This is a genomic window from Ructibacterium sp. SJQ-7 (assembly GCF_054696575.1).
Genome location: NZ_CP195193.1, coordinates 2,594,478 through 2,825,163, shown reverse-complemented (window position 1 = coordinate 2,825,163; position 230,686 = coordinate 2,594,478). Strand labels below are relative to the sequence as shown.

The window sequence follows — 230,686 nt, the reverse complement described above, 5'->3', positions numbered from 1 at the left end:
ACCACCGGCACCGATTATAAGTATTCTGCTGTTTTCGATTTCAATACCGGCTTTGTCCAGTGCCATACAAAAACCGTCCGCATCTGTATTATAGCCGTACAATTTACCGTCCCTATTTACTACCGTATTTACAGAGCCAAGCTTTTTTGCACCGTCAGTTACAACATCTATGTACTTCATAACTTCAACCTTATGCGGTGCTGTGACGTTAATTCCGCTTATTCCGAGTGCTCTCATACCGCCTATTGCGTCCTTCAAATCTTCGGGTTTTACGCACCATGCTCCGTAAACATAGTTGTTATGTACGGTTTCGGATATGAAGTTGTGCATATTAGGTGAAAACGTATGCTCAACAGGATATCCGATTATTCCAAGCTGTTTTGTGTGTCCGTTTATTTCAAACATTATTTTATCTCCATTCATAAAGTATATATGGTATTATACCATAATTATATGAATTTGAATAGACTATTTTTTCGATTTAGACCTAAAAATAATCGACACCAAGAAACCGAACACAAGTGCCGCCGCAATACCGCCCGACGCTGCAGTTAAACCGCCTGTGAATATTCCCAAAAAGCCTTTTTCCGAAACGGCTTTTTCCACGCCTTTGCAAAGATTATATCCAAAACCGGTCAGCGGAACAGTTGCACCGGCTCCTGCAAAATCAACCAACGGCTGATATATTTTTATAAGCTGTAAAAATACACCGACCACAACAAACGTAACCAAAATTCTTGCCGGAGTCAATTTGGTTTTATCTATCAAAATCTGACCAACCGCACATATAAGACCGCCTACTATAAATGCCTTTAAATAGTCCATTATTCTCCCTCCTAAATTTCTATTGCAACTGCGTGAGCGATTGCCGGAATACTCTCGCCCTGTTCTATAATCATAGGATTCATCAACGCACCGGTCGCCATAACAAGCACCTTACTTAGATTATGTCTTTTAAGTTCTCTGTACACATATCCGCAAAAAACACTGCCGCAGCAACCGCAACCGCTGCCGCCTGCGTGAACGTCCTGTTCCTCAATATCGAAAATCATTTTACCGCAGTCCTTATGCTTTGTTCGTATGTCAAAGCCTTCTTTCAGCATTAGCTCCACAAGAATGTCCGAGCCGACAACCCCCAAATCACCCGTAAGTATCATATCGTAATAATCGGGAGTTCTGTGTGTGTCGTTAAAATGTGCGATAAGCGTATCAATGGCCGCCGGTGCCATAGCCGCACCCATATTGCTTATATCCGTTACGCCTTTGTCTATTACTTTTCCCGTTGTGACGTGCGTTATTTTCGGACCTGTTCCCTTTGATGACAATATCGCACACCCTGCACCCGTAACGGTCCATTGTGCCGACGGTGTACGCTGACCGCCGTATTCAAGCGGATTTCTGAACTGAATTTCCGACGAACAAAAATGGCTTGAAGTAAGGCACATTGCATAATCCGCAAATCCGGCACTGACAATCATACTTCCTATTGACATACTCTCAGTCATAGTTGAACACGCACCGTACAATCCCAAAAACGGTATATCAAAATCTCTGACGCTGTAATGTGCGCCCACGCACTGATTTAACAAATCGCCTGCAAGAATGTAATCTATATCGCTTTGTTGTAATTTTGCTTTTTCAAGTGCTAAAAGTGCGGTCTTTTTTTGGAGCATACTCTCCGATTTTTCCCACGACTTTTCACCTAAAGTATCATCGTCAAGTATTACGTCAAATGTACTTTTAAGCGGTCCTTTTCCCTCTTTTTGACCCACTGTCGAGGCGGTTTCTATTATTATCGGCGGATTGTCAAACGTAACAGTCTGCCGTCCGAGTCTGTTATTCATATTATCATCTCCTTGTTTGTTAGTTTTCGTAAAAATACTTAATTTTATGCACAAAAAAATACACCTCTTAACATAGGTGTATTTTTGTTTGTCACCGATATTTTTTATACAGGATTGATTACCGACAATGCCGAATGTTCTTTGACGAAATGTTCTTCAAAACGTTTTTGAACATCTTCAAAAGTTATTGTCTTATACACATCATAGAAATTGAAATAATCAATATCCATAAACAACATCTGTAAAAATGTCACTGCATAATCTTCTACATCATTCTGTGAACGGATATATTCGCCCCAAACAACCTTTTTAATTCTCTCAAAATCTTCTTTTGAAAGACCGTTCTTTCTTGTTTCTTCAACTTCGTTTATAACCGCCTCATACACTGCCTTAGGGTCACTGCTTTCACCGTCTATTGATGAATACGCATAATCAGGCTGCATTGTGTATTCAAGTGAAAATCTGTTGTTTATAAGTCCTTTTTCGTAAAGGCTCTTATAAAACTTTGAACTTCTTCCGAAAAGCATTTTTAAAATAATATTCGTTTCTATACTTTTCTTTAAAAGCTCATCACCGCCGAAACCGTTATTTGTATCTTTAAAACCTGTCATAAACAACGGCATTGCAACGCTCAAACTTTGTTCTGCGTAATGTTTTGCCACTTCATCAGGCTCTGTCGGATATACCTTTTTAATCTTCTCTTCAAACGGCTCATTCTTCTTTACACCGTTTTCAATAACCTTAGAAATCTTAACAGGGTCAACATTTCCGACAACAACTATCGACATATTTGACAAGTTATAAAATGTATCGTAGCACTTATACAAATATTCAGGCGTTATATGGCTTATACTTTCAACCGTACCTGCAATTTCTTTTTTAACAGGGTGTTCTTTGTACAGGCAGTTCAGAAAATTAAAGAACAACTTCCAGCTTCCGCTGTCGTCATACATTCTTATTTCCTGTCCGATAATACCCTGTTCCTTTTGTACGCTTTCCTCCGTAAAATACGGACTTTGAACATAGTCCATAAGCGTTTCGATATTTTCTTCGATATTAGACGTTGCCGAGAACAGATACGCCGTTATATTAAATGATGTAAACGCATTTGCATTGCCGCCGTACTTTGAAAATTTATCAAATACATTACTGCCGTCCGGCTGGTCGAACATTTTATGTTCAAGATAATGTGCTATACCGTCAGGCACTTCAGTAAGCTCACTCTCACCCGGTACAACAAACTTTGAATCGACAGAGCCGTATCTTGTACCGAATATTGCATACGTTTTGCTGTAATCTTTTTTAGGAATTATATATATTCCGAGTCCTGAAGAATGTGTTGTGTAATACAGTTCCTCACCTGTTTTGTCATTTTTTCTGTACTGCAATTCCATTACGCATCCTCCTTTCCCGTTAAGAAATACACTGTTTCAAGTTTAACGTTTTTAAACACTCTTGCAGCGTCCTCCATCGTTATCTTGCTTATCTTTTCTTTAAGCGTGTCTATATCATAATCAGTTCCGACTATTTTCTGTCCCAAATAGAATGACTGCAACATATCTTGGTCGTCCTTGTATGATTCAAGCGAATTTATAATTGCATTAATGCTTGACTCATATTCAAGCTGTGATATTTCGCCGTTTTTAACATTCTCAAGCTGAACAAGTATTTCATCATATGCCTTTTGGAAATTCTTAAATTCAATACCTGCGTTTACAAACAAAGCGCCTTTGTTTTTGTCAAGACTGCCCGAGGCATAATAGCACAAGCTAAGCTTTTCACGCACATTGTTAAACAACTTCGAGTGAGCGCCGCCGCCGAATATACTGTTTGCAACCATCAATGCGGGATAATCACTGTCTGTAGGCTTTATGCCTGTTGAAAATCCCATACAAAGTTTGCCTTGTACAACGTCCATTTTATCAGTAACGTTTTTAACTTCGTTCTTCGGAACATATATTTCCGTCTTAGGAATATCCGCATTCTTAAACGCAATTTTGCCTGTGTATTTCTTTATTTTTTCGGCAAGTGCATTTGCGTCCGCATCACCGCATATATAAATATCAATAACAGATGATGTAATAATATTTTCATAATGCTTTTTCAAATTGTCGGCAGTTATTTTATCAATACCCTCTTGTGTACCGAGTTTTGAAATTGCATAATTTTCACCCTCAAACATTGTTTCGATACAGCGTTCTACAGCATACTGACGCTTATCGTTCATCATTGCCATTATTCTGTCTTTTGCGTTTTTCTTTTCCTGTTCGACAATTTCATCGCTGAATGAAGTTGATTCAAACATTATTGACAGCATAAGGTCAATAACGCTGTCACAAAGTTTTTCACCGTTCGGTGCATATTTATCGGAAATTGTTTCAAATGCAACGTGCAAAATATGATCGTCACCGCGTTTTAAAACTCCGACGCCGACTCCGGCACCGTACAGATTCTCAAGATACTTTGAAATTGCCTCACTGTCACTGCAAAGTTTGCAGCCTCTTTTAAGCACATAAGGCAAAAGTGCGTTAAGCGACGATTCTTCTTCGTTTAAATCTCTGTGAATATATACGTCAATCGTAGTTGTTTTCAATTTCGTCATAGGTATATAATACAGATTTATATTTGAATTTATATTAATACTTTCCATTCCGTTTCTCCTTTACTGTTTTTAATATATTTTACCCCAAAACAAACCATATGTCAATCATCGAAAATCCTCAAAAATTACATCTATGATGTGATTTTTAGAACTGTCAACGGACTTAGACATAGCTTTCTATATCCCTTAATGTCATATCTCGGTGCAGTGCAAGATTAATTCCGTTTGCAACGGTTTTAGCCGTTCTTTCGATTACAAGGTCAATGTCCTTTGTCGTAACCATAAGCGGTGCAAGCTCTTTTGGTATTTCAACCTTTGATATTGTTGCGGCGTCTATAACGGTCGGTACACCTATCGCAATCACCTTTGCACCAATCGTTTCTTCATTAAGACATTCTCTGTTATTTCCCACACCGGCACCCGGTTGAATACCCGTATCCGATATTTGTACAGTGGTCGAAACACGTCTTATATCCGCCGCCGCCATTGCGTCAACGGCGATAATAAGATTCGGTTTCACCTTTTCGCTTACCGCCTTGATAATCTCAGCAGTCTCAATGCCTGTCGTTCCGAGAACTCCGGGTATCAACGCACATACACCGCTTATATTATCATCAAAAAAATCTTTCATATTCTGTTTTATATGATGTGTCACCAACAGCCTTGACACCACTTCCGTACCGAGTGCGTCAGGCGTTATGTCACGGTTTCCGAGTCCTACGACAAGTGTAAGGCTGTCACTTTTTATATCGGCCATTTTACGAATTTCCTCCGAAATAAGAGTGCATACCCTTTCGTATATATCAATACTGTATTTCAAATTCGGCGACTCAATCGTTATATAATTGCCTATCGCCTTGCCGAGTGCCTTACTTCCGTTTTCGTTTGTTATTTCTATATTCGTAACGGTTATTCCGTCCTCTGTACGCACATCGGATATAACACCGTCTATTTCCGTTGCATTTTTCGCCTCACGTCTGCTGAGTTCGTGTGCCTCCACCGCCAAGTCTGTTCTTATATTCTGCATTTATACAATCTCCTTTTTTCATCTATCTTTTGAAAAAACAGAGATTATTATACAAAAAAGAGCGATACGGTTGTATCGCTCATCTTTTCGATTATTTTCCAAGTGCATTGTCTATGTCTATTTTTAGCTTGTCTTTATCACTGCACTTAAATTCAATAGCCGAAATATTGTTTGATGTATCAAGCATAATAAGTGCAGGAGTTTGGTCTTTTACCAATGAGAAGTTTTCAAGTGCCTCAGGATTTTCGTCAACATTTACAAGTTGAAAGTTGATTTTGTCCTTATATTCGTTTTCAAGTTCAGTGTACATTGTGTTTGTTGCGTCAAAGTTATCGTCCGCATTTGCCACAAAGTACATAAATGTAGGAGTTACCTTTTCTGTGCTTTCTGTTTGTGCCGTGTCTGTGCCTGAATTATTTGTACTTCCGCAGCCTGCAATCATTCCGACTGCCATAACGGCTGACATTGCCAATGCTATAATTTTCTTTTTACTCATCATCATTCTCACCTTTCAATTTATCTTTCATTATATCTAAAGCACGATTTGCTATTTTATTATAGCGTTCGGCTTTATTTCTTATTCTTTCGTTAAGTCCGTCGATAATGCCGAAATTCGCATTCATCGGCTGGAACTTTGTATTTGCAGAATTTGAAATATAAAGCGGTAATGCACCGATACAAGTTTTTGAATCCGGTTCAAACATATCTTTTCCGTTAAGCATAGCCGCCATATTATATCCGGCAAGTATTCCGCTTGACGCCGACTCAACATAACCTTCGACACCTGTTATCTGTCCCGCAAAAAATACTTTCGGGTACTTCTCCATTTGATAATACTTATTTAAAAGCGTCGGAGAATTTATATAAGTGTTTCTGTGCATAACTCCGTAACGCACAAATTCGGCATTTTCAAGTCCCGGAATCATTGAGAACACGCGTTTTTGCTCTCCCCATTTCAAATTCGTCTGAAAACCGACAAGGTTATAGAGCGTACCCTCTTTATTATCCTGTCTTAACTGAACAACCGCATATGCGTCGTCCTTGCCAGTCTTTGGATTTACAAGACCGACAGGTTTTAGCGGTCCGAACACAAGCGTCTGTTCACCTCTTTTTGCCATAACCTCAACAGGCATACATCCCTCGAAAACCTTTTGATTTTCAAATTCTTTAAGCGGTGCTGTTTCAGCCGTGATAAGCTCGTTATAAAAAGCGGTGTATTCCTCTTTTGTCATCGGACAGTTAATATAATCGGCTGTACCTTTATCGTATCTTGCCGCCTTGAAAACTTTTTCTTTGTCAATGCTTTCTTCCGTCACAATCGGTGCGGCTGCGTCATAAAAGTACAATTCGTCCGAACCTGTAATTTTCTTTATTTCATCGGCAAGTCCGTCCGAAGTAAGCGGACCTGTTGCGATTATTGTATATTCATCGGGATTGATTTCCGTAACTTCTTCATTAAATACGGTTACACGCGGATGATTTTTAATTTTTTCCGTTATATGCTTTGCAAAAACATCTCTGTCAACCGCCAAAGCACCGCCCGCGGGTACACGGCTTATGTCAGCCGCTTCCATCATAACCGAATCAAACATACGCATTTCTTCTTTTAAAAGACCGCACGCATTTTCAATTCTGTCAGCCTTCAAAGAGTTTGAACACACAAGTTCCGAAAAATTTTCATTTGAATGTGCCGGTGAATACTTTACCGGTTTCATTTCGTAAAGGTCAACGTCAATTCCCTGCTTTACAAGCTGCCATACCGCCTCACAACCGGCAAGTCCGGCTCCTATAACTTTTACTTTCACTTCTTTTCTTCCTTTAACTTTCTCTCATATTTGCAATCTTCGTTATAGCAGAAAATCTTACCGTTTCTGCCTTGCTTTTTAAGGAGCAAGCCGCCGCACTGAGGACAAGCCTCATCCTTAACAGGCATATCCCATACCATAAAGTCACACTTCGGCGAATGTTCACAACCGTAGTAAACCTTACCTCTCCTTGACTTTTTAACAAGTATTTCACCGCCGCACTTAGGGCATTTCGCACCTGTTTCTTCACGGATAGCCTTTGTATTTTTACATTCGGGATAACCCGGACAAGCCAAGAATTTACCGAATTTACTCAGCTTGTACACCATTTTTCTTCCGCACTTTTCACATACGACATCCGATTCTTCGTCTTTAATCTGAATTTTTTCGATGTTCTTCTGTGCCTTTTCAAGTGTATCCTTAAATGACGGATAAAAATCGTTAATCAGCTTTTTCCAATTCAATTCGCCTTCTTCAACGCTGTCAAGCTCTTTTTCCATATCAGCCGTAAATTCAACGTCCACAATATCCGAAAAGTTATTTTTCATAATTTCCGACGTAACAAATCCAAGCTCTGTCGGAACAAGCTGTTTCTTACTTCTTACGACATATCCTCTTGACACGATTGTTGAAATAGTCGGTGCGTACGTTGACGGTCTGCCTATGCCATTTTCTTCAAGCTCCTTGATAAGTGTAGCGTCCGAATATCTTGCGGGAGGTTGAGTAAAGTGTTGCTTTTCCTCCGAACTTTTAAGTGCAACGGTTTGATTTTCTTCAAGGTTAGGAAGCATTTTTTCTTTCTTTTCCTTGTTGTCCGTTGACTCAACGTACACCGTCATATAACCCTTAAACTTTATGTTTGAACCGCTCGCCTTAAATGTATGACCGTTTGCGTCAATAGTTACCTGCATTGTGTCATATACCGCACTTGTCATTCTGACTTGCGGCAAATCGTTCCCAAATAAGCTTATAAAGTCTGTATTGGTCGTTTGTAAGTTTATCCTTAATATCAATCGGCTTTATGTTTATTGAAGTCGGTCTGATAGCCTCATGGGCGTCCTGTGCATTCTTTTTTGTCTTGTATTGCTTTGCCTTTACATATTCGCTTCCGTAATTTTCGGTCAAATATGCAACCGCCTCTTTTTGTGCGTCGTCGGCAATTCTTAGCGAATCTGTTCTCATATACGTTATAAGACCTATTGTTCCTATCTTTCCGCCGAGGTTAATACCTTCGTAAAGAGTTTGTGCAATCTGCATTGTTTTTGCCGCTTGGAAATTATACTTTCTTGATGCGTCCTGCTGCAGAGTACTTGTCGTAAACGGCGGTTGAGGATTACGCTTTTGCTGACCTCTTTTAACCTTTTCTATAACAAAATCGGCATTTGCTATTGCGTCCGAAACTTTCTTTGTTTCTTCGGCATTGTTTAGCTTTACTTCTTTGCCCTTTTCACCGTAATATTTTGCATTAAAATCCTTTTTACTTTTCGGATCATGCAAAACCGTTTCGATTGACCAATATTCCTGAGGAGTAAAGTTTTCGATTTCTTCTTCCCTGTCACATATAAGCTTTGTCGCAACAGACTGTACACGGCCGGCACTAAGTCCTCTTTTAACCTTTTCCCAAAGAATAGGACTGATTGTATAACCCACAATTCTGTCAAGCACACGTCTTGCCTGTTGTGCGTCAACAAGGTCCATATCAATCTTTCTCGGCTGTTTTATTGCCGCCTTAACGGCTGTTTTTGTAATTTCGTTAAACGTTACACGGCAATTTGACTCAGGGTCTATTTTAAGTGCCTCCGCCAAATGCCAGCTTATTGCCTCACCCTCGCGGTCCGGGTCAGTTGCGAGATAAACTACATCTGCTTTTTTAGCCTCTTTTTTCAGTTGTGTAAGCAGCTGTCCTTTACCGCGTATTGTTATATATTTCGGTGTGTAATCATTTTCAAAGTCTATACCCATTTGACTTTTCGGAAGGTCGATTATATGCCCCATAGACGCCATAACTGTATAGTCCTTGCCAAGATATTTTTTTATTGTCCCCGCTTTCGCCGGTGACTCCACTATTAACAGCTTTTTCGTTGCCATATAATTTCCTCCGTATCTATAATTTCAGTTGATATTTACTTCCGGGAAGTTTCTTAACCAATCCCTTGACTTCAAGCATTATAAGCTTTGTATTTATTTCGCTTACGTTTCTTTTCAGTTCCCTTGAAAGTTCATCTATCTGCATATCGCTTTTCTTTAATATATCTATTATCTGTTTTTCAAATTCATTTAGTTTGCTGTATTTACTGTCATCAACAGTTTTTTGTATCGGCTCACTTTTTACCTTTTTAGGTATAACTTTTTCGGCATACGGATATTCGCTTATTATATCCGCTGCGCCGTTTATCAGTTTTGCACCCTGTTGAATGATTTTGTTCGTTCCCAAGGAATTTGTATCTGTAATATTTCTCGGTACCGCAAATACATCTCTGTCATTTTCAAGTGCATATTTTGCTGTTATAAGCGCGCCGCTCTTTTCCGGTGCTTCCGTTACGAGTATTCCGCGTGACAGTCCCGCTATAATTCTGTTCCTTGCAGGAAAATGATTTCTTACAGGCGGTGTACCGGGTGCGTATTCTGATATTATACAACCTTTTTCGGTAATTGCTTTGACAAGTTCAACATTTTCCGACGGATACACTATATCAAGTCCGCTGCCGACAACACCGACTGCCACTCCGCCGACATCAAGTGTTGCCCACGCACCGACCGTATCAATACCTCTTGCCAGTCCGCCGACAGTCATCGCACCGTATTGTGCCAATTCGCGACATATCCTGTCCGTCACAACACGTCCGTATTCCGACGAATTTCGTGTACCCACAACGCCTATTGTAAGCACCTTATCAAGCTCCAACACCTTGCCCTGTACATACAAGACATACGGCGGACTTGATATATTCTTTAATATTTGCGGATAGCTTTCACTGTCGTAAACCAATATTTTCTGATTTAATTTTGCGGTTTGTTCAAGTATTTTTTCTGCTTTGGATAAATCCTTGTCTGCAAGACTTGATTTTATTTTGTCACTCAAACCGTATATATTATTTAAGTTTTTTGAAAAATATATTTCTTCAACAGTTTTAAAATACTCTAAAAGTACTTTAATTTTTGATGGCGTAACACCGTATTTAGTTGTAAGCCATAACCAATAAAGTATATGTTCCATCAATCCACCACCTAAAATACATCTGTTACATTACTACAAATCTCAAAAATTGTCAAGACCTTTGGCGAACAAGTTCGTACATTAATATTGCCGCCGCAACTCCCGCATTTAGCGATTCGGCTTTCCCCAAAATCGGAATTTTAACGCATTGACACATTTTCTGAACATCTTCCGATATTCCGTTTGCCTCATTTCCTACTATTATAATAGTAGGTTTTTTCATATCCGCACTGCGGTAATCTATTGTATTGTCACCAAGTGCACCGCCGATAAGCTGAAAACCGCTGTTTTTGTATTCGCTGAGTTTTTCATATGACACACCTGTCACAACTCTCATATTGAAAAATGAACCCATACTTGAACGCACCGTTTTCGGACTGTACAAATCAACGCACCCATCCGACAACAACACTCCGTCAAATCCTGCCGCATCAGCCGTTCTGATTATCGTTCCGAGATTACCCGGGTCATTTATACAGTCGCAATATATATACGATTTTTCTGTGTTGGGTGTAAAATCGGTTTCATCTTCGATTTTCACAACCGCAAGTATGCCCTGCGGTGCTTTTGTATCGCACATTTTCATAAATACGTCGTCTTGTACCTTGTATAATGAAATATCTTTCGGATATTTGAAATTCTCGTTTTCAAAAAAACTGTCCGATACATATAGTGCCGTTATCTCCCTTTCGGAATTTAATGCGTCCGATACCGATTTTATTCCTTCTATTGTATACTCACCGTATTTCTGCCTTGATTTTTTCTGCGACAGCGATTTTACATATTTGCATTTATTGTTTGATGAAGAAGTAATCTCTAACATAAATCATTTCCTTATCTATTCTATATAAGTATTTTCTACTAATTATATACCCTTTTTTTGAAATTGGCAACAATTAATTTAAGTAACAAAAAAAATTCGTGCAACGTATTATACCATAAGAACTTTTAAGGAGATGATTTTAGTGGAAACAAATGTACTGTTCGCGCTGTCGCTGACGGTTATGGCAGGACTTGCAACCGGAATCGGCAGTATAATAGCATTGTTTGCAAAAACCACAAATACAAAATTTCTCGCCGGCTCACTCGGATTTTCAGCCGGAGTAATGATATACGTTTCAATGATTGAAATTTTTCAGAAGTCACGTACATATATTGCGTCAGCTACAAATGACACTGTGGGATATTATATCGCGGTAGTATCATTCTTTGTCGGAATACTTCTTATCGGACTTATAGACTACTTTGTGCCGTCAACAGAGGGTGATATAGGTAATCTGACCGAAAACGAAACCCGCTCGATTGCCCTAAAACGTATGGGATTTATGACCGCCCTCGCAATCGGCATACATAACTTCCCCGAAGGCCTCGCAACCTTCACCTCCGCCCTAAAAGACCCTCATCTCGGGCTTGCCATAGCTGTATAGATAGCAACAAGATACATAACTAAAAAGAACATAAGCATTTTGCCTATGTTCTTTCTTAATTTGTATGGGTTATTCTTGAATAAAATCTTCAATCACATCTTGCAAATGACAGGGTGACAATCCGTATTTGTTCAGCCTGTCTATTAATTCCGCCACTTCTTCCTTATTCGGCGACACATCTTTGACAGACACTTCGTCACACTTAATGCCGTATGTGGTCTTTACTACTCCGTCAATATTCTTTTTGTCTTGCGTAATTGTATACATAGTTATATCTTAGTCCTTTCTTATCCTATGTTATATAATACAACATATGCCACTAAATTACAATATTGTTTGATGTTTTGTAAATAAATTGTAAATTGCCGAAAAAAAATAAGGGTGGCATTACACCACCCTCAAAACTACTTATCATACATACCACATCTGTACTCCCTACAAATAGTTCGCAGGTCCTTATAGGACAGACCTAATCTCCCTTGCTCGTCACCGACCAATGCGCCGTAATCTTGCGCGGCTTGTACTGCCGTTCTTGCCCACGACGGCATATTGTCATCATTGAAATCGTAAATCATTGTAGTTTGAACTACATTCACCAACTGTTTGTTGATGTTTTTTAAATCGGCAATTTCTGCCGCCTGTTTTTCGATTAATTCTTTTAATTCTGTATATTGTGACATAGTTAAATCCTCACTTCCTGTTAATCGTCTTTTAAAATCTTCCCATAGCTCCGGCTGACGTACAAACGGCTCAGGACACTTTTTATCCCACACATCATAATGGCGCAATACGTTTTCTACCGGAACATTGTATTTATTCATTAAATATCTTGTCAATTTAATCGTCTGTTCCACAATCCCGTCACGAATATAGTATTTACCGTCCGCACCAATACGACTGCACATTTCAATCGAAATACTGTTCATATTCCTGCAATACGGGTGTTTGTAAATTTTTGTACCACCGACAGCCCACGCCGCCCATTTATCGGGTACAGATTGATATATTCCGTCATCACCGATAAAATAATGTGCAGACGCACCACGATTTGCGCCGCTGAAATAATTGCAGTTGTTCAATGCCGTATCGCCGTTATTTGACGTAAAATGAATGACGATATATTTAATATCGCCATTCCTGTATGTGTAGCAATTAGACGTGTGGCACTGCGGACCTTGTTTGATTTGAATATCCATTGTTTATACCTCAATTCTTAATTTCCGGCAAACCGGCAACCGAGGTCAGCAACGACAGTACGCCTGCTAATGCCGCCGCTGACGCAACCATTACCCAGTTGACGTCACCCAGTACGGCGGCCGTACCGATTGTCGCAATCGCTGTCTGTGCAATCGTCTTGATTGCTCTTATTCCTGCCGCTTTAAACCATTCTTTCATTTTTATGTACCTCCTAAAATACTAAAATCCTAACATTTTAACAAAATAACCTATCAAACCGCCGACTAATGCCGTAATAACAGCAGTAACTACTGTTTCATATCGTTTGTTAGGTTTCTTTTCGATTTCGTCCACACGTTCCGTGATGTCATTCACGTCCTCACGCATAGCCTTTGTTTCCGTAGCTATGATGTGGACGCTTTCAGTCAACTTGTCCAACGTGTCAATTCTGTGGTGTGCCGACTTCGTAGACTGCTCCACTACGGTCAATCGCTCCCATAATTCCTTATCGTCAACTTCCACTTACTTAGCCCTCCTCATTCTTATTGATTTCTTCCGCCAATTCTTTGTAGTCATTATCGGTTAATCCCCCCGACAAAACAAGTACATCAAATTTTTCAAGCATTTTTTCTTTGCTCATTTTTCCAACGGCTACAATTTTCTTGCACAATCCATATGAACGTCCGTGTTCCATATTTAGCACCTCCTATTCCGTTATCCCCATTTCCAACATTGCTACCCTTACATCAATATCAAGCATAAACTCGTCCGTATATTCAGACAATGACGCTTCATAAGCCTCTTTACTGCCATAGTTATAAATCTCCTCAATCTCTTTAATCGGATTATCACTTTGAATTGGCAATCCTTCCATCCACTCATAGTCAGATGTATCTATAACTTCCTCCGAGATTAACTCTAATAGTTGATGTTTAGCAATATGTTGTTCTTTCATATCTTTCAAGCCTTCATCATTCAAAAACATCGTTACATCTTCATATGTCTGTTTTTCTACACTATCATAGTATCTCACTACAATTTTATACTTATTTAGATGTATTACACCGTCTAAATCATAGAAATTATTAATATCAAACATTCAAATCACCCCTAATTCGCAGCAACATTATTAGCCATAGTAACCGTACCTGTTGATGTACTTGACTTTGACAGTGAACCCTTGTACATATTACCTGTTACAATAGCATTTCTTGAACCCAAATATAAGCCCCAAACACCAACAAAGAAATTACCAGTAATAGAACAACAAACTTCATTGTATAAACGGTAAGAATAAGATGAACTAACAGAGCCATAAGTATCTGCCCTACCAAAAGTACAATTTGATATTATACCAAACCTCATATATAAATACGAGCTACTTAAATGAACTCTGTTATTTGCAAATATGTTTCTCAAAGTCTGTGTACTGGTTGTAGCATAATGAGAAATTTTACTACTATTATTAACTAAAGTAATTTCGCTTTCAGTTATACTTATTTCTGTACTTGCAATAATTGATGTATTCCCCGAACATCTAAATATGCAATGACTCATTACATTAGGATATGTACCTCTTGACTCAGTTGATTGTGTTTTGTATATAAAATTCAATTCTAAACTATCCCCACTTGGTACATCATTTGAATTTGCTCCATTCGCAAGTCGTATATTACAGTTGTGAATATCAACTCCATAGCAATCAATACCTTTTATACATGGAGTCCAACCGGATACTGTTATGAAAGTAAACGAGCCACCATTCATTCTTACAACACCATTATCTGAATTTCGAGCTACGATAAATGTGAAACTATCGCCCGAATAACCTGCCGTTCTAAGACTTATATTGCAATCACAAAAAGAAGCTCCTGAACATTTAATTTCCGTTGATGCAACCTGAGCAAAATGAAAGTTGATATTTTTAAATACAAAACTTATATCAGTTGCATCTATAAGACTATGATTACTGTCTGCTGTCTTTACAAAAGTTACTGCATTTTCACTCTCACCCTCTAAAGTTATATAAATATCGTTTGAAACCCAAGAGGTATTATCTGCGTATATATTACCATTCACCTTATATACTCCAGCTTTAAAAAATACCTTTACACCAAAGTCAGGATAGGCTACACTTGTATAACTGCTATCATTTGTGCTCAAACGTCTATATGCTTCCTGTATTGCTGCCGTTATCATAGATACATCATTAGAACCGTCACATCTATAATCGCAATATCCCGAAGAATAAGTTGTACCTACAATTACTGTTGCAGATTGAGCACCTGAAACAAAACACATATTTGATGAAACCGCCACCCAGTAAGTACCGTCATAAATAAGCTCTACAATTTCTCCTGCCGACCACGAATTATAGCTATTAACACTTACATATGTACCATTCGTTTGTACTAATTTTATTTCTTTTGCTCCTGTACTACTTACGTTGAGTATAGGTGTTGTACTTGTTTTATTTGAAAATTTTACAGAAACTCTTGTGCCTGTAACTAATTTAAAATTTGTTATAGAAACAGTTTTTGCACGCGTTCCTGATGATGAGCTACATACTGCATAAGGTGGTTGTTGCCATACAGGAGCACCACTACCATTACTAATCAAGCTATATCCTGCCGTTCCTGCACTCGTTGGAGCATACCACGACTTACTCGCTGACGATGCACCGTTATAGTTCGTTGCCGAGCCGTTCATTGTCAGTGTCAATGAATTCGGATTTTGCATTGACGTTGGTTTGTTTGACAGGTCAGTATATGAACCTGTAAACGCTACCGTTTTTAAATCGGCAAAGAATTTCTTTATTTTTCCGAACAATGTGCTTAGCGTTTCACCACTCGCTATATTTACTCGTGTGCTTGCCTCTGTAAATGTCGGTTGTTGCAAATTCTTATCAGCCTCTGTTCTTGCAGTTTCCTCGCTTGACAGTTTTGACTGAATTTCAGTAATGCACTTACTTACCAAACTCCAAAACCAATTAAAAACATTTGCCGACGGTTTATATCCGGCTTTAAATCCGTCGTTTTTTAGACTGTCACTCGGTTCTGTACCGCTATTCTTCCACTCGGGCAATTTATTATTAAAATTCATACAATTCCCTCCTTAAATATTTCCCAAATATCCGCCATGACCATTGCCATCGGCAAATCCGACTCCGATATTATATTCATTTTCACTTTCAGCAAATTCAAATGTCCCTGTATATTCATACGAATATGTTACAGACAGATGAGCGGGTTTCAGATCCTCGATAATATTCTTAATCACACTTTCAGGCACATTCGGTTGATGAAAAATCACCGTAAAGCTATAATTCGGAATATCTTCGGAAATATCCGCCAAAATGCTGTAACTCTCAATCACCGCTTTCAGATTTGCCCTTGTCGAAGTCTGTGTTCCGCGCAGTCTTGTTTTGATAAGACTTTTTCTCACTTCAATGGTATCGGCAATTTCTGATATACCCAAACTTTTTTCATATTCTCTTACGGCATCTTCATCGGCACTGTCAATAAATCTGTTTTTCATAAACATTTCTATCAACTCATACAAACGTTCAAATTCCGCATTGACGGGTGTATTTAATGCTTTTATATACCGTGACTTTTTATAGTACGACGGTAAATTCTGTCCTACATCAGCCAACGGCAACACCCCCAAGAACAGCAATTTCAGTTTCGGATATTGCGATATTTTCTGTTTTTGAATTGATTTTCAAATTTGAATAATCATCAACACCGTCTGTATTCAATATGGTTTGACCTATTTTTGCATATGACACATATCCGTTTGCAAAAGACACATCACGCAAATAACTTCTGATATTCGATTTAATACTTTCAATCGTGCTTTCGTCCACATCTGCCGAAAACGTAACATTTATACTTACTGCCGTTGCAGTGGTAACGGTCACATCTGCACCTATCGGGCATTGTTCATCTATATAACTCTGTACCTTATTTATAAGCTCACTTCCGGCAAGTTGTTTTTCACTGTCAACGATTATCACTTTAACCGTTCCTGCTCCGTTCCACAACGGCAAGCATTTTGCGTCACCCACTCCGTCAACTGATTTTGCCCAAGAGATATACTGCCACTTATTTCCGCTTGTTATAGGATGCGAAACATATTCGGTAAAACGCTTTCGCAGTTCAACATCACTTTCTTTGTCACTGCCTCCTGTGGTTGAAATTTCATTTGTTACGGATATAAGTCCTTGAATCGTAACCGGAAATCTGTTTATTTTCCCTTTTTCAACATTGCCTTTTACTCCGGCGCTGTCACACACAATTCGTACCGTTACACTTCCGTCGTTTGGTATAATCGCATTTTCGGTTATATTAAATATAACATTACCTGCCGCCACCTTTTCACCGACAGACACTTTTGCTCCGACGTTACCGCTTACAGTCACACAGCCTGTTGCATAGCTTGCCTCTTTGCGTTCCAATCCAAACTCACCTACACGCATATCAAGATACTTACCCGTAGCGGTTGACGCATAAAAATAGGAGTCAAGAGATGATATAATATCATAAACATTCTCAAACTCCGTTGCCGTTGATTTTTCTATATCGTATGTATAAGTTCCCGATGACGTATCATATCTTGACGGTATCTGCAAAAGCATACGTTCAAGTATTGTATCAATAGTTTCAGCCATTATATCGCCCCCTTAACGTCATTTATATCGCCGTACACGCTGTTTACGGTAAAAGATACTGTAAGCAGTGAGCCGTCTACTTCCATATTAAAGTTATCAATACTCACTATATCTTCATTTGCGGTAAGCATTTCGGTTATCTCACGCTTGACTTCCGAACGGATGTAGTCACGATTGTAATTCTTTCCGACAAAAGTATCTTCTATATTTATACCGTATCCTGTACCGTTATAAATTTTATATCTGCCCTTTTGCGTATTGAGTATTTTTTGCACCCAATTTTTTATACGTTCCCTGCCGACCGTCATTTTCGGACGACCGTTTATAATAATAAAATCGCCCTTTTGAAAATCAAATGCAGGTTCTGTTTTTGTGTAATCAGCCATTCTCCGTCACCCCCAACACCAAATATCTGTTATTGCCTCTGTACGGAATCATTGCAACTTCTCTGCCTTTATAAACATATCGTCCGTCAATATCCTGTTTGTATAAATCAATAAGACTTTTTATATGGTCCTTAGTCAGAATTATTTTAGAGGTGAATTGTATTTTAAGGTTCGGTAGCTCAATTATTTTACCGAATACGACAAAATCACTCGTTGCGTTTTCACGGTCCTTAAACATCTTTGCAAGTGTTTCGACTCCGTTTTTCATACTAATCTCTCCATATCAATTTTATTGTAGTGAACACCGTTTTTTATACTGTGCTGACTGCTTGTAATCACATATTTAACACCGTCTTTTTCTATCGTACTTCCGGCCCGTGTATAGCTTGTCAGCTCCTCGATTATTTCACCGGAATACGTTTCATCTTCCTTATTCAGCTCGCCAAGATTTTTCTTTGCCAAGTCCGATGCATTATTTCCGTCATTCATTTTTACCACTTCTTGTAGAAAGCCGTATTTTGATATACTCTCCTCGGCTTTCAGAGTAGTCATAACGTCCGTATCTGTTATCACCTTAACACTGTTCTTCATATTCTCAATACTGCCTTTATGCTCAATATTACCCATATACTGTACTGAGTTTTGGAGTTCGGTATTCGGCGATATTCTAAACTTCGGCTCGACCACCTTATCACTGCACAAATATATACGCATACCGTCGGGTACAAAGTCAAAGTTATACCCGTTTCCGCACTTATCAAGAATATCCTTGATAACGTCCGATACGGGCTTGTCGATATATATTTGCGTTATAAGCGTACTCAATTCGGGAATAAGCACAATCGGAATGTATAAATCGTTGCATATTTTCTTTATGCAGTCATCGGCTCGCATAGATGTAAACTGATATGTGTCGGTAGTTTTGTTCAGATACCACCCTACATCAACGGCAGTATATTTGTTTTCATACATTGCTCCGTCGTCAACCTCGATTATTACACCTCTGAAATCTTCTTTATCTCCTCCGCTGTACCTCATAATATCACCCATTTTTGGTATGTATATATTCATATACTTCATTTCTTTAGGTTTCGGAGTGCTGAAAGACATCGTTGTCGCAAGTGTATTTTTTGTATTTGTCCACGATATATCTCCTATATGCTTTGATACGTCTGTATCATTTACCACTACTTTCAAAGCACCGTCTAACAGCATAGGTGCTTGTTTGAAAATCGAATTGTGGATAGGTATTTTTTCGTTGGTATCCGCAAAATGATATTCTTTTTCACCGGATGTACTTCCTGTACTTCCGTATGTCGGCTCTGTATCGCTTGTCCAAATTCTCACAACACGGGCAGAGCGGTTAATCCCTTCAGCCTCTAATGCAGATGTGAATTTTTCATTGCCTGTCACAACATTTCCGTCAATGATAAACTCCGTCATATTTGCGTCACTGCCTGTGTGATACATATGTCGGCTGTCGGTTTCGCTATCTTTCTTTTCGTCACCTTTGACTGCGTATATCACTTTACCGTCGTCAAATTCAATCTTAACAAACGTGCCGTCCGGTCCGTAATACGAACCGAGTGCCATACAAATAAAATCTTTGTACTTTCGCAATCCGCCGTTTGACGTACTGCTGTCACTGCCCCACAAGTATTTATATCCGCTTGCTTGACTGTTCGTATATGTTTGGTATGCCATATATGATTTAGTTGCGAGCGACTTTCCGATGTTCGGTATTTCTCTCTCAACCCAGTTTGCAATATAACCGCCTCCGTCTTTGGTATATCTGAGTACACAATCCCACGGATAATTTCTGTAAGGCACGTTGGTAACAATACCGAATGATGTTCCTCTTGCCTCAACGGTTGTTCCGCCGTCCGCCTGTACCAAAGCGGTATGGTCTGCTTTATTTAAAAGTACATCACCTTTTAACATACCTGCTCCGTTTGACAGATTACAGGACGACGTTACGTCTTTAAATCCACACGAAATAAAAACGTTATACATATCCTCCGTATATGTAGCACCATTATCTTTAACAGGCACTCCTGCATTTTGATATGCCGTTATAACAAAAGAAGAACAATCATAATGCGGTCCCCATCTCACGTCTTGACTGTACCAATGACTGTCGTCATTTGCAATATCTGTCGCCCATTGAACTGCATTATCAATTACACCCATATAAACCTCCTTTTAAACTTTTGTATACTTTTTTCACTATCTTACTATGGTGGTATTCGTCTGCACATCATGTCACCTCATTTTATTGCATAGAAAAAGCACCCCGAAAGGTGCTTAATTCTAATTTATATATTCTGTCCTGTTGGATTGAAACATTCTTGCATAAGTCGCATTGCATATTTAAAACCCATAATAAATCCGCAACGCTCACTTTCACATTCGGATGATGAAACTAATTCCTCTATTTTCTTATATGTTTCATTACCTACAACTTTATTTATTGCCTTTCCTTGAGCGGACTGCACATCATTCATATATAAAATTTCATCAGCTGAATCGTATTCATATGACTGTGAAACATCTACAAAAATTTGATTTATTAATTCACTTTTCATCACAATTCCCTCCTATGCCGTTTTAACAGTCTTGCCTAAAATCTTACCTAAAGCTTGTACACCTTTTTCATTGTATAAAAACTGTTGTACTTCTTTAGAACTATGTTTTGACTTACTCATAACCATTTTACCGTATGTATCATTTTTAAGTCCGCTTGCATTTGCAGTCTTGCCAATTTTCATAGCCGATACACCGAACATTCCACCGACTTCCGTTGCTGAATAAAGCTTTTCACATTCGAGTAAATACTGGTTCATATTCTTACCCGTTATCTGCTCCACCGCCTTAATACCCATAACATCAATCGCAATCTGTGATAAGTTTTTGTCCTTAGTGTTCGATAAAAGCGTTTTTATCATACGATTTTGAGCATTAAGCAACATTGCGGTGGCTCTGTCACGTTTTGCTTGTAATTCAATTTCTTTTAAGTGGTCTGTTGCAATATTAACCGTTTCGCCTTTTCTTAAAGATTTCAGTAGTTTTCTTACCCACGCTCTGAACTCTTTTGCTTTTTCAGTTTTTGCGAGAAATGTAACTTCATATATGCCGTCTTCTGTGAAAACTCTTGTTTTTCTCTGTCCTGCTTCCGAAGTCAAAATGACTTCGGAAGAAAATTCTTCACTTTTTAAATAACCATTTCTTGAAACAATCTTATTGATACTTTCTCGTGGACTTGCATATTGTAAGCATTTACCGAGTTGTTCACTTGTCATAAACATATCTTGATTGTCTGAGTACACATCACATTGTACCTCTCCGAATTGTGCTGATTTTACAATCTGTAAATTATTCATTAAACTTCTCCTCTCAAATTTTGCTTTGACAAGAGTTTCAATCTATGATATAATATCTTGTAGACGGAAACGCCTTGTACTGATAACGATAACGATTGCTTTGGTTGGCGTGTTATCGTTATTTTTTTGTTTCTTTGGCATTGTTCTGTGGCATACTATAATGACACAAGTCAGCAAAACACCAAGTCGTCCTATCTTTTTGCAACTCATTCATACTTAGTTTTCCTCCTTTTCAATGAAATCTGTAATCGGTCTGCCTAATGCCTCTGCAAGCTTTCGTATGGTTGCAGCTTGCGGTCTTTTAATTTTTTGCTTTTCAAGTAACGATATTTGATTTGCCGTAATTTTAGCCTTATACGACAACTCATTCATTGACAAGCCTTGTTCCATACGATATTCTCTTAGTTTTTTTGTTGTATATCCCACATTTTCACCTCCTGACATTTTAGATTATACTACTTTAAAAGTAATAAGTCAATACTTTTTTATCAATTATATTTATTTTATTGATAATATACGTTATTTATGTTATAATTAAGTTAATAATAAAATAATTTTATTAGAGAGGTGCAAAACACAAGAAATAAAAAGTAAATAAATCATAAATAAAGCTAAGCGAAGCAACAAAAGCGAATAATAGTTAAAAAAGTGCATAGCAAACAAACCTAACGGCAAGGAACAAAAATATTTGGTTTTAAACATTGTCAGCTAAGTCGTTTTAAAGTTTTTACGCTGCGATAAGAAACGTCTTTCTTAGTAATAACGGCGGCAATTGCAATCGATAAAAGTGATATATGAGCAATTGTATTAAGATTTTTTACAGAATTGCCATTACGAACAAAAACTCTTTCACAGCCTGCTTGCTTAAATCGTGAATTGTATCTTTCGGCTTCGGTTCTGAGAGCATAAACGGATTTAAAGGCTATTGAGCTTCTATCGATAGAAAGCCTGTAATCATCGGGAAGAGTTATGTATTTAGTACAACCGCGATTTTTCTTGCCATTATTCCAACATTTGTGATTACAAGGGCAATTGCCATTTTTAGAGCGTTTCAACGGACAGCAGTATTTCTGACGTGTTCGACCGCTATCTGAAAACTTGCCGTCTTTATGCATTGCGAGTCCTGCTTCGCAAATGATATTCCCTGACGGTAACTTTTTAGGGCTTTTGGTATTTCGTTTGTTTAAGGCAATAAAGCAATCGCCATTGTATGTGTCATGCACAGTGTTGTAAATAGCCTTAACATCATAGGCTTTATCAGCTAAAAATGAGCATTCAGACATAGGAAGATAAGAATTTGCTCTTTTGAGTATTTCGAGTGTTACAGAACTGTCGGAAACATTGGCACCGGTTGTTAATTCACAAACGGGTAAGCCCGATATGCAGTCGACAAGAATATGATTTTTGTAACCCCAATAGAATTCATAATTCTTTTCGTTATGCTGATTTGAAGCAGTTTGAACACCAAGCCTACAATCTTTATCAGACTTTGGAGGAGAGGCTTTGGAGAACTTATTCTTTTTAAAGGACTTGGGATTGTTGTTTGAAACATTAGCCTTAACAGGAGTAGCATCCAAAGCGATAAAAGATGAATCAATCAAAGATAAATCGGCAGCTTTCAAGACCTGTGATTGCATAACAGTTTGAAGTATATCGTTATCAAATTCACGGATAAAGCGTGTGAATTTTGCATAAGAAGGTAATTCATGAGAAATGTCAAAGCCACAGTAATGGGCAATAATTAAGTTGTTTGACAGATAATCGTGTAAGTCCGAAATTTGAGAGAAACCTTCGCATTTCATAACGATAAAGGCACAAATCATAGAATGATTGCTATAACTTGCACGACCGAATTTTGAGTTTTGAGCCGGAATACAGCTTAAATCTAAATTAATGAATAGTTCATCGTAAAATTTAGCTTTTGGTTGTGAAGTGAAAAGACTGATGTCTTTTAAAATTTCTTGACGATAGATAAAAACCACTCTCCTTTGTGGGATTTTGATTTCAACTATATTATACCAAATCAGAGTGGTTTTTTCTATACATTAAATATTAAATTTATAGTGACAAAACGGATTTGCCACATCCGTAAAATTGCATAAACTCTATGTTTTTAGAGCTTTGCACGTGGCTATAATTTTATCACTTAGGAGGTGCAAATAATGTCAACTTTTGCTGATAACTTAAAATTTTTATTAAAATATAAAGGTGATACCCAAAGTCAGCTGGCTAAAGAATTAGATTTAACCACTGCATCAGTATCTCGATATTGTTCGGGTGAGCAAATTCCAAGAATCGATGTTTTGGATAAAATTGCAGACTATTTTGCGGTTGATGTATCGGATTTATTCGCTGAAGATACCATTGATAAGTTAAAAAGCGGCGAATTTCAAATTATATATGGCGAACCGATTAATATACCTTTAGACCAAATTCCAGTAAAATACAAGCTATTTAAAGAAATAGAAAATCTTTCAAATGCAGAATTACAACGAGTACATCAATACATCCAATTTTTGAAATATATGCGTAACAAATCCGATACGTCAAAAGATAACGTCTAACTTTTTATAAATTCGTATCAAAATATATCTGAAAACACTAACCACGTGAATAATATTCACGTGGTTTATTCGTTTTTCTTTAACTACTTCGATAATATCGAAGTAGTTAGCCAACACAAAAGACACCCCATAATGAGGTGTCTTTATTTTTCATTTTTGTTGTCCGAGACAATTTGCTCCACTATTTGATTGATGCCTTTATTAATTATTTCATATATTTCATCTGTCGTTTTTGGCTTGTAATCCGCTTTATTGACATCTATTTTCAAAACTCTATTATCATTATCAGAATGAATTTTCTCTACACTTTCTGTAGTTTTAAAATTGATATTGACAGGCTCATCGCTTGATACATAAAACTTAATAAATCTTTCAACCACATCTTGGATAGATGTATTTTCTTTTACCGTTTTCAATTTAAGTTTTGCATGAACATCATCAGACAACCTAATTACTACTTGTTTAATATCTTCACCCCCTTTTTGTGCTATCATAATATCATACTATCAAGATAGTGTCAAGAGTTTTTTTTATTTTTTTATATCACTTTCCAACTTCTGTATTCCTCGACTTATTGCCTCAGTTTTATTTACACTTTCTTGCTCGCAATAAGTTTCAAGAGTATTTTTGTCCTTATCACTTATGCGAATACTTATTTTATTAGGTCTGGGATTATCAGTTGGTCTGCCTGTTCTGGGTGACATATTCTATCCTCCTTTCTTTTGTCTGGCATAATTATATACTATTGCCCGACAAAAGTCAAGAGTTTTTTCTAAAAAAGTACATCGAAATTCGATGTACTTTCTAAGCCTTATTTGAAATTTTTAATTTGTCTTTTGTTTTATTATATTACAAAAGGAAAATATTGCAACATTTTTAATCACCGAAACAACCGGCATTATCCATAATAACAAGCAAACGTATCATACTCTTTGTCAAACCGTATCCGTCCTCTCCGTCACCGTTTAGATAGCCTTTTCTTTTTACCTTTTCAATAGTCGCCTCTGCCCATGACGGCATAATGTCAACCGTATAATTTTCAAATCCGTCTGTTTTGTCAATAATAACAAGTGTACGAATAATATCCATTGTAAGACCGAGTTCGTTATCGTCTGTACCACTTATAATACCTCTGTCCATCAGCTTTTGAATAGTCGGTTTAGCCCAAGACGGCATATTATCGTCCATATAGTTATATATCATTGTGTTTTCAACACTGCTAAGCCTTTCTTCTATATTATCAATTCTCGCCATTATTTCATCATACTGCGCCACTGTCAACCCCTCCTGTACATCGTTTAAAAGATTTACTTCTCCAAGCTCGATTGAATAATTCAAATCGCCGCCTGCGCCTACACTGTAATCAAACTTATCTATTGCCGCCGCTGTATTTATATCAACATTGCAAATACCCGTGGAAGTAATGACAAGCCTTATCGGAAGTTTACGTTTACGCCAATTTTCAATCTTGTCTGCGTATTCCTGCCCTTTCATACTTCTGTCCCTTAAATACGGATAGTCGTTCATCGGTAAGAAACTACTCCACGATACAGTTTTAAGCTCGGGATTTCCGATAATTTTTATCCAGCCGTAATTTGCCGTTTCAAAAGTTTCCGTACCTTGTGAACTCGATACGGTAAATTCGGACGGCGTGACAGGAATATGTATAACTTCTTCACTGTTGTTTATGCTTAAATAGAAATCTAACATTTTGCCTCCTACATATTTGCCATATATTTTTGAATTTTAGGAACTATTACGTTTATAACGTCGTCGGCGATTTCATCGGCGGTTTTGTTGTCGGCGTTTATAACTATCTTAATTTCATTCGTTATAGTATTGCCGCCTTTGTTGCTTTCGGCTATGTATTGACTTAAATTGTTCCAAAATGTCCTAAGCGGAAGTATTGCCTCTGCTCCGGCTTCTCCGCCCATTTGGACTTTTCCGTTTGCATATCCGAACGCTGTCGGACGTGTCATAATACCGCCTTTTGCATTCCATTCAAGTCCAAGTTTTGGAATCGGTGTACTGACACCGGCTATACTTACCGTACCTTTTTGTACAATCTTAGGCGCTTTGATAATTCCTTTAATCTTACCCCAAACGTCCGATACCTTTTCGGCAATACTGCCGAATATCTCCTTGACTTTGTTCACCGCCGCACTGATTTTTTCAGTAATACCATTTTTAATGTTTTCAAAAATAGTCATTACGGTGTTTTTCACATTGCCAAACGCTTCGCTGAATTTACCTTTTACGGCTTCCATCTTCTCACTGACTTTGTTGACAACTTCACCAAGCTTACCGCCTGTTAATTGATTAATTGCGTCATAGCCTGTCCTGTAGTATTCCTTGACACCCTCTATTGCCGCAAATGTAGCACCTTTCAGTCCTCTGCCGTGTGCGTCATATGTACTTTTTATGTTGTTCAGTTTTTCCGATACAACATTTTTTACACCGCCCCATAATTCTGACGTTTTTTCTTTGACGCCGTTCCACATTGTAGACACTTTTTCTTTGACTGCTGATATTCCGTTTTTTATCTTTTCAAATCCGGCTTTTATTCCTTCCCATGCACTTGTAACAATCGCTTTAACTTTTTCCCATAGGTTGATCCAAAAATTTCGGAATCCTTCGGACTTATTCCACAATACAATAAACGCCCCTACCAATGCACCGATAGCCACAATGACAATACCAATCGGATTTGCTGTCATAGCTACATTTAACGCCCATTGTGCGGCTGTTGAAATACCCATAACAACATTTTTAGCCGTTTCAGCTGCATTCCACAACAAAACTGCACCTTTGTATGTGATTATCGCCCCTGCAACTGCTCCTATTACCGGAGATAATGCCTCAATTACCGATATAGCTCCACTGGCTAAATCCATAGCCGTAGATAATGCGTCACAGAATGTTGATATACCTCCCTCACAGAAATCTTTAAGCATTGGTCCAATGTTTGAAAATGTATCAGTTATGGTATTTTTCAGTCCCTCAAACGACCCTTTTAGCTTTCCTACAGAACTTTCACCGATTACATCTGTCATACCGTCAAAAATTGATGGTATTGCATCTAAAACAGCCTTTCCCAATGCAGGTAATTGGCTGATTAAACCGGTAACCAAACTCTTTGTGGCTGAAACAAGGTGTGGAAGTATATCGGATACCATTGACGGAAGTTCTGCTACAATTACAGGAGCCAAACTCTCAATTAACGAACCTACGCCACTTAACGCACCCGTTATTGCCGGTATAACATTCTGCCCGAACGTCTTAGCCGAATCAACCAGTGCATCCAAACTCTGATCAAACATTTCTCCGCCTGTTGTCAAACCGACAAGAGTATTTTCAAACGCCGCTTTCAGTGACCCCCACGATCCGCTTATTGTCGTGCTTGCCTCTTTTGCCGTTGTTCCCGTTATATCCATTTGCGTTTGGATTGCATGAATAGCCTGTGTAATATCGGCAAATGATGAAATATCATACTTTTGTCCGGTAAGTTTCTGTGCATCGCCAAGCAGTCGTTTCATTTCAGCTTGTGTGCCACCGTAACCTAACTTCAAGTTGTCAAGCATAGTATAATTCTGTTTTGCAAATCCCTGATACGCATTTTTTATGGACTCCATATCCGTACCCATTTTATTTGCATTATCGGACATATCAACCAATGCCGAATTTGCGTAATCCGCCGCCTTGTTTGTATCTCCGCCTAAGCTTGATATTAATGACGCTGAAAATCCCGTAACAGTATCCATATATTCATTCGCCGACATTCCGGCAGTCATATATGCCTTATTTGCATTTTCTAATACAGCATTTTGCGCACTCATCAAACTGTCATATTTTCCTTGAATATCAGAAACACTTTTACCGACACTCTGTGCATATTCCTCAACACTTCTTCCGCTTGCTCCGAACAACGTTTCTACACCGCCCGTAAGTTGTTCATAATCGGCAAATGCACCGACAGACTTTGAAACCAAAGCCGTTACGGCAGTCGCCGCGGCCGCTCCTGCCACCGCTAAACCTTTTCCGACTTTTATGGCACTGCTCCCTATACCTTTCATTACAGAAGACATCTTTGAGGCGCTGTTCGTTGCGTCTTTCATCGACTCATTCATATTTTTGACACTGCCGATTACACTTTTTATCCCTCGGGCAAATCCACTCGCATTAAGGTTCATATTCAGAACTATCGAACTTTTATTCTGCAAAACTATTCACCCCCTACGCTATCACAAATGCACGGCATTTGCTCGCTATAATTTTGCTCCGCAAAATTATTCACCTCCCAACGCCTTCCACTTTGCGTACTCGTCATCATTTGCCTTTTTGGCACTTGCAAGGAAAAATATTTTTTCAATTTCCGGTCTTGCAAGCACCTTTTCGGGCAATATTCCTCTTTGCAGATAATGATGTATCATATAGAGTTCATCATCTGCCTCTATCAGTTTTTTACTTCTTCAACAAGTTTTACACTGTCGATATATCCCGCAAGTTTCATACACTCCATTGCAATCGGTGAGATTTCGCCGTCGTCAAAAATCTTTTCTACGATTTCTTCGGGATATGTACAGCCGTATGCCTCCTGAAGTTCTTTTGAATGTAAATCCGGTTCGGCAACACACTCATAAACAAGGTGAGCGTCACCGTCTTTTTCCATTTCCGCCGATTCTGTTGCAAGCGATTTGGTCGGTGCTTTTATAACAATCTCGCCACCAAGGCTTTTTACATAAACTCTCGCTCTTTTTACGTTTTTCTTTGCCTCAAGCACTTGCTCCTTACGCTTAATAAGTTCCGCAAGAGTAATTTTTGTATTCTTATCCATAATCTTTTACCTCCGTTATTACGCATTCATTGTAGATGTAAGGTCATAGTCGGTAAAACCGCCGCTGAATTCTTCTTCAACTATCTTACCGTTTTCAAAATTCATAAGTGACACATCATTATACCAACAATTATCAAGTTGAATTGTTTCATAACCGCCGTTATCAGGATCTTCAAGTCTTGCCACCAACGTATGTCTTGTATCTTTACCTTTTTTATGACCGTCGGCTATTTCTTTACCTCTTGAATATACCTTTCGTACGGTATATGAAAATTCATAGTCAACGCCCATAAGCTTTGAATCGTTCGTTGTATCGCCGGCAAAACTTACACTCTCACGATTTGTCTTTTCCTTTGCCTCGAACTTATACACTTCATAGGCAAGACTTCCGTCAATCCAAAGTTTACCGAATGTACCGGAACAAAGTTGATTACCTCTCGGTTTAACACTTTCAGCCATTATCTATCACTCCAATCCTATTTTAAAACTCAAATCTTCAATACAATCCTGTATTGTAATATCAGCCCCCGCAAATATGATACTTCCCGTATTTGCTACTTCGACTTCGCTGTCCGTCCAATCCGACACGTCATATTTTTGAGCAAGCCATTCACGTTGCGACTGAACGTCAATATACGCTCTGCAATCGGCACCGTCATACAATACGCCCTGTGACTGCAACGACTTAAAATACTGATTAACCGCACCTATAAACAGCATTTTATTTTCGTGACTGTTTACAACGTTAATATAATTTTCCTCAAACGATGCTTTTATATCATCTCTTATGAGGTCAAGGCTGTCTATAATCTTGATTTTCTTCATATCCTCCGTCTTATCGCCCGACAATGTTACAAGCGAATTGACACCTCTGCCGACTTTAACCTTTTCACCGTCATTGATAAGTATAAACTTACCGCCGTCAATATCATCATCCGGAGTTGTACTTTCCGTTATGCTTTCAACCTCCGCAAGAGTCTGATATGTTGCACCCTCTGTCATAGGCAATCCTGCCAAAAGTCCTGCAATACGGCAACAGTATTCGGCAGTGGTATAAACCTTTGTACCGACTTTTATATCATCGGTTGCAAAGTTTATAATACCCTCATTATTCGCCGCATACGGAAGTACGGCTTTAAAAGTCTTTTTCGCACTTCTCTGCGCGATAATCCAATCCGCAATATCTTTTTCGTTATCGGCAATCGACGGTATTGCAAGGTAATTCCACTTTTTATTTTTTAATCGTGCAAGCGCGTCGTCATAGGTATCTTCCGCACCTATTCTCTCAACAATAACCCTTTGCGGTCCGCCGAGGAACGTCTTGCTTATGTAATCATAATTTGCGGTTGTCCAATGAGATTTTACAACTTCTCTCTCATTTGTATACGAATATGATGTAATATCGCTTTTGGTTGCGTCACGCAAAATCAGTGCAACAATGCCGTTTGCACTTCGTTTAATTGCCGTTTCAGCTTTGGACTGAAACACTATATTTATTTCAGGTAAACCCATTATAAATCTCCTCCTAACATCAAATCTTCTGCCTTATCGTATGTACTTTCGTTTCTCACCTTAACGGTGTAATTGTATACAAGCTCCGTCACAAGCGTATAATTTTCCATAGAGAAATTAATATCAAAGCACCTTACACGCATACCGTCAGACAGTACAAGCGGTTTATACAAAAACAAGCCCCTTAATTTTTCAGCCACATCAATAAATTCATCTTGACTTATATCTTTCGGAACATATCTTATTCGTACCGTCTGCGTTTCATCGTCCAAAAATGAATTTGTCGACTGTACGTTAAGCGGAAACATTTCAACGATAAAGCAAGGCTCTGAAAATCCTTGTTCGGTGTATGCCGTATATACCGCATAATCATCGCCAAACAGGTTATGAATAGCTTTCGTCACTGCATTTTTTATTTTTGATGTCATTTCAATACTTCCTCCATTTTCTGCATAAGTATTTTAGGTGCATCCCTTTCAACTTTCGGTACTACGGTGTTAAGATACTTTTTACCCTCAACCCACGCTTTGCCGTTTTTCTTAGGCTTGTACTTCGGGGACGTACCCTTTCCGAGCCTTGTACGGTGTCCGAACTCCACATAAGGAGCATATTCAAGTGCGGTATATATTCCGCCTTTTACCGTACTTCCGCTTACAGTTGTTCTTTCTGCTTGCCAACTCTTTTTCAGTGTACCGCCCGTTTTACCGTTCTTGTAATATCCGGGTTTTGTTACGTTACTGATGTATTTTAATGCCCTCTGTGAAATTACATTCATAGCCGATGCACAAGCTTTGGTGTAATCCACACTTTCCATTTGCTTTTGTAATTTCTCAAGCTGTGAAAAATCAATCTCATTCATTACGCATAATCCTCGAATAATTCCAGTGCAATTTCTTGGTGTGATGTATAAACCGCACTTTCACCGCTACGGCAATAGTCAGTTGTTTTTCCGTTTTGTGTAACGGTTATTTTACTGCCCGACGGTATTTCAACCTCCGGCGCAATAAAAAGCACAACCGATTGCGATACGGTGCTGTATCCGTCGTCCTTTGCCGCCGAATTTCGGCTCTGAAACGAAAGTCGGCAAGGCTGTTCGGTTAAAACAGCCTTTTCGGTAAATACAGTTTCGCCTGTTTCCTCATTCACGCTTGAAACTTTCACTTTGACAGAACATAAGCCTTTATACAGTCTTTCAATCGCCTCTCTTACCATATTCATCACCACACCAACTTTCTGAAACGTGCAAGCCTTGCTTTGTAGTCTTTAAACACGCTCGACATACTGCTTGAATTACTGCCGTACGATACGGTAACATCGCCCTCTTTGATTGACGTTACATTGTCATATTGCCCCGATGATGACGACACGTCATAGCGGAACAAGTCCGCCGCCATAAGTATAACGGTATGCTTTAAATCATCGGGAATACTGTCAATGTGGCAATAATTCTTGATATATTCGATTGTGCTTTCAATACACCTTTCGGCTTTTCCTCTGTCATCTTCGCTTATGCCGTACATATCCGTAAAAACAGTTATATACTCGTCCATAAGTCACCTCATCAAATCTTGTGACGCATTTCGACAATTCTAATCTGCTTAGGGTCATATACGGGTGTCCAGTTTTTTGCGTTGGCAAGTTCCGTACGCGTAGGACCTTCCGTATTTGCGACATCGGCGTCCGTAAACTTAACACCGCGTGGGTGAAGAATATACGTCTTACGATTGATAAGATAATCAACACCGCTACCCTTTTTCTTATCTCTGTCTGTTTCTGTTGCAACAAACTTTTCCGGTGTACCGTTACCGAGTGCAATCGCACCGTTGCCGAAAAGGTACGTTGAAAATACTTGACTTGAACCAGAACCTGTTACAGGACAGCCGTCGTCAATAATAACTCTCTTACCCATATATGTACTGAACGGATTTGCCCCCGACGGCTGAATTACGTCAATAAGGTCTTGCTTTCTGAGTGCCGCCTCAACTGCACTGTGCATAACAACGGCGGTAAGTTCCGCTTTGTTGTCGCCTAAAAGCTGTTGTGCGTCAATAAAAGCACTTCCGCTCCATTTTGCACCGTTACCGCTTGCGCTTGACATATCAAGAATGTTTGACGCAAGTCTTGTTTCAGCCTCTTTAGGCGAACCGTCGGAGACTGCCGGAATTGTGCCGAAGATACCTTTCAGCACTGCGATAAGCTCCTTTTGTAAATCTCTTACCCAAAAGTCAGATACAAGACTTGCAATCGCCGCCATAGGGTCAGCACCCGACATTGCGGCGGAAAGGTCTGTCGCACTCCACATTTTTGCACGTCTTAAAATTACCGCAACGTCTTTCTTACTGCTGATTTTGTCGGCGGTGAGGTCGTCACCCTCGATAACCGTTTCCGATTCACCTGTTAGGTCAGAGAAAAACGGCATATTTACAAGCGGACTTGCCTGTGACGCAAGCTTGTCAAACTCTGCGTCGTTTTGAACTATACCGCTCTGCACAAGTGCCGATTTTTCAAGTGTTTTTTGAATAACGTACGGATTAAACAGTTCCGGTACGATAATATCTGATAAAGTTGTTCCCATATTAAATTCCTCCTGTTATTCCTGCCTCTTGCATTAATACTTTTGCTTTAGCAGGGTCGTTTTTATAAATTTCTCCCTGTTTGGTAAGATTGAATGTTTCCTTTGCCCAAGGATTTACGTCTGAACTTCCGCTTCCGCCTTTTGGTGTATATGCTCCTCCTTTTTCGGCAAAAAGGTGTGAGTACGTCTTATCCTCCCTAAGCGGTTTAAGAATATCGTCCACACCGACAGGCTTGCCGTCTTTGTCGAATGTAAACTTGTCAATTCCGCCTTGCTTGTAAATAAGATAGTCGGCATCGGTTACACCGGCTTTTGAAAGCTGTTCCTTTAATGCGTATGTCTTTGCGGTGTTCAACGCATCTGTTTTAAGCGTTTCAATCTCGCTTTCATACTCTTTGATTTTGTTCTGCAATTCCGCGTTGTCGGCATTTGATTGTTTAAGGTCCTCAATGGTTTTATTCGCCGTTTTAAGCTCCGTAACTTTGTCATTGAAAACATTTTTCGGTACTGCATACTTCGGAAATTCAGAGTTTACAGTCGACATCACTCCGTCAATATCCAACTTGCCGTCCTCAATCTTCGCCTTTTCCAATATTGCCTTTAACCATTCCATTCTTATTTCTCCTCCATAATTTTTTATTCAGGTGCGTTCCTGTAAAAAGCATTGTTCTTTATTCTCTGCAACACTTGAAAAAAGAGTATAAAAAAAGCACCGTTTCATAGGTGCTAAGGCGGTAAACCTCGTATATTCACTTGTTCCACTCTCCTTTTTTGGTATCAAAAAAGCACGCCCAAAGACGTGCTTTTATATTATTGTATCAGCAAAAACTACTCGGCATATTCTTCTCGTGTTCTTCTATTTCTTTTGAAAATAGTTCCGTAAATTCGGCATGCAATCTTTTATATTCTTCTAAATCTCCTGCCTCATAAGCTTCATTAGCTTTTTTCAGCAATTCAGCTGTTTCCTTAGACGGATTCCACATCATGTCAAACACCTCTCTACATCAAACTCTTTATAACATTAATCAATAAATTTTTCAACTCATTATCATTACCGACTATTGAAAAGCACTCCGCATATAACTCTTGTATCTTGCCCTTTCCATACTTCAAACTCGCATACTCGCTAATTTGTTTTTCTATACAGTTCGGATTGCTTTCCAAGTAACTCTTTAAACATTCAGACGTTTTAGACTTAATCAAATTTATACTTTGATTATAACTCAAATTATGCTTTTTGGCAATAGAAATTACACAATTTTCAAAATATTTGTGTCCTATCTCGTGTAAATATGGTGCAAATTCTGTTTTGTTTGCAAACATTCCCATTTGTTCATTTACATACTTGATAATGTCTTTAACAGTCATATATTTACCGTTTATGTACATTATATCCGTGCGTTTGTCGTAACCCGCAATAGCAGTCGGTTCAAAATTATTCAAATCAAAATCAACTATCGCTACTTTTGGCATTTCTACCTTTCCGTCAATCGTTTTCTGTATAATACTCAAACTACGTTCGGCAAGTTTAATTGCTTTTTTATTCGCAATATTCGTATCATCAACAAACATTTCAAACTGACTGTTTGTAATCGGATTTAGTTTGATTTTCTCCGTTGTACCGTTATTCATACTTATTTCGGCTTGTTTAACTTCGGTGCCGATTTTCGGATTTCTGTCACCGCCAAATGCCTTTGACATATAATCAATGTCATCTTGTTGTGTTTCCGCATCGTCATCTTGTTTTTCATCTTCCGCAAAATATGCCGTTATTGTACCTCTGCAACGGGTATGAAACGGCGGAGCGGTTATACCTTGTTGATACTCGGAAAGTTTAAAATGCTTACCGTGCATACTTGCACATTCACTGCAAATATCACTGTCCAAATTCTCGTCAATCTCGTATTCTTCAAAGCCTGCGTCCTTTAGCGACTGCAATCTTGCGTCAACCATAATATGCGTATATTCCGTCTGATACAATGCGGCGGCACGGCTTTTTGAAACATTCATTCTTGCAGAAATATTTTTAATCATTTTATCGGGACTGTCGCCCCTTGTTATGCCCTGTACAAGATTTGTATTAAGTTCTCTTAAAAGTTTCTGCTTATCGTTCCATATTCGGTCAGAGAAGTTACTTCCGTCAAGCCACTTTTCATACACTGCGTTTCGTACGGTTTCACTGTCAAACTTAGCAAAATTTACGTCACTGTCAAGCGAATCGGCTATATGTTTATGTGTTGTATAATATGTATCACTGTACGCCTTTTCAAGTGACGTTGAAAATTTATCCTCCTGTTTTTGCTTCAAGAGTTCGACTTCTCCGCGCATTTGATATTTGAGTGCCTCCAAACGGCTTACCCTTGAACGCATATACTCATTATCAAGCATTGTCGTCCACTTGCCGTCTGCGTTATCGAGTGCCTTTTCCCTAAACTCCTCAAGCGACATCTTAAAGCCTTTAAGTTCTTCACGACTTAACTGCTTTCGTGCCTCTGCCATATTGATACCGTTTTCACCCGCATACCTTGCGTAAAACGTTTCAATCTCTTTTTTTATGCCGTTTAAGGACCGTTCATACTCTTTTATAAGTTCGCGTTCTATATCATCGGCTTTCTGTGCGTGGATTTTTAAAAGCTCACTGTTCCTCTTCTTCCAATACTCGTTCATTATGTCCACCCATTATATCGTCACTGTCGTCCTTTTCTTCCGCAATTCTCTCCATTTCCTTATCTGCATCCTCAACAAACGGATGACGTTCGATAATCGTGCGTTGAGATATAACACCAACGCTTTTTTGTGCTATATCCGCAAGTTCGGTGTCGTTTGAAACGCTTGTCCTTGTCCACGTCTGCGTGACATTTTCACAAGCGATACCGCTGTAATCGCATATCGATTTGATGAGTTCTTCAAACCCACTCCTAAACTCCATTTCCGCCATACCGGCTTTGAGTTCAAGCAGTGAATACAAATATTTCAATGCCGTACCCGATGAATTACCGAAGTTCTGCGGATCGGGATCAATACCTTTACCCTGTTCAAAAATACTCTTGCGTGTCATTTGGAGCATTTTCTCTCTCGCCTCAACCGGAATATCAATCGTCAAAGTCGAAAGTCCTCCGCTTGCTCCTTCCTCCGAATCAAGCTTAATCGTTTTATACTTCTTTAGTTGAGTCAAAAACTCCGAAAGGCTCTCACCCTCATATCCGCTAAGCACGAATATAATCTCCTGTATATCTTCAAGGTCGTTTATAAAACCGCTGTATGTCTTGTCATATGTATCAATAAGTCCTTTTATCGGTGTAAGGTCATCACGATGAAAGCCGTTATTGAAAAACGGAACAAACGGTACACGTCCGAAGTTATGACTGTACACGTTACATACAGTTCCGTTTGTTTCAACGTCGTACACGTTGAACATATTATACATTTCAAGCCGTTCAAGACCGTCGCCAATCTTCTTACGGAATACACTGCATTCCTTATCTGTCCAATACTCATAAACATGATAAGTGTCACCGTTATCGTCAAGCTCTTGATATGTTCTGAAACACGCCGTAAGTTCGTGTTCCAAAGTATCACTCCATATCGGTATAACTTGCTTGCTGTCTATAACGTCGTACTTAAATCCGTCATTATCCCAGTAGTGAATCCAACCCACACCCGCATTTGACGCATTTATTGCAAGTCTTGAACATATTTTCGTGTATCGACTGCCGAGTATATTGCTTATTTTCTCATTCGCCGATTTATTTCCAACATCAAATAACGGCGGTGACGTAAACATATATGCGGACTTTTGGTCTACAAGCAAGCCGTGAAAGTTGGACGGTATTCTGTTATCGGCATTTCTCAAAGGCTTCTCGTCCTCGCTATGCTTTATGTGCAAAATATCGTTGTCGTTTAAGTAATACCTTTCCGCCGTCTGCACTCTCGATATAAAATTCTCGTGTCCTGGTATATATTTTTTTATCAGCTTTTTCACTGTTTCCAAATCCATTTTTATCACCTACTTTAAAATTGACAGTCCGCCTTTTTTCCTGTTCATCATTTCCGCAATACCCGTTGTTGCGTCGGGTGCGTCGTCGTGCTTGTTCTTGCCCTCACGCTGATATGTTGTCATAGCCTTGTAGTATTCCGGAAAGCGTATGTGCCAATCCGACGGAAAGTATATATGCTCCATTACCCAAGTGCTGTTTGACAGTATTCTTGCCTCTTTGTTATTGCTTTGATGAAACCATTTCACCGTTGTAAAATTACTGCCGTATTTTTCGGCAAGTATTTCACGCACACGTCTTGCGAACGAACGTCCGCCGTTATTGCTTTCAATCTTTGCAAGATTTACGTTATTCTCGTACAATCTGCGTGCCGTTTCACCCTCTGTAATCTCCATAGGCTCATCGGTATAATACACGTCTATGACGTATACTTCTTTGCCGTATATGCCGTATATTATGTTGCAGAGATAGTCCGCACCAGTATCGGCGGTATCGCAATATGATTGTATTTGCGTAATCGGCGGTAAACTGTCGTATGTTTTAAGCGTTGTGTAGAGTTTGCCTTGCAAATCAATCGGCTCTTGCTGATAATTCGCACTTGCTATGTCCGCACCCATTGCCTTTATCTTTAAATCATAACTGTATCGTGAGAGTATCTCATCACAAAGCATACTGCCGTCATCACATACGGCTTTCATCATTATTACTCTGTGAGATATGTTGTTGTCACTGAAATACTCAATCGCACGTCCCGCAAGGTCGCCCGACGCCCAACGTGTCATTATAATAATTATCTTGCCTTTTTCTTCAAGTCGTGAAAACATTGTGTTTGTAAACCATTCCCAATGCTTTTCTTTTACTGTTTCATTGTATGCTTCTTCCGCATTTTTGATAAGGTCGTCGATAATTAATAAACTTGCTCCGAAACCTGTTGCCGTACCCGACGGCGATGTTGCAAGATAGTTGTTGTAACCGCCCTCCAAGCTCCATAGATTCATCGCTCCGTCGCCTTGCTTTATTTTCACGTTCGGGAATATGTCACTGTAAATAATCTTATCCGTATCGGCTTTTTCCTCCTGTATCGCATTACGCACTGCTTTTGAAAAGGTGGTTGATAACGTTTCATTGTATGAGCCGGTCATTATTTTTTCGCTTTGATTTCTGCCGAGCACCCACTCAACAAACATTGAAGCAGTACGGCTCTTGCCGTGACGCGGCGGTAAGTTTATAATCAGTGCGTCTTCATCACTTTCGTAAAACGATTGCATTTCGTTGCATAGTCTGACAAGAAATTTTCTGTCTGTTTTGTAAAACGACGGTGCTGTTAAGTGGCAAAAATAAAAGAACTCGCGTCGTGCAAGTTCTTTCTTCGCCTCAAGCATTATTAAATTTTTATCCATCGCCTATCACCTTCCTTAATTCGTCGGTCGTAAGATTTGCCATAGGATTGTTTATGTCCATTGTGCCACTGTGCTGTATCTCTTGCTTTGGTGAAAATTCATCTTTGCATTTGCGTTCAAGATACCATAACGATAAATTAATATCACCCTTTTTTATCCCGTGTGCAACGTTTAATTTCGACTTCATTTTGATATTGTCTTTAAGTAGCTCTTTTCGCTCCGAAAACTCCTTGTGTTTCTTGCAGTAATTGTATAACGTGCTTACCGCTATATCCGCATAAATACAAGCCTCTCGGTCACTTAACCCCATTAAAAATCCCTCTTCGAGTTTTTGGACTGTCTCTTTCGTAATCTTTCTCGGTCTTGCCATGAATTTCACCTCCTGTTTTTGGGTATAGAAAAAGCACTACCTATGCGATAGTGCCTTATATTTTATTTTGATACAACAGTGACATCGTATTGTTTTTATCCGTTGTTTGTATTGCTTTCTTCTTTTTCGGCTATCAGTTCATCTAAAACTTGTAAAGCTATGGTGCATTGCATTAATTCTTCATTTTTATGAATATTATAGCGTATTAGCAAAAAACTTACACCAAGTATGATAATAATAATCATAATTATATACCAAAGTACGGAATCTCTTTCATTTTCAGATATTAAAAAATTCAAAATAGACATACATAATGCGATGATTGATACAATAAAACTCAATCTACTATACACATCATTCTGTTTTCTATCTTCATAACGAACTTCAATTCTCAATTTTTCACTTTTTAAATATTCCAGTGTTTCGTTTTCATAGAACTTTTTTAAGTCTTTACGATATTTTAAATATTCTCCATCATCATTATTCGTTTTTAATATACGTTCTTTCATTCTTTATCCTCCGTAAAATTGTATTTGTGTATATAATTCGACAATATCACACAAAATTCCTTTTTTAGAAGAATAATTTTTTAATATCTCCATTCCCACCAATTACACGAGATATTCACCCATCATCTCACGATGATACACCGCTTATGTTACTAATTCCACGATACACTATATCACAGGTTCAATGTGACATTCAATGACATTCTTAATTTCAATCAGTGCATTACCGTGTAAACGCAAAATATGTCTGTATCCGTAATTCATTTTACAAGCAATCATTTCCCACGTTTGAAAATTGAGATAACGCAGAATTAATATAGTTCGAAGTGTTGCGTCGTCGAGTTTATTCACGTTTTCCAAAATCTCTTTTTTAATCTCATACAGTCTGTCAATGCGTTTATCTATCAATTCGGAATAAGCGGCATAGCTTATGAACTTATTCTCCGAAGTATTCACGTTTGACGTCTGCACCTTTTCACTGCCCGACCGAGCCACAGTGCTTGTTGCGTTTGTCAATGCCCGCTCTTGCTCCAAAATCAATGCGTTAATCTCCTCGTCCGTCTTTCTCGCTCTCGAAAGCCATTCTTTACATTCTTTAATCGTCAAATCAATTCCCCCTTATACACCGTATTTTTCTTTCAAACTTTCAAGCAATTCGTCTTGTACCTCGCGTTTACCCTGCAAACTGTCAAGCACACGTTTATCGACTGTTCCGTCGGTCACAAGGTGATGGATTATCACAGAATTTTTCTGTCCCTGTCTATACAATCTTGCATTTGCCTGCTGATACAGTTCCAAGCTCCACGTCAGACCGAACCAAACTATTATATTACCGCCTGTTTGAAGATTGAGTCCATGTCCCGCACCTGCGGGGTGAGCCAGTAAAAGCGGTATTTTTCCGTCATTCCAATCCCTTATATCATCAGCACTTTCAAGCTTTTTTGCACCCTTGAACTTTCTAAGTATTCTCTCGCAGTCGTGGCGATAGCTGTAAAAGCACAAAATCGGCTGACCTTGTGAGGTATCGACTATTTCCGCCAACGCCTCAAGTTTTTTATCGCTCGTAACCTTATAACTTCCGTCGTCCAAATACATTGCACCGTTTGAAAACTGCAAAAGTTTATTCGTAAGTGCGGCGGCGGTTGCGGCGGTAACTTGTCCGTTTATGAACTCCAAATACTGTTCCTTTTCAAATTCTTCGTACAGTTTCAGCTCCTTATCTGACAGCTTTATATGCTGAACGGTATCAATCCTTTCAGGCATTTCAAGCCAATCCTCTGCCGACATACTGACGCATATATCCGAAATTTTATCATATATCGCCTTTTCGGACTCCTCTTTCGGCTTGTAACTGAAAATCGTGGTCTGATTACGTTTATCGGGAAGAAAATATCTCTCCCTGTAACCGCTTACCGTTCTGCCGAGTCTTTCGCCGCTGTCAAGCAAATATATCTGACTCCATAAATCAATAAGTCCGTTCGGTGCAGGTGTGCCTGTAAGTCCGACTACTCTTTTAGACAGTGTTATGTATTTTTTCAGTGCCTTAAATCTCTGCGACTTTGAACTCTTAAAGCTCGACAGCTCATCAATAACCACCATATCAAAGTCCCACGCATTGCCTATGCTCGACAATTCGTTTGTGAGCCACGCAACATTTTCACGATTTATAATATAAATATCTGCGTCCTTTAAAAGTGCGTTACGTCTTTGACTCGGAGTGCCGAGAATTTTCGATATTCTCAAATGCCTTAAGTGGTCCCACTTTTCACACTCTCTACTCCAAGTATCTTCCGCCACTCTAAGCGGTGCTATGACAAGCACTTTTTCGATTTCGTAACAGTTATAAATCAATTCGTCAATCGCCGTAAGCGTTACAACCGTTTTACCAAGTCCCATATCAAGGAACAATCCGACACGCGGTGTAGAAATAATTTTGTCCAACGCAATCTGCTGGTACCTATGCGGTCTAAAATTCAAAATTCTCACCCCTTAACAATTTGTCAACTTTATCCTTTGTATCAATCACATAAACGTGAAAACCGAGTTTTTCAAAAAGTCTGTGTACGGAAGTCTGCAATCTTCTCGGTTTACCGCTCGGTCTTTTCAGTTCCACGAAATACAACGCACCTTTCGGAATCATAACAATCCTATCCGGCACACCTGCCATACTCGGCGACACAAATTTTAATGCCAAACCTCCCATTTGCTTAACTTGCCTTACTAAATATTTTTCAATGTCCTTTTCTATCATTTTTCACCTGTTCTTTCTGCGGTAACTCTAAAACAGTTTTCATATACTTATACGCGTATATACGCGTTATGTGTGTATATATCTATTTGTAGTATATATATGTATATAATATATAGAATTAAAGTTACCTTTGTTATATATCGCTTTAACCTTTATCTTTACTGCATTTTAGGTATAACTTTCAACTGTTACATAAGTTTACCAACGTTACATTTAATGTTACATAACCGTTAGAAAGTTATACCCTTATGTTATACGTTATTTCCTCGCCATTTTAAAGCCTCTTTGCACTCCGTAATCCTTGTTAAATTTAATAACCTTGTCGTATTTTTCCCAATCGTCAAACGATGAAATGATACTGTTAATCTCTATCGAATCCCTACGTTGAATTTGCCTAAAATCGCCGTTAAAGAGTTCGCACCATATTTCAAGTGCACACACTCTGTCACGTTCGACAAGTTTTTCTTCTGGCACACTCACAATCTCCGACCAATAATCACGACGCTTTGATAAGTCCCAACTATTCCAATCCGACGGAACACGTTTATCAAGGAAATCACGGATCAGTCCCTCTTTAACCGACACTTCCCTATGATCTGACTGCACTTGTTTCGCAAGCTGTTCCGTTTCCTTTGACAAATAAAGCGGTTCATTCTGCGTATAACGCACTTTTGCCTCCGCCCAAATTTGATTTATTTCCTCATCGGTCAAATCGGTAAACACGCTCTTTTTTATCGGCACAATCTCCGTATCAACGGGCCAAAATCTTCTGTTACCGGTACGGTCACGAAGATAATCGCTGTTATTGCTCGTACCGAAAAATACACATCTTCGCGGGTGTTCCTGTACAATTCTGCCGTATGCCGCGCGGTATCTGTCCGACGTCTGCGACAGTATCTGTTTAACACTGCCGACTTCCAACTTATTAAGTGCCTCAAGTTCGCTTATCTCTACAATCCATTTACCCTGTATAACCTCGCACAATTCCTTACCCTCGAACGTCTTTATGCCGTACGTAAACCACCTGTCAAAGCCGACTTTGCGAAGTATCGTACTCTTGCCTATGCCCTGCCTGCCCGACAGAATAAGCATATTATCGAATTTACTTCCCGGCTCATACGCTCTTGCGACCGCTCCGACGAACATTTTACGCGTCACTTCTCTTGTATATTCGTTATCCGCCGCACCGAGATAATCGACAAACAATGTGTCAAGTCGTTCCGTATTATCCCACGCAAGACCGTCCAAATACTCAACAATCGGATCATACGCAACGCGTCTGTAAAACACTGACAACGCACGAAAAACCTTATCGTTACCCATTTTAATGCCGTACACATATTCAAGATACCACTGCAATCCGTCCGTATCGGAATCCTGCCAAACGCGTTTTTCCGGTGCGTCCTTGTCCCAAGGCATAATGCCGTCAATCTCTGCATAGCCTGTAAAATCGTTCATTTTGATTTTGCCTTTTAAATGCGAATCGTTCTCAATTATAAGAATAATATTGTTAAGCGTCTTTTCGTAAGCGCCTGTATTTTCGTTTTTCTCCAACTTTAACGCCCACTGCATATCGTCCGTTTCTTCGCTTTCGATACCGCCGAAATCTTCCGCCGCTTTCTTTTGACGTTCCTTAAACATAAGCATTGAAACATCACTGTCACCGTCTATAAGCTTGCACATTGCCGAATATGACGGCAGTTTCGATACAGGTGTACCGTCCTTTGCGTCTGCGTCCGTATCGCTGAATTTATGAATACGAACAAGGTCAAAACTGTTGCACAACTTACCGCTTGCAGGGTCTGTTGCGTGATTTGAATACGCAAATTTGCCGTTCTCATACACTACAAGTCCGCTTGAACTCGAGCCGTCCCTGTATGTGTATCTGTCGCCTACGGCACATTTTTCATACACGTCGGGAAGATATTTTTCTATGCACGAATGTATATCGTACGTTCTGCAAAACGCACCGATAACACCTTTTTTAAGCGTTGGATCCTCTTGTTTTCTTACCTGTCTGTCCAACGCCTTTGTTGTTCTTGACGAAACGTACCAACTCGATACGTCGTGCCAATCTTCATATTTTGCAAGCACCCTGTCAACGTCAAGCGGTTTATTTTCCTCGTGTTCAAACACATACTCGCCGTCAATGCTCGTACTCGGCCAATACATTAAACGGTGCGGCTGATACGTTGTGTCGTCAAACATATCTATACCAATATCATACGCCACCATTCTTGCAACCGCTTCGTATTCATCAGGCGTACAAGGTCTTGACAGAAGTATCACCAAACGAAATCTCGGTTTTTCGGCACTGTGTTTATGCGTTGAATAAATGCAATATGTAAAGTCGTAAAACATTGAAATATTATCGCAAAAATCACTGTCGGCAAAGTCTGCGTCAAGCGTAAGCAAAATTCTGTTTTCGATACTTCCCGACTGTCGCTTGCCGTTTTTCACCTTACCGCCCACAAAACCGCCGACGTCCTTTATATCATCCTGTTGTGACTTCGGCATATTTGCAAATTCACCTTGCGTTTCGCTCGTCCTTGTTGTCGTTTTCAGCCTTTCGACAAAATCTCCCCACGACATTTTTGTATTTTTCCATAGTTTTGATTTTCTGCTTTGTCCCGTAGCAATTACTAAATCCAATTTATAACACCCCCTAATCTTTCATATAAAAATTACATTCGTATCCGTCCGCATTAAGCGGAAGTCCTTTCGCCCATTCAATCGGCTCACACATTATCGCCGCCAACTCCTCTGCACTCGACACGCCTTTCGGAACGTCAACTATAACCTCATCGTGAACGTGGAAATTAATCTTAAAACCTCTGTCCTCAAGCCGAATTATGCTTTCAGCCAAGCAATCCCTCGCAAACGCCTGTACTATGTTTTCAACAAGCTTACCGCCCCATGTTTCAAGTCTGCTCCAAGTTTTTGTTGTCTGATTCATACCCATATATGTAACGGCTTTTTTTCCAAATCTGTTTACTTCGATTTTCGGTTTAACGTAAGCGATTTTTCTTCCCGACGGCAGACCGATAAAAAGAATATTCGACTGTTTGTAAAAAGAAATATCGTGTCTAATCTTGCCCGGATAACCCTCAACCGCCTTAATCGCCGCATTCTCGACCGTTCGCCAAAATGCCGTTATGGCAGGATTTGAACTCCGCCACTTATCCACGATACCTTGAAGTTCTTCTTCGTCAATACCCATTTTCAAAGCACCCATACTCACCATAGCTCCGACACTTCCGCCGTAACCGAGTGCAAGTTCGGCAATCTTGCCTTTTTGACGTAGCGGATCGCCTTTGTGAATACTTTCAATCGGAACATGGAACATCTGACTTGCCGATGCCTCGTATATTTTTCCGTGAGTTTTAAATACTTCAAGTCGCCACTGCTCGCCTGCAAGATATGCAATAACTCTTGCCTCAATCGCCGAAAAGTCCGCTACTATAAATCGCCTGTCCTCACTCGGTACAAGTGCTGTTCGTATAAGCTCCGACAGCGTTTGCGGAACGTTTTCGTAAAGCATTTCAAACAGTTCAAAATCGCCGTTTTCCACACATTCTCTTGCGTAATCAATATCTTTCAAATGGTTTTGCGGTAGGTTTTGCACCTGTACAATTCTTCCTGCCCAACGTCCTGTACGGTTTGCGCCGTAAAACTGCAAGAGTCCTCTTATTCGTCCGTCATCGCAGACGCTCCGCTCCATTGCCTCGTACTTTGTTACAGACGTTTTCGCCATCATTGAACGCAGATATATCACTCTTTTCGCCTTTAGCGATATGCTTTCATCAGCTATAAGCTCCTTTAATTTTTCCTTGTTTAAGCTGTCGATTTTCTGCCCTGTTTCTTCTTCAAGCCACGCCTTTAGTTGCACAACCGATTTCGGATTTTCAAGTCCCGTTATTTTCTGTGCCTCATCATAGCACCTGTCGCTGTATTCCGTATTGAATTTGATCGCATTTTCAACAAAGTTTCGGTCAACTCTTACACCTCTGTCGTTAATTCGTTGGTCATACGTCCACAGTTTTTGTTCACTGTCGCATATCGGAAATTGGGCGAGTTTCTTTTTTATCGCGCGTTCCACTTCAACGTCCTGTATGCAGTATTCTTTGAATACCTCCCACTTGTCGGGTGCGTGCGTTGGTAAATTCCTTGTACGTCCGCCGTTCGTCTTTGTCGGCTTACACGGTTTTGAGAAATAGTCAATCAATGCTTTTCCGCGTTTGTCCTTTTGCTCCTCCAAACCGAGCGCAACCGCCACAGCCGAAAGCGAAAGCGGAAGTCCGAGTTCTGACGCTTGTACCGCACTGCAACGCCATTGATTTACAGGCAAATCAATATTAAAATACTTACCGATACACGTTCTTTCAAAGTTCGCATTATACGCCGTTTTCAATATATCCTCGTCCGTCAGTGCGTTCATTACTTCTTTCGGCAATGCCTCACCTTGTGCAAGGTCAATTATTTTTACTTCTTCATCATCAAACGCATACGCAAATAACAGGATTTTAAAATCGGAGGCATTCGCATAAGCATATACCCCCGATTTAATTAAATCAACACTTCCGTATGTTTCAATGTCGATACTGAGTGATTTCATTTTGTCACCTTTTAATTAAGAAAATCGTCGTCATCGTCATACAGTCCCGCAAAGTCGTCCTCCGCAGTGTTTCGTCCGCCTAAAGGCTCTCCGTCCCTTGTTTTCATCAAATTATTAAGACCGCACGCAATACCTTTATTGCCGTTGGAGTTAAAGGCGTAAAACGAAATTGACGCATGACCGTAACAACCGCTGTAAAATTCCGTCTTGTCGATTATCGGCTGACGTGACTTGTCCACAATACCCGGTGCGGTTTTGCAGTTTGCGTTGACAAAATAGCTGTTTGCATAGTTTTCGTCGTCCTCTCTGTCAGTATCACCGTCACGCAACGGCAACTTTAAATTTGCGGGAATTTTACCGCCGAACTTCGCAATGCCCTCTTGCTTTGCCGCCTCGATTGCGTTGTTTATAGCCTTGATTGTCTTTGTGTCGCTTTTCGGAATGATGATACTTACCGAATACTTTTCGTCACCGCCGTTGATTGATGACGGCTCCCAAACGTGTGCATAACTGAATCTTACTTCTCCTGTGATTACCTGTGTCTTTCTTTTTTCCATTGTTATTTCTCCTTTACTTTATATCTTTAAAATCTTCTGCCGCTTTCTCTGCCGAATTCCATTCGGGACGTTTGTCCTCCGAACGTACAAGCGTCGGCTTTCCCTGCGGTTTTATTACATATTCTCCGAGCAGTTCGTTAAATCTTGCTCTGCCTAAAAGTGCTCCCATTTGGGTGATGTTGAGTATTTCTTTCTTATATATGTTCTTTTCGTCATAACCGGCTTTAATTAATACATCGGCGATTTTGCTGTCGTCCTCCGCATATTTGCGGTTACTTCTTCCCTCAACCACTTTAAATCCCGGATACTTAACGCCGTTATTAAGTGCCTGTTCCAAAGCATAGTCCTTTACGAGTTTCGACCACTTCGCAAGGTTTTCCGCTTGGTCTATTACCTCCGCAATTTCATCTTCGGTAAGCTCCAAAGGCGGTTTGAAAACCATTGCCGCAAGTCTGTTTTTCTCCTCCGCATACGCACGGCATACGGCTCTTGCTTTGCAAAATCCGTCATCGCAATGACGTCCCGCTATACAGTCACCGTCACCGCTGTTCGCAAGTACGGCTTTAGGCTTTAAATCTTCGCCCCACTTAATGAGTTCACCGCGTGTAAGCGTTTCCGTATCAATGTTATCAAGTCGTGGTTGGAATATCGTTAAATTGACCTTATGTATGTCGTATAGGTAGTCGTATTCGCTCAATGCTCCTAAGCCATATATCCTAAGCTGACTGTTCTTGTCTGCCGATACCTTTACGCCCTGTCCGTATTTAAGGTCTATTATCTCGATTATTCCACCGCCGATAATAACGGTGTCGCCTGTACCGAATCCGTCGGGTACCCATTCCGAAAAATCTAAACGGCGTTCAAGATGTATTTGTGCGTCCTTGCATTGACTTTTAATCGCATTGTATCGCTCCAATACAAAATCACGATAACTGTCCGTGTATTCTTCCATATCTTCTGTTATGTCAAGCGAACGTATCATCTTATGATACTGCACGCGTGTTATGTGGTTTAAAGCTAATTTCAGCTTTGCCTCACCCAATGAATGTGCGGTAGTTCCCTCTTTTGCATATTCACTGCTTTCGTCGGGGAATTTACTTTCCATTGCGATTGACGCAGGGCAGTTTATCCACTTCTTTGACCCCGACGCTGAAAGTTTTGCGTGTTCTTCCGGCATTACTTCACATCTCCTATTCTTGTCATCGCCTCTGCGTATCGCTCAGGCGGTATTTCCGTTACTTTGCCGTAACCCATTTCTTGAAGCAGTCCCTTAGCCTTATCTCTGCCCTGCGACTTCGCATACTCACCGAATGCCTTGCGTACTTCTTCTATTGCGTATTCGGTTGTTGTTACTTCTGCGTTTTTATCCTCTGTCGGAGTATTGTCTGCCGGTACTTCGGCGGTGTTATCCTCTGTCGGCGTATCGTCCGGCGTCTGTTCCTCTCTTACAACGTTCGCCGCTTTCTCAACGTCCGCCTTTGTCATCTCCGTATTATCTGTCTTTTTGTTAAGTACCGAACATAATCCGTACATTCGGTCGAATACTTCCTTGTTACCCTCAAAATCTTTCTGTTCAAGCCTAATTACAATTTGCATTGATTTTTATTCCTTTCTGTGATATAATGTTTGTATAGATTAATAATCTATGTACTTTTGTTATTTGACCGTTATTGAGTTGCCGCTCTGACGGTCATTTTTATTGCGACTAAGTATCATCGCATTTACGAAAACACCTACCAAATGCTTTTCATTCAGTGTTAAATCGTTATACATTTTCAGTATTTTCTTCTCATCTGCCACTCTTCTCACCTCCTAATTCTGATATTTTATAGGTTGTCTGTATGCTAAAACTATTCCCCAAGATAATCCGTAACTGTACGGATACTGCAATACCTCTTTGAATAGGTCATACCACGCTTTTTCCTTTTCGTATGCGTCGGCTTCTTCTTCCGTAAGTCCGTCGCGTTCATCGTCGCATACTGCGTCATCATCATCTATGCACGCCCAATCATCATCAATACAGGCGAAGTCGTCATCACGACAAGCAAAGTCATCGTCTATGCACGCCAAATCGTCAAATTCGTATTTCGTCATAGCCGTTTAATTATCTCCGCTGATAATCTTTGCGACACTCATTTCAAGCGGGTGCTTTGACTTGATACGATTTGTTATCCCGTATCCTTTTGCTATGTATGCCTTAACCGACTTGTTGTCATCGGCATTTAAAACCACAACATCATCTCTGCCCGTCATTACTACATATTTGTTCATTTGAAAATATTCCTTTCACCGTTATTTTCTGTTTTGCGTGTCCTCTGCACTCTTTAGCGAATGCGTTAATCATCGGAAATACTTCTCTGTGAAAATATTCTTCCGTTTTCTCATTCTCTGTTTTTGGTTTTCTTTTTAGCATTTTTCCTGTCCCTTTCTGCCAATTTCCAACTTATGATTAGTCCGATACCGAAACTAATCAGCGCAATTCCTATTGTGTTCATTAGTTTACCTCTCTTTATCCTGTGAGCTTGTCCCATCATCGGAGCATTAAGCTCCTTTTTCTTTGTTTGCTTGAATAGCATTGTACTCGTCAATCATCTCCTGCGACGCCTCAACTGTTACATCACCGTACCCAAGCATATGATACATATTTTCTATATGAGGTTTCCAATGCTGAAAACGCTCATAAGCAGGTCTGTCTTGCCAACTTCCTACCACTTCAACGTGTACTTTAGGTTGCTTTCTCGGCTTTCTTGCCTTTTTGGTCTTTTCCGCCTCCATAATCTCCACCTCCTGCTTTAATCTATGTATTTCATTTTTTGTCCTATTACTTTGTATTAAGCAATCTGCTCCTGTTCCATTATCGGAAGTATACCCTCGTTCTTTAACAATGCATAAATAAATAATCTGCCTTTTTGTGTCCAATATGTATTTACTTTAGAATGTTGCTTGCCGTCATTTCCGTTTACAGTATGCGTCTTTGTACTTGTGTAGCCTTTTTCAGCATATTCCTTATACAATAGCCATATCCCGCCTTGCTTAAACTGTATCTTGTGTTCTTTTAAGAAATTGTTTAACCATTTTGCCGACTTACCGTAATCCTTTGCTATTACAGTGACAGATAATAAATCGGGACAATTTAAAACTAAATCATAATATGATGCCTTTGGTTGAAGTTCCATAATCTGCTGTTCTTGAACTTTAACAGTGGTGTTTAGTTTCTTATTTTTCTCTCGCTCCAATTTTAATGCCGTAAACGCTTGTATAGCTAAATCGGGATTATCCAACAATTCGTCGGTTGCATACATTCCCGTTTTGCGTATCGCCGGTAATACATCAGCCGTAACCCAATGCTTAAACTTCTTCGCATTCGGCATTTTGCTTGATAGAATAAGGCTGTAAAGACCTGATTCATTAATCATTGTCAAATCTTGTTTTCCTCCAAGGGTGTCACATTTCGTTACCCCCTTATCTTCTTCATCAATATGGTCTATAATAGCCTTTCTTGGATTGCTGTATCCGAGGATTTCCGCTACATCCTTACCGACAAACATAATCTCTCCGTTTACTGTTGTTGTTCTTACAGAGCCGAACTCTGCATTTTCAAATACCTTTAATTCTTCCATACTTCTTTTTCCTTTCTGTTTAATGACTTATAGTTGTGTGATTTCAAATCACGTAGCCGACAAAAAAATTTTTTTAGTTAAACTTGGACTTAAATTTAAAAACACTTCGGATTTAGCTATTTCACTCCCTTTAAATTCGGCTGTATTATGTATTTTATTATACAATGCCATTTCAGATATGCCTAAATAATTTGCATATTCACGTTTAGTCTTTCTGGCGCGTTTTATAGCTAATTCCAGTTCAAGCGTATCTGTCATTACAATTCACCACCTTTCCAGTGATTTTAAATCACTGTATTTATATTAACACACAAGTTCTTTTTTGTCAACACATTTTTTTGTTTTTCTAAAATTTTGTTGACAAGTAATCACGTCTGTGATAATATAAATATAAAGAAAAATTTATAATTTAGAAAGTAGGCATTAATATGAGTTTAGGTGAAAAAATAAAAAAACGAAGAGAGGAGCTCGGTTTATCTCAAGAGGACTTAGCCCTTATGCTTGGATATAAATCTCGTTCCTCTATCGCAAAGATAGAAGCTGATATAAACGACTTAACCCAATCAAAAATTGTAGCTTTTTCTGAAGCCTTATGTACTACTCCGGATTATTTAATGGGTTGGACCGATGACCCAATTAATTACGATGATCCATCGATAACAAGTGACATTCCGTTAGAAATTCTAAAAGAAGCCGATGGAAATACAGAATTGGCGTATAAGGCACATCAAGCGATGTTGAAGGATTCTAAACAAAATTCAAATAATTCTATTGAAGTAGAAAATCCTGACATACGTCAAATCGCACGTGCTGGCAAAAAAATGACACCAGAGCAAGCCAAAAATGTTAGAAAATATGCAGAGTTTATGTATCCGGAGGCATTTAAGAATGATAGATAAGCACAGACGCCATTATGTATATGATACAGTTTTTCAATTTATTATCGACAACAATTTAAAAGTTTTTCCTATTTCAGTGCAAAAACTTTGCAGCTTGCTGAACACCGAACTTGTAACTTTATCCGATATAGTACGTCATAGCAATTTACGTATAAAAGATGTTTTTGATATTTGGGGAAATGAAGACGGTTGTGTCATGGCTTATGAACATAACGGAACATTATATCATAAAATAGCTTATAATGATAATAAACCCCTTGAGCGAATACGTTTTACAGTTTGCGAAGAATGTATGCACATTTTGCTCGGACATACAAAAAACCCCTCGTTTAATGCATTCCAACAATCATATAGCCCTCCTACTTATGCACAATACGACGAGGAAGCAAGAATAGGAGCCGGATTAATTATCTGCCCCTCTCAATTTTATTATGCACATTCAAATGAGATATCATCTACGCATTTATGTAGGATTTGTAGAATTTCAGAACCATGTGCAAACATTCGGATAAAGGTGCTTGATAAATATAAAAACGAACTTCAACAACGCCCACTATACAAGCAACTTCCTCCAATATCCGTATCTTTAACACAACTACAAAACAAAAAATTCTTTGAAATTGTAAGGGACAATTACGGAAAGGCGACATCATTTAGATTAAAAAAGTTACCAATCGCAATGTAAAAAAGTGAAACAAATTGTATTAAAAACATAATTAATTTATTAAGAATCGGCTTTTTTAATAAATTAGTAAAAAAGAGCATTGCCGAGTTATGGGTGTTCCGAAATTGTTGATTAGAGAAATGTAAGTTTATCAAGAAAGGATATTGATACTATGGACATAATAAAATATTACGGCAGTGATGAAACCAAAACAGAGTTTATCAATCACGACAGTGAGCCGTTAATGGCAGTAATTGCACACGACCGCTCACACGCTGTTGTTTCATTGCTTGATGAAGGTTGTGAACATCATTTGTTGTTGGCAAAGGCTCTTGACAAATACAATATAGATGAATATTTCAGAATTATTTTTGATAACGAGGGTGCCGATTGGACCTTTGTATGCCCACCTAATTATAAAAATATAGCTAATAAAGAAAAACGTATAACGGAATTTTTTAATGACGGTGTTGATGCTATAACCGAATTTCTGAAACAAATCGGTTATGACGTGCCCATTAACGTCCCAAGACGTTATCGCAGACATATGGACTATTTGAAAAATTCAGATTATTAAAGAGGTTTTTATATATATAATTAGAGAAACGTAAGTAAAAATTGAAAGGATTGATAACAATTAACGATTTTCCATATAATATAAACGATTTGAAAAATGCGTGTAAGAATAAAAAAATTATTTGGAAAGAACACGCTACTCAAAGGCTATTGCAAAGAAAAATATTAAGAGATGAAGTCATACAATGTATTTTAAACGGCGAAATTATAGAAAATTATATAAGCGACAAACCCTTTGCAAGTTGTCTTGTATTCGGATATAGAGGTATTGACAAGCCGTTACACGTCGTATGTAGTTTTGACGGCGAATATATCCATATTATAACGGCATATATTCCCGATACCATAAAATTTTATGATGATTTGAAAACAAGAAAGGAGAATTAATTATGAAATGTATCGAATGTGGTCATGACACCATTAACAAAAACAGAACATATGTTGCAAATCTTGAAAATTGCGTTATTATTATAAAAAATGTTCCGGCTATGGTTTGTGAGCATTGCAACGAAGTTTATTATTCCGATGAAGTATTCGGGCAAATTGAAAAAATAGTATACAAACTCGAAAACATTATAAATGATATTGCAGTTATTGACTATACAAATTCTGCCGCGTAAAAAATTCCCCTGCCTGTTGGAGCAGACAGAGGAAAAAGAATAAAGTGCATTTATACACATATGTCACGCTCCCCACGGAGTGTGTGAGTTGAAATATAACACAAGAAAGGAAGATTTACGATGAATGTAGCCATGTATTTACGAAAATCGAGAGCGGACGAAAACAATCCGCTTGAAACACTTGAACGTCACAAAGAAATTCTTCTTTCTTATGCAAAGGACAATAATTTAACGGTCATTGACATATTTGAAGAAGTGATAAGCGGAGGAATGTTATACAACAGAACGGAAATGCTGAAACTGCTTGACGCTATTCCCTCGCACATATATGATGCGGTATTATGTATTGACCTTGACCGTTTAGGGCGCGGAAGTGCCGCAGACAGTGAAAAAATCTTTGACGTTCTTAAAGAAAATGACGTGAAAATTATTACACTCAAAAAAATATATGACCTCAACAACGAGTACGACGAAGATTACAGTGAATTTGAGATGTTTATGGCTCGTAAGGAGCTTAAATTCATCACTCGCAGAATGAACAGAGGACGTATCAAATCAATCAACGACGGTTGTTTTGTGTCGGGTGCTCCGTTTGGTTATCGAAATGCCGTAATAAATAAAAAGCACACGTTGGAAGTATATGAACCGGAGGCGAAATATGTTCGTATGATATTTGATATGTATGTAAATCAAAGTATGGGTATTACTTCAATAAGCCGTCAGCTTGCAAATTTGGGTGTCTTGAGCAAGAAAAATACACCGCTCCACCCCACCACAATCGCCCGTATGCTCCGAAATCATACTTACATAGGTAAAATAGTGTGGAACAAATCAAAGTCTGTTAAAGGCAAAAATACGCAAGAAAAAACGAGTAAAGATGATTGGTTATATGTTCCCGGACTGCACGAGCCGATAATTGACGAGAACACGTTCAATAAAGCACAAGATATTATAAATCTGAAATATAAACCGCCTATGCGTACAGGCACGTTGCAAAATCCGTTTGCAGGGCTTTTAAAGTGTGCTAATTGCGGTCGGGCAATAGTTATCAATACTTCTAACGAAACCGTTGAAAAATACCGTCTTTGTTGCCGTACACTTGGTTGTAATAAAGCCTCTGCATTAAGTATTGTAGAAGATAAGGTATTTGAAGTGCTTACAAAGGAATTTAAAGATATTGAATTGTCTTTAAAAAATATCCGTCAATCGCATAATAAGGATAAACTTTCTTGTCTTGATACAATAGCCACTTTGGAAACAGAATTAAAAAAACTTGATAAACAACAACTCCGTCTGTATGACTTGCTCGAACAGGAAGTCTATACAAAAGAACTTTTCCTTGAACGCAATAACGCAATTTCAGATAGAAGAAAAAAAATTAATGCCACGATAGCACAGGAACGTGAAAAATTTAAACTTGTGGATACATCTTCCATCGAAGAACGACTTCCCCTTTTGCGTGAACTTCTCACTAATTATAACTCTCTTTCAGCAACAGAAAAAAATTCCATTCTTAAAAATTTTGTGAAAAAAATTGAATATAAACGTGAAAAATCCGCTCCCGAGGGCGATATCTTCTTGAAAATCTATTATAAATAACTTTTTACCCGCCTTATGTATCTTGTTGCCATAGCTGTCGCCATAGCAATCCATAATATTCCGGAAGGAATTGCTACGTCTGTACCGATATACTACTCAACAGGCAGCAGAAAAAGAGCATTTATAGTATCGTTTTTTTCGGGTATTACGGAACCTTTAGGTGCTATAATCGGTTATTTAATTTTACGTCCGTTTTTCAACGATGTCGTATTCGGTATTTTATTCGGAATAATCGCCGGAATTATGGTATTTATTTCAATAGAAGAACTTTTACCGATGGCACGTGAATATGAAAAAAGCAAAGTCACTATTATAGGCGTCATACTCGGTATGGCAATAATAGCGCTCAGCTTACTTTTGTTTATATAAATTTTACACAAAGACATAAACGATAGTTATTTTAAAAACATATATACTATAATAGTTTGAAAAGAAAAATTCTATACTATAAAATACAAATTGGTGAATGCTATGAGCTATAATATTGGACTAAGGCTGTACAATTTACGCAAAGCCGCACGTCTGTCACAGGAACAAACTGCTTTAGCCGCTAATATCACTCCCGCCTATTTAGGTCAAATAGAGCGGAACGAAAAAAATCCTACAATTCTGACGATTGAAAAGTTATGTACGGTATTCAACATTTCGCTTTCGGAATTTTTCTCAAACCACAAACCCGCAAGCAATGATGATGTATTTTTAAACCGTATTACTGTTATGCTTTCAAACCGCACAGATGTTGAAAAGGAAAAGATATATCGCTTGATTAAAACAGCTTTGTCCCTTAGTGATACAGACTGAACGGAGTACAGATTTTTGTACTCCGTTTCTTTTATTATATTCACACACTTGGACTAAATTGTCAAAGTGAAATTAGTGTTTTGACAGACACTTCCTCATACTTTTTTGAGCTGCATACTTTTTTGTTTTTCGTGCATTATTTTTTACACACATTTACCAATGCCGCGATACTAATGATAATAGCAATATCCGTTCTCAATTTTTCTGTCAAGTTTCTCGTTACAAAACACACGCAAATCATATACTTTTCATATAATGTTTTCAAACGTGCCGAAAACATTCTTGAAAAAGGTTAGCATCGAACAAAAGTCGTTACGAATGTTCTTGCAAATAAGTAGCCGACGTGAACATGACCTTTTGCTACTAAGAAAGAGTAGTTGTATAAGCGCACTCTGCTTTTTTACAAAAAAACAGAGTAAGCGATATAACGCTTACTCTGACGTGGTGCGGATAACAGGACTTGAACCTGCATGGGTTGCCCCACATGAACCTGAATCATGCGCGTCTGCCAATTCCGCCATATCCGCTCGACTTAACTATTATATCAAATGTACATTCAAAATTCAATAGTCAAATCCAAAATCTACTTATATTCTTTCAAAAATTTTATATCTTCCTTAGTAAGTTCGGCTTTTTCAAGCATATCGGGACGCTTTTTGAGTGTATTAATGAGTGACTGTTCCCTTTTCCACTGTTCGATTTTCGCGTGATGACCGGAAATAAGCACATCGGGAATCGGTTTATCGTGCCAAACTGCCGGACGGGTATACTGCGGATACTCCAAAAGTCCGTTAAAATGCGACTCATTTTCATACGAAGTTTCAGCAGCCAAAACTCCCGGAACAAGTCTTGAAACAGTATCAATAACTGTCATCGCCGGAATTTCGCCGCCTGTCATAACAAAGTCACCGACGGACAGTTCCATATCCACAATTTCATCTATAACTCTTTGGTCGATACCCTCATAATGACCGCAAAGCAAAACGATATGCTCATAATTTGCAAGGTCGATTGCGATACCTTGATTAAACACCTTTCCCTGCGGCGACATATATATCGTAAACGGTTTATAATCAAGTCCCTCCGCAACAGACATATACGCGTCATACACAGGCTGTGCGTTCATAAGCATACCACCTCCGCCGCTATACGGATAATCGTCAACCTTTCTATGTTTATTGGTTGAAAAATCACGAATATCAATAAAATTCATTTCAAGAATATTATTTTCTCTCGCACGACCGATTATACTGTCACCCAAAACCGCCTCAAACATTTGCGGAAACAATGTAAGCACATCAAATCTCATATGATTTTTCACGCCAAGTCCTCCAAGCCGTCCATCATTCTGACGGTTATTTTACCGCCGTCAACGTCGATATTAAGAACAACGTCATCTATAACAGGCAACAAAAGATTTTTCTTTCCCTCACGCTTTACTTCGTAAATATCGTTACTGCCCGTGTTAAAAACATCGCTTACAGTACCGATTTTTTCGCCGTCCTCCGTAACAATATCAAGACCGATAAGGTCGGCAATATAATACACGCCCTCAGGAAGTTCGCCCAAAATCTCGCGTTCGGCATAAATCACTTGATTTTTATACTTTTCAGCCATATTTATATCAGTAATCTGAGAAAATCTCACGATAAGATTATTCTTCTGATACTTTATACCCTTTACGTCAAGTCTTTCATATTCAGACTTTTTCTTTACATAAACAAAATCTATATCTTCAAACACTTCGGGATAATCGGTCCAAGGAACAACCTTAACTTCACCTCTTAAACCGTGTGTATTAACTATTTTTCCTACCTCAAGCAAGTCCATAACTAAATCCTTTCTTCAACATCGGAAATTAAAATACAAAAAGGGCTCACAAATGCAAGCCCCTACTATCCTATTGTAAGATTTCAACCGCAACTTTTTTATTTTCACGACTTGCGGCAGCTTTGACAACAGTTCTGATTGCCTTAGCAATTCTACCCTGTTTACCAATCACCTTACCCATATCGCTTTCAGCAACTCTAAGTTCCAAAGTTACTGTCTGGTCCTCGTTGTTAATTTCCTTAACATCAACCTGTTCGGGATAGTCAACAAGTGATTTGGCTATTATCTCCAATACTTCTTTCATTAGCCTATCCTCCATAATTAGATAATGTTAGACTTCTTTAGAAGAGCCTTAACAGTATCAGTTGGCTGAGCACCGTTTGAGATCCACTTCTTAACTGCCTCTGCGTCAATATTAACTGTTGCAGGGTCTGTTAGAGGATTGTATGTGCCAACTTCTTCAATAAATCTACCGTTTCTTGGGTATCTTGAATCTGCAACTACTACTCTATAAAAAGGAGCCTTCTTTGCACCCATTCTTCTCAATCTGATTTTTACTGCCATTGTTCTTTCACCTCCCATAAATTATAAGCATAAATATATCATAAAGTATTTATCATACCTTATTTACGTTTTCTGAGACGTTTAAGCATTTTTGCCTGACGTCCGCCTGACAGCTGTTTCATCATCTTTTGCATTTGTTCAAACTGTTTCAAAAGTTGATTTACGTCCTGTACTCTTGTTCCGCTACCTTTCGATATACGGACTTTTCTGCTTGCGCCGATTATACTCGGCTTTCTGCGTTCTTCCTGTGTCATTGACTGAATTATCGCCTCAATATGAAGCATTTTCTTTTCATTTTCTTCAGTGTCAACGCTTTCAAGCATTTTCTTATCTATTCCCGGCAACATACCGAGTATTTGTGAGAATGAACCCATTTTTCTGATTTGCTTGAACTGTTCAAGGAAATCATCAAGGTCAAACTGTTGTTTACGGATTTTTTCTTCAAGCTCCTGCGCTTTCTTTTCGTCTATGGTTTCCTGTGCCTTATCAATAAGAGTAAGCACATCACCCATACCCAAAATTCTTGACGCCATTCTGTCCGGATGGAACTGTTCAAGGTCGCTCAATTTTTCACCGACCGACGCATATTTTATCGGCTTACCCGTAACTTGTTTTACGGAAAGTGCCGCACCGCCTCTTGTATCACCGTCAAGCTTTGAAAGTATAACACCTGTTATATCAAGCTGATCGTTGAATGATTTTGCGACGTTTACTGCGTCCTGACCTGTCATTGCGTCTACAACAAGAAGTATTTCCGTCGGATTTACTTCCGCTTTGATGTTCGCAAGCTCGTCCATAAGCTGCTCATCTATATGAAGTCGACCTGCCGTATCAAGGATAACAGGGTCGTTTCCATGCTTTATTGCGTGTGCTACCGCTTCTTTTGCGATAGTAACGGGATTTACGTCTGCACCCATTGAAAATACGGGTACTTGAATTTGTTTACCCAAAACTTCAAGCTGTTTTATAGCCGCCGGACGGTACACGTCACAAGCAACCATAAGCGGACGCTTATTCATTTTCTTTGTAAGGTTTAATGCAAGCTTACCTGTTGCAGTTGTCTTACCTGCACCTTGCAGACCGCACATCATAATGACTGTCGGCGGTTTTTGCGAAAATTCAAGTCTTGAAACTTCACCGCCTATCATTTGGGTAAGTTCTTCATTAACTATTTTAACAAGCTGTTGTGCCGGAGTAAGCGACTCCATAATCTCCTGACCAAGTGCCTTTTCGGAAACTATGTTCACAAATTCCTTAACAACCTTGAAGTTTACATCTGCCTCCAAAAGAGCCAGCTTAATCTCACGCATTGCGTCTTTTATATCTTTTTCGTTAAGCTTTCCTTTACCGCGAAGTTTTTTGAAAACTCCCTGCAGCTTATCACCAAGGCTTTCAAATGCCATAAGCTGTGACTCCTTTCCGCAAATAATCTATATCTATATTTCTTTTGATATTTCGTCAATCAATCCGTAAAACTCGTCTTTACCGTCAAAATCGGTATTTTCAAGCAACGCATTTAATTTTTCAAGCTTTGAACTTATATTATGAAATCGTTCGACTATTCCGAGCTTTTCTTCATAATTCGTCAAATGCTTTTCGCCTTGCTTAATCGACTCTCTGACGCCCTGTCTGCTTATGTCGATTACATCGGCAATCTCCGACAGCGACAAGTCCTCATTATAATACATATCTATGGCATTACGTTGCTTTTCCGTAAGCAACTGACCGTATACGTCAAGCAAAATGGTAACATTCAAGTCCTTTGCCATTTGCATCACCTGTAAAGTTATTTTTATTTACAGGTGATATTTTACACGATTTCGGACAGTTTGTCAATATATTTTTTATCAAATTTCACCTTTCAAATCGTCAATGTTTTGTACAATTTCACAAAACTCATCGTAATTAAGCAGTCTGTTGAGCAAATCAAGGAGCATATTCGCGGAAATTTTCATAGGTATTCCGAGAGAATGTGCAAGTGCGTTACGCTTTTCACCGCTGCCGATACCCCCCGAAAGACCTGCTTTATACAAATCGGCTTTTGTAATTTCGCGTCCCGCTTTTACCGCCGTCGCACTTCCGTCAATCGTGCAACCCGCTTTTTTGAGGGAATCAAGGATTATATCGTCCTTAATCCCCTCAACACCCAAAAGGCCCTCTTTTCCGGGTTCTCTCTTGCGTTTTTCCTTGCCGTGAACATCGGGTACATAAGCGTGTTTTACCTTTTCTTTCGGCAAAGACTGTTTTATGTAGTTTCTTATTTTAAAGCCGGCACTGTCGGAATCGGTCAAAATAACAATTCCCGTTTCGTCCGCCATCTTTTTTATGCTTTCCAATATTCTGTCATCGGAAAATACGCAAAATCCGTTTGTCACTATTATCACCGCATCTATAAAACGTGACAGCTTTATTTTGTCATATATCCCCTCGACAACAATCGTTTCTTTTATTTTGTACATAACAATATCCCTTTGTAAATTATTTTTCGATATTTATTTTATGCACTTTGTCTTGCTCTGTCAATACTTTCTATTATATAATTTTCCACAATGTCACGAAGTCCCTGCGGTTCGATACGTTTCTTTATAATAGTATCAGAAAATTCCGTTGCGTCTTTGTATCGGTAAAAAATATTATTTATCTGCTTGCTTTCTACTATTTTACCTCCGCCTGCATACACGGTTGTCTTTTCTATCTTAATTCCGTAGCACTTTAAATCACAATAATCTGCCGATATGCTCTCGGGTATAATATAATAATCCAAACAAATGTAAACCTCACTTTCCTTTTTTATACTTTTGTACAAAATTTCATTATCCATATTAATTCCTCCGTCTTTTTGATATTTATGCCTCCTAACCAAGCCACCTAACCATTATATGCATAAAAATTTTTGAATATTCTAAAAAAAATTTAAAATAGGTATTGCAGTTTTTGAAAAAATGTATTATAATATTATAGCTAACTGAAGATTTGATTGGCGATGACGGCCGAGCCCGTGCGATTGAAACCCGTGAACCTTGTCAGATGGGGAACCAAGCAGCAATAAGCGGTGCTTTCAATGTGTTACGGTAAACTCGGTCGGAGCCTATTTTGATTATTACAACGCCTATATGGCGTTTTTTCGTATAAAGAAAGGTATTGGAGATTATATGGCACATCAAGCTATTTACAGAAAATGGCGTCCTATGGTGTTTGAGGACATTGTCGGTCAAGGCCATATTACACAAACTTTAAAAAATCAGATTTTAAACGACAAAATCGGTCATGCTTACCTATTCTGCGGAACGCGCGGAACAGGTAAAACAACTTGTGCAAAGGTTTTGTCGCGTGCTGTAAACTGTCTTAATCCGCATGACGGAAGTCCTTGCAATGAATGTGAAGTATGCAAAGGCATTTTGGACGGCAGTATTTTGGACGTTAAAGAAATTGACGCGGCGTCAAACAACGGTGTCGACAATATCCGCGAAATCCGTGACGATGTGCGTTATGTTTCCACAAACGCAAAATACACGGTTTACATCATAGACGAGGTGCATATGCTTTCAACCGGTGCGTTTAATGCCCTTTTGAAAACACTTGAAGAACCTCCTGAGCACGTTATATTTATTCTTGCAACGACTGAGGCTCACAAAGTACCTCAAACGATTTTATCAAGATGCCAAAGATTTGATTTTAAACGCATAAAGCCGTCGGATATTATACTTCGTATGAAAGAAATCGCACACGGCGACAAGCTTAACATATCGGAGGACGCATATGAGCTTTTGGGACATCTTGCGGACGGTTCAATGCGTGACGGACTGAGCATACTTGAAAGAGTCGTTTCCGCCTGCGGTAATTCGATTACCGCCGAAAATATAACGGCAACTCTCGGCATTTCAACTGCCGAATCAATATTTCAGATTACAGACGCCATTGAAAAAGGCGATGTAAATAAAATAATTTCCGTAATTGACAATATTATGTCAGACGGTAAAGATTTAAGAGTGTTTATCGACTCACTTATAAAGAATTTTCGCGATATGCTTATTTGTAAAATTACAGAAGATTCTTCAGCAATGCTTGACTACAATGCAGAAGATATGGTAAAATTAAAAGCGTTATCAGACAAAATGTCTTTTGAGAAGATTTCTCACGCAACATCGGTACTGTCCGACGCACAAGCCGATACTAAATGGATGAAGTCACCTCGTATAGTATATGAGTTGGCACTTATCAAACTTGCCAGACCCGAATATGACGATTCACCGTCAGCGGTTATGGACAGGCTTGCGTCATTGGAAAGCAAAGTTAAAAACGGTGCCGTTACCGATACTTCTTCCCTATCCGAAAGAATTTCAAATCTTGAGGAAAAGGTAAAAAACGGTGTAACGGTGCAGCCGACCGAAACGGTTAAAAAAAAAGAAGTAACCGAGAAGAAGAAAACTTCGGTCAGATTATATAACCCAATTCCGAAAGAAGAACTCACCTCCGACAATCCTATTGTCAAGGTTGCAAAGAATTGGGACAACATATCGCGAACGATGTGCAACTCGGCAGGTTACTTAAAAGCCGCTTTGATGAACAGAAATATAACCATTGATTCAGACGGTATTATACTTTTGTTCAATCCCAAAGAGAAAGGTGCTTACAATATAGCGGCAGCGTACAAGGATAAAATGCAGGTTATTTTTAAACGTGCGTCCGGTACAGACTTTGCGGTAAAGGTTGCATACGAAAACGACATACAAGAAGAACTCGTTGATTTTTGGAACTTGCCCGGCGGCAACGGTGAAGTAAATGAACCGACAAAAGTATCCGACGATCCCCTTGACAATCTTGTAGCGAATTTCGGTGAAATCGTCGAAAATGTAGACGAAAGCGAATTTACGGAATATGATTCCTCTAAGGATAACTTCTCACAGTCATCTCTTGACGATAACAATAGCGAAGATGATGACAATGCTCCCGAAGAATTTTTGGAAGGCAAAGAATTATCCCCTGAGGATGATAATAATTAATTTTAAAAACTAAGAAAGAGGTAAATTACAATGGGAAAATACAAAGGTTTTGCAGGTTCAGGAATGAACGCTAATAAGAATATGAGCAACGTTATCAAGCAAGCTCAAAAAATGCAGGCTGAAATGGAAAAGGTTCAGGAAGAACTTGAAGATAAGGTTGTTGAAGGTACAGCTGGCGGCGGTGCAGTTATAGCTACCGCTAACGGCAAGAAAGAAATTCTTTCACTTAAAATCAGTCCTGACGCTGTTGACCCTGAAGATATTGAAACACTTGAGGACCTTGTTATGGTCGCAGTCAACGATGCAGTCAAAAAGGCTGACGATATGATGGCTGAAGGTATGAGTGCCGTTACAGGCGGAATTAATATTCCGGGCTTATTCTAATATGCACGCAACAGTCATTGAAAATTTAATCGAAAAATTTGAACAACTTCCCGGTATCGGCAGAAAAAGTGCAGAAAGAATTGCTTTTCACATTCTTGAACATATGTCAAAAGAGGACGCAGTTTCAATGTCTAACATAATCACAGAGGCGAAAGAAAAAATTACACTTTGCCCTGTATGTCAAAATCTGACCGATACATCACCGTGTAAAATATGTTCATCACCGAAACGCGATAATTCCGTTATATGTGTTGTCGAAAGTCCCGAAGATGTTTCGGCAATCGAGGCGACAAACGAATTTAACGGTCTTTACCATGTACTTCACGGGTCATTGTCCCCTATGGACGGTATAACTCCCGATGACATAAAGATTAACGAGCTTTTACTCCGTCTCAGCGACAGTACGGTTAAGGAAGTCATTATGGCTACCAACCCAACCGTAAACGGCACAGCAACAGCAGTCTATATCTCTAAACTTCTTGCTCCGTTTGACGTAAAAGTTACCCGTATCGCACACGGTATTCCGATAGGAAGCGACCTCGAATATGCCGATAAGATTACTCTTATAAAGGCGCTTGAGGGCAGACAAACTATGTAAATAAAAATCCGATGAATTAAATTCATCGGATTTTTTGTATATTACGAAAGTTTCAAGCTATTCAATGCCTTATCCAAAGCATTTTCGTAAACTGTATTCTTTTCACTTTCATTGCACGCTTTTATTACCGTAATCAGATTTTCACTGTCATATGGGATAAAATACATTGTATAATACACATTATTAACACCATTAATCGTTAAAACAAGATCAGCTTTATATCCCTTTTTGCCCATCAATGTTACTTCTTCAATTTCATTCGGCATTGAAATATTCAAATATGAACTTGAACTGTTAAGCATTCCTGCAATATTTTTATACATATATTCTTCCAAAGTATATGTGCTTTTATTTAATTTATCGTCGTAATATGACAACGACGTCTTTTCTGCACGCAATGAACTGCCGTCAGCCGCACTTAACATAAGAGAAAAGTTAGGGAAAATCGCCGACAGTAATCCCGTTGTATCCATTCCATTCTTAGAACGATCCTTTGCCAACAGTAATCCCGTATCTGTTTCGCTTACATTCCACAAGCAAGGATAATTGATACTGAAAATATCGCCTTTAAATTCATTTAGTACGTTCAACGCGTCAATATCACTATCGCTTTCAAGTGCGTCGCCCAATTCATTTATATTTATTTCTCCAGGCACAAACGACTTTATAACCGCGTCAGCACTTTCCTTAAATCCCTCCGCCTCTTCTTCTCTCTTATCATATCCGAGATTAATTTTATATCTAAAATCACCGTAATTCATATAATACGTTTTTTCGACATACTCATTTTCGTTCTCCGAATAATTCTCCTCAAAATAATATGCTTTAATCTGTCCGATTTGAGTTTCTTTTATTTCGGATATTTTATATTTTTCAGAATTAACGGTCTTTTCGTAATCATCACGGTTCTTTTTTGCCCAATCTGCGGCAGACTGCCTATTCGGATTAGAATATGTAGAAATCATAATCAGAGGATCTCTTACACTTGAATACGAACTGTAATAATACATATCGTCATAATTGTAACCATAGCTGTAATTAAAATTATCGTCCGTTTCAATGCTTGTCGGTTTTATGACTGTCACTTTATTGTAAAAACCGTAGTATTCGTTTACAGACCAATCCTCATTTAATTTGATACTCCATCTGTAATTTCCGTCTACATATTCCGATTTTTCCTCTCCTGCAAGCTGTTTTTCAAGACCTATTTCGGCTACATCAACTGTATTTTCTTCGTCGCCGCCTTTATAATCAAATTCAAGCGAATCCAAAAACGCGGTAACATCAGTATTTTCTTTGGCAGTTTCAAAGTTTTCAAAACTTCGCTGTATTGTTATAAAATAAAAATACTCGTCTGTTTTATAAGCATATGCCTCTGTCACAGTATCAAGTCTTCTGTACTTTGTATACACATACTCAACGCCGTTATGCTCGCCCTTTCCTTTATCATACATTACATTTCGGTTGTAACTTGATAAATATGATTTTTGCATTGAAAGATAATATTGTTCTAAAGAACTGGTTCCGTCGTTTTTCTGACTTCTTAATGTGAATGATATATCATTCATTGAAAATCTGTAACTACTGCCGTAACTGCTCTCGGACATATCAAAATTATCTGTCTTTGTAAAGCGCCAATGTTCCTTTGAATTACCGATTTTTTCTTTCTCGGTATACTTAAACAACAGCTTGTAATTCACTCCCGAATCCAGACCGCCTGCCGAAACAATTACAATTTCTCCGCTTTCGCTGTTGTATGTTACGTCTGCACCAAGCGCCTCCGAAACAAATCTCAACGGTGCCATTACAGTTCCGTTATCACTGATTGTAACAGCTGAACTCATAGTCAACGTCTGTCCTGCAACGTCAACTTCCGTTGAATTTAATGTGTACTTAATTTCAACATCATCATAAGTCACCGAATAAACTCCGTCTTTTTCGGTTATTTCGCCGCCGAGTGCATTTACCAGCGCATACATATCAACCATTGTATCACCGTTTTGATTGACATACGGTGTGGCTGAAACAGACATTTTCTCATCGTTTAGCGTAACACTGCCACTACTTACGTTCACCTTAACAGTATTCACTATAAGGCTGTCACTATCCGCCATAGCGCCGACTGACGACAATATCATCGCCACACATATCATCAAAGAAATAAACTTTTTCATATCATTCTCCCCCCTATTCCGTTTTAGCTTTTTCGTCAAGAACTATATCCGCATACTTGATTTCACCGTTGGTTTTCACACCTACTTTGACAGTATCGCCCGGAAGATAATTCTTCATCAATTCGTTAAGTTCAACTATACTGTTTATCGCAACATCATCGACCGAAACCAACACGTCACCGGTCTTAAACGACGCCTTTGCAAGAGGTGATGATTTTTCAAGTCCTTTTATTGTAAGTCCTGCCTCTGACGGAACTCCCAGTTCTGCAAGCCAGTCCTCTTGGAACTCTGCACCAAATGATATATGTCTGACTTTTCCGTACAATTCAAACTGATTAAGTACATACTTAACTGTATCAACAGGAACTGCAAAATTAGTATTTGTACCCGAATATCCGCTTGATGTAATACCAACAAGCTCACCGTTCATATTAATAAGTGCACCGCCCGAATTTCCGTGAGTGATAGCCGTATCTGTCTGAACAAGTCTGTACGGCTCGCCGACACTTCTGTTTAGTCCGCTTATATGCCCTACCGTTGCGGAATTACGCAATGAAAACGTTATCGGTGTTCCTATTGCTATAACCTGTTTACCAACAACAATATCTTCACTGTTTGCGAATTTCACAACTGGCAAACCAATCTTTTTTATTTTAACAACCGCAAGGTCTGTATCTTCATCTATATATTTCAGTTGCGCCTCATAGCCTTTTCCGTCATTCATCACAACCAAAATCGTGTTCATATTTTTTACAACATGCGCATTGGTAAGAATTTCACCGCCGGTCTTTATTATGACGCCCGAACCGCTCATAATACCCTCTTGCGAGCCGTAATAGCTTTCTGTCTTACCACGTCCGATAATTCCGACCACTGACGGACTTACCGATTCAATCACCGAAGGAATTAATTCGTCATCACTAAGCGAATTTGATATATTAATGCCTGCTGTCTGCGTTTCCTCGTTCCATGAAACCTCTGCTCCGGCGGCCTCAAAAACACCTCTAAGCGGTACATACGTTTTGTCATCGATTATTACCGCGTCAGTATCTATCTGCGTTCCGTTCACTTCAACATTCGGTGCCGCCATTGCAGTTTGCAACAAAAGCAATGCAGAAATCATGCACGCAAAAACTATTTTTCTTTTCATTTGTCATCCCCTCCGATTTTATTTATTTTGTACAAATATAATATCATTTTCCAATTTATTTGTCAATATTTTCAACAAATTTTAATTATACGATTTTATGTAAAATCATTATGAACATAATCAAACTTTACTTGACTAATTTCTTATTAGAATGTATAATAGAATAGAATAATTTTATACTCTATAATATGTGAGGGGGTTACATTGATGAGTAGACTACATATGGGTATTGATGTAGGCTCAACAACAGTTAAAGTTGTTGTGCTTGATGAAAACAATAATACTTTATTTGCAGAATACAGACGTCATTTTTCAGATATAAAAAGCACCGTTAAAGGCCTTTTTGCAGAAGTCAAGGAGGTTGTCAAAAACGAACAGTTCACTGTTGTTATAACAGGTTCGGGCGGTCTTTTACTTTCAAAAATGCTTGATTTGCCTTTCGTACAGGAGGTTATAGCAAACAAAACAGCTATAAAAACATTTATGCCTGAAACAGATGTTGTTATCGAACTTGGCGGTGAGGACGCAAAAATCCTTTATCTTTCGGGCGGACTTGAGCAAAGAATGAATGGTACTTGTGCCGGCGGTACAGGTTCTTTTATCGACCAAATGTCTATACTTTTAAAAACAGATGCAGACGGTCTTAATGCACTTGCCGAAAAGCACACTATTATTTACCCTATCGCCGCTCGTTGCGGTGTTTTCGCAAAATCGGACGTTCAGCCGCTTTTAAACGAGGGTGCGGCACGTGAAGATATTGCCGCGTCAATTCTTCAAGCCGTTGTAACTCAGACAATCAGCGGTCTTGCACAAGGCAGACCTATAAAGGGCAATATCGTATTTCTTGGAGGTCCTTTGCACTTCTTACCTCAGCTAAGACGTCAGTTTGAGGAAACTTTAAAGGACAATGCAAAGTCTTTCAAAACTCCTGAAAACGCACAGCTGTTCGTGGCAATCGGTGCGGCACTTATGTACGAAGACAAGACTTCCGACATAGACACACTTATTTCACAGCTTGCAAACGCAAAATCTGTTGACGCCGAAATTACGCGTATGCGTAAGCTGTTTGAAACAGAGGACGAACGCAAGGAATTTTTCGACAGACACGGCAAGGACGTTGCAAGACGTAAGGATATTTCAACCGCAAACGGTCCTGTATTCCTTGGTCTTGACGTCGGTTCAACGACTATCAAAGCCGCACTTATTAACGAGGACGGCGATATTCTTTATGATTATTACGGCAAAAACGAAGGCAGTCCTATTACCTGCGGTATAAAAATACTTCGTGAATTGTATTCAAAATTGCCGAAATCGGCTTATATCGCAAACGCCTGTACAACAGGTTACGGCGAACTTTTGTTAAAGACTGCTTTCAGAATTGAAGAAGGCGAAATCGAAACTATCGCCCACTACAAAGCCGCAAATTATTTCTCACCGGGTGTTGATTTTATCATCGACATCGGCGGTCAGGATATGAAATGTATGAAAATCAGAAACGGCGTAATCGACAGCATTATGCTTAACGAGGCCTGTTCATCGGGCTGCGGTTCATTCATTCAGACATTTGCGGAAAGTTTGGGACTTGATACAATATCATTCTCACAAGAGGCTCTTGTGGCAGACAATCCCGTTGACCTTGGTACGCGTTGTACGGTGTTTATGAATTCGCGTGTTAAACAAGCTCAAAAAGAGGGTGCGACTGTCGGTGACATCAGTGCGGGTCTTTCCTATTCCGTTGTCAGAAACGCTCTTTACAAGGTTATAAAACTTCGTGACCCCGAACAAATGGGTACTAATATCGTTGTTCAAGGCGGTACTTTCAACAACAACGCTATACTTCGTTGTTTTGAACTTTTGACAGGCAAAAATGTTGTCCGTCCGGATATTGCAGGTATTATGGGTGCGTTCGGCTCGGCGCTTATTGCAAAAGAGCGTTGGAACGGCGGTGAATGTGATATTCTTCGTGTTGATGAACTTGATTCGTTCACATTCGATACTTCACTTACACGTTGTCAAAAGTGTAACAACCACTGTCAGCTTACAATAACAAAATTTTCTGACGGAAGTCAGTTTGTATCCGGTAACCGTTGTGAACGCGGTGCCGGACTTGAAAAAGCCAAAAAGCAAATGCCTAATCTTTATGATTATAAATACAAACGTGCATTTGCATACAAGCCGTTAAAGGCAGAGAATGCACCAAACGGTGTTATCGGTATACCGCGTGTACTTAATATATATGAAAACTATCCGCTATGGTTTACATTCTTTACTGAGCTTGGTTTCTCCGTAAGAATTTCCGGCAGAAGTACGCACGACCTTTACGAAAAAGGTATCGACTCGATACCGAGTGAAAGTGCTTGCTACCCTGCAAAACTTGTGCACGGTCACATTCAAGACCTTATCGACAAGGGCATAAAAACTATTTTTTACCCTTGTATTCCGTATGAACAGATAGAATATTCGGACGCAGGCAATCACTTCAACTGTCCTATGGTAACATCTTATCCGGAAGTTATCTACAACAATATGGACGTTGTACGTCAAAGCGATATTAACTTCTTATATCCGTTTATCAACCTTGCCGACAAGCCGTCGTTTAAACGTCAAATGATGAAAGCGTTGCACGATTACAGCTTTACAAAAACAGAAATTGACAACGCGTCTGAAAAGGCTTTTGCCGAACTTCAGCATTACAAGCAAGACATCAGAAATAAGGGTGAAGAAGTTTTGAAGTGGCTTGACGAACACGATGAACGTGCTATCGTACTTGCCGGCAGACCGTATCATATCGACCCTGAAATCAATCACGGTATTCCGGATATGATTACATCACTCGGCTTTGCCGTTCTTACAGAGGACAGCGTTGCACATCTCGGTCATCTTGAACGCGATATAAGAGTTGTTGACCAATGGGCATACCATACAAGACTTTACGAATCAGCGGCACAGGTTATCAAAAATCCGCGTCTTGAGCTAATTCAGCTTAATTCGTTCGGTTGCGGTCTTGACGCAGTTACGACCGACCAAGTACAGGAAATTTTGCAGTCACACGAAAAGATTTATACGACATTGAAAATAGATGAGGTTTCAAATCTCGGTACTGCAAGAATAAGAGTTCGTTCGCTTAAAGCAGCGGTCAAGGAACGTGACGATAACGACTTTATTCCGCATAAAATTGATGATTACACAATTAACAGAGTTAAGTTTACAGAGGAAGAACGCAAAAAGCATACTATAATCTTCCCTCAAATGAGCCCTACCCACTTCGGACTTTTCGAGGCGGTTATGCGTGCAAACGGTTACAATGCACTTGTGCTTGAACACGCAACGGCAGAGGACGTTGAGGCCGGTTTAAAGAGCGTTAATAACGACGCTTGTTATCCGTCAATTATGGTAACAGGTCAGCTTGTCAATGCGTTTACAAGCGGAAAATGCGACCCGAACAACACTTCCGTTATGATTACGCAAACAGGCGGCGGCTGTCGTGCAACCAACTATATCGCCTTTCTTCGTAAGGCGCTTAAAGAGGCAGGCTATCCGAATGTTCCCGTAATTTCGCTTAACGTGTCGGGACTTGAGGGCAATCCCGGATTTAAGATTACTCCAAAACTTGTTGACGGTCTTTTAAAGGCTTGTACTTGGGGCGACTTATTGCTTGCCGTTACACTTCGTATCCGTCCTTACGAGGTAAATGAGGGCGAAACAAATGCGGTACACGAAAAGTGGCAAAAGCGTTTGTACAGCGATATTATTAATAATAACCGTAAACAGCTTAAACTTAAAAAGGTTATTGATGAAATAATCGCAGACTTTGACGCAATCGAAATTGATGAAACAGTCAAAAAGCCAAAAGTCGGTGTGGTAGGTGAAATTCTTGTTAAGTTCCACCCTGACGCAAATAACAATATTATTGATGTTATTGAGTCGGAGGGCGGTGAGGCAGTTATGCCGGGACTTGCGGACTTTATGCTTTATTGTTTGTATAACAATAACTTCAAACGTGATAATCTTGGTTCTAAGCGTTCAACCGCCGCACTTTGCAATCTTGCAATTTGGGGTATTGAAAGTTTCAGAAAGCATATGGCAAAGGTTATGAATAACAATCCTAAGTTCCGTATGCGTTCACCGAAACATATTGCGGATATTGCCGAGGGTGCAAAGCACGTTTTACAGCTTGGTCACTGCACAGGTGAGGGTTGGTTCCTGACAGGCGAAATGATTGAGCTTATAAATTCGGGTGTTCCGAATATCGCTTGTGTTCAGCCGTTTGCTTGCTTGCCTAACCACGTTACAGGTAAGGGTATGATTAAGGAACTTCGCAGACAGTACCCGCAAGCCAATATCGTTGCGGTTGACTATGACCCGGGTGCAAGTGAAGTTAATCAGCTTAACCGTATTAAACTTATGCTTGCAGTCGCTTTTGAAAATATGAAAAAAGACGAAATGTACGACTCTGTTATGCCAAAGAAAACAGAAGTCAGAGAAACTGTTAAAATAGAAAAGTAACATAAAAAAAGCACCTTTCGGTGCTTTTTTTGTTATTCTGCTTTTACATACCGTCCCGCAAAATATACATTTCCGCTATCGTCCAATATGTAATATGTAAACGGTTTATCGGCTTTAAATTCTATTGGTTCTTCCGACCGATAACCTGATATTTTAGTGATAATCACAGTTGCGGCAGCCGCCTCTGTTCCCTTTTCATCAACATCTATCATTGCTTTTTGCAGAATAGCCTCAATTATCATGCGTTCGGGATAATTTTTAAGCATTAAGCTGAAATCAGCATTTTGCTAATCAAAAGCCTTTTCTATTCCCATATTTTTAAGTATGTTTACGTAGTCTATCGAATATTCAGCTTTAATTTTCGGCAATGTCACCTCAACCAACTTGCTTGTCATTTTCCCATTATGAATATCGTTAAGAATATTTTTAGTGTCCCCTAAAACAACAACCATACTTAGTCCGTTTTCATATGGCAATTTCACGGCTTTAGTGTCACCGTTCTCATAATATTGAAAATCTGCCGCTTGATGCATAAAATCAATTTCCGATTTATCACCGTTTATATCGGTGAAAGTTTCTTTATATGTACCCTCTTTTTCAAATTTATTTACCCAATCCGCTTTCATATAAATCGCATTCGCAAGTGCACATACATAACCTCTGTTTTCTTCAGAAAGTATATTGGTTATTTTGCCGTTTGTCTGTTTTTCTACCCATTCATTTACCATTTCAATACTGTCATCGTTCGTAACCGATTGAGCAGTTCCTTGGTAGTCGCTTTGTATTTTCTTTTGATAGTCGTCGGCGAAATAAGCATTTTCCCCGCTGTCCTTGTTAAACCATATTGAATTTGCTATATCAATGTCCTTATTTTTGTTATCGGTTATTATTTGGCTGTATAGGCTTGTATTCGGTGAATCAAATGCTTGCGTTATTTCTTGTTTTGTGTCCCCTACTGCCCCCTCTGACGCCATCATCATTGCCATTTCAAGCGAAAACGGAGATATAACATAGTTTTCGTCCTTAGGCAGATTTTCCATAAGTTTTTGCGTGTAGTATTCATTGTACTTGTGAGGTGCTATTGCAACGGTTTTAGTGTCCCCATCCCAATCCACATTACAGTCAAGCGCCTCCGACACCGCACGAAGCGGCACAAGTGTGCGGTCGTCTATAATTACTGGTGCTGTGTCAAGGCTTACTTTTTCATCATTAACCGTCATTTCATTACTGCCGATTTCCAAACCGATTGTGTTGCCGTCATTTTTCGCCGTTATAATCTGCCTGCCGTCAATGTCGGTATAATCAACACTGCAATGAAGTTCTTCAAATATCGCACGCATCGGTACAAGAACACGGTCGTTCTGTATTATCGGTGCAACGTCAAAATCCATTGCTTGACCGTCTAACGTAACTTTTATTTTTTCCTCTGCTAACGTCGTACACCCTGACATTACCACCGTCAATGACAATATTATCGGTATAATCTTTTTCATTTTATGTCCCTCCTAACCATTACTCTGCTAAATATCCGCCCCATTCGACAACCGTAAATCCTTTACGTTCAAACGGTTTTATCTCCTGTTTCGGTAAAACAGTATTTTCGTCCGCTTTTTCGTATACCATAAACACTCTTAAAATCGAATCGGGTTTTGGATTTATTTCAAGTTTTGCCTTATCGGTATAGTCGTCCTCGGCGAAATATATTTTATTATATTCGTTTTCTTGCAATTTTGGCGCCCAATATACTATAAATTCGTTATATTCTTTTGGAGTAAGTCCCATTTGGGAAAGTGTTTCTCGCAAAAATTCGGCACTTTCACTGCCCTTTACGACAAATCCCTCTTTAAAATCGGGCTTAAATGTCGGCATTAACCCCTCCCAGAAAAGATAGGAATATTCTTTTCCGTCTGAAATTATCGTGCCGTCAGGCTTCGCCGTTACATTCCAACCATTGTTGTATTCGGGATATGTGAAAGTAAATTTACCGTCAAGGTCAAGTTTAACATTTACCTCTTGTTCCTTTTCGGGATACAGATATATAACAGGTTTTCCGCCTATACCGGCACAATTTTCCTTTATTCCCGAAACAAAATTTATAACGTCCTGCTGTTTTTCAACGCTTTCCGCATAAGCGTATATGTGATAGCTGACTTGGTCGTGTTCTACATACGTCTGCATATAGTTATCTTCATTATACAACAACCATTCAACATCATTGCCTAAAAATTTGCTTTTAACTTTCTTATATGCCTTATTGCCGTTATACAAATCTGTTTGTTCATCTACATCAGATTGCATTTCATCAATGTATAGCAGCGGCACACCTTTTTCATCGGTTTTAGTAACTTTCTTTATTAGCCAACCGTATCTGTCATCTCCGTCCAATCTCACAAAATAACCATTCGGTCTTGTGATTGTCAAATAATCACTGTGAACAGAATTTGCCGAAGTATCAAGTTTTTTGTCACCTGCACTCAACGTGTCGATTATCTCTTGTACATTTGTTTTCCACAAATCTTTATCTGTTTTTGCATTTGCTTTTGCATACAATAATATCAAATAATCGTCGCTTGATTTTACAAGATATTCAACTCTGTTTTCCTTTTCCGACTTCAATTCGATATACTCAATACCGTTTTGTGTCACCGTATCGCCAACGGTTTCATATTCCAAATTCTCTGCATCTTTCTTCAAATCTCCGACAGTTATATATCCCAATTCTTTTGCCACAAAATCTATACCCTCATTACTCAGTTCCAACCAAGTATCGTCACCCCAAAAGCCATCGTATACTTTACTGTCACTTTTAATTTTTACTTTTAATCTGCCGTAAAGAATATCGTATTCCGTTTTAGGAATTTCTTTTGAAATTGTAACAGTTTTAGTGTCCCTGTCCCAATTTACATCATAGTCAAATGCTTCCGACACTGCACGAAGCGGTACAAGTGTGCGGTCGTTTACGATTATGGGTGCTGTATCGAGTTTTATTTTTTTGTTATGTATTTGCATTTCGTCACTGCCGATTACTAAGCCGATTGAGTTATTTTCATTGAGTTTCGCAGTTATAATCTGCCTGCCGTCAATATCGGTATAATCAACACTGCAATGAAGTTCTTCAAATATCGCACGCATCGGTACAAGAACACGGTCGTTCTGTATTATCGGTGCAACGTCAAAATCCATAGCTTGACCGTTTAGCATAACTGTTATGTTTTCCTCTGCCAGCACCGTAGACGTTGACATTACCGCCGTCAATGACAATATTATCGGTATCATCTTTTTCATTTTATGTCCCTCCTATTTTTCCTTTCGCTATTAATACTTTTCAACACCTCAAAAAGTTGCAAAAAGTTTATTAAATGTTAAATATTTCTTTTATAATATCATAAAAAGACAAAATTTTCAAGATTATATGTTAATTGTACTGTTTTCTAAACAGTAAATATCCCCCGGCATAGCCGGGGGCTTTTCATCAACGGGCATAGCCCTACTCTACTAGCCACGCGCGAAAGCGCATTAGTACGACTGCCTCTTGCTAAGGGCTCGTTACTCGCTGCCAGTAAACTTGGCTTTATTTCTTGAACGGTTCTACATCTTCAAATGTTAATTGACCATTCAGTCTGTCCTCTTTCAACTGATTACTTATATATGCATCTATCGCTTTAGTATTTTTCCCTACTGTATCCACATAATATCCTCTACACCAAAATTCTCTGTTTCTATATTTGTATTTCATATTTCCCCATTTTTCATATATCATTATGCTACTCTTTCCTTTCAAAAATCCCATGAAGCTTGATACACTATATTTCGGTGGTATTTCTACCAACATATGTACATGATCTGGGCATACTTCTGCATTAATTATATTTACTTTCTTCCAATTGCATAATTCTCTTAATATTTTTCCTATTTCTGCTCTTTTTTCGCCGTAAAACACCTTTCTTCTATACTTCGGTGCAAATACTATATGATACTTGCAATTCCATTTTGTATGTGATAAACTGTGTATATCATTATTTTTCATATTGCTTAATTCTCCTTTTTATATAAATATTATTGCTTCTGGCAGTCGCAATAATATTATATCAAAAGGAGTTTTTATTTTTCATCGCTAAAGCTACACTGAACCCCCAGACTATCTGGGGGTTTTCTTAATACAAAAAAGACCTTAACATATTGCTAAGGTCTTATATCATTAGTCAAACAACGACACTTGGTCGGTATCGGGCAAATTATCGAAACATCCGTTTTCTTCAAGGATATTAAGCGGATTTTTACCTATACCGGTACGAATTCTTAAATCTTCGACGTTTCTAAATTCGCCGTTCTTTCTTTCTTCCGTAATGCTTATCGCATCGTTTTCGCTAAGTCCGGGAAGTGCGGAAAGCGGAGGAAGAATACCTCCCTCAACCTGTCTGAAATCTGTTGCGTGGGATTCGTACAAATCGACAGGCACGAAATTAATTCCTCTTGCGTACATTTCAATACAAATTTCAAGTATCGGTATAAGGTTTTCTTCTTTCGGAGTAACAGTTCCGTCCTTTTTCTTTGCGTTGATTGAACGCATTTCTTCACGAACGCGTTCTTCTCCCCTCGCCATTACAGATGCGTCAAAATCGTCCGCACGCACCGTATAATATGCGATATAAAATGCCTCCGGATAATGTACTTTAAAATACGCAATTCTGAATGCCGACATAACGTAAGCGGCAGCGTGTGCCTTAGGGAACATATACTTGATTTTTTTACACGACTCAATATACCAATCAGGCACATTATTATCACGCATTTCCTGTTCATATTCAGGCGTCAGGCCTTTACCTTTACGCACCATTTCCATTATTTTGAACGAATGTTCTTCTTCAACACCGCATGAAATAAGATAAATCATAATATCGTCACGGGCACATATTGAGTGTGACAGGTCACACTTGCCCTCTCTGATTAATTCCTGTGCATTACCGAGCCACACGTCAGTACCGTGCGAAAGTCCCGAAATTCTTACAAGTTCAGAGAATGTTGTCGGCTTTGTATCTTCAAGCATTTGACGTACAAACTTTGTACCGAACTCAGGTATTCCGTATGTACCCAAATTTGTACCTATATCCTTACCCGGAAGTAATTTCAACGCTTTATTTGACGTAAACAAACTCATTGTTTCGGGGTCACCTATCGGAATATCCCGTGCGTGCAGTCCCGTTATATCCTCAAGCATTCTTATAACCGTCGGATCATCGTGTCCAAGCTCATCAAGTTTTAAAAGGTTTTGGTCGATTTTGTGGTAATCGAAGTGAGTCGTAATAATATCCGAATTAGGATCGTCCGCAGGGTGCTGAACAGGGCAAAATTCATGTATATCATTTTCAAACGGTACAACGATAATTCCGCCCGGGTGCTGTCCCGACGTACGTTTTACGCCCTCACAGCCTTTTGCAAGTCGTTTCATCTCCGCATTACGCATCACAAGATTTCTCTCCTCGCAATACTTCTTTACATAACCGAATGCGGTTTTTTCCGCGACAGTACCGATTGTTCCGGCTTTGAAAACCTTACCCTTACCGAAGAATGTTTCGGTGTATTTATGGATTACCGGCTGATACACGCCCGAAAAGTTAAGGTCAATATCAGGCTCTTTATCGCCCTTAAATCCAAGGAATGTTTCAAACGGAATATCGTGGCCGTCTTTTCTGTACTTCGTTCCGCACTTCGGACACACCTTATCGGGCAAGTCACACCCCGACAAACCGATTTCGGACTCAATAAACTCTACGTTTTTGCAATTCGGGCAAATATAGTGACCTTGAAGTGAATTAACCTCCGTTATATCCGATAAATACGCAACAAGCGACGAGCCGACAGAACCACGTGAGCCAACCAAATATCCGTCCGCAAGCGAATGACGTACAAGCTCCTGTGCAATTCTGTACATAACCGAAAAACCGTAAGTCGTAATCGAATGAAGTTCCTTATCCAGACGTTTCTGCACAATTTCAGGAAGCGGATCGCCGTATATTTCCTTTGCTCTCGTTGTCGAGTCGTTTATGATACCCTCTTTCGCACCCTCAATTACAGGCGGACACTTTTTCGCAGGAATCGGTCTGACGTCCTCTATCATATCGGCTACAAGGTTTGTGTTTTTAACAACAACCTCATACGCCTTTTCCTTGCCCAAATACTCAAATTCTTTAAGCATTTCTTCCGTTGTTCTGAAATACAGCGGTGCTTGATTGTCAGCGTCCGAAAATCCTTTGTAATTCATAAGGATTTTTCTGTAATCCGCGCCCTCCATATCCATAAAATGCACGTCACACGTTGCGACAACGGGTTTATTATACTTTTCGCCAAGTGCAACAATACGTCTGTTTAAATTTTGCAAATCTTCGTCCGTATTTACCATAGGGTGTTTCGGATCGGTTTTCATATACGCATTATTGCCTATCGGCTGAATTTCAAGATAGTCGTAAAAATCAACTATTTCCTTTAATTCCTCGTCACTGTCACCGTCTATCATCGCTCTGAAAAGTTCGCCAGCCTCACAAGCCGAACCGAGTATAAGTCCCTCGCGTTTTTCTTCAAGCAAACTTCTTGGTATTCTCGGTGTTCTGAAGAAATATTTCAAATGCGATTCCGAAATCATTTCATAAATATGTCTTAAACCGATTTGATTTTTTGCAAGTATGATAATGTGATATGCTTTATTTTTCTTTGACGCACTTCTTAAATCAAAAATATCATTGAATGTTTTAAGCTCCGTCTTATCTTCTTCACGAAGTTTTTCTATCATCTTAACGAAAACATCAGCCGTAGCCTTTGCGTCGTCCACGGCACGGTGATGATTTTCAAGAATAACGTGAAGATGTTTTGTAAGTGTATCAAGTTTAAAGTTCGGAAGTTCGGGATACATACATCTTGCAAGCATAAGCGTATCAAGGTAGCAGAAATTAAATTCAAAATTATGACGCTCCGCCGCCTTTTTTATAAATCCTATATCGAACGCCGCGTTATGTGCAACAAGTATGCAATCCTTACAAAACTCAAAAAACTCACCGAGTATTTCTTCGATTTTCGGTGCGTCAGCCACCATACTGTCCGTAATACCCGTAAGTTCCACAATATTTTCGGGTATCGGCTGACATGGATTAACGAACGTAGACCACTTATCGACAATCTGACCGTTCACAACCTTTACCGCACCGATTTCGGTGATATTGTTTTTATCGTTGTGAAGTCCGGTTGTTTCTATATCGAACACGACAAACGGTGAGTCGATATTCTGATTTTCCGCATTATAGACAATCTTCTTGCTGTCGTCAATCAAATATCCCTCAACACCGTAAAGAATTTTAATTTTTTCATTAAAATTTGACGCTTTCATCGCGTCCGGGAATGACTGAACAACTCCGTGGTCGGTAACGGCAATCGCCTTATGTCCCCAATAAATTGCTCTGTTGATAAGATCATTTACGGACGAAACCGCGTCCATCGCCGACATCTGTGTATGCAGGTGAAGTTCTACACGTTTTTCCGCTGCCTCGTCCATACGAACAGGCGGTTTTTCAATTTCCGCAATGTCGTTAATCATCACAATCGTTTCACCTGCGTATTGGTCGAACTGTGCCTTACCGCGCGCAACGATATATATACCGCCCTCCTTGACTCCCTTTTTCAATTTTGAAAAAAGCTTGTTAAACGGCTCGTCATCTTCCGTTTTTGTAACGAACATTTTCGCCGATATTGAGTCCTCGTTATCGGTAATATCCATTGTTATAAGGTGAAATTCCTTGCCTGTTTTTTTAGATTTAATATCTCTGTCCTCAACAAAAAATACCTTACCTGAAAATACAACTCTGCCTGAATTATCGTTAATCGAATGAATTGATATAATATCGTCATTAATCGGTCTGCCGTAAAGCATATCCGAAACATTGGCTTTACCTTTGATTTTCGGGCCTGATGATGCAGACTGCATAGTCCCCTCATGACCGGGTTCGACTTCGTAAATCATTACATTTTTATCTTGCTGTTTAATTCTGTTATCAACCCTAACGATTACTTCCGTAAGATTACAAGCCTTTTTTACTTCACTTTCGACCTTCGCCTGCTGATAAGCGGACGTGTCAGAGCCAAGCAAAATACCTATTTTTCTTCTGTTTTTTGAAACTCTTATTTTTTCTATTTCCAAATCGGCTATATCTTTATCCGTTATCTTTGGAAACACAACACCAATTTTCGGTTTCATATAACATCTTTCTCCTCGTGATAAAACAGGCTGCCGACATTTGCCGACAGCCTTTTTGTATTATTTAAAATATTTAACGCCTGCCTCAAACAGCTTTTGGTCTTTGTTACCCGGAACGTTAAACGACACGTTCTTACCGATACGTTCGCTGTGTCCCATTTTACCAAGCACTCTGCCGTCAGGACTTGTTATACCCTCAATAGCATATACCGAACCGTTTGGATTCCAGTCAATATCATATGTTGCCTTATCTTCAAGGTTTACATATTGAGTTGCAATCTGTCCGTTTGCCGCAAGTTCCTTAACCTGTTCTTCCGACGCGATAAATCTACCTTCACCGTGTGAAAGTGCGATTGTATGAACATCGCCTGTATTCACATTTGCAAGCCATGGTGACTTGTTTGACGCAATTCTTGTTCTTGCCATACAAGAAACGTGTCTGCCGATTGTGTTAAATGTAAGTGTCGGTGAATTACTGTCAAGGTCACGAATTTCTCCGTAAGGTACAAGACCAAGCTTTATAAGCGCCTGGAAACCGTTACAGATACCAAGCATTAGACCGTCACGGTTTTTAAGCATATTCATAACCGCGTCTTTAACAAGCGGATTTCTGAATGCGGTTGCGATAAATTTACCGCTGCCCTCAGGTTCGTCACCGCCTGAGAAACCGCCCGGAATCATTACGATTTGAGAATTGTTTATTCTCTTTTGCATTTCTTTCATTGAGTAAACAACGTCGTCACCAGTAAGGTTTCTTACAACAAATACATCTGCCACAGCACCTGCGTTTTCAAATGCTCTTGCAGTATCGTATTCGCAGTTTGTACCCGGGAATACAGGAATAAATACTCTCGGTTTTGCAAATTTTTCTGTTGCAACAGTTATATTTCTCTTATCATAGCTGAATGTTTCAGGCTCACTTGTAAAGTGACCTGCTTTTGTAGGGAATACCTTTTCAAGCGGTTTTTTCCATACTTCAGCCGCCTCGCTAAGCGGAATATTTACTCCGCCTACTGTAAATGCGTCAGAGCCTGTTGTACCGACTGTTACGGCACCGTCAATTTCTTCTTCAACTTCAAGTACGATTGAGCCAAGCGGTGCATAGAATAGCATATCATTTGTAAGGTTCTTGTCAAATTCAACACCGATCATATTACCGAATGCCATTTTTGAAACAGTTTCAACAAGACCGAATCCCTTAACAACGCTTGCCGACAATACTTTGCCGTCAAGAATAAGCTGATGAACTGTGTCATACATTTTCTTCAATTCGTCAAACTTAGGTAAATCGTTTTCGTCACGTTTAACTGTGAACATAACAAGCTTTGAGCCTGCTTTCTTGATTTCCTGTGAAATAACCTTATCAGCCTTTACAGGTGCAACGGCGAATGATGTAAGTGTCGGAGGTACGTCAAGGTCGTTGAACGAACCGCTCATTGAGTCCTTACCGCCGATTGCCGCAATACCTAATGCAAGCTGTGTCTTATATGCGCCAAGCAATGAAGCAAAAGGCTTGCCCCAACGCTTAGGATCGGTTCCAAGTCTTTCAAAGTACTCTTGGAATGTAAGATAAATCTTCTTATAATCAGCACCCAACGCAACCGCTTTTGAAACAGATTCAACGATTGCATATGTTGAACCGTGATATTGGCTCCAGCTTGAAAGTTTCGGATTATAGCCGAATGTCATAACGGTTGCCGTATTTGTTTCGCCGCCAAGTACAGGAACTTTTGCAGCCATACCGTCTGACGGAGTAAGCTGATACTTACCGCCGAACGGCATAAGTACACTGTTTGCACCGATTGTTGAGTCAAACTTTTCGCATAGTCCCTTTTGTGAGCATACGTTTAAGTCTGAAAGTGTTTCAAGCCACTTTGCCTTTACGTCAGTAACAACTTCTTGCTTAAAGAAACTGTTTTCAGTATCAGGAAGTACAACTTCAATATCCGTATTCTTTGTTGCACCGTTTGTGTTAAGAAAATCTCTTGAAATATCGCAGATTGTCTTACCTCTCCAGTTCATAACAAGTCTGTTTTCGTCTGTGACATATGCAACCTTTGTTGCCTCAAGATTTTCGTTATTTGAATATTCTATAAACTTATCTGAGTCCTCCGCTCTTACAACAACAGCCATTCTTTCCTGTGATTCGCTGATTGCAAGTTCGGTTCCGTCAAGTCCCTCATACTTTTTAGGAACTTTGTCAAGGTCAATAACAAGTCCGTCCGCAAGCTCACCGATAGCAACCGATACACCGCCCGCACCGAAGTCGTTACATCTCTTTATAAGTGTAGTAACCTTTTCATCTCTGAAAAGTCTTTGAATTTTTCTTTCAACAGGCGGATTACCCTTTTGTACTTCACTTCCGCAAGTAACAACGCTTTCTTCGTTATGCGCCTTTGAAGAGCCTGTTGCACCGCCGATACCGTCACGACCTGTTCTTCCTCCGAGAAGAATTATAACGTCGCCCTTTGACGGCACTTCACGAATAACGTTCTTCTTTGGTGCCGCACCTATAACCGCACCGATTTCCATTCTCTTTGCAACGTAGCCTTCATCATATATTTCCTGAACCTGTCCTGTTGCAAGACCGATTTGGTTACCGTATGAGCTGTAACCTGCCGACGCACCTGTTGTAATCTTTCTCTGCATAAGCTTTCCGGCGTGTGTATCCTTTAGTGATACTCTCGGGTCACCGCTGCCTGTTACACGCATAGCCTGATATACATAACTTCTTCCTGAAAGCGGGTCACGAATAGCACCGCCAAGACAAGTCGCAGCACCGCCGAAAGGCTCGATTTCTGTCGGGTGGTTATGAGTTTCGTTTTTAAACATAATTAGCCATGGCTCGTCCTTGCCGTTTACGTCAACATCAACAACGATTGAACAAGCATTGATTTCTTCCGATTCATCAATTTCTTTTAAAAGACCTTGCTTTTTAAGCTGCTTAACTATGATTGTTGCCATATTCATAAGGCAAGTATCTCTGTCAGGTGCATACAAATCAGCTTTTGCAGCTTTATATTCATCATATGCAGCCTTAATGACATCGGCATATTTGCCGTTATTTATCTTAACATCATTTATCTTAGTGGAAAACGTAGTATGACGGCAGTGGTCAGACCAATATGTATCAATCATACGAAGTTCTGTAATTGTAGGATTACGCTTTTCCGTATCCTTAAAATACTTCTGACAGAATGCAAGGTCGTCCATATCCATTGCAAAGCCCATCTTTGAAAGAAATTCTTCCATTTTGCTCTCGTCCATTTCGGTAAAGCCGTCAACTGTCGCAACGTCATCGGGAACAACTGTTTCCATAACAAGCGAAGTCGGCTTTTCAAGGCTCGCCTCTCTTGCCTCAACAGGGTTTATAACGTAATTTTTAACAGCCTCTGTTTCTTCATCTGAAATATCGCCGATAAGAACATATACCTTTGCACTTCTTACAGTCGGACGTTCCTTTTCCGTAAGAATTGAAATACATTCTTCAGCCGACGCGGCTCTCTGGTCAAACTGTCCCGGCAAAAATTCAACCGCAAACACTTTGCCCTCACTGATTTCAATTTCTTCATCATAAGCATTATCAACAGGAGGTTCTGAGAAAATAAGATTTCTCGCCTTTTGATATTCCTCATCGCTTACGCCCGAAACATCATATCTGTTAATAATTCTGACGTCTTTAAGACCTTTTAAAGAAAGGTTTTCTTTAAGATCGGCAAGTACACCCTTTGCCTCAACGTCAAATCCGTTTTTCTTTTCAACATAAATTCTTCTTACGTTTTCCATGATTTAACTCCTTTATATTAAAACTAAACTCAATATATATTCATTCTATCACAAAATAAAAGATTTATCAACATTAATTGCACAAGATTTTGTGATTGCGCATACAATTTTTATTGCAAATACTTCCGTTATTTTGTATAATAAATTTACATTACTGATTTTGGAGTGATTTTACTTGAAGAAAAAGATTTTTTCCGCATACGATATAATATTTATAATATCGATCATTGCTGTGTTTATATACGCGGTATTCGTATCGCCTGTCCATTCGATTGCGGACCAAGGCGATTTTGAAAGAGTTATGCGTCCGTGCGGACTTGATTTTCCGTCCGACTACTCTTTTTACGATTATGCCGTAAGATTTTTTAATATGAAATTTACGTCGGTCGACTTGTTGTTATATGTGCCAAGACTTCTGTTTTTAGTGCCGACTACGACGTTTATATTCCCTACCGCAACAGCAAGGCTTATATGTCTGCCGTTCGGTGCTTTTGATATGCGAATTTTGGCGGTTATTATGTTTTTGTGGTACGCAACAGTATGCTTTTTTATACAACGCAAATTTAAAATTGAAAATAAGTTTTTGCATTGTATTTTTCTGTTGTTTTTTATCGTTGTATTTTTTAACGGAATTAATTTGACGATTTTAAACAGTCTGTACGGTCAAAGCGTTATGCTTGTATCGTTTGCAACTGTCGTGCTTTTCGGATTGTATATGTTTGAAAATGTACACGATGCTAAAAACAGCGTAATAATATTTTTCACTGTTTCGTCTTGCCTGTTACTCGGTTCAAAATTGCAGTGTGCCGTATTTACACCGTTCCTTATTATCGCTGTATTGTATGTCGGTTTTAAAAGCAACAAGCGAAATTTGTGCATTGTGTGTTCAATCGTTTTACTTTGGCACGGAGTCGGCGGATACGTTATAAACGGCGGTCAGCTTAATTTGGATACGCAGTATAACAGTGTGTTTTACGGTATTTTAAAAGACAGTCCCAATCCGAAACAGGATTTAATCGATATGGGACTTGACGGAGAGATGGCGGCCGACAGCGGTAAGCACGCATACCTTGATAAATCAGAATACAAATATCCGCCGCGAAGTGATATTATGAATGAAAAGTTTCATTCAAAAATGAGTAACGGAAAACTTATAAAATTCTACATCACTCACCCCCTGCGTCTTGTATCTGTTATGGAAACAACCGCACAAAATGCTTTTACAAACAAAATAAACCTCGGTACATTTGAGAAAAAATACGGCTATGCACCGAATACATCCTCATATCGTTTTGATTTATGGGAAAATATCCGTGAGCATTTGCCGAAAACATTGTTCTTTATAATACCGAGTTATGCGGTATTTTTACTGATTGGTATTGTGATGTTGAAAAAGAAAAACAGATATGCCGTTCCGTTTATTTTCGTGATACTTATGGGACTTATTCAGTTCCCTATGCCGTATATCGGCAACGGTGCGGCTGATATTTCAAAACAGCTTTTTCTGTTTAACATATCGTTCGATTTCGGCTTAACCGTGCTGATTTATATGCTGTTTAAAACAGTTTCAAAAAAAATATCAAAAAAAGTTTCAAAAAACAGTTGACAAACCGTATTTCCCGTGCTATAATAACAAAGCAGTCAAGAAATGCGGGAGTGGCTCAGTGGTAGAGCGTCACCTTGCCAAGGTGAACGTCGCGAGTTCGAATCTCGTCTTCCGCTCCATTTAAGCTCCGATTTTATCGGAGCTTTTTTCATATTGTTGATAAAGTGTTCAGAATGTGCAAAATATTATTTTTATATTTTAATTTATATAAATTTATCAAATATACTTTTCAGTAATTCAATATCATCATCTTCCGCACCGGCATAGCCTATGATGATTGAATTGCTTTTTTTATTTTCAGTCATATAATAATCGTCCATATCGTAAAGTTTCACGTAACATTTTAGAGCATACTCTATTATTTCCTTTGCCTTATCCGTTTTAACGACTATATGAAGTCCGACTCTTTCACCGCTTATATCTGCGTTACCGAGCGACTGGATAATCTTATCGCGTCTTTTTTTATAGATATTTTTCACTCTGCTCAAATGTCTTGAATAGTACCCTCCCGAAATAAATTTATTTAACGTATGCTGTTCAAAACGCGGAACGGTTGACGAATATGTACCGAAATGCTTATCGAATTTTTCAAGCAATTTTTTCGGAAGTACCATATACGCAATTCTGATTGACGGCGCAAGAACTCTTGAAAACGTGCTTAAATACACGACTTTATCACTGCTTGCAAGTCCCTGCATTGCGGGAACAGGCTTAATCGAAAAATTAAACTCGCTGTTATAATCGTCCTCAATTATATATCTGTCCTCCCCTTCTTCCGCCCACGAAAGAAGTTCCATTCTGCGCCATACAGGCATTACCGCACCTGTCGGGAATTGGTGTGACGGTGTGACATACACTATATCCGAATCTGTTTGTTTTAAACAATCCGTACAAAGTCCGTTTTCATCTACGTCTATATAATTTATTTTTCTGTTGTTGTTTCTGAGTATTGCCGATATTTTTTTATAACCGGGATTTTCAACAGCAAACACTTTATCTCTGTCAAAAAGTTCTGTAAGGAGCATTGTCAAATACTCAATACCCGCACCGACCACAATCTGCATAGGCGAACATTTTACTCCGCGAAATTCGTGCAAATATTTTGCAATACTCTCTCTCAATTCATAATCGCCCTTTACATTTCCGGAATTAAGGTACTCCGGTGTTGAGTACATAACCTCCTTTGAAAGCTTTATCCAAGTCGAATACGGAAACGAATTTATATCGACTTTATTTGTCTTAAAATCCGCCTTATATGCCGTTATACTCTCTTGTTCTTCTTCATATTCAAAGTTTCTGTCACCAACGGGAATATCAACCTTGCAAACATAAAAACCGCTCCTTGCAACTGCTCTTAAATACCCCTCCTGTACCAAAATCGAATATGCTGTTTCAACGGTATTTACGCTTATTCCGAGATATTTTGCCAACGCTTTTTTTGACGGCATACGCTCATTTTCTTTAATATTTTTATTTTTTATTTCATCTGCGACATACGAATAAAGCTGTTCGTAAAGCGGTTTTTTTGACGCTTTATCGGCTGTAAAAATAAAGTTAAACATAATCTGACCCCATAAAAAACTTGTATTTTGGCACTTTTAATAGTGTCAATCGGTGGTATAATTATAACCAATCCCAGTGAAAAAGTCAACAGACGGCTGATTTATTTAAGCCGAGCAGAAAGGAATGTTAATAACTATGTCAACACAAATGGAACTAAACAGAAACCTTGCCCAAATGCTAAAGGGCGGAGTAATTATGGACGTAACAACACCTGAACAAGCAAAAATTGCCGAGGAGGCAGGCGCTTGTGCTGTAATGGCTCTTGAACGTATCCCTGCCGATATTCGTGCCGCAGGCGGTGTGTCGAGAATGAGCGACCCTAAAATGATTAAGGGGATTCAAGACGCAGTTTCAATCCCTGTTATGGCGAAGTGCCGTATCGGTCACTTTGCAGAGGCAAGAATTTTGCAAGCAATCAAAATTGACTACATAGACGAAAGCGAAGTGCTTTCACCTGCCGACGACAAGTACCACATCAACAAGAACGATTTTAAAGTACCTTTCGTATGCGGTGCTAAGGATTTGGGTGAGGCGCTAAGACGTATAAACGAAGGTGCGGCTATGATAAGAACAAAGGGCGAACCGGGTACAGGTGACGTTGTTCAGGCAGTACGTCATATGAGAATGATGATGTCTGAAATCAGACGTATTCAAAATATGTCAGAAGACGAACTTTATGAGGCTGCAAAGCAACTTCAAGTGCCTTACAACCTTGTTGAATATGTTCACGAAAACGGTAAATTGCCTGTTGTAAACTTTGCCGCAGGCGGTGTTGCAACACCTGCCGACGCCGCACTTATGATGCATCTCGGTGCAGAGGGTGTATTCGTAGGCTCGGGTATATTCAAGTCAGGCAACCCTGCAAAGAGAGCGTCTGCCATTGTTCAAGCCGTTACAAATTACACTGACGACAAACTTCTTGCAGAGCTTTCAGAGGACCTTGGCGAAGCAATGGTCGGCATAAACGAAAACGAAATTGCACTACTTATGGCGGAGCGTGGTAAATAATGAAAATCGGTATACTTGCACTTCAAGGTGCATTTATTGAACACAAACATTCGCTTGACGCACTTGGTGTGGAATCATTTGAAATACGTCAAAAAAAAGACATTGAAAAACCGTTTGACGGTCTTATTATCCCGGGCGGAGAAAGTACGGTAATCGGCAAACTTCTTCACAAACTCGATTTATATGAGCCGATTAAAAATATGATTGAAAACGGTATGCCTGTTTTCGGTACTTGTGCCGGACTTATCGTTCTTGCGAAAAATATTGAGGGCGAACAGGCGCACATAGGCACTATGGATATTACCGTAAGACGCAACGCATACGGCAAGCAAATCGACAGTTTTTCCGAAGAAGTCGTTATCCCCGAAGTATCGGATAAACCGTTTCCGCTTGTATTTATCCGTGCGCCGTGGATTGACAGTGTCGGCGATAACGTAAAAATTTTGTGTAAGCTGAACGGTCATATAGTTGCCGCAAGAGAAAACAATATGCTTGTAACTTCGTTCCACCCCGAACTTACAAAAAATCTTGATTTTCACAAATATTTCATAAATATGATAAAATAGCAAAAATCCCGATGACATAATTCATCGGGATTTTTATAATACTAATACTGCTCCAAACTAAATTTGAGCAGAAAGGTTTTGATGTTATGAAAAGAAAATATCCGAATCACGTTATTTTCCGTAACAGTAATTTTGACTTTGACGTATGCAATGCCATATCCGCAACTGACTGCACCGGGCTTATTCCGTGGGCACCGAACAGCGAAGAGCAGCTTGACTCTTATGACGAAATTATAAACTACTCACCCGAAAGTGCAAACATATACAACTACGACAAATAGCAGACAAACATTTTATAATCGTCTTCTCCGACCGAATACTCTTTAAAGCAATACGTTTTACCGTCATATCTGATTGTATCGGAAAGCACCGAAAAGCTGTCCAGCGGAATTGTAAGTCCGGTACCGATTGCCTTGACAAAGCTTTCTTTCTTTGTCCACACCTCAAAAAACGCATTGTTTTTATCGGCTGAACAATTTATATATTCGGTTTCTTCCGCCGTAAAAAATCGTTTTGCCAAATTCATATCACATTCTCGCAAGTGCTGTATGTCAATGCCAACATCTTTGTTATGTACGGCACATACCGCATATCCGCCGGAATGTGATAGATTTACATACAAATCCTTGTTTTGCGTTAAGTAAAGTTTTCCGCCGTTTTCTGTGTCCCACTTTACCGTTTTTTTTATATCACCGTTTACCGCATAATTTAGCAGCAGTTCCGCACCTATTGACTGTGATTTTTTATTTGTCTTTTTTAACCTATTGACTTTTTCAATTCGTTTTTGCGACAAATACTTAAACCATTTTTCATCATCGGCATTTATGCTTTTGACGTTCATATAATATACTTTCATATTTTAAGACTTCCCAAAACTTCGCCTATCGGCTCGCTTATAACAAGATCGGCATTTTTATCGGCAGAAGTGGCGGCTTTATTGATAATAACAAGTTTACTGCCTTTGAAGTAATTTATAAACCCTGCCGCAGGATATACGTTAAGCGATGTACCTCCGATTATAAGTACGTCCGCATTACTGATATACTGCACCGATTTTGTGATTGTATCGTCATTTAACATTTCTTCGTACAGCACAACATCAGGCTTGATTATACCCCCACATTCGCATTTCGGCACGCCCTTGCTGTTTTCAATATAATCAATATCGTACGATTTTCCGCAATCCATACAGTAGTTTCTAAGAGTCGAACCGTGAAGTTCAAGCACGTTTTTACTGCCTGCCATTTGATGAAGTCCGTCTATGTTCTGTGTTATAACCGCTTTTAACTTTCCTTTTTCTTCAAGTTTTGCAAGTGCAATATGTGCCTTGTTCGGCTTAACACCTTTTACAATCAGCTTGTCACGATAAAATTTGTAAAATTCCTCCGTATTATTCATAAAAAACGTATGACTTAAAATTGTTTCCGGCGGATAATCGTATTTCATATTATAAAGTCCGTCAACACTTCTGAAATCCGGTATACCGCTTTCTGTTGACACACCTGCACCGCCGAAAAATACAATATTGTCACTTGAATCAATTATCTCTTGTAAAGTCATTGCAATCATCTCCTAAAACATGCTCTCAGTTTATATCGCCTATCTCATACATTGTCATTGCCAAAACCGCCTCACCGGCTGTTTCCGTACGCAGTATTCTCTTACCGAGCGTTACTGTATCTATACCGCTTGAATGAAGTTTTTCGGTTTCGCTTAAATCAAAACCGCCCTCCGGACCTATGACAAATCCCACCGACTTAACGTCACTTTTTGAGGTCAAAATTTCTTTCAGTGTTTTCTGTTCTTCACATTCGTACGGCACAAAGAACAAATCAAATTCTTTTGATTTTTCAATCACTTCATTGACAGTCATAAATTCAGACACTGTCGGAACAATACCCCTTCCCGACTGTTTCGCCGCCGATTCGGCAATCTTTTGCCAACGGTCGATTTTCTTTTTCTCGTCCTTTTTATTGTCTATTTTCACAACACATCTTGAAAGTTTCACAGGCACAATTTCAGAAATGCCAAGCTCAGTTGTTTTCTGAATGATGTACTCCATTTTGGACGCTTTTGGAAGTGCCTGAAAAAGTGTAACCTTTATATTCGGCTCTGTTTCGCTCTTTTGTCTTGATATGATATTCAAAAGAATTTTCTTCGGCTCTATCGTATCAATTTGAGCGTCATAATCCGTTCCCTGTCCGTCACACACCGTAACGTTATCGCCTTTTTCAAGACGAAGTACCCTTGAAATATGCGTTACGTCCTCGCTGTCTATTATAATTTGATTATCTGATATTTTATCTTGTGTTACAAAAAATTTAGGCATTTTCAAAAATCCTTTCAAAATTTCTATGACTTATTTTCTCTGCTTGTTCTTCAGTATAACCCCTTGCAAGCAGTCTGTCAAATATTTTATACATATCTTCAACACCGCTTATACCTTCGGGCAGACAGTCAACACCGTCAAAATCCGCACCGATACCGATATTATCCTCACCGCCAAGCTCCATAAAATGCTCAATATGATTTACAATATCGTCAATACCGCATTTATCTCTGTTCGTTAAAAACGGCGGATAAAAATTCACTCCGACGCAACCGCCGCTGTTTTTAATAATTTTAAATTGTTCGTCTGTTAAATTTCTTTTATGGGGACATATAAAGTCCGAACAAGAATGTGTTGCGACAATCGGCATTTTTGTTACCTTTGCAATATCGTAAAATGACTTTCTGTTAAGGTGTGAAACGTCTATAAGCATACCGATTTTATTCATTTCCGCCACAACCGTTTTTCCGAAATCGGTCAATCCTCTGTTTTCGTCACTTTCCAACGCACCCGAAGCAATATGGTTTGAATAGTTCCATGTTAGTGCCGCGATTTTTACGCCGAGCCTGTGATAATTGCGAAGTGCCGAAAGTGAATATATCCCCTCTCCGCCCTCAAGGCTTAAAACAGCTTTAACATTCTGCGGTAGATTTTGCGTGTGCGTGTGGAATGTATCTGTTAAATTCATTGTTCGCTCCGCACCGCACGTCTTATATATCGGATCTATAAAGCAAGCAAAAACTTGCGTATAGCTTTTATATTCCGACATTCTTTTTAAATCAACATGACAGTCATTTTCATTAAGGCTTTTACCGTCATCACGCACGCAACACAATGTATCGCAATGTGTGTCAAATACGGAATAGTTGTTTTTAGTGTCCCTATTCATTTTAGTGTCCCCTTATTAAAAAGCATTTTCAATATGATTAACTTTAACAAGAAATAATTCTCCGTTTTTCTCCTCATAAAATACTTCTATCACATCAAATCGCATATCGGTATTTTCCACATCTGCATAAACCATTGCGGCTTTTTTCACCCGTTCCTGCTTTTTGCGGTCAACATATTCGCTCGGCTCACCGAATAAATTACTCTTTCTCGTCTTTACTTCCACAAAAACAAGTCCGCCGTCCTTTGCGGCGATAATATCAATTTCGCCGAATTTCAAACGGTAATTTCTTTCAAGGATTAAGTAATCCATTTCAACAAGATAATCCTCTGCCGCCTTTTCTCCGAAATCTCCTATTTCCTTTGTCGTCATAATCATTCTCCCAATAATTTTCTTAAAAATGTTCTTCTGTGTATCGGACACGGACCGTATTTTAAAATAGCCTCATTGTGTGCCTTTGTGCCGTAACCCTTATGCTTTTCAAAGCCGTACTCGGGATACTTTTCCGCCATTTGACATATAAATCTGTCACGGCTCACTTTTGCCAAAATAGACGCCGCCGCTATTGAAATACTCTTACTGTCACCCTTTACAACCGTTTCGTGCGGTATTTCCATTCCGCTTATTCTGTTACCGTCTATAAGCACAAAATCGGGTGCAGTGCTTAGTCCGTTTACCGCACCGTTCATTGCCTCGTACGTTGCGTTTAAAATATTTATTTCGTCAATTCGTTTTTCGTCCACACTGAATATATTATATGCGATTGCCTTTTCGGTTATTTCTTCAAACAATTCTTCTCTCTTTTTTTCGGAAAGTTTTTTTGAATCATTTATTCCTTTGATTATAATGTCATTCGGAAGTATAACCGCCGCCGCATATACAGGGCCGGCAAGCGGACCTCTTCCTGCCTCGTCAACTCCCGCAACAACCGTATATCCGTTATCGCGGCAATTATGTTCATACTCATACATCGCCTTTACGCGTGCAATTTCTTCTTCCTCTGTAAGTTTCTTTCTCGGCATATTTTTTCTCCTGATTTCTATTTACCTCTACCAATTTAATATTAAATGTGTTATACTGATATTAAATACACGGAGGTGATTTTTTATGTTGTATCAAAGGGAAATTAACGATCCCGTTTTAATACAATTTATTATTCTTTATACATTAAATCAAGCAAAAGATTATGTTCCGTACAATAATCTTATAAACCTTGTTCTTGATAATTGTAACATTAATTTTCAAGATTTTCAAGTCGCACTTGATAATCTCGAACATACACATCACGTTAAAACCTTTCTTGAAAGTGAACACAACGAAAAATATAAAATAACAAAAAAAGGTATGAATGCAAGTGACCTTTACACTCCAAACATACCTGTTTACATAAAAGAACCTATTGATAATTCTATCAATGAGCTTTTCAATACCGAAAAAGTCCGTAATTCCGTACGCAGTAAGATTACCCGTATACGCAAAAACGAATACAGCGTCGAATGTGAGCTTTACGACGATGACGACACCAACCTTTTAAAGCTTTCACTATATGCCGGCTCGCGTGAAGAGGCAGAACGTATGGCTGTGTATTTCAAGAATGAGCCGAATATCGTTTACGAAACAATTCTTACTGCTTTTAACGAGGAATTACATCATATTAGCGAAGATTGACGCTGATATGACAGTCATAAGTCCTGCAACCGCAACCGAAAGGCTGCTCATTGCGCCCTCGATTTCACCGATTTCAAGAGCCTTTGTTGTACCGATTGCGTGGGACGCAGTTCCTATCGCAAGACCTTTTGCAACAGGCTCTTTTATTCTGAAAATTTTCAAAACCGCCTCAGCGATTATATTGCCGAGTACTCCTGTTATGATAATTACCGCAACGGTTATTGTCTGTATTCCGCCGAGTTCTTCACTCACGCCCATTCCTATTGCCGTTGTGATTGATTTCGGCAAAAGCGTTACATACTGTTCATGCGTAAGTCCGAAAAAATACGACATCAAAAGTATACTTCCCATACTTGCCAAAACTCCCGCAAGTATGCCTATAAACACTTCCTTTGCGTGTTCTTTAAGCACGGATATTTGACGGTATAGCGGTATTGCAAGGCAGACCGTTGCAGGTGTTAAAAGATAGCTTATATACTTTGCACCGCTGTTATACGTTTCATAATCAATGTGAAATATCTTTATAACCGCGATTACAAAGATTATTGATACAAGCAACGGATTTAAAACCGAAATTTTCTTTCTTAAAAATATTCCTATCAAATATCCCACAACGCTGATTACCGCACCGAAGAATATGCTGTCTGTCATTATATTATTCATCTTTTTTGCCCTCTTTCTTCTTGCCTGTTTTCATAATCAATTCAGTCGCTTTGCCCGTAACCGCCATAACCACGATTGTCGATATGATTGTTATAACGACAACCGGCAACATCATATCTTTCAAATCGCCCCAAGCAGTTACAAGTCCGACGCCGCCCGGAATAAACATAAGCGGCATTATTTCAATAAGAAAGTCCGAAGTTCTTTCAACGTGTTCAAGCTTTACAACCTTTGTACACAAAAGTATAAGCATTATTATAAGTCCGTATATGCTCGCAGGTACGGGAATAGGTATAAAATAATGCAACAATTCTCCGACAAATGTAACAACCAATATTATAAATAATTGATAAATGTATTTCATAAAAATTCACTCCTACCGTGTTCAAATAAAAAAGGAATACTTCATCAGCATCCCCTTTGGTTTACATCATCATACGTTATTATGTCGTTTATATCACGAATAGCCTCAAGGTATTCTCTGCACGCTTTCTTTGCACAATCAAGATTAAGTGTTTTATAATTTCCGCACTCAATCTCACTCGCTCCGAAAACTTTGCCGTCGTGTTTAATTGTCTTTGCCAAAATATCTTTTACCGTTTCAAGAACTTTTTCTTTCGGAACCACATCGCGTACAAGCAAGTAAAAACCTGTTTGACAGCCCATAGGACCGAAATATAACACTTCATTCTTTATATCAGAATTTCTTACGAACGTTGCAAGCATATGCTCGATCGTGTGCATTGTCACATTATCAAGCACCGTTCCGCTGTTCGGTTTACAAAAACGTAAATCGTATGTCACTATATCAACATCAACTCTTGATACATAAATTCCCACACCGAGTTTTCTGTGGTCAACTTGAAAGCTCTTTATTTTATTCACTGTAATTTTCCTCCGTTTATGCTGTTTAAAAGTTCAAGTATAATCTTGATTGAATTTGCCGCCGCCATTTTGGCAAATTCGGGATAATCCATATGTGAATCGTCATTTGCGCCGTCCGATATTGCACGAAGTACGCCGAAAGGCACACCGTTCATATAACAAACGTGTCCGATACTTGCACCCTCCATTTCAGCGGCAATAGCACCGAAATTATCTTTTATTCTATCTCTTTGTTCCTGTTTGCTGATGAATTGGTCGCCCGAAGCAATAACACCTCTTTTTGATGTTATTGTGCCTACCTTGCTTACTGCCTGCTCCATTAAATCGGCAAGCTTTTTGTCACAAGGTATATTGACAAGATTAATACCGGAAATCAAGCCGACAGGGTCACCTATCGGTGATGTGTCCATATCGTGTTCAACAACGCTGTCCGCAACGGCTATGTCGCCGATTTTAAATTCGTCCGAAAGTCCTCCGGCAACACCTACATTTATCATAATGTCAGGCGAATACTTAAGTATCATAGTCTGTGCACAAACCGCCGCATTTACCTTGCCGACTCCCGCAACAGCAACAACCGTTTCCACGCCGTTAATATTGCCTTTATAAAAATCAATGGTGCTGATTGTTTCCACCACTGCATTGTCCATAAGTCCTTTTAATGCCTGAACCTCAAGGTCCATTGCACCTATTATTCCAACAAGCATATATGTTCCTCCTAACTTTCTATCTATTATATAACTAATAAAATTGCCTGTCAATTTATGTTCTGTACAAATAATTACTCTTTTTTGCTTTATCCTTTGACATTCGGCAAAAAAAGTTGTATAATGATATGACGTTAGGAGAGATTATATGGATTTTGTAGCTATTGACTTTGAAACCGCCACATCAAATTATACAAGCGTATGCAGTCTTGGCATATGTGTGGTGGAAAACAACAAGATAACTGACAGAAAAGAAATTCTTATTAAACCCGAACCGTTTGAGTTTAATGATTATAATATAAAAATTCACGGAATTACACCCGATATGGTTGTGAACAAACCTACACTTGCGGATTATTGGGCTAAGTTAAAGCCGTACCTTGACCACAAAACAGTTATTGCACATAATGCAAGTTTTGATGTCGGTGCACTTTGTGCGACTTTGGAGCATTTTAATATACCGTTCCCGACTTTTGATTATTTGTGTACGGTAAAATTGTCGCAAAAAGCATATCCCGAACTTCCGAGTCATAAATTAAATAATCTTTGTGACGCACTCGGTATTCATTTTCATCATCACCGTGCTTATGATGACGCATATGCCTGTGCCGCGGTTATGGTTAGAATACTTGAAGATTACAGTCTTTTGAACCTTGATGAGGTTGAGGAATGTTTTGAAATGGAAATCGGCCACCTTACTCCCGATACTCATTTGAAGTGTAAAAAGAATAAGAAGAAACAAAAGAAAAATTCAAAGAAAGCCGTCAATGAATGACGGCTTTTTTGATGTTAAATTGTTGTTAGCCACCCCTCAGTCGTTTCACGACAGCTCCCCTCAAGGGGCGCCTTAAAAGCCTCTCCTTAAGGATAGGTGGCACGAAGTGACGGAATGGCGGCAAAAAGGACGTCGTGGTGCCGTCCCTTATGAAGTGAATGCGATTTTCGGGCGACCGATGATCACCCCTACAACACCACACAAAAAAAGGGCGACCGATGATCGCCCCTACGAACAATGTTTGCCCCGTTTTTTGGAACTCAATGCACTGTCCCATACGAAGTGAATGCTGTTATAATCTACCATACAAGCAACTTTCTCTGCTCCCTTATTTCAATTCTTTAATTTTAAATTCACCGTTTTCGTATATCATATATGTATGCGGATTACCGCCTTTCGGGATTGAAACAGAACCGGGATTTAAGTATGTAAAATCGCCCATATCATCATTTGCCAGGATATGTGTATGACCGTTCACAAGGTAATCTCCTTTTTTTATCGGAGGCAAATTATTCGGATTGTATTTGTGTCCGTGAGTCAAATACAAGGTCTTTCCGTCAACGAATATAACCGCATAATCGGCAAGTACGGGAAATTCAAGCACCATTTGGTCTACTTCCGTATCGCAGTTACCTCTTACGCAAAGTATCTCGTTTTTAATGCCGTTTAAAAGTTCAATAACCTTTTTCGGTGCGTAATCTTTTGGCAAATCGTTTCTTGGTCCGTGATAGAGTATATCGCCGAGCAAAATCAACTTTTCTGCTTTTTCTTCTCTGTATGCCTCAACTGTTTTTTGAGCATAGTAGTACGAACCGTGTATATCTGACGCAAACATTAACTTCATAATTCATTTCTCCTAATCATGTAATTTTATCGGATCAAATCCCAAGTAATCGCCCGAAACAAGTTTATATTCAATTCCGTTTATTGTCCCCTCAACCGCGTTTCTGTGAGCCGCCGCATGAAGATGACCATAGATACACTTTGTTACAGGGTACTTTTTCATCATTTGTACAAATTCATTTTCCTTAAGCGAAACAGGCATTGGCGGATAGTGCGTGAACACATATATTTCATTACATTCCTTTACGCTGTTTAGTGACAATTCAAGTCTTAAAACTTCCCTGTCAAAAATCTTTCTGTCCTCACCGCCGAAATTATCCCAACCCGGATTTATCCAACCGCGAGTACCGCAAATTGCAACGTCCTCATACATAAACGAATTATTCTGTAAAAATTCTATATCATCAAAGCCATGCTCTGCGGTAAACTCACGCAATTTATTCATTGTCGTCCACCAATAATCATGATTGCCTTTAAGCAAAATCTTTTTACCGTTCAATTTATGCAAATATTCAAAATCTTTAACACTCTGTTCAAGATACGTTGCCCACGAAAAATCGCCCGGCAAAACAACAACATCATTTTTCTTTACGACCGACTGCCAATTATCCGCCAGACGTTCAACGTAATTTTCCCAAGCCTTACCGAATATATCCATCGGCTTGTCTATCCCGAGCGGAAGGTGTAAATCCGCAATAGTATATAATGCCATACATTTTCTCCTTAAAATTTATGATTATTATTATACCTCAATTTTTTAAATAAATCAAGAAAAAAGGCACTCCGTAGGAGTACCTCTTTTCGTGTCGTGTTGTATTATTCTGCAACAGTTTTTACAACTGTGTGAACACCGTTTATGTTACCCGACAGCTTAATCTGCATTCCTGCCTCATAAGCCGGAATTGTCAATGCGTTATCGGCAATATCTGTCGCTGTAATCTGTGTAAAGTATAGAATATCTTCACTCTTTACATCTGTTTCGTCAGCATCTTTCTTCAGTGCCAGAACAACAACTTTTGCACCTGTATCGAATGCAGGAATGTTTGCAACATTTACCGATGTACCGTTCTTAGCCGCTGTCATATTTTCATCAACTGCTGTTTCTCCATCTGATGACAACTTTGTAAGAACAAATGCGTTGAACTTATCATTCACCTTATCAAATGTATCCGGTAAATCCAAAGACATTGTTACCTTATTTGCACCGATTGTAAGTTGATCGCCGTATGCTTTCTTTAATGCGATTGATGTAAGTGCGCCGAGATTATTATATGTTGCCGCAACGAATGTAACTTCATCACTGTAGTTAAAGTTCTTTGTAACATCAATTCTCTTAAACTTAGTCATATCTTCATCTTCAAAACCAAACTTATTGATTTCAAATATATCCGAAGACTTAATTGTAAGTTTCTTGCTGTCATTCATACCGCCGCTTGTTGATGACACTCTTACATATACATCTTGAGCGTCTGCCATTGCGTCAATGCTAATCTTACCTGACGCGTCAATAGTAATCTTGTCACTGCCCAAAGGATACTTGTTCTCTGCGTCATAAATATCATACTTAATCAAGTTTGAATTTAGGTAAGGGAATTCAATACCCTTTCTTGACGCCTTTGTTGATGCCTGTGCGCTGCCGCCTGCAAGAACTGTCTGTGCATCAACTGACAATGTCAGCTTATCAGGAGCTACGTTAAAGCTCATTACGTTATCTACGCAAGTACCTGCACTGATGTTGATATGATTTGCAGAGCTATCTGCAAGATTACGAAGCGCACAAGTCAAGATGTACGGCGTGCCTTCCGCACCTGTTTGAGGATTTACTCTCTTACCGTTTTCGTCATACTTATAAACTGTCATTACTGCATAAGCATTTGCGTTACCCGTTGAACACATAACCTGTACATTGTACCAAGAATCCTTATCAACAGTCATTGATCCGACTGTCTTGTTACTTGCACCAAGTGCATTCAATGTTGTGCCGGAACTTGAAAGCTGTAAGCCAAGCTTACCCTTATCGTTACTGAATACTGTCCAGCCGGCACCGTCCTTTGCGAACTTCATATCAGCCGAGTAAATAACGTCTGCTGATGTATTTGCAGGAAATCCTACAAAATCATAAGCGGCTGTTACATTGTAATAAGCCGAACCGTCCCATGAACCTTCTTCAAGAGTTACACCTGAAACGTATTCTTCACAAGCGTTTGATGAAACGTATGTATCTGTATACTTATCTTCATTACCTGTGTTCATATTTGCAGGAAGTATCTGTACTTTAACAGTACCTTGAACACTGCCCGACTTATTTGTACCTCTTACTGTGATTGTTTGAGGTACGGCGTCTTCTGTAACGCTTAGTACGCCATCATTTGTGATTGTGATATTTTTGTTGTTTAATGCTCTCAGATTTGCCTCGTTGCAAACAATGTACTTCAAGTCACCGTCACCCGGTGTTACTGTAGCACCGTCAAGTGATGCAACTGCTGTAATCTGTGTATTTTCACCTACTCTTACTGTTGCTTTATCAGCTGATAGAGTAAGTGTATCGTATGTATCTGTTGATGTGTCCACTGCGTCTACATCAATAGTCTTTGACGCATATACGCCGTTTGCCGCTGTTGCACGAACTGTAATCTTTTGCTTTGACGCATTTGCACCGATTGTAAGCAATCCGCTTTCTGAAATTGTTATGTTTTCATCGTTCAGAACTGCGTCATTTGCCTCGTTATATACTGCCCATGTTACAGCAGGAGCTGTGATGTATTGGTCAAGTCTTGTTGCACCGTAAGTGAACAACATTGTTTCACCGGCTTTGATTGTATCGCTTGAACTGTCAAGTGAAATTGTATCTGCGCCAAGATTGTACAGTGCTATATTATCAACACTTGTATTTGCAAGTATGTTTAGATGTGACACACCGTTTCCGTTAGATGCTGCCATATTTCTAAGAGGCATACCCGTAACCTTTTGTACAAAAGTCTTTGTACCGTCTGAACTGTACTTCCATACATACATATCAACATTTGCGTCAGATGCACTGTAACGTCCTACAAGTGCGATATGATACCATGTATTTGTATCTGCACCAATCTTTGTATCTGTATAATCCTTGCCGCCTCTTTGCATTTGAATTGTACCGTTTCTGAATACAACCGCACCTGCAACTTTCTTATCACCTTTATCTTCCGGTGTAAATCCTGCGCCGTCTGCGTCAAATCTTACGTCAAGTGAAATCATTACGTCAGCCTTTGTATTGGCAGGATATGCACATTCACTTTCAAGACAATATTCACCGTACTTATTATTGCCGTATGAACCTGTCTTGATATACTTTGTTCCGTCAGGAGCACCATTTTCGATTGTTGCGGCTACAACTTTATCACCCGTGATTGATGTAAGTGTACTTGATTCACCATCCGTTGACGCTGCCAAAGTATCAAGTGTTTGAGGTGTACCTACTGTTGAATCGTCCGCAAACAATCCCACAATGCCGTCCACGATTGAATTCTTAACACTTGACAGGCTCAAAAGTGCATTATCGCCGTCATCTTCTTTGCTGAACAATGCTGTTGTGTCTGCTTTTTCGCTTTCGCCGATTACAACCGGTTTGCAAATCGGTGTAGCCATATCGCTTTTCCATAGCATAACCTTCATATTGTCTGTTGTTACAAAGCTTGATGATACAGGATAATCATTATACGCACCGCTCTTATCAAGTGTAACTTTCTTTGTATCAATGCTCTTTAGAGTTTTATCTGCGTTATAGCTTGCGAAAATCAAGTTTGCATTTTCAATAGCGTCTACAGCCGTAACTCTTGCTGTGCCGTTAGCATATTCAAGAACTGCATTTGGAGCATTTTCTGCGTTGTATATTACGTTAGCAGTCTTTGTATTTGTGTTCATATTGTAACTTACACCGTCAAGGTAGCCAAGTACAGCACCTATATCCGATACAAGTTCACCGTCTTTATACTCAATCTGAGCATTTAACAGGTTCTTGTCAACACCCTTGTTTACAAACAAAGTTGTTGAACCGTTTTGAATATCAATTTGTGTGTAACCGTCTTTCAAACCGCCTGTGATTGAAACAATCGGCAAGCTGCCGTCTGTGTATGACGGAACGTCACCCTCTGTTTGAATTGTGTATTCAATATTCGGATTGACTTTCTTTAAAGCCTCCAAAGTCTTGATTGCGTCACACAATACGCCTGTTGTTGTATCAGGTCTGTACGGTGATTTTGTATATCCTGTTATTGCTGTGCCGTTAAGCTTCATTTCATACTTATCAACGTCTTCGTCAGGGTCGATTGTGTATGTATTGCCGTCATCTGAGAAATCAGCAGTTGCACTGCTGCCAAGCGTCTTTAGTGACGGAACTGTTTGTTGAATTACCTGTGCAACGTCGCCTTGTGCAAATGAACGTTGCATTTTTGTTGTCAAACCGCCTGTCATTTCAAGGTCATCTGTTGAGTTGATTGTAGCCGTTACAGGCGCTTGACCTTCAAGAGATGCTGATAGAGTAATTGCACCTGCATTTCTTGTTGAACGAACAAATATTCTGTTTGTACCACATTCTGCATAGCAGTAATCAGTGTTGTTTGTTGTAATCTTGTCGCCTACACCGCTGTTGTAACCGCCAAGAAGAACACCTTCACCGTTTAATGAAAGATTAATCTTGTCATATGCAAGCGGACAAGTGTTTCCGTCTTTATCTACTACTGCAACGTCAAAGTATGCAATATCACTGCCGTCTGCGATAAGTCCGTCAGGGCCTGCAACAGGAGTAATCTTCAATGTTGTTGCCTCGCCTGTTGTTGAGATATAGTCTTCTGCAACAACTTCATCTCTTGCGTCATATGCAACAGCCTTAACTGTACCCGATTCTGTTACATCAATACCTGAAAATGAATATATAAATGTGCTGTCAGGCTTTGTTGATGTACCCTTTAGCTTATCATTAACGTAAAGTTCAACCTTTGAAAGACCTGCCGAACCGATAACGTAAACTGTCTTGTTCTTAGGATCACGTTTGCCGTATTCGCCTGTTTCTTCCCAATATGTACCGTTGTACGACTTTAGCGGATAGTTGTATGTATCGTCGCTAAGCTGCGGATAATTCCAGTGACCTACGATATGCAATTTAGGTGTCGTTGACTGAATTGTCTGCATTGTATAGAATACGTCTTTCTTTATTCTTACAGGGTCAACCTTACCTGATGTACGGCAGTTTTCAGTACCTGTGTTTCTGTTGTGCATATTTGAGTCTGACCATACCATCATAGCCGCAGCCGAATAATAATCATTACCTGTTGAGCCGCCTACACGGTCTGAATAAAATTCGTTATATGCTCTTGCGTCTACCAATGAGAAATCTTCCGATGTAAGGTCGTGTATATCGTAACCGTCCGTCTTTGACGCACCTGAACCAAGCCACTTGTTTCTGTAATCATAGTCCGGTGGTGAGAAGTCATCCCATACACGTCTTGGGGCCTCTTCACGGGCATATTCTGTTTCCATAATAGGAACGTACTTCTTTATAGCCGCCATAGATGCCTTTGCATTGCTTGCATGTCTGTTAAGCATTGTGCCGACATAATCAGCCGCTTGAATTTGGTCTGTTGATGAAATTGTACGGCAACCGCAGAATCTTTCACCGTTAGGGTCAAGATTATTCTTTAGGTCTGTCATTTCCTGTTGGTGCGCCGCTGTAACTGCGTTGTTACCTGTTTCCCAGAAAATTACCGATGGCGAGTTTCTGAAATAAATCATTGCGTCACGCATTGCCTCAACACGCTGATCCCATGATCTTCCGTCAACGTCAGCCTCTTTATCACCTGCCGGACACGCCGATACTACACCGTACTTATCACCCGAACGAATTTGTGACGGCTTCGGCGCAACGTGCATCCAACGGATAAAGTTTGAATTTGATTCCTTTATCCATTGCATATCAAGGTCTTGCAACCAATCGTTTGCCACACCGATTACAGCCCACTCATTTGTTGAACGCTGTGCGTAACCTGTAAGCCATACAGGCTGGTCGTTAATCTTCAGACCGCCGTCGTTAATATCATATTCAACCTTACGAAAACCTGTTGTTGTCTTTTGAACATCAAGTACGTTTCCTTCGCTGTCCTTTAGGACTGTATATACGTCATATAAGTTCGGAGAATCAGGACTCCAAAACTTCATATCTTCACATTTTGCACTTGCAACAATTTTTGTTACGTCAACAGTTTCTGTGCTTGTCGGTTCAGGACTATCGGCATAAGCGTCGTCAGGTACTGTTGTCATAAAGTGAGAATCTGCACCTGTATCTTTTGCTGTCTTAACTGATGTTGCGTCGCTTTCAAATGAATATCTCAAATAAGGTTGCTTTGTATGGTCTGCGTCAGCGTCTGTTGAGTCCTTGTTAGGATCAACCATTTCAACGACATTTACTTCCAAAGTAACGTCCTTATCCGTATCTTCATTTCTTACTTCGCCCTCAACTGTGATTGTTGCCGACTTTCCTCTTATATCAAAGTCTGTCGCATAAATATAGTTACCTTTTGTTTTAAGATTATTGTATAGCGGCAAAGTCTGATAAGTCTTACCCTTTGCGTAAAGAATTACGTCACCTGTGATACCGCCTTGAACTTCGTTGAAGTCTTTTGTGTTCCATTGATAACCGTTACCGTCTGCCGCACCCGGTTCACTGCCCGGTTTTGTTTCTTTTGTTACCTTTGTTGTGTCAGACTGACCTCTGTCAGCCGCGTTATCTGTCGCAACTGCTATAAGGTTGTCTTGACCCGGTTTAACATAGTCTGTAATATCAAAGCCTGTTGCCGCGATACCTGCCTCATAGTAACCGACCATTTCGCCGTTTACATATAGGTAAACAGAGTTTCTTACCGCCTCAAATTCAAGGAAAAATTTCTTTCCCGCATCTGATTCAGGGATTGTTATATGCTTTCTGTAAAACATAAAACCTCTGTAAAGTCCTGCCTCACCGGCATCGTAACAAGCACCGTCAAATGAATCTTCCGCATTTATCGGATGCGGTACACTGACCGTATCCCAATCGCTGTCATCATAATCTGCATCGTAAAAGTTCTTTCCGTCTTTTGCAACGCTTGCCGATGCCTTAGCAAGCGGATATTCACTTCCGTCTGCCGCTTTTTTGAACTTCCAGTCGACGTTCATATTATATGTAACCGCCGGACTTTCCGGTTCTTCGTATACAGCAGAAGTCAGTTCTTCGTCTGCAAAAACCGGAACTACCGCTAATGACAACATCATCTGTAATGCCAACAGCAGTGAACAAAAATACTTATTTTTTTTCTTCATTTTTCATTTCCTCCTCTTTTATATGCTTTAATGATTGATTTAATTATATCAAATTTTAAACATTAAAGAATTGCATATCTTGTTTTAAATATTGCAAAAATTGCTTTTCTTTGTGATAACTGTATAGCTTGTATATTTTAATATTGATTTTTTGTGCATTTTTACATGCAAAAAGAGCAGTAACCCTAGATTACTGCTCTTTAAATATCGTTATTTTGCAAAAGTTGTTTTACATTCTGTAAACTTCTTCAGGTGAAACAACCGTTACATTTTCGTCTTTAAGCACTTCAAGTGCCTTTTCGGGATTTTCAACACGAACAATTACAAGTGCGCCCTTATCGCTCTTACCGATAAATGCGTACATATATTCAATAGAAATACCTGCATTTTTAAGTTTTTCAATTTCACCTGCAAGTCCGCCCGGTTTATCAGCAACCGCAAGTGCAATAACGTCCGTAACCTTTACAACAAGATTATTGCTCTTTAGAATTTCAGCCGCTTTATCCGGGTCGTTTACAATCATTCTCACAATACCGAAATCAGTAGTATCCGCAATCGACAATGCACTGATGTCGATACCGTTCTTTCCTATTACATTAAGTATATCCGAAAGTCTGCCCGATTTATTTTCCACAAAAACAGATATTTGTTTAATCAGTTTCATAGCTTTTACCTCCCTATTAATCGTGAAGTTTACGGTTATCTATAACTCTCTTTGCCTTACCCTCACTTCTTGTGATGGTTTTCGGCTCAACAAGCGTTACCTTTGCGCCAAGTCCCAACGTACTGCGTAATTTTGCAACGATATTCTTTTCAATCGCCGCAACAGACTTAACATCATCAGAAAGCATGCCCTCCGACATTTCAACTTGTACTTCAAGAGTATCTGTGTTATTTTCTCTGCCGACAATAATCTGATAGTTAGGAGTAATATCGCCGCCGATTTTCAAAAGTACTTCTTCAATCTGTGACGGGAATACGTTTACACCTCTTATAATAAGCATATCGTCGGTTCTTCCTGCAGGTTTCTTCATTCTTACAAGTGTTCTTCCACATTCGCATTTTTCATAATCAAGTACGCATAAGTCACGCGTTCTGTAACGCATCATTGGCATACCCTCTTTTGTAATCGTTGTGAAAACAAGTTCGCCGAATGAGCCCGGAGGAAGTACTTCTTCCGTATCAGGGTCGATAATTTCAGGAATAAACATATCTTCACAAACGTGCATACCATTTTGAGCAGAACATTCATAAGATACACCAGGGCCTGTGATTTCGGTAAGTCCGTATACGTCATATGCCTTTATACCAAGCGACTGCTCAATCTGATGACGCATATCTTCCGTCCAAGGCTCTGCACCGAATATACCTGCTTTTAGACTAAGTTGGTCTTTAACGCCCATTTCGTTTATTGTTTCGCCAAGATACATTGCGTATGACGGAGTACAGCAAAGGTGAGTTGCACCGAGTTCAATCATAAGTCTGATTTGTCTTTCGGTGTTACCCGATGATGTAGGGATTGTCATAGCACCGATTCTTTCAGAACCGCCGTGTGCACCCAAACCGCCTGTGAACAAGCCATAACCGTATGACACCTGGACAACCGAATTTTCATCGCCGCCTGCCGCCGCAATCTGTCTTGCCATACAGTCTGCCCACATATCAAGGTCGTTTCTTGTATAACCGGCTACAATCTGTCTGCCTGTTGTACCCGACGATGCGTGTATTCTTACAATATCCTTTTTGTCTGCCGCAAAAAGCTCAAACGGATAATAATCTCTCAAGTCCTGCTTTGTTGTAAAAGGCAACTTTGCAAGATCTTTAAGTTCTTTTATATCCTCAGGCTTTACACCCTTTTTATCCATTCTTTCTCTGTACATCGGAACATTTTCATAAACATTCTTTACTTGTTTTTGAAGTCTTTCAAGCTGAAGTTTTTCAAGCTCGTTTCTGTCCATTGTTTCAATTTCCGGCTGATACATTCCCATTGGGTACATCTCCTTTACTTTTTCTTTTTGTTTCTTATAAGCACTGCCGCTATAACAGCCCAAACAACAATAATTGCGACTGTCCAACCTATATAGGTAGTGAATAAATCATGTAGAGTTTTAATCAATAATTGCACTTTTTACTCCTTAAAGTTCATATCCAAGTTCAAACGCTTTAATATTGACATCAAGGAATTTTTCCGGAACAGTTTCCTTTATAACGTCAATCCAAACATTTTTATCTACGTCCATACTCTTTGCCAAAAGTCCGATTAAAACTACGTTTACAGCCTTGATTGTACCTGCCTTTTCCGCAAGAGAAAGTGCGTCAACAGCCTGCAAATTAATCTTTGCACTAAGTTTTTCTTCAATATTCTCAGGATATTCCATAGCACCTGTGATTACAGGCATAGGATTCATTTTTTGAGTATTGGCAATCATCTTACCGCCTTTTTTCAAATAAGGCAAAGCACGCATAGCCTCAAGCATTTCAAATGCCAAAATCAAATCCGCCTCACCGCGGTCTATAATAGGTGAATAAACCTTATCACTGTACTTTACATATGTAACAACACTGCCGCCGCGTTGGCTCATACCGTGAACCTCGCTGACTTTAACGTCATAACCCTCTTTAATTGCAACCTTACCAAGTATACGGCTTGCAAGAAGTGTACCTTGTCCGCCGACACCGACTATCATTATGTTCATTCTACTTTTCCTCCTTTTCAATCGCACCAAACGGACAGACATTTGTACATAGTCCGCAGCCGTTACACTGTGTTGTGTCAATCTTAACAGTATCGCCGTCTAATGAAATTGCAGGACAGCCGAGTTTCATACACATCTTACACTTCTTACACTTGTCTGTTATGTGACAGTGACCCGAATACTTTTTACGCATATTCGGAAGAAGTGCGCAAGGTCTTTGTGCGATAATAACCGAAGGTTCTTCTCTTTCAACTTCTTCTTTTACGACCTTTTCAAAATTCTTTACGTCAAACGGATCTGCAACGACAACGTGTTCAATACCGATTGACTTGCAAAGTGTTATCAAATTAACTTGCTTTGTTTCTTCCTTACGGATTGTGTAACCTGTTGTAGGGTTATCCTGGTGACCTGTCATACCTGTGATTGAGTTGTCAAGAATTATAACAGTATTGTTACCCTTGTTGTATACAATGTCAACAAGACCTGTAATACCCGAGTGCATAAATGTTGAATCACCGATTACTGATACAAGTTTCTTATTAAATTCAGCACCTCTTGCTTTTGCCATACCGTGTGCGGCACTGATTGAAGCACCCATACAAATTGTTGTGTCAACGCTTTGCAGAGGAGGTGTTGCACCAAGTGTATAACAGCCTATATCGCCCGAAACAACAAGACCGAGTTTCTTTAGTACATAGAATGTACCTCTGTGCGGACAACCTGCACACATTACAGGAGGACGAACAGGTGTAGGCTCGTCTATAACGTCAAATTCAGGTGCGTCTGTACCCAAAACAGCTTTCTTTATCATTGACGGTGTATATTCGCCTTGAAGTGTAAATACGTCCTTGCCTATTACATCAACTCCGACGCTCTTACAGAAATCTTCGATAACAGGGTCAAGTTCTTCGATAACGAAAACTTTATCATACTTTGACGCAAATTCTTTTATCTTCTTTTCAGGTAGCGGATAAACTATACCGATTTTCAAATAATCAGCCTTATCGCCAAGTGCTTCTTTTGCATACATATATGCGATACCGCCTGCGATAATACCGATTTTTGAGCCGTTTTCTTCAACTCTGTTAAGAGGTGATGTTTCAGCCATTTCCTTTAGTGCGTTTATTCTGTCCTCAACGACAACGTGACGCTTTATCGCATTACCCGGCATCATTACATACTTCTGCGGATTTTTCTCGTAATCCTTTAATGCAACTTCCTGCTTTTCTTCTTCCTCAACAAGACTCTGTGAATGAGAAACTCTTGTTGAAAGTCTTAAAAATACAGGTGTATCGTATTTTTCGGAAAGTTCATATGCAGTCTTTGTGAACTCCTTACATTCTCCGCTGTCAGACGGCTCTAACATAAGTATTTTAGATGCCTTTGCATAGTGACGTGAATCCTGTTCATTCTGTGATGAGTGCATACCTTGGTCATCGGCAACGCACAATACAAGACCGCCGTTTACTCCTGTATAGCTTGCAGTGAAAACAGGGTCAGCCATTACGTTAAGACCGACGTGTTTCATACAAGACATACTTCTTGCGCCGGCGATTGACGCACCGATTGCAACTTCTGCCGCAACCTTTTCATTCGGCGCCCATTCAACGTATATATCGTCATATTTAACTATATTTTCTGTAATCTCGGTACTCGGTGTGCCGGGATATGAGGAAACAACGCTTACACCGGCCTCATAAGCACCGCGTGCAACCGCTTCATTTCCAAGCATTAACTTTTTCATCATGTAATCCTCCTCGTTATTTAACCATTATTATAATTTTAACAAAATTCGCCTCTATCGTCAAGTACATTGTAGAAAAAAGCAACAAAATATATTATACTTTCATATTAAAATACCCATTTGCATTAAGCAAATGGGTATTTCAATCAAGGACTGTTGAGAAATCAGTTCGTTTTTTGCGAAAATGAACTCGTCGGCGTACATTGGTACGTTAGAGTTTATTGTCACAAAAAGTGCATAGTCAAGCCGTATATCAAAGATAGGCTTGACTATTATTTGTTTTATTTTTTAATCAACTCATAAACATAAAAATAACATTTTGCACGTTACGGACAATTTATCGACAGTTCTTTTTATTCAAGTTCAAATGCACCTGTGTAAAGTTGATAATACTTACCTTTTTGTGCAATAAGCTGTTCGTGATTACCGCGTTCGATAATTCTTCCGAGTTCAAGCACCATAATTACATCTGAATTTCTTACCGTTGAAAGTCTGTGTGCGATAACAAATACTGTACGTCCCGTCATAAGTGCGTCCATACCTCTTTGAACTATCGCCTCTGTTCTTGTATCAATACTTGAAGTTGCCTCGTCAAGTATCATTACGGGCGGGTCTGCAACCGCCGCTCTTGCGATTGACAAAAGCTGTCTTTGACCTTGCGACAAGCTGCCGCCGTCACCCGAAATAACTGTATCGTATCCTTCAGGCAACATATTTATAAACTCATCCGCATTCGCAAGTCTTGCCGCCGCATAAACTTCTTCGTCCGTTGCGTCAAGATTACCGTATCGGATATTTTCCTTAATTGTACCCGTAAACAAGTTTGTATCCTGTAAAACGATACCGAGCGAACGTCTTAAATCTTTCTTTTTGATACGGTTAATATTAATTCCGTCATAAGTTATCGTACCGTCGGCAATATCATAGAAACGATTTATAAGGTTGGTAATTGTAGTTTTACCCGCACCTGTCGCACCAACAAACGCAACCTTTTCGCCGTGGTCGGCATATAATGTTATATCATGCAGTACAATTTTTTCGGGATTATATCCGAAATCAACATCAAAGAATTTAACTTCACCCGTAAGACGTGTATATTTAACACTGCCGTCCTTTTGAACTTCTTTCCAAGCCCACATATATGTCTTTTCTTCCGTTTCAACTATATTGTCGTTTCTGTCGTACTTAACATTGACAAGTGTAACATCGCCGTTGTCCTGTTCTACTTCTTCATCCATAAGATTGAATATTCTTTCCGCTCCGGCAAGTGCCATAACGATTGAGTTAAGCTGTTGCGATATTTGGTTTATCGGCATTGTAAATGATTTTGAAAGTTGCAGAAATGACGCTATAACGCCAAGTGTAAGTCCCGCAACTCCGTTTAGTGCAAGTGCACCGCCGATAATAGCTATAAGCACATACTGCAGGTTACCTAAATTAGCCATAATCGGCATTAGGATATTTGCGTATTTATTAGCCTCTGTTGCGTTTTCACAAAGTTCTTCGTTAATCTTATCAAAATCTTCTTTTGAATGTTCTTCGTGACAGAACACCTTAACGACCTTCTGACCGTTAATCATTTCTTCGATATAACCGTTTACCTTACCGATGGACTGCTGTTGTTTTACAAAAAATCTTCCGCTCGCTCCTGCAATCTTCTTTGTTACAAACATCATACAGGTCGCAAACACCAACACAAATATTGCAAGATAAACATTCGATATAAACATCGCAACAACTACCGATATAATTGTGACTGCCGATGAAAACATCTGCGGAATACTCTGTGCCATCATCTGTCTTAGAGTATCTGTATCGTTTGTGTAGTAACTCATTATATCGCCGTGAGTATGTGTATCGAAATACTTAATCGGCAATTTCTGCATATGAGTAAACATATCGTCACGAATTTTCTTTAACACACCCTGTGCGATTGATACCATAGTTCTGTTATAAAACAATGTAGCAAGTATTCCCACTGCATACACAATACCCATTACGCAGATTGCTTTAAGCAAGCCCGTGAATACAGGGTTTGTACTGCCCAAAAGCGGTGTTATATAGTCATCGATAAGCGTACCGATAAACATTGAGCCGGCAACGTTTGCAACGGCACTCAGCAATATACATATCAATACAAAGATAAATCTGAATTTGTATTTCTTCATATATGAAAGAATACGTTTGATTGTCTTACCGGTATTTTGTGCACCGTGTTTATTCATCGTCACCGCCTCCTTTCACCTGTGAATTATATACTTCACTATATATTTCGTTGTTCTTCAAAAGTTCTTCGTGAGTACCTATTCCGTTTATTTCACCGTTATCCATAACAATTATCTTATCTGCGTCTTCGACAGATGAAATTCTCTGTGCAATAATAATCTTTGTTGTATTCGGTATTTCTTCACGGAACGCACGTCTGATACTTGCATCTGTCTTTGTATCAACCGCACTTGTACTGTCGTCCAAAATAAGGATTTTCGGTTTCTTTAACAAAGCTCTTGCGATACAAAGTCTTTGTTTCTGACCGCCCGATACATTTGAACCGCCCTGTTCGATATAAGTATCATACTTATCAGGGAATGTCTGAATAAATTCATCGGCTTGTGCAAGCTTACATACTCTTTCGATTTCTTCATCTGTTGCGTGGTCATTACCCCAACGCAAGTTTTCTTTGATTGTTCCGGAGAACAACACATTTTTCTGAAGTACCATTGCAACCTCGTCACGCAATGACTCAATATCATATTCCTTTACGTTTCTGTCACCGACAATCACTTCACCGTCGGTTGTATCGTAAAGTCTTGGGATAAGCTGTACAAGGCTTGACTTTGAACTTCCCGTACCGCCTATAATTCCGACAGTTTCACCCGATTTAATATCAAGATTTATATTCTTAAGGCAGAGTTTTCTCTTTTTCTTTGAATATCCGAAGTTTACATTTCTGAATGAAATATCGCCGTTTTTAATTTCATATACAGGATTTTCAGGATTTGTAAGATCGCTCTTTTCGTCAAGTATTTCGACGATTCTTTCAGATGACGCTCTTGCCATTGTAATCATTACGAACACCATTGAAAGCATCATAAGGTTCATAAGAATTTGCATTGTATATGCAATAAGGCTTGTAAGCTCACCTGTTGTCATAGTTGACGCAACGATAAGCTTTGCACCGAACCACGATATGAAAAGCATACAGCCGTATGCCGCGAACTGCATAAGCGGTGCGTTAAATGCCAAAAGTTTTTCGGCTTTTACAAAGTCATCGTATATATCTTCAGAAACGTTTTTAAATTTCTTTTCTTCGAAATCTTCTCTTACAAATGATTTAACAACTCTTATACCTCTCAAATTTTCCTGTACAACGTTGTTAAGTTTATCGTATATCTTGAATACTCGTTCAAATATCGGGTGTGCGTGAGTCATTATAAAATACAATCCGCCGCCCAAAACAGGAATTGCAAGCAAGAATACAAGTGAAAGTTTATGATTTATACCAAACGCCATAATAAGCGAGAATATAATCATTATCGGACCTCTTACCGCAATTCTGACTATCATCTGATAAGCATTTTGTACGTTCGTTATATCAGTTGTAAGTCTTGTTACGATACTTGATGCAGAGAATTTATCAATATTTGAAAATGAGAAGTTCTGTACATTATAGAACATATCCTTTCTCAAATTCTTCGCAAAACCTGCCGATGCACTCGCCGCAAATTTACCCGACAATGCACCGAAAACCAATGAAATTACACATGAAATTGCAAGGGCGATACCTATTTTCAATATGTAATTCATATTTCCAGCGTCAATACCCTTGTCAATAAGCATAGCCATAAGAAGCGGTATTACAACTTCCATAATAACTTCAAGAGTAACAAAAATCGGTGCAAGAATCGAATCACGTTTATACTCTCTTACACTTTTTAATAATGTCTTTATCATCTAATTCCTCCTTTAAAAATGTAGTACGCTACATATTAAGGTAAAAATATACCCTATTTTTCACACTTATCATTGTCTTGGTACATATGTTCGTAAACCTTTGTTAAAAGTTTTTTGAGTTCTTTTTCCTCCTCATCATTTAATGCACCTGTTATCAACGAATCCATATACTTTCTGTGTTCTTTCATTTCACTGCCAAGCTCAAAAGCCTTGTCAAACAAAATAACCTGTCTGCATCTATGGTCCTCCGGATTTACCTCAACACGCACAAAATTATTCTTCTCCATACGCTTTAAAAGTCCGATAATCGTGGAATGTCTTAACCCAAATTCCTGTTCAATCTCCTTTTGCATTACAACATTCTTGCCCTTTTCAAGCATATAAAAAAGTATATTTGCCTGCGAACAGGTTATATCGTATTTCTTCAGATGTGCATTTGCCGCCATAGACATAATCTCATCTATCCTCTTAAAATAAAAGCCTATACCTTTCTTTTTCACAAATACACCTCCTCGCAAAAAAATGTAGCGTACTATACTTTTTGTGTAGTACGCTACATATTATACACATTATTAATATTAATGTCAATAAACCTTTTTCAAAGTTCATATTTTGTTCATTAATTGTTCACGTTATTCGGAAACGTAACATAAATAGTTGTACCTTTGCCGACTTTGCTCTTTACGCGTATAGTCGCATTATGGCAGGCACAAACGTGCTTTACTATTGAAAGTCCCAAGCCTGTACCGCCGACTTTTTTTGAGTGGCTTTTATCAACGCGATAAAAACGTTCAAATATTCTTTCCGTATCTTCGGGCGGTATTCCTATACCCGTATCCTTTACGGACAGTTCCACGCCCTTTGCCGACTCGCCGACAAATACGGTTATTTTTCCGTTATCCTTATTATACTTTATCGCATTGTCAAGCAAGTTATATACAAGCTCACTCACCAATGTCACGTTACCTTTTATGAATGTCGGTATCTTCGTATAATAAATCTGAATACCTCGTTCTTTTGCGGCTTTTTCAAGAACACATATCGCCTCTTCCGTAACCAGCGAAAGGTCGATATTTTCCGGATTTTCAACACTTCCCTGTTCGTCAATATTTGATAGATTTATTATATCATCTATAAGAGTAAGAAGTCGGTCGGACTCTTTTTCTATCTTTCTGCCAAACTCCTTGATGTCCTCCGCCTTTGCCATACCGTTGCTTATCATTTGTGCATATCCCGAAATGGTTGTAAGCGGTGTTTTAAGCTCGTGCGAAACGTTTGCGGTAAATTCACGTCTGATTTTTTCCGTCTTTTCTTTTTCCGCATTTTGATTTGCTATTCTTGCAAAAAACGGTTTCAACTCGTCATATATCTCTGCCTTGCCTATATTATTTATATCCACTTCATTAATCGGATCTAAAATATATTTCGTCAAATGCTTTGCACTCACAAACGAAACAGCAATAACGCATATTAAAATAATAATAACTATCGGCATTATGGTCAAAACCATATACATTATTACTTTTGTCGGCTGTGACATTCTTAATATACTGCCGTTATTCAATTTTACGGCATAATAATATATTTTTTCACCAATCGTTTCGGAATTACGGCTACTGCTCCCGTTTCCGTATGTAACGGCTTGTTTAACTTCCGGTCGTTCAAAATGGTTTTCCATTGTAGTTGTATCCGCCTCGTTATCATAAATAACCGTACCGTCTGATTTGATAAGCGTCACTCGAATATCGGATACATTATCATACATTTTGGTTAATATATTAATTTCACTGTTTTCGTCATAACCGTCTAAGCATTGTGCCAATATATTTGTTCTTGATTTTAAATCTGATTTTTCCTTTATCGAATACTGTGTACAATATGCCACCAAAATAAGCAGCATACTTACTATAACTGATGATATTGTAAGAATTTTCAGCGTGCCGTTTATAGCTTTTCTCATATCTTATATCCTACATTTCTTATAGTTTCGATACACTTACCCTTTTCGCCGAGTTTATGTCTTAAACTTCCTATATGAACATCCAGCGTTCTGCTTTCGCCCTCAAAGTGATAACCCCATATCTTTTCAAGCAAAACCTCTCTCGGCACAACTGTGCCTTTGTTTTTCAGAAGATATTTAAGAAGTTCAAATTCTTTAAACGTTATCGCAATATCCTTTCCGTCAACCTTTACATTCCTGCTTTGGTTGTCCAAAATGATACCCTTGTATTCGATTATATCAGAACTGGCTTGCGGACCGCTCCTGCGAAGGACTGCTTTAATTCTTGAAATAAGTTCCATAACGCCGAAAGGCTTTGTTACATAGTCGTCCGCTCCGTATTCAAAGCCTTTGACTTTGTCACTTTCAGTACCTTTGGCTGTTATCATAATAACAGGAACATTTTTAGTAGTATCGTTGTTTCGTATGTCTTTCAGTATAGCAATTCCGTCTTTATCCGGCAGCATTATATCCAAAAGCACCATTGACGGCAAACGCTCGCCAAGTCGTTTTTCAAAATCTGAGGCACTTTCAAAGCCCTCTGCCTCAAACCCTGCTGATTTCACTGCATACGTTATTAAATCTCTTATTCCCTCATCATCTTCGACGCAATAAATCAAATCCATAAAACAATCCCCCATTTATACATTATTCAACTTCTGACGATACTGAAAACGGCAATATATACTTTTTACCGAATTCAACGCACAATTCTTTATATTCAGGATTGTTTCGTCTGTTACTCATAACGTGATGCACATCATAATTTTCGTCATTGAGTTCAATAATAGCTGCAGCAACGTTTGCACAGTGATCAGATATTTTTTCAAGTGCGGTAATGTAATCGGTAAATACAAAACCTTGATTTACACTGCATCTGCCCTCTTGCATACGCTTTATATGACGGTTTTTAAGGTCATTTCTAAGTCTGTCGATAACGTCCTCCAAAGGCTCAACTTTATTAGCAAGTTTAACATCGTCCTTTGAAAATGCACTGATTGTAAGGTCGATAATTTCACCGACGGCATTAACCATTATAGTGATTTCCTGTCTTGCCTTGTCGGAGAAATGAACGTCTTTATCACGTTTTTCTCTCGCTGTAAATACCAAATCGGCGGTATAGTCCGTCATTTTCTCAAAATCTGATATTGCGTGAAGAAGTATTGAAACTTTCTGCGAATCCGACTCATTCAAGCTCTTTGCCGAAAGCTTTACAAGATATGCACCGAGTGCGTCCTCATATTCATCGGCAAGATTTTCTGTTTCTATAATTTTCCTATCTATCGACTCTGAATACTTTGCAACACATTCCTGTGCCATGGTAAAGCTCTCTTTTACCATATATGCCATATTTGTAGCAAGCGTCATACATTGTTCAACAGCGAATGACGGAGTTTGTAAAAATCTTTCGTCAAGCAAACCGAATGTGCTTTCTTCCGCACCCTCTTTAATTGTCATTCTTGCCAGTTTTTCAAGTAACTTGTTAAACGGCAACAATACAGCCGTTGCAACAACATTGAATATCGTATGAACTATTGCGATATTAAACGGTGTAACAGAATCGCTTACAAATGCAAAATTGAAGATTGCATTTGCCGCATAGAATAATACAAGGAATAAAACCGTACCTATAATATTGAAATACAAATGCACCATTGCGGCACGTTTTGCGTTTTTGCTTGCACCGATACATGATATAAGTGCAGTCACACAAGTACCTATATTTTGTCCCATAATTATAGGAATTGCCGCACCGAACGTTATTTTACCCGTAGAAGAAAGTGCCTGAAGTATACCGACAGATGCAGATGACGATTGTATAACAGCCGTTAAAACAGCACCTGCAAGCACACCTAAAATAGGATTTTGGAACATTGTAAGTATGTTTGTAAATGCCTCAACATCTTTTAAAGGCTCAACAGCCGCCGACATTGTTTCCATACCGAACATAAGTACCGCAAAACCAAGAAGTATGTTACCGATATTCTTCTTAGAGTCGCTCTTTGCAGCCATTGTAAATACAATACCGATAAGTGCTAAAACCGGAGTAAAGTTAGCCGGCTTACAGAGTTGAATCCAAAAGCTGTCCCCCTGTATACCGGAAAGGCTCAATATCCATGATGTAACAGTCGTACCGATATTTGCACCCATTATAATACCTATAGCCTGTCCGAGTTTCATAATGCCTGAGTTTACAAAACCTACAACCATAACCGTAGTAGCTGAAGATGACTGTATAACCGCCGTAACTGCAGCACCCAAAACAACACCTTTTATAGGATTTGACGTAAGTTTTTCAAGTATCTGTTCAAACTTACCGCCGCCAAGCTTTTCAAGACCGCTGCCCATTACGTTCATTCCGTAAAGGAACATCGCCAGTCCTCCGAACAATGAAAATAAGCCAAAAATGTTCATAATTTTATCCCCTTATTTATATATTTTATAAAATCCTCTAAGCTAATTATATATAATCTATGTAAAATTGTATTCAAGCCTATCTTAAATTTATGTAAAATCTTTTAAAACTCGCCAGCTTTCGATTAATTTTTCAAGCGAAAACATTGCGTTTGCAGGGCTTGTAGACGGCAGTTTTACCGCATTTAAGTCAGAATTGTATTTTACAAACAATTTATACGCGGTATTTCCGTTTGTAAAGATTTTTTTAATTTCAGCCGTTTGTAAAATCCGTCTTAAATCATTCGGCGTAACATTTTTTATAGAGCTGTCGGACGAACCTTCTATGTCACAGCTTGCAATAACATCCCAAACCGCAATATTATGTTTTATCAAAAATGCTTTTTTCTCCTCTGTCGTGCCCGGACAGACGTCATTCATAACATTCGCAAGCACCTTCCAAAACCTGTTCTGCGGATGACCGTAGAAAAAGTTTGCTTCACGTGATTTTACAGACGGGAAACTGCCGAGTATAAGTATTTTTGAATTTTTATCGTATATGGGTTCTATTGTATGAAATTCCATTTCTATCACCTCTTAAATAATACTGTATAAACCTTAAATACACCTTAATTTTATAAAAATATCAGTGGAAATCAAATTTTGTATTGACTATTATATTTTTATATTATATCATAAAAATATTCATAAATAAAGAAAGGATTATAGATTATGAAAACAGCAAACGCACCATTGTTTAAAGACCCTATTCATAACGGAGCCGCTGACCCTGTCGTTATATATAATGAAGAAACAGGCACTCATTATATGCTTTACACCGCAAGACGTGCAGACGTTGAAGAAGAAGGCGTAATGTGGGTACACGGTACTGATATAGGAATTGCGGAAAGTAAAGACAACGGTAATTCATGGGAATATATAGGTATATGCAAAGGCCTTGAATACGGCGAAGGCAAAAATACATATTGGGCACCGGAGGTTATACGTTTCGGCGAGCTTTATCATATGTATGTAAGCTATGTTCCGGGAATTCCTGCCGACTGGAATCACCCGCGTTACATTCTTCACTACACCTCAAAAAATTTAATTGATTGGAATTTTGAAAGCAAGCTTAACCTTTCATCAGAAAAGATTATTGACGCTTGTGTATTCAGGCTACCAGACGGTATTTTCAGAATGTGGTACAAGGACGAGCGGAACGGCTCTCATACATATTTTGCCGACAGCAAGGACTTATATAATTGGGAAGTTAAAGACTGTGCCGCCGATGATGTTCCGCACGAGGGCGCTAATGTATTTGAATTTGGCGGTAAGTATTGGCTTATAACCGACTGTTGGAGCGGTTTGGACGTCTATTATTCGGACGACCTTACGACTTGGACAAAGCAAAGCAGTCGTATTCTTGACATAGGCGGTACAAGAGAAGATGACGGAGTTATCGCAAATCACGCCGATGTATATGTAACGGACAACAACGCATATATTTTCTACTTCACTCACCCTGACAGACAAAAAAATATGCTTGAAAACAATATCGGAAACGAACGCAGAACGTCAATTCAAGTTGCCGAACTTGAAGTTAAAGACGGTGTTTTGGTATGTGACAGAAATAAGGATATATCGGTTAAACTTAAATAATATAAAAAGGTTAGACGAAATTCCGTCTAACCTTTTGTATTACTTTGATGTAGTTATGCTTATACTGTTTCCGTCACTTGTCATTACAATATCGCCGCTTTCATCGGTGCGATACACTTCCACACCCGCGTCACTTAGTTTACTTAAAGTTTCTTCATTAGGGTGACCGTATGAATTGCCTTTTTCTACGCTTATCACGGCATACTGTGGCATAACTTCACGCAAAAACGGATATGACGTTGACGTTCTCGAACCGTGATGACCGACTTTAAGCACCGTTGATTTCAAATCCGCACCGCTGTTTAATATTTCTTCTTCCTCGTCGCTTTCGGCGTCACCCGTAAATAAGAATGATGTGTTTCCGTATGTGATTTTTAATACTATTGACGTACTGTTTAAATCCTTGCCGTTTTCGTCAACAGGTCCTAAAAATTCAACCGTACTGCTGCCAAGCTGAATTTCGTCACCGACATTCGGGTGCTTGATTTCAACATTTTGTTCTTCCGCTTTTTTCTTGAAATTTTTATACGCTTTTGTATTCGCCTCTGTTTTCGGTGCATATATGTTGTCCGCTTTTGTTACCGACAACGCGCCCGACAAACCGCCGACGTGGTCCTCGTGAGCATGAGAGCACACAACATAATTAAGCTCCGTAATATCTTCTTTCTTTAAATATGCCGCTACCACATTACTGTCCGCAACATTTCCGCCGTCTATCATCATCGTTTCGCCGTCACATTCTATAAGCGCCGAATCGGCTTGTCCTACATCTATAAAATGCACCTCAAAATTTGAATTTTCAGGTATATCCGACGGGTTTACATTGCTTCCCGATATTCCGAATGACATAATAAATGCCATTAACATATTTAAAATCTTACTCATCTTCTGCTCTCCCTTCATATATAAAATTATTATAACTTATAATTGACTTAATCTGCAAGTATTTTGTTGATTATTTTGATATTTAATGTTAAAATATCTGTATAGTATAAATTTGAAAGGATATTGTATATGTTAAATGCTGTGTTTTTTCCGTTTTCGGAAATGTATATAAACCACGTTAAATCATCGGAAAAATTTGATATGAAGATACAGCACTACCATGACGCATATGAAATATATTTGCAGGCGGACGGTGAGAGATACTTGTTCCTTGACGATATTTGTTACACGTTAAAGCAAGGCGATTTGGTAATTTTAAAGCCGTTTGACATTCACTATATGGAAAGCCGCGACATTGATTTTTACGAAAGATATGTTTTGAATTTCAGCAGTGATATGCTGAGCGGAATTTTGACAAAAACAGAAACTGATATTCTTTTCGATAACATCAAGTCGTGCGTATTCCATCTTAATGATGAGCAATTTACTCTTATTCTCGATTACTTCAAAAAAATTGACGCATTTTCAAACAGAATAGGTTTGCTTTCCGAAAAACTTGCGTTAAGCAGTGTTTTTCAGCTTGTTTCTGTAATTAAAGACCTTTCAAAAAATGCCGAAATTATCACAAGTCAAAATACTCCGCCCGAAATAGTTACGGCGATAGATTACATAAACAACCACTATAAAGAGGACATAAACCTTGACATTATAACCGACGTCGTGCATATCAGCAAATATCATTTTTCACGACTTTTCCACAAAGCAACGGGTGCAACGTTTCTGCAATATTTATACAATGTGCGTCTTGTAAATGTCCATTCCCTGCTTGCCGAAACAAATTTAAACTTAAACGAAATTGCTATTCGTACAGGCTTTTCGTCAAGTGCGCATTTATCAAGAATTTTCAAGCAAGTGTACAATGTTTCACCGCAAAAATTCAGACGTATGTTAAAAGAGAAATCAAAAAAGCAGTGATTAACACTGCTTTTTATTATTGCTGAAGTTGTTTTTTGAATATTGTTCTGAAAATTAATCTTGCAAGCGGTCCTGCAAAAAATATTTGCCAGCACAATGCCATTGGGAAATTCATAGCTGTTGTTTGCAACCATACCGCAACAATTTCTTTACCCGGATTTTTAAACAACAATGTTGCAATCATACTCATTGTCGGACACATAATACATACAATCATTGACGAAATCGCAAGCGTGATAAAGAACGGATTGTCCACTCCCGGTCTTATAAATCTGAATGCAAGCTTTGTCGCAAGTTTTTCGACTGCGAAAAACTCCAGTATGAATGCGGCAGGCCACATTATAACCATTTCGTGAAATGCAAGCAAGAACACCTCATTGCTCATCTGTCCCTTGTTCAGGCTGATATTATAGCATATCATTGCGTACACCATAATAAAAGCCATAATCAGTGTGAAAATAATGTTTTGAAATTTTGTCTTTGGCATAAATTTTTACCCTCTTTTCTTAAATTTACGCAAAAAAACAACACATCCGTGTTGTTCGTTATCATCGTTAAGCACAATGTGTCGTTTCCAATTATATACCAAAGCATTATTAAATTGCGAGGATTATTTTAACATAACCAGTCTGTGTTGTCAATACCTTTCTCTAAAAATAATCAAAAATCACATCGCAAGATGTGATTCTTGGAGCTGTCGACAGACTTAATTACTTACCCATTCTCCGACTGATTCGTTTGTTACAACATTTACGTTTCCGGAGAAATCAGACGTATAAAGCTTACCGCTTTTTTTATCCACAAAGTAAATTTTATCATTTTCAACATCGAATTTTTTTACTGCTTTATCATAAATACACGTCAAGTCGCTTGCGTCAAGACTGCCTATATAAAGTCCGTTATATGAAGTTATAAGTCTGCCGTCCGCAGTCTTCACATCGTCTGCATAACAAACATAATTATTGTCACTGCCGTCAAGATTTACGCGGTAAACCTCCTCACGGAAAGGGTTTTTATAATAAATCGTATCTCCCCACTGTGCAATAAGTTCAATATTTATCCATGACGCGTCGCCCTTTACGACCAAATGTTGATCTGTTCCGTCTATGTTCATACAATAAATATCTTTTCCGTTATCTTGATTTACAAACAGAATTTTATCTGTCGGCGTTTGCTTTTTACAAATAAGCGAATTAATTTGATTTAAGGTCTTAACTTCACTTCCGTCACGGCTAATTCTCATCAAATTACCGTACCAAACACCGTTTTCGACAAACAGATAATCTCCGTAATAAAAACAGTTAAACGGATACAGCTTAACATCATTGTCACCCATGCTTAATTTTACAAGTGACGTTCCGTCAAGAGTAATTCCGTACATTATATTGTCATTATCCAAGTTGAAATATATGTAATCCTTGTACTTTTTAGGGTATCTGACCGAATTGTCCGTAAGTCGTTCAACGTCACCGCTGTCAATATTCATACGATAAAGAACGCCGCTCTTTTTTCCGCCGTCCGATTCCTGATAATATATCCACCCATCATCAACGGCAATTTTATTGACCGTTTTATTGATAAGTTCCTCTTCACCCGATATGTCATTTGCTCGGTAAAGGTGTCTGTCATTTTTAGACAAATAGTAAACATTATTGTCATACATTTCAAGTTCACAGACGCTGTTGTCAGATAATTTCTGTCTGTTTGCACTGTTTTTGTCTACTGAATATAGCTTTTGATAGTCAGAATCGGACGCATAGTATACCGTACCACTTTCGTTTATACGGCTGTCTATAACAACTCTGTTGTTTTCACCGTCCCAACCGACAGTTGCGCCTAAAGTTTCGGAGACCGCTCTTACCGGAACATATGTTCTGTCATCAATTATTTTAGCAGGTACGTCAAGCTGAATTTGGTCAACCCAAATTGCCGAACCGTCTGAATTATATACTCCCGTACTCATAATTTGATTATCAACAGGCACGCATATAAATTCGCCGTTTCTTTCAGCCCAAACCGTTCTGCCGTTATTGTCCCACGACACATTTGCACCAAAGGCCTCAAATATCGCTCTCATCGGTACAAGCACACGTTCGTCAATATTCTTCGGATTAACGTCACATTCCAATTTTTCGCCGTCAATATATACTTCTATAACGTCATTAGCAAAAGCATTTACGCACGGCAACATAATTATTCCGCTTATCAAAAGTGCAATCAGTTTTTTCAAGATAATCGCTCCTTTATTACAGCATAAATATCATCATTTATATCTTCGACACTTCTTATTTTTCCGTTTTCAACACATGAAATATGTTTCCAGCCGAAACGTTTTGATACGTATACTGCATTATCATAGCTTTTTTGAAGATAAGATATATCACTCTCGTGTATATCCTTTTTATCTCCGCCGTTTGACTTGTTAGCCCTGTCTTTCATTAATTCTATGCCGTACTTTGGCGGCATATCAAGAAATATCGTAACGTTCGGACGCGGAAGTCCGTAAACATTGTATTCAAGGTCGTCAAGCCACGTTAAAAACTTGTCTTTTTCTTCTTGATTTTCGATTTTGCTTGCTTGATGTATAAGATTTGATGACACATATCTGTCCGCTAAAATCAATGTGCCGTTTTCGTAATCCTTTCCCCAATCGGTTTTATACGTTGCAAATCTGTCAGCCGCAAAAAACGTTGATGTGGCATACGCATTCACATCTGAAGGCTTGTCCCCGAATTCACCGTTTAGGTACATCTTTACAAGTGTTGACGACGGGTTGTCATACGCCGGAAAAGACACCGACTTTATTTTTAATTCGTCATTTTCAAGACGTTTTTTTAAAAGTTCCGTCTGTGTTTGCTTTCCGCTTGCGTCAACGCCGTCAATCGCTATAAGTATCCCCATAATTTCTCCTAAAATCAGTCTTGTTTGTATTTTTTACCTTTCGCAATTACCGTTGCCGCAAATTTAGGCAATTCCATCATTCTTCCTATACGCCAAGGTTCTTTGCAAAGTCTGTAAAACCATTCCATACCTGTTTTACAGAATATTTCAGGTGCGCGTTCAACTTTTCCGGCAAATACGTCAAGACTTCCGCCAATGCCCATCGCAACGCGTACTTTAAGTGCATCTCTGTTTCTTTCAATCCACTGTTCCTGCTTAGGCGCGCCTAAGCATACAAAAACAATATCCGCACCGGAATTGTTGATTTCCTCAACAATTTCAGCTTCTTCTTCAGGCTTGAAATATCCGTTTCTTGTACCGACAATATTAAGGTCGGTGTATTCTTCCAAAAGCTTTTTCTTTGCCTCTTCCGCAACACCCGGCTTACCTCCGAAAAGGAACAGCTTGTGGTCTGTGTAGTTCATTTTTTGCAAAACCTGTCTTGCAATGTCATATCCTGCCGCACGTTCGCTTATAGGCTTTTTCAAAATCTTTGACGCATGCACAACGCCTATGCCGTCGGCAGTAAGCAAGTCAGCATTATTAAGAAGTTTACAAAATTTTTCGTCTTTGTATGCAAGCATAATTATTTCCGAATTAGGCGTGTATACCGCATGAAACTTATCTTCGTCCAAAAAACGCATAATGCAGTCAGTAGCCTGTGAAATGTTCACCATGTCAACGTGAACACCAAGTATGTTTACTTTATCCATGTTCTTCTCCTTGCTTTGAATATATTTTTTTGCCACCACTCCGTCACTTCGTGACACCTCTCCTCAAGGAGAGGCTTTTCGGCTCCCATTGAGGGGAGCTGTCGGCATTGCCGTCTGTGGGGTGGTTTTTTCGGGCGACCAATGATCGCCCCTACTTACCCCTGTCCGAGAGAAAATCGTTCACAGTGCTGCTTTGCAGCTTGCAGTGCTGTACGTTTGTACCGCCTCAAGCAAAAAGTAGTGCTGTGGGCGATTTAATCCGGACACACTATCTATTATCTATTTTCGTGTATTCCTTACTGTGTACCATCGACTTATACGCCGGTCTGATAATTCTGCCGCAGCCGATAACTTCTTCAAGTCTATGTGCGCACCAGCCGACAATTCTTGAAATAGCGAAAAGCGGTGTATACATTTCGGTAGGTATGCCAAGCATTTTATAAACAAAGCCCGAATACATATCAACGTTCGCACACATAACCTTATGATTATTCTTAACTTCCGCAAATACACCCGGTGTAAGACGTTCAACACTGCAATACAGTTTAAATTCCTTTTCAAATTCAGGGTGATTTGAAACAAGCTGACCTGCTTTTTCTTTAAGCAAAATACATCTTGGGTCACTGTATGTATAAATAGCGTGTCCCATACCGTATATAAGTCCCGAACCGTCAAAAGCCTCTTTACGAAGAATTTTTGCAAGGAATGCCTTAACCTCCTCATCATCTTCCCAGTGCTTAACGTTTGCCTTGATTTCTTCCATCATACCCATAACCTTTGCGTTTGCACCACCGTGCTTAGGACCTTTAAGTGAGCCGATAGCCGCCGCAATAGCAGAATATGTATCAGTATCCGATGAAGAAACAACTCTTGTTGTAAATGCCGAGTTGTTACCGCCGCCGTGTTCAGCGTGTATCATAAGCAATACATCAAGCATTTCCGCTTCTTCACGAGTATATTTATTATCGGGTCTTATCATATAAAGCAGATTCTCAGCTGTTGACAATCTTGGCTGCGGTGTGTGAAGATACAGACTTTTTCCGTCATGATAATGGCTCTTTGCCTGATATCCGTATGCCGCCATTACAGGAAGTCTTGCAATCAATTCTATTGACTGACGCAAGATATTACCCGTTGAAATATCATCCGGATTTGAGTCATACGAATAAGACGCAAGTACGGAACGGGCAATTTTATTCATTATATTCTTACTAGGAGCTTTCAAAATCATATCTTCCGCAAAGCCTTCCGGCAATACACGAAGATTTCCGATAAGTCTTGAAAAATCGTCCAAAGTCTTTTTATCCGGAAGATGTCCGAATAACAGCAGATATGCTACTTCTTCAAAACCAAATCTCTTCTCTTTTTCACAGTTTTTAACTATATCTGTAAGGTCATAACCACGGTATCTCAAATGACCTTCCATAGGAATTTTTTCACCGTCATCAATATAGTAACCCAAAACCGCACCGACAGAAGTAAGCCCTGCCATTACACCTGTACCGTCATCGTTTCTCAAACCTCTTTTAACGCTGTACTGCTTAAAAAGTTCCTTTGAAAACGGCTGATACACATCTGATGCCTCTTCTTGAAATCTCTCTTGTAATCTCTTTTTATCCTCTTCCTTTAACATATCTCCACTTCCCTTCCGCTCCGCTATATCAGAGCTTGAAATTTATATCAGACTTATTTGATTGTCCTCTCCCCTTAAAATTCCTCCGGCTGCCGGAATATTTTTCGGTCTGTAATGCTCAATGTCCTCAACTGTGCATTGTTCTTTGTCTACAACCTTAACAACCTTTGCGTCTTTTTTACGCAACGTTATTACCTGTATACCCTGTGTACTCTTTGTCGCTTTAAGCGGAATCTTTTCCGTATTAACCAATAACACTCTGTTATTATCCGACATCAGAACAACATCTTTATCTTCATCAAGAAGTCTTATATCACATATCGGCGACTTATTTCCGTATGCACCGATAAGTTTTTTACGGTTTGTCTTAGTTTCATAATTTGAAAGCGCAACTTTCGCCATTTTACCGTTTTCAAACGTAAACAGCATTTCGCCCTTATAATCCGTTGTTACAACAGTATACACTATTTTTTCATCTTCTTCAAGTCCAAGTATTCCCGGCAGGTACTCGCCCATAGTGCTTACCTTTGCATCTGCAAGGTCATATGTTTTCATTTTATATGCAACGCACTTATTTGAGAAGAATATAAGTTCGGATTTATTTGTCGATTCCATTGTCTGAACAATTTCATCTGTTTCCTTTAATTTATGCTCCGTTGTGCTTGAACGAAGTGATACGGCTGAAATCTTCTTAATATAATTATCTCTTGTTACGAAAATTGTAAGCGGATAATCGTCTATATTTTCCGTTTCGTTATACTCCGTTATTTCCTCACCGCTGATTAAAGTCGTCTTTCTTTCCTGACCGTATTTCTTTGCGATTTTCTTTAACTGGTCTGCGATAATATTCTTAACCTCGTTATCGTCACCCAAAATACGGTTCAGTTCTTCAAGTTCCTCCATAAGTTTTTCAATCTCTGCGGTTCTGTTTATGATATATTCCTTGTTCAAACTGCGAAGTTTGATTTCCGCAATATACTCTGCTTGAACTTCGTCAATGTCAAAACCCTCCATAAGATTAGGAACAACATCGGTATCTTTTTCCGTATGACGAATTATTGCAATCGCTTTGTCAATATCAAGCAAAATCTTTTTAAGACCTGTTAAAAGGTGAAGTTTTTCGCTTTTTTTATCAATATCATATTTAATACCGTTTTTAACACAGTTCATTCTGAACAGTATCCACTGCTGTAAAATCTGCTTAACGCCCAGAACCATAGGTCTTGCATTAATCAAGATATTGAAGTTACAGCTAAAACTGTCCTCAAGCGGTGTCAGCTTATAAAGCTTTGTCATAAGCATATCGGGATCAACGCCTCGTTTTAAATCAAGTGCGATTTGAAAACCGTCAAGACCTGTTTCGTCACGTGCGTCTGAAATTTCTTTCAGTTTGTTCGCTTTTACAAGCTCCATAATCTTGCCGATTATCGCTTCGACTGTTGTTGTATAAGGAATTTCGTTGATTTCGATACAGTTATTTGCCTTGTCGTAAGTATATTTTGCACGAAGTTTAAAACTTCCGCGGCCTGTTTCGTAAATCTTACGCATTTCGCTTTCAGAGTAAATAAGGTCCGCTCCCATTGAAAAGTCAGGTGCAGGCATATATTTAATCACGTCCGCATTTTCGTTTTTCATACAAGCGATAGTTGCGTCACAAACTTCTTTAAGATTGAATGAACAAATATTACTTGCCATACCTACGGCAATACCTTGATTTGGATTTATAAGAATATTCGGAAACGCAACCGGCAAAAGTGTTGGTTCTTTCATTTCACCGTCATAACTGTCTATAAACTCAACCGTATTCTTATTAATATCCTTAAACAGTTCCGCACATATCGGATCAAGTCTTACCTCCGTATATCTTGACGCCGCATATGCCATATCTCTCGAATACTGCTTACCGAAGTTACCCTGCGACTCGACAAGCGGGTGCAAAAGTGCCTCGTTGCCACGCGTCAAACGTACCATTGTTTCATATATGGCAATGTCACCGTGAGGATTTAATTTCATTGTCTGTCCGACTACGTTAGCCGATTTTGTAAGTTTTCCTCCCAAAAGTCCCATTGTATACATTGTGTACAAAAGCTTTCTGTGAGCAGGCTTAAGTCCGTCTATTTCGGGAATTGCTCTCGATACGATAACGCTCATCGCATAGGGCATATAGTTCTGCTCAAGTGTTTCGGTAATGGGCTGTTCGTCTATCGGAGCATATATAATCTCTTTTTCTTCTACTTTCTTTTTCTTCCTTGCCATAAAATTCTCCTATCCTTTATGATAAGTCAAGCATTTCCATATATTTTCCGCCATTGTCGGCAATGTATTCTTTTCTGTCCGTAATATTATCGCCAAGCAATACGTCAAACATTCTCGATGTGCTTTCCGCATTTTCCGGCGTTACTCTTATAAGCCGTCTTGTTGACGGATGCATTGTCGTAAGACTCATCATATCAGGCTCGTTTTCACCAAGACCTTTTGAACGTTTAATGTCGTATTCGTCACGTTCTTTCGACAATCCGTCCTCTGTAAATTTCTTTAATATTTCTTCCTTTTCACCGTCTGTATACGCAAAATGTTTTTCACCCTTACGCTTTGTCTTTGTAATCGTTATTTCGTAAAGCGGTGATTCGGCAATATACACCTTGCCTTTTTCGATAAGTGTAGGCATAAGGCGGTATATCATTGTAAGAACAAGCGTTCTGATTTGGAAACCGTCAACGTCGGCATCTGTACAGATGATAACCTTGTCCCAACGCAAATTGTCAAGATTAAAACTTTCAATATTTTTATTATGAGCAGACTTAATCTCCACACCGCAGCCAAGCACTTTTACAAGGTCGGTTATAATATCGCTCTTAAAAATTCTCGGATAATCGGCTTTCAGACAATTCAGTATCTTACCTCTAATCGGCATAATCGCCTGAAACATCGGGTCACGCGCCAATTTACACGAACCTAAAGCCGAGTCGCCCTCCACTATATAAACTTCACGCTGTGAAACGTCCTTACTTCTGCAATCAACGAACTTTTCAACTCTGTTCGTTATATCCATTGTACCCGTAAGTTTCTTTTTTATATCAATTCTTGCCTTTTCGGCATTTTCACGGCTCTTTTTATTGACAAGAACTTGATTTGCGATTTTTTCGGCGTCTGTTTTGTTTTCTATAAAGTAAACTTCAAGCTGTTGACGTAAGAATTCCGTCATTGCGTCTTGAATAAACTTGTTGTTTATCGCTTTTTTTGTTTGGTTTTCGTAACTTGTCTGAGTTGAGAATGAGTTTATAACAAGTGCCAAACAGTCCGCTACGTCCGCAAATGTTATTTTTGAATCGTTTTTATTATATTTGTCATTCTGTTTTAAATATCTGTCAATCGCATATACGAATGCGTTTCTTACCGCCTTATCGGGTGAACCGCCGTGTTCAAGGTAACTTGAATTGTGATAATATTCAAGCATATTGACTTTGTTTGAGAAACAGAATGCAACTTGCATTTTCATTCTGTAATCCTCTTTGTCCGCCCTGTCACGTCCCTCACGTTCCATTTCCCACGTTTCAACAGTTGTAAAACCGTCATCGCCGACAGTTTCTTTAACATAGTCAACAATACCGTTCTCGTAATAATACTCGAACATTTCCATACCTGTTTCGGTTTCGTTGTAAAGAACGAATTTCAAGCCTGCATTTACCATAGCCTGCTTGTTTAAAACGTCTTGGAAAAATTCAATCGGTATATTTATATCGGTAAAAACTTCTGTGTCAGGTTTCCATTTTTGTACCGTTCCCGTCTGAACGCTTCTTGTTTCAGACTTTTGAAGTCCTCCGATGTTTTCGCCTTTTTCAAAATGCAATGTATACTGCGTTTTGTCACGCACAACGGTTACATCCATATATTCACTGCTGTACTGTGTTGCACACGCGCCAAGACCGTTAAGACCCAAACTGTACTCATACATTCCGCCTTTATTGTTGTCATACTTACCGCCCGCGTACAATTCACAATATACAAGCTCCCAGTTAAATCTACCCTCGCCCTCGTTATAGTCAAGAGGTATTCCGCGGCCGTGGTCCTTTACTTCTATGGATTTATCCATAAAACGCGTAACTTCTATTAAACTTCCGTAGCCCTCACGAGCTTCATCTATTGAATTTGATAATATTTCAAAAAAAGAATGTTCACAGCCTTCAAGACCGTCTGAACCGAATATTACAGCAGGACGCTTTCTTACTCTGTCCGCACCCTTTAGACTTGTTATGCTGTCATTTCCGTATTCCTGTTTCTTTTTCGGCATAAACTAACCGTCCTTTCGTGTATTTTCGCTTTCAGCTATAAAAATACTATTATATCTTATTAATTATACTACTATATAGGTTGTTTTGTCAAACGCCGTAAGGCAACATTTAGATTAAATGAATGTTACACACTTCTTTATTATTTGTTCAACATTGATAAAACAACCAAATGATTACAGAGAAAATGATACATTGCGTAAAAAAATTATTTTCCTATTGTTTTACGACATTTTTTATGCTAAAATTATACTGTATATACAATGTATATACAGTTTATTAATACATTAATTTTAACGATTTGAGGTTTTAACTATGAATACCGCATATATATATCTTCAGCTGTATAAACTTTTTGACGACATAACACCTGTTCCGGTTGACTGCGGTCAGCTTTGCGACAAGGCTTGCTGTAAAGGTGACGACAGCGGAATGTTTCTTTTTCCGGGCGAAAAAGAAGTTTTTAATCTGTTAAATCCCGATTGGGTACGAATTGAAAAGACAGACTTCACATATGATTATAACGGAAAAACATATACCACGCCTATAGCTATGTGTCAAGGTTATTGTGACAGATATCAACGTCCGTTAGCCTGTCGGATTTTTCCGCTTACACCGTATCTTGACAAAAACGGTCATATGGATATTATCGTTGACCCACGTGCAAAAGGTGTCTGTCCTATGGCTAAAGGTTTTTATCTTGAAGATTTTGACGCGGTTTTCATAAAAAATATTAAAAAGGCATTTTCTTTACTTATGAAAAACAAGCAATTTAAAGCCTTTATGGTTGAATATTCAAAATACTTAGATGAATTTAAGCGTTTTTATAAATAATTAAACAGTATTCAGAAAGGATATAATTGTAATGCAGGAAAATAACAACGAGAATAAGAAAACTCTAAACGAAAATGACGCAAACGATGTAATGCAAAATTCCGAAAATACAGAAACAAATGATACAGAAGAAACAGATGTTACTCCTGTCAGTGAAGAAAATGTTTCCGAAAGCGAATTGACGGAAAATAACGAGTCTGATGTTTCCAATACAATCAGTGAAGAAGAAACAGCCGATAATTACAGTTTTGACGATGAGGAAGACGATTTTGCAATTTCTCCCGAAGAAAATGACGAAACAGCTCCGTCTGAGCAAGACGACAATGCAGACGACGATACAGAAACAGATATTGAAAAAGAACAGAGAAAAGCTGAACTTACAAAAAAAATCAAAGCAGGATTAAAAAAAGCGGCTGTTCCCGCTTTAATCGCAGTTATCGTACTGATTTGTACTTTCATTGCATTTTTCATATATTCCCTTTCTACTATAGAAGAAGATAAGGTTATGAAAAATGTGTACATAGAGCAGTTGGACGTTGGCGGTCTTACATATGACGAGGCACTTGATTCAATAAACGCAACATATCTTTTACAGAATACTGCAATCACATTGACTTCAAACGGTCAGACATACGAAATAAACGGCTCAGACATCGGACTTACAGCAATTGCGGAAGATACCGCAAAAAAGGCTTTCGATTACTGCAAATCGGACAGCACATTAAAAAATGCATTTGCCGCTATTGAACTTATGTTCAAGCCACACATAATCGTTCCTGCCGTACAAGTCGATACCGAACAGCTTGACGCAAAACTTAACGAATTCGGTAACATTGCACTTGGCGAAAGAAAACAGCATTACGTTGAATTTAACGACGACGGTACACTTACAATATATTCCGGTAAGACAGGTTATAATTTAGACCCATCAACCGCCGAGCAAGAAGTTATTACCGCTCTTAGCAATGAAATTTTTAATAACATCGCGGTAACATTCACTTCTGCCCCACCGGACGAAATGACTGTTGAATCACTTGACGCACTTGTATACAAAGACCCGACAGACGCAAGATACGAAGTCAACGGAAATGATGTAAACATAGTTGCAGGCGATACGGGACGTTACATAAATAAAGATGAGGCTGCAGCAATTATAGGAAATGTATACGAAGGCTGTGAACCTGTCACATTGCCGTTCTACGTTTCATATCCGACCGTTGACGAAAACACATTAAGAGAAAAATTATTTTCGGCAACATTGAGCAGTTATTCAACATCATACGGCAGTTCGACCGCAAACAGATGTGCCAATGTTGCAAGAGCGGCAAGCCTTATAAACGGCAAAGTAATTGCACCGGGTGATGTATTCTCATTCAACGACACAGTCGGTCACCGCACAATCGAAAACGGTTTCTCTACCGCAAAAGAATACGTTGACGGCAAGAGCGTTGACGGTATCGGCGGCGGTACTTGTCAAGTCAGCAGTACCCTTTATTCGGCGGTATTGTATGCCGACCTTTCGATTGTTGAACGTCTTAACCATATGATGACCGTAGGTTATATTCCGCTCGGTCAGGACGCAACCGTTTCGGACGGCGGAGTTGATTTCAAATTTAAAAACAACACCGACTATCCGATTAAAGTTTCGGCTTACACAAGCGGTGCAACAATCACTGTAAGCATTATCGGTACTGATTGGGAACCTCACAGAGAAGTTAAAATTTCAAACACTTCTTCAACTTCCGGCAAAAATACCGTTGTTCATTCAACAAGATATGTATATGTCAACGGTGAGCTTATCTCAACCGATACGCTTAATACAAGTACATATATGCCGCACGAGCCATAATGCAAATTGCATAAATGAAAATAATATAAAACTTAATATTTTTTCATTTTACCCCTTGCAAACATTTTTAAATTATGGTATTATAATATTAATCTTACAGCAAAGACGTTGTATAACAGAGCGAAAACTCTGTTATATTACGTCTTTTTTTGTATAATAAAAACATTATACAAAAACAAAATATTTAAAGAACGGAGAATTGATATGTTTAACTCAGATTTGACAAAGCACCTCGCAGAGCTTTCAAAGCTTGAATTTACAGATGAAGAGCTAGAACAAATGACGGCTGATATGACAAATATCATAGCTATCATGGATAAAGTATGTGAATTTGATACATCAAAGCCTGCCTATGCACTTGATGCGGTTGACTATAAAGATTTAAGGGCGGACGAACATCGAAATTCGTACCCTACCGAAGAAATTGTTAAGAATGCGAAGAATGTTAAAAATAACAGTTTCGTAGTTCCTAAAGTAGTTTAACAGTCAAGAGAAAGGATTTGATTAACGTGGCTTTAAAAAAACTGAGAGAAATGCTTGACAGTAAGGAGATCAGTGCGGTTGAACTTACCGAGCAATATTTTGACAGAATAGAAAATTCAGATAAAGAAATAAACAGTTATATAACAGTGTGCAAAGAAAACGCACTTGCGGACGCAAAGAAAGCACAGGAAGTTATCGACAGTGGCAACAGCGGTGCATTTACGGGATTGCCTATTTCGGTTAAAGATAACATATGTACACTCGGTGTCAAGACAACCTGTGCATCACATATGCTTGATGACTTCATTCCTCCGTATAACGCAACGGTAATGGAAAAATTAAAGAAAGACAACATCGTTATGCTCGGCAAAACAAATATGGACGAATTTGCAATGGGTGGTTCTTCTCAAACATCATATTTCGGCGGTGTTAAAAACCCTTACGACTTAACTCGTGTTACAGGCGGTTCTTCCGGCGGTGCCGCAGCAAGCGTAAGTGCCGACCTTTGTGCCGCCGCACTCGGTTCGGATACAGGCGGTTCTGTTCGTCAGCCTGCTTCATTCTGCGGTGTTACAGGTCTTAAACCGACATACGGCACTGTTTCAAGATGGGGACTTATCGCATTCGCATCTTCACTTGACCAAATCGGCGTTATCGCAAAGTCTGCCGAAGACACAGGCTATATGCTTGAGGGCATTTACGGCTATGATGAAAATGACGCCACATCAAGCAAAAAATCAGAGGGCAACTATAATTCACTTATCGGAAGTGATGTAAACAAATTAAAAATCGGTGTACCGAAAGAATTTTTCGGTGACGGTCTAAATGACGAAGTTAAAACGGCTGTTTTAAACGCCGTTGAATATTACAAAAAACTTGGCTGTGAAATAGTTGACGTTTCACTTCCGAGTCTTGAATATGCGGTTTCGGCTTACTACCTAATTTCATCAGCCGAGGCGGCAAGCAACCTTTCACGTTTTGACGGTATCAAATACGGTCTTAGAAGCGGTCTTGGCGAAGACTTTAACGACCTTATTAAAAATTCACGCCGTGAAGGATTCGGTCAAGAGGTTAAAAGAAGAATTATGCTTGGCAACTACGCACTATGTTCGGGTTACTATGACGCATATTATAAAAACGCAACGCGTATAAGAACGCAAATAAGAAACGAATATGCCGATATATTCAGCAAGTGCGATGTTATGCTTACACCGACCGCACCGACTACGGCTTATAAAATCGGTGAACAGGAAAACGATCCCGTTAAAATGTATCTTGCCGATATTTATACAGTAACGGTAAACATTGCCGGACTTCCCGCAATTTCCACAACCTGCGGTTACGATTCAAAAGGTTTGCCTATCGGTATGAGCCTTATCGGAAAAGCATTTGACGAAAAGACAATAATCGCAGTATGCGACAGATTTGAAAAAGACTTTGAACGAAAGGAGATTGTACTATGAGATACCAACCCGTAATAGGACTTGAAATTCACGCGGAATTATTGACAGATTCAAAAGTATTCTGTACTTGTCAGAATGAATTCGGCGGCAGCGAAAACACTCGTGTATGTCCAAGATGTTCGGGACTTCCGGGTACACTTCCCCTTTTAAATCAAGGTGCGGTAAGGCTTGCCGCAAAGGCAGGTTTTGCACTTGACTGTACCGTAAATAATTACAGTGCATTCGACAGAAAGAATTATTTTTATCCCGACTTGCCCAAAGCATATCAGATAACACAATTTGACCACCCGATCTGTACAGGTGGTTATATAACCGTCACAGGCGGTAAGGACATCCGAATTAACCACATTCACATTGAGGAGGACGCGGGTAAGCTTGTGCATGACGATTATGAGGGCATTTCAATGGCTGACTATAACCGTTGCGGTGTACCGCTTATTGAAATCGTAACAGAGCCGGACTTCCGTTCAATCGAAGAAGTTCAAGACTTTGTTGAAAAACTTGCTTTGCGTTTAAAGTATGCAGGCGTGTGTGACGCAAAAATGGAGCAAGGCTCAATGCGTGTTGACGTTAATATTTCAATTATGCCTGTCGGCTCAACCGAATTCGGTACCCGTGCCGAACTTAAAAATCTGAACTCATTAAAAGCAATCGGTCGTGCGATTGAATATGAAATAAACCGTCAAGCGGAAATTCTTGATAACGGCGGTACTGTTATTCAGGAAACAAGACGTTACAACGACAACCACGGCGATACAAAGGCATTACGTTCAAAAGAGGATGCACACGATTATCGTTACTTCCCTGAGCCGGATATTCCTCCGGTATTCCTATCGGATGAAGAAATTGAGGACATAAGAAAGTCAATGCCGGAAATGCCGCAAGACCGTTTTGTACGTTATACGGAAAAGTACGGACTTCCGACAGATGACGCTAATCTTATTATATCAAGCAAGGAATTTTCGGATTTTTACGATGAGTCTGTAAAAATAAATCCGGACTACAAACAAATTTCTAATCTAATGCTTGTTGAACTTAACAGAAATCTTAACGATTCTGAAAAGACTATTTCAGATGTAACATTCTCCCCTGCGGATTTGGCAGAGCTTGTTAAAATGTCAACAGACGGCGTTGTTTCAAAAAATGCCGCTAAGGATATTTTGAAGATTATGTTTAATAACGGCGGTAAGCCTATTGATATTGCCAAAGAAAACGGCTTTATTATGGACAATGACACATCGGGCCTTGAAGAAATTATTGATAAAATTATAGCTGAAAACGCAGACAGTGTTGAAAGCTACAAAAACGGTAATCAAAAGATTTTCGGTTTCCTTATGGGACAAGTGGTACGCACAGCGGGTAAAGGTGCAAACCCTAAACTTGCTAAGGACTTATTGACTGAAAAATTAAAATAAAGGTGGAATTAATATGCAGAAAATAGATGGTTCACAGCTTATAAGCGAAATCACTCTTGACGATTTGCAAAAAGCTGTCGGCGGTTCAATAAGCTTTTGTGCTTGCGTGCATAAGCTTAGAAAAATGAGCGGTTTCTCATTTGTAATACTTCGTACGGGAAGATATATTCTTCAATCCGTTTATTCAAAGGATAAATGTACAGGTGATTTTGACTTACTTTGTGAGGGTACTTATATCAAAATCACAGGTGACGTAAAAGAAGAAAAACGTGCTAATCACGGCTATGAAATAACTCTTTCTTCATTTGAAATACTTTCAAAACCTGCAGAGGAATACCCTCTTCACGTTTCAAGCAAAAAGCTTGGCTGTTCAATCGAAACTTCAATGGCACACAGAAGTGTCGCACTTCGTCACCCTGAACAGAGAGCGGTATTTAAAATTGCAGAGGGCGTTGTATCGGCATTTCGTGAATTTATGTTAAACAATAACTTTACTGAAATACATTCACCAAAAATCGTTGCGGCAGGTGCTGAGGGCGGTGCTAATATATTCAAATTGAAATACTTTGATAAAGACGCATATCTTGCACAAAGTCCGCAGTTCTACAAACAGACTTGCGTAGCATTCTTTGACAGAGTGTTTGAAATCGCTCCTGTTTACAGAGCCGAAAAACACAACTCTACACGTCATTTGAACGAATATATCGGACTTGATTTTGAAATGGGATTTATCAACGATATGCATGATGTTATGGCTATGGAAACAGCTATGCTTAAATATGTTGTTGAGTATTTGCCGAAACATTACAGTGACGAGTTGGAACTTTTGGGTGCAACATTGCCTGTTATCAATGAAATTCCTTCGGTAACATTCTTTGAGGCACTTGATATTCTCGGCAAGTCACATAATCAATTTGACCTTGATCCTACAGATGAAGTTAAATTGTGCGAATACGCAAAAGAGAATTATGACAGTGAATTTATATTCGTTGAAAAGTTCCCGGGATTAAAACGTCCGTTCTATGCAATGGATTCGGCAGACGATCCTAAACTTGCCGAAAGTTTTGACTTACTTTTCAGAGGTCTTGAAATCACAACAGGCGGTCAGAGAATACACGATTATAACGAACTTCTTGAAAAAATGAAACGTTATCATATGGAGGAGGGTGACCTCGGTGCATATACCGATATATTTAAGTACGGTATGCCACCGCACGGCGGACTTGGTATCGGTCTTGAACGTGTCGTTATGAAAATGCTTGGTCTTGCAAATATCCGTGAGGCAAGCTTGTTCCCAAGAGATATTCACCACCTCGATCCTTGATGATATGATTATTTAATGTACTTTCGTAGGGGCGACCATTGGTCGCCCTTTTATTTTGCTCATTTGCCCCCTCTGTCGTTTCACGACTGCTCCCCTCAAGGGGCATACAGCAGTGGCAATATTACACATTAATTTTTAAAACTCCAAAATTTTTGTTTTTTTTATCAATTATGGATAAATCAAAAAAACAATGCAAATAATATTTAACACAAATATAAATTTATTTTGGAGGAAAAGCGATGAAAGCAACAGGAATTGTAAGAAGAATAGATGATCTCGGAAGAGTTGTTATTCCAAAGGAAATACGACGCACTATGCGGATCAGAGAGGGCGATCCTCTTGAAATTTATACAGAAAAAGACGGTGAAGTTATTTTTAAAAAATACTCCCCAATCGGCGAGCTTGGTGATTTTGCCGCTAATTATGTTGAAACACTTGCCAAAGCAAGCGGACACGGTGCTTGTATAACCGACCGTGACAATGTCATTGCAGTATCGGGATTACCGAAGAAAGAGCTTATCGAAAAGCCTGTAAGCAGTGAGCTTGAAAATGTAATGAACGAAAAAATCATTGTAAGCTACAAAGACGGCAAACCCGTTTCAGTCGCTGACGGTGTTGAAAAATACAATGCGGGCGTTGTTGTTCCGATAGTATCGGAGGGTGACACGATCGGCTCTGTTTTGTTCATTTTAAAAGAGGGTGAAACTGCGTCTGAAGTCGAAGAAAAATTAGCAGAATCCGCTGCCGGTTTTTTAGGCAAGCATATGGAAGGCTGAAAAGGTTGTCTGCAATGTAAAAGGTGACTGCAAAAATGCAGTCACCTTTTATTTATCTTCTTCGTTTATCAAATTTACGTCGTTTTTTAAACTTTTCACGTTCTTCATAACGTCTGTGTTGTTCTGTCCTTCTATGCTGTTTTGCCTTATATATTTCGTTCTTCTTTTTCTTTTTCGGTGCAAGATACTTAAATATACCTTTACCCTCAAATTTCTTTGTTTTACCGAGATACAATACAACCGCTATTGCCGCCAAGCAAAGTACCGCTACTATGCTTACAATCGCAACCGCCGCTCCTCCGCTCTTTCTGTCGTGATGTCCCTCTTCCTGCGGAAGTGCTTCATTCGGTTCAAATGACGGCATTGGTCCAGGCATCTCAACCGGTCCTACAAGTGCCGGCTTTTTGGTCGGTCTTGGTGTCGGAGACGGCTTTGGTGATGATGATTCCATAGGCGAAGCCGTTTTTGTCGGTTTCATCGTTCCCGTCACCTTAGTCGTTGTCTTTGGTTTTGTTGTCGTTTTAGGCTTTGTTGTTGTTTTCGGTTTCGTTGTTGTCTTTGTTGTCGTATTTGATTTTGATGTACTTGATGATGTCTTATTTGATGTATTGCTTGAAGATTGTGCTTTCGTCGGTGCAGGTGTTTCAAACACAACCGAATCATTCGCGTCAAAATTAAAGAATGTCGCTTTATTCTGCAACTTTCTCAAATGGCTTGTAAGTGCGCACACTGCCAAAGACGTTGCCTCACTGTTACTCTTTCCCTTACCGGTCGAAAATCCACCGTCTTTTTGCTGATACTGCATTAAGCCGTCTACCGCACTGCCGTTTTTAGCAACAAATCTGCCGTCACTGTCAGCATTAACACCCAAAGTATCAAGTGCGATAACAGTCATTGCCGTTGATTCAAGGTCACCCCAATCACCGTCTTTGTCCTGTTCTGCCGACAAATAATTAAGTGCGTCCTCAACCGCGTCTTTAGGGCTTAAATCAATCACATAACCCGTCTGATTTTGCGTTATCGTATACGCACCGCTTGTTTCGTAATAAGGTGCAAGTGCCGTAATTGCAACTGCGGTACTGTACACGCTGTCATCAAAACTGCCGTTCGTATTTTGATGTGACAATATCCCGGCAAGTATATCGTTTCTGTTTGACAATGCCCATTCAGGAGTTTCAAAACTCTTTGAATCAAGAGCAATAAGTCCCCACGAATATCCGTTTGCACCCTCTTTTCCGAGTGGTGAAACATTATCTCTGTAATAAATACCGTCCGCAACCAAGTCACGTCCGCCGACATTTCTCGGATCACCGCCTGACGCTATCGTTGCAAGCACTGTTCTTTGCATAGACGAGGCATTATGTTCTTCGCCGTAACCTGCCGCAACTCCGTCAAGACCGGCCAAATATCTGCTGTAATCATAGTTTTTACCCATTCGGTTCAAAGCCATAATATAAAAATCAGAACTGTATGATCCGATTCCGTAAAACGGACTGTCCTTATCTGCTTTCCATTCTATTGCTTTTTCTATAGCACTTTTTATGTCGCTTTCACTTGTTTCCGCATTGACGCACACTGTCGGAAACAACATTGAAGTGCATAAAACAGCCGCCATGATTTTTTTCTTCATATTAAAAATCCCTTCTGACTTTAAATACTCTATATCAGTTTATCATTATACCATACATTGCTAACAGTTTTCAACCATTATTCTTTACAAAATTCATTATATTTTCGTTACAAATTTTATCGTCATATTAAACTAAATTCACTGTTATTTAATTATCAATTTTAACCGATTTATGATATGATAAAATTTAAGGGAGAATTGGAGGTATTTTTATGAAAAAACTTTTATGCACGGTACTTTCGACAGTGCTTGCTATGTCATCGGCAGCGGCTTTAAATACGTCCGCTTATGCTGACAGTGCAAACACGCAACAGGTAAGCTACAACTATTGGTATAATTCTTCTACAGGATATACCGATGAAAATGTGCACACACGTCAAATGGAAAAGCTTGACCGCGGTCTTATCGCAATAAAAACAGACGGCGGTGTATATTTAAGTTGGCGATTATTTGACAGTGAGGACAACATTTTCGGCAGTGCCGATAAAAATGTGTCATTTAATGTATATCGTGACGGCAAAAAAATAAGCGAAGTCGCAACCAAAACAAATTATGTTGATTCAACCGTTGGCACAAATTACAGTGTCGCACCCGTTATAAACGGCGTTGAGGGCGAGAAATGCGATGCCGTAACAGTATACAACAACAGCTATTTTGACATACCACTTTCAAAACCTGATGATGAAACAATTTATGACCCATCCGGCAATGAGCTTGCTACATATTCATTCTTCCCTGCCGACTGTTCAACGGGCGACGTTGACGGCGACGGAGAGTATGAAATAATCGTGAAATGGACATCTTCCGAACGTGACGTCGGTTCACCGGGTGACCCTGCATATTCCGGTACGGTACATCTTGCCGCATACAAATTAGACGGCACAAAGCTTTGGAAGAATGATATTGAACTCGGCAAAAACGTATATTCAAGTGCGCACACAGTTCAGTTCCTTGTATATGACTTTGACGGCGACGGCAAATCGGAAGTAATGTGTCAAACTTCACTCGGTTCAAAAGACGGACAAGGCAAATATGTTTCAAATGCCGCACAAAATGATGAAGAAATCAAAGCAATAACAGATGAAGAAAATTCAACTGCCGATTACAGAGGTTACGGCAGAATTACCGAAGGTAAAGAATTTTTGACAGTATTCAACGGTGAAACAGGTGTCGCAATGGACACTATTAATCTTCCGACAACTCGCGGAAGTGAAAACGGTGTAGACTACGGCGACGATTTCGGTAACCGTTCAAACCGTTTTGTATCCGACATTGCTTATCTTGACGGCGAAAAGCCGTATGCAATATATTTAAGGGGCTACTATTTCGGCAGAAACGGCAAACAGCGTACAAGTATTGCCGGTATAAGCTGGGACGGTACAGCTTTATCACCTACTTATCGTTTTGATACGCAAAAAGGTCAAGAGGGATATTACGACGGTGCTTATCAATATGTCGGAAACGGCAACCACAACTGTACCGTTGCCGACGTGGATAATGACGGCAAAGACGAATTTATCACAGGTGCATTGTGTATGGAAGTCAATGACGACAATGAATTTCGTCCTAAATGGTGTACATATTTACAGCACGGTGACGCGCTTCATATAGGAAACTACGACCCTACACATACCGGTTTTGAATTTTTCACAGTCCACGAGGACAGCGGAACAAACAGCCTTAGCGGTAATGACATAACTCTGGATTTCGGTATGTCTGTTATTGACGCCGAAACAGGCAATATTATGTTCCACGAAGGTGCGTCCGCCGACACAGGCCGCGGTGTTATGGCAAATGTCGGTGCCGGCGGATACTATCAAATTTGGAGTGCAAAAAACTCTGCAAGACAGTCAAACGGCGGCACTGATTTCACAACTGCAACTTCGCTTACAGGCAGAAATACACCTTCAATGAATTTCCGTATTTTCTGGGACGGCGATTTATACGACAACTTGCTTGACGGTGCAAATATCACCGATTGGAACGGTCGTAATATGAGCAATATATTCAGTGCCGGAAATTATGATTGTGTTTCAATCAACGGTACAAAGGCAAATCCGTCACTTCAAGCCGACCTTTTCGGTGACTGGAGAGAAGAAGTTATATACCCTACTTCTGACGGAACGGCTCTTCGAGTATTCTCAACAACCGATACGACAGATTATAAAATAAAAACACTTATGCAAGACCCTGTATACCGCAGCGGTGTTGCGGCGGAGCAAACGGCATACAATCAACCTCCGCACGTCGGCTTCTATATGGGTAAAGAAGTGTTTGAAACAAGAACACTTACAAGCATAGTCGTAACAACACAGCCTACAAAAACTTCATATGTTCCGGGCGAATCGTTTGACAGAACAGGTATGGTTGTAAAGGCTAATTATTCGGACGGCACTTCGGATGAAATAAACACTTACACAGTTTCCGAAATCGACAAAGATATAATCGGCGAACAGACACTTACTGTTTCGTACTTAGGCAAAACGACCGATTTGAAAATAACGGTAAAATCTGTTTCAAGAATTACTGCACAGACTTCAAAATCAACATACTATCTCGGTGAAAATATCGACAAAAACACAATTACAGTTACAGCATATTACTCTGACGGTACTTCATCGGTGCTAAACTCAAACGAATTTGAAGTGACAGGTTTTGGAAACACGCTTGGTAAACAAACTCTTACAGTAACGTATTTAAACAAAACCGCATATTTAACAATTCAGTTATTGGACGCAAACATTGCCGCGCTTAATAAACTATATGAAACATCAAGCACAGCATCAGAATTAACAACGGCTCAAATAGGCAGTTATGCGGGCGATTTCACGATTGAACACACGGTTAAAATCAACTCAATCCCTGCAGACGGTAACAAAGACAAAAACAGTGCAGCAGGATTTTTCGTAAGATTTATGGCTGACAAGCAGACAGGCGGCGGTTGGTATCTTACAAAAAAATCTGATACTGAATTGAATGTTTTTTGGAAAAATACAAGAGCGTCTTCCGTAGGCACAATCAAGCTTGGCGAAACATATACTTTCCGCTACAGCTTTACAAATGTCGGTAACGGAAACAGTGCAACTGTTACGTTGAATATTATTGATTCAACAGGTAATTCGGTTGCCTCGGCGAGTGGCCTTAATCTTAGAAACTTCTCCGACACAGCAACCGGTAGGACTTCACCTATCACATACGTTCAGATTTATAATCAAGCCAACGCAAACTCAACATCAAGTGTTGAATTTGCAAATGCAAGATATTACACTACAAGCGAAATAACCGTAAACGGTCAGAATGTTGCTTTAAACATCGGTTGCCTGACAGATATGAAAGGATATGCCGCAAAATATTCAAACGGTATTTTGACAGACTTAGCCGATATTACGCCTACAACAACCGGACAATCTACTGTTTTACTTCAATTTGAACCTGATAAAGTGTTTATTTGGAACGATATGACTCCTGTTGATTTTTGGCAAAAAACAGAATAATTAAATCAAAAGGTGTTGCAATATGCAACACCTTTTTGATTTATAAATACATATTAATTATCAATAACTTCCTTAGCCATATTAATAAGTCCCTGCTTATCAAGCGGTGAATCTATTGCCGTAATATTGTAATAAATTCCGTCCTGTTCCCACTCAACGCCTTGCACTTGTGAAATTTCAACCTTCTCCGCGCCGTAGCTGAATACATATTTACCGCTTTCCTCGTCTTTCATATCCTGTTCAGTCTGCTGATAATCAGCCGGAACAACCTTATTTACATACGATATATATGCTATTGCTATGCCGTTATAATCGCTTACTTCGCTGTTGCCTCGGTCTTTATGACTGTCCGCGTAAGTGTCGGCGCTTAACATAACTTTGTCACCGTCTTTTTCATAATCAGCCATAAACGATTTATACTTTTCTTCTGTTCCGTTTTCTTCGTCAACATACTTATTTTTTCCGTTATGTCCGCCTTTAAATGTATAGCCGTTTGAAAATTGTTCGACAATCTTCGGTGAAAAGCCCACATTTTTATTAAGCGTTTCCGTAGCGGGAATGTTTGTATAATCCGGCTTTGACGATGTACTTCCCATAACATAATTGACTGCACCTTTTGACGCAAATGCCACTGTGCCGACAGCCAATACTGCCGCCGCAATAATGATACTCTTTTTAAAAGATACTTTTTTCATTTTTACATTCTCCTTTTCAAAACTATCCAACGTCATACAAAGTTTATTATGAAAATTTTCACTCGGTTTCGGAAAGGCATTTTTCCAATCATATTTATTCATCTTCAAGTTCCTCCTTTAAATTTTTACGACCGATATGCAGACGGCTTTTAACCGTTCCGACAGGAATTTTTAATATATTCCCTACTTCTTCGACAGAATAACCTTCTATATAGTGTAGCATTATTACTATTCTGATTTTGTGTTTCAGCTTTTTAACCGCATTATAAAGCTCGGTGTAGTTTGAATTGTCCTTATATTCAAAACTGTTGTTACAGTCCTCTATCGAAACAACCCTTTTATATTCACGCAACTTTTTATAACATTCGTTTATTAAAATTCTTATAAGCCACGTTTTGAAATACTTTTCTTCTTTAAGAGTGTGAATTTTCGTATATGCCTTTAAAACAGCCTCCGAAACAACATCTTCACAGTCACTTTCACTTTTAAGCATACCCTTTGCAATATGGTACATTGTATTCTCTGATTTCAGAACTTCTTGTGTAAATTTTTCTCTGTCCATTGGATTTTACCTTTCTGTATAAACATCAGCGCTTTTTGTTTGTACATTAGTTAGATAGTCATGGGCGGCATTTGGTTCATTTTTATATAAAAAAACCGACGAAAAATTTTCGTCGGTTTAAAAACGTATTTAAGCTGTCATCACGGTTGTTTACCGATGTAAGCAAGGATACCGCCGTCAACATATAGAATGTGACCGTTTACAGCATTTGATGCATCTGAAGCAAGGAATACAGCAGGACCTGTAAGTTCTTCAGCTTGTAGCCATCTGCCTGCAGGAGTTCTGCCGCAGATAAACTGGTCGAACGGATGTCTTGATCCGTCAGCTTGCTTTTCTCTTAGCGGAGCTGTTTGAGGTGTAGCTATGTAACCAGGGCCGATACCGTTACATTGAATGTTGTTAGCACCGTATTCTGAACAGATGTTTCTTGTAAGCATCTTTAGACCACCCTTAGCAGCAGCATAAGCTGATACAGTTTCACGGCCAAGCTCTGACATCATTGAACAGATGTTTATAATCTTACCGTGACCCTTCTTAACCATTGAAGGAATAACTGCCTTTGATACGATAAACGGAGCGTTAAGGTCAACGTCAACAACCTGTCTGAACTCGTCAGCAGTCATATCGCACATAGGAATTCTCTTAATGATACCTGCATTGTTTACAAGAATATCGATAACGCCTACTTCAGCCTCGATTTTCTTAACCATTTCCTGTACCATTTCTTCGTTAGTTACGTCGCAAACATAACCCTTAGCGTCGATACCGTCAGCTGTATATGCAGCCATACCCTTATCAACAAATTCCTGCTTAATATCGCAGAAAACAATCTTAGCACCTGACTTTGCATATGCTGACGCAATAGCGTAGCCGATACCGTATGATGCACCTGTTACAAGTGCAACTTTACCTTCAAGACTAAAGTTTAAATACTCACTCATCTTAAATTTTTCCTCCTTGTATTTTTATATTTAATATAAATATTAACTGATTTAATAATTCTTAAAAAAGAATTACATTAACGGTTCGGGACGATAGATAAGGTGTGAGAAATTGCCTTCAATATCTCTGTACCAATATGTCTTTAATCCCTTTGCATTTTCAGATACATCGTGTACTTCTTCAACTCTTTCATCAGCCTTTAGCTTTGCAACGATTTCGTCAAAAGCCGCCGGAGTTACAGAAAAAGCAAGGTGTCTGATACCTGCCTGTTTTTCAACGTCAGCGGTTTTATCGTCTGTTGCCATAACAAACTCAATCATACTGCCGTCGGCAAACTGAAGAAAATATGTACCCTTACCGTTGTCATAAACAACTCTGCCGCCGTACATTTCCATATACCAATCTTTAAGTGCGGCTGTGTCCTTTGAAACAACAGCAACGTGTTCAATACCGTTTACCATTATAACCACTCCTATTTAACATTAATAACTATATCTATTATAGCATATTTTCTGTATTATTTCAACTGATTTATATAATATTTTTACAAAATCTCTTTATCTCCGATTGTCATTGAATTTCTGTGCACATTCATAAAACCGCCTTTGAAATTATCGCAATATTTTTCCATTGCATCAATAACACTCTGCGGTTTAAGATTATACACACTGCCTACAGAAATACACATTTTAAGCACAAGTATGCCGTTATCTTCGCTTATTTTTTCAATGCGATATATATACGGACGTATATCCGACTCTTTTACACCGCTCTTTGATTTTTTCATTACTTTGAGTTCGTTTTGTGCAAGAAGTTTTTCAATATCCGCACTGCCCTCATATTCAAGTTCAACCGTATACACCGCTCTGTCAAGTTTTGTAAGGTCAATTTCCTTGCCCTCAACTTTTTTTGCGGCAAGGATTTTATATCCCGGCGGAAAAGCATTATTGATTGTATCGACAAGTTCTTGTTCGCTGTAATCGCCGTCAAATCCTACTTTCATATACTCGCAGTCAGAAGTCACACCTACCGACAACGGCTGTGCAACCATCATAATCGGGTGAGGATTAAATCCGTTTGAAAACATAAAATTCATACCTGTACGACGTACTGTTCTGTGGAACAGACGCACAAAGTCAAGGTGAGAAATATATTTTACTCTTTCATCTCGCGAATATTTCAATATATAATTACTCATAACAGACCCCCGTACCGAATGATTTAACACCGCAGCCTGCACATTTTTGACGGCAGTTCGGTGTTGTTACCGATTGTTTTGCTTTTTCATTTTCACGCATTAAGAAATTCTTTGTAACGCCTATGTCGATATGGTCCCAAGGAAGAACTTCTTCATAACTGCGTTCACGCGCCGTATAGAAATTAGGGTCAATTCCAAGTTCGTCAAAAGTCTGCATCCATACGTCAAACTTAAAATGCTCTCCCCAACCGTCAAACTTACAGCCATTTTCAACAGCCTTAATTATAACCTCGCTAAGACGTCTGTCGCCTCTTGCAAAAACTCCCTCAAGATAACTTGTCTTATTATCGTGCCAATTATAACGTATTCTTTTTGACTTGATAGCCGATTTTAATGTATTCTGCTTTTCGATAAGCATATCACGTGTATCCTGTTTTGCCCACTGGAACGCAGTAAAAGGCTTTGGCACAAAACTCGATGTACTTACGGTTATATTTATCTGCTTTGCTCTTTCCTCTTTCGGGATTGCAAAGTAAACCTCAAGCACCTTTTGCGCAAGGTCGGCTATACCGCAAACATCGTCCATAGTTTCAGTAGGAAGTCCAATCATAAAGTACAATTTTACGTTTGTCCAACCGCCTCTGAAAAGCATATTTGTTGAATTTATAATATCTTCTTCATTTATATTTTTATTGATAACATCACGAAGTCTTTGAGTTCCTGCCTCCGGTGCAAAAGTAATACCGGTTTTTCTGACTTTCTGCACTTTCTCCATAAGTTCAAGCGAGAAATTATCAATTCTAAGTGACGGAAGCGACAAACCGATTTTCTTTTCTTCGGTTATTTTAAGCAGTCCGTCCGTAAGGTCACGAAGTCCGCTGAAATCACTTGTTGAAAGCGATGACAGTGATATTTCGTCATATCCGCTGCACGCAAGCAAGTTTTCCGCAATACCCAAAAGTCTTTCCGGCTTTCTTTCTCTTAACGGTCTGTATATATAGCCTGCCTGGCAGAAACGGCAGCCTCTCAAGCAACCGCGCATAACTTCAAGCATAACTCTGTCGTGTACAACCTCACCGAACGGTACAATAATCGTTTCCGGTGCGTATGTAGCATTAAAATCTTTCATTATACGCTTTCTTACTTTCGGTTTAGCATGAGGATTGTTCGGTGTAACACTCTTTACCGTATTATCGTCATTGTATTCCACATCATAGAATGACGGCACATAAATACCCTCAATTTCGGCTATTGCTTCAAGATAATCACGTTTATTTTTCTTACCGCTCTTTTTCCACTTAACGTACTCTTCAACAACCTCATGTATCGAATCTTCACCCTCGCCGAGCATAAAGAAATCAAATATATCCGCTACAGGTTCTGCGTTATACGCACAAGGACCGCCGCCGCAAACAATAGGATAGCTCTCATCTCTGTCCTTTGCTCTTACCGGAATATCCGCAAGCATAAGCATATTCACTATATTTGAATAACTGAGTTCATACTGCAAAGTAAATCCGAGCATATCAAAATGAGTTATTTCGTCACCTGTTTCAAGTGCAAACAACTTCATTCCATGCTTTTTCATTTCTTCTTCCATATCCGTCCAAGGTGCAAAAACACGCTCACAATATGTGTCCTCACGGTCGTTTAAAGTATGGTAAAGAATTTTAAGCCCCAAGTGCGACATTGCTATTTCGTAAGTATCGGCAAAACAAAAACCAAATCTCACGTCAACATCGGCAGGATTTTTTATGACGGAGTTAAGCTCTCCGCCCGTATATCTTGTCGGTTTCATTACTGCCGACAGTATCTTATCTCTTGTTGTTATCATTTTATTCTCCCTGATTAATTATTTCGTCTGCACATTCATTTTCTTCAGCTTTTTTCTGTGCTTTTCTTTCGCGTCTTTCCGCAAAAAATCCGTTAACCTTGTCCACAACTTCGGGTACAAGGTCGATTAGTTTGTCAACAGGCGAAGAACCGCCCTCCATAGGAATCAAACGCACGTTACCGTTATTTATAACAAGAAACGCCATTGCGTCAACCGACGCACCGCCGCCCATACCGCCTCCGAAGTTTTTATCGTCAAGGCTTTGAGTATCGTTTTTCTTTCTGTCAAATTCACAACCGCCCCCGCCGAAACCAAACGACACCTTTGATATAGGTACAATCATCGTTCCGTCATTGACTATTATCGGCTCACCTACGACCGAATTTGCGTCAATCATACCTTTGAAATTATTTGTTAATCCCTCAAACATTTCACTAACTTTATTAGCCATTTTCTTTTATCCTCCTATTGATTTTCTGTATTTTCAAAACAACTTTTACCGTTTTAAATCCTATTGTCAAAACATATAAACAGTTTGTCCTAAGTTTGCAATATATGTCCATATCCAAGCACGCATTATTAAAATCAGCGTCAAGCGACACATCCCATTTTTCAAGTTTCTTTCGTCTGTCAATCCAGCCTACTATATTATATACTCCCGCATTGACCGCACCCGTCGCAATTCCCGTATACATTGGGTTTCCCATACCAAATTTTGACGATACATTCAGTTCCTTTATCTTAATTGCGTGACAAATTATATAGTCAAGTAAATTTAATATATCTTTTTTTAACTGTTTATATACTTCTTTTATGAGCGTTATTATCCCTAAAATATCCGATTTTTCTTGCTTTTCTTCTTTGTCGGTCGTTTCTTCTTCGTTTTCAACTTCTTCTTCAACCTTGTCATTCGGAAAAATCTTAAATTTCAAAAACGCATACTTTATAATTACAGATCCGTTATTTTCCTTATTATTATACGAAAACTCAAGAATACAGTCTGCCGGTATAAGCAAAAGTAACATTATAACAGCCACGACGGCTAATATTATATATAAAGCTGTCATATGCTGTCCTCCTTTTTTTATTGTTCAGTGTTTTCTTCGTTTTCCGCAACAATATTTTCACCGTTCTCATCGATTTCAAGCTGCAGTCCCTGTGATGTTTCAAGGTTAAGACTTCTCAAATCAAGCGGCGGTAAATCGGTAGGCTTTGTAAGTCCGAAACACCTTAAAAACGTGTCTGTCGTTACATATAAAATCGGTCTGCCCGGTGCGTCCAGTCTGCCCTTTTCTTCAATCAGTCCGCGTTCATAAAGTCTGTTTACGCAGCCGTCCGAATTTACTCCTCTTATATGTTCAATCTGACCTTTCGTTATAGGCTGTTTGTAGGCAATTATCGCAAGTGCCTCCATTGCCGCATTTGAAAGCGGCTGCCTTCTCTGTTCTCCTAATATTTCCTGTATATAGGTATAATATTCAGGTCTTGAACAAATTTGATAACCCTCAAGAATATCAATTATATTAAATCCTCTGTGATTTTCGCTGTATTCTTTTTTCAGTTCATCGACCGCCTTATTTACTTCGTCAACGCTCGTATCAAGCACAACAGCCAATTTTGCCGCCTTAACAGGCTCACCTGCCGCAAAAAGTATTCCCTCTATTGCATATTTAATATTATCCATTCTTTTTCTCCGTTGTAAGAATAAAGTCATTCTGACTTTTCGTCATAGTCCGCATACAGCTTGTTCAGCTTTATCATTTCAAGTACTGCCAAAAACGTTGCAATCATTTCAGGCCGTGAATCGTCCGCTTTAAAAAGTGATTCAAACTGTACACGTTTATTATGCTTTAACACTTTACATATCTTTTCAACCATATCGTCAACCGAAACTTTTTCTCTGCCGACAATTTTTGAAAACGCACGTTTTTCTGGTTTTGCCTTGCGAAGTCTGCGTTGAAATATGTTGTTAAACGCATCAATCAGTTCTTTTGTATCGTGCATTATATCGTATTCGGGCATAGGAAATTTAATTTTTTCAGGCTCACGAAACACCATTTCTTTTGTTGTAAACTCACTTTTCCTAAGCTCCTTTGACGCCTCTTTAAACTGCTGATATTCAGCCAACCTACGCGCAAGTTCTTCTCTCGGATCTTCCTCGTCCTCTTCTTCCTCATTTTTAGGAAGTAACATTTTCGATTTTATATACAAAAGATTGGACGCCATAACAAGAAATTCGCTTGTATTATCAAGATTAGCCTCTTCAATTCCGTCAATCGCCTCAAGATACTGCGCCGTTATCTCAACAATCGGTATGTCGTATATACTGACCTTGTTTTTCTGTATAAGCGTCAAAAGCAAATCAAGCGGACCTTCAAACGTATCAAGCTTATATAATATCTTATCCATTTTTCACCCTATAATATCAAGTTAATCGCACTGTTTAACAGGTTGATAATTCCGTTAAAGAAGAAATTCACACCTGTTCCGATTATGCCGTTCAGAACGCCGGTAAGCGAAAGCACCATAATTAAAAGCATAGAATATCTTTCGTATCTCAGCATAGTGTAATATGCTTTGTTCGTAAGAAACATTCCAAGTACTTTTGCACCGTCAAGCGGTGGTATCGGAATTATGTTAAACACCATAAAGCATAGATTTCTTATCGCAAAAAGCTGTGCAAAAGTTGCAACACCGTTTAGAACGCTTGTACCGAAACCGAGCTTTATACATAAAACGTGAAGTATAGCATATATAAGCAATGCCGCAAAAGCCATAATCAAATTGGCAAGCGGTCCTGCAGCCGCGGTAAGTGCCATACCCTTTTTTGTATCTTTATAATATGACGGATTTACACCGACAGGTTTTGCCCAACCGAAGCCTGTCAAAATCATCAACAACGTACCGACAGGGTCAAGGTGTGCAAGCGGATTTAAAGTCAATCTTCCCTCACGTTCGGGTGTCGGGTCACCAAGTTTTGTCGATACCCAACCGTGTGCAAATTCGTGTCCCGTCAACGCTATAAGCGTTATAGGCACATTGATTATTATGTTTATTAAATTAAAACCAACCATATATTTTTTCTCCTTAAATACAGATAATTATATTATATAATTATTTTCAGAAAAAGTAAAGTAAAATCGCACAAAAAATAACCTCTGAACAAGTATGATTTGTCAGAGGTTATTTTATTTATTCTTCTCGTCTTTTTAAATTTTTAGTTTTGTAATACAAACGCTTGTTTTCGTACATCATTGCGTCGGCACGTTCCATTGTCATAGAGAAGTTTCTGTCTTTTTCCGCGTTGAACTTGGCATAACCGATTGACATAGAAGTCTTAATTCCTCCGCGATTAATACTGTCTGCCATTCTTGCGATTCTGTCCGCAAAATTCTTAACCATATCAATATCGCAGTCTTTTAATACAACAGAAAATTCATCGCCGCCGACTCTGTAACCGATAAAATCAGTACCTTCCATCGCTTTTCGTATCGCGTCGGCACCGTTTTGGATATAAATATCACCCATTTGATGTCCGCGGCTGTCGTTTATATTCTTTAATCCGTTTAAGTCTACCGTAACAATAGCATACCGCGATTGGTTTCCGCTTTCTATGTTGTGCATATCAACCGTAAATGAGTTCTTGTTTTTCAAACCTGTAAGCGTATCCGTATTCGACATATCCTGATACAGAGGATTAGAAATTCTCTTGAATATCGCCATTGAAAAACGTACTGAAATCAAGCAACACAAAAGTATAAGTATTATTACTATAACGCGAAGTATAATCTTGAAAATATATACCCTGTTCGCGTCAATTCCTATACAAGCAACGCCCTTCACCGTTCCGCCGTCCATTATCGGATAAAAATTCAAATATCTAAAGCCGTCCAACGATGCATAAAAAGCGCCCACATCGGCATAATGTGTTGTATACAAGTCGTTTATTTCTTTTTCAATCTTTCCTGTTATCTTTTCGTCATTTATAACAGTGTTTATCTTGTCATTTTTCGTATCAAGTATATATTGGAAATCGCCGTTTTTATCTTTTCTCACAACAAATATTTCTGAAATCGCCATATTGTCCTTTACCGCGGATAAATAGCTCAGTGCCGCACCGTATACGCCGTCAGGCACATCTTCAGTAAAAAGTCTGCTGTCAAAATGAGATTCTATGGTTGTAAAAGTAAGATTTGCACGTTCATTGTATGCGTCGGCAAGCATCGAAATCATAACGCCCGATGTAACGAGATATATAACCAGGCAAGAAAATATGATAAGTCCGCAAGTCAGCATTGAAACTTGCACGTTAACTTTTTCTATTTTGTTCATAATAAACTTTTTTAATTTTCCCATAATTATCGCGCCATCTCCTTTTATACATATTTTACATTTTTATTATACCTAATTTTTTATAATTTATCAATATTTTCGTCTTATCAATATTTTCGTCGAAAAAAATCGGATTTTTGTTGATTGTTCACTATTTTAATAGTATAATGTTAATAAAATCGTAATACAGAATGGAGATTAATAATGCAAACAGTGATACTTATTCTTTTAATTATACTTATTATATGTGTACTTATAACTCTGATTTTTACATTAAAAAACAGTTCAAAGCCGTCTGATTCGGGACTTGAACAACGTATAAACGGTTCTGTCAAAATGTTTTCCGACATAATATCGGAAAATCAACAGGTAATCGGCAATATGCAGACAAACCGTTTTGCACAAATGGACAACGAAATCAAAAGTATGCGTCAAAGTATGGAAAAACACCTTGCCGATATGTACAAAGGTTTCGCCGATATATCCGCTCTTTCATCAGGTGTAAGTGATTTAAAAAAAGTCCTTTCAAATGTTAAAACACGTGGTATACTCGGTGAAATACAACTCGGTGCAATCCTCGACGAAATACTTGCACCGGAGCAATTCGACACCAATGTTGCAACCATACCGAACAGTTCCGCAGTTGTTGAATTTGCGGTTAAACTTCCGCACGACGACGAAGGATTTATATATCTTCCGATTGATTCAAAATTCCCACTTGACGCCTACAACGATTTACTGAACGCATATGATACCGGCGACAGCGAAATTATAAACCGTTCTTCAAAAGCACTCGTTCAGCGAATAAAGCAATTCGCAAAAGATATTCACACAAAATACGTTGAACCGCCGTACACAACCGATTTTGCAATAATGTTCCTCCCAACAGAAGGACTTTATGCCGAGGCAGTTAATCTCGGTCTTGTCGAAGTTTTGCAACGTGAATATAAAATAAATATAGCAGGTCCAAGCACTATGGCGGCTATGCTTAATTCTTTGCAAATGGGTTTCCGTACACTTGCACTTGAAAAACGTTCAAGCGAAGTTTGGCAAGTCTTAGGCGAAGTCAAGGGTGAATTTGAAAAATTCTATTCAGTTCTTGAAACGGCACAAAAAAGAATTACCCAAACAGATGACGAACTTGATAAACTTATCGGTGTCAGAATGCGTGCAATGGAGCGAAAACTCCGCAGTGTTGAAAAATCCGAAAACAACAGTTTTGACGATATGTTATAATATATTTGATAAAAACATTATTTATTCTTTAAGCACACAAAAAAGCCACGAGCAAACTCGTGGCTTCAGACTGTCGACAAATTGTCCGGAACGTGCAATATATTATTTTTATATTTTAAAGTTTAATTTATAGCTATAAAAAGCAACAGGCAAGCCTATCTTCGATATACGGCTTGCCTGTGCACTTTTTGCGAAAATAAACTCTAACGTACAAACGTACGCCGACGAGTTCATTTTCGCAAAATCCGAACTGATTTCTCGACCTCTGCCAGCGTGTAGACACTTTTGTCTACACGCTGAAGCCACGAGTAAACTCGTGGCTTTTATATTACTTAATTTTTAAATTATCTGCCTGGTTTAAAGAAGTCGGGAACATCTATACTACCCATTCCCGGCTTTAACTTTCTCTTGAAAATTGCATTATCATCATAATCAGAAACTGATGAAGAATAAGACGGAGTCTTTCTGTCGCTTGATGTTGAAGAACCTGCAAACTTAGGTGTAATATTCTTTACATCATTAGCTTTATCTTTACCGCGTCTTAATGAACCGTCAAGACCTGTTGCAATAAGAGTAACCTTAATTTCATCTTTAAGATTATCGTCCATAGCAGTACCGACAATAATATTTGCCTCTTCACTTACAAGGTCACGAACAATGCTTGATACTTCGCCCATATCAACAAGTGAGAATTCACTTCCGCCTGTGATATTAAGAAGTACGTTTTCAGCACCCTCAATGCTTGTTTCAAGAAGCGGACTTTCAATAGCCGCACGAACTGCGTCCTGAGCGGCATTTTCACCCTTGCCGACACCGATACCCATATGTGCGACACCGCTGTCTTTCATAATTGTTCTTACATCGGCAAAGTCACAGTTCATAATACCTCTTTGAGTAATTACTTCAATGATACCTTGAACACCTTGACGAAGAACATCATCTGCAAGTTTGAATGAATCTTTAATTGTAACCTTTTTGTCTGCAATCTTCAATAGAAGATCGTTTGGTATAGTAACAATAGCGTCAACCTTTTCTGCAAGGTTCTTAATACCTTCTTCAGCGTTTCTCATTCTTTGAGGTCCTTCAAAGAAGAAAGGCTTTGTTACTACCGCAACTGTAAGTACGCCAAGAGATTTCGCAGCCTCTGCGATAATAGGTGCGGCACCTGTACCTGTTCCGCCGCCCATACCTGCTGTTACAAATACCATTTCTGTATCTTTTACAAGATTCTTGATTTCATCTTTTGATTCTTCAGCCGCTTGTCTGCCGATTTCAGGCTTTGCACCTGCTCCCAAACCGCTTGTAAGCTTTCTGCCGATATTAAGTACAGTCGGTGCTTTTACATTTGCAAGCTGCTGTGCATCTGTATTGACGCAAATAAATTCTGCCTTTGTAACGCCGGCCTCGATCATACGGTCCACAGCATTGTTACCGCCGCCGCCGACACCTATAACCTTTATTCTTGCGCCGTCTATTGTAGTGTTTTCTTCCAAACCGATAGGCATATCACTCATCTAAATATCCTCCTTCGTAGTTTATCCCCAACAAATCCAACAGGGAAATCTCCACATATATATTATTTTACTATGTTTTTTCAACTTATTCAATAGTTTTTTCCCACAAATTTTCAAAACGCCGAAAATTTTTACACAATATTATAGTCGTTTTATTTTCGATTTTTGTGCAATTTTATTTTTACGGTGTATATATCGCCTTTCCAGACTCGCTTAAATCCATTGTTCCGCGGGCATTTTCAGTCAAACTGTTACTCATAACGGTTTCTCTGAACAGTCTTATTTTACGTTCAAGATCCAACTGCGTACCGCATTGTACGGTTATTCGGTTATCGTAGTTCATTGTTATGTCAGTCACATCGGTAACATTTATTTCGATAACCTTATCAAGAATACCCGTTGCCTCAAGCGTTGACAGCAAAATTTTTGTAATATCGAATTTTTCGTTTTCGTCGGTTTTTAAAATTTCACCCAATTTATAGTCCGTAACCGTCAATCCGGTTACTGTCGGTAATGTTTCACCGTTGTTGCCGGTATCGGTTAAAACTCTCAATTCAGAATTTACAAGCAATGTCTTACCGTCAATTTTTATATACGCAGACGGTGTATATTCCGTCACCGTAACTTTTACCGACGGTGGGAATAACCTTTTCTGCACATCAACGGTATCTATATATGGTATTGTTTTTAACGTATTCCTTATTTTTCGTCTGCCACTGCGGAAAAGATTTTGACCGACAAGCGGTTTTAGCTTTTCTTGGAACTGTTCGGCTGTTACGAGAACATTTCCCTCAACCGATACGGAACGAATGTTAAATATCGGTGTCATAAATAAGAGCACGCTTACAAGAACCACCGCCAAAACAAATCCCAGCAATGCACGTCTACGCTGTATTTTAAGACGCTGTTGCTTTTGTTTTTTTTGGTAGCGAATTTTTCGTTCAAGCTGTGTAGGTTCACGCCGAACACTTCTTTCGGGAACATCTTTATGTTCTTTCAAGGTTCTTTTCTCTAACCTGCTCCAATCATATTCAGTTGTAGTTTTTGTAACCTTACGACCGCCTGTTTTGACGACTCGTATATTACGATTATTTTCATCCATACTATCACCCTGAATTATTCTCGTCTGATTTTCGCTCCGCATTCAAGCAGATACTTTTCTATATTTTCATAACCTCTGTCTATAAATTCTGTGCCGCTAATCGTCGTTGTACCGTTTGCGGCAAGTGCCGCAACAACAAGTGATGCGCCTCCGCGCAGTTCCCTTGCAACAACATTTGCACCCTGCAAAGTGTTTACGCCTCTTACAACGGCACTTCTGCCTTCTACTTTTATGTCAGCACCCATTCGTGTAAGTTCATCAATATGCTGAAATCTGTTTTCAAATATATTTTCTATAAATACACTTGTTCCTCTTGCAACAGTTGCAAGCGCCATAAACGGCGATTGTATATCCGTCGGAAAACCCGGATACGGCATTGTTCTTACTATATGTATACTTTCAAGTTTCTTGGGAGCTTTCTGAATAATTTTATCTTTTTCTATTCTGAGCTGTACTCCCATATCCAAAAGCACATGGAGCATTGCTCCCATATCGCGTGGATTGACATTTTTAAGACATATCTCTCCGCCCGTAATCGCAGATGCGGCAAGATATGTTGCGGCAACAATACGATCGGGCATTATCGTATACTCCGCACCGTGAAGCTTGCTTACTCCCTCTATTTTTATTACACTGCCGCCCATACCGCGGACTTTTGCACCCATACAATTCAGGAAGTTACCCAAATCAACAATCTCCGGTTCACGCGCCGCATTTGTAATAGTGGTAAAGCCCTCCGCACAAACTGCGGCAAGCATAGCATTTTCTGTTGCTCCGACGCTCGGAAAATCAAGATGTATGTTTCCGCCGACAATCTTATCAGCACTGCATTTTATATAGCCGTGTTCTTCCTGAATATCGACACCGAGTTCACGCAAAGCCTTTAAATGCAAATCAATCGGTCTTAAACCAATCGGACAACCGCCGGGCATACTTACAACCGCTCTTTTGCACCTTGAAATTATCGCTCCCAAAAATATAATTGAAGAACGCATCTCGCGCATTAAATCTTCACATATTTTACAGTCACACATATCTCTTGTATCAACCGTTACGGTATTGCCTGCCCTTTGTACTCTGCAACCCAATCTTTCAAGTACCAAATCTGTTTTATCTACATCACGAAGATATGGACAGTTTTTCAAAGTACATACTCCGTCAGCCATAACCGTGGCTGCAAGTATCGGCAGTACGGCATTTTTCGCACCTTGTACACCGATTTCACCGCTTATCTTATTTCCGCCGTCTATAACAAGTTTGCCCACTTTAAACACCTCGCATTATAATATAATTCTCATATGATTATAATACGAAATATCTATAATTCTGTTACAGTCTTATTATTATAGCACATTTCAAAAAATTTTTAAAGGGTTAATTTATAAAAATAATATACCCTTAATATCAATGTAACAATGCAAAATTTGTCGGTTAAAAATTTCATACTATATAATAGATAAATCAAATTTTTTTCTTTTTTTACAAAAAAGTTCTTGACAATACCCACACCTTTATGGTAATATATTATGCGTAGCTTAAATAGATATGCGTCCGTAGCTCAGTTGGATAGAGTGAACGGCTACGAACCGTTAGGTCGTGGGTTCGAATCCCTCCGGGCGTACCATAAGTTACAATATCCGAACCTCGGTTCGGATATTTTTTTGTTTTTCTATAAAAAACAATATTTTTTGCAAAAAAGTATTGACAAAATAATTTTAATGTGCTATCATATTATTTGTCGTCAGACATTAAAACTGAATATGCGTGATTAGCTCAGTTGGTAGAGCACCTGACTCTTAATCAGGGTGTCCAGGGTTCGAACCCCTGATCGCGTACCACAAGTTGTAATATCCGAACTTTAGTTCGGATATTTTTTTGTACAAAAACAAAATATAGCCTCTTAGAACTATATTTATACAGAACTATATTGAGTTCATTAAACGAGATTTTAATACAATGTCAGTCTTCTTCTATTATTTGCATACTATTAATAACATTTTTATATTCTTTTGCAACTTCCCCAAATTGCTTATCAATCAAAATTTTATCACAATCTTCTCCGTTATGATTAATGTTATAAAGGGTTTCCGTAAGAGCCGAACTTGCCTTATAAAGTTTTCCGAAATCAAGACTTACTGACGAGCCTTTCAGAGTATGCGCACAAAGATACGCTTTTTCATACAATTCTTCATTCAAAGCCTTTTTCAATTCATTAAAAGCGGTATCGTTTTTGAAACACTGTACAAAGCGGACAACATATTTTTCATCAATGAGTCTTCTTTTGACTACTTCAAAATCACCGCCGACTTTATCATAAAAAACTTTCAGTCTCTTGGTCGTTCCTGCAATATTACCTCTGTATTCAATATAATTATAGTATTCTTTTTTAATTTCATTCAAATTTCGAGTTCTTATCGGCACAACATCGCCCGATTTCATTGTAAAATCATTCTCAACACTCTCTATCTTGTTCATATTAACAAGATAACTCTGATGACATCTCAAAAATGCTCTATGATTTATTTCTTCCTCAATATCATTAAGTTTCTTATATATTGTGTACTCGTTTCCGTCTGTGCGATGAAGAATACATTTTGAATTACTGCTCTCAATATATTCAATCTCACTGTACAACACTTGAATTACGGAATTGCGTTTTTTTATTTGGTATGTATGCATATTTTCATAATTGCTCAGCACTCTGTCAAGTACCATGCTGATTTTATCTATATCGTGCGGCTTAACCAAATAACCGCTCGCCTCAACGTCATAACTTTTAACCGCATATTTTGACGTTGTGGTAAGAAATATAATCTTACCTTTATAATTCATATTTCTAAGTTTTTCCGCAACTTGTATTCCGTTTAACTTGTCCATATACATATCAAGAAATATTATATCATAATACTCCCCATCTTCTATCGAATAAATTAAATTAACGCCGTTTTCATAGCTATCAATATTGTATTCAATAAATCTATCTGAGAAATAGATACTTAGTTGCTGACGGATTATTTCCCTATCACTTAGATTGTCATCACAAACTGCAATATCCATTTTTTAGGTTCACCTCACAAGGAATTATTCTATCATAATTATACCACAAATATGTATTTTTTGTCAAATTCATCGTAAACACCTTCATTTTCAATATATTCATATTTCTACGCTTATTTATGCTATAATTTTATCATACAAAAGGATAAAAGGAGAAGTATAAAATGGTAAACTACGGAGTGATTGAAGAAAAAATGTGTGATTCATGTATGGGGGAATACATCACCTATGGTATAGGTGCTTATACTACACAGGCTCACGAACTAATAACTTTTGTTTCGGATGTTTTTCCATGTAAGGATGACGCCGAAAAATTTGTGAATGTTTGTAATAAAAACGAACTTTCATTACATCATTTAAGAGATGTTATCGAAGATTTCATCTGAAATAAAAAAGCACTGAATAAATTAAACTTTGTTCGGTGCTTTTTTATTGCAATTCACTTTGAAAGGTGCTATACTTGATATGCAAAAAATATACAAAGGAGCATATGTATGAGTAAAGCACCATCGGATAATCAGTATTTCGGTACTGAAAAAACAATGAAAATTTTATTTAAGCTTGCGCCGCCCGTTATGCTGGCACAGCTTATTCAATCTTTATATAATATAGTAGACAGTTTTTTCATCGGTAAATTCTCAGGATACGCACTGACGGCACTTTCTGTAATATACCCTATGCAACTTTTGATATGTGCCGTTGCAGTCGGAACAGGTGTTGGCGTCAATACCGTTATGGCACGGTTTTACGGTCAAAAGCGAACTTCCAAAGCGATTAACACCGCCGGAATAGGAACTGTTATGGCTGTTGTGAGTTGGTTCATATTCGCTTTAATTTCATTTTTCATCATAAAACCGTATGCCTTAATCTCGGCAGAATCTGAAATTGTACATGAGTACACTATTACGTACGGAAGAATAATCGGAATTTTCAGCTTGGGAATATTCCTTGAAAGCACTTGGACAAAGATTTTGCAATCGCAAGGAGATATGAAAACACCTATGATTGCTCAGATTGTCGGTGCATTGACAAATATCGTACTCGACCCTATTTTAATTTTCGGAATGTTCGGAATTAAACCGATGGGTGTCGCAGGTGCTGCTGTTGCAACCGTCATAGGTCAGTCGCTCGCCGCTGTCATAACAGGTATTAAAGGATTTTATAAACCGCCGAAATTAAATATATTTTTGCCGTATGTAAAACAAATATATGCAGCAGGACTGCCGAATATTATTATGCAAGCATTGTGGACTGTATATATTCTCGGGCTGAACGTACTTCTTGCGTCATTCTCTGATGCATCCGTAACCGTGCTCGGTATTTATTATAAACTTCAAAGTTTCTTCTTTATTCCGCTTAATGCTCTCGGCGTATGCATAGTGCCTGTATTGAGCTTTAATTATGCGATAAACAGAAAAGACAGATGTAAACGCGTGTTTTGGGAAACTGTTGCCGTATCTGCCGCATTTATGCTTTTAGGCGTGGCGATATTTGTGCTTTTGCCCAAACAGTCAATCGGAATATTCTCAAATGATACAGAAGTTTTGAATATAGGTAATGTGGCTTTCCGAATAATCGGAGCAAGCTTTGTACCCGCCGCACTCTCGCTTACATTCCCTATTTTGTTTCAGGCTATCGGAAAAGGTAAGGAAAGTATTTTTATAACAGTGCTAAGACAAGTTGTACTTCTTGTTCCTCTTGCTTGGGTATTTTCGTTCGCAGGACTTAATTATGTATGGCTCACTTTTCCGGTTACAGAAATTATAACTTGCAGTGTCAGTATGATTTTTTATAAAAAAGTTTTTCATAAAAATGCGTAATTTTTGACTGTCGATTAAAAAAATCGACAGTTTTTTGTTATGAAAAATGGCTTAAAACCTATGGTTTTGAAAGTTCACTAAAAAAAGTTTAATTTTTTTCAAAAAAAGTGTTGACAAAAGGTATATGTTCTGCTATAATAATTTTTGTCAGTTGAGCTGATGAACAAACATCTGGAGAGATGTCTGAGTGGTTGAAAGAGCCGGTCTTGAAAACCGGTGACGGTTCCGCCGTCCGTGGGTTCGAATCCCACTCTCTCCTCCATTTAAAATTTTATATTTTGTACTGCATACAAAGCTAATTGCTATTTAGAACGGCAGCAATTTTAACTTGTTGTATGCTTTTCTTTTATGGAGAAGTACTCAAGAGGCCGAAGAGGCGCCCCTGCTAAGGGTGTAGGTCGGGAAACTGGCGCGAGGGTTCAAATCCCTCCTTCTCCGCCAAAACGTATAAACCATATAAATGCTTGAATATCAAGTGTTTATACGGTTTTTATTAGTATTACAATAAATTCGGTATACTTATTTTAGAAGAACATTCAGATAGGGGGATTTTTATAGCGAACCCTGCTCTGTGAGGAGACCGATTATTCTTTTTTATTGTATATTTATCTATATATGATATTTTTAGGAATTTCTTTATTCAAATTATACTCTTCCGTAATCAATACTCTTGATAGATGATATGCTGACTTACAATCATTACACCATATTTCACCATATCCGACTCCTCCGACATTTCCTACAAAAGTATAATCTGTATTATCACTCCCGCAATACGGGCATTTTCCGCTTGTTTTTGTTATTGCTATACTTTCTAAGTTTTTAATCCATTTCATGTCACAACACCCCCATAATATATAACACCATAATTTTATTATATCACATTTTTATTTTTTTCAACTGTAAATTTGCTTTACAAATATAATCATATTGTTTATAATAGTATTATAAACAATACACAAAACACAGGAGCATATAATGAACAAAATTGAATTTAAGCAATTCTTACAAAATACAAAAGACAATATACAAGAAAAACTCAATCCGAAAAAAATCGGTACAAAAATATCAGTGAGTTTAAAAAGTAAAAAAACACGCAAAAATCTAATAATCTATGCATTTTTAACATTATTCTGCATAGCATTTCTGTTACTTCTGTCTGCGTCCACAAGTCCGCTATACAAGGACTTATGCGACGGTGATTCAAGCATTTTCATATTCTTCGGAAAAGCGATAACGCTCGGCAAGGACGCATACAGAGATTATTTTGACCACAAAGGTCCGATTTTGTTTTACATAAATGCATTGGGATATTTCCTGACAAAATCAAAAGTAGGCGTATTCATACTACAATGTATATCCCTTTCAATATCTTCGATATTTATGTACAAAACGGCACGTTTTTTCACAAAACCGATACGCTCGGTAATTTGTGTTATAATCACCATTCTTGCATTCGGTGCGACAATCAGCGACGGCAACTTAACGGAAGAATACTGTATTCTCTACTGTATGATAGCGATTTACACCGCATTAAAATTCATCACAAAGCACCCAAAAGCACCTCACCCTCACAAAAATATGGTTATTTACGGAATATGTTTTGGAATTTGTGCATTTATCCGCGTAAACAACGGACTGATTATCTGCGGTATTGTATTCGTTACGATTATGACCGACTTTATAAACGAGCATATCAAAGAAATATTTAAAAATATACTGTATTTTATAGTCGGTGTATTGATAGTGGCAGTGCCTGTATGCCTTTTCTTCCTTATTAAAGGGACGCTGTCGGATATGTTGTTTTCTACTTTCGTATTCAACTTTCTATACGCGTCGGAAGGCTCATCAGAAAAGACATCATCAGCCATATTACTGCTTCTGCGATGGGTTGCACCTGTCTTGATGATGATATTCATATCGTCATTTTTCGCAAAACGACTTGGTCCAAAGGTTGCGTCATTTATCACAACAATATCCATATTCGCACTGATACCTATATTACTCGGTTTCAGTTACACGCATTATTACACAACGCTTATACCTTTAATACCGATTTATTGTGCTGTATTCTTCTATATTACATCAAATAAAATAAACATTCTTGCAGTAATACTTTGCGTAATAATGGCATTTCCGTTGGCAAATTACTTTGTTCAATCAGAGTCAAATATAGTGCATTACTCAAAGAAGTTGTATTCGCAAAGGCACCCTGCCAAAACAAGCGACGTATATTCGGATATTTATTACAGTGCAAAACAGCTTAGCTCGCAAATTCCCGATGAAGACAAAGACAGCGTATACTGCTACGACATTTCGGCAACTTGGCTTTTGCAAGCCGACATTATGCCTTGCTTTAAGATATTTATTCTTCAGGAATGGTGGTCGGAAATGTATCCCGAGTTCGGTCGTCAAATTAATCAAATGATGCTTGAAAAACAACCTAAGTGGGTTGTTATACACAATATCGACATTGTAAACAGTAAGCAGTTTATGAATATAATCAACAATAATTACGAGCTTGTCGATGAATACAGTTATGACCGATTATACAAATTGAAAACTCAATAAAAAAAACAGCTGTTGCAATTAGCAACAGCTATTTTCATGTTTATCTTTGTCATAGACAATGCAAAATGATTCTGTAGGATTTTTCACAGTCTTTTTAGCTTTCAAAGCCTTATCCAGCCCCACTCCCACAACTTCATTTGTTTTAAGCACATAAATTCCTGTTTTAACAATAATATGCGCGCCGGGATATTTTTCATTAATCATTTTACTGAATTGTTTATTTAACGCATCTATCTTATCAAAGCTTTCTAAATTTTTAAATCTGAACGCACTGAAAAAAATATCCGCACCGTCAATGTGAGTTATAATATTATAATCATTATCACTTGGCAAAATACAGTTTACAAACTCTGTAAAAACCTTATCTCCCTCAATCTGACCGAACCGTTCGTTGAAATCAAGCATTCCCGAAAAATCGGTATGTAACAGAGCAACCTGTTCGTCTTTTTCCTCTGCAAATTTTCTCAGTCTGCCTATCTGTTCATAAAACTTTGCAATAGTATAACAACTGGTTTTGCGGTCATAATCAATTATTTTTCTAAGCTTTTTCTCATTTTCCGTTTCCTTATCGCTTTGAGAAATGTACATCGTCATAAGCTTAGTCGCCATATTCAATTCAACGCATTCTTCTATCTGCCAAGGATTTTCATATCCGAATCTCGTACAAACAAACATAAAGAACGAATCTCCTGTTGTAATATTTGCATTATATACCACTTCACCATTCTTTTTATTCTTTTCAAATTCACGTTGAAACTTTAACGAAAATCCGTTTATTTTTTCATTTGAAAGAATAAATACAGGATATTTTTCAAAAAATTCTTTGAAATGCTCAATGTCAGAATGAGCATAATATCCTCTTTTTCCCGCATTATTCTGAAATTTCGGATCACTGCACCATTCATAGCTTATTGTGATTAAATCTTCCTTGGTATTGACCTTCATTATCTGAAACCAGTCAATATCGAACTTTTCAGCCACATACCGAATAATCTTATACATTGCGTCATCGCTGTTTTTCGCACTTGAAGAAAGTTCAAGGAATACTTTCATCATATCGCGTGTCTTAAATAATTCCGTACTGTTTTCGGCGTCCTCAGCTTCATAATCAATCGCATGGCTTGAATTGTCGTACACAATATTTTCATTGTATATCTCCCAGTGAGCCTTGCCATTCTTTTTTGTACTGTACAGTGCCTTATCTGCTTTTGAGAACAACGCTTTATAATCAGGCACTTCTTCAAATATTCTGCCGTCTGCCACTCCGACACTGCACGTTATTCTCTTATCGTCTGAAATATTAATCTTACATACATTGTCAACAACTCTGTCGGCATTCTCTGCTATTCTGCTACTTTTCAAAAACACGAAAAATTCATCACCGCCGTATCTTCCGACAATAGTGTCATCATCGGTTGCCTTGTTCAGCATTTCCGCAACCATGGCAATAACGGTATCACCGTATAAATGTCCGTATGTGTCATTTATATTTTTAAAATCATCAATATCAATAACAAACAGTGCGTAATCTCTGCTTTCGGGATTGGATTTTATATACTCATTAATCCTCTCGACGCCTGCATTTCTGTTATAGACATGAAGTACCGGGTCAATCTCGATTTTTTCTTTTAATTCTTTTTCATGATGTTTTTCGTCCTCGATATTCGTTATTGTTCCGAAAATTCTTTTAAGATTACCCTTTTCATCATGTTCAAAATTTCTGAAAATGCGGTGCCATTCATAATTCTTATTACCCGGCAACTTCATTCTGACGCTTATATTTTCTACTTTTTCATTGAATATGTTTTCTTTAAGATAACCGTAATCTCTTTTATCCGCAAGCTCATAAACAGCATCTTCCGTATTATTGGGAACAGACAGTTTTTTCAGTTCGGTTTGACCTTTCACCGGAATATATAAAGTCATATTATCGTCCGCTACGTTATGTTCAAAAACAATGTTTTTTGAACTTTTAAGAGCAAATGTAAAACATCTTCTCTCATCTTTCATCCTGACAAGATTCGTATGCTGTTCCGTAACGTCCATAAGAATACCGAGAATATCATTTTCATTATATTTAGTCAAATGCATACAAATATAACGTATCGATCCGTCCGAAACAATACATTTGTATACCACTTCATTTTTATCTTTCAAATCAGCTATAATATTTTTGTCTTCTTCGCAAATATTAAGACTTTCAAAATTTCCGTTCGCATAGGTCGAATAATAGTAATCATTCGCCGAAATAATTTTAAGCGTACTGTCATTTTGAAACGCAACAACGCCACATGGCATTATATTATAGCTTTCGTCCTTAAAATATTTTTTCAACATTACAACTGCCTCAACCTTTTTATAAATTATCGGTATAAATATTCTATCACAAAAAATGTATCAAGTAAATATTTTTCGACCTATTTTATTATAAAAAAACAACCGTATCTATATAAGAATACGATTGTCTGAGAGAGAGATTTATTTTACGGTTATATAATAACACAATAATTAAATTTATTCCATTGCATTTGTTGTCCAAAATATTGCAAATATTGTCCTGTTATGCTATAATAATTGTGTAGGAGGTGTATTTTATGGATGCAATTTCATATAAACAGAAAGAATATCTTTACAGTTATTTCCGTTCAAAGCCTCCGGAGCTTAACTTGCACCTTCATAAATATTATGAATTTCTATATTTTATATCGGGTGATGCAACGTACATAGTCGAAGATAATCTATATAAAATTCACCCCGGCGATATTTTGCTTACAAAACCCGGAGAACTTCATACGATTTTCTTTCAATCAGAAAAGCCGTATGAGCGCATTTTTATGCAGATACATCCCGACTTTATCACCGAATTTGATTTGTTTGATAAAATAAATTCTTCACCTATTGGCGAAAATAACAGAATACCGTCAGACATTGTTCAGTCTTTCGGACTTTACGATTATTTCAAAAATGTTGAACATTACATTTTAAACAGAGTACCCGAAAGTGACGCTATGATAAAATCGTATTTTTTACAGTTTCTTGTCGCGGTAAATCATGCACTTGACAACACCGTTTTGCCGATAAAACCGACAAATAATAACCGTATTGACGATATAATAGATTACCTTACCGATAATATTTCCGCAGATATAACACTGGATTTTTTAGCAGAAAAATTTTTTATTAATAAGTATTATATGTGCCATACATTTAAAAAACAGACCGGTATTACAATAAAAGAATTTATGAATACAAGAAAAATCACTAAGGCGAAACAAGTGCTTTCCGAAGGTGCGGATATTATGGGGCTTTGCTATGAATGTGGGTTTAATGATTATTCCACGTTTTATAAAGCGTTTAAAAAACTTACCGGTAAATCGCCGAAAGATTTTTTGACTGGTGATTAATTTTTGCCACTCCGTCACTTCGTGACACCTCTCCTCAAGGAGAGGCTTTTTGGCTCCCCTTGTGGGGAGCTGTCGGCAACGCCGACTGTGGGGTGGCTTCTCGGGACATCGTGGCGCCGTCCCCTACTGCCTTAATATCCTATAAAAAGGGCGACCAATGGTCGCCCCTACATACAATATTGTTTAACATAAGCGATTGTTTAACATAAGCGGTCATCTGCCATTCATATTCGTACGGGCGGTCATTGGCCGCCCTTTAACATTCCACACATAAAAAAAAACAGCGGTCAAAGACCGCCGTTTTTACATCAATGACTCAACATATATTTGAAGTATTTCATCTTTTGACGGAACGAACATACTGTTTAGTGTACCGCCTGCATTTTGAGCAATTTCTGCATACAATTCAAGTTCTTCTTTTTCAAACTTTTCTTTATCACCCAAAATTTTCACGAGAATATTTTTAAATTCTTCTGCACTGTCTAAATTCATACAAGACAATATTTCCTTAACTCTGTCCTTATCATTTCTTTCAATATACTTTGTAAACTCACCGAGCAACAATCCGTTTGCTCTGCCGTGGTCGATATTTTTGAAATATGTAAGCAAATAGCCCATTGCGTGTACCGCCGTTGTTTTTGTTTGCGATATAACAACACCTCCAAGCATTGACGCATAAAGCAGTTTTTCTCTGTCGTCTTCCGTAAGTTCACCGCTAATTAAATCATCAAATGTTGACGCAATAATTTTAACAGCCTCTTTAGCGATTACATCAGCCATTATATTCGCCCTCTTTGACATCATTCCTTCAACCGAATGTGAAAGTGAATCTATTGCGGTATTGACCGTAGTGGCAAGTCCGAGATTTTTTGTGTATTTTGCGTCAAGCAATGCGTATGTTGGGAAAAGGCATGGTGACGCAATACTTTTTTTTGTCTGTTTTTCGTGGTTTGTCAAAATCGCATACGGTGTAACCTCCGAACCGGTTCCGGCAGTTGTCGGAATATGTATCATAGGAAGTGCCTTATTGCCTATGTTGCCGTCAAACAAATTCTTTCTTTCAATGTCCGATACTGCCAGCAATGCAATGGCCTTTGCCGAGTCCATCGGCGAGCCGCCGCCTATGGCAATAACAAAATCAACTTCTTCCTCCATTGCCGTTTCCGCACCGTCATACACACACTCAACTGTCGGATTACTCATAACCTTATCGAATATTACATATTCAATATTATTCTTTTCAAGTGCATATTTCACATCGTCAAGTGCACCGCTTAATTTTGCGGAATTTTTGCCTGTTACGATAAGTGCTTTCTTTCCTATTTTGAAAACATCGCTGTTTTCTCTGACACAATTCTTTCCCACAATAACCTTTGTAGGCATATAAAATCCCAAATTCATAAACTTAAACACCCTTTCTACAACAAAATAAGCAACAAAAGCAAGCTATAAATAGCTTGCTTTGATTCTTATTTCTTCAATTCTCTTATTTCTTCTCCAAGGAAGCAGAAACCAAAGTAACCCTTTACCTGAATTTTATCAAGGAATTTAGACAATTTCTTTGGCTTTTCATAGATTACAACATCATAATCCTTACGCAGTTTTTCTGCCTCTTCTATAGCATTTACAATGTCTGCTTTATCGTGAAGTAAAGCAATTCTCTTTTTAGTATCTGGAATTGTATATCCTGCCTCTGTAAGAAGTGAGAAAATTCTTTCAAAACCTATTGAAAACCCTACCGCAGGAATATTTTCACCCGTAAATTTACCGATTAAGTTATCATAACGACCGCCGCCGGCAATAGAGCCTTTAAACTTATCGCTTACGATTTCAAAAACAGTACCTGTATAATATCCCTGACCTCTTACAAGCGAAATATCGAACTTAATCTTATACGCACCGTCCGAAAGTTTTTCAACGGCATTAATTATTGTTTCAATACTTTCGGCAGATTCTTCACCGCAAACATCTTTTACGCTTTCAACAGTAAGTGGTTTTGCGATGACTTCACCGAATTTTGCGATAGCACCGCCGTCAAAGCCTTTATCCGTAAGCTCACCGATAACGCCCTCAGTACCGATTTTATCCATTTTATCAAATGTAATACACACGCTGTCAAGCTGACTTTCTTCAAAGCCTACACCTTTAAGCAATGCTCTTAAAATTCTTCTGTCATTGATTTTTACGGTAAAGTCTTTTATATCAAGCGACAAAAGTGCTTTTGCTGTTGTATGAATAAGCTCGATTTCAGAGCTTATAGAAGATGAACCGATTATATCAATATCGCACTGCACAAACTCACGAAGTCTGCCCTTTTGCGGTCTTTCCGCTCTGTACACCTTATCAATCTGTATACACTTTGCAGGAAGAACAAGTTGTTCACGATTATTTGCATAATATCTTGAAAGCGGAAGTGTAAGGTCATATCTAAGTCCCATATCGCAAAGCTTATTTGTATCACCGCTGTCCATTGCTTTCTTTAGCTTATCTCCACGCTTTAAAATTTTAAATATCAAATTAAGATTATCACCGCCGTCACTCTTATCAAGATTTTCAATATCTTCAACTGCAGGCGTCATAATACGTTCAAAGCCGGCGTCCTGATATGTATTTAAAATTTGATTTTGAAGATAATCTCTAAGTCTGACCTCTTCGGGAAGATAATCATTTGTACCTTTTACTGTTGTGATTTTCATTTTCTATCTCCTTTTGCCATTTTTATCATAAGCTCATATATTTTTTCAAGTGCGTCTACTTTGGCAAGCGGTTTCAAATTTTCCGACATTTCTTTCAATCTCTCCTTATCGCTTACCATAGACATTATTTTATCGTATAATGCGTCAGACGTCAAATCTTTTTCTAAAATTAATTCTGCCGCATTCTTATTTTCAAATTCTCTTGCATTCTGCTCTTGGTGATTACGGACAACATTCGGTGACGGAATAAGTATTGACGGTTTACCGAGTGCAGCAATTTCGCTTACGGTTATCGCACCTGCTCTTGATACAACAACGTCTGCCGCCGCCATACACTCCGCCATATTGTCAATATATGACACAATCTTTATGTTATCCGAAAGAGTTATTCTGCTCTCCTTAATTTTATTCATTATTTTATCGTAATTTCTGTCACCGGTTCCGAACAGCAATTCGATTTTATTGTCCTTTGATATTCTGTCAAGCATACCGATTACCGTATCATTAATTCTGTCCGCACCCAAACTGCCGCCGAAAATAAGCACAAACGGCTTTTTTATGCCGAGCTTTTCTCTTGACTTTTTGTAATCGGAATGAAGTATTTCACTTCTGAGCGGATTGCCTGTTACAACACATTTTTCCTTATGCTGCATATGATTAATTGTTTCTTCAAAGCTGAGTGCAAGATATGTAACATAATTTGCACTGCCTTTTACCGTCATACCCGGATACACATTTTGCTCATGTATAAGCGACGGCACTTTCATTTTCTTTGATGCCATAGCAACAGGGCCGCTTACATATCCGCCCGTACAAACGATACAGTCGGGTTTAAATTCCTTTATAATCTTATTACACTTTCTTCTTGCGGAAATAAGTTTTTTTACCGTTTCAAAATTTCTGAAAATATGCTTTCTGTCAAAACCTTGTATTTCGATATATTCAATATCATATCCTGCTTTCGGTACAAGTTTTGTTTCAAGTCCCGATTTTGTACCGACAAACAAAGCCTTAAAATCCTTATCCTGTTTAGCTGCATAATCGGCGATTGAAATAGCCGGATTAATATGTCCGCCTGTTCCTCCGCCCGCAAATAATACTCTCATAAATCTTCCTCCACATTAATCTTTTACGGAATGTCTTGATATATTAAGCAATACTCCCATTTCACATAAAAGCGTTATTATTGCCGTACCGCCGTAACTGAAAAACGGCAATGCGACACCTGTATTCGGTACGCTTGACGTTGCAACGGCGATATTAAGTATCGTCTGAATAGCAAGCTGAGCCGCAATACCCACCGCAACAAGTGAGCCGTATGTATCGGGTGCATTCATAGCAATTCTTATTGCTCTTATAATAAGCGCCGCAAAAAGCAAAATTACAACAGCCGCACCGATAAGACCAAGTTCCTCACAAACAATCGCGAATATAAAGTCATTATACGGTTCAGGCAAATACGAATATTTCTGTACACTCTGTCCCAAGCCAAGTCCGAAAATACCGCCCGAGCCAATCGCATAAAGTCCTTGCACAACCTGATAACTTTCGTCACGAATATCCGCAAACGGATTCATAAAACTTGTTACGCGTGCCCATCTTACACCGCTGAGTGCGCGGACGCCGATTAAGCCGATCGGCAAAAGAATAAGTGCTCCGATAAGTACGGGTTTAATCGGTGTACCGCCTGCAATCATAACGCTTACACCGATACCGGCAATAACTATCGCACCGCTAAGGTGTGTTTCCATAAGCATAAGTCCGACAACTATAAGCATAACTCCTATATACGGCAAATTACCCTTAAGATGTTTCAAATTATATTTTCCCGAATCGACAAGTCGTGCAAAATACATCGCTATAACGGGTTTCATAAATTCCGACGGTTGAAGCTGAAGAAACGGAGTATTAAGCCATCTTCTCGAACCGTTCAATTTTACGCCCAAACCCGGTATAAGAACGCAGACCAAAAGTATTGTACATACAATCATAAACTTCGGAACGGTATTTTTATATTTATTGTAATCAATCCTTGAAATAACCCACATTCCGATAAGTCCCAATATTGCACAAAGGAATTGTTTATTAAAGAAGTAGTACGAATTATTATGTAAAGTATTTCCGGCAGGTGCAGACGCCGAGAGCAGCATTACCAAACCGAATGAAAGCAACAATATTACTATAAACAAAAATGTATAGTCTATCTCTCCCATTCGTGCAAGCTTAACCGGTTTTCCTATTTTAGCACGAGTTGTTCGTCTATTCTGTTTTATAGCTCTTTTAGGATATGCAGTCCCTGCCATATCTAAATCTCCTTCCGATTAATTCGTCTTAAATTGCAAAATATGCAACAGCACAAGTAATTACCGTTACCAATGTAAATACCGCAACGATTTTCTTTTCTTTCCAACCGCACATTTCAAAATGGTGGTGAATAGGGCTCATCTTGAATATTCTTCTTCCCTCACCGTATTTCTTCTTTGTATATTTGAAATATGCAGTCTGCATAATTACAGAAAGTGTTTCCATAAAGTATACAAAACCTATCAATATAAGGTGTATAGGCATTTTTAGGTCAATCGCCATAAGTGCAACCGACGCACCCAAGAAAAGTGAGCCTGTATCACCCATAAACACCTTTGCAGGATATTTATTATACCACAAAAATCCTATCAAACCGCCGATTAATGCCGCTGAAAATACAGTCACGCCATACTCTTTAAATACGATATATGACACAAGCATAAAGAATATTCCAACTATTGTCGTTATACTTGATGCCAAACCGTCAAGTCCGTCTGTAAGATTTACAGCATTTACAACACCTACGACAACGAACATTACGAACGGTATGTAAAGCCATATCGGCATTATCCATTCAATACTTGTAAACGGTATTTTAATCGCCGTATCAAGCTCGCCTATGAAGTAAAGCACTGCAATATAAATTGCCGCAAGCACAACTTGCATTATGAATTTCTGCGGTGCTGTAAGTCCGAGATTACGTTTTTTTACTACTTTAATGTAATCGTCCACAAAACCGATAACACCGAAACCGAGTGAAATTACAAACAATACAATACATCTTGCGTATGTCGTGTTAAAATTACCGTTCATTGCAAAAATGACGGTTGTTACAAGTATCGCAATCGCCATTGCAACTATGAACATAATACCGCCCATTGTCGGTGTACCCGATTTTTTCTGGTGCCACTTCGGACCTTCTTCTCTTATTTCCTGACCGAATTTAAGTTTTCTGAGCCACGGAATAAACACAGGTCCGAACACAAGCGTTACAACAAGTGCAACGACAAGTGTAAGCAATGATGACATTAACATTTCTTTTATCAATTCCATTTTTTAATCCTTTTCCTCTCGTTATTTATTTTTAATTGTGTTATATACTTCTTCAAAGTGCATTCCTCTTGACGCCTTTATAAGCACCGCGTCACCGCTCTTGATTTCATCTTTGACATAGTTGCACACTTCAAGAGTTTTATCAAATGACACTATATTTTCTACACCGTTATCCTTTGCACCTTGTGCAAGATATTTCATATTTTCACCGGCTGTTATAAGCAAGTCCACTCCGTTCTCCTTGACAACCTTACCGAGATTGTAATGTGCGTCTTTTGCAAAATCGCCCATTTCAAGCACGTCGCCCAAAATTGCGACTTTTCTGTTTTTATCTGTATCCGCAAGCACTCCGAGTGCCGCTTTAATCGAATCCGGTGACGCATTATAACAGTCATTGATTATCGTAATACCGTTATATTCTTCAACAGCCAATCTCATTTTTGTAAGTTCAAAACTGCGTATTCCCTCTGCAATCTTATCCATAGGCACATCAAATTCACGTCCTACGCATATTGCCGCAAGTGCATTGTACACATTATGTTTACCCGGAATATTTACTTCAATAGGATATTCGCCGCCGTCAACAACTGCGGTGAATTTAATTCCGTTAAGTCCGTTATTTTCAATATCCTTTGCGTAAACATCATTTTCGGGATTTGTTATACCGTAATATACTACCTTGTATTCACCCATACCCTTTGTTTTTGAAAGGTAATCGTCATCACCGTTTACTATAAGTGTATTATCCTTTGTAAACAGCTTTGTCATTTCCATTTTCGCCTTGAAAATGCCTTCGCGTGAGCCGAGATTTTCAATATGCGACTGACCGATGTTTGTTATAACCGCAACATCAGGTCTGCCTATATCAGCAAGATGTTCTATTTCACCGAAATGGTTCATTCCCATTTCAAGAACAGCCGCCTCATGTTCTTTTTCAAGTCCGAAAATCGTAATAGGCAAACCTATTTCATTATTGAAGTTGCCCATTGTCTTAAGTGTATTATACTTCTGTGAAAGGACTGATGCAAGCATATCTTTAGTAGTAGTTTTTCCCACACTGCCCGTAACGGAAACAGTCGGAACATTATACTTTTGCTTGTAATACTTTGCAATGTCGCCGAATGCTTTTAATGTATCTTCAACCTTTACGATTGTCTTATCTACTAAAAGCTCGGTATCTCTCTGTGTCAAAACAGCCGAAGCACCAAGGTCGAAAGCCGCCTTTATAAATTCGTGACCGTCAAACTTTTCACCGACAAGCGGCACAAAGAGCACACCTGCCGTAACCTTTCTCGAATCACTGATTACATCGTTAAAAGTTTGGTGTATGTCACCGCTTAAAAGTGTTCCCCCAGTTGCTTTTAATACATCTTCAATCGTCATTGCCTGCATAATAAATTAAATCCTTTCTCTCTTTTTGTCCTATGCTCAAAAATAAGGGCGGTAGTTTTTCAGCCGCCCTTTTCAATTATTTATTAAGGTGTTTATATACAACAACACGTTCGTCAAAGTCGTGTTTCTCTTTACCTATTATCTGATATGTTTCCTGTCCCTTACCCGCAAGAATGATTACATCATCTTTCTTTGCGTGGTCAAGAGCATACGCGATAGCCTCTCGTCTGTCGACTATTACTTTATATTTTCCGTCTGTGCGTTTCATTCCGACTTCTATCTGTTCTATAATAGAAACAGGGTCTTCCGTACGCGGATTGTCTGACGTTATAATGCTGTAATCCGAAAGTTTTCCGGCGATTTCACCCATAATCGGTCGCTTCGTATTATCTCTGTCACCGCCGCAGCCGAACAATGTTATAACCTCACCCTTTGCAAAATCTTTAACGGTTTTAATTATATTTTCAAGACCGTCCGGTGTGTGTGCATAGTCGATTATAACCGTATAATCGGTATTTGTAGGAACAACCTCAACACGTCCGACAACTCCTGTTGCATTTTCAAGACCTTTGATAATGGTATCCATATCAATACCCATCTGAAGTGCCGCACCCATAGCGCATATTGCATTATATACGCTGAACTTGCCCGGAATTACTATATGGACACGATATGTCTTACCGTCATATTCAACATCAAAATCAGCACCCGATGATGAAATTTCAATATTTTTCGCTTTAAGGTCGCAACCGTCCGAAAGACCGACTTTTAATATATCGCAGTCATTGTTTGCAACAATCTTCTTACCGCCGTCGTCGTCGAAATTAACAACACCCTTATCGCTGATTTTAAACAGCTTAGCCTTTGCATTTAAGTAATTTTCCATAGTTTTATGGAAATCAAGATGGTCACGTGTAAGATTTGTGAACACACCCACGTCAAAGTGACAACCGTGTACTCTTTCAAGTTCAAGTGCGTGACTCGAAACTTCCATTACAACACATTCCGCATCACTGTCAACCATTTCCGCAAACAGCTGTTGAAGTTCAAGTGCGTTCGGTGTTGTAGGTGTTGTACTTTGCGTAACAAGTACCTTGTCGCCGATAATATTTTGATTTGTACCGATAACACCGATTCTCATACCGGCTGTTTCGATTATACTCTTTATTAAATATGTTATTGTAGTCTTACCGTTTGTGCCTGTGATACCGATAAGTTTGAATTTGCTTGACGGATTGCCGTAATACTTACAAGCCATTTCCGCAATTTCAACTCTCGAATTTTCAACATACCAAACAGGTACATCTACATCTATTTTATCTTCGGCAACGATTAGTGACGCACCGTTTTTAACTGCCATTTCTGCATATTTATGTCCGTCCGTTTCAAAGCCTTTGATACATACAAAAACGTTTCCCGGAAGTACGTTTCTTGAATCGTACGCTATTCCGGTTATATCTATATCTTCATGCTCATCAAGCCATTTACTGCCTAATAATTCACTTGCTAACATTTGACATTTCCCCCTGTCCTATTAGTCTGAAGTTACTTGGCGGAATTCCACGCCTATTACTGTTGCAGGTGTAACCTCCTCGCCTGCCGCTATGCTCTGATTTACCGCATACGCACTCGACACTTCACTGTGTCCCGCACCGACAATCTCAAAGTTCAATCCGCTCATTTCAAGAGTATATTTCGCATTATCCACGGACATTCCTTTAAGATTAGGTACCGTTACCGTATGTGTTTTGTCAATTTCTTCTGTATATAATATTACCGTTGAATCTTCGTTAAGCATTGTACCCGGTTTCGGAAGCTGGTCAACTACCGTATCTCCGTCACCTCTCACTTGAACATTCAACTTTTTGTCAACAACGGCTTTCTTCGCCTCTGTCAAATCCATTGTTCTAACGTCAGGTATTTCCTGCTTAACGTCTGGTTCTTCATTTTCTGTGTACTGCTTTTCAACACCGAGATAGTTTAGTACATCTTCAATAACTTCACCTGCCAAAGGTGCGGCTATTGTACCGCCGTATTTGTTATCAACCTGTGGTTCGTCAAGCATTATAAGACACACTATTTCCGGATCGTTTGCAGGAGCAAAACCGATAAATGACGCAATACGTTTTTCTTCGTCACGGTTACCTTTTTCCGAAGTACCTGTTTTACCTCCGATACGGCAACCTTTTACATACGCATTTTTACCTGTTGATGTCGGCAACGATACAACCGATTCAAGAATTTCTCTCATTTGCTGAGATGTTTCTTCCGAAATAACTCGGCTTATAACCTCCGGCTCATACGTTTTCAAAATTCCGTTTGAGTTTCTGATTTCCTTTACAATCTGCGGTTTCATTCTTTCACCGCCGTTGATAACCGCCGAAACGGCTGTTACAAGCTGAATCGGTGTTATTTGGAAACCTTGACCGAATGAACTTGTCGCAATATCGACTTCACTCATTTTATTGTGGTAATAAATACTTGACGCCTCGCCGACAAGTTCGACGTTTGTCTTTTCGGTAAGACCGAATGCAGTGAAATATTCCATAAATTTCTCATACCCAAGTCTTTCGCCCAATTCCATAAATACAGGGTTACAAGAGTTTCTTACACCCTCTACAAATGTTTGAGCGCCGTGACCGCTCTTGTTTGCACAACCGATTTTTCTGTCGGCAACAATCTTAAATCCCGGACAATAGAATGTTGAATTAAGGTCTACAACGTGTTCTTCCAAAGCCGCCGCCGCAGTAATAATCTTAAATGTCGAGCCCGGTTCATATGTATCCGAAATAACCTTGTTTCTCCACATTTTATTTCTTATTTTCGCAATGGCCTCGTCACTTAAATTATTCGGATCTTCTGTCGGTTTCGGTGTTGCATCGGGATCGTCACTTGTGTCATCTGATGTATCATATCCCAAATCTATCGCATATTTTTCAAACTGGTCAATATCATACGGATTATTTACGTCAAAATCAGGCTTAGTTGCCATTGCAAGTATTTCGCCCGTTTTCGGGTTCATAATAATACCTGCCGCACCCTCTTTAAGCTTGTTTTCCGTAACCGCTTCTTCAAGGTGCTTTTCAAGGAAATGCTGGATTGTTTCATCAATCGTAAGCACAACGTCATCACCGTTTTGAGAACTGTTCAAATACTCATTTTGTTGGTCTTTAAGTGTTGTACCCTTTGCCGACTGATTAGTTTCTATACTTCCGTTACGCCCCATAAGCTCATCGTCGAAAGTAAGTTCAATTCCCTGCAAACCGTTATTGTCATATCCCGTAAATCCCAAAATATGCGGTGCAACGTTGAACGGATAATATCTCTTTGAATCATTTTCAAAATATACCCCTTTAAATGCTTTTGCAATCGTTGCGTCAACATCTGAATCTCTTAATTTTTTTACCGCCTCGGTCTGTTCGTTCGTAAGACGTTTTTTTATAACTTGGTATCTTGAATTTTTTGTTATAATCTTAAGGATTTCGTTTTGATCCATATTCAAAACAGGAGCCAATCTTGCGGCGATTACTTCACTGTCACCGTCCGCCTCAATATCCTTAGGATTGCAAATAAGTGTGTTTACCGTTGCACTTTCCGCAAGCACCTTACCGTTACGGTCGTAAATGTCTCCTCTTGACGCTGTAACAATACTGCTGCCCTGCTGTTGTGCCTTTGCCTTGCTCGAAAGCTCGTCACCTCTTATTATCTGCCAATATGCCACTCGCAAAACAAGCAACGCAAGCAGTACAGCAACGATACACACCATAAATATCGTTTTCTTTTTAATTTCATTTAATGATGGTTTCATTAATTTATCAATTCCTTTTAATACTTTAATAAATGTACATTTTTCATAATTTTATAATTATAGAAGTCCATTTTTATTTTATGCTGAAAAATTGTACAATATTACCACCAATCTTTTTCAATACAGACACAATACCGTGTCCAAACCCCTCTACTTCACCGGCAGTTTTCTCTGTCATATCCTCTTGCTTTACGTTTACATATATTGTCTGATACTTTTCAGGTCTTTGCATACCCAATCTTGTTGTTGCCTCTTTTTCAATTTTTGTAAGGTCAACACTCTGTTCAAGATCAAAAACCATCTGACTTGTTGCTGATTCAAGCGTTGTAAGCTGACTTTTAAGTGACGCAACCTGCTGGTTCATTTCATTCACAGCAACGAATTTTGAAATCATAAATCCTGCTGATACAGCCAAAAGCACTGTCACGCATATTCCACGAAAAATTGTTCTCTTATACTGCATTTGTTCATGATTCCTCTTGTTACTGACTGCTGTGGTATTAACTGCTTTCTCTTTTCTCTTTTGTGGTTTTCTCTTTTTTATCGGTTCATCATACTGTTCCGGCAATTTATATGCCAAATTTCCGTATTCCACAATAATTCTCTCCCTTAATTATCCTTTAGCCTATCCTATAATTTTTCGGCAATTCTCAATTTTGCACTTTTTGAACGTGAATTATATTCAAGTTCTTCTTCCGACGGTAAAATCGGTTTCCTTGAAATAATTTTAATTTCCGGTTTCTTGCCGCATACGCATACCGGAAATTCTTTCGGACAAGTGCAACCCCTTGCCAAATCCTGAAATGTTTTTTTGACAATTCTGTCCTCAAGTGAATGGAACGTTATAATCGCCAATCTCCCGCCAGATTTTATGCTTGACACAAAGTCTTTAATAGCATTTTCCAATATTCCGAGTTCGTTATTGACTTCAATTCTTATCGCCTGGAACACTCTCTTTGCAGGATGTCCGCCTTCCATACGGGCTTTTTTCGGTATTGCCGCCTTTATGATTTCAACAAGTTCAAATGTTGTTTCAACAGGCTTTGTTTTACGTTTTTCACAAATAAATTCCGCAATACGCTTTGACCACTTTTCTTCGCCGTAGTCATAAAAAATACGCATCAATTCCTCACATGAATATGAATTTACAACGTCATATGCCGATTTCGGCGAAGACGTATTCATTCTCATGTCAAGAGCGGCATCGTGCATATAGCTGAAACCTCTTTCGGCATTATCGAGCTGATATGAACTCACGCCCAAATCAAGTACCGCACCGTCAATTTCATCAATATCAAGTTCTGATAAAATATCCTTAATCTCGCTGAAATTGCGATTTACGAACGTCACTCTGCCGTCAAATTCTTTAAGACGTTCCTTTGCCGCCGCAATAGCCTCTTTGTCTTGGTCTATACCGATAAGTCGGCACGAATCGTTTGTTGACAAAATACCGTGCGAATGTCCGCCGCCGCCGAGTGTGCCGTCTGCATATATACCGTTCGGTTTAATATTCAGCGCGTCAATACTTTCCCCAAACAATACTGAAATATGTTTAAATTTCATTTTGATTCCCTTTCAATTAATTTTTTGAACCGTCAACACTTTATCGACAACCTCAAATCAAATATTAAGTCCGTAATTTAATATTCCGTCCATCATAATATCGTCTGAAAGTTCATCTTGGTATCTATCCCATTCTTCACTGTCCCATATTTCAAGACGTGTGTTTGCACCTACAAGCACAACATCTTTTTTCAGATTAGCATATTCCATCAGACGCTTTGCGATTGGCACTCTGCCTTGCTTGTCTATAACGGCTGAAGTAGCCTTACCGAAAAACAAACGTACAAAAGCCGCAGCATTTCTGTCTGTGGCAGTTGGGAGTTGATTAATCTTTTCAGAAATCTTATCCCATTCCTCTTGTGTGTATAATTGAAGGCATTTATCTGACATTGAACGTGTAACGTACACTGTTTCGGACATATTTTCTCTAACTTTGGCAGGCAAGATAATTCTTCCGCGCTCGTCAAGCTGACGCGGATATTCGTCAACAAAATTTACCATATTCAATGTCACCTGCCTTTTTATTGATTTATGGGTTACTCTCTCCAATTTGACCGTTTGTCACCCCAAACGCTCCAATTCGCTCCCATTAACTCCATTTTACCTTAAATCAATCAAAAGTGCAATAGGTTTTTTGTATTTTTTTCAGCTTGTACATCTCATTTTAACTCATTTTACTGTTTTGCTTGTAAAATTAAGCTAAATGGGATATAATTAGCTTAACTGCATTTTTAATCACATATATATTTGGTGTTGAGTTTACATAATTGCACACTATATATTGTGGTTGTTACTATTATATCACAAATATTTCAGTTTGTGAATAGAATTTTTAAAATTCATTTGCAGAATTGTTACAGAACAATTTCAAGACAAAACATTATTTTTTGGAGGATATACATAATGGAAAAATCAGAAGAAAAAATTATAAATCAGCTTACGTCTGAATTTAACCTGCGTCCCGAACAGGTTACAAACACAGTAAAACTGATTGATGACGGAAACACAATTCCTTTCATCGCCCGTTACAGAAAAGAAGCAACAGGTTCTCTAAGTGATGAAATATTACGAGATTTTTACGACAGGCTGTCATATTTACGTAACCTTGAAGATAAAAAAGAAGAAATATTGCGTTTGATTGACGAGCAAGAAAATTTGACCGATGAAATCGCAAAATCAATCGAAAATGCCGTAACATTATCGGAACTTGAGGATATATACCGTCCGTTCAGACCGAAACGCCGCACAAGAGCGACTATCGCAAAAGAGAAAGGACTGGCACCGCTTGCCGAAATTATCCTTGCACAAAATCCGAATGATAATATAGAAAGTATTTCGCTTGATTTTATCGACACCGAAAAAGATGTTGAAAGCAGTGATGACGCAATAGCCGGTGCTATGGATATAATCGCCGAAGAAGTCAGTGATAACCCCGAATACAGAAAAGATATTCGTCAAAAAACAATCGACTTTGGTCTTTTGGTTTCAAAAGCGTCAACAGAAGACGACAGTGTATACCGTCTTTACTATGATTTTGCCGAACCAATAAAAAAACTTGCAAACCATAGATTGCTTGCGATAAATCGTGGCGAAAAAGAAGGATTTTTATCGGTAAAAATTGATATTGACGAAGAAAAAATCACAAACTATCTTTTCAGACGACTTACTCCAAAACACGAATCACCGTCTACAAAGTACGTCAAACTTGCCGCTGAGGACAGTTATAAACGACTCATCGCGCCGTCCATATCAACAGAAATACGCAATATGCTTACGGAAAATGCCGAGGAGGCATCAATAAAGGTATTCAATCAAAATCTTTCCGGACTTTTATTGCAACCGCCTATTAGGGATAAAATCGTTATGGGCTTTGACCCGGGTTACAGAACAGGGTGCAAAGTCGCGGTTGTGGACGAAACAGGCAAAGTCCTTGACACCAATGTTGTTTACTGCACATTACCTAACCACGACAAAGACAAGGCTAAGAAAATTCTTACGGATATGATTTTAAGAAACAACGTAAACTTAATTTCAATCGGTAACGGAACAGCCTCAAAGGAAAGCGAAATATTTATTTCCGACCTTTTAAAAGAAATTGACCGAGAAGTATTTTACATTATGACAAACGAGGCAGGTGCGTCGGTTTACAGTGCGTCAAAGCTTGCAACCGAAGAATTTCCGCAGTATGACGTTGCACTCAGAAGTGCCGTTTCAATAGCAAGACGTGTGCAAGACCCGCTTGCAGAGCTTGTAAAAATTGACCCTAAGTCAATCGGTGTCGGACAGTATCAGCACGATATGAACCAAAAGCGACTTGGTGAGGCACTCGGAGGAGTGGTTGAAAATTGTGTAAACAGTGTCGGTGTTGACCTTAACACCGCCTCTCCGTCACTGCTTTCATATGTTGCCGGAATTAACAAAACCGTTTCAAAAAACATAATCACATATCGCGAAGAAAACGGTAAATTCAATACAAGAAAAGAACTTTTGAAAGTGCCCAAACTCGGTGCAAAAGCATTTGAGCAGTGCGCAGGTTTCTTGCGTATAACAGACGGTGACAACGTCCTTGACAACACCTCCGTCCACCCTGAAAGCTACAAAGCCGCCGCGCAGCTGCTTAAACATATGGGATATACCGAACAAGACGTTCAAGACGGCACAGTTGCGGATTTAAAGCAACGTCTGTCGAAAGAAAATACACATAAATTAGCCGAAGAACTCGGAATAGGTGAAATCACTTTAAAAGACATTGCCGACAGTATTATAAAAAAAGGTCGCGACCCGCGTGAAGAATTGCCGCAACCTGTTTTAAGAAGCGACATTCTCTCAATGGAGGACTTAAAACCGGATATGGTACTGACGGGAACGGTGAGAAACGTTATAGATTTCGGTGCATTTGTCGATATAGGTGTTCATCAAGACGGACTTGTACACATATCGCAAATATGTGACCGATACATCAAGCACCCAACCGACGTACTTTCAGTCGGTGACGTTGTGAAAGTTCGTGTACTTGAAGTTGACGTACCGAAAAAACGTATTTCACTTACTATGAAGGAGGTATGATTATGAACAACATTGCTTTTCCTAAACTCGGTATTTCTCTAAACATTTCACCTGTCGCATTTTCAATAGGTTCAAAGCCTATTTATTGGTATGCGCTTATCATTCTTTCGGGTTTTCTTTTAGGATTGTTTTTCGTTTATAAAACCTGCGAAAAGCGTGGTGTGAAAAAAGATAATGTATGGGATATCGCCTTGTTCGGACTTATTTTCGGAATAATCAGCGCAAGAATATATTATGTGCTTTTCGCACTCGATGAATTTGACTCGATAGCCGATATGTTTAAAGTCTGGAACGGCGGACTTGCTATTTACGGCGGTATTATCGGTGCGATAATCTCAACCGTTATATACTGCAAAGTTAAAAAGCTGAATATCGCCAAAGTCTTTGACGTATGTGCACCCGGTCTTTTTATCGGTCAAGCAATCGGACGTTTCGGAAACTTTGTAAACGTCGAAGTGTACGGCGGTGAAACAAACAGCCTTTTCGGTATGTCCATAAACGGTGCAACACCTGTTCACCCATTATTTTTATATGAATCGATATGGAATGTTATCGGACTTGTGATACTTCTTCTGATTCGTGACAAGAAAAAGAATAACGGACAAGTATTTTGTTTCTATATTTTCTGGTATTCATTCGGCAGACTGTTTCTTGAAGGTATGAGAAATCCGAATTATATATTATATGTAATTCCAAATGTTCTCGGCATTTCTCAGCTTGTTGCAATACTGTTTATGATTGCCGCTGTGTCAGCTTTTGTCGTTTTACAGGTTAAAGCGAAGAAAGAGAGCGAAATGTAAACGATTGTGTCATTTTCTGCAACACGAAAGTTGCTCCTTTTATACCACAATATATTGACAAGTTTTATCATATATTGTAAAATAAATACAACAAACAGTGGTTTACATATAACCGTGTAATCGAAAGGAGCATACATAAATGAACAACATTAAACAACTGAAAACAGATTTTGATAATCTTATAATTGAAAAAAATTATTGTCTTTCCGACCCCGAAGTCGTATCAAAAGCAATAGAACTCGAAAACATACTGAATAACACATTAAAAAAATCGCAGACCTTATAGTCTGCGATTTTTGTTTTTAAATTTGTTATTGAGCATTTTCGCAAAGTGCTGTCATACTGCCAAGCGAATTCCACATAAATACTTTCAAATTATTTTCTTTGATACTGTTTTCAAAAACAATTTCACTGTTCAAATATTTGCCTTTTTCAACATTGGCAACAGGAACTGTCTTGATTTCAACAAGTTTACCGTCCTTGTCATATAATGCACCTATCAATGAAATGTCATCAACATCTTCATCAACAACCGCATATGTTACCGTAGCAGTCTTATCGTCTTTTCCGCTTACTTTCACTTCTGAAAATTCAAGAGGTTCTTCACCTTGAACAAATTGTGACACTTTAATTCTGTCGATACCGTTCGGAACAGCCCAGTTAGGTGCCGCACCGGCACGAGTAAATCCGAATTTAATAGCATTGACCGCATTTTCTGTAGTATAATCGCCTACTTTTGTTCCGTCAAACCAAAGTGATGCTACACCTGTAGCAGTATTAACCGTCACTTTAACATTCTTAGTGTATGTTTGATTTGCACCGTTGAATATGCTGTCATTTGTGCCGTCACTGTCACTGTCATGCCATGTTGCACCTCCGTCACTGCTTAGGAACACCTTATATCCGTTTGTCCAACCAAGACGGATATTACCGATTTGAAGATATTCAAAGTTACCATCTCTGCCTACTGCACTTCCGAAATACCAATCAACATCATAAGTTACAATAGCATTATCTTTCACGGCAAAAGTCTTTTCTGCACTATATTCAGCACCCGGCTTTTCAGGATTGTATAAAATACGGTTATTGTCACTGTCTAAAGTAAGTGTAGCCGTATCTGTGCCTGTCTGTGTCCAATCTGTTATATCACTGTCAGTAAACTTACTATCTCCGCCTTTGTTATAAAGTTCTTCTGTCGCACCGGAAACAGTTGTTGATTTACTGTATGAAAGATTTTCGATTTTCGGCGAAGCCGTCAAGGTAGCTGAATCATAATCTTCCATTTTTTGTGTATACAAACTTAATATCTTGAATTTAGCACCCTTTAGTGCAAATGTTCTTTGCATTACGCCGTCATCATTTGCCCATGTTCCGTCTGTACCTGTAACCTTTACAGTGCAATTATCATTATCATAATCCAATGTGACTTTTACTTTCCAACGCTTTGAGCTACCTTGAATATTACCTACAACGTTACCGCTGTTTGACCAACCCGAACCTGATGCAGTTACAGCAGCTGCCGCAGAATCGGCAGAAGTTTGTGCCATCAAATTTTGAGCCTTTGTAGTATACGGCTGATATACATTCACAATGTTGTTGCCCTCACTGTCAAGAAGTTTCATCCCCATTGTATATTCATGTCCTGTCCAGTTCCAATTTGAACCGTCAACCTTTACACCGCCTGTTGTAAGTCTGTATTCAAGCTCAACCTTACCGCTGTCATAAACTTCAAAATCTTTATGTGCCTCCGCACCGTCAGACGCACCTGTTTGCGAAATCATTGCACTGTTGGCACTTCCTGTAAATGAAGTATTTGCATCAGTGTTTTCCGATACAAACTCATTGTTACCCGTTGCGTCAACTACATCTATCGGTTTAACTCTTACCACACACTTTGCGGTATATCCGCCGTCTGTTGTAGTCGCGGTTACAACTGTTCTGCCGTAGCTTTTACCGGTAATTGTTCCGTTGTCCGAAACTGTTGCGATTTCAGGATTTTCCGATGTCCATTCTACAGACTTATCCGTAGCGTCATCAGGCATTACCGTTGCGGTAATTTGCTTTTTATTCTCCATTCCCAAATCAATTAGTTTTTCTGAAATTCTTATGCCCGTAACTGCATTTTGCATAACAGTCACTTCACAAGTATCTGTAAAGTTACCGTCTTTGGTTGTTGCCGTTATAGTTGCAGTTCCGGCTGATATACCTTTCACAACACCGTTTGTAACAGTTGCCACATTTGTATTGGACGAAGTCCAAGTTATACCCTTTCTTGTCGCATTTTCAGGTGTGATAATCGCATTGATTGTTTCTGTCTTGCCTTTCTCAACTTCTATTGACTTTTTCTCCAAAGTCATTCCCGTAACCGCTACTTGCTCCGGTGCCGAATATGTCACCTTTGTATAAGGTACTGCCGGTGCAAGATAGTTAAGTGTATTGCCGCTTTCGTCTGTTGCAAGTGCCACAGAACCTATATAATAGCTTGCGTGTGTCGGTTGGTTATATCCGACATTCTGCCACGCAACTGACAATCTGTATTGACAGTCGTGCATTAATGTTGTAATTCTGTAATCTGTAGGCATTGTAGAGGTATATATTCTCAAATATGCCTGATCCGTTGCCGAGCCTTTGTTTACCGGCATTATAATTTCTTCACGCCAGTCGCCCCAAATATCGGCAACAAGTGAAGGATTTCTCTTTGAGTAGTTGTTTGTAGAACCGCCTGTAAGTGTGTATCCGTCTGACGGACCGTAAAATCTCTTTGTTGTACCTGTTGCGGCATAATATTTTTGGATAATGTTTGCGTCAAGCAACTCACGGCTCAAATCGCCGTCCCAATATACAAGGAAATTATCAAAGGTACCGCTTCCCGCACCAGCTGGTTTTGCGGCAACATCATCACCGTTTAAGTCGTGAGCATTTGCAATTCCGCTGCTCCAACCTATTGCCAATGCATTTGGATGCGTCTTTGCATAATCATCGTCAATGTTATCCATAACGCCTCTGCCATTATCATCTGATGTAACAAGTTTTCCGGAACTCCAAAAATGCTTTCCTGTGCTTGCGACTCTTAAATCTTCGGCATACTTTTTAAATTGCTCCTCTTTTACCGAAAATACTTCTTGAGTGCCGTCATTATTAAAGTCGCTCATATGCATTGCGTCACCGTGTCCAAGACCTGTATTTCCGAGAACTGTTTTACCGTCATCATCAAGTGCGGCACTTCCGTAAACAATTTCGTCCTTGCCGTCATTGTCAATATCGCCTACAGAAAGATTATGATTTCCTTGTCCGTACAGTGTCGTTGAACTTGCACTCTTCTTACCTTTATGCTCCCACTGCATTGTAAGTTCAGTACCGTCCCATGTATATGCACGAATTACAGAGTCGTGATAATAACCTCTGCACATAACGATACTCGGATGAATACCGTCAAGATAAGCCACTGCCGCAAGGTATCTTTCACTTCTGTTATACTTTGCCTTGCCGTCGCCCCAATATTGATCTTCTGCCGCATCATACGGAATATAGTCCGTTGTATAAAGTGCGGCACCTGTTTCGCCGTCAAATATGGTTAAATACTGCGTAAACGGATTTTTACCCTTTAATCTTCCGCTTGTGCCTATATATGATTTTGTATTGTCGGTATTTCTGATTTCGTCAGTATCACCGACTTCCGTAACGTAATGACCTGTGCCATCAACCGTACCGGGTGCTGTTTTCATTGCCACTTCTGACTTTCCGTCACCGTCAAAGTCATACACCAAAAATTGCGTATAGTGTGCACCTGATGTAACATTTTTACCCAAATCAATACGCCACATATAACCGTCATTGTTCGGATCAATCTTATATGCGTCAATATATGCATTACCTGTAAAATCCGCACCGGCACTGTCTTTTGAGTCTGTCGGGTCCCACTTTAATACAATTTCATAATTGCCGTCACCGTCAAGATCGCCGACAGACGCGTCATTCGCACCGCCTTCGTGGCTTTTGTCAACAGTGTAATAATTTGAAATCTTGCCGTCACCCATTCTTTCTACCGGATCAGGACGTGAAATAGGAATATCTACATATGTAAATGAATTTTTCTCACTGTTTCCATTTCCGACTTCATTTGACTTTGCACAGTTGTTGTTTGAAGTAGGTGTAACTTCAGTTTCCTTAGACGCGTCCTCACCCGCTTTTACAACCTTGTATTTATCCGATGCAGTACCCGATGTATCAATCCAGTTTGTAGCGTCATGTACACCTGTTGTATGTATTTTTGTACCGTTTTTATAAATATCGAATGCTTGATTTTCAAGACTTTCGTCACCAAGCAATCTCCAACTCAAATATACACCGTTAACTGCCTGACCTCGTGTATCTGCCGTTGTCTTAACAGCAATCAATCCACGATTAAGCTTTTCCATTTGACGTGCGTTTGTTTGATATTGCGGAGTTTTAACTTCCGCGGCGTTTGCCGGTAAGGCAAAACTGCTCATTGTGGCGGTCATTGCAACTGCAACCGCCGCACTTATCACTTTTCTGTTCATTATTAAATCTCTCCCTCAAAAATAATTATAATAATATTTTATAACTTTTTACGGAATTTCTCAATATAAAAAACAGTCATATTTTTTTTTAAGTCACAAATTTTCGTATCATTTTTTGTGCAATTTTACCTGTTTTCTATTTCAACACCTGTATAATAAGTTTTTAAAATTTCCTCATATGTCTTTCCCTGCCTCGCAAGGTAATCTGCACCATACTGGCTCATACCAACGCCGTGACCGAACCCTTTTACGCTCATTTTTATATTGCCGTTTTCTTGCGATATTTCAACATTTGCGGAACGCAGTGAAAATATATTTCTAAATTCTGTTCCTTTTATATTCACTCCGCCTACATCAATTGTTACAATACCGCCTGCATTTGAGCGGTTAATGTTCGATACAAGTCCATTATTCCAATCCACACCGTCAATTTTTTCTTCCGCAATATTTTTAAATTCCTGTTCACTCAATGTCAATTCACTGTGATACTTCGGTGATTCTTCATCTCCCGTACTTGCAACACTTTGCAAATACGGCACGTCCGCCCCCCAAACGTCAACTGCCGATTCCGTCATACCCGACGAAGTTGAATGAAATACCGCCGATATTATTTCATCGTTGTATATCATTATCTGTCCTGTAGTTTCGTCAACCGCTGTGCTTATTTTGTTCCAATTTTCATCGGCACCGGCACCCCAGCTTTCTCTCCGCTTATCCTCCGAAATATACGCCTGACAGTGCGTTGAATCGGTGCATATCACCGCACCGTTGTGTCTTTCGGCAATGTTGCCTTTGTCTTTTTCGGCAATATGTGAGTACAGATAAGTTCTTGCCGCAACGGATTGTGCCTTTAATGCCTCTTCCTCAAAATCGGCAGGCATTTCCGCCGCCACCACGCATTTTAAATATTCATTAATATCCATATCTTTAACACAATCTTCTTCTGACACATACACACTTACCGTTCCGCTCTCAATCGGACTTTGTCCTTCTCCACTGCCACCGATTAACCAAACTATCGCAAGCGGCAAAAGCAACGTAATAAAAATGATTATAACAACTACTAAAAGTACTTTTTTCACACCCAAATCCCCTTTTTAGTTTATGTATATGGAAGCAGGCACAAAAAAAGAACTTCCCGTTTGGGAAGTTCTTTTAAGTTGATTATTGTTCATTGATGTGTGTATCATTTGCCTGGTTGAAGTTTGTACTTCCGCCTGCAATCTTCGACACACTGTCAAGGATATATGAACCAATCTTATCAGCAAGATACTGTTTATAGTGGTTGTGGTCACCATACCAGCTCTTTACAAGTTCAACTTGTGATGTAAAGCTTGTTCCGTTTTCAGCGTTATAAGCTGCAACATCTTCAGCTGTTAGACTATTAAAGTAATCTTCAAAATAGTAACCCAATTCAATAATGTTCAAATTATGTGATTGAGCAATTTTTCTCAAATCACCGTTATGAGCACCTGTACCACGATTTACTGTAAACTTACCTGTTGATGCATTATACGGATACTGTGAACTACTGAATCCAAGCGGTGTAGCTGTAACAATTACAGGAATAGCACCACGTTGAATAATACCTTCTACATAGTAGTTATTAAGCAATGTGTAGTATGATGCAGATTCACCTGCCTCTTTTGAGTTGATACCCATATTAACAGTTACATAGTCACCAGGGCAAACGCTCAACAGAACTGTCTCAACTCTGCCTTGGTTATAGAAGTTTACAGAATCACGTCCTGCCATACCGTTATTGCTGAATGATGAGAATGTATCAGGAACTGCTACACCATTACCTACACGGTTACCCCATGAAATGTTACCTGATGCATTATTATTTGTTGTTGAGTCACCGATAGCATATACTGCCGGTTTAGCAAGTGCTGCCTTAGCTGCAGCTTGTGTAATTGTCAAATCTGACAATGTTGAACCGCTTTCAAATGTAAGGTCAAGTACACCGTCGCAAACTGCTACATTAAATTGTGTACCTGTCTTTGTAATTCCTGTTGTTGCCGCAACTCCTTCAACTACTTCAGAAGTCATTGTTGCAGATGAAGTTGTAACCTTAACAACATAGTTACCGTTAGGAACTTTAGCCTTAAATCTGTATGCCGCAGTACCCTTTACATCTGATTCTTCACTTGTTACTACTGATGTATCATCAAAACCGTAACCAATTTTATCTGAATATGCGTCAGCTGCTGTTACCTTTGTAAAGCTGTCGTCTGACGGATCATTACTTCCGAATGCAAATGACAAACCGTGTACATTAACCTTAACTCTTGATGTCAAAGTTTCGTCACCTACAGTTGCAACCGCCTTAACATAAAGAACCTTTGATACTGCACCTGCCTGAACTGTCAAAACGCCTGTTGTTGCATCGAATGTAATTCCCTTCGCATTTGTCACCGGTGTGCCTGCAGCATCAACAAGTGATAGAGTTACGTTTGCACCCTCAACAGGTTGACCTGCCTTGTCTCTTACTTCTGCCGCGAAGTTACCTGTTACGGCATCAGAACCCTCAAACGGAATTGTTATGCTTGAAGACGACTTTGTAAATGCGATTGCATTACCTGTTGTTGATAGAGAAATTTCTTTTTCAACTCTCTTTGAACCGTAAGTTGCAACTACTGTAACAGTTCCGGCAGCCGCCTCGTCTGTTACTGTCAAAGTCGCTGTCTGAGCATCCTTGCTTGCAATGCTTACACCTGTGTATTCATCAGCAAGTGACCAAGTAACGGCACCTGAGATATTATATCCGTCTGTATCCTTAACTATAGCAGTTAATTCTGCTGTTGCACTGTTTGCACCTGTTTCAGGAACCTGGATAGTTTCTGCCTCAGTATTTACAGTCATTGTTGAGGCTGTAGGTGTGTAAATTTTGAAGCTTGCCAAATCTACAGGATATGTACCTTGGAAACAGAAATATTTCTGTGTTTCTGTATATGTAGAACTCATAGCTTCAGCTGTTGTTTCGCCTACAAGAGTACCTGCGTCATTATATACCTTAACCCAGTAAGTTCCTACGCTTTCATCTGCAGAAACAATTACTCTGTACCAATCTTCACTGTTGACACCTGGAATTGACTGAGTGCCAACCGTCAAAGCACCACTTCCGTATGATACTGTCCAGTTAGGATTATTAGTTGCATTATTCGGTGTATTACCGTAGTGACCGAATGCCATTGCACCGCCTGTAAATCTAACCTTCATATCAACGATATATTGTGACGCTTGTTCTGCAAGTTGATATACACCGACAGTTGAACCGCCGCCACCGTTTGATGCAAATTGAAGATACTTTGTATTATCTTCATCCTTCTTAAGTGTTAGAGTTCTTACACCGTTTGAACCGTATATTGACCAGCCGTTAAGAACAAGATCCTTTGAATTGATTGTATTTGATGTAGCTGTGTATCCTACAAGAGAATCGTCATATGAACTCATGTTTTCAGGATAACCGGCATCCGGAGCTATATTAGTTGAACCGCTCGCACCGATTACGGCAAACGGAGTAGATATTTCAAATGATTCATCAAGATATGTTACCTTTGCAGTAACCTTACCGAACCAGTTTGAAACACCGTTTCTTACATTGAAGTAAGCAGTGGTATTTCCGTTAGGGCTTTCACCGTCAGTACCCTCACCTGTACCTTCTGCCTTTGTAAGTGAAATATAGCCGTCTTCTTTATCAAGACCTGTAACTGTCCATTCTACATTAAGACCTTCCTTGTTTGTTAGGTCGCCGCCATATATACCTGTTGCCTTAATTGCAATAGGCTTATGTACAGGCTCGCCTTCATTAGGCTGGTTAATTGTAGTATTAAGTTCAGAAGCAAATTCAACTTTTGATAGAGTTTCTTCTGCCTTTTGACCAAACTCATCATACTTATCTGTTGTACGAACAACAATGTTATCCAACTTCATAACACTCTGATAACGTCCTGACAAGAATAAGATACCCGTAATCTTATCATTAACGCCGTTTGTAGGAACAATCAACTTGTCTACAACCTTTTCACCGCTCTTATCTGTGATATTGACAGTTGCCAAGCCTTCGTTCTTGTCAACCAATATTGTATAGTGGTACCAAGCTGCGTCTGTAAGAGTTACGGTTGCCGCGTCAACGTCATTAATCTTACAGTTATTAGAATTACCTGCCATATTTATCTTGAAGATATAATTTGAAGTCATACCTGTGTTTGCAGTCGGCATAGTTCCTGATGCTACAACAAATTGTACATCATCTTTGCTTGACTTAGTTAATGCAAGGTCAAATTCTACCGCATACTTATCTTGAGAAGACAAATCAACATCAAATGCCGATGTTGCACTTCTTGTATTCTTATCTGCGTCAGTGTACTGTGCATATTTAGTATTATCTGTACCCAAAGTAATACCGTCTGCATAGTTTGCTGATGCCCAAATATTCTTTAATGCAGATGTATCTGCTACATCTTCATAGTCCTGAGTATATATCTCTGTATATTCTCTCGGTACTTCTGTAGGCTTAACTGTCGGTGTTGCAGTAGGCTCAGCCGTCGGTGTTGTTTCCGGCTGGCTTGTAGGTGCAGTCGGCTTTAGAGTAGGTGCCGGATCAACAGTACCTTCAACACTTGTTGTTGCAAATAAAGGTGTCATTGTCTTTATATCATCCCAAACCATAATTTTAGCCGCTTTACCTTGTAAATCGTAAGCAACTTCACCGCTACCGTTTTCAAGTTTAACATTTTCCTTTAGTTCTACGCCTGCTAAAGTTTTGTTATCGTAATACTTTGAAATTACGATTGTTACTTTGTCAGCTTTAGCATTTGTAATTTTGATTTTTTGATCTTCGTAAACAACGCCTGCCGCCTCCGGAGTTGCAGCTGTAGCAGGTTCGTCTGTTGTAGTAACTCCAGCCGTTGTACTTGGTGAAACAGTCGCAGTAACTTCTTCACCGGAATTTTGTTCACCCTCTGCGCTTGCTGATAAAGGCAATGCAGTGAACGCACTTGCAATCATTGATACAGAAAGTATCGCAGACAGCAATTTTTTTCTTTTCTCCATTTTCTTTTCTCCTCTCTCTCTTAGCTTGATGATCGCTAATCATTAATAACATAATTATACTATAACAATTAAATTTTGTACAGTCCTTTTTTACAATTTCACTAAAATTTTTATCTGAAAAATATTTTTATAATTTTTTTAAAAAAAAGTGTTGACAAATGTATGTGTATCTGATATAATTCACTATGTTGTTTGCAGATGTGGCGGAATTGGCAGACGCGCTAGACTTAGGATCTAGTGTCACCGACGTGGGGGTTCAAGTCCCTTCATCTGCACCAAAACTTATAAACCGTATAAATGCTTGAATATCAAGTGTTTATGCGGTTTTTTAATGTTTTTAAGAAGAAAATCAAAGTGATAAAATGTTATAAAAAGTGTTAAAATATTATACTTTTTTATTAGTCTGTTAGTCAAATGTTAGTCAAATTTCAGTCAAAAACAGAGCGTGATACAATAAAAAAACAAGCCCGTTTGTAAGTACAACGGACTTGTTTTTTATATTAAATAATGAAATCTGTAACCACATCTTCCATATAAAACATACTACAACATATGCCGATTAATTGCAATATTATTTGATATTTTGTAAATAAATTGTAAATCGTAAGTAAAAAAATAAGGGTGGTAATACACCACCCTCAAAGCTACTTATTATACATACCGCATCTGTATTCCCTGCAGATTGTACGCAAATCCTTGTAGGATAAACCTAATCTACCCTGCTCGTCACCGACAAGCGCACCGCAGTCCATAGCCGCCTGCACCGCAGGACGCGCCCACGACGGCATATTATCATCATTGAAATCGTATACCATTGTAGTTTGAACTACATTCACCAACTGTTGGTTGATGTTTTTTAAATCGGCAATTTCCGCCGACTGTTTTTCAATTAATTCTTTTAATTCATTGTACTGTGACATTGTTAGATCCTCACTTTCTTCGACTATACTCCAATCCGGTGTACTGAATTTTGTCCCCGGTAAATTACTGTTATAATAACCTTTTCGGCAAACACCGCCGCCATTTGCAATAATGGTACTACCTCCGTTTGTGTTGCCCTCGATTGTTGTAAAATAATCGCCGTTTACGCTTGTAACAATTCCCGTATGTGTAAATGTTCCGTTGTGTTTGAATATAACAATATCGCCTACTTTTGGATTTGCATTTAATGTGAACAAATTTGCCATTGTAGGACAATACACATACGGATAATGTTTTAATAATTTTTGTGCATTATTTTTTCCAAACGCATTGACAAAACACCACGTTACAAAACACGCGCACCACGGTTGTCCTTGGTATTCGGGTTTAATATCTCGCCAATATTTTGTGTAGTTGGCAGTACCGGCATTTGCTGTCTTGCTGTCTAACTGTGAATTACTTGACTTTTCCAAATAGCCAACCTCTGCATTGGCTATTTGTATCAATTTATCTATCGCCGACATTATCACCACTCCTTTACGGTCATATTCTTCCATTTTTTATATGCGTCAAAATACATCTCATTTTTATCACCGTTATATGTAATTTCGTAATACATTCCGTCCGATACAGTTGTTGACGCCAACGCTTTAAAATTCTGCAATGTCTTACAGCTCCACACGATATACACATCATCTGTGGTGATTTTCTTACCGTCTGTCACATCAACATTGTTGTTGAAATAGTTTGCGATTAATGTTTTTACTGCGTTTATAAAAATTTTATCCGTCATATTTTATTACACCTCTTTCAATTCAATATCTTCCATTACTACTCGTGCCTCTAAAATTGCCAAATAGTCAGCCATTGCGTTTAGTTGTATGTTATATGTACTGCGTGGACACGTTGGGGAAAATTTTAGTTTTCCCCTGTCCCATTCCTCCAACATTTTCTTTAATCCTTTGAATCTATTGGCTAATTGATAATATTCTGCCTTGAAACGTTCCTTGTAGTCCGCACTGTTCATCAGTGCAACGGTATCTTGTAACGTCATATTTTATTCCCCCTTTTCGTTATTCATTTCCGGCAATCCCGTTGCAACTGATGTCAATAACGACAATACACCTGCCAATGCCGCCGCTGACGCAACCATTACCCAGTTGACGTCACCCAATGCAACAGCAGTGCCAATAGTGGCAACTGCTGTTTGTGCAACTGTTTTTATTGCACGAATACCTGCACATTTAAACCATTCTTTCATTTTTATGTACCTCCTAAAATACTAAAATCCTAACATTTTAACAAAATAACCTATCAAACCGCCCACTATTGCCGTAATAATGGCGGTAACGACTGTTTCGTATCGCTTTGTAGGACGTTTTTCTATTTCGTCCACACGTTCGGTTATATCATTTACGTCCCCACGCATTGCTTTAGTTTCCGTAGCTATGATGTGGACGCTTTCAGTCAGCTTGTCCAAGCTGTCTAAACGGTGGTGCGCCGACTTTGTGGACTGTTCTACCGCAGTCAGTCTCTCCCATAACTCTTTTTCATTTTCTGTTTCCACTATAATGTCCTCCTAATTTTTATTGATTTCTGCAACCAACTCTGTGTAATCATCTTCTGTTAATCCACCAGATAAGACAAGCACATCAAATTTTTCAAGCATTTGTTCTTTGCCCATCTTTCCAACAGCTACAATCTTCTTACACAATCCGTATGAACGTCCGTGATTCATATTTCATACCTCCTATTCCGTTATTCCCATTTCCAACATTGACAATCGCACATCAACATCAAGCATAAACTCGTCCGTATATTCAGGCAAAGACGCTTCATATGCTTCTTTACTGCCATACTTGACTATTTCGGCTAATTCAGTATATGGGTCATCTGTGCGTAACACTATCCCCTCTGCCCATTTATATGGGTTGTCCAATTCTTCTACATTCTGAACACTTAACAATTTATGCTTGTCAACATAATTTGTTTTAAAACCGTTTACTTCTTCCTCGTCCAAGAAATACTCAAGTGTTAGGTCAAAGTTATCTGGATTATCAAAACCTTCGTCCAAAAATTTTACTGACTTTAACGTTTTCAAAGTCACTATATAATTTACACACTGTACTATATTGTTAGGTGTAATTCTAAAAAATTCACTTATATTCATAGTCTTCCTCCATATTAACTTACGCTTCTAAATGACGGTGCTGCCATTCCCGAAACTGTCTTAGTATCTGTTGTTGACGTGCCCGTACCATTTGTGCCTATCCAAGTTGATTGATTTGTATAGCAAGCCTCAAAGAAACAATAATTTTTCAATGTAGCCAAACTCGCCGCCGAAAACCATAACTTACAGTTAGATGCCATACAATAAGCACAGAAAATCACTGACGCCGATATATACAAGTCACAATGGTTAATATGAGATGCACTAAAATAGCCTTCTGCTTGAAGTATCTTAATTCGGCAGTTAGCAAGACTGTTAAAGTTTCCTGTTGTCGTTTCTGATTGACTAAATCGCCTACATTCAATTTGTGTGCCAATAATATTCATTGTAGAGTCGTCCTCAATATAGCTATGATTGCTACTAACAGTTGTGCCTATATGCTTTATAAAACCGCCAACCATACTACCCTCACACCTGTAAAAAACACCATTGCTAAGTGTGTTATTACTTGTTGTAGGAAATATTATATCTGTGTCAATAATTTCGGCAGTACAATCTCTAAATATCCACCAACAAGGATGGCTGTTATCATAGCGTTTTGCAGGCAATGTTACAGATATTCTACTATTCTTTAACTTCACTTTACAATTAAAGAATATTGAATCTGTGTTGTGCATTGTGTTTGCATAACTGATTGAACAATTATCAATTTGCAGTACGTCATAATCGTTAAAAGCACCTGCATTAGGACTAATATTACTTGTGGATAAAAAATTTATATCCATATTTGTAAGATGTAATGTTGGACTTGTACCCACAAGGTTTGATATAAGAAAAATATAACTTGTGTTGACTTTAGTAATACCCCTACCTTGTCCCTCAATTACAACATTCTTCTTTTGCAGAAGTCTGCTCGACAAATTATATGTCCCCTCTAAAAGGATAATTTTTCCCCCGTCTGTTAAAGAGTCCATTGCTTTTTGAATAACTATATCGTCATCTGTTCCCGAACATTTAAAGTCACAGTACCTTGTCACCGTCGATGAACCGACTGTTATAACAGATGGCTTACCTGAAACAAACTGCTTATCAGATGATAGTGCTACCCAGTATGTACCATCATACACAAATTCAACAATTTCATTCGTCGACCAAGAATTGTATTGAGTTATAGCATCATATGAACCGTCTGCTCGTAATAGCTTTACTTCTTTTGCTCCTGTTGAATTTACATTTAGCGTAACTTTACCTTGTGTTCCGGCGAAAGGATAAGTAAACCTTACTAAAACCCTCACTCCTGTTAGTAGTTTAAAATTAGTAATGCTCAATCTTCTATCGCTTATTGATGGACTGTCGGGGCATACTGCATAAGGCGGTTGTTGCCATATCGGAGCACCGCTTCCGTTGCTGATTAAATTATATCCGGTCGTTCCCGCACTTGTCGGCGCATACCACGACTTGCTTGCCGTTGCCGAACCGTTATAGCTCGTTGCTGAGCCGTTCATTGTCAGTGTCAATGAATTAGGATTTTGCATTGATGTAGGCTTGTTGGATAGGTCAGTATATGAACCTGTAAACGCTACCGTTTTTAGGTCAGTGAATTTTGCTTTCAATTCGTCATCTGCCGCCTGTCGGTCCGAAATTTCAGTTGTCAGTTTTGTTGTATTGGCAGTAATTTTTGATGTATTCGCGTTAATATCATCACGCAATACCGCCACACATTCATCATCATAACAAACGGCCGACTGTATTAATGTTTTCTGTTTACACGCATTCCCCGTCGGGTCACCGTTTGTATAAAAGTTATCCGATACAATTCGGAATGAAATTGATTTAATTTCTTTTTTTACAGGGATTTCAATTTTAAATTTTGTTGTTTTATACGTTTCTGATGTGCCGTTTATCGTGATTGTTTTATCACCTGTATCGGTTGCTGTGTAATATGACTGTCCGAATGTTTCTGTTGTTGTATCAGTGTATGTAATCAATACGTCTGTTTCACCTATATTCAAACCGCCGATGTTGCAACCGTCCCCTGCTATATGACGTGACGCCACATTGAATGTCAATTCTAATGTGGTTTCCGTTTTCGGTTTACGGTGGAAATTATCAACAACAAAATTGTGATACAAATACGTTCCGTTTTCAAACGAACCCGAATATGACAAATACTGTACACCGCTGTCGTCAGTGACTAATGTGTTGTCACTGTTGACGTATTTAGATAAATCATAAAACAGGTTATCCGTTGTCAGTTCTGTATTTATATCTGATATTTTTGCTTTCAACTCGTTGTCCGCCGCCTGTCGGTCTGAAATTTCAGTAATGATTTTTTCAGTCAGTGAATATTCTACGTCCTCTCTGTCTGAAATTTCAGTTGTCAGTTTTGTTGCAATTTCATTGACCGCCGCCAAAAATGAATTTTTATTATCGGTTTTTAATGCTCTCAAATCTTTGATACCGTCAAACTTCAGTTGACCCGCATACATTTCGGCAACTTCGGCTTTCATATATGTTACCGCTATCTTTGCAACATTTCCCGCTTCGGGTTGCTCTGTAACTTCTAATCCGAGTTTACCTGTATATTGGTCATAGAGCAAATTAACCCACTTTTCGCCTTCTTCGCCCTTTTCCGCAGAAAAAGAAGCTGAAATCGGCTCTGTTTGTATCGCTGAATTCCCGTCCAAAAAGATTTTAGTCTGCACCGCCAAACTGTTTATCGTTATTGTGCCGTCACCGTATGACGTGTTAATGTCTATAGATAAATCTGATTTTTCCAAACTGTGCGTTATTGTATGGACAACATCTGTTTCCTTGCCATACAAATCGGTTTTATCAGCTTTCTCGCCGTTCAGTATATCGTCGGCGTTTGTTCTGTTTGTCTGTTCGGTTAAAATTTGTTCTCGCAATTCACTGTCACCGACCCGCCTGTTTTTCGCCTCTGCGTCAATATTCCCTTGTAACGTATTGTCGGTACTTTCCCTCGCCTTTTTCTCTGCCGTAATTTGGTCCGACAGTCCTACATCAGCATTGGTGCGTTGCGTTATTTCTGTGTCCAATTTGTCGGACAGTGTGTTGTGGTCGGTTTGAATTGTCGTGAAATTATCACGGACAGTTTTCCACCAATCCTTTAACAGCGTTTTTCCGCTAAAATTAAAATTTAATTTCATTTTATCATTCCTTTCTAATCGTAATCGATTGGGATTTTTCATTAAAAAAACACGCCGTAAGCGTGCTATGGTGGTATTCGTCTGTACATTGTGTCACCTCATTTTTGGTACGAAAAAAGCACGCCGTAAGACGTGCTTAATTTCAATATTATAATGTTAAAGTTTTTTCCCAGTCCTTTGGAAAACCATAATCTTCAGGACTTACAACATCTTTATATTCTTCAAAGATTTGAGCAATATTAGAAATTATGTAATTATTCCATTCATCTTTACTTGGCATTAAAAAACGCATTACATTTATAATGTCATATATGCAGTGAGATATATTATTCATACTATGTTTTTTACTCTTTTTAGGTGTCTTCTGTACCTTAAATCTATATAACCTCATATAGTGTGCGCATACATTTCGTAAATAAGATATACATTCAATCCAGCTCTCCAAATAAACGGAACCTATATTAAATTTTGATGCAATCTTCTTTTTTAGAGGTGTCTTTAAATTTTTATAACAATTCCACACCATTCCTAAGGTAAAAATTTCAATAGCTACCCAAATAGGAAATCTTCTGTCATATTTCTTTATGTGATGTTTTACGAATGGTATTTTACTATTTCTATTTATTGCTTGTCCAAATTTTTGTAGTAGTTTTTGGTGTTCTTCTTCATCCACGAAAATATCTTTGTTTAAGTAAGATGTTGCACAGGTATTCATCGCTATTACATAAGCGATTTTCGTCTTTAAATTATGTTCAATACTCTCTATCGCGTATAATATAGTAGACCTAATACGTCTATCGCATAGATATATTCTATACGCTTGATTAAAAGAAATGTTTTCGTAATTGTCATCTGCATTTTTATATGTATGTAAATAACCAGTAAAATTATAATAATTTACCGATAAAAGTACATTTTGAGCGAATTCAACATCTTCAATAACTAACTTTCTACCACCTAAAATTTTTATTTGTTCTTCTATTGTAGTCGGTCTTTTTATTTCCATACAATACTCCTAAAATAAAAAAGCAGCCTCAACATGGTACGCATTCGCATTGCGAAGAGGCGTGTTGAGGCCTATCTCATGCGTTATATTATATTCTATCTGCTTAAAAAAAGCAATAGTTTTTTAGAATTTTTTTCTTTTTATTTTTATATTACCATATTAATGCTGTATTGTCAAACAAATATTGACAAAATGCACAAATTATTATATATTAAAAACAAAAAGGAGGCTACAAGCTATGAAAAAATTTATATTAGGTTTTATAACAGGCGGTATAATCTGTGCGACCGCGACAGGTTTCGCCGTAGAATATGCCGTAACGGCTAACCCGTTCCCTGTTGCCGTAAACGGTACGGAAACAGCGATAGAGGGTTACAATATCAACGATAATACATATTTCAAATTACGTGACGTTGCCGACGCTGTCGGCGGTTTCAATGTTGGTTTCAGCAACGATACAATCACTATTGACACCGATACCGCCGCACAACCAACACCGACACCGACTGTAAAGCCGTCCACAACTGACTTGTCACCTTTGCCGGAAGTCGCAATCGAAGTTATTGACGGTGTGCAATATGTCCGTAAATCAAACATTGAAGAAATGCTCCAAGATATTGGTTTAGGAAATTATGAATTTGCAGGCTCATACTTCTACGATAAAACTCGTCATGACGGAATATCTGTTCTTGAAAATATACCTTATTCAGAGAATGATATTACTTTAATTCCGTATGATTATTATGTTTCAACAATCATACCTGTCATAAATAGTTTGAGATAGCTTAATAACTCCCTTTTTGAGGGAGTTATTATTTTACTAACTTTCCAAACCTGCAATTTTCTTTTCTATTTCGTGTATTTGTGCTTTTAGACTATCTAAATCAGCTTCATTCAATAATCGTTTACCGTTCTGCATAACTTTAGCAGCATTAAGCTCTATTGATGACATTGCCCCGATTGCAAGGTTATTACCGCCGTTTGTAGTCTTAATGCTTGTATATCCGCTTAATAATATACCGCTTTCATCAGACCATTTATATATCGTCTTGCCCTCGTCGTTTACATATGAGCTGATATATCCAACTCTTAAATACTGTCCTACACTCGCGTCTTTATTTACATTGATGTCAGTATCTGATTCAATCTTTGCACCTCTTATTGTACCGCTGAAAATTCCGTTACCCTTTTCATCAAAAAATATTACAGGGTTTCCGTCAACGTCATATAACAGAAATACAAATTGTTTTTTATTATCAACTTCATCATTACCGATATGTATTCTATCTCTTTGACTGTCCTTTATCGTCAGCAAATCGCCGACAATCTTCAACAGCTCGTTGTCGCTCTGCACTTCGTTTCGGTCTGTGTTCACCGTTCCTTGTACTTTTCGGATATTTACACTGTTGTTCGCTGTCTGCCACTTTGCATGTTTCTTTGTTGCCTGTTCTGTCTGCCATAGTCCGATAAAAAAATCACGTCTGATATGCCCGATTGATATATTGCTCTCTTTCGGCTCCAACGGATATGCCTGATACTCAATTACCCTCTGCACATATTCCGTACCGTCTATGTCAAATACGTGTACCGTATCGCCTATTTCCAACTTTTCCGCTTCGCCGTATTCAGCTAATTTGGATAGGTCAATCAATTTACCGCTGATTGTCAACTGCGGTGCATCAATTCTATCTTCGTTGTCCTCGTCAAATTCCCACTTCGCATTTCGGTACAGCTTTTCTGCTGACGTATAGTCGCTGTAATCTTTGTACCCCTCTTGTACTCCGTATTTTTCAATGTTTGGACTGTCGATATATGCTTTGCCACCGTTTACACTGCTGACCGTTAAATCGTCACTTCCGAACGCCCATAAACGCGTTATCATATCGCTTACGTTGCGTTCTATTGATATGCTTTGCATATTCTTTTCTAAACGCAGTCTTACACCGTTATCCTTACCTATACGTTCAACAATGGCTATGTTACATACAACGTTGTTACTGCTGTCAATGCCTGTTTCGTGATATATTTCGCCACGTCCCAAATTTTCTATTATCGTTTTTATAACGTCCCACAAATTAGTTTTATCCGTTGAGAAAAAATCAATTAACAGTTTGTCATCTGCTACCCACTTCATTCCTTTGGCGGTAAGCTCTGCCTCTGTCATAATGTGAAAAATGCACCTTTCCCCGACATACTTTTTAAATTCTGATATAATATCAATCGCTTGTTTTAGAACATATCTTGAACTTTTACCGATATTATCACCGATTGTCGGTATAAATGCTTTCTGTGCCTCATATACGAAATGCGGTGTACCGTAAACGTGCAATGTGTCTGTACCGTTTGTATTTCGTGTTGTTCGGCTGATTTCGTATATATGACCGTTTACACTAACCAACATATTTTGACTGATTAGACGCGCCTTTTCGTCGTATGGATAGTCAAATTCAATACTTCCCGTATCGTTCAATATCCTTGTTTCCTTGACGTTATAGGCGTTATTCAGCACCTCGCCCGTTTCAAAACTGTCTGTATATCTGTCGTGCAATCGCATAAATGTTATCTGTCCCATTTGTATATATCCTCCGTTTCTGTATTCCACACATACTGTGGATAAAATGAAAATTCGACCGTTGCCGTCGTGGATAAATTTATTGTATTTGCCCCTGTTTCCAGTTCAAAAAAACTACCTTTGATTTTTTTCATAATACTGTTGCCGTTTACGTCTGTTACCGACTGTTTGTCGCAGTCAATAACGCAGTTTTCCGACACCGTAATACTGATACCGTTACAGGTTATCGTTGTAGGTTTTGTGACGTTTGTAACACGCAAAACAGGTCTGACAGGGCGGTCGCCTGTGTTATGTATTGTACTGTCGCCTGCCGTTGTAATCGTGTAATATTCATTCGGTCCGATTGGTATTTCATCATCTAATTTGATATTTTGGCTATCCAATATCGGACCGTCAAAAATATCAAATACCAACGCCGCCCACGTCTGCACTTTGAACGACACCGAAATGACCGCTTTGTGTCCGTAGTTTTCGGGTTTGTAATCTATTGTTTCAATAACCGACGCATTCCATTTGACATTGGGTGTGTCGTCAAATATCAACTCACCGCGTCCCATTAACCACGTTGTGATTTTTGTGATTTTGCTGTTCAGTTCAGACATATCCGCCGCCGATATTTGCAAATTCATTTTAAATACACGGTTTTTATAAAATTCACGGTTGTACGCATTTGCCGTTGAAAAATCATATTCACCGTCTATATACGGGCTGTCATATGTCTGTATTTTCATTTCCGGTTTAATCGGACGTGACTGCGTTTGTACAGTCACGCCGAAATCGTTTGAATGTTTGTTTTTAAAATAAAATCCGTTTCGCATTTTCTACCTCCGCACGTTATACATAGCTACCCAAAACAGCGCTGTCTGTCGTATTGATTGTAATTTTACTGTTGTTGTTATAGTTCTGCTGTTCAATCTTAATGCCCTTAATAGCCTCTATAATCTCGCCCAAAGTCTTGGTTATCTTATCATTACCGCCGCTGACTTCCTGCGTTATATCCGCCACAATTCCCGTAACGTCTATACTGTCAATGTTGGTTGCAATGGACTTGATGAAATCAGTCTTGCTGTTTTCCAACGCGTCATACTCTGCCTCCAGTTTTTCAATCGTGGCATTGTTTTTGACTTGCAGTTGATACAGTTCCTCATCACGTTGCAGTTGTTTCATCTGCTCTTGCAGTTCTTTGTACTTCTGCTGTCCTCTGTCTGTTACTGCATTTGCGTAAATATCCAACTGTGCCTGTGTTTCGGACATATCAGCCTTGCGGTCCTCTACCGTCCAACTGTCCTGTAATGCCTGTTCCTGTGCAGAAAATTCATCACGCAGTTTATTGATGTAGTCCTGCTGTTGCTGTAGCATATCGTCAAACGATTCGCCCGCTTGGTCGAACATATCGTGATTTAGTTCAGTCATATTTTCGTTGTATTCTTTGCGGCTGATTAACCCCAAATCATAGTATTCCTGTGTATACTGCTGAATACGTTTTAAACCGGCGATATATTCTTCATCAGTCATACCGTAATACTTGCGTTGTTCTTCCAACCAGTTCTTTGACTGCTCCACACGCTCCGAATACATATCCGAACCTAATTCACTTTGATACTTGTCGAACTCGTCCTGTGTCAACTCGCCGTTCGCCAATTCCTCACGGTGCCTGTCCATAACTCGGTTATAGGCATCAAGCGGATTATCGCCGTTATCTTGCCAGTCGTTGAAATATGTATGCTCGCTGATGTAGTCCTTAGATATGTTGTATTCTTGTTCAATCTGTTCTTTGCGTTTATCTAAATATTCTTCATTCAGCTTGTTTTTAGCCTCTACATATTCTTTGTGGCTGATTATACCCTGTGCGTACATTTGTTCGGTGTACGTCTGTATTCTGCCGATACCTGCGATATAATCGGCGGCACTCATACCGTTGTATTTTTCTTGGTGTTCCAACCAATCGCGACTGTATTCGGTCATATTCTCGTATAACGTTGAACCTATACTTGACATTTCTGTCGTATAGTCCTCCCACGTCATACGTCCTGCCTCGACTTCCGCCATATTGCGGTCACGAATACGGGCAAATGCGTCGATAGGATTGTCACCGTTGTCGTCCCAGTCATTCAGTGCCGCGCGTTCTTCAATGTACGACTTTGACAGGTTGTTTAGCTCCTGCGTGCGTTTCTGTGTCAGACTGAATATTTGTTCCTCAATATCGGCAATATCCTTGTCATTCGACTTGAATTTCTCTTGAAATTCTAACCACTTCTCTAATTCTTGTGCAGTCGTTACTGCGTGCGTTTTGGTGTAATGCGTCCAATCGTCCTTGGCTGATGTAAACGCGTCCGAATTGTCTTTTCCTGTTGCGTAATGCGGTATACCCATACCGTTCATTATCGCCTTAGTTTGTGACGCTGTGTACACCTTTGCACCCTTTGACAACGGCAATACTACGTCCTTGCCCTGTGGTATAAATGCACGTCCTTTGTCAACGATTAATTCTCGTGGGTCAGATATACCCTTTTCATCATTAACCATTGCCAAACCGCCCTCAAAATTTTGTGTACCTTTGGCTTTTTTGGCTTTTTTTACGAACATTCCCGAACTGCCAAACTTGGCCGCCGGAACATTTTGATTACTCAATCCACCAACTTGAACCGTCTGAACGGTCAGTGTTACTGTTTTATCTTTTACGGTATCTAAATTAGCCTTTGCACTCTCAACGCCTGCTGATGTGTTATCCTGTGCTGTGATTTCTGTATCGTGTGTTGTAGGAATCAGATTTATTTTGCCTGTGGTTAAATCAATAACACCGATAGCCTCGCCGTTTTCGGCAATTAGTTTCGCCGTTCCGGTTGTACCGTCATATTCGGCTATTTTGTATTCTGTATTATCTATTGTTGCAATGGCGGGTGTTCCGTCTGCTGTAAACATGACCTCACACTGTTTGCCGTCAAGTTGTTTTGTCTTTTTCTCGACATTATCAACACCGTCTGTGTTGCCCTCTGTGTCAACAGTTACAACAAACTTTTTGCCCTCCAGTTGTCGAACTTTGGCGGTCAAATCATCAACTACTTCAAATCCGTCTGCGGTTATCTTGATACGTTTTTCATTCGGTATCAGTCCCATAGCACGCGACATTTCGGTCAACTTGTCCGCTGTCATATCAATACCTTGCTGACTTCCCTCGGACATCATATCCTTTAATATGCCGTTTATATCGCCTTTTTCAACGGCTTGGCGTACGCTGTCAAATCCGTTTTTAATTAAAGCAGTACCCTCAACGATTTCCTCGGTCGTCAATCCCATTGTTTGACCTGTTTCATTCATTTTCTGAACTACATCATCAATTTTGCCCTTATTTACTGCATCCTGCATATTCGTACATTCGGAATTTAACAGACTGACACCGACCGCCGTTTCCGCAGATGATGCTCCGAACTCTGTCATTGAACGAACATAGCCGTTAATTATGTTGTTCAGTGCGGTACCGTCCCCGTTTGCCGCCTGCTCCCACGCAGCAGACAAATTCTCAACACCGTTCATAGCCAACGCCGCCGACTGTGCATAGCTGTTCATATCTAATTTACCGACGTCGATAAATTCTTTCATATCCTTTAAGGATTGTTCAATTCCGGCGCCGTCTTGATTTAATGCAGATATTTTAATTAATTCAGTTTCATAGTTTGCCAGTTCTTCTGATACGTCGCGTAGTTCTTTATGAGATTGGTCCAGAGCCTGTACTTGGTCGTAATACTTTTGGGCTTCTGTTGTTGCTACCGAATAATTTGCCGCAATAGACGATAACACGCCTTGCGCATTCTTCATTGATTGGTCTGTTGTACCGTTTTCGTATGCGTGTCCGGAAACTTCTTTATAAATTTCTTGTGCTTTTTTGTAGCCCTCCGCCGCAGTTATTTCATTTTTTGAAATTTTTGCAGTTATGTCACTAACTTTTGATTTAGCCTCTGAATACTTCGTCTGTAATGCTAATTCTTTGTTATAGTTATCTTCCGCGATTTGGCGGTCCTCTTTGTATTTTGCGTCTTTATTTATTAGATTTGATAGTTCTGAACGTTGCTTATTGATATTAGACTGCAATTCATTTTTAGACAGTTTGGTTACTTGTTCAACAGCGTCGTCCAAATTAGAATTATCGGAATTGATTACAAGATTGTATTCCTGCGATAGCATTTCCTTTATTTCTTCTAACTTGCTTTTTGCATTGTCAACTTGTTCTTGACTGCTTTCGGGGCTTTCAATAACCATTTTTAACGATTTGATTTGCCCCTGTACTTCATTCAGCGATTTGTATTTTTCAAAGCTTTCTTTGACCTTTTCGTTGCCCTTGGATAGTCCCTCGCTCCACCTGTATTGCGATTGATACCATTTGTCATATGCAACCTTTCCGCCTATCGCCGCCGTAGCAATACCCGCAACAGCTAACGCCGCCGGTCCGGCAACAGAACCTATGCTCGCAAGTGTCGGTGCAAACTTCGCCAATGCTCCGCCTGCTGAAAATGCCTTTTTGATGTTGCCGACTGCCTCAACAATTCCGCCAACACCTTTGATTGCTCCGGCACTGACTTTTGAAATAGCACCTATCGCAATAACTGTCGCACCCGTATTAACAACAGCACGTTTTTGTTCGTCGTCCATTTGCGACAATCCTTTTGCAAAATCGGCTACTGTGGTGCTTGCGTCTTGTATTGACGGCAACATTGTTTCGCCGATACTTCTTGCCGCCTCAATAATATTGTTTTTTGTGTTCGCCAATTTTGATGCGGTCGTTTCATTCTTTGCATTAAATTCTTCTTGCAATGCCGTATTTTCTTGGTATGCGGTGTTTGAACGATTGACACTCTCTGTTACTAAATCATAACCGTTGACTAATGCCATCATAGCCTGTATATCCTGTGTATTGTTTATGCCTAAATCATCTAACGCAACAGTTAGATTTTCGGCAGACTGCAAGCCTTTTAATAGTCCGTTAAATGCACCGGAGCTGTCAGTATTCCACTGCTCTTTAAATTCTTCCGCACTCTTACCGCTGTACTTTGCAAATGCTTTTAAACCTTCACCGCCGTTTGCAACCGCTTTTTCGATAGATAGCCACGTTCTGCCTATCGCACTACCGCCCATTTGTGCCTCAATGCCGAGTGATGACAGTGCCGCAGAATAACCCAACACGTCCGCCGCTGACATTCGTACAGATGAACCGTATTTACCCATACGCAATGCCATTTCCGCGATTTCCGATTCAGTCGTAGCACTGTGGTTACCCAAATCAACGATTGCGCTGCCGATATTACGGATTTCGTTTTGACCGACACCCATAACATTCTGAAAACGTGCCAGTGTTGCGGCACCCTCTTCGCCGACAAGGTTTGTGGCTGAACCCATTTGTGCCATTACCTCCGTAAAGTCGATAATGTTTTCTTGTGATATACCCAACTGACCGCCCGCCGCCGCAAGTTCGTTTAGTTCAGTCGTTGTTTGTGGTATTGCGCCTCTGCCGTCAATACCTGTTGTTGACAAATCAATAATGCCTTGCTTTATTTTGGCTAACTGTTCCGGTGTAGCGTCAACCGTCTTTTTAACTCCGGCAAAACTATCCTCAAAATCTATCGCAAACTTGGCACTCGCAACACCGCCCGCGGCAAGTGCAGTCGCCGCATACTGTAACGGTTTAGTTACAGTATCTATACCCTCACCGACTTCTTTCCACCGCTTACCTGTATTCTGTAGGTTCTGCGCCTCATCTGCACGTTCAGCGGCTTTTAAGCCTTTCTCATATTCCTCGTATTGCTCTGTTGCTTTTTTGACGGTTGCTTGTGCGTCGGTATATGCCTTTTTACTTCCTGACAATGCCGCCTCTTGCGTACGAATAGAATCGGATATACTTTGACTTTGCTTTTTGTATGCCTCAATCTCGGTATTTACCCAATTCAATGCCTTTTGGTTGTCTTTGTATGCAACACTGTTTTTGTCAAGACTTTTGTTCGCCTCTGTAAGCAACCGTTTTTCATTTGAACGCAAAGAAATTTGTTTATCTAATTCCGTTTTCTGTGCTTTCAGTGCCGTAACATTTTTATTTACAGACTTGACGTTATCCTCATACGCTTTTTTTGTATTCGTCAATGCCGTACGGCTTGTTTGCAAGGTAGTTTGTGCGTCCTGCATTTGCTTTTTATATGCCGTAAGACCTTTTGTACTCGTATTATTATTTTTGCTTTGCGTCTGCTCCAATTTTGACAATTCGCTTTCAACACTGCTAATTGTCGCCTCTAAGTCGGACGCGTCACCTCTTATTCTTACTACTAATTCCGCCGCGTCAGCCACTACAAATCACCTCACTACATTCCATAAAACATTTTTAAATACGGGTCATTTCCCGTATATTCTTCTTCCTCGTCCTCGATTATAACTGCAAGTAATAATCTTGGGTCTTGTTTTGCCAAATCATTCGGCAATATACCGTGATATTTCAGCATTGTCCCGTATAAATCGCTTAATCTTCCTTTTCGGTTGCCTGCTCCGGCAGGCTTTCCTCGTTTTTTCCCGTAAAATCGTCCATAAACCACTTCATAACTTCACGACACATTCTCATTTTTGCTGAAACAGCCGTGTCCAAAATATCTTGTGTCGCCTCTGTACCCTCAAACAGATAGTCAACGGCATCTGCACATACCGACGTAGCCGTTACTTTTTCCCCCTCTGCAACGTCCATATATTCTTTTTCAACCAACGTTGCCGCACCGAAACACCACGGTTTTGATACATACTTCTTTTTGTTGTGTACAAATGTTAATACTCTTTGCATTGTTACTCGCTCCTCTCTATACGAAAAAAGCACGCCTTTCGGCGTGCCTTGTCTTACAGTGCTTTCTTCACTGGATAGTAGTTCATATCCTTAAACCAGTTTTCCTCAAGTTCTGTCTTTGTAACGCCCTCCGGCAAATCGCTTTCGTCAAAGTATGCGTAATAGTTGTTGTCAAAATCACGTTGTACGGCTGTGTATGTAGCCTTTGCGGTTTGCTTTTCAGGCGCACCGCTTGACGCTTTTGTTTTGCCGCCTACGTTTGACGCAAAGCTGTACGAACCCTTGTAATATCTTACATAACGGTATGAGCCGTCGGATTTCATAATTCTCCACGCAACACCGAAATAAACGGTTTTTGTATCGTTGCCGACCTCTACTACACCGTCTTTTTGTGTCAGTCCACGCCACATTGAATCAACTTCCGGTGGAATATCGGCATTTGTGATGTCGTGACCTAATTTTTCAATGTAGTTTGATGTTTCATACGCACCGTTATCGGCGTCAAAAACATCACTGCCGCCTGCGTCTGTCGGTGCAATTTCGACTGTACCTCTTAAATTGTACGGATCACCATATGTTGCGCCCTCTGATGTGTCTGTTAAAACTGCGAAAAATGTGTACTTGTCCACACCTATTGTAGGTAGTGGTTTTCTTTTTGCTGTATTTGCCATAAATCAATCATTCCTTTCTACTACTTTCGTAAATCTCATTGTCCTATGTTTTATGCTTTTATCATCGGGATTTGGTACGTCCATTGTCATTTCGTGATAATATTCATTATCAGTCAACAATTTATATACCCTCTCCGACAATTCAAAACACGTTTGCGGATAATCGGCGTAAATATCAATCTGAACAGTCGTATCATTCGTAACGACCGTATTGTCATATGACATTGAGCCTTTGTCCGTTAGTGTGTAATATGCTATTGCAGGCAATTTATTAAAATTATCGGGATATGCAAAACATACACTTACACCGTCTATTTGCTTTAAAATATCCCGTAATTCCAAACCAATATCAAACACCGTACCCCTCCTTGAATTTTGCGATTATCTCGCTGATGTTATTTTTCAGTGCAGGTACGAGGAACGGCTGTGGTGCTTGCCCCGACGTTGTGTAAAATCGACCGCCACTGTAATACGTCCAGTGTCTTTTTGACGTATGCGAAACAGATTTGTCGCCCTTTGAGCCTGTGCCGAATTCGACATAAATACCGTAATCGGCAGTCGGACCGATTGCAACACTGTCACCGTCCACTTGGCTTACGATACTGCCTTTTAATCGCCCTGTTGCAACAGGACAGTTTGCCACTGCGTGCGCTCTTACGACTTCACCCGCCATTGCCAAACCTCGCTGTATTTTATCGCCCGACGCATACTGTGTCAGCTTGTCAACAACGTCGTCTATCCCCTCGATTGAAAAATTCATTTCAGCCTACTCCTCTCAAGCATTGCTACCAAACCGCTGTCCCATTTCTGCACATATGTTATATCGTATATATCGCCGTCATATTCAACCTTACTGCCGACATTTACATCGTCCGACATATCACAGAACATACGCATTTGACATTCTATATCAAGACCGTATTCTTCTCTTGCTCTGCCACCACTGTACGGTTGTATATCTGCTTTGATTTCGGATAATACCGTCTTTTCAGCTTTGCCTGTATAGTCGTCAATCTCGTATTCTGCAATTATGACGTCTTTATTATAAAACCTACTGAATACCGACATCACTCGGAACACGCCCCTTTCGTTTGCGGAACGGGTCAAGACGTTTATAATAATTGCTGAAAATCTCATCATTATCATTTTCGGCATATGTTACGGAACGTTCGCCCTCGCTTACGCTCTTGACTACTTCGGGACTTTTACTGTCCCCGTAGCCTTTTATTCTATACATATCCGCCGCAATCTTCGGAACAAGACTTTCAAGCTGACGGGGCAAAACCTCAATATGACAGTAAGACATAATCATATTAATTGTGTCGTTAATCAAAAAGGACAACAAGCCGTCTTGCTCGTCGTCCTTTATTCCTAACAACATTTTCAGTGTCCCTAAATGCTCCATATTATTCACCGCTTACAACGTCGGCACTGCCCGACTTTCTCGCTTTGCCGTCTGCGGTAACTTCCGCAACTGTAATCTTGTGACCGTTTGTCGCAGTGATTTCGTCACCGTTGTTAAACTCTGTCCACTTCGACAAATCGTCGTCATACGCAACACTTGGAGCGGTGCTTGCGGCAGCCTTGTAAACCAACTTGTGACCGCCGATAGGCTTTGGCGATACCGTAATAACGGTGTTGCCTGTTGTGCCTGCAACCGATTCAACTGTCAATTCGCCGAGTGTCGGAACACCGTTCTTAAATGCGGCAAATGCGTCGTCCTTGACAACAAGGAAACCTAAACGCATAGTAGCCTTGATTGCAACCATATCTTGCTCGGCAAGTGATAGCGGTTTACCGTCACTGTCAAGAGTGCCTTGTAGTGTTGCCTCTGTAAGAATTTCATAGTTGATACCTGCACGCATACCGACAACGGCATACTTGAAGTTACCTGTGATAATATCGGCACGTTTATTGTCCCACGCACCGTTACGTACAAATTCGATAGGCTGACCGTACAGCTCACCGCCTGTTGTACCGTTGACATATGCAGGTGCGCCGTTTGCGTCACGCAATTTTCTCAGCATATTCTTAACACCGATACGACCGATAAATCCCGACGGGTCATAGCCGTTTTCTTCAATCATCGACATTGCGTCAGACATAGCAATATCAATATTTGCGTTGTCTGTAACAACCATATGCTTACTGTCGATAGCGTTCATAATGTTTGTCTTGAACGGTGAATTTGTACCGAAAATGCACGCCGCGTCAATCGCTCTGTAGAATGCCTCTGCGATTTCTGGCTTTAGTTCTTCAAATACGCTGATAGTCGTATCTTCCAACTTTTCTTTTGTTACCGGAATAATAACGGCTAACTTCTTAGCCTCGATTTCAGGGTGAATCCAAGTAGCACCGCTTGTCTTAATTCTTTCACCCTCACCGACCCAGTAAGCACCCGGACCGTCTGTAAGTACGTTAAACTTCTTTTTCTCGTGTTTCATTTCCTCGACTTTCGCCATTCTTAAAACACTTGAACCCCTTGTCACCATTTTGATGATGTCTGTTGCTTGCTCGACAGGCACAAAGCCTGTCAATTCATTTTTCAAATAACCCATTTATTTCACTCCTTATCTCTGATTTTCTCTGATTATGTCCATAAAACTGCCTGTGTTGTGACCGCCACTGCCACCGTTTAAATTCGGTGTTTTTCCCTTTAAACGCTCGGTAACACCTGCTTGTACATCTTTGTCATAGCTTTCTTTTATCTTGTCAATAACCGCCTTTGTGCTATCCTTGTCCTCTGCTATGATGTACTTTGCAATCTCGGCGGACAGTCCGACTTTGGCAAGTTCCGTTTCGGCATATGCAACGATTTTTTCACGTTCAAACTCTGCCTTTGCTTTTTCAAATTCTTCTCGTTCCTTGTCGTCGTCCTCTTTTTTTCTTTGCTCGTTTGTCAACTTGGCTTTTCTCATGCCCTCGTTTTCAGCGTCCTTTAGCTTTTGCTCAAGTTCCTTTTCCCACTCCGCTTTCGCCTTAGCTATCGCTTCGTCAATCGCCTTTTGATTGTCGCCGTCTTTTTGTTCGGTTGACTTCTGCTCTGTGGACTTCTGCTCTGTGGACTTCTCTTGCTCTTGATTTTCTGTTTGCTCTGCTGTATCTGCCATTCAAATCATTCCTTTCTGAAAAATTGTATAAAAATAAGACGTATAACCCCACGTCTAACAGGGAGATAATCGGATCACCATTCCTTTCTTCTATGTGTATGTTGTGCCTACTCTCACACTATCACCGCCTTTCAGTGTATCAAAAAAGCACGTCCGAAAACGTGCTTTTGCGTATATTTAGTTATTTTTATCTGAAAATTATCTCATTGCCTTTATCCACAAAACCATCAGGAATATTTTGTAGTACAATCCACGGTGAGCCACCTTTTGAAAAGCACCCTCTTGTTTTTTCAACTTTAAACTCTTTTGTCGTATATACTTGCTTATGCTTATTGATGATTTGCAATAGTTTCGCATTCGTAAAATCTTCCTTGCACGGAGTGCAATCCACAATAAATTGATTGTTTATTTTTTGAACATTTATTATTTCACACATAACTATCACTCCAAATACAATAAATTTCGTACGTCTTTTAATTTTTTACCCGTTTTATGTAATCTATATACCCCGTCCCTTGCGAGTACCATTCTTTCGCTGTTTGATAAATTGGGTGTTAATATTGCCGCCCTCAAACTCGCCTGCACTTCTTCTAAAATATCATCACTTTGCGTCTTTCCGTTCAAAAATGCCGCACGGTGTCCGATTATTTCGTGAGCTATGGCACCTTTCATAGAAACATTACTGTTTGGATTGGATTGCTTTTTCTCTGACGGATATACATCAGTTCCAATTCGTAAAACGTCCGCTAAAGAGCCATATGCTGTACAATCATAATCAACATAATAAATACGTTCTCTTGGCATACCCAAAGAAACCGCATAATCTTTAATGCTGTCTATTTGTTCCTGTGAAAGATTTTTCTCGTTTCTTCTTCCGCCCGTAGATACTTTCAATGTATCTTTATCTACCTTTATTATACCACGTTTTTCACTATTTGCAACATATTTTAACGCATTTCTTTGCTCGTCCGACAGTCCGTTTTTCCATTCATTAAACGTCATACTGCCGTCAACCTTGTAATTTTCGCCCGTCAACGGGTCACGGGCGATACGAGTTGACAAATTCACGTCTGCCATAACCGTAACACAACGACAGCGCGGGTGTATCGGCGGGAAGTTTTCGCCCTCAACGGCTTTGTCGGTATCAAACACGCTACCGTCAAGATTACCGCAAGTGTCACACGTCAATTCAGACAGCGCCGCAACAAAACGATACTGTTTTATACCTATTTCCTCGTATGCCATTCTCTGCCCTTGGTTCATAAAATGCGCCGTTTCACTTCGCACAAGTGTTTCGGCTGATGTTCGTATTCCGCCCGGTGCAGTATCTTTGACGTAATCAATCAGCTTGTCGGTCATACGGCTTACACTGTGACCGCTGATAATACCGTCCTCAATCGTCTGTCCGACTGCCTGTATAAATCTGTCGTTATGTATCCACACTCTCGCGCTGTAGTTGTGACCATGCCACGGCTCTCTTAACACCATATTAACCGCTCTTTGCGGAACGAGTGAAAAATCAATTCCGCAGTTCAATCCCTTTGCGGTATCAAATATGTTTGTATAATATGCCGTCTTTACCGCACTGTCATACAGTTTCTTTTGCTCTTTTATAGCCTCATTTGCAACGTGTCTGAAATAGATGTACACATTACGTTTCAATCCCTCTAATCGGCTAATTCTCGCACCGTATGACTGTGCATTTATGCGGTTTAGAATTTCTTTTTTAACCGTCTTGTCGTCTGTTTCGTCGTACAGTTCGAGCAGTTCTTCATATTGCTTGTCGCTGTCAGCTATGCTCATCAGCCGACGTGCCTCTTTTTCGGGTATATCGGTTGAAATATAGGCTTTAAACGTTTTCTCAATATCATTGTTTACATTCTTGATTGCTCGCTCATATGCCTTAATTACACCGTCCTTAACGCTGTCCGCTTGCGATTGTAAATATGTTTCAACTTCAACGGCACGTTTTACCCAATATGCCTTACTCTTCATTGTAGTTTACTTTCCTTGCCGAAATTTCTGCGATACGCATATCTTCGGCGGACTTTTCCGCTTGCTCTCTGCGTGCAATTTCAACTTCTTCCTTTGCGTCTGTGATGAATGGCAAACGCTCTAATAATGTTTCGTCAGACGCAAGACCTTTGAGGTAATTAATCATCTGTGCTATTTCAAGTTCGTTTGCAGGCAAGTTATATGTAAATCCTATATCAACTCTGTGCGACGGCACTTCTTTCATTGCGTTTAATGTCACTAAGAAATTGTTGTAAATCTCTAAACGTTTTCTTAATGTCTTAGCAAAATTACGTTCTTTGTTCTTGACGTGCTGTTCAAATCCCAACAGCTTATACTTTATCGCCACACCCGACAAATTGTTGCCGAAACTTTCGTCCGACAAATCGGGAACGTGTGACAGACGGTGTATATCGTCCTTGATGTCGTCACGCAACACCTTTGTATCAGCCTCGTTCAGCACCTTTGACAGATACTCCGCTTTTGCGTCGCCGTCACCCATCAAAATGCGTTCTACCAATAATTTTTTTGCCTGTTCGGTGTCAAGGTCGCAGTTACACAAAAACAACAGCGAATTAACAAATTGCTCTTTGTCATTAATTCTATCTGACATCAACACATTGTATGCGTCAATCTGTGTTATCAACTGTTCAAAATCGCCCTGCATTTCCGTATTATTTCTGTATTCAATAATCGGCACATCGAAAAAGTAATGTGGTTCAACATTTTGCAATGACAATGCCGTATAGCTGTCAAGACCTGTGTATGTATATATAAACGATTCGTCATACACACGACAAATACTGCCTGTACAGTAGCCGTCAAGGTCGTATTTCTTGTAGTAATACACCGCAAACAACGGCTTTTCAAATGCCGACTGTGAGTAACATACAAATGTATGCTCCGGATCCAATCGGACACTTCTCGGCTTGCTTTTTTCGTCTGCATAAATCAGTTCATATGCTTTGCCGTAAATGCTCATATTCTTTACAATTTCACTGTCAACACTCGGCATATCCTGTTCCAAATATTCGTTTTTGATTGCCTCAATATCGTATTCGTCCGACACCGCATACGTTACAGGATTGCCGACAAGATAACTCTGTGTCATATCCGTTATGTACTTTGCGTGATTACACATTATGCGGTTGTTTGCCACGTTTTTGCCCCTTTTTCTGCGGTTTAAAATGCGGTGGTCGCCCATATAGTAATCGTGCAATAATCGGTATCTCTGTCGCTCTCGCTCGTGTCGTTCAATCAATTTCGTTATGATAAACGGTGTCACACCGCCTGCGACTATATCTTCATCAATTATCATATTCCGTACTCCTCTCTTGAATAGATTTTAGCTTTCTTATCCTTGCGCCAACTCTCAACGCCGTATCTCAGTGCCGCCATTGCGTCATCAAATACATTGACAGGTTCGTCCGTATATTCGCCCGACTTTTCATCAACTCGCCAACGCCATTGCTGTATCTCTTTGATTACATTCACGCAAGACGGATGAATATGTATCTTTCTGCCTTTTAACCAGTCAATCTGCGATTGTATGCTGTTCGGATTTTTAACAACTGCCCTTGCTCGATAGCCTGCCTTTCGCCACATTTTTATACGGTCCGGCTCTGCACTGTCGCACCACATTGCAAGACTTTTACTGAACTTACCGTCAGCCTTAGTGATAATTTCGGTCGTATCCATTTCGTGTACATACAGTTCATTACAAACGTAAATATCGCCGTCCTTATAGCCTAACGTCAATATAGCATTTGCGTGATTAAAGCCGAAGTCCTGTCCTATCGCCATAGCGTCAAAACGGCTCATATCTGTTTCAAATTCCTCAATGCGATAATTTGAGAATATCAATCCGCCTGTTTCGCCCCATTCGCCCAAGCCGTAAATCCTGTAGCCCTCAGGGTCAACCTCTTTACGTCGTAACATACGTTGTCGATACGCCTCATCACAAAATCGGTTTGTTAAATATGTGCTTTGATGCGTTAAGACGTTATCGTCCTGTATATCGAAAAACACTTTCTTTATCCAGTGACTTGACGATACAGGGTTAAATGTCAATTTTATCTGATAAAAAAGACCGTCGGGGAGTTCACCTCTCAAACGGTCATCTATAATTTCAAAATCCTGTTGCACAAGCTCCGTAGCCTCTTCAATCCATACATCTGTCAATTTACCGTTTGCAAATGTGATTGATTTCAGCTTTTCACGTTGCTTGTTATCGTTTACACCACGAAATATAATCTTGTTGCCGTTTATACAGGTGAACGACAACGGACTTTGCGTAACTCGCCACGCTCTGCCAACGCCCATACGGTTTATGGCACTTTCAAGCTCCGCAAACGTACTGTCACGGTTTGTTATATCGGACTTTCTCACACATACAAGATTACGTCCCTTGTCACGCATTAAACGCAATATGTACAGTTGTGCAGTATCAACGCTCTTGCCACTTCCGGCACTGCCTTTCATTACAACATAACGCTTTTTACATTGATGTACAGGTTTGAATATCGGATTGAACGGTACTGTTACTTTGTTCATTCGTCCTCACCACCGTAATCAATCTTAATGCTGTAGTCCATATCACCGTCAACGTTTAATTTGTCTGTGAACAATGCGTAGTATTTACCCAACATTTCCGCCGCTTTGTTTACGTCAGACACCTTTGTCGGTATTTCAACGCATATCGGTTGCTCCGCCTCGTCAGTGACTTTCTTGCCCTTGTTGTTATAGTGTGATTTACGTGCTTTGCACGTCACAACAACCGTTTCGGGTTTCTCACGTCGCATAACAGCCGTAAGCGTTTTCAATACCTCATCTTGTTTGGCAATAAGAGCGTCCTCTTTCTCTTTCAGCCGTTTTTGAATATATTCCTGAATTTCAGGTTTCTTCAAGTTCTCATTCCCAATCGAATACGCTGTCTTTTCCGAATATCCCGCTCTTAACGCCGCTTGCGTTGCATTCAAATCAATCAAATATTCCTCACAAAATAACTTTTGTTTTTCAGTCACTCTTATCACCTCACTTTCGCATTTTCCGATTAACTACATCGTATATCCGTTTTTTATCATCGCACGTTTAAACGCTTTGCGCTTGTGCCTACACTCGCACCAATTTTTATTATCCTCGTTCCATTTGCGTATGAACTTCTTGCGTTCTCGTTCGTATCTTCGTTTTTGCCAATATGCCTTTATTCTTTCGAACATTGTTTTCACCTTTCCACTTCTTTTTTTATTTTTCATTTCAAAGTCTTTATGATTTCTTTCTCTCGTTCCGACAGCTCCCAAACATGTTCTGCAGCTTTAAGTTCTGCAGCTTTAAGTTCTGCAGCTTTAAGTTCTGCAGCTTTTTTGCCCGATATTAAATAACCGTTACCGAAAATGCTTTTTTTGAATTTTCGCTGACTATCTAAATCACGCATAAAATATCCATTTTCTCGCTTTATCGCAAAATCAACACCATATCGCGAAAGTGTATTCATTCTGCATGCTGTCAATATGTTATCAGGATAAGTATACTTAGGTAATTGTTTTTTTATTTTTCGCAAATTTTCTTTATCTGCATTTTCTAAACGCTTATATAATTTGCTACTACTTTCAATCAGATTATCTGTCATATTTGTTACAAACGATGTATTAACTTTTGCACCGTTTTCATATGTCACGCTATACCCTACGCAGATTATATTTGCGTGTCGTGTTAATCCAATAATAGTTAAACCCGGTGCAAACAAGAAAAATTTTATCCCTTGCGATTGATACCATTTCACTATCTGTGCCAATATTGAAAACGGCGGATTATCCACAACAATACTATCAGACATATAATTATACTTCTCGTAATCTCCACCCGGATAAAAAGGACGTACAAACTTGTTACGATCCACTTTAAATCGTGTTGCAACATAATCCGCAACCGTTTCGTAAATATTATCAGGTGTATAACAATCATCAGTCGTTTTCTTCGGTTTAAATTTATCTTCAAATTCTTTATATTCAGTTGTATTTTCTCCGCCGTAAACATTCTCGGCTTTATCCTTAATATCGTTTAAATCCATATTTCCTCCAAATAAAAACAGACTGCATATGATTAACACATACAATCTGCCGTTTTTTTAATATCTCCACTCCCACCAATCACACGAGATATTCACCCATCATCTCACGATGATACACCGCTTATGTTACTTATTTCATGATATACTATATCACAGGTGCAATATAACATTCTATAACATCTTTAATTAAATTCAAAGCCTTGCCGTGCAGACGGCATATTTGCATATAGCTGTAATTCATTTTACAAGCAATCATTTCCCACGTTTGAAAATTGAGATAACGCAGAATTAATATAGTTCGAAGTGTTGCGTCATCGAGTTTATTCACGTTTTCCAAAATCTCTTTTTTAATTTCGTACAGTCTGTCAATGCGTTTATCTATCAATTCGGAATAAGCGGCATAGCTTACAAACTTATTCTCCGAAGTATTCACGTTTGACGTCTGCACCTTTTCACTGCCCGACTGAGCCACAGTGCTTGTTGCGTTTGTCAATGCTCTCTCCTGCTCCGCAATAAGTGCGTTAATCTCCTCGTCCGTCTTTCTCGCTCTCGAAAGCCATTCTTTACATTCTTTAATCGTCAAATCAATTCCCCCTATGCTTTCTTATCCGGTACATACTCCGGACACTTTGTTATTCTATACGAATCATACGTCTTGCGGTGTACCTTTTCAGCGGTCCAACCCTCAACAGGCTGAAAGCAACTACTCCACGAACACCATCCGCAAGCATTCTGGCACGTCCAACATAATTGTTCTTTAACCATTTTGCGCCTCATCTAATCGCTGAACATACTCGGTAAAATACCATAGCAGTTCATCTTTGAATACTTCAATAGCTTCCTCTGTTTTTTGGGATGTTGAGAAATATATAGCATTCGGTCGTCTTAATTTCCGTTCTATTCCTATGTTTAATTCATTTAAACTATAATTATATGCAAAACAATATTTATTGATTTTATCATTTTTCCAATCAGACACAGAAATAACCTTGTCATTTTGTGCCTGCCACTGTCTTAAACAACGCAATAACCTATCAGCTCTTGCATTGTTCTCAGCAATGGTTTTATCGCTGTAATAATTGCCTACATCATAACGATTTTGGTCAAATAGGACGGTATTCTCATTTTCTATTACTAAATCTATAGTATTGACAAAATAATACTTCTTATTGTTACATTCTTCTCTTCTCTCATATCCTGTTTTAGGCTTATCCTCAATCAATCCCAGCTTTTTTAGCTGTTCAAACAATACTGTCTCTTTTAACTGTTCCTCAGGTATTTCAGCCTGAACGCTTTTATCGTTCACTTTCAACTCTACTTTCATTACTTTTCCTCCTTAATTTTATTTCACCTCAACGCTCACACCCTCGTGCGTGTGCCAATACAATTTGTAATGATATGGGTCTGTATGTGTCCCTGTAATATCTTCAACCGCATACATTGTGTATTCATTTAAATACACATAGTTTTTCTTATACGAATTCTCACCCGTTTTAACAGTTATCACCAATTCGTTAGTTGTATTATTGGATATACTCATATATCCCTCCGCCTCAAGCACGATATTATCTGTTCGTGCATTGTAAACGGTGATTTTTCGTTCGCATTCAAAATAGTCTGCCTGTTTTGACATATTGTAGTTTACCATTTCCGCCTCCGAACACGCCGTCAGCATTACTGCTATGCAAAACATCATCAATATTCCAATTATTTTTATAAATCTTCTTTTCATTTATTATTCCTCCGTATAATCCTAACCTCATTTCCTATCTTAATTTGTTCGTAAAAGTCTATCATACCTATGTTTCCGGCTAAATCCAATGCTCCGAGCACTTTTGCATACCAAAACTCCGCCACATCACTGTTTATTGCTATTTTTATATTGTGCTTTGCATTTTCTATATAGTTATAAAACTCGTTTTTTAATTCTTCTTGTTTTCTTTTCTTAAACCTCTTTATCAAATTCATTTTTATTCCTCTCTTTCTTTATCACAAAATCACTTCTTTGCTATCTTCCCATATCTCTGCCTTTTCAGCCACTAACGGAGCAAGTCCCGCGTCAGTTGACACCGTATATTCACCATATCCTTGTTCCATTAATTCTTTGAACTTTTCATAAAAATCTGTGACTGTCATTTTCTTATTCCTCCAACAATTCGGGATTATCATTCATATCGTGTATATTGCCTATAACACTGGCTGATTTCCCGTCACCGCACCAGTATAATAAATCTTCTCGTAGCGTCATTAACGGCTCATGTTGCCACTCTATGACAAAACCGCAGTCATTACACGCACGTTGTCTGTCGTATGTATTTCTGTATTTAACTATTCCTAAACACGCTTTCTCCGTTGTGAAATGCGGTTCATATCGGAATATACTTCCCTCAAAAACTCGGTTTCCTTTTTTGTCGGTAACTCCTGTAAATTGTCCTACTGTTTCAGGTATAACCCTATGTGCACAGTCAACATCATTTGATGAATTATCAATTATATACACTACTTCATCTTTTACATCATCAGCTTTTTGCTGAAATATACCGCCTGTTATCCATTCTCCATTGTCTATACGTTTACCTCTGAATAGTATCTCTCGCATTATGCATCCTCCTCAATACTTACAATCAATTTCCAACTTGCTCGCCATTGCCTTTTTTATAATTTTCAGCAACGTTTTATTTGTGTGTTTCGGTAGCGGCTTTTTGTTGTAGCCGCTACCCTTAAATCCCTTATACTTTTTGCTCATTCTGTAAACTCCAATTTCAAACGTTGTCCACATTCAACGCAATATTTATCGCCGAATATGTCTTTTGTACCGTTGCCGCAATTAGGACAAATGAATTGATTGCCGTCAAATCCTATTTTTTGGGGAATTTGTTTTTTCAATGTTTTTTGTACAATAGCCAATGCCATATCTTGTTCGACAGTCATTTCGTCTTTTCGTATAGCATTTGTAATAACCTCTATTGTTTGTTCGTATGTCATTCCTCTTTTCATCGGCTCAAAATTTTTATCTTCCTCCAACAGAGCCGTAAGCAACAGCAAATAATTTATACTGTCACCTATCTTTTCAGCCCACATTTCTTCTGATATTGCCTTGCCCTGTTCGTAATCGTCAATCAAATCATACACGCTGACAGTATGCTTTGCCATCATACCGCCTAACGCTTTTACAGGTGTACATTTCTGCAATTCGCCTGCTACTTTGAAATTGTGTAATCTATCATCGGTTGCATATTCTTCCGCTTTACTGCATAGAACGCTTTTACACGTTTCTATGCGGTTATTTATAACTTCTTCAAATTGTTCAGTTCTCATATCGTCACCTCTTATTCGCACGGCTCGTACTTCGCGTGGAACACATCAGGCTTACACGGGTAATATTCCCCTCGTAGTCCTCTGATGATGTAATCGCCGACGCTTGCCTTCATATCGCCTTCTAATGTTGATATAAATATAACAGGCTCTAAGCCCTCTACACGGATAATATGTTTTTCTAATCCATTTGTAAATTTTATAATTTCATCAAGGTTATGCCCTTCCCATTGTACCGCCTCAATTTCACACGGTTTTGTTCTAAACTTCATTCTTGTTCCTCCAATTCAATCACCTTAAATATTTCACTTTGTTGTTTAGCACCGTCATTTTTATCAATAATGCCCTGTTTTATTGCAGTATATAAATCAGCTAATCGTGCTATGATGAAACATTCCCCGCAATTAAATTCACCACTGTTATACATATCGTCATAGCATTTTGCAAACTTTTCGCCATCGGTTACACATATATCCGACAATTCGTTTGCCTTAGCTTTCAGCTTATTTCTTGTAGCTTTATCAATCATCATTCAGCACTTCCTCAATGAACTTTTTAAATCCGTCAAATTCAGACGGTCTAAGGACTGTCACCGCACCGCCGGAAGTTAATATTTTATCTAAATGACTGCGTTGCAACGGTGCCAACTTACCGTGTTCAGCTTTAATCTCAACACCTATAAACTTACCATTCGCACATACAAGCAAATCAGGAACGCCCGCTCTTGTACCTCCGCAACCATAATATTTAACCACATAACAGCCTTTACTTCTAAGCCATTGCTTAACTCGATTTTCAAAATTCTTTTCCTCTGCCATCAGCCAAATTCCTTTCTGAATAATTCGTCTGTATAATCTTTTCGCATTAACAGACACTCATATATCTTTTCTTCCACGCTCTTATGGCACATCATTATGTGATAATAGCATTGTTTTTCTTGACCGATACGGCATATTCTCGCTTTTGATTGCTCAAACAGTTCCGAACGTTCCGGCAGAGAAAAATATATAATTCTGTTCGCCTTTTGCAAATTTAATCCCATAGCTCCGGCTTGATATTGTATCAATGTAACTGAATTATCGTTATTTTCGTATGCCTTTAGGTTCTTGATCTGTCCGTTTACTATGCTTATCGGTCTATCAAACAGCACTTTTCTTAATGCTTCAAGTTCGGTATTGAAATTGTAGAATATAATAACCCTGTCAGATGTAGAATTAACTAAATCAATTAATCGCGATATTTTGTCTTTGCTATATGCACTGCATAACATTCTTGCATACAGTCTTTTTGACAATGTACTGTCGCCTGTCAATTCCTTATCGTCTATCTTGATTACTCGGTCTTTCATAAACTTTTTATAGTCTGATGAAACAGTCGAATATTCCTTGATAAACTTCTTTTCAGGTAACTTAATAACTTCTTCCGCCTTAGCGAATACCGCTCCGTATTCCTTTAGTTTTGCCTTTAATTCGCTTACATTCTTGTATCCTGTAACTACTCTGAACATTGGACCGCCGTAACTTCGCAATTCCGTTTTTATGTATCGGTTATAATATGCTGTTTTTGTAATCTTCCAACCTAACAATCGTAACTGCGAATACAGGAACTCATACTTGCCGTCTGTCGGTGTACCGGATAACAATATTGTATGTGACGGTTTCAACGATAATATGAACTTCGTACGTTTTGCAGTTTCATTTTTTATCATTGAACTTTCATCTAACATCATAGTGAAATCCTTTAGTTTCCTTAGTTCTTCACGTCTGTAAGCCAATTCATAATTTATGATACCGATACATTTGTATATCGGATATATCATAAATCCCTGCATATCCTTTTTATTCGTCAAATCAAATACTGCATAATCCGTATAATGCTCTTTGAAATGCTCGCACCAGTCTTTGATTTTAGACTTCTGACACACAATTATATTCACGCGTTCACCGTATAATCGTAATCGTTCACTGCCTATAAACGTCTTACCTAATCCCATATCATAGTAAAATGCCGAATTATCTTTATCACTTGTCAATGCAAGTGCTTTTTCTTGATAATCAAATAATTTCATTGTTTAACTCCTTATATATGCGTCCCCACGCCCCCAAACAGTATTTTTAAAATTGGGGGCTACCGAATGCGATACCTATGCGATTTATCGGTATATGTCCCCAATGTCCACACATTTTTTATTACTCTATATAGAACAATATTTTTTGATTTTTTATAACTAATCAAATAAATATTACTATATATACATTATAGTTTTGTTGAGGACGTTGGGGACTTGGGGACACTTTTTATATTAAAATGGTAAATCTTCATCATTTTCAATGTTCTCGTAGTCGTCTATATCATCTACATAGATACAGATACAATGTGCTTTTGCGCCATTAATTCGCTTGGATATATCACGTCTGCCGTTTTCGTGACGTGCAATTTTATGGTTACGAATCATCCATGAAAGTGTTGACTGCGGATTAAATCCGCCGTCAGTAATTATCGAATTAAACCGATTTTTCAATATGTATATATTGCCGTCCTGTTCTATTCCCCAACACTCATTGCCGTTTGATGTGAAATTGCTATGATTTGCGATAATTTCTTCACGCAGATAATCATACGCACGTCTGTTGACGTTCAACATATCCTTGGTCTGCAAATATGGTTTAATATCATCTATACTGATTCGTACACCGTCATTAAATATCCAACGTTCAGACAGTTCATCAGCGGTTAATAATGCCGCCGCTGACGCAATTTGTTTGTCCGTTGCCTCTGTATTATCTTCCAACAGTTTAATATACTTTTCGTGCAATGCTCGTGCTTCGGCGATATTTCCGGTTAAATTATCAACAAATTCTTTACCGGCGTGACCGTAATTCGCTTGTATCGTTCTGCAAAATTCTCTCGGATTTTTGAAGAACTTACCGCCGTTACATTCGATTTCAATAACACGATTGACTGCACCGCCACCCGATGACATTGACGTTATCGGACGTTCACCTGTGGTTATAATACAATTTCGCCACGTCTTAATATTTTGTATACCACCGTCTTTTTTACCGCGTAAACGTCCTGTACCCTCGCACAGGCGGTATATTATATCATCAAAATCAGAACGTTTATTCAGTATCTGCAATTCGTCCATACATAACGGCAGTGAGTTCAAACACGCCGCATATAATTCATTACCTACATCAGTAGAATTGAATGTATAGGCATATTTACCAATAACCGGCTCAGCCCATACAGACACTGCCGCAAGTAGCGCAACCGATTTACCCGTTTCTGTATCGCCCCATAGGTGAACGAAGAACGGCAATGCTCCGAGCGGTTTTAACAGTACACTCGCAAAACTCGCCGCCATAACCATGCGAACAACTATATTACCGTTTTTGCGGTAATCTCTGATTGTTTTAAGCCATTTTTCATAACTGCCGACCTCTCTTACCGAATTAAATAACTGTCTGAAACTGTCCTGTCCCTCAAACTCCAAATCTGATATATACGGTGCAAATTCTTTAAATCCTCTGCCTACCCAACCCATATGATCGCACGATTTCTTTTCGATTATTTTGTCGTAATTTATACTTTCAAAATCACTTAAAAACTGTACAAGTGCCTTTGCATTTTCTGATGTTACACCGACACCGTATTCAGCTAATTTTACGATTTTATTCGCACTTGCAAGGTCAGAACGTGGGACGATTTTAGTTTTATAATTTCGTCCCGGTCTGCCGTAAACAAGTTGCACACTTTCAACATCAGTATCTACATTTGAATATCTTGTTATCATAAATATCGGGTGTGGACACGCCGTCACTTTTTCACTAAACTGCCCTTTAAACCTATACACTCCGTCATCAGTTGCAATCCATTCGCCTGTGTCCCACATTATCGCCGTACCGCTGAACTCCATTACATTGCCGTAAACAATACTTTGACCTTTTTGCGCTCTGACGTAGTTTTTGAATTGCGTCCGAAAGTTGGATACATCAAGTTCTTTCGCTTTGTCCGCCATTTGTGCCACAAGCTGACCTTTGATAAACTCGTTGCCGTCAGCTTGGTCTATTATCCATTGAAACGGTTTTGATGATATTAAAAAATCGTCCTTACTGAAATCGGGTATCGTTATTCTGTTTTCATTCTCCATAGCACCCATTCCTTAACCTATATTAAAACGGCAAATCTTCTTCCGATTCGTTCTCATCATCAAATCCGCTTGTATCAAATCCCGATGCACTTCCGTCAAGCAGTTTATCCTGTGGAATTTCGGACATTTCCAATCCTTTGATACTTCTTACCGCTCTTGCCTTAGTCGCCCATTTTTTTTGACCGTTCATCAGGTATTGTTCACGTCCAAACAATACACCTATTTTCTTACCCTTAAGCGTTTTTTCGTCCCAATTCCATTCATAGCCCTCATTACTTTCTTCAATACAAGTAATCATACCTTTAAAAAACGGTAATTGTTTACCCTCGTATCCTTGTCTGAAAAGTCCTCCGTTGTTCCACTTTGCCGCCGTTCCCTTTTCTTTAATAGTTTTTGAAAATTGGTCGCTATAAAAATCCTTGTATTCGCCCTCTGCAATATCCAGTTGCAATACCAACTGTTTCTTACCGTTTTTGGTTTCAACCTCTTTTGCACCCTTGATTTCGCAGATATATTTGCCTGCCGGCAATGCTCTGCTCTCACCTGTGTATGCTTGCGCCTCGTCATATCCTTGTATCTTATTCATTATTCTTATCCTCCTCATTCAGTCCGTAATATTCTCTTATTCTTTCGTCAACTGCTTTCAAATCGTTATCAATCTCTAAATCAAACATATCCATAGGCGACTTACACGTTGTATGTCCGTCTGATTGCGTTATGAAACTATGACTTTGACCGTCAGCTTGACATAGCAAAACGATTGAAAACAGTCCCTCAACGGTCAACTGATTGTCCAACATTTTACCGATTGTTTTCGCTTTAATTTTACCGTTTTCGGTCTGCTCGCAATGGTGCAAAAAATATACGATTGTATCATCGGGCAATCCCTCAATAATAAATGTAATCATCTTCTGAAAACGTACCGCCATATCGGTAAACTTCGCATAGCCTGTTTCTTTTGCACGATTAAACGAATCGAACGCCAACAGATATTGACTGTCGTCTATAACGTATCGCTTATACTGCTTTTTACTTAATTCTTTGGCAATAACGTTGTATGTAGCCTTTTTGATTGAATTTAACTTCTTGCGGAACGGAAGTGGCTTACTTGCCACATTAAATATTACCAAATCATCTTCATTAAAATTTCTTAGGCTTGCACTTTTTCCGCTACCGCTTTCACCCATAATTAAAACCGGTATTCCCATATGTATCACTCCTTATTTTATGCTCATATTATTTCTTTCGACTAACTCTGCATGCGGAATATCAAAACCGCCCTGCAACATTCCCTTAATGACCGCTTTGTTTGGCTCCGGTTGCTTATATGTCAGTAAGTCACTGTTACTCTTTATTGCATAGTCGATAAATTCGTCATCAACTTCTACTGCTGTTGATTTTCTGTAGCTTATCGCCACTTTTGATGTACTGAACTTATTGCCTTGCAATGCTTGGTTTACATAGTCCTTTAATTGTTCAGCCTTGTTTTCCAACGACTTACGACGTTCCGCAAGTGCTTTTTCTTCTTCTCTTATAGCTTTGCTCTCGGCTACAAGATTTTTATACCATAACGCTGTATTTTCGATTTTTTCTTCCTTTTGCATTTGTAGTTCTTCAAATGCCTCATAATCCTTTATTTCGCCTGTTTCTTCGTCAATTAAAGAAAACATTGCATTGTCTATTTCGTATATGTTCATTTGACATTTTCCTTTCTATGTGTTAAAATACAAACACAGATAATTAAATCTGTATTTAAGTTTTGACCGTTTCGAGTTGCACCTCATACGGTCTCTTTTTTTATGCTGATTTTGCAGTGACAACCTGCTCCAAGATTATCATTGCTTTTGTACATTTCTGTTTGCTTAAAGGTTTCTTCTGTGTATATCGAACAGAATTTTAATAGTGTATCGCCAGTTTCCTTGTATTGATACATTGCTCTGAAAATCTTGCACGCTTGCTCTATTGTTTCCGCCTCGATGATTATCCAGCCACCCTTAAATGGCTGTCCCTCACTGCCGAATGTAATGTAATAGTTATTCATTCTCTTTCACCTCCCAATCATATTCATCATTATAAATTCTGTCATAATCAGTATCGCACTAAATACAACAACCGATATAGCATACTTAATTTTTTCAGACATTGCACACCTCGTTTCTTTTTACGATGTCCAAAACTTGCTTAACCTGTCTGTCGAACTGTTCCGGTGTTAATTCACCATCCGCCTTACGATATTTTTTATTACATACAATATCTCTTGCCACTTCTGCTAAAATTCTTATACCGTCTATATTCATAACTGACATATTTCGGCGAATTTCTCTTATTAACTTAAACATCTCTTTTACCCCGCTTTCGTTTCTTCTCGTCCTCTTTCATCAGCTTTAAGCTGATTATCAGTCCCACACCGAAACTAATCAGCGCAATTCCTATTGTGTTCATTTGT

General features: G+C 39.0%; 227 protein-coding genes, 7 tRNA genes, 1 other RNA gene and 3 pseudogenes (1 of these 238 running past the window's edge). 46 read left to right on the top strand and 192 right to left on the bottom strand.

Annotated elements, in window-relative coordinates:
* The 11 genes and pseudogenes from aroE to ACSAMO_RS12400 all read right to left on the bottom strand — a co-directional run.
* Positions 1 to 405 carry the beginning of a shikimate dehydrogenase gene (aroE, locus tag ACSAMO_RS12450; protein WP_499209432.1) on the bottom strand. It extends 453 nt beyond the left edge of the window, so the window shows 405 of its 858 coding nt (coding positions 1-405); it begins with the start codon at positions 403 to 405; its stop codon lies beyond the left edge, outside the window.
* A gap of 63 nt (positions 406 to 468) precedes the next feature.
* Positions 469 to 825 carry a stage V sporulation protein AE gene (spoVAE, locus tag ACSAMO_RS12445; RefSeq protein WP_117968211.1) on the bottom strand — a complete coding sequence of 119 codons (357 nt, stop codon included), beginning with the start codon at positions 823 to 825 and terminating at the stop codon, positions 469 to 471.
* An 11-nt stretch (positions 826 to 836) separates the two neighbouring features.
* Positions 837 to 1,844, bottom strand: a complete 1,008-nt coding sequence (gene spoVAD / locus ACSAMO_RS12440; RefSeq protein ID WP_147514091.1) for a stage V sporulation protein AD — start codon at positions 1,842 to 1,844, stop codon at positions 837 to 839.
* A 104-nt stretch (positions 1,845 to 1,948) separates the two neighbouring features.
* Positions 1,949 to 3,238 (bottom strand): EF-P 5-aminopentanol modification-associated protein YfmH, encoded by a 1,290-nt coding sequence (gene yfmH / locus ACSAMO_RS12435; protein ID WP_117968207.1) that lies wholly within the window; start codon positions 3,236 to 3,238, stop codon positions 1,949 to 1,951.
* Positions 3,238 to 4,494, bottom strand: coding sequence for an EF-P 5-aminopentanol modification-associated protein YfmF (gene yfmF, locus ACSAMO_RS12430; RefSeq protein ID WP_117968206.1), 1,257 nt, complete (start codon positions 4,492 to 4,494; stop codon positions 3,238 to 3,240). Before yfmF ends, yfmH begins: the two co-directional genes overlap by 1 nt.
* 115 nt (positions 4,495 to 4,609) lie before the next feature.
* Positions 4,610 to 5,473 carry a GPR endopeptidase gene (gene gpr, locus ACSAMO_RS12425; RefSeq protein ID WP_117968204.1) on the bottom strand — a complete coding sequence of 288 codons (864 nt, stop codon included), beginning with the start codon at positions 5,471 to 5,473 and terminating at the stop codon, positions 4,610 to 4,612.
* Between the two features lie 91 nt (positions 5,474 to 5,564).
* Entirely contained in the window at positions 5,565 to 5,969 is a 405-nt protein-coding gene (locus tag ACSAMO_RS12420; protein ID WP_499209431.1) for a hypothetical protein, read from the bottom strand.
* Positions 5,962 to 7,278, bottom strand: a complete 1,317-nt coding sequence (trmFO, locus tag ACSAMO_RS12415; RefSeq protein ID WP_499209430.1) for a methylenetetrahydrofolate--tRNA-(uracil(54)-C(5))-methyltransferase (FADH(2)-oxidizing) TrmFO — start codon at positions 7,276 to 7,278, stop codon at positions 5,962 to 5,964. The genes ACSAMO_RS12420 and trmFO overlap by 8 nt, the downstream gene beginning before the upstream one ends.
* Positions 7,275 to 9,366, bottom strand: a pseudogene (gene topA / locus ACSAMO_RS12410) (type I DNA topoisomerase). The gene trmFO and the pseudogene topA overlap by 4 nt, the downstream one beginning before the upstream one ends.
* A 16-nt stretch (positions 9,367 to 9,382) precedes the next feature.
* On the bottom strand, positions 9,383 to 10,495 hold the full coding sequence (gene dprA / locus ACSAMO_RS12405) for a DNA-processing protein DprA (RefSeq protein ID WP_499209429.1): 1,113 nt from the start codon (positions 10,493 to 10,495) through the stop codon (positions 9,383 to 9,385).
* Between the two features lie 52 nt (positions 10,496 to 10,547).
* Positions 10,548 to 11,318 (bottom strand): TrmH family RNA methyltransferase, encoded by a 771-nt coding sequence (locus ACSAMO_RS12400; protein ID WP_412322662.1) that lies wholly within the window; start codon positions 11,316 to 11,318, stop codon positions 10,548 to 10,550.
* A gap of 142 nt (positions 11,319 to 11,460) precedes the next feature.
* Here ACSAMO_RS12400 and ACSAMO_RS12395 point away from each other — a divergent pair, with 142 nt between their 5' ends.
* A complete protein-coding gene (locus ACSAMO_RS12395; protein ID WP_412275631.1) occupies positions 11,461 to 11,922 on the top strand; it encodes a ZIP family transporter in 462 nt (153 codons plus the stop codon).
* Between the two features lie 69 nt (positions 11,923 to 11,991).
* On the opposite strand, the gene ACSAMO_RS12390 is transcribed toward ACSAMO_RS12395, so the two are convergent.
* The 17 genes from ACSAMO_RS12390 to ACSAMO_RS12310 form a co-directional block, all read right to left on the bottom strand.
* A complete protein-coding gene (locus ACSAMO_RS12390) occupies positions 11,992 to 12,189 on the bottom strand; it encodes a DUF6514 family protein (RefSeq protein ID WP_412578125.1) in 198 nt (65 codons plus the stop codon).
* Positions 12,190 to 12,326: 137 nt separating this feature from the next.
* On the bottom strand, positions 12,327 to 13,118 hold the full coding sequence (locus ACSAMO_RS12385; protein WP_412578126.1) for a peptidoglycan recognition protein family protein: 792 nt from the start codon (positions 13,116 to 13,118) through the stop codon (positions 12,327 to 12,329).
* Between the two features lie 10 nt (positions 13,119 to 13,128).
* Entirely contained in the window at positions 13,129 to 13,317 is a 189-nt protein-coding gene (locus tag ACSAMO_RS12380) for a holin (protein ID WP_412578127.1), read from the bottom strand.
* Positions 13,318 to 13,338: 21 nt separating this feature from the next.
* The gene (locus ACSAMO_RS12375) at positions 13,339 to 13,620 is read right to left on the bottom strand and encodes a hypothetical protein (RefSeq protein WP_499209428.1); all 282 of its coding nucleotides are present in this window, start codon (positions 13,618 to 13,620) and stop codon (positions 13,339 to 13,341) included.
* Between the two features lie 4 nt (positions 13,621 to 13,624).
* Positions 13,625 to 13,792: a hypothetical protein gene (locus ACSAMO_RS12370; protein ID WP_499209427.1), complete on the bottom strand. Its 168-nt coding sequence runs from the start codon at positions 13,790 to 13,792 to the stop codon at positions 13,625 to 13,627.
* Positions 13,793 to 13,804: 12 nt separating this feature from the next.
* Positions 13,805 to 14,197 (bottom strand): hypothetical protein, encoded by a 393-nt coding sequence (locus ACSAMO_RS12365; RefSeq protein ID WP_499209426.1) that lies wholly within the window; start codon positions 14,195 to 14,197, stop codon positions 13,805 to 13,807.
* An 11-nt stretch (positions 14,198 to 14,208) separates the two neighbouring features.
* Entirely contained in the window at positions 14,209 to 16,200 is a 1,992-nt protein-coding gene (locus ACSAMO_RS12360; RefSeq protein ID WP_499209425.1) for a hypothetical protein, read from the bottom strand.
* 12 nt (positions 16,201 to 16,212) lie between these two features.
* Complete coding sequence (locus tag ACSAMO_RS12355; RefSeq protein WP_412615231.1) at positions 16,213 to 16,752, bottom strand: putative phage tail protein; 540 nt, start codon at positions 16,750 to 16,752, stop codon at positions 16,213 to 16,215.
* Positions 16,745 to 17,770, bottom strand: a complete 1,026-nt coding sequence (locus ACSAMO_RS12350) for a baseplate J/gp47 family protein (RefSeq protein WP_117968418.1) — start codon at positions 17,768 to 17,770, stop codon at positions 16,745 to 16,747. The genes ACSAMO_RS12355 and ACSAMO_RS12350 overlap by 8 nt, the downstream gene beginning before the upstream one ends.
* Entirely contained in the window at positions 17,770 to 18,156 is a 387-nt protein-coding gene (locus tag ACSAMO_RS12345; RefSeq protein ID WP_022229634.1) for a DUF2634 domain-containing protein, read from the bottom strand. The genes ACSAMO_RS12350 and ACSAMO_RS12345 overlap by 1 nt, the downstream gene beginning before the upstream one ends.
* A complete protein-coding gene (locus ACSAMO_RS12340) occupies positions 18,149 to 18,424 on the bottom strand; it encodes a DUF2577 family protein (protein WP_022229633.1) in 276 nt (91 codons plus the stop codon). Before ACSAMO_RS12340 ends, ACSAMO_RS12345 begins: the two co-directional genes overlap by 8 nt.
* Positions 18,421 to 20,346: an XkdQ/YqbQ family protein gene (locus ACSAMO_RS12335; protein WP_499209424.1), complete on the bottom strand. Its 1,926-nt coding sequence runs from the start codon at positions 20,344 to 20,346 to the stop codon at positions 18,421 to 18,423. The genes ACSAMO_RS12340 and ACSAMO_RS12335 overlap by 4 nt, the downstream gene beginning before the upstream one ends.
* A gap of 125 nt (positions 20,347 to 20,471) precedes the next feature.
* A complete protein-coding gene (locus ACSAMO_RS12330) occupies positions 20,472 to 20,741 on the bottom strand; it encodes a hypothetical protein (RefSeq protein WP_499209423.1) in 270 nt (89 codons plus the stop codon).
* A 12-nt stretch (positions 20,742 to 20,753) separates the two neighbouring features.
* A complete protein-coding gene (locus tag ACSAMO_RS12325) occupies positions 20,754 to 21,536 on the bottom strand; it encodes a BRO-N domain-containing protein (protein WP_499209422.1) in 783 nt (260 codons plus the stop codon).
* A gap of 42 nt (positions 21,537 to 21,578) precedes the next feature.
* On the bottom strand, positions 21,579 to 21,746 hold the full coding sequence (locus tag ACSAMO_RS12320; RefSeq protein ID WP_499209421.1) for a hypothetical protein: 168 nt from the start codon (positions 21,744 to 21,746) through the stop codon (positions 21,579 to 21,581).
* A 6-nt stretch (positions 21,747 to 21,752) separates the two neighbouring features.
* Complete coding sequence (locus tag ACSAMO_RS12315) at positions 21,753 to 21,962, bottom strand: helix-turn-helix domain-containing protein (RefSeq protein WP_499209420.1); 210 nt, start codon at positions 21,960 to 21,962, stop codon at positions 21,753 to 21,755.
* A gap of 278 nt (positions 21,963 to 22,240) precedes the next feature.
* On the bottom strand, positions 22,241 to 23,518 hold the full coding sequence (locus tag ACSAMO_RS12310) for a transposase (RefSeq protein ID WP_499209210.1): 1,278 nt from the start codon (positions 23,516 to 23,518) through the stop codon (positions 22,241 to 22,243).
* A gap of 180 nt (positions 23,519 to 23,698) precedes the next feature.
* Here ACSAMO_RS12310 and ACSAMO_RS12305 point away from each other — a divergent pair, with 180 nt between their 5' ends.
* Entirely contained in the window at positions 23,699 to 24,100 is a 402-nt protein-coding gene (locus ACSAMO_RS12305) for a helix-turn-helix domain-containing protein (RefSeq protein ID WP_499209419.1), read from the top strand.
* A 143-nt stretch (positions 24,101 to 24,243) separates the two neighbouring features.
* Here the strand turns inward: ACSAMO_RS12305 and ACSAMO_RS12300 are convergent, their stop codons facing one another.
* The 34 genes from ACSAMO_RS12300 to ACSAMO_RS12135 form a co-directional block, all read right to left on the bottom strand.
* Positions 24,244 to 24,594 (bottom strand): hypothetical protein, encoded by a 351-nt coding sequence (locus ACSAMO_RS12300; protein WP_499209418.1) that lies wholly within the window; start codon positions 24,592 to 24,594, stop codon positions 24,244 to 24,246.
* A gap of 36 nt (positions 24,595 to 24,630) precedes the next feature.
* On the bottom strand, positions 24,631 to 24,804 hold the full coding sequence (locus tag ACSAMO_RS12295; RefSeq protein ID WP_499209417.1) for a hypothetical protein: 174 nt from the start codon (positions 24,802 to 24,804) through the stop codon (positions 24,631 to 24,633).
* Positions 24,805 to 24,976: 172 nt separating this feature from the next.
* Positions 24,977 to 25,810, bottom strand: coding sequence for an S-layer homology domain-containing protein (locus tag ACSAMO_RS12290; protein WP_147514075.1), 834 nt, complete (start codon positions 25,808 to 25,810; stop codon positions 24,977 to 24,979).
* Positions 25,811 to 25,818: 8 nt separating this feature from the next.
* On the bottom strand, positions 25,819 to 28,320 hold the full coding sequence (locus tag ACSAMO_RS12285) for a phage tail tape measure protein (protein WP_499209416.1): 2,502 nt from the start codon (positions 28,318 to 28,320) through the stop codon (positions 25,819 to 25,821).
* Between the two features lie 66 nt (positions 28,321 to 28,386).
* On the bottom strand, positions 28,387 to 28,530 hold the full coding sequence (locus tag ACSAMO_RS12280; protein ID WP_337599968.1) for a hypothetical protein: 144 nt from the start codon (positions 28,528 to 28,530) through the stop codon (positions 28,387 to 28,389).
* A gap of 23 nt (positions 28,531 to 28,553) precedes the next feature.
* Positions 28,554 to 28,934, bottom strand: a complete 381-nt coding sequence (locus tag ACSAMO_RS12275; RefSeq protein ID WP_022229629.1) for a phage tail assembly chaperone — start codon at positions 28,932 to 28,934, stop codon at positions 28,554 to 28,556.
* 18 nt (positions 28,935 to 28,952) lie between these two features.
* Positions 28,953 to 29,393 (bottom strand): phage tail tube protein, encoded by a 441-nt coding sequence (locus tag ACSAMO_RS12270; RefSeq protein WP_337599966.1) that lies wholly within the window; start codon positions 29,391 to 29,393, stop codon positions 28,953 to 28,955.
* Positions 29,394 to 29,399: 6 nt separating this feature from the next.
* Positions 29,400 to 30,446 (bottom strand): phage tail sheath C-terminal domain-containing protein, encoded by a 1,047-nt coding sequence (locus tag ACSAMO_RS12265; protein WP_499209415.1) that lies wholly within the window; start codon positions 30,444 to 30,446, stop codon positions 29,400 to 29,402.
* Positions 30,446 to 30,874 carry a phage tail terminator family protein gene (locus tag ACSAMO_RS12260; protein ID WP_499209414.1) on the bottom strand — a complete coding sequence of 143 codons (429 nt, stop codon included), beginning with the start codon at positions 30,872 to 30,874 and terminating at the stop codon, positions 30,446 to 30,448. Before ACSAMO_RS12260 ends, ACSAMO_RS12265 begins: the two co-directional genes overlap by 1 nt.
* A complete protein-coding gene (locus ACSAMO_RS12255) occupies positions 30,871 to 31,305 on the bottom strand; it encodes an HK97 gp10 family phage protein (protein WP_412599135.1) in 435 nt (144 codons plus the stop codon). The genes ACSAMO_RS12260 and ACSAMO_RS12255 overlap by 4 nt, the downstream gene beginning before the upstream one ends.
* A complete protein-coding gene (locus ACSAMO_RS12250) occupies positions 31,305 to 31,664 on the bottom strand; it encodes a hypothetical protein (RefSeq protein WP_412332492.1) in 360 nt (119 codons plus the stop codon). Before ACSAMO_RS12250 ends, ACSAMO_RS12255 begins: the two co-directional genes overlap by 1 nt.
* Positions 31,664 to 31,996, bottom strand: coding sequence for a head-tail connector protein (locus ACSAMO_RS12245; RefSeq protein WP_117968428.1), 333 nt, complete (start codon positions 31,994 to 31,996; stop codon positions 31,664 to 31,666). Before ACSAMO_RS12245 ends, ACSAMO_RS12250 begins: the two co-directional genes overlap by 1 nt.
* An 11-nt stretch (positions 31,997 to 32,007) precedes the next feature.
* Positions 32,008 to 33,021 carry a major capsid protein gene (locus ACSAMO_RS12240; RefSeq protein ID WP_117968429.1) on the bottom strand — a complete coding sequence of 338 codons (1,014 nt, stop codon included), beginning with the start codon at positions 33,019 to 33,021 and terminating at the stop codon, positions 32,008 to 32,010.
* Between the two features lies 1 nt (position 33,022).
* Entirely contained in the window at positions 33,023 to 33,634 is a 612-nt protein-coding gene (locus ACSAMO_RS12235; protein ID WP_499209413.1) for a phage scaffolding protein, read from the bottom strand.
* A gap of 205 nt (positions 33,635 to 33,839) precedes the next feature.
* Positions 33,840 to 34,007, bottom strand: a complete 168-nt coding sequence (locus tag ACSAMO_RS12230; RefSeq protein ID WP_499209412.1) for a hypothetical protein — start codon at positions 34,005 to 34,007, stop codon at positions 33,840 to 33,842.
* A gap of 13 nt (positions 34,008 to 34,020) precedes the next feature.
* Positions 34,021 to 35,688: a minor capsid protein gene (locus tag ACSAMO_RS12225; RefSeq protein ID WP_117968431.1), complete on the bottom strand. Its 1,668-nt coding sequence runs from the start codon at positions 35,686 to 35,688 to the stop codon at positions 34,021 to 34,023.
* Positions 35,657 to 37,018, bottom strand: a complete 1,362-nt coding sequence (locus tag ACSAMO_RS12220; protein ID WP_499209411.1) for a phage portal protein — start codon at positions 37,016 to 37,018, stop codon at positions 35,657 to 35,659. Before ACSAMO_RS12220 ends, ACSAMO_RS12225 begins: the two co-directional genes overlap by 32 nt.
* Positions 37,019 to 37,027: 9 nt before the next feature.
* Positions 37,028 to 38,416 carry a phage terminase large subunit gene (gene terL / locus ACSAMO_RS12215; protein WP_499209410.1) on the bottom strand — a complete coding sequence of 463 codons (1,389 nt, stop codon included), beginning with the start codon at positions 38,414 to 38,416 and terminating at the stop codon, positions 37,028 to 37,030.
* On the bottom strand, positions 38,409 to 38,786 hold the full coding sequence (locus ACSAMO_RS12210; protein ID WP_499209409.1) for a hypothetical protein: 378 nt from the start codon (positions 38,784 to 38,786) through the stop codon (positions 38,409 to 38,411). Before ACSAMO_RS12210 ends, terL begins: the two co-directional genes overlap by 8 nt.
* 95 nt (positions 38,787 to 38,881) lie before the next feature.
* Complete coding sequence (locus ACSAMO_RS12205; RefSeq protein WP_499209408.1) at positions 38,882 to 39,295, bottom strand: hypothetical protein; 414 nt, start codon at positions 39,293 to 39,295, stop codon at positions 38,882 to 38,884.
* Positions 39,296 to 39,463: 168 nt separating this feature from the next.
* Positions 39,464 to 39,901: a hypothetical protein gene (locus tag ACSAMO_RS12200; RefSeq protein ID WP_499209407.1), complete on the bottom strand. Its 438-nt coding sequence runs from the start codon at positions 39,899 to 39,901 to the stop codon at positions 39,464 to 39,466.
* 12 nt (positions 39,902 to 39,913) lie between these two features.
* Complete coding sequence (locus tag ACSAMO_RS12195) at positions 39,914 to 41,272, bottom strand: SNF2-related protein (RefSeq protein ID WP_117968436.1); 1,359 nt, start codon at positions 41,270 to 41,272, stop codon at positions 39,914 to 39,916.
* On the bottom strand, positions 41,262 to 41,498 hold the full coding sequence (locus tag ACSAMO_RS12190; RefSeq protein ID WP_412322488.1) for a VRR-NUC domain-containing protein: 237 nt from the start codon (positions 41,496 to 41,498) through the stop codon (positions 41,262 to 41,264). Before ACSAMO_RS12190 ends, ACSAMO_RS12195 begins: the two co-directional genes overlap by 11 nt.
* Positions 41,499 to 41,804: 306 nt before the next feature.
* A complete protein-coding gene (locus ACSAMO_RS12185; protein WP_499209406.1) occupies positions 41,805 to 44,198 on the bottom strand; it encodes a virulence-associated E family protein in 2,394 nt (797 codons plus the stop codon).
* A 13-nt stretch (positions 44,199 to 44,211) separates the two neighbouring features.
* Positions 44,212 to 46,161 (bottom strand): DNA polymerase, encoded by a 1,950-nt coding sequence (locus tag ACSAMO_RS12180; protein ID WP_499209405.1) that lies wholly within the window; start codon positions 46,159 to 46,161, stop codon positions 44,212 to 44,214.
* Positions 46,162 to 46,172: 11 nt separating this feature from the next.
* Complete coding sequence (locus ACSAMO_RS12175; protein WP_022229195.1) at positions 46,173 to 46,718, bottom strand: DUF2815 family protein; 546 nt, start codon at positions 46,716 to 46,718, stop codon at positions 46,173 to 46,175.
* Between the two features lie 13 nt (positions 46,719 to 46,731).
* Positions 46,732 to 47,895, bottom strand: a complete 1,164-nt coding sequence (locus tag ACSAMO_RS12170) for a DUF2800 domain-containing protein (RefSeq protein ID WP_499209404.1) — start codon at positions 47,893 to 47,895, stop codon at positions 46,732 to 46,734.
* A complete protein-coding gene (locus ACSAMO_RS12165) occupies positions 47,895 to 48,314 on the bottom strand; it encodes a hypothetical protein (protein ID WP_499209403.1) in 420 nt (139 codons plus the stop codon). Before ACSAMO_RS12165 ends, ACSAMO_RS12170 begins: the two co-directional genes overlap by 1 nt.
* Before the next feature lie 60 nt (positions 48,315 to 48,374).
* Positions 48,375 to 48,518, bottom strand: coding sequence for a hypothetical protein (locus tag ACSAMO_RS12160; protein WP_499209402.1), 144 nt, complete (start codon positions 48,516 to 48,518; stop codon positions 48,375 to 48,377).
* 12 nt (positions 48,519 to 48,530) lie between these two features.
* Positions 48,531 to 48,812: a hypothetical protein gene (locus ACSAMO_RS12155; RefSeq protein WP_147514055.1), complete on the bottom strand. Its 282-nt coding sequence runs from the start codon at positions 48,810 to 48,812 to the stop codon at positions 48,531 to 48,533.
* 6 nt (positions 48,813 to 48,818) lie between these two features.
* Positions 48,819 to 48,989, bottom strand: coding sequence for a hypothetical protein (locus ACSAMO_RS12150; protein ID WP_337600054.1), 171 nt, complete (start codon positions 48,987 to 48,989; stop codon positions 48,819 to 48,821).
* Positions 48,990 to 49,259: 270 nt separating this feature from the next.
* On the bottom strand, positions 49,260 to 49,493 hold the full coding sequence (locus tag ACSAMO_RS12145; protein WP_499209401.1) for a hypothetical protein: 234 nt from the start codon (positions 49,491 to 49,493) through the stop codon (positions 49,260 to 49,262).
* Between the two features lie 56 nt (positions 49,494 to 49,549).
* Complete coding sequence (locus ACSAMO_RS12140; RefSeq protein WP_117965386.1) at positions 49,550 to 50,338, bottom strand: phage antirepressor; 789 nt, start codon at positions 50,336 to 50,338, stop codon at positions 49,550 to 49,552.
* A 48-nt stretch (positions 50,339 to 50,386) separates the two neighbouring features.
* Positions 50,387 to 50,596, bottom strand: coding sequence for a hypothetical protein (locus ACSAMO_RS12135; RefSeq protein WP_499209400.1), 210 nt, complete (start codon positions 50,594 to 50,596; stop codon positions 50,387 to 50,389).
* Positions 50,597 to 50,766: 170 nt separating this feature from the next.
* Here ACSAMO_RS12135 and ACSAMO_RS12130 point away from each other — a divergent pair, with 170 nt between their 5' ends.
* The 8 genes and pseudogenes from ACSAMO_RS12130 to ACSAMO_RS12095 all read left to right on the top strand — a co-directional run bounded on the left by ACSAMO_RS12130 (position 50,767) and on the right by ACSAMO_RS12095 (position 55,497).
* Entirely contained in the window at positions 50,767 to 51,237 is a 471-nt protein-coding gene (locus ACSAMO_RS12130) for a helix-turn-helix domain-containing protein (RefSeq protein ID WP_117965390.1), read from the top strand.
* Positions 51,227 to 51,922 (top strand): ImmA/IrrE family metallo-endopeptidase, encoded by a 696-nt coding sequence (locus tag ACSAMO_RS12125; protein ID WP_178402450.1) that lies wholly within the window; start codon positions 51,227 to 51,229, stop codon positions 51,920 to 51,922. Before ACSAMO_RS12130 ends, ACSAMO_RS12125 begins: the two co-directional genes overlap by 11 nt.
* Positions 51,923 to 52,073: 151 nt before the next feature.
* A complete protein-coding gene (locus ACSAMO_RS12120; protein WP_483229869.1) occupies positions 52,074 to 52,478 on the top strand; it encodes a hypothetical protein in 405 nt (134 codons plus the stop codon).
* Between the two features lie 50 nt (positions 52,479 to 52,528).
* Entirely contained in the window at positions 52,529 to 52,864 is a 336-nt protein-coding gene (locus tag ACSAMO_RS12115) for a DUF4258 domain-containing protein (RefSeq protein WP_499209399.1), read from the top strand.
* Between the two features lie 2 nt (positions 52,865 to 52,866).
* Positions 52,867 to 53,097: a type II toxin-antitoxin system MqsA family antitoxin gene (locus tag ACSAMO_RS12110; protein ID WP_482490452.1), complete on the top strand. Its 231-nt coding sequence runs from the start codon at positions 52,867 to 52,869 to the stop codon at positions 53,095 to 53,097.
* A 120-nt stretch (positions 53,098 to 53,217) separates the two neighbouring features.
* Positions 53,218 to 54,696 carry a recombinase family protein gene (locus ACSAMO_RS12105; RefSeq protein WP_412579214.1) on the top strand — a complete coding sequence of 493 codons (1,479 nt, stop codon included), beginning with the start codon at positions 53,218 to 53,220 and terminating at the stop codon, positions 54,694 to 54,696.
* 24 nt (positions 54,697 to 54,720) lie between these two features.
* Positions 54,721 to 55,065 (top strand): annotated as a pseudogene (locus ACSAMO_RS12100) (ZIP family metal transporter); the annotation flags it as partial.
* A gap of 102 nt (positions 55,066 to 55,167) precedes the next feature.
* Positions 55,168 to 55,497 carry a helix-turn-helix domain-containing protein gene (locus ACSAMO_RS12095; RefSeq protein WP_499209398.1) on the top strand — a complete coding sequence of 110 codons (330 nt, stop codon included), beginning with the start codon at positions 55,168 to 55,170 and terminating at the stop codon, positions 55,495 to 55,497.
* Between the two features lie 442 nt (positions 55,498 to 55,939).
* Here the strand turns inward: ACSAMO_RS12095 and ACSAMO_RS12090 are convergent.
* The 9 genes from ACSAMO_RS12090 to ACSAMO_RS12050 form a co-directional block, all read right to left on the bottom strand.
* Positions 55,940 to 56,024 (bottom strand) — tRNA-Leu (locus tag ACSAMO_RS12090).
* Positions 56,025 to 56,080: 56 nt separating this feature from the next.
* Positions 56,081 to 56,806, bottom strand: coding sequence for a tRNA (guanosine(37)-N1)-methyltransferase TrmD (gene trmD, locus ACSAMO_RS12085; RefSeq protein WP_147514650.1), 726 nt, complete (start codon positions 56,804 to 56,806; stop codon positions 56,081 to 56,083).
* A gap of 8 nt (positions 56,807 to 56,814) precedes the next feature.
* A complete protein-coding gene (rimM, locus tag ACSAMO_RS12080; protein WP_147514642.1) occupies positions 56,815 to 57,327 on the bottom strand; it encodes a ribosome maturation factor RimM in 513 nt (170 codons plus the stop codon).
* A gap of 70 nt (positions 57,328 to 57,397) precedes the next feature.
* On the bottom strand, positions 57,398 to 57,631 hold the full coding sequence (locus tag ACSAMO_RS12075; protein WP_022229513.1) for a KH domain-containing protein: 234 nt from the start codon (positions 57,629 to 57,631) through the stop codon (positions 57,398 to 57,400).
* Between the two features lie 17 nt (positions 57,632 to 57,648).
* Positions 57,649 to 57,891 (bottom strand): 30S ribosomal protein S16, encoded by a 243-nt coding sequence (gene rpsP, locus ACSAMO_RS12070; protein WP_022229514.1) that lies wholly within the window; start codon positions 57,889 to 57,891, stop codon positions 57,649 to 57,651.
* Between the two features lie 59 nt (positions 57,892 to 57,950).
* Positions 57,951 to 59,294: a signal recognition particle protein gene (gene ffh / locus ACSAMO_RS12065; RefSeq protein WP_022229515.1), complete on the bottom strand. Its 1,344-nt coding sequence runs from the start codon at positions 59,292 to 59,294 to the stop codon at positions 57,951 to 57,953.
* A 33-nt stretch (positions 59,295 to 59,327) separates the two neighbouring features.
* Positions 59,328 to 59,660, bottom strand: coding sequence for a YlxM family DNA-binding protein (gene ylxM, locus ACSAMO_RS12060; RefSeq protein WP_022229516.1), 333 nt, complete (start codon positions 59,658 to 59,660; stop codon positions 59,328 to 59,330).
* Between the two features lie 78 nt (positions 59,661 to 59,738).
* Entirely contained in the window at positions 59,739 to 60,350 is a 612-nt protein-coding gene (locus ACSAMO_RS12055) for a ribonuclease M5 (protein ID WP_499209397.1), read from the bottom strand.
* A 38-nt stretch (positions 60,351 to 60,388) separates the two neighbouring features.
* Positions 60,389 to 60,712 carry a DUF6514 family protein gene (locus ACSAMO_RS12050; protein WP_147514639.1) on the bottom strand — a complete coding sequence of 108 codons (324 nt, stop codon included), beginning with the start codon at positions 60,710 to 60,712 and terminating at the stop codon, positions 60,389 to 60,391.
* Between the two features lie 167 nt (positions 60,713 to 60,879).
* Between ACSAMO_RS12050 and ffs the strand changes: the two genes are divergently transcribed.
* The 4 genes from ffs to recR all read left to right on the top strand — a co-directional run bounded on the left by ffs (position 60,880) and on the right by recR (position 63,876).
* Positions 60,880 to 60,977: signal recognition particle sRNA small type (gene ffs, locus ACSAMO_RS12045), an RNA gene on the top strand.
* A gap of 66 nt (positions 60,978 to 61,043) precedes the next feature.
* On the top strand, positions 61,044 to 62,894 hold the full coding sequence (dnaX, locus tag ACSAMO_RS12040; RefSeq protein ID WP_499209396.1) for a DNA polymerase III subunit gamma/tau: 1,851 nt from the start codon (positions 61,044 to 61,046) through the stop codon (positions 62,892 to 62,894).
* Between the two features lie 30 nt (positions 62,895 to 62,924).
* Positions 62,925 to 63,278, top strand: a complete 354-nt coding sequence (locus ACSAMO_RS12035) for a YbaB/EbfC family nucleoid-associated protein (protein ID WP_147514637.1) — start codon at positions 62,925 to 62,927, stop codon at positions 63,276 to 63,278.
* A 1-nt stretch (position 63,279) separates the two neighbouring features.
* A complete protein-coding gene (recR, locus tag ACSAMO_RS12030; protein ID WP_022229521.1) occupies positions 63,280 to 63,876 on the top strand; it encodes a recombination mediator RecR in 597 nt (198 codons plus the stop codon).
* 41 nt (positions 63,877 to 63,917) lie between these two features.
* Here recR and ACSAMO_RS12025 read toward each other — a convergent pair whose 3' ends face one another.
* Both ACSAMO_RS12025 and ACSAMO_RS12020 read right to left on the bottom strand, forming a co-directional pair.
* Entirely contained in the window at positions 63,918 to 66,050 is a 2,133-nt protein-coding gene (locus ACSAMO_RS12025) for a copper amine oxidase N-terminal domain-containing protein (protein ID WP_499209395.1), read from the bottom strand.
* Between the two features lie 13 nt (positions 66,051 to 66,063).
* A complete protein-coding gene (locus tag ACSAMO_RS12020) occupies positions 66,064 to 67,200 on the bottom strand; it encodes a trypsin-like peptidase domain-containing protein (protein WP_118445787.1) in 1,137 nt (378 codons plus the stop codon).
* Between the two features lie 204 nt (positions 67,201 to 67,404).
* On the opposite strand from ACSAMO_RS12020, the gene ACSAMO_RS12015 reads away from it, so the two are divergent.
* A complete protein-coding gene (locus ACSAMO_RS12015; protein ID WP_499209394.1) occupies positions 67,405 to 71,706 on the top strand; it encodes an acyl-CoA dehydratase activase-related protein in 4,302 nt (1,433 codons plus the stop codon).
* A gap of 32 nt (positions 71,707 to 71,738) precedes the next feature.
* On the opposite strand, the pseudogene ACSAMO_RS12010 reads toward ACSAMO_RS12015, so the two are convergent.
* From ACSAMO_RS12010 to ACSAMO_RS11990, 5 genes and pseudogenes are all read right to left on the bottom strand, one after another.
* Positions 71,739 to 73,157: pseudogene (locus ACSAMO_RS12010) on the bottom strand (serpin family protein).
* A 61-nt stretch (positions 73,158 to 73,218) separates the two neighbouring features.
* Positions 73,219 to 74,991 (bottom strand): copper amine oxidase N-terminal domain-containing protein, encoded by a 1,773-nt coding sequence (locus ACSAMO_RS12005; RefSeq protein WP_499209393.1) that lies wholly within the window; start codon positions 74,989 to 74,991, stop codon positions 73,219 to 73,221.
* Between the two features lie 286 nt (positions 74,992 to 75,277).
* Positions 75,278 to 75,733, bottom strand: coding sequence for an IS200/IS605 family transposase (gene tnpA / locus ACSAMO_RS12000; protein WP_118447087.1), 456 nt, complete (start codon positions 75,731 to 75,733; stop codon positions 75,278 to 75,280).
* A 171-nt stretch (positions 75,734 to 75,904) separates the two neighbouring features.
* Entirely contained in the window at positions 75,905 to 79,948 is a 4,044-nt protein-coding gene (locus tag ACSAMO_RS11995) for a PolC-type DNA polymerase III (RefSeq protein WP_499209392.1), read from the bottom strand.
* 60 nt (positions 79,949 to 80,008) lie between these two features.
* Positions 80,009 to 83,734, bottom strand: coding sequence for a phosphoribosylformylglycinamidine synthase (locus ACSAMO_RS11990; RefSeq protein ID WP_499209391.1), 3,726 nt, complete (start codon positions 83,732 to 83,734; stop codon positions 80,009 to 80,011).
* Between the two features lie 175 nt (positions 83,735 to 83,909).
* On the opposite strand from ACSAMO_RS11990, the gene wsfD reads away from it, so the two are divergent.
* Entirely contained in the window at positions 83,910 to 85,340 is a 1,431-nt protein-coding gene (wsfD, locus tag ACSAMO_RS11985) for a glycan biosynthesis hexose transferase WsfD (protein ID WP_499209390.1), read from the top strand.
* Positions 85,341 to 85,384: 44 nt separating this feature from the next.
* Positions 85,385 to 85,459: transfer RNA gene (locus ACSAMO_RS11980), tRNA-Gly, on the top strand.
* 84 nt (positions 85,460 to 85,543) lie between these two features.
* On the opposite strand, the gene pdxR is transcribed toward ACSAMO_RS11980, so the two are convergent.
* On the bottom strand, positions 85,544 to 86,902 hold the full coding sequence (pdxR, locus tag ACSAMO_RS11975; protein ID WP_499209389.1) for a MocR-like pyridoxine biosynthesis transcription factor PdxR: 1,359 nt from the start codon (positions 86,900 to 86,902) through the stop codon (positions 85,544 to 85,546).
* Positions 86,903 to 87,038: 136 nt separating this feature from the next.
* Here pdxR and pdxS point away from each other — a divergent pair, with 136 nt between their 5' ends.
* The 3 genes from pdxS to ACSAMO_RS11960 all read left to right on the top strand — a co-directional run bounded on the left by pdxS (position 87,039) and on the right by ACSAMO_RS11960 (position 88,758).
* Complete coding sequence (gene pdxS / locus ACSAMO_RS11970) at positions 87,039 to 87,911, top strand: pyridoxal 5'-phosphate synthase lyase subunit PdxS (RefSeq protein WP_022229529.1); 873 nt, start codon at positions 87,039 to 87,041, stop codon at positions 87,909 to 87,911.
* Positions 87,911 to 88,477, top strand: a complete 567-nt coding sequence (pdxT, locus tag ACSAMO_RS11965) for a pyridoxal 5'-phosphate synthase glutaminase subunit PdxT (protein ID WP_412275725.1) — start codon at positions 87,911 to 87,913, stop codon at positions 88,475 to 88,477. The genes pdxS and pdxT overlap by 1 nt, the downstream gene beginning before the upstream one ends.
* An 86-nt stretch (positions 88,478 to 88,563) precedes the next feature.
* The gene (locus ACSAMO_RS11960; protein WP_412613953.1) at positions 88,564 to 88,758 is read left to right on the top strand and encodes a hypothetical protein; all 195 of its coding nucleotides are present in this window, start codon (positions 88,564 to 88,566) and stop codon (positions 88,756 to 88,758) included.
* Here the strand turns inward: ACSAMO_RS11960 and ACSAMO_RS11955 are convergent.
* The 6 genes from ACSAMO_RS11955 to rnhB are packed head-to-tail and all read right to left on the bottom strand — an operon-like array spanning position 88,746 to position 92,717.
* Positions 88,746 to 89,333 (bottom strand): 4'-phosphopantetheinyl transferase family protein, encoded by a 588-nt coding sequence (locus tag ACSAMO_RS11955; RefSeq protein ID WP_412613954.1) that lies wholly within the window; start codon positions 89,331 to 89,333, stop codon positions 88,746 to 88,748. The two genes, ACSAMO_RS11960 and ACSAMO_RS11955, sit on opposite strands and share 13 nt — an antisense overlap.
* Positions 89,330 to 90,037 (bottom strand): NAD-dependent protein deacylase, encoded by a 708-nt coding sequence (locus tag ACSAMO_RS11950; RefSeq protein ID WP_412275732.1) that lies wholly within the window; start codon positions 90,035 to 90,037, stop codon positions 89,330 to 89,332. Before ACSAMO_RS11950 ends, ACSAMO_RS11955 begins: the two co-directional genes overlap by 4 nt.
* A gap of 25 nt (positions 90,038 to 90,062) precedes the next feature.
* The gene (locus tag ACSAMO_RS11945; protein ID WP_412294335.1) at positions 90,063 to 90,806 is read right to left on the bottom strand and encodes a 16S rRNA (uracil(1498)-N(3))-methyltransferase; all 744 of its coding nucleotides are present in this window, start codon (positions 90,804 to 90,806) and stop codon (positions 90,063 to 90,065) included.
* Positions 90,799 to 91,695, bottom strand: a complete 897-nt coding sequence (locus ACSAMO_RS11940; RefSeq protein ID WP_412613955.1) for a dipeptidase — start codon at positions 91,693 to 91,695, stop codon at positions 90,799 to 90,801. The genes ACSAMO_RS11945 and ACSAMO_RS11940 overlap by 8 nt, the downstream gene beginning before the upstream one ends.
* Positions 91,696 to 91,710: 15 nt before the next feature.
* Entirely contained in the window at positions 91,711 to 92,067 is a 357-nt protein-coding gene (locus tag ACSAMO_RS11935; RefSeq protein ID WP_117965449.1) for a YraN family protein, read from the bottom strand.
* Between the two features lie 2 nt (positions 92,068 to 92,069).
* Positions 92,070 to 92,717, bottom strand: coding sequence for a ribonuclease HII (gene rnhB, locus ACSAMO_RS11930; protein ID WP_022228935.1), 648 nt, complete (start codon positions 92,715 to 92,717; stop codon positions 92,070 to 92,072).
* Positions 92,718 to 92,802: 85 nt separating this feature from the next.
* On the opposite strand from rnhB, the gene ACSAMO_RS11925 reads away from it, so the two are divergent.
* Positions 92,803 to 93,363, top strand: a complete 561-nt coding sequence (locus ACSAMO_RS11925; protein ID WP_118445778.1) for a DUF4364 family protein — start codon at positions 92,803 to 92,805, stop codon at positions 93,361 to 93,363.
* Here the strand turns inward: ACSAMO_RS11925 and ACSAMO_RS11920 are convergent.
* The 4 genes from ACSAMO_RS11920 to ACSAMO_RS11905 are packed head-to-tail and all read right to left on the bottom strand — an operon-like array spanning position 93,340 to position 95,618.
* Positions 93,340 to 94,026 (bottom strand): LrgB family protein, encoded by a 687-nt coding sequence (locus ACSAMO_RS11920; protein WP_308455744.1) that lies wholly within the window; start codon positions 94,024 to 94,026, stop codon positions 93,340 to 93,342. The two genes, ACSAMO_RS11925 and ACSAMO_RS11920, sit on opposite strands and share 24 nt — an antisense overlap.
* A complete protein-coding gene (locus ACSAMO_RS11915) occupies positions 94,019 to 94,390 on the bottom strand; it encodes a CidA/LrgA family protein (protein WP_022228938.1) in 372 nt (123 codons plus the stop codon). The genes ACSAMO_RS11920 and ACSAMO_RS11915 overlap by 8 nt, the downstream gene beginning before the upstream one ends.
* 44 nt (positions 94,391 to 94,434) lie before the next feature.
* Positions 94,435 to 94,911: an S-ribosylhomocysteine lyase gene (locus ACSAMO_RS11910; protein WP_499209388.1), complete on the bottom strand. Its 477-nt coding sequence runs from the start codon at positions 94,909 to 94,911 to the stop codon at positions 94,435 to 94,437.
* Positions 94,908 to 95,618 (bottom strand): 5'-methylthioadenosine/adenosylhomocysteine nucleosidase, encoded by a 711-nt coding sequence (locus ACSAMO_RS11905; protein WP_118445775.1) that lies wholly within the window; start codon positions 95,616 to 95,618, stop codon positions 94,908 to 94,910. Before ACSAMO_RS11905 ends, ACSAMO_RS11910 begins: the two co-directional genes overlap by 4 nt.
* A gap of 148 nt (positions 95,619 to 95,766) precedes the next feature.
* Between ACSAMO_RS11905 and ACSAMO_RS11900 the strand changes: the two genes are divergently transcribed.
* Positions 95,767 to 96,393, top strand: a complete 627-nt coding sequence (locus tag ACSAMO_RS11900; RefSeq protein ID WP_337600640.1) for a 3'-5' exonuclease — start codon at positions 95,767 to 95,769, stop codon at positions 96,391 to 96,393.
* A 328-nt stretch (positions 96,394 to 96,721) separates the two neighbouring features.
* Here ACSAMO_RS11900 and yfcE read toward each other — a convergent pair whose 3' ends face one another.
* From yfcE to ACSAMO_RS11825, 15 genes are all read right to left on the bottom strand, one after another.
* Positions 96,722 to 97,237 carry a phosphodiesterase gene (gene yfcE, locus ACSAMO_RS11895; protein WP_412320903.1) on the bottom strand — a complete coding sequence of 172 codons (516 nt, stop codon included), beginning with the start codon at positions 97,235 to 97,237 and terminating at the stop codon, positions 96,722 to 96,724.
* A 12-nt stretch (positions 97,238 to 97,249) separates the two neighbouring features.
* Positions 97,250 to 97,948 carry a metallophosphoesterase gene (locus tag ACSAMO_RS11890; RefSeq protein ID WP_412320905.1) on the bottom strand — a complete coding sequence of 233 codons (699 nt, stop codon included), beginning with the start codon at positions 97,946 to 97,948 and terminating at the stop codon, positions 97,250 to 97,252.
* A 104-nt stretch (positions 97,949 to 98,052) separates the two neighbouring features.
* Positions 98,053 to 104,565, bottom strand: a complete 6,513-nt coding sequence (locus ACSAMO_RS11885) for a glycoside hydrolase family 2 protein (protein ID WP_499209387.1) — start codon at positions 104,563 to 104,565, stop codon at positions 98,053 to 98,055.
* A 229-nt stretch (positions 104,566 to 104,794) separates the two neighbouring features.
* A complete protein-coding gene (locus ACSAMO_RS11880; protein ID WP_022229942.1) occupies positions 104,795 to 105,229 on the bottom strand; it encodes an ACT domain-containing protein in 435 nt (144 codons plus the stop codon).
* 16 nt (positions 105,230 to 105,245) lie between these two features.
* Positions 105,246 to 106,553: a phenylacetate--CoA ligase family protein gene (locus tag ACSAMO_RS11875; RefSeq protein WP_308455739.1), complete on the bottom strand. Its 1,308-nt coding sequence runs from the start codon at positions 106,551 to 106,553 to the stop codon at positions 105,246 to 105,248.
* Between the two features lie 14 nt (positions 106,554 to 106,567).
* A complete protein-coding gene (locus tag ACSAMO_RS11870) occupies positions 106,568 to 106,690 on the bottom strand; it encodes a hypothetical protein (protein ID WP_337600292.1) in 123 nt (40 codons plus the stop codon).
* Positions 106,691 to 106,700: 10 nt separating this feature from the next.
* On the bottom strand, positions 106,701 to 107,261 hold the full coding sequence (locus ACSAMO_RS11865; protein WP_147514621.1) for an indolepyruvate oxidoreductase subunit beta: 561 nt from the start codon (positions 107,259 to 107,261) through the stop codon (positions 106,701 to 106,703).
* A gap of 1 nt (position 107,262) precedes the next feature.
* The gene (gene iorA, locus ACSAMO_RS11860; protein WP_412275749.1) at positions 107,263 to 109,005 is read right to left on the bottom strand and encodes an indolepyruvate ferredoxin oxidoreductase subunit alpha; all 1,743 of its coding nucleotides are present in this window, start codon (positions 109,003 to 109,005) and stop codon (positions 107,263 to 107,265) included.
* 353 nt (positions 109,006 to 109,358) lie between these two features.
* The gene (locus ACSAMO_RS11855) at positions 109,359 to 111,230 is read right to left on the bottom strand and encodes an ABC transporter ATP-binding protein (protein ID WP_412275751.1); all 1,872 of its coding nucleotides are present in this window, start codon (positions 111,228 to 111,230) and stop codon (positions 109,359 to 109,361) included.
* Positions 111,223 to 112,956, bottom strand: a complete 1,734-nt coding sequence (locus ACSAMO_RS11850; RefSeq protein ID WP_147514618.1) for an ABC transporter ATP-binding protein — start codon at positions 112,954 to 112,956, stop codon at positions 111,223 to 111,225. The genes ACSAMO_RS11855 and ACSAMO_RS11850 overlap by 8 nt, the downstream gene beginning before the upstream one ends.
* A 53-nt stretch (positions 112,957 to 113,009) precedes the next feature.
* Positions 113,010 to 113,456: a MarR family winged helix-turn-helix transcriptional regulator gene (locus ACSAMO_RS11845; protein ID WP_022229936.1), complete on the bottom strand. Its 447-nt coding sequence runs from the start codon at positions 113,454 to 113,456 to the stop codon at positions 113,010 to 113,012.
* Between the two features lie 119 nt (positions 113,457 to 113,575).
* The gene (locus tag ACSAMO_RS11840) at positions 113,576 to 114,916 is read right to left on the bottom strand and encodes a sensor histidine kinase (protein WP_499209386.1); all 1,341 of its coding nucleotides are present in this window, start codon (positions 114,914 to 114,916) and stop codon (positions 113,576 to 113,578) included.
* Positions 114,913 to 115,581, bottom strand: a complete 669-nt coding sequence (locus tag ACSAMO_RS11835; protein ID WP_337599188.1) for a response regulator — start codon at positions 115,579 to 115,581, stop codon at positions 114,913 to 114,915. Before ACSAMO_RS11835 ends, ACSAMO_RS11840 begins: the two co-directional genes overlap by 4 nt.
* A gap of 22 nt (positions 115,582 to 115,603) precedes the next feature.
* Positions 115,604 to 117,370, bottom strand: a complete 1,767-nt coding sequence (locus ACSAMO_RS11830; RefSeq protein WP_308455733.1) for a Na/Pi cotransporter family protein — start codon at positions 117,368 to 117,370, stop codon at positions 115,604 to 115,606.
* A 90-nt stretch (positions 117,371 to 117,460) separates the two neighbouring features.
* Positions 117,461 to 117,934: a DNA-deoxyinosine glycosylase gene (locus tag ACSAMO_RS11825; RefSeq protein ID WP_337869906.1), complete on the bottom strand. Its 474-nt coding sequence runs from the start codon at positions 117,932 to 117,934 to the stop codon at positions 117,461 to 117,463.
* Between the two features lie 147 nt (positions 117,935 to 118,081).
* On the opposite strand from ACSAMO_RS11825, the gene ACSAMO_RS11820 reads away from it, so the two are divergent.
* On the top strand, positions 118,082 to 119,008 hold the full coding sequence (locus ACSAMO_RS11820) for a glycoside hydrolase family protein (protein WP_337599189.1): 927 nt from the start codon (positions 118,082 to 118,084) through the stop codon (positions 119,006 to 119,008).
* 39 nt (positions 119,009 to 119,047) lie between these two features.
* Here the strand turns inward: ACSAMO_RS11820 and ACSAMO_RS11815 are convergent, their stop codons facing one another.
* Positions 119,048 to 119,893, bottom strand: coding sequence for a ComEC/Rec2 family competence protein (locus tag ACSAMO_RS11815; RefSeq protein ID WP_499209385.1), 846 nt, complete (start codon positions 119,891 to 119,893; stop codon positions 119,048 to 119,050).
* A 129-nt stretch (positions 119,894 to 120,022) separates the two neighbouring features.
* Between ACSAMO_RS11815 and ACSAMO_RS11810 the strand changes: the two genes are divergently transcribed.
* Positions 120,023 to 120,868: a helix-turn-helix domain-containing protein gene (locus ACSAMO_RS11810; protein ID WP_499209384.1), complete on the top strand. Its 846-nt coding sequence runs from the start codon at positions 120,023 to 120,025 to the stop codon at positions 120,866 to 120,868.
* Positions 120,869 to 120,884: 16 nt separating this feature from the next.
* Here the strand turns inward: ACSAMO_RS11810 and ACSAMO_RS11805 are convergent, their stop codons facing one another.
* The 7 genes from ACSAMO_RS11805 to ACSAMO_RS11775 form a co-directional block, all read right to left on the bottom strand.
* Positions 120,885 to 121,355: a DUF2798 domain-containing protein gene (locus ACSAMO_RS11805; RefSeq protein ID WP_022229928.1), complete on the bottom strand. Its 471-nt coding sequence runs from the start codon at positions 121,353 to 121,355 to the stop codon at positions 120,885 to 120,887.
* Positions 121,356 to 121,574: 219 nt separating this feature from the next.
* A complete protein-coding gene (locus tag ACSAMO_RS11800; RefSeq protein ID WP_499209383.1) occupies positions 121,575 to 123,098 on the bottom strand; it encodes a DUF5050 domain-containing protein in 1,524 nt (507 codons plus the stop codon).
* Positions 123,095 to 123,769 carry a dTMP kinase gene (locus ACSAMO_RS11795; RefSeq protein ID WP_022229926.1) on the bottom strand — a complete coding sequence of 225 codons (675 nt, stop codon included), beginning with the start codon at positions 123,767 to 123,769 and terminating at the stop codon, positions 123,095 to 123,097. The genes ACSAMO_RS11800 and ACSAMO_RS11795 overlap by 4 nt, the downstream gene beginning before the upstream one ends.
* Positions 123,770 to 123,783: 14 nt before the next feature.
* Positions 123,784 to 124,521, bottom strand: coding sequence for a WecB/TagA/CpsF family glycosyltransferase (locus ACSAMO_RS11790; protein ID WP_117965556.1), 738 nt, complete (start codon positions 124,519 to 124,521; stop codon positions 123,784 to 123,786).
* A gap of 268 nt (positions 124,522 to 124,789) precedes the next feature.
* A complete protein-coding gene (locus ACSAMO_RS11785; RefSeq protein WP_022229924.1) occupies positions 124,790 to 126,154 on the bottom strand; it encodes a citrate/2-methylcitrate synthase in 1,365 nt (454 codons plus the stop codon).
* 42 nt (positions 126,155 to 126,196) lie between these two features.
* A complete protein-coding gene (locus tag ACSAMO_RS11780; RefSeq protein ID WP_499209382.1) occupies positions 126,197 to 128,410 on the bottom strand; it encodes a DNA gyrase subunit A in 2,214 nt (737 codons plus the stop codon).
* 16 nt (positions 128,411 to 128,426) lie between these two features.
* Positions 128,427 to 130,445, bottom strand: a complete 2,019-nt coding sequence (locus tag ACSAMO_RS11775; RefSeq protein ID WP_412579548.1) for a DNA gyrase/topoisomerase IV subunit B — start codon at positions 130,443 to 130,445, stop codon at positions 128,427 to 128,429.
* 313 nt (positions 130,446 to 130,758) lie between these two features.
* Here ACSAMO_RS11775 and ACSAMO_RS11770 point away from each other — a divergent pair, with 313 nt between their 5' ends.
* The 7 genes from ACSAMO_RS11770 to spoVT all read left to right on the top strand — a co-directional run bounded on the left by ACSAMO_RS11770 (position 130,759) and on the right by spoVT (position 138,587).
* Entirely contained in the window at positions 130,759 to 131,277 is a 519-nt protein-coding gene (locus ACSAMO_RS11770) for a hypothetical protein (RefSeq protein WP_022229921.1), read from the top strand.
* A 31-nt stretch (positions 131,278 to 131,308) separates the two neighbouring features.
* Complete coding sequence (locus ACSAMO_RS11765) at positions 131,309 to 133,126, top strand: VanW family protein (RefSeq protein ID WP_412322027.1); 1,818 nt, start codon at positions 131,309 to 131,311, stop codon at positions 133,124 to 133,126.
* Between the two features lie 204 nt (positions 133,127 to 133,330).
* Positions 133,331 to 133,609 carry an Asp-tRNA(Asn)/Glu-tRNA(Gln) amidotransferase subunit GatC gene (gene gatC, locus ACSAMO_RS11760; protein ID WP_022229919.1) on the top strand — a complete coding sequence of 93 codons (279 nt, stop codon included), beginning with the start codon at positions 133,331 to 133,333 and terminating at the stop codon, positions 133,607 to 133,609.
* A 50-nt stretch (positions 133,610 to 133,659) separates the two neighbouring features.
* The gene (gatA, locus tag ACSAMO_RS11755; protein ID WP_499210102.1) at positions 133,660 to 135,072 is read left to right on the top strand and encodes an Asp-tRNA(Asn)/Glu-tRNA(Gln) amidotransferase subunit GatA; all 1,413 of its coding nucleotides are present in this window, start codon (positions 133,660 to 133,662) and stop codon (positions 135,070 to 135,072) included.
* Entirely contained in the window at positions 135,069 to 136,487 is a 1,419-nt protein-coding gene (gene gatB / locus ACSAMO_RS11750; RefSeq protein WP_022229917.1) for an Asp-tRNA(Asn)/Glu-tRNA(Gln) amidotransferase subunit GatB, read from the top strand. The genes gatA and gatB overlap by 4 nt, the downstream gene beginning before the upstream one ends.
* A 13-nt stretch (positions 136,488 to 136,500) precedes the next feature.
* On the top strand, positions 136,501 to 137,811 hold the full coding sequence (gene aspS, locus ACSAMO_RS11745) for an aspartate--tRNA(Asn) ligase (RefSeq protein ID WP_499209381.1): 1,311 nt from the start codon (positions 136,501 to 136,503) through the stop codon (positions 137,809 to 137,811).
* A gap of 239 nt (positions 137,812 to 138,050) precedes the next feature.
* Positions 138,051 to 138,587: a stage V sporulation protein T gene (gene spoVT, locus ACSAMO_RS11740; RefSeq protein ID WP_022229915.1), complete on the top strand. Its 537-nt coding sequence runs from the start codon at positions 138,051 to 138,053 to the stop codon at positions 138,585 to 138,587.
* A 52-nt stretch (positions 138,588 to 138,639) separates the two neighbouring features.
* Here spoVT and ACSAMO_RS11735 read toward each other — a convergent pair whose 3' ends face one another.
* Positions 138,640 to 140,217: a prenyltransferase/squalene oxidase repeat-containing protein gene (locus ACSAMO_RS11735; protein WP_412599045.1), complete on the bottom strand. Its 1,578-nt coding sequence runs from the start codon at positions 140,215 to 140,217 to the stop codon at positions 138,640 to 138,642.
* A 212-nt stretch (positions 140,218 to 140,429) separates the two neighbouring features.
* On the opposite strand from ACSAMO_RS11735, the gene ACSAMO_RS11730 reads away from it, so the two are divergent.
* Positions 140,430 to 143,711: a rhamnogalacturonan lyase family protein gene (locus tag ACSAMO_RS11730; protein ID WP_499209380.1), complete on the top strand. Its 3,282-nt coding sequence runs from the start codon at positions 140,430 to 140,432 to the stop codon at positions 143,709 to 143,711.
* A gap of 53 nt (positions 143,712 to 143,764) precedes the next feature.
* Here ACSAMO_RS11730 and ACSAMO_RS11725 read toward each other — a convergent pair whose 3' ends face one another.
* The 12 genes from ACSAMO_RS11725 to ACSAMO_RS11670 all read right to left on the bottom strand — a co-directional run bounded on the left by ACSAMO_RS11725 (position 143,765) and on the right by ACSAMO_RS11670 (position 153,298).
* Positions 143,765 to 144,508, bottom strand: a complete 744-nt coding sequence (locus ACSAMO_RS11725) for a hypothetical protein (RefSeq protein ID WP_022229912.1) — start codon at positions 144,506 to 144,508, stop codon at positions 143,765 to 143,767.
* Positions 144,501 to 144,968 (bottom strand): RNA polymerase sigma factor, encoded by a 468-nt coding sequence (locus tag ACSAMO_RS11720; RefSeq protein WP_022229911.1) that lies wholly within the window; start codon positions 144,966 to 144,968, stop codon positions 144,501 to 144,503. Before ACSAMO_RS11720 ends, ACSAMO_RS11725 begins: the two co-directional genes overlap by 8 nt.
* 140 nt (positions 144,969 to 145,108) lie before the next feature.
* Positions 145,109 to 145,909, bottom strand: coding sequence for a gluconate 5-dehydrogenase (locus ACSAMO_RS11715; protein ID WP_337600646.1), 801 nt, complete (start codon positions 145,907 to 145,909; stop codon positions 145,109 to 145,111).
* Positions 145,910 to 145,981: 72 nt separating this feature from the next.
* Positions 145,982 to 146,371: a VOC family protein gene (locus ACSAMO_RS11710; RefSeq protein ID WP_337600647.1), complete on the bottom strand. Its 390-nt coding sequence runs from the start codon at positions 146,369 to 146,371 to the stop codon at positions 145,982 to 145,984.
* An 83-nt stretch (positions 146,372 to 146,454) separates the two neighbouring features.
* On the bottom strand, positions 146,455 to 147,108 hold the full coding sequence (locus tag ACSAMO_RS11705; protein WP_117965527.1) for a TIGR03936 family radical SAM-associated protein: 654 nt from the start codon (positions 147,106 to 147,108) through the stop codon (positions 146,455 to 146,457).
* Positions 147,101 to 148,942, bottom strand: coding sequence for a TIGR03960 family B12-binding radical SAM protein (locus ACSAMO_RS11700; protein ID WP_022229907.1), 1,842 nt, complete (start codon positions 148,940 to 148,942; stop codon positions 147,101 to 147,103). Before ACSAMO_RS11700 ends, ACSAMO_RS11705 begins: the two co-directional genes overlap by 8 nt.
* Position 148,943: 1 nt before the next feature.
* The gene (ytfJ, locus tag ACSAMO_RS11695) at positions 148,944 to 149,393 is read right to left on the bottom strand and encodes a GerW family sporulation protein (protein WP_022229906.1); all 450 of its coding nucleotides are present in this window, start codon (positions 149,391 to 149,393) and stop codon (positions 148,944 to 148,946) included.
* Complete coding sequence (locus ACSAMO_RS11690) at positions 149,386 to 150,009, bottom strand: DUF2953 domain-containing protein (protein ID WP_022229905.1); 624 nt, start codon at positions 150,007 to 150,009, stop codon at positions 149,386 to 149,388. The genes ytfJ and ACSAMO_RS11690 overlap by 8 nt, the downstream gene beginning before the upstream one ends.
* 17 nt (positions 150,010 to 150,026) lie before the next feature.
* Entirely contained in the window at positions 150,027 to 150,626 is a 600-nt protein-coding gene (gene scpB / locus ACSAMO_RS11685) for an SMC-Scp complex subunit ScpB (protein WP_022229904.1), read from the bottom strand.
* A gap of 26 nt (positions 150,627 to 150,652) precedes the next feature.
* Positions 150,653 to 151,351, bottom strand: a complete 699-nt coding sequence (locus ACSAMO_RS11680; protein WP_499209379.1) for a segregation and condensation protein A — start codon at positions 151,349 to 151,351, stop codon at positions 150,653 to 150,655.
* Positions 151,352 to 151,359: 8 nt separating this feature from the next.
* Positions 151,360 to 152,016, bottom strand: coding sequence for a site-2 protease family protein (locus ACSAMO_RS11675; RefSeq protein ID WP_412293979.1), 657 nt, complete (start codon positions 152,014 to 152,016; stop codon positions 151,360 to 151,362).
* A gap of 118 nt (positions 152,017 to 152,134) precedes the next feature.
* Positions 152,135 to 153,298, bottom strand: coding sequence for a GGDEF domain-containing protein (locus tag ACSAMO_RS11670; RefSeq protein WP_483229741.1), 1,164 nt, complete (start codon positions 153,296 to 153,298; stop codon positions 152,135 to 152,137).
* A gap of 180 nt (positions 153,299 to 153,478) precedes the next feature.
* On the opposite strand from ACSAMO_RS11670, the gene ACSAMO_RS11665 reads away from it, so the two are divergent.
* Entirely contained in the window at positions 153,479 to 154,510 is a 1,032-nt protein-coding gene (locus tag ACSAMO_RS11665) for a DNA recombination protein RmuC (RefSeq protein ID WP_499209378.1), read from the top strand.
* A 344-nt stretch (positions 154,511 to 154,854) separates the two neighbouring features.
* Here the strand turns inward: ACSAMO_RS11665 and ftsZ are convergent, their stop codons facing one another.
* From ftsZ to murA, 3 genes are all read right to left on the bottom strand, one after another.
* The gene (gene ftsZ, locus ACSAMO_RS11660; RefSeq protein ID WP_337871162.1) at positions 154,855 to 156,024 is read right to left on the bottom strand and encodes a cell division protein FtsZ; all 1,170 of its coding nucleotides are present in this window, start codon (positions 156,022 to 156,024) and stop codon (positions 154,855 to 154,857) included.
* 181 nt (positions 156,025 to 156,205) lie between these two features.
* The gene (locus ACSAMO_RS11655; protein WP_412579655.1) at positions 156,206 to 157,126 is read right to left on the bottom strand and encodes a cell division protein FtsQ/DivIB; all 921 of its coding nucleotides are present in this window, start codon (positions 157,124 to 157,126) and stop codon (positions 156,206 to 156,208) included.
* 14 nt (positions 157,127 to 157,140) lie between these two features.
* A complete protein-coding gene (gene murA, locus ACSAMO_RS11650; RefSeq protein WP_412579657.1) occupies positions 157,141 to 158,391 on the bottom strand; it encodes a UDP-N-acetylglucosamine 1-carboxyvinyltransferase in 1,251 nt (416 codons plus the stop codon).
* 282 nt (positions 158,392 to 158,673) lie between these two features.
* Between murA and ACSAMO_RS11645 the strand changes: the two genes are divergently transcribed.
* Positions 158,674 to 158,750: transfer RNA gene (locus ACSAMO_RS11645), tRNA-Arg, on the top strand.
* A 138-nt stretch (positions 158,751 to 158,888) separates the two neighbouring features.
* Positions 158,889 to 158,964: transfer RNA gene (locus tag ACSAMO_RS11640), tRNA-Lys, on the top strand.
* 121 nt (positions 158,965 to 159,085) lie between these two features.
* On the opposite strand, the gene ACSAMO_RS11635 is transcribed toward ACSAMO_RS11640, so the two are convergent.
* Complete coding sequence (locus tag ACSAMO_RS11635) at positions 159,086 to 160,183, bottom strand: LytTR family transcriptional regulator DNA-binding domain-containing protein (RefSeq protein ID WP_412614050.1); 1,098 nt, start codon at positions 160,181 to 160,183, stop codon at positions 159,086 to 159,088.
* Between the two features lie 164 nt (positions 160,184 to 160,347).
* On the opposite strand from ACSAMO_RS11635, the gene ACSAMO_RS11630 reads away from it, so the two are divergent.
* The 4 genes from ACSAMO_RS11630 (at position 160,348) to ACSAMO_RS11615 (ending at position 162,444) form a co-directional block, all read left to right on the top strand.
* A complete protein-coding gene (locus ACSAMO_RS11630; protein ID WP_022230909.1) occupies positions 160,348 to 160,569 on the top strand; it encodes a DUF6514 family protein in 222 nt (73 codons plus the stop codon).
* A 108-nt stretch (positions 160,570 to 160,677) separates the two neighbouring features.
* A complete protein-coding gene (locus ACSAMO_RS11625; RefSeq protein WP_412614051.1) occupies positions 160,678 to 162,003 on the top strand; it encodes an MATE family efflux transporter in 1,326 nt (441 codons plus the stop codon).
* Between the two features lie 173 nt (positions 162,004 to 162,176).
* Positions 162,177 to 162,265 (top strand) — tRNA-Ser (locus ACSAMO_RS11620).
* An 88-nt stretch (positions 162,266 to 162,353) separates the two neighbouring features.
* Positions 162,354 to 162,444: transfer RNA gene (locus ACSAMO_RS11615), tRNA-Ser, on the top strand.
* Positions 162,445 to 162,608: 164 nt separating this feature from the next.
* Here the strand turns inward: ACSAMO_RS11615 and ACSAMO_RS11610 are convergent.
* Positions 162,609 to 162,839 (bottom strand): hypothetical protein, encoded by a 231-nt coding sequence (locus ACSAMO_RS11610; protein ID WP_412294905.1) that lies wholly within the window; start codon positions 162,837 to 162,839, stop codon positions 162,609 to 162,611.
* 142 nt (positions 162,840 to 162,981) lie between these two features.
* Between ACSAMO_RS11610 and ACSAMO_RS11605 the strand changes: the two genes are divergently transcribed.
* Positions 162,982 to 164,574: a glycosyltransferase family 39 protein gene (locus tag ACSAMO_RS11605; RefSeq protein ID WP_147515046.1), complete on the top strand. Its 1,593-nt coding sequence runs from the start codon at positions 162,982 to 162,984 to the stop codon at positions 164,572 to 164,574.
* 18 nt (positions 164,575 to 164,592) lie between these two features.
* Here ACSAMO_RS11605 and ACSAMO_RS11600 read toward each other — a convergent pair whose 3' ends face one another.
* Complete coding sequence (locus tag ACSAMO_RS11600; protein WP_337869816.1) at positions 164,593 to 166,911, bottom strand: GGDEF domain-containing protein; 2,319 nt, start codon at positions 166,909 to 166,911, stop codon at positions 164,593 to 164,595.
* A 257-nt stretch (positions 166,912 to 167,168) separates the two neighbouring features.
* Between ACSAMO_RS11600 and ACSAMO_RS11595 the strand changes: the two genes are divergently transcribed.
* Complete coding sequence (locus ACSAMO_RS11595) at positions 167,169 to 167,978, top strand: helix-turn-helix domain-containing protein (RefSeq protein WP_499209377.1); 810 nt, start codon at positions 167,169 to 167,171, stop codon at positions 167,976 to 167,978.
* Positions 167,979 to 168,281: 303 nt separating this feature from the next.
* On the opposite strand, the gene ACSAMO_RS11590 is transcribed toward ACSAMO_RS11595, so the two are convergent.
* The 11 genes from ACSAMO_RS11590 to mraZ form a co-directional block, all read right to left on the bottom strand.
* Entirely contained in the window at positions 168,282 to 169,379 is a 1,098-nt protein-coding gene (locus ACSAMO_RS11590) for an iron-containing alcohol dehydrogenase family protein (RefSeq protein ID WP_499209376.1), read from the bottom strand.
* A gap of 68 nt (positions 169,380 to 169,447) precedes the next feature.
* The gene (gene hisS, locus ACSAMO_RS11585) at positions 169,448 to 170,674 is read right to left on the bottom strand and encodes a histidine--tRNA ligase (RefSeq protein ID WP_499209375.1); all 1,227 of its coding nucleotides are present in this window, start codon (positions 170,672 to 170,674) and stop codon (positions 169,448 to 169,450) included.
* Positions 170,671 to 171,780 carry an undecaprenyldiphospho-muramoylpentapeptide beta-N-acetylglucosaminyltransferase gene (murG, locus tag ACSAMO_RS11580; protein WP_499209374.1) on the bottom strand — a complete coding sequence of 370 codons (1,110 nt, stop codon included), beginning with the start codon at positions 171,778 to 171,780 and terminating at the stop codon, positions 170,671 to 170,673. Before murG ends, hisS begins: the two co-directional genes overlap by 4 nt.
* Positions 171,781 to 171,795: 15 nt before the next feature.
* Complete coding sequence (ftsW, locus tag ACSAMO_RS11575) at positions 171,796 to 172,977, bottom strand: putative lipid II flippase FtsW (protein ID WP_118446067.1); 1,182 nt, start codon at positions 172,975 to 172,977, stop codon at positions 171,796 to 171,798.
* 28 nt (positions 172,978 to 173,005) lie between these two features.
* Entirely contained in the window at positions 173,006 to 174,031 is a 1,026-nt protein-coding gene (mraY, locus tag ACSAMO_RS11570; protein WP_022230885.1) for a phospho-N-acetylmuramoyl-pentapeptide-transferase, read from the bottom strand.
* A gap of 21 nt (positions 174,032 to 174,052) precedes the next feature.
* On the bottom strand, positions 174,053 to 175,423 hold the full coding sequence (locus ACSAMO_RS11565) for a UDP-N-acetylmuramoyl-tripeptide--D-alanyl-D-alanine ligase (protein ID WP_412599060.1): 1,371 nt from the start codon (positions 175,421 to 175,423) through the stop codon (positions 174,053 to 174,055).
* Positions 175,424 to 175,499: 76 nt separating this feature from the next.
* Positions 175,500 to 176,936 (bottom strand): UDP-N-acetylmuramoyl-L-alanyl-D-glutamate--2,6-diaminopimelate ligase, encoded by a 1,437-nt coding sequence (locus tag ACSAMO_RS11560; protein ID WP_499209373.1) that lies wholly within the window; start codon positions 176,934 to 176,936, stop codon positions 175,500 to 175,502.
* 21 nt (positions 176,937 to 176,957) lie between these two features.
* On the bottom strand, positions 176,958 to 179,231 hold the full coding sequence (locus ACSAMO_RS11555; protein ID WP_022230882.1) for a penicillin-binding transpeptidase domain-containing protein: 2,274 nt from the start codon (positions 179,229 to 179,231) through the stop codon (positions 176,958 to 176,960).
* 73 nt (positions 179,232 to 179,304) lie between these two features.
* Complete coding sequence (locus ACSAMO_RS11550; protein WP_499209372.1) at positions 179,305 to 179,826, bottom strand: hypothetical protein; 522 nt, start codon at positions 179,824 to 179,826, stop codon at positions 179,305 to 179,307.
* A gap of 35 nt (positions 179,827 to 179,861) precedes the next feature.
* The gene (gene rsmH / locus ACSAMO_RS11545; protein WP_308456910.1) at positions 179,862 to 180,794 is read right to left on the bottom strand and encodes a 16S rRNA (cytosine(1402)-N(4))-methyltransferase RsmH; all 933 of its coding nucleotides are present in this window, start codon (positions 180,792 to 180,794) and stop codon (positions 179,862 to 179,864) included.
* Positions 180,795 to 180,851: 57 nt separating this feature from the next.
* Positions 180,852 to 181,295 (bottom strand): division/cell wall cluster transcriptional repressor MraZ, encoded by a 444-nt coding sequence (gene mraZ / locus ACSAMO_RS11540; RefSeq protein ID WP_022230879.1) that lies wholly within the window; start codon positions 181,293 to 181,295, stop codon positions 180,852 to 180,854.
* A gap of 402 nt (positions 181,296 to 181,697) precedes the next feature.
* Here mraZ and ACSAMO_RS11535 point away from each other — a divergent pair, with 402 nt between their 5' ends.
* The 3 genes from ACSAMO_RS11535 to ACSAMO_RS11525 all read left to right on the top strand — a co-directional run bounded on the left by ACSAMO_RS11535 (position 181,698) and on the right by ACSAMO_RS11525 (position 184,946).
* The gene (locus tag ACSAMO_RS11535; RefSeq protein WP_499209371.1) at positions 181,698 to 183,860 is read left to right on the top strand and encodes a Tex family protein; all 2,163 of its coding nucleotides are present in this window, start codon (positions 181,698 to 181,700) and stop codon (positions 183,858 to 183,860) included.
* Between the two features lie 2 nt (positions 183,861 to 183,862).
* Positions 183,863 to 184,660 (top strand): prolipoprotein diacylglyceryl transferase, encoded by a 798-nt coding sequence (lgt, locus tag ACSAMO_RS11530; RefSeq protein ID WP_499209370.1) that lies wholly within the window; start codon positions 183,863 to 183,865, stop codon positions 184,658 to 184,660.
* 139 nt (positions 184,661 to 184,799) lie between these two features.
* A complete protein-coding gene (locus ACSAMO_RS11525) occupies positions 184,800 to 184,946 on the top strand; it encodes a hypothetical protein (RefSeq protein WP_022230876.1) in 147 nt (48 codons plus the stop codon).
* Between the two features lie 25 nt (positions 184,947 to 184,971).
* Here the strand turns inward: ACSAMO_RS11525 and ACSAMO_RS11520 are convergent, their stop codons facing one another.
* The 3 genes from ACSAMO_RS11520 to ACSAMO_RS11510 all read right to left on the bottom strand — a co-directional run bounded on the left by ACSAMO_RS11520 (position 184,972) and on the right by ACSAMO_RS11510 (position 194,259).
* Positions 184,972 to 189,201 (bottom strand): rhamnogalacturonan lyase family protein, encoded by a 4,230-nt coding sequence (locus ACSAMO_RS11520; RefSeq protein WP_499209369.1) that lies wholly within the window; start codon positions 189,199 to 189,201, stop codon positions 184,972 to 184,974.
* 125 nt (positions 189,202 to 189,326) lie between these two features.
* The gene (gene spoIID, locus ACSAMO_RS11515) at positions 189,327 to 190,283 is read right to left on the bottom strand and encodes a stage II sporulation protein D (protein WP_499209368.1); all 957 of its coding nucleotides are present in this window, start codon (positions 190,281 to 190,283) and stop codon (positions 189,327 to 189,329) included.
* A gap of 82 nt (positions 190,284 to 190,365) precedes the next feature.
* Positions 190,366 to 194,259 carry an SGNH/GDSL hydrolase family protein gene (locus tag ACSAMO_RS11510; protein ID WP_499209367.1) on the bottom strand — a complete coding sequence of 1,298 codons (3,894 nt, stop codon included), beginning with the start codon at positions 194,257 to 194,259 and terminating at the stop codon, positions 190,366 to 190,368.
* A 194-nt stretch (positions 194,260 to 194,453) separates the two neighbouring features.
* On the opposite strand from ACSAMO_RS11510, the gene ACSAMO_RS11505 reads away from it, so the two are divergent.
* Positions 194,454 to 194,537: transfer RNA gene (locus ACSAMO_RS11505), tRNA-Leu, on the top strand.
* A gap of 366 nt (positions 194,538 to 194,903) precedes the next feature.
* Here the strand turns inward: ACSAMO_RS11505 and ACSAMO_RS11500 are convergent.
* The 9 genes from ACSAMO_RS11500 to ACSAMO_RS11460 all read right to left on the bottom strand — a co-directional run bounded on the left by ACSAMO_RS11500 (position 194,904) and on the right by ACSAMO_RS11460 (position 201,526).
* Positions 194,904 to 195,704 carry a CHAP domain-containing protein gene (locus ACSAMO_RS11500; protein ID WP_499209366.1) on the bottom strand — a complete coding sequence of 267 codons (801 nt, stop codon included), beginning with the start codon at positions 195,702 to 195,704 and terminating at the stop codon, positions 194,904 to 194,906.
* 2 nt (positions 195,705 to 195,706) lie between these two features.
* A complete protein-coding gene (locus tag ACSAMO_RS11495) occupies positions 195,707 to 195,973 on the bottom strand; it encodes a DUF6275 family protein (RefSeq protein WP_412578241.1) in 267 nt (88 codons plus the stop codon).
* A gap of 6 nt (positions 195,974 to 195,979) precedes the next feature.
* Positions 195,980 to 196,234 carry a crAss001_48 related protein gene (locus tag ACSAMO_RS11490; RefSeq protein ID WP_499209365.1) on the bottom strand — a complete coding sequence of 85 codons (255 nt, stop codon included), beginning with the start codon at positions 196,232 to 196,234 and terminating at the stop codon, positions 195,980 to 195,982.
* Between the two features lie 3 nt (positions 196,235 to 196,237).
* The gene (locus ACSAMO_RS11485) at positions 196,238 to 196,441 is read right to left on the bottom strand and encodes a holin (RefSeq protein WP_499209364.1); all 204 of its coding nucleotides are present in this window, start codon (positions 196,439 to 196,441) and stop codon (positions 196,238 to 196,240) included.
* Between the two features lie 21 nt (positions 196,442 to 196,462).
* Positions 196,463 to 196,747 carry a hypothetical protein gene (locus ACSAMO_RS11480; RefSeq protein WP_022229145.1) on the bottom strand — a complete coding sequence of 95 codons (285 nt, stop codon included), beginning with the start codon at positions 196,745 to 196,747 and terminating at the stop codon, positions 196,463 to 196,465.
* A 12-nt stretch (positions 196,748 to 196,759) separates the two neighbouring features.
* Positions 196,760 to 196,918: a hypothetical protein gene (locus tag ACSAMO_RS11475; protein WP_022229146.1), complete on the bottom strand. Its 159-nt coding sequence runs from the start codon at positions 196,916 to 196,918 to the stop codon at positions 196,760 to 196,762.
* Between the two features lie 12 nt (positions 196,919 to 196,930).
* Positions 196,931 to 197,350: a hypothetical protein gene (locus tag ACSAMO_RS11470; RefSeq protein ID WP_022229147.1), complete on the bottom strand. Its 420-nt coding sequence runs from the start codon at positions 197,348 to 197,350 to the stop codon at positions 196,931 to 196,933.
* 14 nt (positions 197,351 to 197,364) lie between these two features.
* On the bottom strand, positions 197,365 to 200,520 hold the full coding sequence (locus ACSAMO_RS11465; protein ID WP_499209363.1) for a pectate lyase family protein: 3,156 nt from the start codon (positions 200,518 to 200,520) through the stop codon (positions 197,365 to 197,367).
* A 148-nt stretch (positions 200,521 to 200,668) separates the two neighbouring features.
* Positions 200,669 to 201,526 carry an Abi family protein gene (locus ACSAMO_RS11460; protein ID WP_022230062.1) on the bottom strand — a complete coding sequence of 286 codons (858 nt, stop codon included), beginning with the start codon at positions 201,524 to 201,526 and terminating at the stop codon, positions 200,669 to 200,671.
* A 238-nt stretch (positions 201,527 to 201,764) separates the two neighbouring features.
* Between ACSAMO_RS11460 and ACSAMO_RS11455 the strand changes: the two genes are divergently transcribed.
* Positions 201,765 to 202,310, top strand: a complete 546-nt coding sequence (locus ACSAMO_RS11455; RefSeq protein ID WP_022230063.1) for a hypothetical protein — start codon at positions 201,765 to 201,767, stop codon at positions 202,308 to 202,310.
* 36 nt (positions 202,311 to 202,346) lie between these two features.
* Here ACSAMO_RS11455 and ACSAMO_RS11450 read toward each other — a convergent pair whose 3' ends face one another.
* The 38 genes from ACSAMO_RS11450 to ACSAMO_RS11265 form a co-directional block, all read right to left on the bottom strand.
* Positions 202,347 to 204,098: a phage tail spike protein gene (locus ACSAMO_RS11450; protein WP_499209362.1), complete on the bottom strand. Its 1,752-nt coding sequence runs from the start codon at positions 204,096 to 204,098 to the stop codon at positions 202,347 to 202,349.
* Positions 204,086 to 204,916 carry a phage distal tail protein gene (locus ACSAMO_RS11445; protein ID WP_499209361.1) on the bottom strand — a complete coding sequence of 277 codons (831 nt, stop codon included), beginning with the start codon at positions 204,914 to 204,916 and terminating at the stop codon, positions 204,086 to 204,088. The genes ACSAMO_RS11450 and ACSAMO_RS11445 overlap by 13 nt, the downstream gene beginning before the upstream one ends.
* 16 nt (positions 204,917 to 204,932) lie before the next feature.
* Entirely contained in the window at positions 204,933 to 210,428 is a 5,496-nt protein-coding gene (locus tag ACSAMO_RS11440) for a phage tail tape measure protein (protein WP_499209360.1), read from the bottom strand.
* 14 nt (positions 210,429 to 210,442) lie between these two features.
* Positions 210,443 to 210,580, bottom strand: coding sequence for a hypothetical protein (locus ACSAMO_RS11435; protein ID WP_412293919.1), 138 nt, complete (start codon positions 210,578 to 210,580; stop codon positions 210,443 to 210,445).
* A 17-nt stretch (positions 210,581 to 210,597) separates the two neighbouring features.
* Positions 210,598 to 210,909, bottom strand: a complete 312-nt coding sequence (locus ACSAMO_RS11430) for a hypothetical protein (RefSeq protein WP_412293920.1) — start codon at positions 210,907 to 210,909, stop codon at positions 210,598 to 210,600.
* Positions 210,910 to 210,962: 53 nt separating this feature from the next.
* Positions 210,963 to 211,580 carry a major tail protein gene (locus ACSAMO_RS11425; protein WP_499209359.1) on the bottom strand — a complete coding sequence of 206 codons (618 nt, stop codon included), beginning with the start codon at positions 211,578 to 211,580 and terminating at the stop codon, positions 210,963 to 210,965.
* A gap of 3 nt (positions 211,581 to 211,583) precedes the next feature.
* Positions 211,584 to 211,937, bottom strand: a complete 354-nt coding sequence (locus tag ACSAMO_RS11420) for a hypothetical protein (RefSeq protein WP_337600086.1) — start codon at positions 211,935 to 211,937, stop codon at positions 211,584 to 211,586.
* Positions 211,930 to 212,340 carry an HK97-gp10 family putative phage morphogenesis protein gene (locus ACSAMO_RS11415; protein ID WP_482490551.1) on the bottom strand — a complete coding sequence of 137 codons (411 nt, stop codon included), beginning with the start codon at positions 212,338 to 212,340 and terminating at the stop codon, positions 211,930 to 211,932. The genes ACSAMO_RS11420 and ACSAMO_RS11415 overlap by 8 nt, the downstream gene beginning before the upstream one ends.
* Positions 212,337 to 212,648, bottom strand: a complete 312-nt coding sequence (locus tag ACSAMO_RS11410) for a hypothetical protein (protein ID WP_499209358.1) — start codon at positions 212,646 to 212,648, stop codon at positions 212,337 to 212,339. Before ACSAMO_RS11410 ends, ACSAMO_RS11415 begins: the two co-directional genes overlap by 4 nt.
* Positions 212,632 to 212,985 (bottom strand): phage head-tail connector protein, encoded by a 354-nt coding sequence (locus ACSAMO_RS11405; protein WP_499209357.1) that lies wholly within the window; start codon positions 212,983 to 212,985, stop codon positions 212,632 to 212,634. Before ACSAMO_RS11405 ends, ACSAMO_RS11410 begins: the two co-directional genes overlap by 17 nt.
* A gap of 1 nt (position 212,986) precedes the next feature.
* Positions 212,987 to 214,138, bottom strand: a complete 1,152-nt coding sequence (locus ACSAMO_RS11400; protein WP_499209356.1) for a phage major capsid protein — start codon at positions 214,136 to 214,138, stop codon at positions 212,987 to 212,989.
* A 12-nt stretch (positions 214,139 to 214,150) separates the two neighbouring features.
* A complete protein-coding gene (locus ACSAMO_RS11395; protein ID WP_499209355.1) occupies positions 214,151 to 214,690 on the bottom strand; it encodes a DUF4355 domain-containing protein in 540 nt (179 codons plus the stop codon).
* 187 nt (positions 214,691 to 214,877) lie between these two features.
* Positions 214,878 to 215,126: a hypothetical protein gene (locus ACSAMO_RS11390; RefSeq protein WP_499209354.1), complete on the bottom strand. Its 249-nt coding sequence runs from the start codon at positions 215,124 to 215,126 to the stop codon at positions 214,878 to 214,880.
* 5 nt (positions 215,127 to 215,131) lie between these two features.
* Complete coding sequence (locus ACSAMO_RS11385) at positions 215,132 to 216,685, bottom strand: minor capsid protein (RefSeq protein WP_499209353.1); 1,554 nt, start codon at positions 216,683 to 216,685, stop codon at positions 215,132 to 215,134.
* Positions 216,675 to 218,021 carry a phage portal protein gene (locus ACSAMO_RS11380; RefSeq protein ID WP_499209352.1) on the bottom strand — a complete coding sequence of 449 codons (1,347 nt, stop codon included), beginning with the start codon at positions 218,019 to 218,021 and terminating at the stop codon, positions 216,675 to 216,677. Before ACSAMO_RS11380 ends, ACSAMO_RS11385 begins: the two co-directional genes overlap by 11 nt.
* On the bottom strand, positions 218,018 to 219,256 hold the full coding sequence (locus ACSAMO_RS11375) for a PBSX family phage terminase large subunit (RefSeq protein WP_499209351.1): 1,239 nt from the start codon (positions 219,254 to 219,256) through the stop codon (positions 218,018 to 218,020). The genes ACSAMO_RS11380 and ACSAMO_RS11375 overlap by 4 nt, the downstream gene beginning before the upstream one ends.
* On the bottom strand, positions 219,253 to 219,726 hold the full coding sequence (locus tag ACSAMO_RS11370) for a terminase small subunit (RefSeq protein WP_499209350.1): 474 nt from the start codon (positions 219,724 to 219,726) through the stop codon (positions 219,253 to 219,255). Before ACSAMO_RS11370 ends, ACSAMO_RS11375 begins: the two co-directional genes overlap by 4 nt.
* A gap of 33 nt (positions 219,727 to 219,759) precedes the next feature.
* A complete protein-coding gene (locus tag ACSAMO_RS11365) occupies positions 219,760 to 219,921 on the bottom strand; it encodes a hypothetical protein (RefSeq protein WP_499209349.1) in 162 nt (53 codons plus the stop codon).
* 32 nt (positions 219,922 to 219,953) lie between these two features.
* Positions 219,954 to 220,772, bottom strand: a complete 819-nt coding sequence (locus tag ACSAMO_RS11360; RefSeq protein WP_499209348.1) for a hypothetical protein — start codon at positions 220,770 to 220,772, stop codon at positions 219,954 to 219,956.
* 145 nt (positions 220,773 to 220,917) lie between these two features.
* Entirely contained in the window at positions 220,918 to 221,355 is a 438-nt protein-coding gene (locus tag ACSAMO_RS11355) for a hypothetical protein (protein WP_499209347.1), read from the bottom strand.
* A gap of 11 nt (positions 221,356 to 221,366) precedes the next feature.
* Complete coding sequence (locus ACSAMO_RS11350) at positions 221,367 to 221,537, bottom strand: hypothetical protein (RefSeq protein WP_499209346.1); 171 nt, start codon at positions 221,535 to 221,537, stop codon at positions 221,367 to 221,369.
* Complete coding sequence (locus ACSAMO_RS11345; protein ID WP_412630151.1) at positions 221,530 to 222,096, bottom strand: hypothetical protein; 567 nt, start codon at positions 222,094 to 222,096, stop codon at positions 221,530 to 221,532. The genes ACSAMO_RS11350 and ACSAMO_RS11345 overlap by 8 nt, the downstream gene beginning before the upstream one ends.
* A gap of 18 nt (positions 222,097 to 222,114) precedes the next feature.
* Entirely contained in the window at positions 222,115 to 222,504 is a 390-nt protein-coding gene (locus ACSAMO_RS11340) for a beta-sandwich lipoprotein (protein WP_412630152.1), read from the bottom strand.
* Positions 222,501 to 222,740: a hypothetical protein gene (locus ACSAMO_RS11335; RefSeq protein ID WP_499209345.1), complete on the bottom strand. Its 240-nt coding sequence runs from the start codon at positions 222,738 to 222,740 to the stop codon at positions 222,501 to 222,503. The genes ACSAMO_RS11340 and ACSAMO_RS11335 overlap by 4 nt, the downstream gene beginning before the upstream one ends.
* A gap of 21 nt (positions 222,741 to 222,761) precedes the next feature.
* A complete protein-coding gene (locus tag ACSAMO_RS11330; RefSeq protein WP_499209344.1) occupies positions 222,762 to 222,908 on the bottom strand; it encodes a hypothetical protein in 147 nt (48 codons plus the stop codon).
* 4 nt (positions 222,909 to 222,912) lie between these two features.
* Positions 222,913 to 223,371, bottom strand: a complete 459-nt coding sequence (locus ACSAMO_RS11325) for a YopX family protein (RefSeq protein ID WP_499209343.1) — start codon at positions 223,369 to 223,371, stop codon at positions 222,913 to 222,915.
* Between the two features lie 12 nt (positions 223,372 to 223,383).
* The gene (locus ACSAMO_RS11320; RefSeq protein ID WP_499209342.1) at positions 223,384 to 223,518 is read right to left on the bottom strand and encodes a hypothetical protein; all 135 of its coding nucleotides are present in this window, start codon (positions 223,516 to 223,518) and stop codon (positions 223,384 to 223,386) included.
* Positions 223,515 to 224,090 carry a hypothetical protein gene (locus tag ACSAMO_RS11315; protein ID WP_499209341.1) on the bottom strand — a complete coding sequence of 192 codons (576 nt, stop codon included), beginning with the start codon at positions 224,088 to 224,090 and terminating at the stop codon, positions 223,515 to 223,517. The genes ACSAMO_RS11320 and ACSAMO_RS11315 overlap by 4 nt, the downstream gene beginning before the upstream one ends.
* Before the next feature lie 11 nt (positions 224,091 to 224,101).
* A complete protein-coding gene (locus ACSAMO_RS11310; RefSeq protein WP_499209340.1) occupies positions 224,102 to 224,359 on the bottom strand; it encodes a hypothetical protein in 258 nt (85 codons plus the stop codon).
* On the bottom strand, positions 224,356 to 224,619 hold the full coding sequence (locus tag ACSAMO_RS11305; RefSeq protein ID WP_499209339.1) for a hypothetical protein: 264 nt from the start codon (positions 224,617 to 224,619) through the stop codon (positions 224,356 to 224,358). The genes ACSAMO_RS11310 and ACSAMO_RS11305 overlap by 4 nt, the downstream gene beginning before the upstream one ends.
* Positions 224,609 to 224,905, bottom strand: a complete 297-nt coding sequence (locus ACSAMO_RS11300) for a VRR-NUC domain-containing protein (protein ID WP_499209338.1) — start codon at positions 224,903 to 224,905, stop codon at positions 224,609 to 224,611. Before ACSAMO_RS11300 ends, ACSAMO_RS11305 begins: the two co-directional genes overlap by 11 nt.
* A complete protein-coding gene (locus ACSAMO_RS11295) occupies positions 224,905 to 226,155 on the bottom strand; it encodes an SNF2-related protein (protein WP_499209337.1) in 1,251 nt (416 codons plus the stop codon). The genes ACSAMO_RS11300 and ACSAMO_RS11295 overlap by 1 nt, the downstream gene beginning before the upstream one ends.
* Positions 226,156 to 226,389: 234 nt before the next feature.
* The gene (locus ACSAMO_RS11290; RefSeq protein ID WP_499209336.1) at positions 226,390 to 228,240 is read right to left on the bottom strand and encodes a DUF927 domain-containing protein; all 1,851 of its coding nucleotides are present in this window, start codon (positions 228,238 to 228,240) and stop codon (positions 226,390 to 226,392) included.
* 22 nt (positions 228,241 to 228,262) lie between these two features.
* A complete protein-coding gene (locus ACSAMO_RS11285) occupies positions 228,263 to 228,826 on the bottom strand; it encodes a hypothetical protein (RefSeq protein ID WP_499209335.1) in 564 nt (187 codons plus the stop codon).
* Positions 228,819 to 229,448, bottom strand: a complete 630-nt coding sequence (locus ACSAMO_RS11280; protein WP_499209334.1) for a DEAD/DEAH box helicase family protein — start codon at positions 229,446 to 229,448, stop codon at positions 228,819 to 228,821. The genes ACSAMO_RS11285 and ACSAMO_RS11280 overlap by 8 nt, the downstream gene beginning before the upstream one ends.
* A 12-nt stretch (positions 229,449 to 229,460) precedes the next feature.
* The gene (locus tag ACSAMO_RS11275; protein WP_499209333.1) at positions 229,461 to 229,937 is read right to left on the bottom strand and encodes a siphovirus Gp157 family protein; all 477 of its coding nucleotides are present in this window, start codon (positions 229,935 to 229,937) and stop codon (positions 229,461 to 229,463) included.
* Between the two features lie 83 nt (positions 229,938 to 230,020).
* A complete protein-coding gene (locus ACSAMO_RS11270) occupies positions 230,021 to 230,281 on the bottom strand; it encodes a hypothetical protein (protein WP_499209332.1) in 261 nt (86 codons plus the stop codon).
* 94 nt (positions 230,282 to 230,375) lie between these two features.
* Positions 230,376 to 230,579: a hypothetical protein gene (locus ACSAMO_RS11265; RefSeq protein ID WP_118446826.1), complete on the bottom strand. Its 204-nt coding sequence runs from the start codon at positions 230,577 to 230,579 to the stop codon at positions 230,376 to 230,378.
* Between the last annotated feature and the right edge of the window lie 107 nt (positions 230,580 to 230,686).

Bases quoted from the DNA above. Each gene is read 5' to 3' on its own strand.
- lgt (WP_499209370.1), top strand. From the start codon at position 183,863: ATGAACAACATTGCTTTTCCTAAACTCGGTATTTCTCTAAACATTTCA.
- ACSAMO_RS11610 (WP_412294905.1), bottom strand. From the start codon at position 162,839: ATGAAATGGATTAAAAACTTAGAAAGTATAGCAATAACAAAAACAAGC.
- ACSAMO_RS11600 (WP_337869816.1), bottom strand. From the start codon at position 166,911: ATGTTGAAAAAATATTTTAAGGACGAAAGCTATAATATAATGCCATGT.
- ACSAMO_RS11330 (WP_499209344.1), bottom strand. From the start codon at position 222,908: ATGACAGTCACAGATTTTTATGAAAAGTTCAAAGAATTAATGGAACAA.
- hisS (WP_499209375.1), bottom strand. From the start codon at position 170,674: ATGAAAATCACAACAGTAAAAGGTACAAATGATTATCTTCCCGAAGAG.
- ACSAMO_RS11455 (WP_022230063.1), top strand. From the start codon at position 201,765: ATGAAAAAATTTATATTAGGTTTTATAACAGGCGGTATAATCTGTGCG.
- spoVT (WP_022229915.1), top strand. From the start codon at position 138,051: ATGAAAGCAACAGGAATTGTAAGAAGAATAGATGATCTCGGAAGAGTT.
- ACSAMO_RS11460 (WP_022230062.1), bottom strand. From the start codon at position 201,526: ATGGAAATAAAAAGACCGACTACAATAGAAGAACAAATAAAAATTTTA.
- ACSAMO_RS11350 (WP_499209346.1), bottom strand. From the start codon at position 221,537: ATGGTTAAAGAACAATTATGTTGGACGTGCCAGAATGCTTGCGGATGG.
- mraY (WP_022230885.1), bottom strand. From the start codon at position 174,031: ATGGAATTGATAAAAGAAATGTTAATGTCATCATTGCTTACACTTGTC.
- ACSAMO_RS11885 (WP_499209387.1), bottom strand. From the start codon at position 104,565: ATGAAGAAAAAAAATAAGTATTTTTGTTCACTGCTGTTGGCATTACAG.
- ACSAMO_RS12050 (WP_147514639.1), bottom strand. From the start codon at position 60,712: ATGGATAATGAAATTTTGTACAAAAGTATAAAAAAGGAAAGTGAGGTT.
- gatB (WP_022229917.1), top strand. From the start codon at position 135,069: ATGAGATACCAACCCGTAATAGGACTTGAAATTCACGCGGAATTATTG.
- recR (WP_022229521.1), top strand. From the start codon at position 63,280: ATGCACGCAACAGTCATTGAAAATTTAATCGAAAAATTTGAACAACTT.
- ACSAMO_RS11855 (WP_412275751.1), bottom strand. From the start codon at position 111,230: ATGAATAAACACGGTGCACAAAATACCGGTAAGACAATCAAACGTATT.
- ACSAMO_RS12275 (WP_022229629.1), bottom strand. From the start codon at position 28,934: ATGGATAAGAATACAAAAATTACTCTTGCGGAACTTATTAAGCGTAAG.
- gatC (WP_022229919.1), top strand. From the start codon at position 133,331: ATGTTTAACTCAGATTTGACAAAGCACCTCGCAGAGCTTTCAAAGCTT.
- ytfJ (WP_022229906.1), bottom strand. From the start codon at position 149,393: ATGGCTAATAAAGTTAGTGAAATGTTTGAGGGATTAACAAATAATTTC.
- ACSAMO_RS11680 (WP_499209379.1), bottom strand. From the start codon at position 151,351: ATGGATAAGATATTATATAAGCTTGATACGTTTGAAGGTCCGCTTGAT.
- dprA (WP_499209429.1), bottom strand. From the start codon at position 10,495: ATGGAACATATACTTTATTGGTTATGGCTTACAACTAAATACGGTGTT.
- ACSAMO_RS11725 (WP_022229912.1), bottom strand. From the start codon at position 144,508: ATGAATAAATATGATTGGAAAAATGCCTTTCCGAAACCGAGTGAAAAT.
- ACSAMO_RS11590 (WP_499209376.1), bottom strand. From the start codon at position 169,379: ATGAATTTGGGATTTTATATGCCTACAAAGGTTATTGTGGGAAAGAAT.
- ACSAMO_RS12390 (WP_412578125.1), bottom strand. From the start codon at position 12,189: ATGTATACAATTACGCAAGACAAAAAGAATATTGACGGAGTAGTAAAG.
- ACSAMO_RS12110 (WP_482490452.1), top strand. From the start codon at position 52,867: ATGAAATGTATCGAATGTGGTCATGACACCATTAACAAAAACAGAACA.
- ACSAMO_RS12055 (WP_499209397.1), bottom strand. From the start codon at position 60,350: ATGTACAAAATAAAAGAAACGATTGTTGTCGAGGGGATATATGACAAA.
- ftsZ (WP_337871162.1), bottom strand. From the start codon at position 156,024: ATGAGTGATATGCCTATCGGTTTGGAAGAAAACACTACAATAGACGGC.
- ACSAMO_RS12245 (WP_117968428.1), bottom strand. From the start codon at position 31,996: ATGGACGAGTATATAACTGTTTTTACGGATATGTACGGCATAAGCGAA.
- ACSAMO_RS11785 (WP_022229924.1), bottom strand. From the start codon at position 126,154: ATGTTAAAGGAAGAGGATAAAAAGAGATTACAAGAGAGATTTCAAGAA.
- ACSAMO_RS11465 (WP_499209363.1), bottom strand. From the start codon at position 200,520: ATGAAATTAAATTTTAATTTTAGCGGAAAAACGCTGTTAAAGGATTGG.
- ACSAMO_RS11995 (WP_499209392.1), bottom strand. From the start codon at position 79,948: ATGAAACCGAAAATTGGTGTTGTGTTTCCAAAGATAACGGATAAAGAT.
- yfmF (WP_117968206.1), bottom strand. From the start codon at position 4,494: ATGGAAAGTATTAATATAAATTCAAATATAAATCTGTATTATATACCT.
- ACSAMO_RS12005 (WP_499209393.1), bottom strand. From the start codon at position 74,991: ATGAAAAAGATGATACCGATAATATTGTCATTGACGGCGGTAATGTCA.
- ACSAMO_RS12300 (WP_499209418.1), bottom strand. From the start codon at position 24,594: ATGATAGCACAAAAAGGGGGTGAAGATATTAAACAAGTAGTAATTAGG.
- ACSAMO_RS11340 (WP_412630152.1), bottom strand. From the start codon at position 222,504: ATGAAAAGAAGATTTATAAAAATAATTGGAATATTGATGATGTTTTGC.
- ACSAMO_RS12305 (WP_499209419.1), top strand. From the start codon at position 23,699: ATGTCAACTTTTGCTGATAACTTAAAATTTTTATTAAAATATAAAGGT.
- ACSAMO_RS11450 (WP_499209362.1), bottom strand. From the start codon at position 204,098: ATGGGACAGATAACATTTATGCGATTGCACGACAGATATACAGACAGT.
- ACSAMO_RS11410 (WP_499209358.1), bottom strand. From the start codon at position 212,648: ATGTCGGTATTCAGTAGGTTTTATAATAAAGACGTCATAATTGCAGAA.
- scpB (WP_022229904.1), bottom strand. From the start codon at position 150,626: ATGGATAATATTAAATATGCAATAGAGGGAATACTTTTTGCGGCAGGT.
- ACSAMO_RS12370 (WP_499209427.1), bottom strand. From the start codon at position 13,792: ATGGAACACGGACGTTCATATGGATTGTGCAAGAAAATTGTAGCCGTT.
- ACSAMO_RS11775 (WP_412579548.1), bottom strand. From the start codon at position 130,445: ATGCCGAAAAAGAAACAGGAATACGGAAATGACAGCATAACAAGTCTA.
- ACSAMO_RS11770 (WP_022229921.1), top strand. From the start codon at position 130,759: ATGAATACCGCATATATATATCTTCAGCTGTATAAACTTTTTGACGAC.
- ACSAMO_RS11820 (WP_337599189.1), top strand. From the start codon at position 118,082: ATGAAAACAGCAAACGCACCATTGTTTAAAGACCCTATTCATAACGGA.
- terL (WP_499209410.1), bottom strand. From the start codon at position 38,416: ATGGATAAAAATTTAATAATGCTTGAGGCGAAGAAAGAACTTGCACGA.
- ACSAMO_RS12290 (WP_147514075.1), bottom strand. From the start codon at position 25,810: ATGTTAGATTTCTATTTAAGCATAAACAACAGTGAAGAAGTTATACAT.
- ACSAMO_RS12320 (WP_499209421.1), bottom strand. From the start codon at position 21,746: ATGAGTTGCAAAAAGATAGGACGACTTGGTGTTTTGCTGACTTGTGTC.
- ACSAMO_RS11565 (WP_412599060.1), bottom strand. From the start codon at position 175,423: ATGCAGGCAATGACGATTGAAGATGTATTAAAAGCAACTGGGGGAACA.
- ACSAMO_RS12235 (WP_499209413.1), bottom strand. From the start codon at position 33,634: ATGGAATGGTTAAAGGCAATATTGGAAAAGGCGAAGATTGAGGACGGC.
- ACSAMO_RS11945 (WP_412294335.1), bottom strand. From the start codon at position 90,806: ATGCCTAAATTTTTTGTAACACAAGATAAAATATCAGATAATCAAATT.
- ACSAMO_RS11290 (WP_499209336.1), bottom strand. From the start codon at position 228,240: ATGGAGAATGAAAACAGAATAACGATACCCGATTTCAGTAAGGACGAT.
- rimM (WP_147514642.1), bottom strand. From the start codon at position 57,327: ATGGACTTGCTTGAGGTAGGAAAAATAGTTAATACACACGGTTTAAGA.
- ACSAMO_RS11840 (WP_499209386.1), bottom strand. From the start codon at position 114,916: ATGAGAAAAGCTATAAACGGCACGCTGAAAATTCTTACAATATCATCA.
- aspS (WP_499209381.1), top strand. From the start codon at position 136,501: ATGCAGAAAATAGATGGTTCACAGCTTATAAGCGAAATCACTCTTGAC.
- ACSAMO_RS11900 (WP_337600640.1), top strand. From the start codon at position 95,767: ATGGATTTTGTAGCTATTGACTTTGAAACCGCCACATCAAATTATACA.
- ACSAMO_RS12330 (WP_499209423.1), bottom strand. From the start codon at position 20,741: ATGAAAAGTGAATTAATAAATCAAATTTTTGTAGATGTTTCACAGTCA.
- ACSAMO_RS11395 (WP_499209355.1), bottom strand. From the start codon at position 214,690: ATGGCAGATACAGCAGAGCAAACAGAAAATCAAGAGCAAGAGAAGTCC.
- ACSAMO_RS12365 (WP_499209426.1), bottom strand. From the start codon at position 14,197: ATGTTTGATATTAATAATTTCTATGATTTAGACGGTGTAATACATCTA.
- ACSAMO_RS11415 (WP_482490551.1), bottom strand. From the start codon at position 212,340: ATGAATTTTTCAATCGAGGGGATAGACGACGTTGTTGACAAGCTGACA.
- ACSAMO_RS11670 (WP_483229741.1), bottom strand. From the start codon at position 153,298: ATGGGAAAATTAAAAAAGTTTATTATGAACAAAATAGAAAAAGTTAAC.
- ACSAMO_RS11325 (WP_499209343.1), bottom strand. From the start codon at position 223,371: ATGCGAGAGATACTATTCAGAGGTAAACGTATAGACAATGGAGAATGG.
- trmD (WP_147514650.1), bottom strand. From the start codon at position 56,806: ATGAGATTTGATGTGCTTACATTGTTTCCGCAAATGTTTGAGGCGGTT.
- ACSAMO_RS11535 (WP_499209371.1), top strand. From the start codon at position 181,698: ATGGAAAAATCAGAAGAAAAAATTATAAATCAGCTTACGTCTGAATTT.
- ACSAMO_RS11765 (WP_412322027.1), top strand. From the start codon at position 131,309: ATGCAGGAAAATAACAACGAGAATAAGAAAACTCTAAACGAAAATGAC.
- rnhB (WP_022228935.1), bottom strand. From the start codon at position 92,717: ATGCCGAGAAAGAAACTTACAGAGGAAGAAGAAATTGCACGCGTAAAG.
- ACSAMO_RS12225 (WP_117968431.1), bottom strand. From the start codon at position 35,688: ATGAACGAGTATTGGAAGAAGAGGAACAGTGAGCTTTTAAAAATCCAC.
- ACSAMO_RS12155 (WP_147514055.1), bottom strand. From the start codon at position 48,812: ATGACGAAATACGAATTTGACGATTTGGCGTGCATAGACGATGACTTT.
- ACSAMO_RS12145 (WP_499209401.1), bottom strand. From the start codon at position 49,493: ATGGAGGCGGAAAAGACCAAAAAGGCAAGAAAGCCGAGAAAGCAACCT.
- ACSAMO_RS12360 (WP_499209425.1), bottom strand. From the start codon at position 16,200: ATGAATTTTAATAATAAATTGCCCGAGTGGAAGAATAGCGGTACAGAA.
- ACSAMO_RS11635 (WP_412614050.1), bottom strand. From the start codon at position 160,183: ATGGATATTGCAGTTTGTGATGACAATCTAAGTGATAGGGAAATAATC.
- ACSAMO_RS11380 (WP_499209352.1), bottom strand. From the start codon at position 218,021: ATGATAATTGATGAAGATATAGTCGCAGGCGGTGTGACACCGTTTATC.
- ACSAMO_RS12230 (WP_499209412.1), bottom strand. From the start codon at position 34,007: ATGATGTGGAATCCGTCTAAGGAAACAGCTGAATTGCTGAAAAAAGCT.
- ACSAMO_RS11700 (WP_022229907.1), bottom strand. From the start codon at position 148,942: ATGATAACAACAAGAGATAAGATACTGTCGGCAGTAATGAAACCGACA.
- ACSAMO_RS12175 (WP_022229195.1), bottom strand. From the start codon at position 46,718: ATGGAAAAAAGAAAGACACAGGTAATCACAGGAGAAGTAAGATTCAGT.
- pdxS (WP_022229529.1), top strand. From the start codon at position 87,039: ATGTCAACACAAATGGAACTAAACAGAAACCTTGCCCAAATGCTAAAG.
- ACSAMO_RS11405 (WP_499209357.1), bottom strand. From the start codon at position 212,985: ATGGAGCATTTAGGGACACTGAAAATGTTGTTAGGAATAAAGGACGAC.
- ACSAMO_RS12075 (WP_022229513.1), bottom strand. From the start codon at position 57,631: ATGAAAGAAGTATTGGAGATAATAGCCAAATCACTTGTTGACTATCCC.
- ACSAMO_RS12165 (WP_499209403.1), bottom strand. From the start codon at position 48,314: ATGCAAATTGTAATTAGGCTTGAACAGAAAGATTTTGAGGGTAACAAG.
- ACSAMO_RS11880 (WP_022229942.1), bottom strand. From the start codon at position 105,229: ATGAAACTGATTAAACAAATATCTGTTTTTGTGGAAAATAAATCGGGC.
- ACSAMO_RS12190 (WP_412322488.1), bottom strand. From the start codon at position 41,498: ATGGGAGGTTTGGCATTAAAATTTGTGTCGCCGAGTATGGCAGGTGTG.
- ACSAMO_RS12295 (WP_499209417.1), bottom strand. From the start codon at position 24,804: ATGTCACCCAGAACAGGCAGACCAACTGATAATCCCAGACCTAATAAA.
- ACSAMO_RS11655 (WP_412579655.1), bottom strand. From the start codon at position 157,126: ATGGATGAAAATAATCGTAATATACGAGTCGTCAAAACAGGCGGTCGT.
- ACSAMO_RS11815 (WP_499209385.1), bottom strand. From the start codon at position 119,893: ATGAGTAAGATTTTAAATATGTTAATGGCATTTATTATGTCATTCGGA.
- mraZ (WP_022230879.1), bottom strand. From the start codon at position 181,295: ATGGTAAATTTTGTTGACGAATATCCGCGTCAGCTTGACGAGCGCGGA.
- ACSAMO_RS11665 (WP_499209378.1), top strand. From the start codon at position 153,479: ATGCAAACAGTGATACTTATTCTTTTAATTATACTTATTATATGTGTA.
- ACSAMO_RS11865 (WP_147514621.1), bottom strand. From the start codon at position 107,261: ATGAACATAATGATAGTCGGTGTCGGCGGACAAGGTACACTTCTTGCA.
- murG (WP_499209374.1), bottom strand. From the start codon at position 171,780: ATGAGAGTATTATTTGCGGGCGGAGGAACAGGCGGACATATTAATCCG.
- ACSAMO_RS11270 (WP_499209332.1), bottom strand. From the start codon at position 230,281: ATGAATAACTATTACATTACATTCGGCAGTGAGGGACAGCCATTTAAG.
- ACSAMO_RS11280 (WP_499209334.1), bottom strand. From the start codon at position 229,448: ATGGGAATACCGGTTTTAATTATGGGTGAAAGCGGTAGCGGAAAAAGT.
- ACSAMO_RS12350 (WP_117968418.1), bottom strand. From the start codon at position 17,770: ATGGCTGAAACTATTGATACAATACTTGAACGTATGCTTTTGCAGATA.
- yfcE (WP_412320903.1), bottom strand. From the start codon at position 97,237: ATGAAGTTAATGTTTGCGTCAGATATACACGGTTCGTACTACTATGCT.
- ACSAMO_RS11390 (WP_499209354.1), bottom strand. From the start codon at position 215,126: ATGTGTGAAATAATAAATGTTCAAAAAATAAACAATCAATTTATTGTG.
- ACSAMO_RS12135 (WP_499209400.1), bottom strand. From the start codon at position 50,596: ATGACAGATACGCTTGAACTGGAATTAGCTATAAAACGCGCCAGAAAG.
- ACSAMO_RS12335 (WP_499209424.1), bottom strand. From the start codon at position 20,346: ATGGGTGTAATTGATAATGCAGTTCAATGGGCGACAGATATTGCAAAT.
- ACSAMO_RS11560 (WP_499209373.1), bottom strand. From the start codon at position 176,936: ATGTTAGCAAGTGAATTATTAGGCAGTAAATGGCTTGATGAGCATGAA.
- tnpA (WP_118447087.1), bottom strand. From the start codon at position 75,733: ATGAAAAATAATGATATACACAGTTTATCACATACAAAATGGAATTGC.
- ACSAMO_RS12345 (WP_022229634.1), bottom strand. From the start codon at position 18,156: ATGGCTGATTACACAAAAACAGAACCTGCATTTGATTTTCAAAAGGGC.
- rsmH (WP_308456910.1), bottom strand. From the start codon at position 180,794: ATGAAATTTAAACATATTTCAGTATTGTTTGGGGAAAGTATTGACGCG.
- ACSAMO_RS12105 (WP_412579214.1), top strand. From the start codon at position 53,218: ATGAATGTAGCCATGTATTTACGAAAATCGAGAGCGGACGAAAACAAT.
- dnaX (WP_499209396.1), top strand. From the start codon at position 61,044: ATGGCACATCAAGCTATTTACAGAAAATGGCGTCCTATGGTGTTTGAG.
- ACSAMO_RS11780 (WP_499209382.1), bottom strand. From the start codon at position 128,410: ATGGCAAGGAAGAAAAAGAAAGTAGAAGAAAAAGAGATTATATATGCT.
- ACSAMO_RS11275 (WP_499209333.1), bottom strand. From the start codon at position 229,937: ATGAACATATACGAAATAGACAATGCAATGTTTTCTTTAATTGACGAA.
- ACSAMO_RS12400 (WP_412322662.1), bottom strand. From the start codon at position 11,318: ATGTTAGAGATTACTTCTTCATCAAACAATAAATGCAAATATGTAAAA.
- ACSAMO_RS11920 (WP_308455744.1), bottom strand. From the start codon at position 94,026: ATGAATAATATAATGACAGACAGCATATTCTTCGGTGCGGTAATCAGC.
- ftsW (WP_118446067.1), bottom strand. From the start codon at position 172,977: ATGGCAGGGACTGCATATCCTAAAAGAGCTATAAAACAGAATAGACGA.
- ACSAMO_RS11475 (WP_022229146.1), bottom strand. From the start codon at position 196,918: ATGAATCACGGACGTTCATACGGATTGTGTAAGAAGATTGTAGCTGTT.
- ACSAMO_RS11500 (WP_499209366.1), bottom strand. From the start codon at position 195,704: ATGTCGGCGATAGATAAATTGATACAAATAGCCAATGCAGAGGTTGGC.
- ACSAMO_RS12170 (WP_499209404.1), bottom strand. From the start codon at position 47,895: ATGCCGGAAGAACACGCAAAACTTTCAGCGTCGGGGTCAAAGAAGTGG.
- ACSAMO_RS12095 (WP_499209398.1), top strand. From the start codon at position 55,168: ATGAGCTATAATATTGGACTAAGGCTGTACAATTTACGCAAAGCCGCA.
- ACSAMO_RS11825 (WP_337869906.1), bottom strand. From the start codon at position 117,934: ATGGAATTTCATACAATAGAACCCATATACGATAAAAATTCAAAAATA.
- ACSAMO_RS11955 (WP_412613954.1), bottom strand. From the start codon at position 89,333: ATGAAAGTATATTATATGAACGTCAAAAGCATAAATGCCGATGATGAA.
- ACSAMO_RS12255 (WP_412599135.1), bottom strand. From the start codon at position 31,305: ATGAATGAGATTGATTTTTCACAGCTTGAGAAATTACAAAAGCAAATG.
- ACSAMO_RS12025 (WP_499209395.1), bottom strand. From the start codon at position 66,050: ATGAAAAAGTTTATTTCTTTGATGATATGTGTGGCGATGATATTGTCG.
- ACSAMO_RS11555 (WP_022230882.1), bottom strand. From the start codon at position 179,231: ATGAAACCATCATTAAATGAAATTAAAAAGAAAACGATATTTATGGTG.
- ACSAMO_RS11320 (WP_499209342.1), bottom strand. From the start codon at position 223,518: ATGAGCAAAAAGTATAAGGGATTTAAGGGTAGCGGCTACAACAAAAAG.
- spoVAD (WP_147514091.1), bottom strand. From the start codon at position 1,844: ATGAATAACAGACTCGGACGGCAGACTGTTACGTTTGACAATCCGCCG.
- ACSAMO_RS11335 (WP_499209345.1), bottom strand. From the start codon at position 222,740: ATGAATTTGATAAAGAGGTTTAAGAAAAGAAAACAAGAAGAATTAAAA.
- ACSAMO_RS11490 (WP_499209365.1), bottom strand. From the start codon at position 196,234: ATGACGTTACAAGATACCGTTGCACTGATGAACAGTGCGGACTACAAG.
- ACSAMO_RS11295 (WP_499209337.1), bottom strand. From the start codon at position 226,155: ATGAAATTATTTGATTATCAAGAAAAAGCACTTGCATTGACAAGTGAT.
- ACSAMO_RS11430 (WP_412293920.1), bottom strand. From the start codon at position 210,909: ATGCAAAGAGTATTAACATTTGTACACAACAAAAAGAAGTATGTATCA.
- rpsP (WP_022229514.1), bottom strand. From the start codon at position 57,891: ATGGCAGTAAAAATCAGATTGAGAAGAATGGGTGCAAAGAAGGCTCCT.
- ACSAMO_RS12140 (WP_117965386.1), bottom strand. From the start codon at position 50,338: ATGGAAGAATTAAAGGTATTTGAAAATGCAGAGTTCGGCTCTGTAAGA.
- ACSAMO_RS11520 (WP_499209369.1), bottom strand. From the start codon at position 189,201: ATGAACAGAAAAGTGATAAGTGCGGCGGTTGCAGTTGCAATGACCGCC.
- iorA (WP_412275749.1), bottom strand. From the start codon at position 109,005: ATGAAAAAGTTAATGCTTGGAAATGAAGCGGTTGCACGCGGTGCTTAT.
- ACSAMO_RS11950 (WP_412275732.1), bottom strand. From the start codon at position 90,037: ATGACTTTACAAGAGATAATTGATTCAAGTGACAATATTGTATTTTTC.
- ACSAMO_RS12220 (WP_499209411.1), bottom strand. From the start codon at position 37,018: ATGGATTTGGAAACAGTGAAAAAGCTGATAAAAAAATATATACCAGGA.
- ACSAMO_RS12385 (WP_412578126.1), bottom strand. From the start codon at position 13,118: ATGGATATTCAAATCAAACAAGGTCCGCAGTGCCACACGTCTAATTGC.
- pdxR (WP_499209389.1), bottom strand. From the start codon at position 86,902: ATGTTTAACTTTATTTTTACAGCCGATAAAGCGTCAAAAAAACCGCTT.
- ACSAMO_RS11795 (WP_022229926.1), bottom strand. From the start codon at position 123,769: ATGGGGATACTTATAGCGATTGACGGCGTTGACGCAAGCGGAAAGCAA.
- ACSAMO_RS12020 (WP_118445787.1), bottom strand. From the start codon at position 67,200: ATGAAAAGAAAAATAGTTTTTGCGTGCATGATTTCTGCATTGCTTTTG.
- ACSAMO_RS12125 (WP_178402450.1), top strand. From the start codon at position 51,227: ATGATAGATAAGCACAGACGCCATTATGTATATGATACAGTTTTTCAA.
- ACSAMO_RS12150 (WP_337600054.1), bottom strand. From the start codon at position 48,989: ATGAACAAATATGTAGTAATGACGGGCAGAGATGATGTTGTGGTTTTA.
- ACSAMO_RS12205 (WP_499209408.1), bottom strand. From the start codon at position 39,295: ATGAAAGAACGTATATTAAAAACGAATAATGATGATGGAGAATATTTA.
- ACSAMO_RS11960 (WP_412613953.1), top strand. From the start codon at position 88,564: ATGAAAAGAAAATATCCGAATCACGTTATTTTCCGTAACAGTAATTTT.
- ACSAMO_RS11935 (WP_117965449.1), bottom strand. From the start codon at position 92,067: ATGACGACAAAGGAAATAGGAGATTTCGGAGAAAAGGCGGCAGAGGAT.
- ACSAMO_RS12210 (WP_499209409.1), bottom strand. From the start codon at position 38,786: ATGGCAAGACCGAGAAAGATTACGAAAGAGACAGTCCAAAAACTCGAA.
- ACSAMO_RS11790 (WP_117965556.1), bottom strand. From the start codon at position 124,521: ATGGATAAAGTAAACATACTTGGTGTTCACGTTGACATGGTGAACATT.
- spoVAE (WP_117968211.1), bottom strand. From the start codon at position 825: ATGGACTATTTAAAGGCATTTATAGTAGGCGGTCTTATATGTGCGGTT.
- ACSAMO_RS11285 (WP_499209335.1), bottom strand. From the start codon at position 228,826: ATGAATAAGATACAAGGATATGACGAGGCGCAAGCATACACAGGTGAG.
- ACSAMO_RS12280 (WP_337599968.1), bottom strand. From the start codon at position 28,530: ATGATACATCATTATCTGCAAAGAGGAATATTGCCCGAAAAGGTGCTT.
- ACSAMO_RS11470 (WP_022229147.1), bottom strand. From the start codon at position 197,350: ATGAATATAAGTGAATTTTTTAGAATTACACCTAACAATATAGTACAG.
- ACSAMO_RS11630 (WP_022230909.1), top strand. From the start codon at position 160,348: ATGGTAAACTACGGAGTGATTGAAGAAAAAATGTGTGATTCATGTATG.
- ACSAMO_RS11525 (WP_022230876.1), top strand. From the start codon at position 184,800: ATGAACAACATTAAACAACTGAAAACAGATTTTGATAATCTTATAATT.
- ACSAMO_RS12240 (WP_117968429.1), bottom strand. From the start codon at position 33,021: ATGGGAACAACTTTATCAGATATTATCGTACCGGAACTGTTTAATCCG.
- ACSAMO_RS11595 (WP_499209377.1), top strand. From the start codon at position 167,169: ATGGATGCAATTTCATATAAACAGAAAGAATATCTTTACAGTTATTTC.
- ACSAMO_RS11890 (WP_412320905.1), bottom strand. From the start codon at position 97,948: ATGGCATTATATACTATTGCGGATTTACACCTTCCGCTCGGGATAGAC.
- ACSAMO_RS11265 (WP_118446826.1), bottom strand. From the start codon at position 230,579: ATGTTTAAGTTAATAAGAGAAATTCGCCGAAATATGTCAGTTATGAAT.
- ACSAMO_RS11315 (WP_499209341.1), bottom strand. From the start codon at position 224,090: ATGAGAACTGAACAATTTGAAGAAGTTATAAATAACCGCATAGAAACG.
- ACSAMO_RS11925 (WP_118445778.1), top strand. From the start codon at position 92,803: ATGTTGTATCAAAGGGAAATTAACGATCCCGTTTTAATACAATTTATT.
- ACSAMO_RS11365 (WP_499209349.1), bottom strand. From the start codon at position 219,921: ATGTTCGAAAGAATAAAGGCATATTGGCAAAAACGAAGATACGAACGA.
- ACSAMO_RS11360 (WP_499209348.1), bottom strand. From the start codon at position 220,772: ATGGATTTAAACGATATTAAGGATAAAGCCGAGAATGTTTACGGCGGA.
- ACSAMO_RS11400 (WP_499209356.1), bottom strand. From the start codon at position 214,138: ATGGGTTATTTGAAAAATGAATTGACAGGCTTTGTGCCTGTCGAGCAA.
- ACSAMO_RS12035 (WP_147514637.1), top strand. From the start codon at position 62,925: ATGGGAAAATACAAAGGTTTTGCAGGTTCAGGAATGAACGCTAATAAG.
- ACSAMO_RS11375 (WP_499209351.1), bottom strand. From the start codon at position 219,256: ATGAACAAAGTAACAGTACCGTTCAATCCGATATTCAAACCTGTACAT.
- ACSAMO_RS11300 (WP_499209338.1), bottom strand. From the start codon at position 224,905: ATGGCAGAGGAAAAGAATTTTGAAAATCGAGTTAAGCAATGGCTTAGA.
- ACSAMO_RS11435 (WP_412293919.1), bottom strand. From the start codon at position 210,580: ATGCTGAAATATCACGGTATATTGCCGAATGATTTGGCAAAACAAGAC.
- ACSAMO_RS11830 (WP_308455733.1), bottom strand. From the start codon at position 117,370: ATGAACATTTTTGGCTTATTTTCATTGTTCGGAGGACTGGCGATGTTC.
- ACSAMO_RS11835 (WP_337599188.1), bottom strand. From the start codon at position 115,581: ATGGATTTGATTTATTGCGTCGAAGATGATGAGGGAATAAGAGATTTA.
- ACSAMO_RS12265 (WP_499209415.1), bottom strand. From the start codon at position 30,446: ATGGGTTTACCTGAAATAAATATAGTGTTTCAGTCCAAAGCTGAAACG.
- ACSAMO_RS11810 (WP_499209384.1), top strand. From the start codon at position 120,023: ATGTTAAATGCTGTGTTTTTTCCGTTTTCGGAAATGTATATAAACCAC.
- ACSAMO_RS12250 (WP_412332492.1), bottom strand. From the start codon at position 31,664: ATGAATATGGTAAGAGAGGCGATTGAAAGACTGTATAAAGGCTTATGT.
- ACSAMO_RS11905 (WP_118445775.1), bottom strand. From the start codon at position 95,618: ATGCTTGTTGGAATAATAGGTGCAATGGACCTTGAGGTTCAGGCATTA.
- ACSAMO_RS11990 (WP_499209391.1), bottom strand. From the start codon at position 83,734: ATGGAAAACGTAAGAAGAATTTATGTTGAAAAGAAAAACGGATTTGAC.
- ACSAMO_RS11805 (WP_022229928.1), bottom strand. From the start codon at position 121,355: ATGCCAAAGACAAAATTTCAAAACATTATTTTCACACTGATTATGGCT.
- ACSAMO_RS11485 (WP_499209364.1), bottom strand. From the start codon at position 196,441: ATGAAAGAATGGTTTAAATGTGCAGGTATTCGTGCAATAAAAACAGTT.
- ACSAMO_RS11605 (WP_147515046.1), top strand. From the start codon at position 162,982: ATGAACAAAATTGAATTTAAGCAATTCTTACAAAATACAAAAGACAAT.
- pdxT (WP_412275725.1), top strand. From the start codon at position 87,911: ATGAAAATCGGTATACTTGCACTTCAAGGTGCATTTATTGAACACAAA.
- ACSAMO_RS12340 (WP_022229633.1), bottom strand. From the start codon at position 18,424: ATGAAAAACGGAGTCGAAACACTTGCAAAGATGTTTAAGGACCGTGAA.
- ACSAMO_RS12260 (WP_499209414.1), bottom strand. From the start codon at position 30,874: ATGACATCAAAAATAAAAAATGCAGTGACGAAAGCTATTCATAACCTG.
- ACSAMO_RS12120 (WP_483229869.1), top strand. From the start codon at position 52,074: ATGGACATAATAAAATATTACGGCAGTGATGAAACCAAAACAGAGTTT.
- ACSAMO_RS11735 (WP_412599045.1), bottom strand. From the start codon at position 140,217: ATGAAGAAAAAAATCATGGCGGCTGTTTTATGCACTTCAATGTTGTTT.
- gpr (WP_117968204.1), bottom strand. From the start codon at position 5,473: ATGCAGAATATAAGAACAGACTTGGCGGTGGAGGCACACGAACTCAGC.
- ACSAMO_RS12270 (WP_337599966.1), bottom strand. From the start codon at position 29,393: ATGGCTGAAAGTGTTAAACCGAGAGGTAATCAACTTTGTTCCGGTACA.
- ACSAMO_RS12180 (WP_499209405.1), bottom strand. From the start codon at position 46,161: ATGAAATCACTCAGTATCGACATTGAAACATACGGAAGTGTTGATTTA.
- ACSAMO_RS11915 (WP_022228938.1), bottom strand. From the start codon at position 94,390: ATGAAATACATTTATCAATTATTTATAATATTGGTTGTTACATTTGTC.
- ACSAMO_RS11310 (WP_499209340.1), bottom strand. From the start codon at position 224,359: ATGAAGTTTAGAACAAAACCGTGTGAAATTGAGGCGGTACAATGGGAA.
- ACSAMO_RS11305 (WP_499209339.1), bottom strand. From the start codon at position 224,619: ATGATGATTGATAAAGCTACAAGAAATAAGCTGAAAGCTAAGGCAAAC.
- ACSAMO_RS11940 (WP_412613955.1), bottom strand. From the start codon at position 91,695: ATGAATAGGGACACTAAAAACAACTATTCCGTATTTGACACACATTGC.
- ACSAMO_RS11850 (WP_147514618.1), bottom strand. From the start codon at position 112,956: ATGATAAAGACATTATTAAAAAGTGTAAGAGAGTATAAACGTGATTCG.
- ACSAMO_RS11730 (WP_499209380.1), top strand. From the start codon at position 140,430: ATGAAAAAACTTTTATGCACGGTACTTTCGACAGTGCTTGCTATGTCA.
- ACSAMO_RS12420 (WP_499209431.1), bottom strand. From the start codon at position 5,969: ATGAGTAAAAAGAAAATTATAGCATTGGCAATGTCAGCCGTTATGGCA.
- ACSAMO_RS11675 (WP_412293979.1), bottom strand. From the start codon at position 152,016: ATGGTTGGTTTTAATTTAATAAACATAATAATCAATGTGCCTATAACG.
- ACSAMO_RS11510 (WP_499209367.1), bottom strand. From the start codon at position 194,259: ATGGAGAAAAGAAAAAAATTGCTGTCTGCGATACTTTCTGTATCAATG.
- ACSAMO_RS12325 (WP_499209422.1), bottom strand. From the start codon at position 21,536: ATGAATAATTTACAGATTGTAAAATCAGCACAATTCGGAGAGGTACAA.
- ACSAMO_RS11495 (WP_412578241.1), bottom strand. From the start codon at position 195,973: ATGACGGATAAAATTTTTATAAACGCAGTAAAAACATTAATCGCAAAC.
- ACSAMO_RS12380 (WP_412578127.1), bottom strand. From the start codon at position 13,317: ATGAAAGAATGGTTTAAAGCGGCAGGAATAAGAGCAATCAAGACGATT.
- ACSAMO_RS11345 (WP_412630151.1), bottom strand. From the start codon at position 222,096: ATGAAAGTAGAGTTGAAAGTGAACGATAAAAGCGTTCAGGCTGAAATA.
- ACSAMO_RS11445 (WP_499209361.1), bottom strand. From the start codon at position 204,916: ATGCGAAACGGATTTTATTTTAAAAACAAACATTCAAACGATTTCGGC.
- ACSAMO_RS11705 (WP_117965527.1), bottom strand. From the start codon at position 147,108: ATGAGTAATTATATATTGAAATATTCGCGAGATGAAAGAGTAAAATAT.
- ACSAMO_RS12130 (WP_117965390.1), top strand. From the start codon at position 50,767: ATGAGTTTAGGTGAAAAAATAAAAAAACGAAGAGAGGAGCTCGGTTTA.
- ACSAMO_RS11385 (WP_499209353.1), bottom strand. From the start codon at position 216,685: ATGAAGAGTAAGGCATATTGGGTAAAACGTGCCGTTGAAGTTGAAACA.
- ACSAMO_RS11715 (WP_337600646.1), bottom strand. From the start codon at position 145,909: ATGAGTGAGTATTTAAACTTTAGTCTTGAAGGTAAAGTTGCACTTGTA.
- ACSAMO_RS11720 (WP_022229911.1), bottom strand. From the start codon at position 144,968: ATGGACAGAGAAAAATTTACACAAGAAGTTCTGAAATCAGAGAATACA.
- ACSAMO_RS11690 (WP_022229905.1), bottom strand. From the start codon at position 150,009: ATGACAGCTTTATATATAATATTAGCCGTCGTGGCTGTTATAATGTTA.
- ylxM (WP_022229516.1), bottom strand. From the start codon at position 59,660: ATGGCAAAGGACTTGAATGTTACCATTTTGCTTGACGTATACGGTCAG.
- ffh (WP_022229515.1), bottom strand. From the start codon at position 59,294: ATGGCATTTGAAAGCCTTGGTGATAAGCTGCAGGGAGTTTTCAAAAAA.
- ACSAMO_RS11625 (WP_412614051.1), top strand. From the start codon at position 160,678: ATGAGTAAAGCACCATCGGATAATCAGTATTTCGGTACTGAAAAAACA.
- ACSAMO_RS11710 (WP_337600647.1), bottom strand. From the start codon at position 146,371: ATGGTAAACGGTATTGAACACGTTGCTGTTGTTTCAAAGGACACAGCC.
- ACSAMO_RS11875 (WP_308455739.1), bottom strand. From the start codon at position 106,553: ATGGGAATGTATCAGCCGGAAATTGAAACAATGGACAGAAACGAGCTT.
- ACSAMO_RS11425 (WP_499209359.1), bottom strand. From the start codon at position 211,580: ATGGCAAATACAGCAAAAAGAAAACCACTACCTACAATAGGTGTGGAC.
- gatA (WP_499210102.1), top strand. From the start codon at position 133,660: ATGCTTGACAGTAAGGAGATCAGTGCGGTTGAACTTACCGAGCAATAT.
- yfmH (WP_117968207.1), bottom strand. From the start codon at position 3,238: ATGGAATTGCAGTACAGAAAAAATGACAAAACAGGTGAGGAACTGTAT.